Genomic DNA, 230686 nt, shown 5'->3' on the forward strand with positions numbered 1-230686 from the left:
TGAAGCTTTGGCATTGCTTAAAATCGCTAAAATTAAGCCTGCACAACTGGCAGCTTTACCAGCACACCTCGTTCCATCTGTATTAAAGCTACCAAATTCGATTTTCAATCTGCTGAGTAAGAAAATGTTGGCGATTGACCCACTGGCTCGTTCTTCAATGGCAGATGATTTAATGGCTGGGCGAGCAACGGAAATTGACTGGATTAATGGAGAGGTTGTTCGTTTAGCAACGCAACTGAATTTAAAAGCGCCAATCAATCAAAAGCTGATTGAGTTAATTAAACAAGCTGAAATCACATCCAAAGCATGGTCAGCCAACGCACTTAGCGATCAGTTGGAAGCGGTGAATAAAGCTGAATTTAAATAAAAGCCATAGCATATTTCTTTATACGCTATGGCGGTGATGGTTTAAAAAAAGGTTAAGCTTTTATCGTTTCCTGAGCGCCAAATCGTGTTATCAACGTTCCAAAAATAGTCGCGAAAATATACATAAAAATTGAGTACACTGCAGCAGGCATGGCAATGGTGGTACTTGCCATAATGGTGAGTGCAATGGTCATGGCAAGCGTACTATTATGAATACCAATTTCAAACGCACATGCACGAGCTTGATAAGAGCTGATCCCAAACAGTCGTGGTACAAAATAGCCAACACATAGACTAATTGCACAAAATAAGGCAGTTGCAAAGCCAATTTGCCCGATATATTCGATCAGGTTATTTCGTTCTTTGATAATTGCACCCAAAATAATAATCAGAAGGAACACTACAGCGAAAATCCGTACAGGGCGATTCAGTTTTTCTGCGGTATGCGGCGCATAATGGCGGATCAACATCCCAATACAAACAGGAACCAGAATGATGGCAAACACTTGCAGTACTTTTGCAAATTGTAGTCCGACTTGTTGACCTTCATTCATAAAATGCAAAATCGAAAAGTTGACAATAAAGGGTAAAAAAATGGCTGCAATAATGGCATTAATTGCGGTTAAAGTGATGTTCAGTGCGATATCACCTTTATATAAATAGCTAAATAGATTTGCGGTTGATCCACCTGGTGAAGCTGCAAGTAACATCAAGCCGACCGCCAGAAGCGGCGGTAAGTCCAGTATTTTGCAAATTAAAAATGCAATACCAACTAATAAAATAAGCTGACAAAACAAAGCAATGATCACTGCTTTGGGGTGTTTACTCACTCGGGCAAAGTCTTTGAGTGTGAGCTCTAAACCGAGCCCAGCCATGACAATCGCCAAAGCGATGGGTAGAAAAAGTGTGATGAGTCCAGAATCCATAAGCAGTCCTTCTTTTTTAAATCAATATTATTTTTCCAATTTTTTGGTGGTTTTGTCCGATCAAATGACAACTTAGCGGTATCTAAATTGATATAGTTCACATTTGAGCAGAATCGATCAACAACAGTGTTTAGCAATACTTTAAATTTTTACTGTCTAAAGAATGAATTAGCATATTTAGGTTATTAATTCTAATGATTTCTTTAGCTTAAATACTTTATTCACTATTACAGAAACAGTTTGTGCAATAACATACAATTTGATTGAATTAAAATATGAACATTAATAGGAGAAAAATCACTTTTTTACAGAAATTACATTTCTATAACGCTTTGAGTTTTTAGCATGACCACATTTTTATGTTTAGGAAGTGATGAAAATGACCAAAGAATTAAACTCAATGGTAAAAATAATAGTGAAGCCTAATTTAATAATTTATTTAATTTAAACAATAATATAAGTTTATTTTTTTACAAATGAAAACACGAATCATTTATGCTTATGCTAGAATTTCACAAATCTTTCATAAAAGCTTTATACCATTCGAACAATTGGCAGAAATAGAAAAATGATATGCACAAATGGTCAATGACATATTATTCCATTAAGAATGATAATTTGCGCCAATTATTACATTGTAACTATTTATTTATGCACAATTAAGTGAAAAGTTACGTGAAAAGATGGCCATTTAACCGTGGCTCAAAATAAAAACTGTATATTACAAAATAGCGGAATAAATATGGATAACGTAGCTCAGCTCGAAACTGATACTAATTTCCAAAGTCGAAAAAAAATAACTTGGGTAGTATTTAGTGTACTCATCTTATTTCTGATCTTAGGCATCGCGTATTATTTTTTGGTTTATCGATTCTATCAATCGACCGATAATGCCTATGTTCAGGCGGATGTCACTTGGGTGATGCCAAAAATTTCAGGTGAAGTTGTCGAATTGATTATTAACGACAATCAGTTTGTGAAAAAAGGTGAGGCTTTGGCTATTTTAGATCATCGTGATTATCAGGCACGTTATGATCAGGCGAAATCAGTTGTCACCTTAAAACAAGCTGCGCTTGCTGTGCAGCAACAGAATGAAAAGTCCGCAAAATCATCGATTAGTGAAGCCAATAGTGGTGTAGTTGCTGCCCAAGCCGATTTATCTCGCTTGAAAAAAGATTTCAATCGTTATCAAGATTTGCTCAAAGACGGGGTGATAACCCGACAAAATTTTGAAGGCATACAATCCCAATATTTAACGGCTCAGGCACAGCTGAGTAAAGCCCAAGCTACAGTCAATGCCGCAGAGGCACAGTTAGGGAGTTTACAAGCCGGTCGTGCCCAATTGCTTGCTGATATCCAAAATGCCAATGCGACACTAGACCTATATCAAATTGACCTTTCATCCTCAAAAGTAATGAGTCCTGTTACGGGGAAAGTTGGCAGCCTGTCGATTCAGAAGGGTTCTCGTGTTTCACCACAAACACGTTTAATGGCGATTATTCCTGAGAAAAGCATATATGTGCAAGCCAACTTTAAAGAAACTCAAATCGAGAAAATGCATATTGGGCAGGCAGTTAAATTAAAAATTGATGCCTATCCAAGTCTGACCTACACAGGCAAAATCGAAAGTTTTTCACCAGCATCTGGCGCGACCTTTTCACTCATGCCACCAGACAACGCCACAGGAAATTTCAATAAAGTGGTGCAACGTATCCCTGTGCGGATTGCAATTGATTCGAGCCCACATATTGACCTTATAAAACCTGGAATGTCCGTCAGCGCGACTGTTGATTTAAGAACTTAATCAGAAAAGTTTTGGGTATAAGAAAATGAATAAACCGAACCAAGATGAGTGGAAGTTTGCGCCAAAAACAGCTTGGCTGATTTTTGCTGCCATGATTTTTGGTAATTTCATGGCAATTCTGGATATTCAAATTGTTGCAAGTTCTTTGAATGAAGTACAGGCAGGTATGAGTGCCAGTCGTTATGAAGTGACATGGGTGCAAACGGTTTATTTGATTGCTGAAATTATTGCAATTCCAATGTCTAGCATCGTTTCTCGGGTGCTCTCGACTCGAATTTATTACACCATTTGTGCGATCGGATTCACGATTAGTTCATTGCTGTGTGCTTTGGCATGGAATCTGGAAAGTCTGTTGGTTTTTCGCGCAATTCAGGGTTTTATGGGCGGCGGTATGATCCCCACCTCAATGACGGCGTTATATCTGTTGTTTCCTGAAGCGAAACGTGCCTTGCCGTTGGTGATGTTTGGCATGATCAGTACTTTAGGTCCAGCTATTGGCCCCACCATTGGTGGTTGGTTGACCAATAACTTTTCATGGCACTGGATGTTCCTGATTAACATCATCCCCGGTATTTTGATTGCGACGATTATTTACTCTGGTCCAAATATAGACCGCGCCAATTATTCACTCATCAAAAGCATGGACTGGTTCAGCCTGATTGGTATGGCCATGTTCTTAGGTGGTTTGGAGTATTTCTTGGATGAAGGGGCGAGACATGATTGGCTCGCTGATACAGGCGTTCGTGTTGCTTTTATCATTTGCCTGATTGGTGGCATGATCTTCTTCTCACGCAGTTTTACCCAACCCAAACCACTCTTAGATCTGAGTGTATTTAAAAACAAAAACTTCACTTTAAGCTGCATCATTACGTTTGTGATTGGTATGGCCTTATATGGCTTGGGCTATATGATTCCTGTGTTTCTTGGGCAAGTCCGAGAAATGAACAGCAGTCAAATCGGGCATATCATGATGGTGACAGGTATTGTGATGTTCTGCTTTGCACCTTTCCTTGCATGGTTAATTCCAAACTTTGATACCCGAAAAACCGTATTTGTTGGCATGATTTTGGCGGGTTTTGGGGTCTGGCTCAATTCGCATCTCAGTATTCACAGCGATTATGACTTCATGTTCTGGCCACAAATTTATCGTGGTATTGGTCTGATGATTTGTTTGATCGTGGTCTCACATTTGGCAATGAGTACTCTGCCATTAACCAAAGTTGCTGATGCCAGTGGTATTTATAACCTGATGCGCAATATTGGTGGTGCTGTTGGATTGGCATTGATCAACTCGTCGCTCGATTGGCTGACAGCAATACACGTGACGCAATTGAATCAATATATGAATCCACAGAACTGGATCTTCATTGAGAGATTAGATCAATTGACAGCGCAATACCAAGAGGTTGGGAGTAATGCTCAAAAAATCGCGCTCAGTGTGATTTACCGTGATATTCACTACCAAGCACTGACATCAAGTTTCAATGATTTATTACGTATGCTGGCCATCATTATGTTTGTGGCGGCTTTCTTAACCATCTTTATGGATAGGGGGAAGAAAATGGACATGTAGATATTCAATGCTAGAGGGTTGTTTCATATAACGAAAAATAATCGGGGCATCGTACACAACAACATACCCCGTCATAAAAAGAACAGCGATATGAGTTTTTATATTTCTTTATGAGATAGGGGAACGTGCATATCCAAATTTAGAGGTTGAAGCAGATGATTAATACAACATATAAACTGATTTCAAGATTCAATAATAAAGAATCTACCTATGGTCAATATGTCGAGAAAGAACAAATCGATATCGATCGGCTAAAAGTCATGTATTCGATTTACGAGCAATATTATGAAAATACCAAGTTTTCGATCTTTGCAGATGATTTCAAAAAGAAGAGTGGTGCCATCTTAATTTTTAACTCGGAAACTGATGAAATCGTTGGTTTTTCTACTGTTGTTGTTCAGCATTTTTATCTGAATGGAAAGGATTATACGGTACTGTTTAGTGGTGACACTGTTATCCTTCGAGCATTTTGGGGCACCCGCACGCTGCAAAGCACCATGCTTAAACTGATGATCAAATTACGTGTCAAATATCCATTTAATGAACTGTATTGGTTATTGATTTCTAAGGGCTACAAAACCTATCTACTGCTCGCCAATAACTATTATGTGTATTATCCAAATATTAACGATGAGAACCAGCATCTTTCCAGTGTGATTGAACATTATTGCGAAAACTTCTTTGGCGAATATTATGACAAAGAAGCTGGATTATTGAATTTCGGTGATGATTATCAGCCACTTAAAGGTGAGGTGGCGCCGATTACAGAAGAAATGAGAACAAAGAATCCCAATATTCATTTCTTTGAGCAAAAGAACCCAACATGGACTGTCGGTACCGAATTACCTTGTATTGGCCGTTTAGGTTGGAAAGATATTGCACGCTTCCCTGTTAAGTTGATGACTAAACCTGCCAGTAAGGGGCGTTGTGAAGCGGTATTAAAAAAATCAGTGAATCGTCGTGAGGTCTTCCAATGAAACATACTGAATGGTTGACCTCGGGATCACACCTGATTTTAAAACAATGGTGTGATGTTTCAGATCGAGATTTTAAAAAGCAATCTAATCGTTTAGAACTAACACAGCGTCAAATCCTGAATTCAATTTTGCAAAGCTCACATTTTGCAAAAGAGCAAAATGTGCAGGATTATGAGCAGTTTGTGCAAGCTTTTCCCGCTTCGCGTTATGCGATGTGGCGGGAGAACATCCAGCGTTATAGAGATCAGAAACTTCAACTATCAAGCAGTAAGTTGGTGCGTTTCCAGCCCACCAGTGGTTCGAGTGAACAAATTAAATTTATTCCGTATACCAAGCTGTTTTTAGATGAATTAGATCACGCGATTGCGCCATGGATGGCCAGTCTTTATCGTAAGTGCCCACAGCTCCGTTCAGGCACTCATTATTGGTCGGTGTCATGGTTGCCTGAAAGTCAGCGTGAAGTGCTGAAAGATAAAAATCTCAATGATGATAGTGCCTTATTGGGCATTGGCAAACGGATTTTATCTAAATTTACCCAAGCTGTGCCGAGCAATGTGGCTTTTGCTGCCAATGCAGATGATGCTTTGTTTGCCACAATCTGTTATCTGGTTGCTAACCGTAATCTGGCGATGATCTCGGTGTGGAGTCCGACTTTTGCATTGCAACTTTTAGATCGTTTAGAGTCTATGCAGCAAGAAGTCATTGAAGTTTTAGAAACGGGGCGATGGGGAGCGCGTCAAGCTTCATTAAAAGAAGTCAAAGCACCTTTAAGTCCAGAAAGTGCTAAATGCCTGATCGACAGTTCAAATGGTGAATACATTGATTTTAGCACCTTATGGCCTAAATTAAGTTTAGTGTCGAGTTGGGATACAGCGGGCTCTAAAGCTTGGGCGGAAAAATTAAAACAACGTCTGCCATCTGTTCAGTTTGAAGGCAAAGGTTTATGGGCAACCGAAGGTGTGGTTACCATTCCTTATAATGACCATTATCCATTGGCCTATCAAAGTCACTTCTATGAATTTGAATATTTAGAAGGTGAAAAACAGGGACAAATTATTCCATCGTGGGAACTCAACGTTGGCGATGTAGTCAGCCCAATAATTACATCGGGCAATGGTTTATTACGCTATTGCCTTGATGACTGCTTACGGGTGACCAGTTTTCTTGATCAAATTCCTTGTTTCGAATTTCAGGGTCGCCGTTTTGGTGTGGATTTGGTGGGAGAAAAACTTGCGCCAGAGACGGCGCAGCAACTTCTTTCACAGTTGAATGAAACCGACTCTAAAGCAATTTCGTTGTTGGCGATTGATACTGAGCAGCAGGTTAAACCGTTCTATTGTGTTTTGTTTGAAGGAGAGATTCATCACAGCATTAATGATGAATATATTGATCAGATACTACGTCAAAACTTCCATTATGAATTGGCACGTAATCTTGGTCAGTTAGATCAACCACAGATTCGTCAAGCCAATAACGGTTGGAATGCCTATAAAAAGCTGGTCATGTTTGATGGCATTATTGAAGGCAATATCAAGCCTGAGCCCCTCAAGAAAGTTACCCTCAATAGTTTGGAACAACTATGAAGAAAGGGATGATGCAATTTAACCACCGAGTTTCTAAGCTCTCGCATATTGCACTATGTACGGGATTGTTATTGGTTTCAAATACAATTGCTGCCATGACTTTAGACGATGCTTTGTCAGCAAGTTTAAGACATGAAAGCCAATTGGAGGTGAGCCGTTTAAGTGTGAATCAATCAACAGCGATGCTTCAACAGGCAAAACAACGTGACGGACTCAAAGTGAACTTGGTTGGACAACTTGATTATGAAAGAGTTGAAACACCGAATAATGTCATGTTTCCGACTGAAGGAAACCGAAAAGGTCGTAGTTTGCAATTACAAATGGATTACCCTATCTACACATCAGGGCGACATCGTCTAGGAATCGATGTCGCCAAGAACCAGCTTTCTGCACAGTCACAAGGCTTGTCGGATCAACGCTCGGAAACAATTTTAAATACGGTGATGGTCTATACCGATGTGTTAAAGAAGAAAGCGATTTTAGAACTTAGAAAGAAGACCATGTCCAATCTTCAACGTTCCCTGTATGAGTCGCAGCGACGTTTTGATGTGGGGATGATCACTCGTGCAGACTTGGCACAAGTGCTGGCTCAGGTTGCTCAGGGCCAGGCTGATATCACGCAAGCACAATCTAATTTAACTGTGAGTGAAGCTCAGTTTTCACAAATTACAGGTTTAACCGCAGATAATCTAACAGCTGTTAACCGTCTGCCAGAGATTTCCAATAATCTCGATGAAATTTTAGCTAAAACCAAGAATCATCCAGCCTTACTACGTGCCAAATACGAAAAACAAGCTTCTGAAAAGCAATATGCCTTAACTAAGCGAGAACTTTGGCCCACCGTGATGCTGACCAGTCGTGCAGGTGCTCAGCATGAGGCCAGTTATATTGGTTCAGAAAGTAACAACTATATGGTGGGGGTTCAACTGAATGTGCCGCTCTATGACGATGGTTTAAACCGCGCCAATATTCGAAAAGCACAGGCAGATGTTGATTTGGCTAATCAAAAGATTCGTACCCTTGAGTTGGATCTGAATCAGCGTGCACGGACGACTTATGCTCAATTGCAAACCATTCGCCAAAATAAAGAGGCACTGCAAAACGCGATTGATGCAGCATCGATTGCCTTTGTGTATACCCGTAAAGAATTTGAATTGGGGACCAAAACAACTTTTGACTTGCTCAATACAGAACAAAAGTTATTGGATGTGCAAACTCAGAAAACGGTGAATGAGCAGGATGAAATCGTGTTTGTTTATCAGCTTTTAGATCAAATGGGGCACCTCAATGATTTGGTGTCCACACAAAATATGCAACAGGTGAATAATTAATGAAAACAAATCCACCAAATACTCAAAGCAATCCATTGCTTACCCGTGAAGCAACCTCGGCAGATGATCAGGCCTTACGTGAATTGATTGCGGTGCCAATGACCACCAAAGGGGTGAAAATCAGCTTTCAGCGTGAACCGAGTTATTTTAAAGCTTCGGATATTTTGTATCGGCATAAGCTGCATGTGGTGATTGAAGATACGGAAAGTCAAAAAAATGTGGCTTGTTATAGCAATGGCCATCGCCCGTGTTATGTTGATAAAACAATACAGAATGTGCGTTATGCCAGTGATTTACGTGTCGATCCAAACTATCGCGGCAAATCTTTGGTCAAGGCTTTAGGTGTCCATGTCAAACGAACCATGCATGATCCTAATTTTAGCCAAATGATCATCTTTGATGATAATCATGCTGCACGAGCAGCAATACAAACGGGTAAAACAGGCATTCCTGATTATTATGATGAGGGATTAATTGAAACCTTGACCCTGACACATTTGGGGGCTAAAAGAAAAATTAAGGCTTTTTTAACCCAAAGAACTCAAGCTAAAACAGAGATTAGCGAGATTAAGTCCTGTGTGGCGCGCGCTGAACATATTACGGTAATGACTCGATTTATTGCTGAAATGTCGCAGTATTATAATTTTATCCCTGCCTATAATTTTGAAGAATTGCTGGCAGGACATCATTATTTTACAGGTCTACAACTCTCGGACTTTCAGCTTTATTTTCAAGATGGAAAATTGGTTGGCATGTTTGGATTATGGGATCAGCATGCGCTTAAACAAACTAAAATTTTGCATTATAGTTCAGCGATTGGTGTACTGCGCCCAATCTATAATTTATTGACCAAAGTCACGAAAGGTATGCCACTACCTAAACTCGGTGACTCATTAAGGTATCATGTATTACACACTTTATTATGCCATCCACAGCAGTTAGCGCTGCATCATTTAATGCTCGAAGATGCACAGAAACTGTCTAAGCAGCGTGGTGTTGGAGTGGTCAGTTTTACCTTATCGCATCAAGACCCACGCTATCAGCTCAATCAGTTTTATAAAGGCGAGCGCTTAACCGGTATGCACGGTTTTATTAGCTTTGAAGCTGATCCACGTCCAAAATTTGATAAAAACCTAATTCCATATCTGGAAGTTGGGCGGATCTGATTTGAGTCATAAAAAATTCCTCAAACGATTTAAGCTTTGAGGAATTTTTATATGTCATGTGTCGATTATGCTTTTAGAGCTTTAGCATATTCAACCAGTTGATCAACCACGGTTCCCCAACCTTCAAAGAAACCCATGTCTTCGTGTTGTTGACGTGTTTCAGCACTACGATGTCTGGCAATTGCAGTGTATTTGGTTGCACCATTGCCTGCATCTTCAAGCAACAGAATTGCAGTCATAAATGGATTTTCAGCAGGTTTCCAATCTTCCGTATAGGTATCGGTAAACACTAGTTTTTCACCTTCAATCACCTCTAAAAAAACACCTTGATTGTTGATTTCATTACCATCAACATCAAAGACGGTATTGAATTTTCCACCGACTCTTAAATCAATCTCACAGGCTTTAATCGAGTGGGGGCGAGGAATAAAGAAGTGTTTGATATGCTCTGGGGTGGTCCAGCATTCCCAGACCAGTTCACGTGGTACATCGATCACTCTTTCGAGTTTTAAGTCAGTTTTTGGATCCAGTTTCATTTTCTCTTTTCCTTTTTAATTCGAGTGCGTAACGATCAAATTGATTTAGTCTTTGTTCCCAGATTGCCCGTTGCTCACTTAACCAATTTTGTATGGGGGTGAATGCTTCAGGGCTCAGTGCACAAGTTCTGATTCGTCCATTTTTTTCTGAGTGAATAAGTCCTGCTTCCTCTAATTTATTTAAATGTTTTAGAAAAGATGGCAGGGCCATATCATGCTGTTCAGCCAGTTCAGTGATCGAGGCTGACCGGAAAGACAGCTGAGTGAGTATTTCTCTACGCGTAGGATCACTGAGAGCACTGAATAACAAATCGAGTTTAGAATCATACTTAGCCATAGAGCTAAGTATTGTATATTTGTTGATCGCATGTCAATAAAAACTTAGCTAAATGGCTAAGTTTTTTAAAGATGATCTCTATCACTTTGTTTTTAGGGTTTATTAACTAACAAGATACCGATGAAACTGAGGGCTGCACCCACTGCCATAGACCATGTGATCGGTTCTTTCAAAATAAAATACGCCAATAAAACTGCAGAAATAGGGACTAGATTGGTAAAAATAATGGTTTTTGATGCCCCAATGCGATGAATAGCCTGTGCATACCAAATAAATGCCAATACTGTCCCAAAAGCACCTAAATAGAGAATGGATAGCCAACTACTCCATGAAATATCCGTCAACACGTGATAACCCAATTCAGGCCATGCACTGATTAAAAGAAAACCTGTACCCCAAAGTACCGCATAGGTGGTCATGGTTAATGCAGAAGCTTGGGTTTGTTTAAAGCTGAGCGTATAAATCACCCAGCTCAATACGGCACCACACATCATTATTTCCCCCAGACCAAAGGTTTGCTGCAAGGCACTAAAAAACGCACCTTTGCTTACCACGGTCAGGGTTCCGATTAGGGCAATGCAAACCCCGAAATAATTGATATTTTTCAGCCTTTCCTGAAAGAATATCCGCATGGCCAAAACCGTCAGGACTGGTGATAAGCTCACAAATAATGCGGTTCGGCCTGCTTCAATTCGAGATAATGCGGCAAAGAAAAATAGGTTATATGCACAGATCCCTGTTAAACCCATTAACATGGCATAAAAATGCTGTTGGCCTGAAAGGCTTGGAAAGTTGCCCGTAGTCTTCAGCAATAAGAGAATGAGCAGAAGTGCGGCGAGCATAAAACGTAAGAATGCAGATAGGGTTGGAGAGAGCTCTGCTGCAACAATACGTCCTGCGATGAAGGTGCCTCCCCACATCAAAGCGACACAGACCAGCTTAAAATAAACCGTAGAACTGGAAAGGGAAATGGCTAAGTGGCGCATGAGATGTTTAATCCAAACAGAATCAAACCAAATCGTAAAACTAATTTATTTTTATAGTAAAATGAGCTTTTACTCATGAATGATGTGTTATGACGCTGACTCAACTTGAAATCTTTTCAAAGCTGGCAGAATTAAGAAATTTTACCTATACCGCGCAGCAACTGAATATTTCACAGTCTGCAATTTCACATGCACTCAAAGCATTGGAAAAGAAATGGGAAACTCAGCTGTTTTATCGAAATAATAATGAAGTGGAGTTAACTGCTGCAGGGCAACGCTTACTACCTTATGTGAATGAAATTTTGAACGTTTCTAGCATTATTCATCAAGAAGTGATGGATCTCAAAGGTCTAAAAACTGGAATCTTAAGGATTGGATCTTTTGGTGCATCATCTTCCAATGTGCTGATTCCGCTTATTTTAAAGCAGTTTGCGCAACAATATCCTGATGTAGAAGTATTACTCATGGAAGGTACTGATAAAGAGGTCATGCAATGGATAGATGAACGCAAAGTTGATCTTGGTTTTGTGGTGTTGCCTGAACCCCGTTTTGATAGCTTTGCTGTGTTGGAGGATATTTTTGTTGCTTTATTGCCAGCGGATTTAGAGATTGCACAAAAGCCTGCAGTGCAATTACAAGAGCTGATTGAGTATCCTTTTATCTTGACCAGTGCGGGTAGTCAAAACCATGTCATGCAACTGTTTAAGACTGCGCAACTCACGCCACAGATTAAATATAACTTGTCGCAAATTTTGTCGATTTTAAATATGGTGAATTACAGTGCTGGCGTTTCAATCGTGGCGGATTTAGCCCTAGACAAAAATATTCTTCAGCTATATCCCAATGTAGTAAAACGACCATTATCTCCCAATATCAAACGTTCAATAGGACTCGCGGTCAAAAACAAGCAACAGATGACACCACTTGCAAAAGCCTTTGTTGAGATTGCGATGCAGCTCTAATTCTTGATAAATCTCGAAAAACTGGGTTAATTGTTCATAAATAGGCTAGAAAAACAGACAAAAGTTATCAATTACACAAAATACTTCTATAATAGCGTCCATCATTACTAAGGTCAGTGTTTAGATACCGTGACGAGATGACCTTAGCCACACTTTTTTAAGTCTATTGCTTATCCACGATTCGGCTTATAGTTCAATATTTTCAATCTTATGTGCTTGCAACACGTAAGAATATTTAGGTGCACGCATGGAAATCAAGGTTAATTATCTCGACAATCTTCGACAAGAAGCGAAGTTTGATGACTTTACGGTAATCGCCGATCAGCCGATTCGTTACAAAGGCGATGGTTCTGCACCCGGCCCATTCGATTATTTTCTTGCGTCATCTGCATTATGTGCGGCTTACTTTGTCAAAGTGTATTGTGCTGCTCGTGATATTCCAACCGATAACATTCGTTTATCACAAAACAATATCGTTGATCCTGAAAATCGCTATAAACAGATTTTTAAAATTCAAGTGGAATTACCTGCTGATATTTCTGAAAAAGACCGTCAAGGCATTTTACGTTCAATTGACCGCTGTACGGTTAAAAAAGTAATCCAAACGGGCCCAGAATTTATCATTGAAGAGGTTGAAAGTATTGATGCTGATGCACAAGCTTTGTTGATGCCGAGCTTGGCTTCTGAAAGCAGCACCTACATTGCGGGTAAAGATCTGCCATTAGAACAGACCATTGCCAATATGTCAGGAATTCTAGCTGGTTTAGGCATGAAGATTGAAATTGCATCTTGGCGCAATATCGTACCAAATGTCTGGTCGTTGCATATCCGAGATGCACAATCACCAATGTGCTTTACCAATGGTAAAGGCTCTACCAAAGAAAGTGCTTTAGCTTCGGCTTTGGGTGAGTTTATTGAGCGTTTAAACTGTAACTTCTTCTACAACGACCAATTCTGGGGTGAGGACATTGCCAATGCAGAATTTGTACATTATCCAGATGAGAAGTGGTTTAAACCGGGTCCAAATGGCGAATTACCCAAAGAAATTTTGGATGAATATTGTCTCGAAATTTATAACCCAGATGATGAATTACTGGGTACGCATTTATACGATACCAACTCAGGTAATACGGAACGTGGTATTTGTTCATTGCCCTTTGTACGTCAATCCGATGATGAAATTGTCTATTTCCCATCAAACCTGATTGAGAACTTATATCTCAGTAACGGGATGAGTGCAGGCAATACCTTGGCAGAAGCGCAGGTTCAATGCCTATCTGAAATTTTTGAACGTGCGGTTAAACGTGAAATTTTGGAAGGTGAAATTGCATTACCAGACGTACCACAAGAGGTATTGGCAAAATACCCAAGTATTGTGGCAGGTATCCAAGGTTTAGAGGAACAAGGCTTCCCAGTCCTTGTAAAAGATGCGTCATTGGGTGGTCAATTCCCAGTGATGTGTGTCACTTTAATGAACCCACGTACAGGCGGCGTATTTGCCTCATTTGGTGCGCACCCAAGTTTGGAAGTAGCATTAGAGCGTAGTTTGACTGAATTGTTGCAAGGCCGTAGTTTTGAAGGTTTAAACGATTTACCGCAACCGACATTCCAAAGCAATGCAGTCACTGAACCAAACAACTTTGTTGAACACTTCATTGATTCAAGCGGTTTGGTCTCTTGGCGTTTCTTTAGCGCCAAATCGGATTATGATTTTGTCGAGTGGGACTTCACCAATGAAAGTGAAAACTCGAATGCTGAAGAAGCCGCAGCATTGTTCGGCATCCTTGAAGAAATGGGCAAAGAAGTCTACATGGCCGTATATGAGCATTTAGGTGCAACTGCCTGCCGTATCTTGGTACCTGATTATTCTGAAATTTATCTGGTTGAAGATTTAATTTGGGATAATACCAATCGAGCGATCTTATTCCGTGAAGATATTCTCAATTTACATCGTTTAGATGAAGAGCAACTGGAAGCTTTAGTTGAGCGTTTAGAAGAATGTGAACTGGACGATTACACCGAAATCACCACCTTGATCGGGATTGAGTTTGATGACAATACGGTATGGGGACAATTAACCCTGCTTGAATTAAAACTGTTGATCTATCTTGCTTTAGAGCAGTTTGAAGAAGCGAAAGAATTGGTTGAGACTTTCTTGCAATACAATACCAACACGGTAGAACGTGGTTTGTTCTACCAATGCATGAATGTGGTACTGGAAGTCTTGCTCGATGATGACATGGAGCTTGAAGACTACCAAACCAATTTCCGCCGTATGTTTGGCAATGAGCGTATGGATGCTGTAGTGGGTTCTGTTGAAGGCACAGTTCGTTTCTATGGTCTCACCCCAACCAGTATGAAACTGGAAGGGCTTGATCGTCATTTACGTTTAATTGAAAGCTATAAGAAATTGCATAAAGCACGTGCGAAAGCGGTTGGCTTAAATGGCTAAAACACAATAAATATTGTTTTAAAAAGTGCATGTTGATCATGCACTTTTTTTTTAGAGCCGATAAAACTTTGTTTTTTAGTCACTCAAAATTTTAGTAAATGGATAGCTTGACCTTGCAATTATTGGAAGGACTACAGTGTCTTTCATAAAGGTAACTGTGCCACATGAAATAGAAACTCTCATCTATTGACGGTGTCACTTCCTTTATTTTCATCCATATAGCATGTCAATCACATCTGAAATGAATGTGATGCTGCTGAATAGAAAGGAAACAATAATGAGTGAACAGCAATCGGCAATAACGCCTAACCAAAATGATTCAAGTGATATTTATAGTCTCTCTACGCGTGCTTATATGGAACTAGGGAGCCGTATGCAGGTTGATATGCAAATCAATTATACAGGCAATGCCGACATCGATTTTATGCGTGGAATGATTCCACATCATCAAGTCATCGTCGATATGGCCAAGGTCGCCTTGAAATATGGTTTTGACCCAGAAATTCGAATGCTGGCAAAAAATATTATTTTGGCACAAGATATTGAAATTAAAGTGATCAATGCTTGGTTAACAAGGCATCTATTATAAAGCTTTCGATCTTATTCCTGATTTGATAGTTCCATCAGTAAGAGGTTGAATCACAACAGTCTTTTATTGATTACAGTTTTTCGTAATTAGATAGAAAGGTAGCAATTATGCCTAAGATAACCGTTCTCCCACATGAAAAAGTCTGTCCAGAAGGGGCTATTGTTGAAATAGAACCTGGCGCAAACCTCTGTAGAAGCTTACTTGATCATGGGATTAACATTGAACATGCTTGTGACCTATCAGGCGCCTGTACCACCTGCCATGTGATTGTAAGCAAAGGCTTTGAAAATTTACAGGACATGGGAGATATAGAAGCTGATCTATTGGATCGGGCGTGGGGCTTGAGTCCAGAATCAAGACTCTGTTGTCAGGTGAATATTCAGGATCAGTCTTTAGAAATCGAGATTCCTAAATACACCGTCAACTATGTGTCAGAAAAGAAAAAGTGATCACCTGAAAATAGTATTTATTTTAATGTGTAAAAAGCTTGACCTTACCATTATGGTAACCTTTATAGTGTGTATATCTTCTTAAATAACTGAATGGAGTTTTACGATGGAATTTCATGTTGAAAATATGACCTGTGGTGGCTGTGCACGTGGCGTAACCCGTGCAATCCAAGCGGTAGACGCCAATGCAAAAGTGATTACTGATCCACCTAACCGCAGTGTTAAAGTTGAAACTACAGCCTCACAGCAACAAGTAGTTGAGGCTTTATCAGAAGCCGGTTTTCCACCACGTTAATCTGTAGATGAATACAAAGCGGCTGATATAGCCGCTTTTTTGTATCTATGGAATGGATAAAAAATAAAAGGCGATCATAAGATCGCCTTTTATGCTGTTCTACTTGCGCCCAGTGAGTGGGGATAGCGAGAGCAAATCATTATGATGATGGATGTCCTTCATTTCATGACTTGGCTCTTTTAAGCCTTCCAGAATCGGACAGTCGGGGCGATTGTCACCCGCACAGCAATCGACCAAGTTCTGGAGTGTTTGTGCCATTTGCTCTAGGTCTTGAATACGTTGTTCTAGCTTATGGATATGTGCTTGCGCCAATTGCTTTACATCAGCGCTATGTCTGTTGCGATTATTCCATAGGTCGAGTAAATCAGTAATTTCTATAACTGAGAATCCTAACTCACGACTACGTTTGATAAATTTTAAACGTTCCACATCATTGTCAGAATAAGAGCGGTAGCCTGCATTACTGCGACCCGCTGCTGGAATTAAACCAATCTGCTCGTAATAACGAATCATTTTGGTGGTCACACCTGAAGCTTGAGACACTTTACCAATATTCATAGGATCCTCCATTAGCCTCTAGCTACAGATGGCGGTTGGAAACGGCGTAAACGTAAGGCATTACCCAGTACAAACACACTTGAAAGTGCCATTGCCGCTGCGGCAAAAATCGGAGACATCAGGATGCCATACGCTGGGTACAACACACCCGCAGCCACAGGGATCAATAAGGTGTTATAAGCGAAGGCCCAGAATAAGTTTTGATGAATATTGCCAATGGTTGCTTTAGAGAGGGCAATTGCATTGGCAACGCCTTGCAAGTTCCCAGACATCAGTACGACATCCGCAGATTCAATTGCAACATCTGTACCTGTTCCAATCGCAAGACCCACATCGGCTTGAGCCAATGCTGGTGCATCATTAATACCGTCACCCACAAAGGCAATATTGCCATATTTTGCTTTCAATTCCTGTACGGCATTGACTTTACCCTCAGGTAGAACTTCGGCAATCACTTCATCAATCCCGAGTTGTTTGGCAATCGCATGTGCGGTACGCGCATTGTCACCGGTAATCATGGCGACTTTTAGACCCAGTTGATGTAGTGCTTGAATGGCAGTAGGAGTGGTGTCTTTGATTGGATCGGCAACTGCAATAATCCCTGCCAAAGTGCCATCAATCGCCACATAGAGCGGAGATTTACCTTCATCGCCCAAACGTTGTGCTGTATGGGAAAATGGCGTGATATCCAGTCCAAGTTCAGTCATATAACGGTCTGCACCAATATAGATGTTCTGGTTTTCATTTACAGTAGCATTGACACCCATACCCGTCACTGAATCAAAGCGATCAACTTTTGCGAGTGACAGACCTTCATTTTTAGCTGCATCGACAATCGCTTTGGCAATCGGATGTTCTGAAAGAGATTCAACAGCTGCAACTCGACTAAGCACCTCATTTCGCTCAAAGGCTGCTGTTACCTCGAAATCAGTGAGTACTGGATGACCTTCAGTTAAGGTACCTGTTTTATCCACCGCAACCACTTGGGCATCTTTTAACAACTGTAATGCTTCACCTTTACGGAATAGGATGCCAAGTTCTGCACCACGTCCAGTACCAACCATAATCGATGTTGGTGTTGCCAAGCCCATCGCACACGGACATGCAATAATCAGTACCGCAACGGCATTGACCAATGCAAAGGTTAATGCAGGAGAAGGACCAAAAATTAGCCAGACAAGGAAGGTGAGTAGTGCAGCAATCATTACCGCAGGTACAAACCATAAGGTCACTTTATCGACCACAGCTTGAATCGGCATTTTAGAGCCTTGCGCTTGCTCGACCAGACGAATGATCTGCGCCAGCATGGTATCGCCACCGACAGCAACTGCTTTAAAACTTAAAGTACCATTCTGGTTAATGGTTCCACCCACCACTTGGTTGCCGACGTTTTTCTCAACAGGAATCGGTTCACCAGTAATCATTGATTCATCGACAAAGCTTTGGCCTTCAATCACTTCACCATCAACAGGAATTCTTTCACCCGGCTTTACAATCACGAAATCGCCCGCAAGCACTTGATCGATCGGAATATCGACCACCTGATTATCACGTGAAACATGGGCAACTTTTGCTTGTAGGCTGACTAAACGCTGAATGGCTTCTGATGTTCGACCTTTGGCCTTGGCTTCAAGAAAGCGACCGAGCAAGATTAAAGCCACAATCACAGCGGCGGCTTCGTAATAGACATTTACCGTTCCAGCGGGAAGCAAATTTGGTGTAAAAGTCGCAACCAAAGAAAATAGATAGGCTGCTAATGTGCCGACTGCGACCAAAGAGTTCATATCTGGTGCTAAACGGAATAAAGCAGGGAGACCTTTGCTATAAAAACGGCGACCCGGAATAATCAGGACCAAGCTGGTTAAAATGAATTGGAGATACCAACTATTTTGCATACCGATGGTTTGTTCAATCAGATGATGAACACCTGGTATTAAATGAGAGCCCATTTCCAAAATAAACACAGGCAATGCTAAAACTGTCGCAATAATCAAGTTTCGCTTAAGCTCAGCTCTTTCTTGATCTTTTTTCTCGAGTTGTTCGCTTTGATCTGGAATGGATGCTTGAATCTCTTTGGCATCGTAACCCGCTTTATCGATGGCTGCGATTAAGTTTTCCACGCTAGCTGTACCTGTTACGGTAGCGCGTTCTGTGGCTAAATTGACATTGGCTGTTTCTACGCCACTCACCGCATTCAGGGCTTTTTCAACACGACTAACACATGAAGCACAGGTCATGCCTTCAATCGATAACTCGACCTTGCTGGCAGGGACGTCATAACCTGTTTGTTCAATCGCTTGAATCAGTATCTGTCGATCGACAGGTTTGGCAAGGGTAATATCTGCACGTTCTGTGGCTAAATTTACGGAGGCAGATTGGACGCCGTCAACTTTGTTGAGCGCGGTTTCAACTCGGCCGACACAACTGGCACAGGTCATACCTTCAACCTGCAGGCTGACTTTCATATTATTCGGCGATGTTTTTGTTTGCGTTTCCATAAGTTATACCTATAGAGATGATCTGATTGCTTTCAGCATAGACCTTGACATTATGGGAAGGTCAAGCAGATTTATCAACTTTTAGGCTGTTATTTATAAATGCGAAGAAAGAATTGTACTTTGAACAGGATTAAAACTGGTCCTATTCATCTATTTATTCTGAGTCATTATGTTTCTATCGGCTTTATAGGAAAAGATAGCAATCCATGGATTGACCCTTAGCTTGATCAGATACAAGTCAATCCATAGAAAAACTTAATTTATTGTAAAAATTTCGCTTGTAAGGCAGTGGCTGTGGCAAATATCTTTTGATACCCCTGCGGCAGAATTCGTTGCAAGAGATCTACAGCTTTGGCATCTGCACCAATGAGGAGGCGACGTTTATTTTTGAGCACGGCGCTAAGAATCTGATTTGCTGCTTCATCAGCGGGTGTTCTTAAAATTTTGTCGAAAGCCTGCTGACTTTTCACAGGATCCATCCCTAACATTTCGACACTGTTATTAATCCGCGCAGCTTTCGCAATATTGGTCCGAATTCCACCTGGATGTACGCAGGTTGCACTCACGCCTGAATCTTGTATATCGAGTTCTTGACGTAAAGACTCGGTAAAGCCGCGAACTGCAAATTTACTCGCGTTATAAGCACTTTGAGTGGGCTGCGCCGTCAGCCCAAACATACTTGAAATATTAATGACATGTCCATCACCACTTTGTTTTAGATAGGGTAAAAACTCTTTGGTGCCGTATACCACACCCCAAAAATTAATCCCAATCAACCATTCAAGATCTTCATAGCTAACGCCTTCAGCGGTGCTGCCGATGGCAACTCCCGCATTATTAAAGATCAGATTGACTTGCTGATGCTGTTCAACCACGCTTTTAGCCCAATTTGCCATGTCTTGACGATTAGCGACATCAAGCATTTGTACTGTAATTTTGACTGGATATGACTTTAATAAAGTTTGGGTTTTGGCCAGACCGAACTCATTTACATCTGATAAAGCCAGATGGCAGCCTTGTTTTGCCAATGCAATTGCAAGTGCCTGACCGATTCCTGAACCTGCGCCTGTAATGGCTGCAACTTTGTTATTGAATGATTTCATTTAAACCGCCATTTGTTTTTCTAAAGCTTGTATCTGAACAGCCGTCGGTGAGGATTTTGCAATTTGAGTATAATTTTCCAGATCAAAACGACGCGTGCGCTGACGATATTCCAATGTGAAACCCGGCCAATTATTGGTATTTTTCCCTGTCGCGGTTTGATACCAACTGGTGCAACCTTGTGACCACATGGTTGACTTCATTCTTTCTTGGATTTCCTGATTAAACTGGGTCTGGATTTCACCTTTCAGGTCGGTAAAGGATAAATTGTTTTGGATATGGGTCTGAATTGCATCCAGAATATAGTTCACCTGACTTTCGATCATATACACGATTGAGTTATGCCCAAGATTGGTATTTGGGCCATACAGCATGAAGAAATTAGGGAAACCGCTCACAGTTAAGCCTAAATACGCTTCTGCACCATCGGCCCATTGTTGTTTGAGGGTCTTGCCATTGAGTCCAGTAATTTGCATCGGTGCCATAAACTCAGTTGCAGCAAAACCTGTACCATAAATAATGGCATCGACTTCACGTGCTTTCCCATCTTTATCGATAATACCTGTTTCAGTGACTTCCTGAATTGCGGTATTGATCACCTCGACATTGGGGCGAACCAGACTTCGATACCAATGATTAGAAATCAGAATACGTTTACAACCAATCGGGTAATCGGGCATCAGACGGTGGCGAAAATGAGGATCCTTGATTTCTTCGCGGATATGCCGCTGAAAAATATATTCCGCCAAAGGAATTTCATTCAAGGTTGCAGTAAAGCTCTTAAGGCGAATTTCGTTATAGCTGTATTGAAACACGCGATCAAGGCTTTGCAGAATCGGTAGTTTTTGGAAAACTTTTCGTTCCAATTTTGAATAAATACGATCTGGCTTGGGAATGACATAGGGTGCAGAACGTTGATAGATATCTAAGTGGGCGACTTGCTTAGCAATTTCAGGCACAAACTGAATCGCACTGGCACCCGTACCAATCACAGCTACACGTTTATTATTTAAATCATAGTCATGATCCCAGCGCGCTGAATGAAAGCTTTTGCCCTGAAATGTGTCCAGTCCTTTAATTTTAGGATAGGCTGGTCGATTGAGTTGGCCTACAGCTGCAATCAGAAATTCTGCCTCGAATTTTTCTCCTGTTAGCGTTTGGATATGCCAAACACCTTGTGTTGCATCAAAGTCCGCACTGGCAATTTCAGTATTAAACTGGATATGCGGATAAAGCTGATATTTCTCAGTGCAATGTTTCAAATATTGGTGAATTTCCTGTGATGAACCATAACGATTTTTCCAGCCAAGTTCCTGTTCAAAAGAAAAAGAATACAGGTGAGAAGGGACATCACAAGCAGCGCCAGGATAAGTATTGTCACGCCAGACACCACCCACATCATTGGCTTTTTCAAATAAAGTAAATTGTTCAAATCCAGCAAGTTTCAGTTGAATCGCCAAGCCTAAACCACCAAATCCTGTTCCAATAATGGCGATACGAATATTTTTATTTGAAGATAATTGTTGTTTCAACATAACTGACTCGAGTAAAAAAAATCATGTATAGCTCGCAGAATAATCGTTTCATGCATTGATTTAGAGGATGGATGAGGACAAAATATTGTGATTAGCGGACATTGAGAAATATGCTTGAAGTACTTATGGACATATGAACGTAGTATCCACAGTGTTCGTCTCATGGCAGATTTTGCTTCTGAACTGGGCGTGAGTCATGCACAGATCCTCAAGGGAACAGGACTGGAACAGCAACAGCTACTCGATCCGAATATGCTGGTAACTGGACAGCAAGAATTACAGCTTATCGGTAATTTAGTCGAAAAATTTGGACAGAGACCGTCCCTTGGCTTAGCCGTTGGCCAGCGTTATCACTTTACTGCCTTTGGCTGTTTAGGTTTAGGCTTGATTAGCAGTGCGAATATTCGTGAAGCACTTAACTTTGCTTTGGCTTATTTTCCTTTATCTTTTGCTTTTAGTCAGTTTCTCGTATCAGAACACCCAGAGACTGGTAATATTCAAATCGAAATTGTGGTTGATGAAAGGATTCCGCAAGTTTTATGGCAATTTATTATTGAGCGAGATGTTGCTGCCTTGATTACAGTTCAACAAGATCTGATTCGAGAGCATCTGTGCCAAAAAGTCGTATTTGCTTTTCAGCCTCATGCAGAAATTCAGTCTTATCGAGAGTTATTTGGGATTACACCCGAATTTGGTGGATCAAAAAACTTTGTTGTATTAAATGCCGAAAAAATAGATCAAAAGCTCAGTATGGCTAATGAGCTGGTGTTACATTCAGCTGAACAACAATGCCAACAAATATTGGACAAGCGGCAATCTCAAAAAAAATATACTGAGCAAGTTCAGCAAATCTTAATGAATAGTAGAGGGGAAATTCCTTCAATGGAAGAGGTTGCGAATCGTTTATGCCTAAACTCCCGAACCTTACGGCGTTATTTAGCTCACGAACAAACCACCTTTATTAAAATCAGGGAGGATATCCGAAAAATTCTGGCAGATTTATATTTGTCTTCAACCCAAACTTCGATTGAGCAAATCTCAGAATGGTTAGCTTATGCTGAACCCGCCAGTTTTATACATGCTTATAAACGTTGGTACGGCAAAACACCACATGCAAGCCGATTAAAAAATAAAGTGTAGAAAATAATGGCTCAGTGACATATAAAAGATAAAGGAAGACGAAAGGGAATAACTGTTCATCTTTATTCTAGAGTGGACAGGTGTCGGGAAGATAGAAAGGTAGCATGCTATGCTTTTGGAACACGATTTAAGTTCATCAGAATTTACGCTTTTATCTGAAATTATGTGGAAATTAGGTTCAGAAAAAGGTCAGGGAACTTTAAGGCAAAACATTCTGGCTGATATCGCGACTTTATTGCGCGCTGATTTTGCAGCATCTTATATTTGGGATGCAAAACAGCATTTATCCAAACAAGGCCTTATGTGGCGGATCGACCCTAAAGCGATTGTGGAATATGACCGTATTTGGCAGCACGATGACCCGATTACGTCTCGGCTGCGGGAACGGCAACAAGCAACTTTCGTTAATGAAATCATTTCTCTATCAGAACTAAAAAAAACGGATTATTACAATGAGTTTCTACGCCCTTATGGTCTGTATCATGGGGTAAATATCTATTTTGTTCGAGATGGGATAGATCTAGGTGATTTGCGTATTTGGCGTGCTCAAGATTCAGCGATGTTTAGTGAACGAGAAAAGAGAATTTTAAACTTGCTTGAACCTTATATGACCCAAGCCTTAGCGATAGGTTTATCAACTCAATACGGTTTGACCCAGCGGGAGGAAGAGGTGGTCATATTAGTGAGTAAGGGATTGAGTGATAAACATGTTGCCAATTTACTGGATATTGGCTTCACTACCGTCAGGACGCATCTTAAAAGTGCCATGAAAAAAATAGGTTGTCATAACCGTACAGAAATGGCTTTATTGATTCATTCTTAATGATCTCCTCAATTTTGAGGATATTCAATAGATTTAAAACGGTACAAATTATAAAAATAATTACTTAAATGGATTTTAAGTCAAAATGTTAAATGTGAATGAAAAAGTAGATCAGGACCAAGAATTTCAACTGCATAGAGTGACAATCAAGGAAATTACAGCTTTGGTTCGTGATCGAAAAGTTTCTTGCGAACAATTGGTAGACCATTATTTTGAAAAGATTGATGCACAACGGTCTTTAAATGCTTTTATCAGCCTTGATCAAGCGGCAGCGATTCAGCAGGCTCAGTTTTGGGATCAATCTATTGCGGAAGGGAAGCCTTGTCCTGCATTGATCGGCGTATTAATTGCAGTCAAAGATAATATTCATGTTGCAGGTTTCGCCAATACAGCGGGAACTCCTGCTTTAATAGGATTCAGACCCAAAGCAACAGCACCCGTGATTCAAGTATTGATTGATCAAGGAGCCATTATTGTTGGGAAAGCCAATATGCATGAGCTGGCCTTTGGCGTCACAGGCTATAATACGGCAATGCATATTGAGGGTGTGATTGGCACACGCAATGCAGCCAACCCTCAACATATTGCGGGCGGCTCTTCTTCTGGCAGTGCCGTTGCTGTAGCAGCAGGTATGGTTCCTATTGCAATCGGAACGGATACAGGAGCTTCGGTCAGATTACCCAGTGCCTTGAATGGTTGTGTTGGTTTTCGTCCCACGGTTGGACGCTATGCTCAAGAGGGGATTACCCCCATTTCCCATACTCGTGATACTGCAGGCCCTATGGCACATTCAGTAGCAGACATTATGCTGATTGACCAAGTGATTACCCAGCAGAAGATACCGTTTACTATGCCTAAGCAGCGGATTAGACTTGGGCTCTGTGCTTATTTTTGGCAAAATTTGGACCAAGATGTACAACTGCAAGCACATCAAGCACTACAGCTTTTAAAAAATGCTGGAATTGAAATCATCAGTGTAGACATGCCTGAGTTAGAGCAACTGAATCATCGTATTTCATTTCCTGTAGTAATCTACGAAGGCAAATATGATCTGATTGAATATTTAAAGAAACATGAAATCGGAATAGATATAGATGCTATTGTGGAGCAAATTTCAAGCCCCGATGTGCAGCAACTATTTAAGCAGAATATTTTACCTGAATTGATTGTAGATCAAACAGGGCAGTCTGTAGCGGTCGAACCTTTATATCATGATGCGATTATACAGGCTCGCCCTCAATTGCTTGCGCTATATCAGAAAACTTTTCAAGATCATCAACTAGATGCCTTAGTTTTTCCAACCTCAGCCATGGTTGCGCCACTGGCAAATGAGCAAGTGAGTTCAGTTGAAAACTTTCAAGCACTTATTCGTAATACCGACCCAGGCAGTAATATTGGTTTACCAGGGCTAAGTTTGCCGATTGGTGTTGGAGAAAAATCAAAATTACCAATTGGATTGGAAATTGATGGTTTACCGCATACGGATCATGAAATATTGGCGATTGGGCAAGTATTAGAACAGATTTTTAGTGGTTTAAATCATCACTAAAATAACCTCGGTCTCAGTACAAAGCCCGTTTCATTGAGAATGGGCTTTGTTTGTCATTTGAAATAAACACCGATATCATTCTGATTAGATCGATAAGAACAAATGATACAAATTGAAATGGCAAATCCACAGATGCAAATCTAGTATTAAGCGTACTTTATAAAAACGGTTTAAATTTGTTTTATGTTTTTTAATAAATTTTTAGGTGTTTGTGTTTTAAGTAGCATGTTTGCAATCAGTGGCTGTCAAAAAAACGAGCCACATTCCAAAGAAAAAATAGAAGCTGTCAGTCAATCTGGTTTAAAACTGGATGCAGTACAGATGATGCATTTACAGGCTTTTGAACAAATTGCCAAACAGCATGGTGGCAATCGTGCTGTGGGTACGCAAGGTGGCTTGGCAAGTGCAGACTATATTTTAAATCAAGCCAAGCAAGCAGGTTTTAAAACAGAGATTCAGACTTTTGAAAATCGGGAAAAAACCAAAGGCCAAAATATTATTGTGAAAATTGCTGGGGAGTCAAAACAAAGCGTGATCTTGCTCGGTGCACATTATGATTCGGTCAAAATGGGGCCTGGCATCAATGACAATGCATCAGGCGTGGCCTTATTGCTCGACTTGATGACACAATTATCGAGCCAAAAAATACAGCCGAAAAACACCATTTATTTGGCATTCTGGGACTCAGAAGAAGTCGGTATTGCGGGTTCTCAAGCGTATGTGGGGAAGCTGACTGCTGAACAATTAAAATCGATTAAAGCTTATATCAATCTTGATATGGTCGGCACTAAAAATCCTGAAATATTGATTGCAGATGGAGATAAATCATCTGTGGATGAGATGGAAAAAATGTTAAAAGAGCGTGGCATGCAGGAACAGGACTATAAGCCCTTACTCGATGGTTTGCGTAGTCTACCGAGCCATGCCGGTGATTTAGCATTAGAAGAAACGCTTAAGGCGTTTTTTAAAGCAAAAAATCTCAAAATTAAAGAAGATGTTTCGACCTTAACTGCCAGTGATACAGCGCCGTTCTTAGGTAAAGTTCCAGTGACTGCTGTCATCTTGTTTAATGAGCAAATGAAAGGGGATGAACTTGAGTTCGCGCCGTGTTATCACAAAGCATGTGATACGATTGAGCAGGTTGATCCAAAGTCAATGCAATTGGCAGGTGATGCAGTTATTCATTTATTAACAGTCCTAGATAAATAATAAGATCGAATTGAGAGATCTTGTATATTTGATGAGTCAATTGTACGGTTAAGCCTGCAATAGAAATGACAAAATTGTCATTTTCAGGTCATGCTGTTGTTGGACTGCCTGTTCTATCCTATAGGAAGTTAAGAGAGAATAGGTGAATAGAAATGAAAGCATTGGTTAAACTCATCTTTATCCTATCATTTGCGACAACAGCGAGCTTAAGTTATGCAGATGGTGGTTTAATGTTCTTGGAAAAAAACCAAGAGCGTAATGCAACTGTACAAGGTGGCAATGGTCAAAATCAGGCAAACTAGGATTTAATTTTGTAAGAACCCTACAATTTCTCCCAAATTGTAGGGTTCTTTATATGTTGCAGTCATTCGACTTTAAAAATCATTCGAAAGACAATATTTTCTCCTTCGATAAATACATCAATTTCCGCGCCGTGAATTTCGATAATCGACTTGGTAATGGCCAGCCCCAGACCTGTACCATCTTCGGCCTTGTGTCGTGATGAGTCCAGGCGATAAAAGCGGTCAAAGAAACGAGAAAGTTGCAAAGGGCTTAAAGTCTGCATTTCAGCAGACACTTTGTTTTTAATCTGAATGATCGAGTGCTGATCATTTTGGCTGAGCCTGACTTCTAAAGTCGAGTCTGACTCGCCATATTTAATTGCATTCGAGATTAAATTATTAAAGGCTCTACGAATCATCGCAGGTTCGGCCTGAATAGATGCCTGACCTGTTTGCTTGAGCTGTATCTGCTTTTCTGAGGCAAAGGCTTCAAAGTATTCAAACAGTACCCGCATTTCTTGCTTTAAATCGATTTCCTTTTTGTTTTTCAATGCGAGATTGTGATCCGATTTGGCAAGAAATAACATATCTGAAATCATTTTTGCCAGATGTTCATATTCTTCTAAGTTTGAAAATAATACATCTTGATATTGCTCAATGGTTCTTGGCTTGGTCAAGGAAACTTGGGTCTGCATCATGAGATTATTGATCGGCGTTCTGATTTCATGGGCCAAATCACTTGAGAATGCAGAAAGTTTATCGACTGAGATTTCTAAACGATTCAGCATGTCATTAAATGCAGTTGCTAATGGTGTGAGTTCAATTGGTATATTACTCAGATCAAGGCGGTTGGACAGATTATTTGCAGAAATGTTTTCTGACAGTTTTGCCATTTTCCGAATCGGGCCAAGACCTTGCCAAGTGGCTAACCAACCTAAAAACATCAGGCCAATCACACCGAGTAGACCAATCATCAGTAACTGCCGTTTAAAAGAGTGCAAGAAGTAGTAATTATCAGTCACTTCAATCGCAGCAATAATTTGCATGTTTTGATTACTTTGATCATAGCGAAGGTTTTTATTGATCATGATACCTTGATAATTCTGATCCTTATTTTTCCAGTTAATCCATTGCCCATTTTTATTTTGAATCAATTGGCTCAGGTCCGCATGGTTATTCTTTTTGTTATAAATGGTTTGGCCATTTGCTAGTTTGATCTGGATCACCAGATTATCGTGCCCAATCAAGGCTTCATCTAAACCATCTTTAAAATTACTTGGTTTTTGTTGGAAGAGATTTTCGATCAGTTGAATTTTGCCTTCAATTTCTTTTTGGTTTTGTTGATAAAAATAATTGACCACATGTTGATTGACGAATATTCCCATGACGATCAAGATCAGCGTCGTGAATAAGGTAGAAATAAAACTGATTCGAAAGCCAATTGAACGGAATAACTTATTTCTCATCTTCGATCTCTAGGACATAGCCCATGCCACGAATGTTTCTAATCAGTTTGGGGCTAAAATCGGTATCAATTTTATTTCTCAATCGACGAATTGCGACTTCGACCACGTTGGTATCACTATCAAAATTGATATCCCAAACCAGTGCAGCAATCAGTGATTTAGGCAAGACTTCACCTTGACGGCGCATAAATAGTTCTAATAATGAAAACTCTTTGGCGGTCAGGTCAATCCGTTGTCCAGAGCGCACCACACGCCGTTTAATCAAATCAAGATGTAAATCTGCAACGGCATAGAAGGTTTGCTCTTCTTTAATTTGCCCACGTTTTAATAGAGTTTTAATCCGTGCGAGTAATTCAGCAAAGGCAAAGGGTTTAATCAGGAAATCATCTGCACCGAGTTCTAAGCCTTTGACTCGATCTTCAATCTGGTCTTTGGCCGTAAGAAACAGCACTGGGAGGAAAGTATTTACTTTACGAATTTCAGTGAGGATTTTCCAGCCATCCAGTTTCGGTAGCATCACATCCAAAATAATCAGGTCATATTGTTCCGTTACAGCAAGATGTAAACCTGAGATACCATCCTGACTCCAATCCGTCACATAACCAGCTTCGGTTAAGCCTTTTTGCAGATAGTCACCCGTTTTTTGTTCATCTTCAACTAGAAGTATTCGCATGCTTTCATCGCGCCTAAAGTTTTATCGTGTCATTTTAGCGTTAAAGAGAATGAGAGTTTTATAAATGACAAAATTGTAATATTGCTGTCAGCTTCTCGACATTAACCAATTAACTTTTAAAAATAATAGCATTATGCATGTTGAATTTGATTTTAGGAAAGATGCTTCATTATCTTTTGTTTAAGCCAAAAATCTACACTGAAATAACGACCACCACCGAGGACTATCAGTGCAATCAGCATAATCAGATAAGTCACTGCAAACTCAATTCCATTATTCAGTATGACCAATGAACCGCTTGATGTTAGCCAATCATAATTGCCATAGTTTTCTAAAATTTCTCGTGCCTTTTCCAATTTCTCAGCGGAGGCCAAGACTTGAGGATTGGCAAAGGGTGCATTCGGATCTGCTATAGCCTGCCAGCCATTTGGTAGATGAACTGTAACGATAGCCACGAACATGGTGATGATCAATGGGATACTGATTAAGCGGGTAAAAAGACCGAGGGCTAAAAGAATCGCGCCTGCGAGTTCGGTCGAAGTTGCTAATGTTGCCATCAGATAGGGAAAAGGCAAAGCTAAGCCCCAATCGCTATTGCCAAACCATTCCACTGTATTTTGAAAATGCATGAGCTTATTTGTGCCTGCCATCCAAAAGATCGGAACTAAGTAGCAACGCAAGGCAAGTGCTGCAATGCCATCTGCATGTTTGAGTACCGTACAAATGTTTTGATAGTGCTGAGCGAGAGAATAAACAATTTTTTTCATGGTCATTTCACACCGAATAGGATTGATTCATCTTTAGTCGGGCGAGGATTGCATTTCTTACATTAAATTTTTTTTATTTGCATTGTAATAAATCCTGTTTGTCTCCGTCTAACTCTATGTACCTGTGTACAAACCGAGCATTTACCTTAAAAGGAATAGACCGATGAGCAAACTTAATTCAATGACCTCAGTTGCAGCATTATTGGCATTATCAGTTGCTGGTGTAAGCCAAGTGACCGTTGCCGCAACGACAACTGCAACAGAAGCCCATGCAAGCAAAGCTGCTGATGGAAAGTGCGGTGAAGCGAAATGTGGCGCCAATAAAGCAAAACAACAGCAAAAGTCTGCTGAAGCCAAATGTGGTGCTGCAAAAAAAACTGCGGATGCCAAGTGTGGCGCAGCCAAGAAAGCAGCTGATGCAAAATGCGGCGCTGATAAAAAAGTGGCTGACGGCAAGTGTGGTGCCAAATAAACCATTCGATCATGGGGGATGTCGGTCTAAAGCTTAGATCGACATTATTTCAATAAAAGGAGTGTATGCATGGCTGAATTGTTAGGTGTAGGTCTTGGGCTAAGGCGTGAATTTATTGATGAATTTATAAATGCTGAGTCACATCCCGATTTTATCGAAGTGGCTCCTGAAAACTGGATGGGTTTTGCGGGTCGGCATGCCAAACTTTTAGCCCAATGTGTAGAGAAAGCGCCTTTAATCTGTCATGGACTGTCTTTATCCATTGGTGGGCCGCATCCTCTTAATTATGAATTTATCCAACAAGTTAAAAATTTTCTACAACGTTATCAAGTACCGATTTATTCAGAACATTTAAGTTATACCCATGATGGTGGTTATTTATATGATTTATTACCGATTCCGATGACACAAGCAGCGGTTAAATATGTAGCTGAACGAATTTTACGTGTGCAAGATATTTTAGGACAGCGACTGGTGATCGAAAATGTTACCACCTATTTAATGCCCAATGCAGAAATGCGTGAAGCTGAATTTGTACGTGAAGTACTGCTCAAAGCAGACTGTGAATTACTACTGGATGTGAATAATGTCTATGTGAATAGCGTGAATCATGGCAGTGATGCTTATGCATTTATTGACGCAATGCCGAAAGAGCGAATTCGTTATTTACATATTGCGGGACATCAACAAGTTGAACAAAACCTGTTGATCGACACCCATGGTGCTGAAATTAGTGATCCAGTTTGGCAACTCCTTGGATATACCTATCAGGTTTGTGGAGTTAAACCCACCTTACTGGAACGAGACTTTAACATTCCATCCTGGCAACAGTTACAAGATGAATTGACCAGTATCAAAAATATGCAGCAGGAGGGTCGTGATGAAGGCAAAGCCAATCTCCTTTCATACCACGCAGCGACAGTTTTGTGACTGGATTCGTGATCCTGAATTAGAGCCACCTCAAAACTTTGCAGTGAACCGTATGCAGGTCTATCGGGATTTGCTATTTAATAATGTTGGTTCATTTATCAACTTGGCATTTCCTGTTGCACGTAGTATGTTGACGGAGCCGAAATGGCAACCGTTATTAGCAGAGTTTTTTCAGAAATCACAGTGCCAATCACCGTTATACAATGATATTTCTTTACAGTTTCGAGAATACTTAAGCACCCAGCAACATCCTGCACTGCAAGAATTCCCTTGGTTGGCAGAGTTATTACAATATGAATGGCTTGAACTCTATTTAGATACGGTAGAAATCGAAATGCCGATTCTGACAGAAGATCAAGACTGGCAATTGACTACCCAAGTATGGATATTGGCCTATCAATATCCTGTTTATCGCTGGACAACAACCATGAAGCTTGAACAGGTGGAACCAGTGCCAAGCGCTACTCTGGTATGGCGGGATGATCTTGATCAGGTCTGTGTTGAGGTCGTGTCACCTTTATACGCTGCGATGATCGAATTGATCCAACAGAATAAGTTCATTGAACAAGCGCTACAACAATTGATTAAATCAGTACTTCCTGATTTTGATGAAGAGGAGGTGCAACTACAAATCTATGGGTTAAAAGCATTCTTAACTCGGTTAAGATTAATTCACGTTCCGCATAATAATGATGAGATACAGGGATGAATTCAGCTTCAGCACCAGATCATGATGATCTACTTCATCAGTTGCACAATCCTGCTTTTTTACAAGATTTAAGACAGCAAATGATTAAATTTGCTGTCTTGCAGCTTGCTTCATTGCCGCAGGCAGAAGATGTGGTTCAGGAAGCACTGACCAGTGCCTTTCAACATCTAGATTCATTTACAGGACGGGCGGCTTTTAAAACTTGGGTGTTTGCGATTCTTAAAAATAAGATTATTGATTTGATTCGGCAGAAATCTCGTTTAGTCAGTATGAGTGAACTCTTTAACGAGGAAGAAAGTGAACTCAGTATAGAAGCCTTATTTGATGCTTCAGGGCATTGGCATAAATATGAAGCGCCACAAGCTTGGCTAAGCCCAGAAGAGATGATGGAGCAACAAGATTTCTGGATAATCTTTGATGCTTGTCTCAATCATCTACCTGCTAAATATGCGCAGGTATTTATGCTGCGTGAAATGATTGAGCTGAGTAGCACTGAAATTTGTGAGAAACTTGAACTGACAGTTTCACATTTTAATGTATTGATGTATCGCAGCCGAACACGGTTACGTGAATGTTTAGAAAATAAATGGTTATTGCAGGAGGATTGTTCATGTTGACATGCCGCCAAGCCACCCAGTTATTATCCGAAAAGCAGGATAGGCCATTATTACGACTTGAGCAGACACATCTACAGCTACATGTATTGGCTTGTCGTTCCTGCCGCCGTTATGGCAAACAAATCAAGAGTTTAAGCCAACTTGCAAAAGCGTTTAGGCAGGTTGATCAAAAATAGATTGCTTGTGTCATGTTCTCCAAACAAAAAAAGGAAATCATCGGATTTCCTTTTTTGTGATCAATATCTAAAACTTATAGTTTGGCTTGACGTTGTGCGATGTATTTTTCGTTAAAGAAACCACCCAATGGAATAAAGGCCAGCACAAATAATCTGAACAATTCAATGCCAGACCAGAGTGAAGCGGTGCGCACTAAGTTCCAAAGATAAAATAAAAACGCCAGACCATGAATAGGTCCCATGATTTTTGTCGCGATCGGTAAATCAAATGCGTACTTTAAGGGAATTGCCACAACAAATAACAACAATAAAGTCACGGCCTCGAGTACAGAGGCAAATCGCAGTTGTTGCAATTTTTTTGTCATCACGCTCATCACTTAGCTCCAGGAGATTAATAAATGAATCAAAAATTAACGCAGCATATCATCTTTAAGCACTATCGCATTGATATTGTTGGTAACGATTCTTATTTGATCATGCTAGTAAAAGGGGGATCGTATGGTAGCAAAAGAAAAGAATTTGCTACAGATTCAAGGCATGACCATGATGTGTAAGAATCTATGTTGATTAAAATTAAGTCGGTTTAATTTTTAATATATTGATATTTAATTAAATAATAATTTTTTTTATTCGAATAATTTGTTGTTTGTATTAGAAGGCGAATGTGAATCTAAAGTTTATGCAACTTGTTGCATAAACTCTTTTATCTCGATATGATGAAGTGAATCTATAAAAGTGAAATGCTTCTTATTTCTAAAATTAGCTATATCTATTTGAAATAATGAGTATCTTAAGGATAAAACGAATGTCGAAAATTCCAGAATTAATGAAAAACCTGAGACTCCCTGTAATTGGTTCACCGTTATTTATTATTAGCACACCCAAGCTGGTGCTGGCTCAATGTAAAGCAGGGGTGATTGGTTCGATGCCAGCGCTAAATGCGAGACCTGCTGAAAAACTGGAAGAATGGCTTAAAGAGATCACAGAAGGAATTGCTGAACATAATGCCTTACATCCAGAGCGACCAGCGGCACCTTTTGCAATTAATCAAATCGTGCATAAAAGTAATAATCGTCTTGAACATGACATGGAACTGATCGTCAAATACAAAGTGCCGATTGTGATTACCTCTTTGGGTGCACGAACTGAGATCAATGATGCTACCCACAGTTATGGCGGTGTGGTTTTACATGACGTCATTAATAATACCTTTGCCAAGAAAGCGATTGAAAAAGGGGCGGACGGCTTGATTGCGGTTGCAGCAGGTGCAGGTGGTCATGCAGGCGTGAAGAGTCCATTTCCATTAATTCAGGAAATCCGCGAATGGTTCGATGGACCACTGGCTTTATCGGGTGCGATCTCTACAGGTGATGCGGTTCTTGCTGCACAGGCAATGGGAGCAGACTTTGCTTATATCGGTTCAGCATTTATTGCCACCCATGAAGCCAATGCCGAAGATACCTATAAGCAGGCCATTGTCGATCACAATTCAGATGAAATTGTTTATTCCAACTTGTTTACCGGTGTACATGGTAACTATCTTGCACCAAGTATTCGTGCAGCGGGGCTTGATCCAGCCAATTTACCTGAAGGTAATTTGAAAGATATGGATTTCAGTACACCGAATGAAGATGGTACACAGCACAAGGTCAAACCTTGGCGTGATATTTGGGGATGTGGACAAGGTCTAAATGCAATTAAAGCCACGACTTCAGTCGAGGAACTCGTGAATCGTCTTGAAAGAGAATATCTTGCAGCAAGAAAACGTCTCATGCTTTAAGTTTTAAAATCAGGCCTTAATTTCTAAGGCCTGAGATGCTTTATTACACTAATTTTTTAACGATGAGTGCTAACTTACCCACATGCTCACCTTGTTGTAAAAGGGTATGCGCTTGTTGTGCATCTTCCAGATCAAAAGCTCGGTATAACAATGGCTTCAGTTGCCCTTTAGCAATTAAAGGCCAAACTTTGTCTTGCAGGGCAGTCATAACCTGAGCTTTGGCTTCTGGCGTCTGAGAACGTAAGGTTGCACCTGTATGGGTCAGACGTTTTGCCAGCATCGGAAAGATATTCAGATTTTGTGCTAGTCCTTTCAGCACACCAATTTGTAAAATAGTGCCATTCATGGCCGCAACTTCATAATTTTTTTGAATATAATCGCCTGCAATAATATCCAGTACAAAGTCGACACCTTTGCCATCTGTATGCTTTTTAACTTCTTCAACAAAATCTTGTTGTTTGTAGTTAATCGCAACATCCGCGCCAATCTCAATACTGGCTTGTTGATGTGCCAGACTTGAAACCGTAGTAAAAATTTGGGCCGCACCAAAAGCATGGGTCAGCATAGTTGCCGTTGTCCCAATACCAGAGGTACCCCCATGAATCAGAATAGAGCTATTTGGACGGAATTTGGCATGCTGAAATAAATGCGACCAAACCGTCATAAAGGTTTCTAACAAAATAGCACCTTCAACTAAGTTGAGGCCATCTGGAATAAACAGGACGTTGTCTTGATGCGCAACCACATATTCCGCATAGCCACCGCCTTGAACCAAAGCACAAACTTCATCACCGACTTTAAATTTAGTCACCGATTGACCGACGTGTTTTACAATGCCAGAAACTTCTAGTCCTGGAATGTCGGTGACACCAGTGGGAGGGGCGTATAAGCCCTGACGTTGCATGACATCAGGGCCATTAATCCCAGCAGCGACGACTTCAATTAAGATACCCTCATCGCTTAATTCTGGAATTGGCCGCTCACTGAGGGTGATCACTTCAGGCCCACCAGCGCCATTAAAGGTAATACATTTCATTGATTTAGTTCCTGAGTATTCATCATGTATAGGGGAGGATGAATACTGTTTGTTTTAAAACTTAGGGATTCGAATAGAACATTCGCTTATAGAACGTTTTAAATCTGTTCAAATTTAAGCCCTGCGTGCTTTGTTAAACGTTGAATGAATCGATCATCAAACATCGTTGCAGGTGTCCAAAATCCACCGTTACGTCCAGCTTTTTCACTGTCTTTGGCATGGTCAATGGCAAGACTCAGCGCTGCTTGTCCCAACATCTTTCCTGTAGAGCCGTAACCGGGATCGCGGTCGCCAGTCACTTTAATTTTCAGGCTTTGTCCTGCATCAGTTTTACCCATAAAACGCAGATCAAATCGGCCAGTGCGTTGCTGTTCCGGGGTTGGACCTTCCCCTGGTTTTGGCAGTAAATAACGTTCCATGACTTGGCTAACAGGTTTACTCACTGCAGCGAGCATAAACGCAGCTAGGCCAGAAACAACGCCTAAAGCTTTTAAGCGTCCTTTTAGCCCTTCACCAGTCAACATGGCTTCGTTATAGCTAAAGTTGTTGCCATAAGCATTGCCAGATAAGGCATTTGAGCGATGTACCACACGTTCATTGACTGCCGCCATCACAAAAGGTGCAATCCATGCATTAAAATCAGGGTCAAATTTGGCTGTTTTGATATAAATTTGTCTTTGGGTATTGCCATGATCTACAGGGCAAAGAATATAGGGATTGAGCAGATCTTTACGTAAGGCAGGATCAGCAGCGGCTTCTTGAACAACATTGATCAAGCTTGCCACTGTGCCACCCGATGCGCCACCTTTTAAGGTTTTGACTCGCATACTGACTTGGGTCGCAGCTGCATTAAACTGTTGCTGTGCTTGTTGTTGTAAATAATAGACCCCCATGTCGGACGGGACTGAGTCAAAACCACAGCAATGCACAATACGCGCACCTGATTGCTGGGCTTGTGCTTCATATTTAGTGATCATTTGTTTAATCCACTGGGTTTCTCCAGTCAGATCACAATAATCTGTCCCATTGTTTACACAGGCTTGAATTAATGGTTCACCGTATAAGGCATATGGGCCAACCGTTGAGACCACCACACGTGTTTGTGCACAAAGCACATCGAGTTCGGTTTGATTGTTGGCATCGGCAACCAAGATCGGAATAGCTTGTCCTGCTGTGCCTAAAGCATCTTTTACGTGTTGTAGTTTTTGCTGTGAACGTCCTGCAATTGCCCAATTCAGCTGTTCTTTCTGGTCAGCAAAGTATTCTGCCAGATATCTGGTGAGGATCTGGCCAACAAAGCTGGTGGCGCCGAAGACCACAAGATCATATTTTGTTTGGTTCATGATTTATTTTCCATTGATTGTTTGATCGTTTGAATTTTTAAAGTGCTTGCGGTAAATGTAGCGCAACTTGAGCGTCATGAATCACATCTAAACGAAGAATTTTCGATGCACCAAGTTCATCCAATAACTGGCTTAAAGGTCCACCATGACGAACCAAATTCACTTTTCTTGGGAATAAGGTTTGTGCAAAAGAGAGGATATTTGATTGCACGCGTGTTTGATGCCATTTGTGGTCGACCAAATGTAGCATTGTGGCTTCACTGGTTCGTGTCTCCGACTGCACTTGCTGTAAAGTTGGCGTTGCTGCGCTGAGGCTTAAATCAATTTTTCCTTCCGTATCCATCAAATTGGCATTCACCTCGATCGGGTTGATGTCGACATTAATCTCAGTCAGCCACTTGGGCAACTGATAGCCATAAACGCCGCGTACCCGTGCTATTTCTGTATCAACTGGTAGGGCTAAAACATGAGCATAGAAATGTCGTTGCCGAATCGAATTGATCAGTTCCAGTGCATGTGGGCCACGTGCATCGGGTTTACGCACTACAATTGCGACTGAGACTTCGTTATAAGGGTCGTTATCACAAACGGAATAAGTAAAGAAAGTGAGCGCGACCAGTCCATAACCCGGAAAAGCCTGTAGCGGTTCTAAAGGAACAGGCAGTTTTTTCTTGAGTTGTTTAAGCGGTGCGAGCATTAGAACCTGCACATTAGCGCTACGATAATAAAAATTGGGTGCCCAAACTGGGCCAACTCTGGATTCAAGCAATTTTTTCGGAATCTTACGGAAGAAATCAATATTCCCCACCACAGGGTCTTGAGCGACTTGGTCTAAATCGGGATGCATGCGAAAGCGATCATAGTAACCACCTTTCGGTACTTTGACTTTTTGCTGTCCAAATTCAACTTCAGTAAATTGCTGATGACTATTCATATTTAACCTATATTGACCCAATCCATCCAGTCTTATGCCAAGACCTGCACATTGATTGCTTGAGAATCACTATAAGATTAAAGTCAACTTTAATGTCAAGCAGCTAAATTTAATATTTGATAAGTAAAAAGCCGGTTCGTTGAAACAATGTAAAGAAAACAAGTACTGAAAACATTTAAATTTATGAAAAAAACCATTGATCTCAATGAATAAGTCTATTGATCATCTATTTATTTTTTAATCATTAAATTACATTTTTGTTATCAGAATGGGACTAATTATGTTGACCTTAAAGCTAACTTTAACCTTAGTATAGAGTCACTATCCATGCGGATAGTTTGAAAAATATGTGATTCCATGAACATTGATTACAACATAAATCAGAACTCGACAGTGTAAATCTTACACAGGAGAAACAAAGATGGCTTACATTACGACAAAAGATGGTGTAGATATTTTTTATAAAGATTGGGGACCTCGCGATGCACAGGTCTTATTTTTTCATCATGGTTGGCCACTCAGTTCAGATGATTGGGATGCGCAACTGTTATTCTTTTTGAATGAAGGTTTCCGTGTCGTGGCACATGATCGTCGTGGTCATGGTCGTTCAAGTCAGGTTTGGGATGGCCATGATATGGATCACTATGCAGATGATGTCGCTGCGGTGGTACAACATCTCGGTATCAAAAATGCGGTGCATATTGGTCACTCAACAGGTGGTGGTGAAGTGGCTCACTATATTGCACGACATGGTGAAGCAAATGTTTCTAAGGCCGTTTTGGTCAGTGCGGTTCCGCCAATTATGGTGAAAACAGCCAATAATCCAAATGGGTTACCGAAAGAAGTCTTCGACGATTTGCAAAACCAATTATTTAAAAACCGTTCGCAATTTTACTATGATTTACCTGCAGGTCCTTTCTATGGATTTAACCGTCCAGATGCAAATCCATCTGAGCCAGTAATCTGGAATTGGTGGCGCCAAGGCATGATGGGCGGTGCCAAAGCACATTATGATGGGATTGTGGCTTTTTCTCAGACTGATTTTACTGAGGATTTAAAAAAGATTTCAGTCCCTGTACTGGTGATGCATGGTGACGATGATCAGGTTGTACCTTATGAAAACTCTGGGGTATTGTCTGCAAAGTTGGTACAAAATGGGACTTTAAAAACCTATAAAGGTTTCTCACATGGGATGCTCACGGTCAATGCGGATGTGATTAATCCAGATCTATTGGCATTTATCCGCCCATAAGTGTGATTGATTATATTGAAGTTTAAACTGGAAAAGAGGGGCATTTATGCCTCTCTTTTTTATTCTAAGAATGTATATATAAAGGGAAATAAAACCGCTTGACATTAAAGTTTACTTTAATCTTAAAGTAAATACATCGTCAAAGAGGTGACAAAAATGAAAGTATTTGAAAAATTAGTTTTCCCAAATGGTTCACATATCCGCAATCGCATTGCAAAAGCTGCAATGGAAGAAAACATGGCGGATTTAAATCATGCGCCATCTGAAGAATTGATGCGTTTATACCAAGCTTGGGCTGACGGTGGTGCTGGTTTGATTATCACGGGTAATGTGATGGTGGATCGTCGTGCCATGACTGGGCCTGGTGGTGTGGTTCTGGAAGATGAAAAATATTTGGATATGTTCAAACGCTGGGCGCAAATTGGCCGTTCTAAGGGGGCGCAAGTGTGGTTGCAAATTAACCATCCTGGTCGTCAAATGCAAGCCAATTTAGGTCAAGAAACTTGGGCACCTTCAGCAGTTGCCTTGGATTTAGGTAAAATGTCAGATCGTTTTAATACGCCGATTGAAATGACCCAAGACATGATTGATGAAGTGATCCAACGTTTTGCTAATACTGCACGATTGGGAGAAAAAGCCGGTTTTACTGGTGTTGAAATCCATGCAGCACATGGTTATTTACTCAGTCAATTTCTTTCGCCCTTGAGCAATCAACGTCAAGATCAATGGGGCGGTTCTTTAGAAAACCGTGCGCGTATTTTGATCGAGATTGTCAAAGCAGTGCGTGCTGTAGTTTCAGACACTTTTACAGTAGCTGTGAAGCTGAATTCTGCCGACTTCCAACGTGGTGGTTTTAGTGCTGAAGATGCGCGACAAGTGGTTATGATGCTCAACCTACAGGCTGTTGATTTAGTTGAGTTATCGGGTGGTAGCTATGAAGCTCCAGCCATGCAAGGTCAGGCACGCGATGGTCGTACCTTGGCGCGTGAAGCTTATTTCTTAGAATTTGCTCAAGAGATTGGCAAAGTAGCCAGCATGCCTGTAATGGTGACTGGGGGAATCCGTCGTAAACAAGTGGCTGAACAAGTCATTGAAAGTGGTGTCGATATGGTTGGGATTGCGACAGCACTCGCGATTGACCCCAACCTCCCAAATGAGTGGAAACAAGGGCAAAATAACGCACCTGAACTCAAACCGATCAGATGGGAAAATAAAACTTTAGCATCGCTTGCCAACATGGCAACAGTGAAATTCCAGTTACGTAAACTCAGTCTGGGTAAAACCACCAATCCAAAGGTATCTCCAATCTGGGCATTGGCGTTACAGCAAACAGCAATGACTTGCCGTACGCACCAATATAAAAAAAGGATGCGTACATATTCATTTGCTTCATAAGAGAATAAGCTGGCAATGCTAAGGCAATAAATAGCTTGACCGAGCAAAAGCCAATTGCAGAACAATCTGTCATTGGCTTTTTTTATTGGCAAGTGATTAAAAATATTGGAAAGGAAAAAGTGATTTCTGACCATAAAAAATCCGCTTTATTTAGAAAGCGGATTTTTTCTTATACATCTATTTTGTATTCTCTTTAACTTTATCCAACGTAGGAAAAGGAACGGGCATATTGAGTGCCAATTGCGCATCTTTTACGACATCTAAACGTAAGATCTTGTTTGCACCTAAGTCATCCAGTAATTTGCTCAGTGGGCCACCACTTCGAATAAGCTGCACATTTTTAGGAAATAGCTTCTGCCCAAATGCAAGCGTATTCGATTCCACAGAGGTGCTGTGCCATTTACCATCAACTAACTGATACATAGTTTTGGTTTCAATTCGTGATTGTGGTTTTACTGTTTTAATCTTAGGCAGAGGAGCTGTCAGACTTAAATCAGGCTTGCCATCGGTATTAAAAATATGGGCTTGTAGGTCGTGGTTACCAATTTTCATATCTATTGGTGTTAACCATTTAGGTAATTGATAACCATAAACCCCACGAACACGGGCAATTTCAGTATTTACGGGTAAAGCAAGTACATGTCCATAATATTGGTGCTTACGCATGGAACTCAGTAATTCAGTGCTATTAAAGTGATGTGCACCGGGCTGACGAACAACAATGGCAACAGAGACCTCATCATAGGGATCGACATCACCCACGGCATAAGAGAAGAAAGTCAATGAAACTAAGCCATACCCAGGGAGCGGCTGTAAAGGTTCAAGTGGAGCGGGGAGTTTAGCTTTTAATTTTGCAATAGGCGCTAACATCAATACTTGAACATTACTGGTTCGATAATAGAAATTCGGTGACCAGACTTGACCTACTCGGGTATCAACCAGCTTTTTAGGAATACTACGGAAGTAATCAATATTGCCTGCTGCAGGGTCTTTGGCTACTTCATCTAAGTCTGGATTCATACGGAAGCGATCATAATAGCCGCCTTTCGGCACATTGACTTTATAGGGACCAAACTCAACGACAGTCGTTTGCTTTGTATTTGGAGCGGTAAGATCGTTTGTGGTGGTATTGATTGGGGCCTCAGTTGCATAGCTTGCTGTACCGAGTAAGAAGCTGATGGATATCGTAACGATGTTACGAGTTAAAGCAAAATTGTTGAACATGATCATGTTCCTCCTATTAACCTAAAACAAATGCTAAGATTAAAGCTCACTTTAAGGTCAAGTGTTTTAAAGGAAGAAAATCAATCAACAGAGGAAGTTGAATAGATCAGATATTCAATCGAGGGCAATAAAGAGGGTTTTGGGGCAATTTAATATGATAAAAAAGCCAGCTCTTTTGAACTGGCTTTTCATTAAAGTTTTTAATTCAAGGTTTTTAACCGTTCGACAACAGCGACTGCAATTTCCTTACTGGATTGTGGATTTTGTCCAGTGATAATCCGATCATCAGCAATCACATAAGATGTAAAGGGTAAGAAACTACGCTTATACTTTGCGCCGCGTGCGACCAATCCATCTTGCAACGAGAAAGGAACTTGGGACTTAATCCCTGATAAGGTCTCTTCAATATTGGCAAAGCCTGTAACCGTACGACCTGCAATAAGTGCTTTACCCGTTGGGGTTTGAAGCGGCAATAACCCACCTACACCATGACATACTGCAGATACAACACCGCCTTGCTGATAAATCTTTTCGCTGATCTGCTTTAGGCTTTGGTTGTTGGGAAAATCCCACATGGTGCCATGTCCACCCGTGTAATAAATTGCTTTATAGCGGGAGGGATCAATGGCATTGGGAGCTAGTGTATTGCTTAAGCGCTGCATAAACTGAGGATCAGCCAGATGTTTTTTTGCGGATTGATCCACATAAATTGACTTGAGACTACGCTCATCTAAGGGTACTGCACCACCTTGTGGGCTGACAAAATCCATTTTATAACCAGCAGTTTGTGCAACATCGTAAAAATGGGTGAGTTCGGTCAGCCATAATCCAGTGTGATCTGAGCGGGTAGGATAAGCAGAATGGTTGGTCATGACCACTAAGATCTTGCCTTTGATTTCAGATTGCTGCTTCGCAATGTCAGCGGCATAAACGGTATTACTTGCTAACATCAGCATCAAAATATTGATCAACCAATTATTAAAATTCCACGCTTTAAACATGACAGGCTCCTCATTGATTACCTGAGATAAATGCTATGTTTAAAGTTGGGTTTAAGGTCAAGCGCTTTTATCGATGTTTGATCAATGGCTTTTTTGGATACCGTGCTTAGGTTTTATCTTTAGCGTAGTAAAGATTAAGTAAGCGCTGCGCATTTTCCTCACAGGTAATTTCATCAGGCTTATTATTAATGGCCATAATCATCAACTGTAGATTTTGTTTACTGATTGCTAGTTTTTGTTCAAGTTCTTCAATATCTTTGATTTTACTCTCGAGCAGGCCAATTAAAATATCATGGTTCCATGTTGTGACATTGGAAGGAAGAAAAGATTTAATTTCTGTCAAAGAAAAGCCAACTTGTTGTGCCTGCTGGATCAGGAATAACTGTTTCAGATCATTTTCGCTATATTCACGATAACCATTGGATTTTCGTTTTGCCTTTGGAAGCAGCTTGATTTGTTCATAATAACGAATTGTTGGCGTGCTTAAACCACTTTGTTTTGATAATTCGCTGATATTCATCTGACTGTTTTCCTCTTGACATTCAAGTAAACTTTAAGCTTATAGTGGTGTAAAAGCAAGCCTGACAATAAAGTTAAAAACTGAGGTGAAAGATGTCAAAACGTATCCTACATGTTGTAACCAATGTCCCTGAGTATGAAGGCATTAATCGACCGACTGGACTGTGGTTGGGGGAACTTACCCATGCCTATGATGAGTTTGAAAAGCATAATTATATTCAAGATATTGTTAGTCCAAACGGCGGCTTATCGCCAATAGAACCTAAATCATTAGAGCGTTTCGTTGCTGATGCCTCTGTATTAAAACGCAAAAATGATCCCGCATTTATGCAACTGCTTGAAACGACCAAAAAACCTTCAGAGGTTAATTGGCAAGATTATGATGCAATCTATTATACAGGTGGTCATGGTGTGATGTGGGACTTCCTTGATAATGCTGAATTGCAAGACATCACTAAAAATATCTATGAAAAAGGCGGTATTGTTGCCAGTGTCTGTCATGGGTATTGTGGATTGCTTAATGTTCGACTTTCTACGGGACAGTATTTAATTGCTGGGAAAAAGCTAACAGGTTTTGCCTGGTGTGAAGAAGTATTGGCAGGTGTGGCGAAAAAAGTCCCTTATAATGCCGAAGAACTTGCTAAACAACGTGGTGCTCTCTATGAAAGAAAATTCATTCCGTTTGTACCGAATGTAGTACGCGATGCCAACTTGATTACAGGACAAAATCCATTTTCAGCACGTCTGACAGCTTTTGCAATGATTGATGCTTTAGAAGCGAAATAATTGGCTGCTTTCCAGATGAATAAAGTGATTTGAATGTCACTTTATTCATAGTCTTCTAGTATCAAACGTGCCGTATTTGCTTAGATAATGATTTTATTGATATTCAATCGGTTGTGCTAGACGCTGTTGTTGAATCAGTCTCAATTTCAATTCTACTGCAAGAGCATCTGCTTGATCTAATGCATATGCTAGCGAGTTTTGATGACGAATATCTGCAAATTCTTGATATTCGGATGCAATTTCATCGATATGCTCAACCCCTAAATATTTACTTAAGGTTCGCAAATGTGGGACGAGATGACTTTGATTAGCACGAATCCCATCGGCGTCAAAACCAAATTCACCACTTGAGGTAATGATGACCAGACGTTTACCTGATAGTAAGGGTTGGAGTGGAAAATCTCCACGGGCCAGATCAAAATCAAAAGTTTTATGGATACGGATGATTTGATCAAACCATGCTTTTAATTGTGCAGGCATACCATAGTTATACATCGGTGATGAAATCACAATAAGATCGGCTGCTGAAACTTCGGCAATCAGTTGGTCAGATAAAGCTAAGATTTCCTTCTGCTCAGTTGTTCTTTTTTCTTCTGGGGTAAACACAGCACCAATCCAGTCTTGATTAATAAAAGCGGGTGGATTCATGCCTACATCACGATAAATATACTCATCTATCGTATATTGCTTTTGTAATGCATTGATAAAGTGTTTCGCGATATTTTTTGAAATAGAGTTATGATGTGGATTCGGGTTGAAAGCAGCTCGAACACTGGCATCAATATGTAATAGGCTCGTCATAACAGGCACTCTAGATATAAAAAAGATAAACTTATCTTAAGTAGCCGTTGCAGACTGGACAAACGAGTAAATTGCAGCTATGAATGAGTCTAATTCATCTATAAAGCTAGTTTATGGGGCATTATAAAATGCAGGTTTCCCTACAAGCCTTGAAGGCATTTGAAGCTGCCGCTCGTTTAGGTAGTTTTAAGTTGGCTGCGGAAGAGTTATCACTCACACCGACGGCGATTTCACATCACATTGGTAATCTGGAAAACCGTTTAAATGTGGATTTATTTTATCGGCAGGTTCGAAAAATTAGTTTAACTGAGACTGGAGAGAAATTAGCGAGTGCCATATCAAATGGGTTTCGTACCATTGAAGATGCTTTGGAAGAGGTGAGCACTGCCAGTCGAGTGATTAAAATCACCACCACGTCTTCACTGGCCGCAATGGTTTTAATTCCCGCCATGCATGATTTTTCAAAAATGCACCCAGAAATCTCAGTGGAAATTTCGACAGGTGAAAGTTTGGAAAATCATTTATATGCACTGCCAATTCGCTATGGGGCTGTGGCATCTGTTTGCTCTACAGATATTATTAAATATGAGTCATTTAATGTATTTGCAGCCGCAGGGCTATTTAGAGAGAATTGGGCTGAACAGTCTACTACGCTGTTTAACACCGAATGGAAAAATAAGAATTTGCCTAAACCGCCATTGCAAACATGGCTTGAGAAAAATACTTTTGAGGGAAAAAGCATAACTGTGCAGCACTTTGACCAAGAAATTTTTGGTATTCAAGAAGCACTGATGGCCAATGGATTAGTATTTTGCTCAAACACATTGATCAGTCGATTAATACAGGCAAAATTGATGCAAACACTAGCAACTGAAAGTGTGCAATCCGAATTATGTTATTACATTCCAGACAAAGAACAATTAAAGCGTAGAAATAGGCATATGAATGAACTGATTTTTTGGGTAGAAGCATTGTTGAATCAATGATTTATTTTTTGTTTCTGTATTCTAAGAGCGGTGGAATATTCAACTTGTGCTTATAAAAATAACAGTCAATACAAGTTTGTCAGATTCTTGCTTGATTTTACAAATGATAATTATTATCATTTAAGCATACTTTGTTTTGAGTCAGATGATCGTGAACAAAACCCCTATGCTTGTAGATCAGTTATACAGAAACCATAGAGGCTGGCTTCATCAATGGCTGAGACAAAAATTAGGTAATACCGATCAAGCTGCGGACTTGGTACAAGATACCTTTATAAAATTGTTGCAAACACGTGATGAACTTTTTGGGATTAAAGAACCACGTGCCTATCTCACTTCGATTGCCAAAAACTTACTCATCGATCAGGTACGTCGTAAAAAAATCGAACAAGCCTATTTGGATGGTTTAAGCCAAATGGAGTATATGCTGGATGGTGTGGCTTCACCAGAAGAGCAAATGCAGATTATTCAAGCGCTCGACCAAATGTGTAAAGCCTTAGAAGATGTCTCTGCAAAAGCGCAACAAGCGTTTATATTACATTATCTAGAAGGTTACACGCATAAAGAAACAGCTGAGCAGTTGGGTGTTTCGACCAAAATGATTCAAAAATATCTAGCCAGTTGTTTAATTCGTTGTTATCAGGCTCGTTTAGAAATGGATGTCAGTATTTAAATGGCAATGGATAAGCAGGAGCATCAGCAACTGGTTGAGGAAGCTGCATTATGGATTGTACAGCTCAGTTCAGATGATGAGCCGACCCGAAAAAATGCGCAATTAAAGTTTAATCAATGGAAACAGAACAGCCAACAACATCAAAAAATTGCAGCTGATATTGAGCAGTGTCTTTGTTCGATTCAAAACGTATCCCAAAGCACGCAGCATAAAAAAGTGGTCAAGTCAGCACTTAAAGCAGGTCTGGGTTCAGCGAAAACCTATAAGCATCTGAGGGTGGGGAGTGCTTTTGCGATTGCTTTGGTTGCAGTCAGTGGCAGCATTTTTTATTTTTCAGATTACTCTATTGCTTATGTAACAGCAGACATTCAGGGCAATTCAGCACAATGGACTACACAAACCTTGCAAGATGGTTCCCGTTTAATCTTGCGTGGCAAAAGTGCAGTCAATATCGATTTCCAAGCCAATCAACGCGTTGTGGAATTGGTGCAGGGACAAATTTATGTAGATGTCGCTAAAGACCCACATAGACCGTTTTTAGTTAAAACCAAACATGGGCAGATTCAGGCACTTGGGACTGCTTTTAGTGTGAACTATGCGCCTACTGTAACCGAGTTAAAAATGTTGCATTCTCGGGTCCGGGTGCAAGCAGCAAATGTGTATTCCAAACAACAAGTGATTGTGAGTGCAGGACAGGCTGTGAGTATGAATCAGGATGGAGTGCAGCCTATTTCAGCACTCAATATTTATAATGAACAGCAAAAGTGGAATAAACATCAGTTGATGGTAGAGGATTTACCACTCGATCAGGTGTTAAAAGAATTAGACCAAAATTATAAAGGTAAAATCCTATTTAATGCTGAAGCTTTAAGTCATATCCAAGTGAATGCCGTTTTGCCCTTGGATCAGACACAGGATGCACTCAAATTATTGGCAACCGTCTTTCCAAATTTAAAGGTTTATCAAATTACACCTTATCTCATTGTTATCTCTTCAAAAAAATAATCAATAAATAACAGGTGTGGGTGTCTTGAATATCTACATTCAAAAAAATTAAATTTTTTTTAGCATTTTGGTTCCACTTTTTTTAAAGCTGTTCGTCATAGTAAGTAGAAGCAATAAATTTGGGATCATTTTACTTCAATAGATTTAATGATTCTTATTTACATTTACTGGGGCGGGAAAAATGAAGAAAGTCGGAGAGGGTCAAATGCGAAGTCGGAACTTATTTCGATTTTCAACACTCGCATTTGCTATACATACAGCATGTATTGCAAGTTTAGCTTTACCCATGCAACATGCTTATGCAGAAACCGTTGTGGCAAAATCTTATAGTATTCCTGCAGGAACTTTGGCCAATGTATTGAATCAGTTTGCTGAACAATCGGGGACATCAATTGCCATTGATGCGCAGCAATTAAAAGGGCAACACAGTTCAGGATTAAAAGGCAGCTATGCATTAGAGCAAGGTTTTCAGCATATTTTAGCCTCTTCAGCATTTTATGCAGTCAAAGTCGGACAAGGCTATACACTGGTCAAAAAGACAGCTAAAAATAGCAATCTATCTGCAAGTGCAGCGGCCACTACGATGAATCATACATCTTCAACTCAAGCTCAAGATGATGAAATCGCTGTTCGTTTAACACCACTGGTGGTCTATGGTCAAGAAGATCGTGATACGCAAGGCAGCAACAGAGTTTATGATGCCAATCGGTCTTCTGTTTATGCAGGCAAAGACTATATTGAGCGCTTTAAAGGCACCAATCCTGCCGATGTTTTACAAGGTATGGTTGGGGTTTATAGTGGTGATGCCCGTAATAGCGGTGCTTTAGATCCGAGTGTACGTGGTGTGCAAGGGGTAGGTCGAGTGCCCTTAACCATTGATGGTACTGAGCAGTCGATTGCGGTGTGGCGTGGTTACAATGGGGTGAATAACCGAAATTATATTGATCCAAATCTGATTGCGGGCATTGAAGTCATTAAAGGCCCATCACTGGAACGGAATACTACAACCTCAGTCGGTGGTGGTGTTGTGGTCAAGACCTTAGAAGCTGATGATATTGTTCGTCCAGGTAAAACCTTTGGCGCAGAATTAAAAGTAGAAGGTTCTACCAACTCCATTGATCCTTCATTGCCCGACATGAGTAAAATCGGCAAGAATTATAATGATACGACGCCGTGGGAAGATATTAATGGTCAAAAATACGATCCAGATATTTATAAAAAGAACCGCACTCGCAATGATAATTCTAACTTCTCGGGAGATGATTTAGCAGGCCGACTGGCATTGGCAATGAAACAAGATAAATTTGATTTATTGGCTGTTTATGCTGTTCGTGAAAGAGGCAACTATTTTTCAGGCACACATGGAGCCGGCTATTACAAACGGGCTGAACCAAGCAATAGTCTTGATTTTATTCCATATTTCGCTCATTCCTATAAGCCTGGCAATGAAGTACCGAATACCTCAAGTCAGATGGAGTCTTGGCTATTTAAGGCTGGTTATCGACCAAGCGATGATCAAGCACTGAAATTCACTTATCGAGATACCAAAAATAGATTTGGTGAGATCATGCCTTCACGAATCGAATGGGGACTCACCCCTGAAATTGGTGTACCGCAATGGCCACTTAGTGACATTCGTTCTAAAGCCTACAGCTTAGAATATAAGTTTAAACCTGAGACCAATCAGTGGGTCGATTTCTATGCCAATATTTGGCAAACCGATACTGAAAGCGAAACTTACACACGGGGTGGATGGCCAACGATTATTGATTTCAGAGATAATCGTCTGATCAATACAGCAATCAGTCACTCAGACAACCGACGTCAAGGCATTAGTATCAGTAATAAAGCACAATTAACTGGTCAGCTCGATTTAACTTTAGGCGGAAGCTTCTTAAAAGAAAAGCTCACTTCTGATGATATTTATGGTGAATACGGCCCAAGTTATTCCTTATATCAGGCTTTACCTCGTGCGGGGCGCCGTGAAGAAAAGACCTTTGATTTTAATTTCAACTATCGACCAGCTTCTTGGTTAAGCTTTGATGCGGGTATGCGTTATCGCTCTTATTGGGCTTTTGATGACTTCTTAAATAAATCGATCAGAGATGGTATTGATCCCTCTTTAAATCCGTTATTTACCAAGAAAAGTAAAGTCAAAGAATACAACTTTGAATATCGAACCATGCCTGAGAGTTATGATGCTCAGCAACAACGTATGCTAAACCTTTTAACGCAACGTTATGCAGCCAACAATCCTGATTGGGATGGCCGTTTAGAAACAGTGCCTGCATCAGAAACGGCCTTGTACAGCCGGATTTGGTCACAGAAAAATACACTCACTTGGAAAGCTGATGAAAATGGTCATTTGGCCCTAGCCGATAATATATTAAACCAACTGAATGCCTTAGGGCAGAAGTATGTGGTGATCGGCAGTGGTTTCCAACCTGTTGTAATTGAGCAAACTCCGATTGAATCGGCTCAGAAAGTAAAAGACAGTGGTTGGGCACCTCAACTTGGCGCATCTATTCATTTGACTGAAAACAATCGGCTTTATATACGCTATGCAGAGGAATATCGCTTACCAAGCTTATTTGAAAGTACGGTCGGCTTCTCGGCGATGATGCCATCTCAAGCAATTAAACCCGAACATGCGTTTAATTATGAGGTGGGTTATGTTTATGACATGCGTAACTGGCTCAGTTCAGCTCGCAATGCCGATATTAAATTGGCCTATTACTACAACAAAACCAAAAACGTAATTGAGCGAAATCAAAATCTGATTTTTACCAATATGGATGAGCAAAAGCTTTCTGGCCTTGAGTTGCAAAGCCGTTTTGACAATGGTGCTTTCTTTACCGATTTAAGCATGGCTTATAACCTTAAAAATGAAGTCTGTGACAGTAATAGCGCCATTAATAAAATGATTAATAGCGGCACAATACAAACAGATCAAGGTATTCAATTCCGCGATGCTTATCAACGTTGCGTCGATGATGGTTTTCCGAATGGCTATCTCGTGACGATGTCGACACCTGAACTCAGCGCACATGCTTTATTCGGCGCGCGCTTTCTAGATGAAAGGCTTGAGCTTGGTGCGCGAGCAACTTTCTACAAAGGCTATGAAAGTCCATTACGTAAAAATAATGATGCAGGTATCAATAAAGGCTATTACCTCAATGTGCCTCTTGCTTGGGATGATACGTGGATTTTTGATGCCTATGCACGCTATCAAGTTGATACCTATAACACAGTTGAATTTGTTGGAAATAATCTTTCGAACCAATTTTATATCGATCCTTTAACTCGCAGTGCGATGGCTGCACCAGGCCGTACCTTGAAAGTCAGCTGGACCACCAAGTTTTAACACAGAATTTAATTCCAACTTTCTAATGAGTCGGGATTAGATAAAGGTAAATAATGATATTGAATGATTATTATTTACAAAACCAGGGGCGGTTATAGATCTTACTGTTCCTATAACTAAATAGATAACGATAGCGTTATCTTTATTGAAACAATAACTTAGCTTTAGAAAAATGGAGTAACAATAAATGAAAATCTCTCAACTGTTCATCGGTCTTGTTGCATGTTCTGCTGTGTTTGCACATGCAGGTATTGATGGTGCTTCAAGTAATGAAAACAATATCATTATTGGTGCTGCTGCAAATGCCAGCCACCCAGGTGGTGCAGCAGCCGTTTCTGTACAAGCGGCTGGTGCACCCTACAATGCATTTACAGGTTTTAGCTCGTTAAAAGGTTTGGCACAAGCGTTCACTGCACGCGGTGCAAGCAATACTGATGTTACTGTCGGTAGCAAAACTTTTAATATCTCCCATATTCCTGTTTCGGCAATGCCACCTTCACATAGTGCCTTAGGTAATTTCAATTTTGGTCAGGTGGGCTCACAGGAAGTCTATTTTGGTGAATGGTGGAAAGCGGGTGATACAGCAGCAAGTGCAAGTCATACTGTTTATTACGCAGGTGACAATACCAATACTACAGTACCAACCTCTGGTACGGCGACTTATACCGTTGCAGGGATTAATGGTTCAGCAACCAATCTGCTAAGTGGTAATTTAACTGCTAACTTTGGTGCAGGTACTTTAGAAGGATCATTAACTGGAACAGGGACTGCTGTTTCAAGCTTAAGCTTAAATGGTGTGACATTTAATCCAGGTACTGCGGCATTCAGTGGCGGCGCTAGTGCAAATGGTACGGCTGGGCTAAATAATTCAGGTATTGTTCAAGGACACTTCTTTGGTGCAAATGCCGCAGCTTTAGCGGGTATTGCCGAGTTTAACAATGCTGCTTATAACACTGCCTTTGGTGGTGCGAAAAACTAATCAGGGTGAAAGGAATCTACAGCAGTAGATTCCTTTTTCTTGTTTATGACTGAATGATTTTTTACTTTTTTACGGTTTTTATGAAAAGAACATTGCTGTGCTGTTTGATTTTATTGGCGAATTCATCACTCTACGCAGATGATGAGACACAACTTCGCCTGAATCAAAACTTGGATCAGAATTTATTACAACAACAGCACCAACTACAACAACAAGGGGCAATTCGGAGCACCGATGAACTACCGAATATTGTGATTAATGGTCAAGTATTCGAAGTTGCAAAAAATCAAGATGACCTCGCAAAAGCTTTATATTTGGCGGTCATGCAAAAGCAATGGGGTAATGCTGCTGTTTATCTAAAGCATTATCAACAATATGATGGCTATGACCAAGCATTAACAGATTTTGCCGAGGGAGCATTGGCTCGTGCGCAAGGCCAGCTCATATTAGCCGAACAAAAATTTCAAAGCAGCCTCAATAAACAACCGAATAACCTTATTTGTGAACTTGAGTTAGCGCGCGTGCTGTTTGAACAGCAGAAGAACAAACAAGCAGCACGCCTTTTTACATCGATTCAAAACAAATTGGGGCTGAGTGATCGTGGTGTGATTCCACCAGAGGTTGAACAAACGGTTAATCTGTTTGTCAAAGCACTTGATCAACGTGATGCATGGCAAGGCAGTGTCGCAATTGGTCCATCCTATGCCACGAATCTGAATAGTTCTTCTGAACAAAGCAAAGCATGGACGCTATATGGCTTTGACAAAGATGGTAAGGTCATTCCTGTTAGAGAAATTACCCGCAGTAGCCCTAAAGCTGAGTCGGCTACAGGTGTGGACTATGAAGCCAGTTTAATGAAACGCTTTTCTCTGTATGGCAATCATGGGCTCTCCTTACGTGGTTTGGCTTATGGACAGTCTTATGACGATCGTGCCGACTTTAATGAATCCACCCTCAATATCAATGCTGGCTATAGTTTTTTTGATTTAAAAAATCAAATCACCATTGCACCGTTATTTGAGCACAAACGTTATGCCAATGATGGCCTATACAATGCTTGGGGCGCGCGCGCAGAATGGATGCGATTCATTTCCGCTGATAAAGCACTCAAGCTTGAAGCTGAAATCAAAGATTTAAATTATCAAAAATATAAGACCCTAGATGGTAAAGAAAGTTCAGCTATGCTGACCTTTTGGAAGATTCTACCTGAACAATGGACCTTATTTGGTGGCTTGGATGTCTTAGATCATGATACCCAAGAAGAATACATGGCGGCGTACCAGCAACAAGGTGTTCGTTTAGGTCTGAGTAAATCGTGGAGTGCTGGCTTTAATACCACTTTATTCAGTTTGTATCGTTGGCGGCAGTTTGATCGTTACGTGGCGGCATTTCAAACACGCCGTCAAGATTTTGAGCAAAACTACACCTTTGTGTTGCAAATGCCTCGTTTCAAATTCTATGGTGTGACGCCGAATCTAACCTATCGCTATAACCGTAATAACAGCAATGTGGATTGGTTATATTCCTATGACAAACACAATGTCAGCCTAAAACTTGAGCACCGTTTTTAGGGGGAATGGCGATGAAATCAAAATTCCTATATCCGCGCTATGACTTTAGTACAAAAGGACCACCTATTCGGATTTGGGCACTTTCGCAGCGTAAGTTAATCATTGTGACAGTGGTCATTGTTTTACATTTACTTGGATTGTGGTCGTTGAGCCATTTTATTGAGCCTTATACTTTGGCAGCTTCACCCAAAGTGAATGCGTTGAAAGTTCATTTTGTGTCTTTATCAGCTTCAGAACGTGCATCTCCTCAAGCAACTGCAAAAGTTGAAGTTGCCCAAACATCAACAATACCCGTATTAGAAAAACAAACAAGCACTCGCGCTGCTCCGACCCATACTGAAAACACAGAGCAAAAAGTGATAAGCAGTCAGAGTGCTGTGCATGAAGTGGCTAAGCAACAAAGCAGCCACAAAGTTGCGAGTTTAGCTGCGAAGTCTACAGCAGCAATAGCGGCTCAAGTGTCTGAAAATAAAGTGAAGCAAGATACCCAAGCGGATCAATCTTCGCAGATGTTGACAGAAAATCTGCTCAGTTCGAAACAACAAATAGGGCAGGCTCAATCCCAGTCGGGTGGTGTAAATACAGCAGCACAACAGGAATTGGCTCGTGCGCCGGAAAGCCAAGTTGATCGTGATGAACCTGTTCAAGTCAGTAGTGTTGATGTATTGAGCTTTGGCAAGCTTGCTTACGATGATCGGGAACTTAAACAACAAAATCGTGTGGTTGAATTACGGCTACGCATCAATGAAAACGGTCAGCCCATCGAAATTCAAATCAAACAAAGTTCAGGGATTAGCAGCCTAGATCAGCGTGTTTTACAAGCCGCTCGCCAGTCCAAATTCAAACCTTACAAGATCAATGGTCGCGCTGTGGCCGTTGTGGTGGATTTCCCCGTGCAACTTAAACTCAGTCGGAGTCGTTAACCGATGAGTCCTATTCCTTTTCTAGGAGAATGATGATGAACGCAGCAACAGAGCAAATGATTGCCAATAGCCTTTCTCAGCGGTTAAAGCAGGAAACAGCGGCAGAACATGAGCGTATGCACCAGTTAATGGCGCAAGCAGATGTATTTTCAAGCAAGGAGAAATACGCTCAATTTACCTTGTCACAATATTATTTCCAGCAGGAAATAGAACATCTTTTTGAACAAGAAGGCGTCGCTGGACTGATTCCCGATTTAGGAATTCGTGGCCGTTCTAAACAAGCCTTTGATGACTTGCAGGATTTGGGTATTCAGCCCGCAGGTCAGACATTACAAAGTGCAGAAGTCAAATTGCCTGAAGCACTGGGTTGGATCTATGTGTCAGAAGGTTCGACTTTAGGTGCTGCATTTCTGTTTAAACAAGCGCAGAAGCAGTTAGGTTTCTCCGAAACATTTGCAGCACGCAATTTGGCGGCTTATCCAGAAGGTCGGGCGAAAGTGTGGAAACGCTTTGTTGAAGCACTTGATGAGGCTGCTTTTGATCAAGATTTGCAAGATCGCGTGGTACAAGGCGCACTGGATGCATTTGACTATTTTGGTAAAGCATTGAACCAGCTCGACGAATTGAAATAAGTGTTGAGGCAGTAAAAGCTTATTCAATATGGAGAACACTAATCGCATGGATAATCAAATGAAAACAGATACCTTATCATCAACACCACAGCCAGCTAGCAAGTTAGCACGTTCAGTGTGGTGGCGATTATTGTTTATCTGTCTGGCTTGGCTATGCATCGGTTTAGGGATTGTTGGGATTTTTATTCCTGGCCTACCAACGGTTGATTTCATTCTGTTGGCAGTGTTCTTTGCCGCTCGAGGCTCTGAAAAGCTGCATCAATGGTTCCTCAACCATCGCTTAATAGGCCCAATCATCCAAGAGTGGCAAGAAAACCGACGTATCCCCAAAAAAGCAAAATATATCTCGACCGTCAGTATGAGTATTGCTGCGGGTGTTATGATCTGGACTATTCCACATCCATGGGTGGTCTATCCACTGATTGCCTGTATGGCAACAGTATTGATCTGGATGTGGATGCGGGATAAAGATTGAGAGCATTATCATCAGCGAATATCGACTATTGGGCAGGCCGCATCGGCTTGCTCTTTTATTACTCGGTATAATAAACTTATCTCAATATTTGCTTCGGTTGTAAGATTGCTCTGATGTACAAGGCTATATTCTTTGATATTGATGATACTTTGCTGAATTTTAGTGTCGCTAACCGCGCTGCTTTTATTCAATCTTTCGCTGAATTTAATTTAGATCATGATGATTTGACCTATTCTACCTATAAAGCCATTAATCATCATTTGTGGGAAAAGCAGAAGCTAGGTCAAATTACCGTACAAGATGTAATTAATAATCGATTTAAAGAATTATTCCGAGCATTAAATGTTGAACTTAATCATGATCATTTCCGTGATACTTTTCAGGGAAATTTAGCCAAAGAGCATACGCTCGAAGCTGGCGCTGCTGAAGCTATTCATTATTTAAGTCAAAAATATAAGCTCTTTGCAGCATCCAATAGTATTCTCAGTCAACAAAGAGCTCGTTTAGGTTTGGCTGGTTTATTGCCACATTTCTCTGATTTATATATTTCAGATGACATTGGTTATGAAAAACCGGATCAGCGTTTTTTTGAAACATGTCTGCATAGAAGCCAGATCGCTAAAGAAGACGTCCTGTTCATTGGGGATAGTCTTGAAGCTGATATGAAAGGTGCTGCTTCTTGCCAGATCTCGACCTGTTGGTATAACCCGAAAAATCTACCGAACAAATTAGCCTTAGATCTGACTCATACCATTCAACATTTATCTGATTTGGTCAGGATTTTATAAATCAATGCGATCTGGCTGATGGGGTTTAAGATGAATTAAAATCAGCCAGTAACAGACCGCTGGAATGAGGGCGATAAACCAAGCAAAAACATCAGCATAGACCAGCCACCATTGCTTCGGGAGTTGGCCTGTATACCCCCAGCCTAAAAGAATAAAAAAGGGTGCCGCAACGACTAATGAGCTTAAGCAGATTGTGAGAAAATTTAGATATTGATATCGGTTTAAGATAAGCGAGAACAAGAATGAAAATGGAACGGTTAAAAGGCAATAAGCCAAATAAACCAGAAGATGCCCAACAATAACTGCAAATATAGAACCCAATTTAAATTCATTGTTCATGAGAATAAATAGCACAGCCATAAAGCAAAGTAAGGGAATTGGGGCCAATAACAGCGATTTTAAAATGATCTTTTTATTATATTTCAAATGAAATTCCTCAAGCTGTATGATTACATATTGCATAACTTTAATACATATTGCGTAACTATATTCGCTCTGCTAGTCTTTTTAGCGACTTAAAGGATATTTAAATCTATATTTGGAATTTTAGATAGATAAACTGGAAGAATCAAAAAGGGAAGATAACAATGTTAAAAGAGACCAATATAGAGACTGAGTCATCAAAACAAGCAATTGTGATTACACTGATCCTATGTTTCATTTTTGCCATTATTGAAGGGTTTGATCTGCAATCTATGGGGGTTGCTGCACCGCGGATGAAAGCAGAAATGCTATTAAACAGTGCTGAGATGGGGTGGGTATTTAGTGCTGCCGTATTAGGCACATTACCTGGGGCATTGATTGCAGGACGAATTGCAGACTCGATTGGACGCAAGAAAGTTTTCATCACCTCGATTGCCGTTTTTGGTCTAATGTCCTTATTGACACCTTTTACCAAAGATTTGAATTCCTTACTTTTAGTCCGTTTTCTGACTGGTTTGGGCATGGGTGGGGCTTTACCGATTGTCATTACGATGGTTTCTGAAGCAGTACCTGAAAAATATAAAGCAACAGCGGTCAGTGCCATGTACTGTGGTATGCCAATCGGCGGGGTCTTAACCTCAGTGGTGGCTTTATCTCTAACCGCAGATCACGAATGGCGTCATATCTTTTATATTGGCGGGATTGCCCCCTTAATTCTGGTTCCTATTCTTATTTTGTTTTTACCTGAATCAAAAGCATATTTAAACAAAATCCCTCAGGTCACAACACAAAAACAAAGTGTACTGACCATACTTTTTGCCAAACCACGTGTGCTGGTGACCTCTAGTCTATGGCTCAGCTTTTTTGGTACGTTACTGGTTTTAGCATTGTTTCAGAATTGGTTACCGACGTTAATCTCGGGACTAGGACTCAATAAACAACAAGCCAGTTATATTCAGATTGGTTTTAATTTAGGAGGTTCTATCGGTGTATTGATTTTAGGTTTGATGCTGGATCGACTCAATAAATTTTTTATTGTTGCCAGTGTTTATGCGGGCATTTTGGCTTCTTTAATTGGTTTAGCTTATTCCAATAGCGTGTCGAGTTTTATCTTGTTTGCGACAAGTTGCGGAATGTTTGTGATTGGTTGCCAGTCAATTTTATATACCTTAGCAGCAAAATATTATCCAACTGAAATGCGAGGCACAGGAGTGGGGGCTGCTGTTGCTATAGGACGCTTAGGCGCTTTTGCTGGTCCGTTAGTAGCAGGTTATTTATTGGGTACAGGTCAAAGTGAAATTGTGGTGATTGCATCGAGTATTCCAATGATTTTATTGGCCGCAATCTCTGCATTAATGTTGCTGCGTAAGCCAGAGCATTCAGTCAACCGGAAAGAACCTCTAGGCACGGTAACATCTTCACTTTAAACAAAGCGTAAAACCTTGACGGTGAAATAAACCGTCAAGGAGAGGCTTCTGAGCAGCATTAAAACTTCAGCTTTTTAAGCCCACGGTTGATACCATTTTGTAATGCAGCCTTAATAATTGGACCAATGAATGGAAGTCGACCTTTAAAACTAATGGTGTAATCCAATCGAGTGCGATTCGCGCCTAAATCGCTAAACTTCATGATTCCTCGATGTGCTTTAATTGGACTAATGCCGCTGGTAATTGCATATTCAATCAATTCATTTTCTTGATAGACCAAGTTGGTTTCAATAAAAGAAGGGGCTAAAGGGATAGACAGTTTTCGTGCAGAACCCACGCCATTTCGTGCATCCTTACCATTACTGATTCGCGTGATTTTTGCAGGTGCAAAGATTTTACTGAGGTTTTCATGTTCACTGAGCACTGCAAAGACCTTGTCTACTGGCGCATTGAATTCTTGTATTATCTTAACTTGTTGTGTTTTTAGCATATTGGAACCCTTCCAAATAAATTGACATAGTGTATTGTCAGTATTTAGATATTAGCATGTATTTTATCCATTCTGAATTTTACTTGGTCGGAAATTCGCATGCTTTTCTATACAACTCAGTCATATCTATTTCCGGACTGAGAATGGCCGACATTTCATATTATGATTGTTTTCGTTCTTTGAGTGATTGGCTTGGTGCAATCCCAGTCCAACGCTTATAAGCTTGTGAAAAAGTAGATAAATCAGAAAAACCAAGTTGCTCAGCGACCTGAGTGAGGCTTAACTTTCCTGATAAAAGTTCATTGGCACGTTGATGTAATACTTCATTTTGAATCAATCTAAACGAGGTGTTTTCTTCTTGTAAACGTCTTTTTAAGGTACGTTCACTGATATGCAATTTGCTGGCAATGTCAGTTAGGGTAAGAAGCTTGCCAGGCGGTGCATTGCTTAAAAAGTCACGGACAATCATAGTGGTGGTCAAAGTGGTATGCCGTTGATTAATCAGTTCCGAACATAAACGTTCACACATAGCCGCAGTATTTGCATTGGCATGCGGTAGTGGCTGGTTTAATTGAGCTGCGTCGAACTTTAATTCATTACTTTTTTGCTCAAATAAAATCGGTGCCTTTAAAAAATGCTGCGGCAGTTCTGTGAAAGATTGCTGTGGTTGAGGGTTTTTAAGATGAAAGGCATCAAATTGAAAGCAAGCTTCATAAATATCGCTAATGACTCTCGAGGTAGCCGCCATCGCACGTGCAATGACAAACTGTTGTAATTCTATTGAGAGGCTGGCGGGTTCGGTAAAATGTATAATAGCGTGTTGTTTTTCCAAACGGAAACTGATTTTAACAAAGGTATAAGTTAGGGGAAGATAACGCTTTGCTAATTTAAATGCATCTAAGCCTGTTGCACTACTCATGAGAGCATAACCCAAAATGCCATAAGTGGTCAGTTTATGCTGAAAGCCAACAATCAAGCCTAAAGTTGTTGTATCGATTGCCAAGTGCTGAGTTAAATTTGTAATCACGGCAATCTCTTGCTCAGCGCTCACAACACAGTTGGCATCATTTAATCTGTTCAGGTTTAATCCAGTTCCAAGCAAGAGCAAACTTTTTTGTAGATGTTGGCGTTCCGCTAATTCGAGCAACAACTGCACACTGGAAGGTGCACGTAGATAATCTTGAAACTCAAACATTGATTGGCCTAAAAACTAAACTCCATGTCCCAATCTAGCATGGCTGTATCGTTGCTAAAAGCCTAAGATTTGATTATCCGATATGAGGCAACAACAAGATATGAATACCATTCAATATGTAAATTCGGTCAGTTTGGTACGTCAATATATCCAAAAATTAGGTGTAGGCATCTTGATGATGTGTGCAGTCAGTAGTTCTTTTGCCAAAGAAATAAAAGTGGGAGATACCGCAATGACCTATCAAAACCAAATCGCTTGGCAGCAAATCGAACAATTTCTTCCTCAACAATTCCATATTCCAAAAGATCAGTTGCCGAAGGAAGAGTGGTGGGCATGGAGAGGCAACAATATTCATTTAGATACCTATCGAAATCCACAGGCAAAAATCAAAGTGATTTTATTTCATGGTGTTGGAACCAATGGCCGACAGATGTCGATGATTCTCGGTAAGCCTTTGGCCGATCGTGGTTATGAAACCATTGCGATTGATATGCCAGGTTATGGTATGACCCAAGTCGGCAAAGGCAACTTGATTCGATATGAAGATTGGGTACAGGCAGGCAGCGACCTAATTGATCTTGAATTGGCCAAAGATAATCGCCCAATTGTACTTTATGGTTTGAGTGCTGGTGGAATGCTGACTTACCATGTAGCTGCCAAGAATAAAAAAGTAAAGGCAATTGTAGGAATGACTTTTCTTGATACAAGTAACCAAGTGGTGAAAGACACGGTTGCAAGTAACTTATTTATGAGCCGTGTCGGTACGCCTTTGGCACATTGGAGCGCAAAGACACCATTGGCTTCAATGCGTTTTCCGATGAGCTGGGCCAGTAAAATGAGTACGTTAGTAAATAACAAAGCAGCTTTAAAGGTGTTTATGAAAGATAAAACCTCAGCGGGTAACGCTGTTTCATTGGCCTTTTTAGATTCATATATTCACTATAAACCAGAGGTAGCAGCTGAAGATTTTGATGTGAGTCCGATTCTATTGACTCAACCTGCTCAAGACCGTTGGACACCGCTTGATTTAAGTACACCTTTTCTAAGCCGTATACATAAGGTGCCTGTTAAAACGGTGATGTTAGAAAATGCAGGGCATTATCCTTTAGAACAGCCTGGTTTATCACAAATGGTGGATGCGATTGATCAGTTTTACCAAAGCACGATCAATAAATAGCAATAAGATAAGTTGAAAGACATATAGTTTGAGATTTAAATCTTAAATAAAATTAATTGTCTTTAGCAGATTATGACATACGATCTCAACTACTTTTTGCTAGGTTGAGATTTATCTTAAACTTGTGTCAAACAAGTTAAGATTTTTCCCTTTTGCAAAGTTTGTCAGTTATCCACATAATTTAGAGTAATGGTTTAATTGAAACAACTTTTAATGGGAAAGAGAGTATATGAAGGTCATAATATTCAACAAGGGAAATATTCCATCAAATGAGAAAATATATCAAAACTTCTTCCTTAAGTTGAATAATTATCTAATTATTTATTAGGTGGTATTCTAACTTTAATGAGTTTAAAAACAAAATTAAGACAAGATTTTTAATAAAATATTTTGACGGATTGAAAGTAATTAGAATAATCTTTATAAGTGTGGTTCTTTCAGTTTTGATTAGTTGCTTTATAAGGTAAAATGAATTGTCGGAAACCAATACTAACTATTGTAAAAACACTAGATGCAGTGAAAGTAAGGAATTTTAAATCAATAAAAGTAAAGTAATTCAAAAGCTCATCAATTAATGAGCTTTGCTTTAATAGAGAAATAATATGAATTTAGGCATTTGTAAGCTATGTTGTGAAGAAAAGGAGCTACAACGCTCACATGTAATTGGAAAAACTGTTTTTAGTCGTATTTTACGAAAGTCGGTAGGCAATGCAGGAATAAGTATTTGTTTAAAATATAATAAAATATCAAAGAGTAATGATACTTGGGATTCCAAACTTTTATGTAAATCTTGTGAATCATTTTTTAATCGTAAATTTGAAGATTATTCAATTCATGTATTAAGAAAAGAACAAAAAGGTGTAGATGCAACTGAAAGTGATCTTGGGATTTTTTTTAAAAATATAAATCAATATCGCTTAATTCTTTATATTTGTTCAATTTATTGGCGAGCAGCTTATTCAAGTCATGAGTGTTATAACGGGATAGTAATTGAAAGGGAAATAAGTCAGTATTTAATCAATGTATTTAAAGATAAATGTGATTTAAATCCTAAAATAATCTCAGCAAGAATAAGATTACTTGCCGATGAAAATGTAGGTAAATTATCAGAATACCCAGTTTCTATGATAGTAAATCCATATCATCGACTAACAGAAAAAGGTTATGTGTTTTGTATGGCTTTTGAGGGCTACTTTTTTGAATTGTTTATAAAATCTACTAGTTTTAAGGAGAGATTAAAGCCAGGTTACTTAAAACGAAAAGAAAAAACATTGTTCATCCCTTTGGTGTATATAAAAGACATACCTGAAATTTCCGAAATTATTAAGCAATCGAGGAGAATTCATGAAGACTCACCAGAAAAAGAAAAATATAGATTGTAAATACTCAAAACATTATATGATGAGAATATAAACTCGATTGTAAGTAGAATGAGAATTTGCATAGATAGGTGGTCATCTCAACAGTCGAATTCTTGAGAAAGATGTTTATTAATTTAATACTGTTGAAATTGATTCAGAGAAAAAGTCAGAATATTGGGGGCTCAGAAAATCTGAATGATGTAGGATCTCTGACTTGAATGGGTTGCGTTGGGAACGAAATAGATATCGTTAACGGATTGAGCAATACAGCCCTTTTTATTAAACGAGAATTATTAACAGAATTATCACTCCATGAATGAAAAAAATAAGATTATAGGAGTTATTTTTATCTTATTTGATATCAAATAGTTAGAAATTACTTTAAAAATTATAGAGTAAAAGTGGTTGAATTTAAAAAATTTATAATTAAGATAAAAATGGCATCTAATTTCTTTAAAAATAAGATAACTGGAGTTATAGGTGAAAAATTATACTGTACTTGTTAAAGTTACTGAATCTAAATCATTTTTTAGAAAAAATGTTTATGAAGCTGCTTTATTCGAGCATCCAAAAGTTATTGCAACTGGCTCAAGTTATGATGAAGTTGTAAATAAGATTCAAGAAAAAATACTTGAGTATTTCGATTTTCTCAGTGACCGAGGTGAAGATATTCCCGAACCAGCTGAGATGACCTCAATCATGTTTAAAAATCGTGATAAAGATGTGTTTTTTCACGTTATAAGTATTAATACGTCAGTATATAGCGAAAAAACAGAAAAAATTAATGTAACTATGCCGATTTCATTAACGAGAAAAGTAGATGATTTTTTAAAAGATAAAGTTCATAATACTAACCTTTTTTCATCAAGATCAGATTTCATTACAAAAGCCTGTAAACAATATCTACCTTTCGCGCAAAATTTGGCAGCCATTTTTAATAATGAAAAGAATTTTTCCGCTTTAAGATATAAAGAAGGAAATACAACTGATAATTGTTACAACTTATTAGAGTATCTAAATAATTCTTACTGTGATGAAGTTATTCTCTTTGCAACCCATCGTACGCCAAGTCACGGTTATAGTCATGATGATGGACCCGAGACAAATTTACCTCTAATGGGGGCAATGGCTAAACTTAATTTACCTGCTTTAAGAGATACATATATTATTTTTGATGGCCTTTTCTTGACGGCGCAAAGAAAGCCACGCTATAACGAAATCAAAGAAGTTCTCGATACTGCTGTATTAACAAATAAAACAAGCTTTATTCGGCATGCTGTCCCTTTTACATCTCAATTAGACTCTGTAGAAGCTATAAAGCTTCTAGGAGAATTCCCGCAAAATAAATTAACTCAAGATTCTAGACCAGAATTTTTCAATTTATTGAGTAATATTTCAGAAGCAAAATATGTAAATTTTTAAGCAGAAAAACAAGTAATCTTGGCGGAATAAATGTGATTTGATTAAGCCTTGCGTAACTAAATTCGTAATATGAGCTGGACGCATATTTAGAAAATTATTAGCTTCAGAAGAGGTAAAGAATTCTTTCTGACCTTCTATTACATAGCTGAGCTGTTTTTGCGGAATAGAACGCCAATATACTATACGCCGAACGGTTAAGGAGCCTGCCCTAATCCAATTATTTTGAAGTTCATTAATCTCATACTAATTGTCATTCAGCGAGGTCACACCTAAAAAAGACTATACCGAGGTATAGTCTTTTGAATTGAAGAATAAAGTTCAGCTTAATAAGCGAGTTTTAACAATACTCTAAAGAACATTGCAATCATCAATAAACCGAAGAATCCAGCGAGCCAAAGTACGATAAACCATTGTGTTTTTGATAGTTTCATGACATCGCCTCCTAGTGATAGCCCGTATCACCAACCCGTACTTTATCCCTAAATACCCAGTACGACATGATGGTATAGGCGATAATGATTGGAATCAGAATCAATGCACCAACCAAGGCAAACTTTTGACTGGAATGCGGTGCTGCTGCTTGCCAAATGGTAACGGACGGCGGAATAATATTCGGCCAGAGACTGATCACAAAACCCGTAAAGGCCAAGAACACTAAAGCCAAGGTAAAGATAAACGGTTTTAACTCTTGGCGTTGTTTACATGCCTTTAAAATCAGGAAGGTAAACAATAACACCAAGATCGGCACTGGGCTAAAGTACAGCAGATTTGGCAAGGCAAACCAACGTGCTGCAATTTCAGGATGAGTGAGAGGAGTATATAGACTCACCCCTGCAAAGACCACAAACAGTAAGATGATCAGTTTAGGCATCAATCCATACATTTGATCTTGTAACTCATGGTCCGTTTTCATAATCAGCCAGCCACAACCAAGTGCGGCGTACATCGCAACTACACCCAGCCCTGTAAATAGAGCGAATGGGGTCAGCCAGTCCAAGCCTGAACCTGAGAAAATACCATTGGTGGTTTGGATGCCTTGAATATATGCTCCTAAAATCACGCCTTGCAGGAAGCTCGATAGAATTGAACCCCAGATAAAAGCTTGATCCCATAAATATTTGGTGCGATTGGCTTTAAAGCGGAATTCAAACGCAACTCCGCGGAAAATCAGTGCAATCACCATCAGGGTAATTGGCATATACAAAGCTGAAAGCACCGTTGAATAGACAAGTGGGAAGGCTGCAAATAAACCCGCACCACCAAGTACCATCCACGTTTCATTGCCATCCCACACAGGTGCGACGGTATTCATCATCACATCACGTTCTTCGCTGCTTTTAATGAACGGAAATAGAATACCAATGCCGAGATCAAAACCATCCAGAATGACATAGATCAGAACACCGAGACCGATAATGCCAACCCAAATCAGAGATAAATCAATCATGGTGCTTCTCCTTGTTTGGGTCTTGTTGATCAATGCTTTCATCAACTGCACTTAATGGACGCATTGGTGTTTTGAAATGCCCATGTCCTGCGGGCTCAAGATCAACAGCCTCAACAAATTGCGGGCCTTTATGCATCAGTTTCAGCATATAGTAGATCCCGATACCAAACACGATGGTATAGACCACTACAAAGATAATCAGGGTGAGACCGACTTGTTCGGCGGAAACAGGAGAAAGCGCATCTTTGGTGCGCATCACCCCATACACCACCCAAGGTTGACGGCCTACTTCAGTAGTAAACCAACCTGCGAGTACGGCAATAAATCCTGATGGCCCCATGACTAAAGCAAAGCGATGAAACCATTTACTTTCAAACAGCTTTCCTGTTTTTCTGAGCCAAGCACCAGCGAAGGCAAGCAAAAGCATGAGCATACCTAAGCCCACCATGATGCGGAAACTCCAGAATACAATGGTCGAATTTGGTCGGTCTTCAGGGGCAAAGTCTTTTAAGCCTTTAACAGTCCCATCCATAGAATGGGTTAAGATCAGACTGCCTAGATTTGGAATTGCAATAGCATATTTAGTCTGTTCTTCTTGCATATCAGGAACGCCAAATAAGTACAGCGGCATCCCTTCATCATAGTTAGTCTCCCAATGACCCTCCATTGCGGCAAGTTTGGCAGGTTGATGTTCTAATGTATTCAGACCATGGGCATCTCCAACAAAGACTTGCAAAGGTGCTAAGACCAGAATAAGCCACATTGCCATTGAGAATGAGGTCTTGACCAAGGCATCACGACGGCCTTTGAGTAAATGCCAAGCCGCTGTTGCAGCAACAAGTAGCGCTGCAACCATAAAGGCTGCAATTGCCATATGCACCAGTCGATACGGGAAAGATGGATTGAACACGATTGCCCACCAATCGGTTGGCACAATAATGCCATTCTCAATGGCAAAGCCTTGAGGCGTTTGCATCCAACTGTTGGAGGACAAAATCCAGAACATGGAAATACAGGTGCCGATGGCAACCATCAAGGTGGCAAAGAAATGGGCTTTGGGACTAACGCGTCCCCAACCAAACAACATGATACCGAGGAAACCAGCCTCCAAGAAGAATGCACTAAGCACTTCATAGGTGAGTAAAGGCCCGGTGACACTCCCCGCAACACGGGAGAATTCGCTCCAGTTAGTCCCAAACTGGTAGCTCATGACCACGCCTGAAACTACGCCCATACCAAAAGCGACTGCGAAAATTTTGACCCAGTACTTAAACAGATCTTTATAAATCGGATCTTGGGTTCGTAGCCAACGCCATTCTAAAACTGCTAAAAAGCTGGCCAATCCGATCGAGATGGCCGGGAAAATAATATGGAAAGAAACGGTAAAGGCAAATTGTATACGTGCCAGTTCGAGTGCGGTAAAACCTAAAGTCATGGCAGCACCTCATCTTGCAATTGATCAGCTAAACCTACAGTTGCAAATATTCCTACCAATTTACAGGTATGATTAAAAAAACAGAACATTACTCTAATCTCTTGAAAATATAAGTTTTTCAAAACTCAACAGTTTTGAGCTTCAAGTCAGAATGAAATTAAGAGTGGAGGTGCTCGACCTTGAGGGGTGAGAAAGAGTTGTTGAAGCTGAAAGAAAACATGGAAATAGTTTTCAATAAAGGCCAGAAAGCGAACCTGAATCCTAACGAGAATGTGTTTTAGATCAAGATCAGGTAAAGGGAGTACATGGCTATACACCACACAATATTGACATTGGTGATTAGCATCATGGTGATGATGCTGACTAAACGGTGTTTTCGCTTCAGCTGAAAATTTATGCTGTTGATGTTCCATATCATGTGGTGAGTTAAGCATATGATCATGCTGATTCACTATATGATGGCTATGGAATGCAGAGGTAGAATGATGGTCTTGTAATAAAATTTGGGTAATAGTCTCACATACTGGAGAAACTTGATATTTCTCTGGCAGCAAGGGCTGTAAGAATACAGCGATTTGTAAAAAGATCGCATAGAACCCAAGCAATCTTCCAAGCATCAACACCCGATTGATCTCTTTTTGGAAATCATTGGAGAAATACTATAACAAAGAAATCTTTTTTTTAAAGGGGATACTTAATAATTCTTAATGAATAATGATAAGTTTTCTTCGGTAATAATTATTATATTTCATTACTGTATGCGGCTTTTTGTTCAATTTATCGTTAAATTAGACTTAATAATTGTCAGTATATTTTGATTTTCGGCCTAAATTGTTTGGATCAAACTTGTTATTTATTCATAAATAAAAAATAGCTAATATGTTCGAAATTGAAAAAAATAGACGATGAGAATGAGAAAAGGCTTAAAGCTAGATCATGACGCACTTTTTATGCGGTTATTCTTCAAATCTTCATCTGAAGTTACAGATGAGGAGGTGGAGTATTATCGTGAGTATCCAGACCAAATTGATGAAGTTACCGCTCCAATTAGTATCCATAAATTTTTTCTCTGGGCCGGTGCACTTTTAGGCATTGCTATTGTTGCGATTGCAAAATTCCTAAAATATTCAGGCACATTAAGCTTTTTATCAGAAGGCATTTTTGAATTTGTGATTGATATCATCTATGAAAGTGGGATTGCACTCATTGGTGCTGCGGTAACTGCTTATATGCTTGGTGTTGTGCTGAATAAGCAACAAGATAATGCTGCAAAGTGGCGTGAAGAAATTCGTCGAAGAATAAAAGATAGCACAGAATAATAAATGACAATGTAATAGCTGGATGTCTGGTTGCAATCATTTTTATCCAGACAGTTTCGAGTTGCCTAGGTTTTGGTTAGATAATTATAGATCGACTGAATAATCGCATTTCTCAATGCCAGTGGCGCAATATTGACGGGTGGCTCAAGTACAGCAGCGTGTATTAACGATTCTAATAATTGAAGAATCATCCAAACCATCAGTGATTTATTTTTTTCTACAATTTCATCTTGATGTAATTCAACCAATCTATAAATTTCATCTCGAATTCCTGTTTCATCTTCAACGCGATTGATATCAAAAAATGGGAGCTTCTTTTCAAGTAGTTGATGTAATTCTGGCTCAAATGAATGTGCTGCAATGACAGCATCTACTAGGGATTCGATTCGCTGTTTTAAGGTTTGTGCATTTTGATGATCAATCACAGTTCGAAGTAAGTCATGAATGTGTTGGGTATGTTTTTTATGTAGCGCGACAATTAAAGCATCTTTATTGGGAAAGTATTGATAGAGAGAACCAATACTAATGCCTGCACGTTCTGCGACTAAATTGGTATTAAATTTTGCATAATCCATCTCTTTCAGAATTTCAGCTGCACTTTGTAATATCGCATCCACAGTCACTTTTGAACGACCTTGGCGAGGCATTTTTCTTGGTTTAAAGACCGTTTTCATATAAATAATTTAGACAGCGAAAATGTGAGCATTAACTCACTTTTTATAAAAACTTGCAATCTTATCGGTATGACAAAATATGAGTAATGACATAATTATTCTCAAATAAAGAAGTGAGTTAATTCATAACTTATTCATTTAAATAAATTAAAAAATAGCATTGCTAATGCGAGTATCTAATGTGAGCTTTTGCTCATATTATGAATCTATCGTATGAATTCTTCAAATTATTGAGGAAACTAAAGCAATGAAGATCAAATTCTCCCTCGTATTTTCACTCGCGGCATTGAGTGGATTCAATGTCTATGCAAATAGCCATGTTGTAGAAAGCCCTGTTCAGTATCAACTGACCGCGGCCCCTCTAGTTCAGGTCGAAAAGAAGCAACTTATTGCGTCAGGAGTCTGGCTGATTCCTGATCCATATATTAACTATGTGCCTAATATTGGGATCATTGAAGGTAAAGATGCGATTTTAGTGATTGATACCGGAATGGGCATGCGAAATGGCCAACATGTTTATCAAGTTGCGAAAGATATTGCCAAAAATAGAAAAATTTACCTCACAACCACACATTTTCATCCAGAACATCAATTTGGTGCCGCAGAATTTAAAGATGCGATCTATATGATCAATCAAAAACAAGAAGAAGAACTCAAAGATAAAGGCGTTGATTATCTTCAGATGTTCAGAGCGTTTGGTCAGATCGAAAAAAGTGCGCTTGAGAAAGTGGTGATTCGTTATGCAGATAAAACCTATATCAATCGAACAATACTTGATTTAGGTGGTCGATTGGTCACTTTGCAGGAAATGCCAGCACATACACGGGGAGATCAAATTATTTATGATCAGACTTCTGGCACGATTTTTATGGGTGATCTGTATGAAAAAAGTTTTTATCCGATTATGCCTGATGCTGATGCAAAAGGGAGTGAATGGATTAAAGTCATTCAACAGACAATTGAAATGAAGCCGAAAATTGTTGTACCTGGGCATGGCAGGCTTGCAACAATTCAAGATCTACAAGTATTTAAACAACATATGCATCGAGTGAAATCTTTGGTCAAACAGCACATTGCTTTAGGACTTAATCAGGATCAAATCATTCAGACCATATCACCAACTATTTATAGCGAATATCCAGATTGGAATAACCGAGTTTTTCTGCCATTCCAAATTGCAAACTTTTATGCGGAGTTAACGCAGCAAGCAATAGTTCTGCCAAGCTTGGTCAAAGAGTTACAGTCAGATTCAACCCAATAACTTTCTTAGGGAATACGATATGGAACTAAATTTAGAAAATTTTCCTACGGTAGAAATAACACATCAGCATCAGGGGAGTTTAATTGAATTTATTGAGCAATTAGATCAGCTATTACAGAAGCAGCAAGCTTTTGTATTGATTCGGCATTTACAGTCCAAGTTTAACGAACCATCGCCATCACAAGAGCAGTGGAAACAAGCGATTCAGTGGATCAAGGCCCATACGCAAGCATTAGCTATTGTAAAAGGATGGATTGAAATTACAGACATAGAGATTGAAGAAAGCGATTTGCTCCGTGATCAGAAAGTTTGGAAAATCCCATTTTATAAAACGGATAGCTTCGATGAAGCTTTACAAATGAGTAAAAGCTTGTTGAAGGATTTATAACTACATGTTTGAAGTCATATTTTAAAATTATGCTGGGTGATTTTAGTTATGATTTAGCGCAAATACGGGTGATAGATGATAGTCTGTGTTTGTTGAAGACAACGCTCTAATCAAAGAAGAATCCAATGTCATTGTGCATTGGATTCATCGGGTGAAGATTTAATATTATTTATCCCAGTTTGCAGGAAGTAATTTTGCATAAACAGCGCCAATAAGGTCTATAAGTGAACCTGATTGGCCTCTAAACCCTGCAACAAAATAACCTTCAGGAATCAGGAATGAGAAGGGGTTGCCGCCATTTCCACCACCTGAAATTTTTTGTCCGTTCGTAGCTTCGAATGACAGCTGATCCACTTTTGCACCACTGCGGCCTGTTATTGATTTAAGCGATATGCCTGGGGTTAATTGAAGATCAAAACTTTGATTTCCACCATTCCCACCATGCTCTAATACGTATATTGAGTTGGTTGGATCTGAGTTTTCAAAAGTTGAAGCAATTCGATCCACATATGTTCCTGAACGTAGTTTTAAATTAACTAAACGGGTACGTTTTTGAAAGTATGAAGTTTGATTAACATCATTAAATACAGCACCTCCTGAACCTCCATGTAGGTCAGAATTAATAAAACGAAACTGTAATACAGGTTTACCTTCATTTAATGATGGAAGTTCAGGTAGTATGAAAACCTGATTTGGATTAAAAGAATAATCACTTTGTTGAATTTTTAATTTTGTTAAATCCAATTTTACTAGTTCTAATACATCTAGTAGTTTTTTGTCACCATTAAATTTATAAAAATTATAAATTAAATTAAGATTTTCACACTGATTTTTTAGATTATCTACGTCTATGCCTTTTTTTGTAAAATTACCAGTTGGATCTGTGAAATAATTAACGTTCTTTCTCACCTGATTTAATACATCGGCTGGAAAGTTTGGGACATGATCATAACTTGTGGATGTATAGGAAATAATCGCGGGGTTATCAATTTCTTTGTCAAAAAAATCAAGTGCATATTTAATAATATTATTCTGATCAGGAAGGTTAGGATTTTTTAGCCCTGAAACTATCTGTTGAAAAGTTACAGTTGAAGAAGATGATTTAGATACTTTTTCTATTTGTGATTTAAAATCTAGTGAAAGTGAACCACCAGAAAGAGATATTCCACTGGCGGAAAACTGCGTTTCTAAGGCGAATCTTTGCTCTTTAGTTTCACAAATGAATGCATAGACAGCATAGTATTCTGCTCCGGTCGCTAGCTCTGAAATATATGAATCACCATAAGCTCTTACAAAATCATTTACCTCCTTTTCGGTTGTAGGTAATTTGATCCCACTTTTAATTGAAACATTATTTGTTCTATAGATATCCTGTTTATCAGAGGCCTTAATAACAATACATAAACTTTCTTTTGTAAGATTTAATTGATTTACTAAATTAACCTTCGCCTCACCTGAGAACCCAGCATATCCTGCTGAAATAGATGATGATATATTTAGTGACTGATAGATTTCCTGTAAGGATTTTGTGACTTTATACTGTAGCTCACTTACCCCCGAGTTTTTAGTTATGCTACCTTCAATAGCAGTATTAAGTGCCTGTGCAGTAACATTATTATATCCTTGAAACATAGCGGATGCTGTTGATAGACTAGATAAATCTAGATCTTGTTTTGAGTTCATGATATTTTCCTTTGATTATTAATATATTATTTAATTATTAAGTTTTATATCGCCTTTTGGGCTTTATTTTTATATCAAATTAGAAGTGGCTTTTGTGTAAATTTTAATCAAAACTTATTTATTTCCGATGAATAGTATATTTATTTTTAAAATCTTTTAATAAGTTGGTTTAGTTCGATTAATCGTTATATTATCTTTATTTTTTGTTTAAATGGTTTTTTGTTCTATTTTAATTTAATTTATTGATTTTTAAATGGTTAGAGTGGGTTTTGTTAAATGTAGGAACTACTCGTACAAGAAAAGTGGTGGAGATAATATTTTAGAATAAAACATCAGTATTTAGCTAAATAAATTCTATTTTAAAATTAAATAGCCAAAGATTCTAAGCTTTGATTGATATCTTTGGCTATCAGTACTTTAGCGTTAAACTAACATATCTAAATCATCAAAGCTCTCTAGTGTTTTTCCTGCATTGATATGCTTTCGATAATACTCAAGACGCACTTCATCTAAAATGCTACTGGAAAGACCAAGGTTCCAGTAACCTGTAACTTGTACATCCTTTTTAGGTAAAGATTTCTCTTCTACAAAGAATTGACGAATTGCTCTAGCTTCATTGCGTTCACAGGCAGCCCATACACTCAAATTTTTGATCTGTTTAAATTGATAGGCCGCTTTAAGTAATAGTCCCATCTTGCCAGCTTGATGTTGCTGTTCACGAAGCAGTAAATGCATTTTTACCTTCGCGTGTTTGGGAAGATATTCAAGCATCTGAGGATCATTGCTATCCACAAAAATGTCAGCGCTGATGTCATTTGGCCAAGATTGAAGAATTGAATAAAGGGCAGGAAGCGCAGTTTCGTCTGCAAACATCGCCACGTGATTATTCGTTTGAAAGTTGGGTACAAAATGTGGTCTTGGTCCAATCAGTTGGGTTCTGGTTCCAACTTGGGCTGAGTGTATCCATTGCATCGCAGGGCTATCATCTTCATGTTCGATCAAATCTATTTCGACTGTTTGCTGTTCTCGATCAAATGAACGAATGGTATATACACGCGTTATCGGGAGATCAGTTGGGCTTTGAGCAACCTCAAGACGTACTGCTAAATTTGGCTTTTCCCATAGTTCTGGTTGATGGGTTGTAATTTTTCCCTGAACTCTAAAGATATTTGGAAAAGGTTTAGAAAGTGCAGTGACCGTCATTTCAAGTTGTTGTAAACCCTTCATGTGATCATTTTGCTTAAGGATATTGCTATTTTTTGAGATCTGTTCTTGCTTTTTCATGATCATTTACTCAGCATTATTAAGTGAAATTTCACCAATTATGCATGATAATGATAATTATTTGCAATAATGTTTGCGTAAGCAGCACTAGAACAAAAACTTATTTCTGTTCTAGTGCCGTATTTTTAAAGCAAAGACTTATTAGAGTTTTTCTCTGATCCAGCCATATGCTGCCGCAAAGGGCAAGGCGGTTCTAGCTAAATAAGGAACATGCCATAAACCACCATGGTTGGCATTTTCCATAATCAGTTCCAATGGATGCGCGAGTTGCTTCTCTGGGTTGGTAGCGCTGTCAGGGTTATTTAAATCATGTACCCAAAGCGCTGCCATAATCGCATTTGTTGTTTCAGGGCTAAAGGTTTCAACTTTAAATAAGTCAGCACCTGCAAAGGCGGCTTTCAAGATTGGATTTTTAACCACTGAGTGCGTCGTGGTGGAAGGGGCAATATTGATTACTGTCTTTTGTCCACGTGCACGGCTACGAATTGCAAACCATTGCTGAAGACGTTTGGCCAGTGCATAGTTAGGTCCTTGTTCAATCACCATGCAATCTGAGATGCCGTATTGTTGACCGTTATCTGATTCAATCAATTGTTCAGTGTTGGGTTTAAAAAAGTTGCTCAACGAAATATTGTGAATAGATTTGGTCAGTAGTTTTTCTAAAACTGGACGCTGCTGAATCTTGCTTTGAATTGAATGAACAACTGACTTTGGAATTGCATAAATATCAGTAGGAGTCAGCATAAACATGATACTGCTATCAGGTTTTTGTTGGCTCACTTGTTCCATAATACTAATCATGGCTATGGAAACACGCACATGTTTTTCACCATCTAAATAAGCAATACCTGCCAGATCTAAAGAGTCTTTAAAGGTGTTGAGCCAATTCGCAATTTCGGGTGTTTGGGTTAATAAATTCGCACCGAGTTGTTTCTCTTGATTAGACAAGCTTAATTGTGGAGCGATTAAGGTGGCATTACCTTGTTGAACGGTTTGAGTGATTTTTTCCCAGATTTTAGGATTTGGCAAATCAATAGCGACAATATTGGCACGCCATTTTGCCAACCAACTTAAAGGACCTGCTTCAGATGCAGCACCAAACAGCACCATCGTTCGGGTAGATAAATCAAACCATTCTGGGTGTGCTTGCAGTAAACGTAATGCCTTAGCATGGCTTGGTTCTATAATCTGCTGTTTTTCCCATTGATCAATTTGTTCTAATAAGGCTTGGCCTTGTAAATTTTTGCCTTGGAATGGAATAGACCAAGGTTCAATGCTTGAGCAACCAGAGCCTTTGAGTATATAGGTATCAAAAGGCTGATCCTGAATACTTGACATCGCTTGTTCTAAAGTCGTTTGCTGTTCAGCTCGGTTATATGTAAATAATGCTTTTGCTGCATCTAAACCATGTTGAGCAATCAACAATGGGTTTTGGGTAGAGCGGATACCAGCTTGAACAAGCGCTTGAAAGTAGGCAGGGTATTTTTTCCGCCAATTTTTTTCAGAGTTCAGTTGAGTGGCATATGGTGAATCAACACTTTTAAGTGCAGCGAGCAAAATTTTCTTTGCTGTATGTGTGGAGCTGGGAGTCTTTTTACCTGACTGAATGGGAAATTGTATTCCATCAATTTTTGACTGTAATTTATTACTCAATTCTTTACTCCAAGCTATTGAATGCAAAAATTCAAAAAGTAGAGAGACGTTTTGCTACATCCATTTTACATTTCAGAATAAAGCCAAATCGCAGAATACAAAATAGCGAAAAATACGCAATTGGTGGGCTTTTCATGGGCATAGAAAATGGTGGGAAAAGTTGTTTTAAATTTAAAAATTAAATTAATACAATTTGTTATATTTATTTTTTAAATTTTTTATCGATTGTTTTGATAGGTAAAATATTACTTCATGAACACTTAAGTTGTGTTTAATAAGCTTAATTATGCGTATGAATTGAAGTCTATCCGAACTTTCAGCACCTAAACGTGACATTGCTGCAGTATGAGATTTTGCAGTTAACGATGCAAGCAATAGGGTAACGACTCAAATGCTTTGGATGAATGGTCGAATGATATAAGATAAGTTCGTTGCGTCGAAGCTGAATAGTTTAATTTTTCGGCCGGCCATTATACGTATAAATCAATTGATAGATGGCATAAAAATACCGATTTATTGAAAATATAAACTTATTTTCGGATAATTTTTCTTTTCTTCTTTCGTTACAGTTATGAGCTATAAATTTATATTATGGTTTTTTTACGGAATCATTCATAAAAAAACCATAAGAAAACCATAAAAATAAATTATAAATAGGAAAAAATTGGATAATGTAAACCAATGTAAAATCATGAATATTAGTAATTTAAATAAAGATCGGCTTTGAATTTATCATTTTGGGAAATTAAATTTAATTTAAAATATATTTTTAAATTTTAATTTTAGTAATTTCATATAATTATATTTATTTAAAAGGCTGTATAGATGAAAAATTAAAAAAATAAGTGTTTGTTTTGTATGTATTATTTTTATTAAATTCTTATCATAAAAGGACATTTAATTATTTTTAATAATTACATATATTAACTTTATTTTACAATGCGAATTAAACCTTAAAATCTTATCTTTTTCATGTCTATATTTTTGTTAACTGTTTAATTTGAAAAAAAATATCAATTTATGTAATTAAATATTATTAAATTTAATAATAAGAGTTAAGAAGGGACAAAATAAAAAATGAAGACTTTTGAAATTGACAACCTAAATGAGAGTAATTAGCATTTGCGAAATATTTTTATCCGTAAATGCGTAAATTAAGTCTCATAAATAATCAGTTTATGAAAAATAGACAGCCGTATTGAAAAACTGCTGATTATAAATTCATTGGCTTAAATTTAGAGTTCTTGTAATCGTTTTAATTTTTTGGTGGTTATTATTGTGGAAAAACGCTTTTTTCGATCTTTAACTCTTCCGTTAAGAAAAAAACATTCTTTACTTTTACTGACTCCTCTGGTTTTTAGTCATTATGCCTATGCTGAAAATCATGATGAATTGGAAAAAGATTCAGTTCAGAAGTTAAAACCCATTGTTATTTCGGCTTCTCGCTCCGAAGTAGAGCAAAAAAAAGCACCTCAAACCATTGTTGTTCTAAAGAAAGAAGATATACAAAAACAGTTAGCAATTTCTTCTAACTCGTCGGATGTCCTGAGTAATTTATTACCGTCGTATACACCGAGTCGGGGAAAAATGAATGGCAGTGGTGAGACACTACGAGGAAGAACCCCATTGATTATGATTGATGGCGTACCTCAATCAAATCCATTGCGTCCAACGGGCAGAGAAGTACATACACTAGATTTTTCCATGGTCGATCGAATTGAAGTGATTCAAGGGGCCAATGCAACCAATGGTATTGGTGCAACGGGCGGGATAATTAATATTATTACCAAACGTCCAGAAGATGGCGAGATTAATCAATCATTGAATGTTCAGACAACGATGCCTACAGATCGGCTCAGCTCTGACACACTTAATTATAAAACTGACTATAGCGTGAATGGGCGCAATAACAATTTAGACTATTTACTGTCCATGAGTTACGAGGATCAAGGACTATATATTGATGGAAAGGGACGTTCTATCGGTGTTGATAATACTCAGGGCGACTTAATGGATTCGCGTATGTATAACATACTCGCTAAACTGGGTTATCAAATAGATGATGATCAACGTGTTCAAGCAAGTGTAAATCGTTATCAAATCAAAGGGAAAAATAACTATACCGCGGTTACTGGAGATCGCAATGCAGGTATACCAACGACCTCTATAGAACAGACGCCGCCTGGAATTGCTCCTCATAATGATGTTTGGACCTCAAGTATCAGTTATGAACATAATAATTTGGCTGGGATGAAGCTGAATGTTATGGTTTTTAATCAAGAGTTTGAAGGTTTATTTGGAGCCGATAACTCTCCTACATTTCAAGACCCTCGTATTGCGCCCAATGGCACCTTGTATGATCAGTCCCGCTCTGTTGGATCAAAATTTGGTAGCAAACTGAGTTTGATTAAAGACAATTTATTCCAAGACCATCTGAAACTGACGCTTGGCCTCGATACGCTTTACGATAAGGGTAAGCAGGATCTTTATAGCACCAATAGAACCTATGTTCCTGTTTCTCGATATAAAAGCTATTCACCATTTGTACAGGCAGAAGTAAAAGTATTAGATAACTTGTCGTTGCATGCAGGCGCGCGGCGTGAAATTTCAACATTAGAAACAGATAGTTATACAACCCTTGCTCGCTATAACAATACCTTTGTTCAAGGTGGGAAATTAGATTTTGAGAAGAATTTGTTCAATGCTGGAATCGTGTATTCACCACTCGATGAGTTGACCTTTTTCGCAAATTACAGTGAGGGGTTTGGCATGCCAGATGTTGGCCGGGCATTGCGAGCCATTAATACGCCTGGGTTAAGTATTCAAAATTTAAGCAATCTTGAGCCCATACTTACGGAAAATATTGAGACGGGAACTCGGGTTAAGTTTGGAGATACCAGCTTTGATTTAAGTCTGTTTCAATCCAGTTCAGATTTTGGTGACCGTTCAAAATATGATCCTGAAACACGAGCGTTTCTGATGGCCCGTGAAAAAACCAGAATCAGAGGGATCGATACCAGTGTGAGCCATCAACTCAAAAATCACAATTTAAAATTATCTTATTCATATACCCAAGGTAAATACGACAGTGATGAAAATGGCTCATTAGATAGCCGCATGGATGGTCTTAGCATTGCACCAAATCGACTCATCGCAAGCTGGGGAACCGATTGGACAGATAAATTGAGCTCATATCTTCAGATTAATCATGCCTTTGAAAGAAACTTTGATGACCCAGATCTTAATTTTGGCGGTTATACCTTGGTTGATGGTGTAGTTGCATATCAATTACCGAAGGGGACTGCCAGTGTTTCAGTCTCAAACTTATTAGATAAAGACTACATTACTTATTATTCCCAAAGTGCATTGAATGAGCCAAAACGTTATTTTGCAGGTCGAGGTAGAACCCTAACCCTAGGTTACTCCATTAAATTTTAATAAATAATCCGTCTTATAAAAGCTTTAAGAATAAGGAGTTAGTATGAAACAGTTAAGTAGTCCCTTAAGATCAAATTTGATTGGTGACTTGGCCGCATCACATGCTTTATTAAACTGTCTGATTAAAGAGTTTGCACTCCCAATGTCGTTGGTAAAGTACGAGTGGCCAGAAGACATGCGTGGAATTCCCATCGGTGTTTTCTTCAATGGAGAAATTGTCAAAGGAACGCCGCTTTATATTAAAATGCCAAATTCACAAGAGTTCTTTATTCTTGTTGATCGACAAGATTGTTTAGGAAGTCATTATTATTTATCAGATATTTATGGAAAGCAGAATCAGGATATTTGGCAATATTTAGATTTTGGGCAATTTGTTATTGCCTTAGTGGAGAGTTGTAGTGATGCCACTGGACAAAAAAATAATGAGTTAATTGAGCAAATCTTTGAGAGTAGAGCGCTCAAAGAGAAAATTTATAACTATGCGAGCAAAGAAAAGCATAATCCTTTAGAGAATTATAGACGAAGTGAGCAAGCCTTATGGTTTGGACATCCAACCCATCCTGCACCTAAAGCTCGACTTTGGTCATTACTTACAGATCAATTGCAATATTCACCTGAATTTGGCAGTAGTTCAGCACTTCATCAATTTGAAGTGAATAAGTCCGACTTGTGGATTAAAGCAAATGGTTTAGATGATGACCAAGTCCTTGCGGGAGTCACAGATCAAAGCAATACAAAAGAGGAGAAAGCAATTATTTCTCTTCATCCTGTACAAGCAAAATTATTTATTGCAGACCCTCGTACACAGCGTTTACTTGAGCATGGCGTAATTAAAGATTTAGGCTGTAAAGGTCAGTCATTTTATCCAACGGCTTCTATTCGAACATGGTTTTCACCACAGCATGATTATTTCATCAAAGGATCATTGCATGTCCGTATCACAAACTGTGTAAGAAAAAATGCTTGGTATGAATTAGAAAGTACCATTTTAATTGATGCCATTTTTAAAGAATTAATATCCAACCAAATGGAGACATTAGGTGGCTTTGAACCTGTAGAAGAACCTGCTGTTTTATGCTGGTGTCCCTCAGACGCCCAAGCAGAAGATAGAAACTGGTTTAAAGAACAGACTGGAATTATTCTACGTCGTAACTTTTGTAAAAAAGAAGAGGAGCAAAGTTGCTTACTCGCAGGTACAGTTTTTGGGCGCTCGACCAACTTAATACCTAATATTTTAGGCTTCTTGGAAGATGCTTCTACTAAAAACTTACAAGAACAGGACTTGCTCAACTGGTTTAGACAATATCAGACCTTACTTTTACGTCCAGTTTTATATTTATTCTATAACCATGGCATCGTTATGGAGCCTCATTTACAAAATACGGTTTTAGTTCATCAGCAAGGCCAACCTAAAAAAATATTATTAAGAGATTTTGAAGGCGTTAAATTAACGTCAGATATTGGTATCAATCTAATCGCAAATAAGCAGATTCATCCTAGAGTTCAACAGTCAATGGAATACTCTAGATCTAATGGATGGCAACGTGTTTGCTACTGTTTATTCGTGAATAACCTATCAGAAGCTATTCTTGCACTGACATGGAAACGTCCGACTTTAGCAACAAAGATGTGGGATATCGTACAGGATGAACTCAAAACCATTCGCACTGAACTACGAAAACCGACACCTGAACTTGATGCCTTATTATGTGGTGGGCCAATTCATTGTAAGACTAATTTTAAAGTACGTCTCGCGGCTGAAGCTGATCGTAAAGCTGGCTATGTGGAATTAAAATCACCTTGGGAAAAGTCTTATGTTTGAAATTTCCCAACGTATTGTTGATACAGCTTTAACGGCTAAAGCAGGTGATGATGATCCTATTGCGTTATTTGCTTATGATTTGGATGCTTTAAAACAACATGTCCATAAGTTGGTCACGCTTTTACCTGAAAGTGTCTCACTTTATTATGCGATTAAAGCCAATAGTGAAAAAGAAATTCTGGATACCTTAGCGCCTGTTATTGACGGATTTGAAATTTCCTCTGGTGGAGAGATATCAAAAGTTCAGCAATGCGAATCAAATAAACCTTTTATTTTTTCCGGACCAGGCAAATTAGATTCAGATTTACGCTTGGCTATACAACATGGTGTGGAGTTTATTCATGTGGAAAGTCTGCATGAAATCCAACGACTTAACCAGATTGCGGCAGAATCAGGAGTTGTTCAAAACATATTGATTCGTATTAATCCGTCACTGCCAGACAACTTATCCACCAAACTGTCAATGGCAGGTACAGCGACACCTTTTGGGATTGAAGAAACGGATTTGGTTGAAGCGATTCAACTGACAGAAACAAGCCCTCATTTGAGTCTATGTGGTTTCCACATACATGCGATGTCTCATCAAACTGATGTATCCAAACATTTACAGTTGATGGAGTGGTATCTGCATCAATGGAAGCTTTGGAAAAAAATATCTACCAAACCCCAAACCATTCAACATCTCAATGTAGGAGGTGGAATCGGGGTTAATTATTTGAATAACCAACAATTTGATTGGCCTTTATTTTGTGCAGAGTTACAGCAATTACTTGCTCGTCATGAGCAGGTTCCTTTCATCCGTTTTGAAATGGGTCGCTTTATTTCAGCATTTTGTGGTTATTACATTGTTCAGGTCTTGGATATAAAAAGTAGTCATGGACAAAATTTCCTTGTATGTCGAGGTGGGACTCACCAATTTCGGTTACCAGTCGCCCAGGGACACGATCATCCTGTTTCTCATATTGCCTTGAATGATACTGTCAAGAATCAACCTGCTAAACTTTATAATATCGTCGGTCAATTATGTACTCCAAAGGACATTCTGAGTCGAAACCAAGCACTAAGTAACGTACACATTGGTGACTTATTGGTTCTGCCTTTAGCAGGAGCATATGGCTATAACATTTCGCACGCTGACTTTTTGTGTCATCCACGGCCTCAACAAATCTTTATTGGGGGCTAATGGTGCGTGTATTTCAACAACAAGATATTCCTCGATGGCTGGTCGTATTAAGCGTTTTATTAGGCACAATAACCGTAAGTTTAAATAATAGTGCATTAAATCCAGCTGTTCCTGAATTTATGCATGTATTTGGTGTTGGGCCCATTTCTGCAAGTTGGATTGTGGCTGCTTTTATGATCAGCATGGGTATGACCATGCCACTCACGGGTTATCTTAGCCAGAAATTTGGCAATAGACCCATGTATTTATTGGGCTTGATGCTCTTTATTGTGGGTTCTCTGCTTGGCGCCTGTGCAAATAGTATGTGGTCCGTCATTTTTGCCAGATGTGTACAAGGCATTTCGAGTGGGCTAATGATTCCCTTGTCACTGGCACTGATTTTCTCAGTTTATCCAAAAAATGAACGTGGCCGTGTTACAGGCTTATGGGGTGCGGCCGTTATGCTTGCTCCTGCGGTTGGGCCTTTAATCGGTGGGATTCTATTAGAGCTTAGTTCATGGCGAATGTTATTCGTCATGAATATTCCAATCGGAATTATTGGTCTTATTTTTGGTTTAAAGGCTTTGCCAAAAGAACAACCGAGTCAAGATGTAAGTTTTGATTGGTTAGGGTTTATCTGCATTACCTTTGGCTTGGGTCTATTGATGTTTAGCTTAAGTCAAATTCGTACATTGGATGCCTTGATCGACCCAATGAATGCATTATTTTTGATGATTTCGGCATTATTTTTATTGCTGTTTATTATCGTCGAGTTAAGCAAACAGCAGCCTTTGCTTAATTTAAGAGTCTTTAAAATCAAAAGCTATTCTTTCAGTGTTGTGATTGCAGTAGCGCAAGCTGTTGGTATGTTCGAATGTTTGGTTTTATTACCTTTATTTGTACAAATGGTGTTGGGCTATAGTCCAATTTGGACTGGTTTAGCATTGTTATGCACTGCTGTTTCAGCAAGCTGGTTTGTTAATCTGGGTGGTAAAACATTGGATCGCTATGGGCCAAGAGGCATCGTCACGATTGGTGTATTTATCTCGGGTATCGCTACACTCAGTTTAGGCAGCGTAAATAACCATGCATCAATTTGGCTCATCATGAGCTTAATGATCGCACGCGGGATTGGTATTGGGCTGTCGTATATGCCTGTCACAACAGCTGGGTTAAATGCAATACCAGAACAATTCATTGCTCAAGGTGCTGCAATGAATAATATTTTACGTCGTGTTTTTTCTTCAGTGGCAATCATTATTGTCGCCGTATATCTAGAAGTTCGTAGTCATCAAATCACCATCCTAGGTACATCTCATAGTTTCGCAATGCATACCGCAATCAGTGAAGCTTTTTTGGCTACAGGCCTTTTTATTCTTTTGACATTACCATTTGCCTTTTTCTTTCCTCTAAGCAGTGAGGAAGAGGGCTTTGCGTCAATGTCATCAGAACAAACAAATTAATTCAGATTTGATTAAGGATAAAATTATGAGTTCTTTAAACGAAATTAAAATATTAGACCAAATCACTCAAGGTCAAATGGCACAAAGCTGGTTAAACCAACCACAACAAGAGATCTTTAAACAAGTAGAACATCGCGTCGTTCGACAGTTAATTCAAGCAATGCTGTATGAAAAAATAGTGTCTTATCGGACTGAAAAACAATCCAACGGAAGCTTTATTTTCACTGTTCAAGGGATCAGTACACATCAGGAAGAAGTTGAATATCAATGTACTGGCAATATCTATCAAAGCTTCTCCTTAATTCGTTTAAGTAAAGAGATACCTGTTCTGCGTATATTAGGCCAAGATAAACGTGAAGCCACGTTACAAGATATAATCAGTGAAATCCTTTTGCACCTGCCAGACACCGTCAATTTAACTAGTTTTATTCATGAACTAGAACAAACTTTAATCAAAGATACGCAAGCACGTAGTTTGTGTACACAAGGTATTTTGTCGAAGCAGGAACGTAAATTTGATGAGTTGGAAAGTAACCTATTAGATGCCCATACTTACCACCCATGCTATAAGTCACGCATTGGTTTTACGCTAACAGACAATTATAACTATGGCGCTGAATTCAAACAGCCGATTCATTTGATCTGGGTTGCTGTACATAAAAATCATGCTTCAATTAATATGTCATGCCGTCTTGATCAAGAACTTTATATTGATCAACAACTAGATCAGGAAAATCAACGAAAATTTAAAGATGTTTTAATCAATAAAGGCTTAAATCCAAGCGACTATGTATTTATGCCAGTCCATCCTTGGCAATGGGAAAATACATTAATTACGGCTTTTTATCTTGAAATAAAAGAACAAAAAATTGTTCTGCTTGGCCAAACACAAGACAGCTACCGCGCACAGCAATCTTTACGCTCATTGACCAATTTTAGTGATCTGAAAAAGCCTTATATCAAACTTTCCATGAATATGACCAATACGTCCAGTACGCGTATTCTCGCGCGTCATACAGTGATGAATGGTCCTATTATCACAGACTGGTTACAGCAACTGATTCAATCTGACGAAACAGCTAAAAAATTAGATTTTGTGGTATTAGGTGAATTTTTAGGCGTGAGTTTCAATCATGAAACATTAGTAGAAGAGAGAATGCCTAAAGCCTATGGAACAATGGGCGCAATCTGGAGGGAAAGTATCCATCAGTATTTAAGAGAAGGGGAAGAAGCGATTCCATTCAATGGTTTAAGCTATATTCAATCCAATAAACAGCCTTTAATTGATACTTGGATTCAACACTATGGTGCAGATGCTTGGACTCAACAATTACTTAAGGTTGCCGTTCTGCCTATCATTCACATGTTGTATGCAGAAGGGATTGGAATGGAATCTCATGGGCAGAATATCGTTCTTATTCATAAAGATGGATGGCCAACTCGTATAGCACTTAAGGATTTCCACGATGGTGTTCGTTATTCTCCTGCGCATCTAGCGCGACAAAAACTAGCACCCAATTTGGTTCCTTTACCTGCAAGCCATGCAAAAATTAATAGAAACTCGTTTATTTTGACTGAATATCTAGACGCGGTACGTGATTTTTCTTGTGATTGCTTCTTCTTTATTTGTTTAACAGATATCGCCATTTTCCTGCAAGAAAATTATCAGTTTGACGAAAATTACTTTTGGAAGCTCACTGCAGATTTAATACATCAATATCAGGCTGAGCATCCACAACATCAACAACGGTTTGATTTATTCGATTTATTTTCGAAACAATACCAAGTTGAAGAATTGACGAAGCGACGTTTGTTAGGCGATTCCCAGCCACGCTTTAAAACTGTACCGAATCCATTGCATCCATTTTCTAAAGTCTAAGGAATCAACATGCTTGGAGAAAATCAGCTTAGGAAAAAAATGCTAAGCGGGGAACAGGTATTTGGTGTATTTAGTTCAATTCCTTCGCCCACAGCAGTTGAATTAATAGGCGAATCAGGCTTTGATTTCGTCATTATTGATACAGAGCACGTCCTAACAAATCCTGAAACCTTAGAAAATATGATTCGGGCTGCCGAAGCTGTTCATTTAACCCCTTTGGTTCGGGTTGAAGATACTCATCCTAAGCGAATTTTAAAAATATTGGATGCAGGTGCTCAGGGCATAGTATTACCCATGATTGAACATGCAGAAGAAGTTCGACAAGTTATTCAAGCTTGTAAATACCATCCATTGGGGAAACGTAGTTTGAACGCTGGCAGACCAGGTGCTTTCGGAAAGAATAAAGCATTTGGCAGCAACGGCCTCGTCGACTATATGGCCTTTGCTAACCAGCAGATCATGATTATTCCGATGATTGAAAGCATAACTGGCGTTAAAAATGCTAAGGAAATTGCAGCGGTTGACGGTGTCAGTTTTGTGCTTGAAGGTGCTGCGGATCTGTCCCAATCAATGGGTCACCCTTGGGAAATAAACCACCCTGAAGTACAGCATGCGTTAAAAGAAGTCTTGGATGTGTGTAAAGAAACAGGTACGCCATATTGTGCGATTCCTCGCCAAGACAATCAACTTCAACAGTGGTTTGATCTGGGAGTAAAAATTTTTGTTTTAGGTGATGAGCGCGGGATTGCCTTTAGAGCACTCTGTTCTCGCCTCGAACAGGCAAAACTAGAAATTAAATAGAATTTTGTGGAAACTAAAATGAATGCAAATAATCGTTTTTTTAAACAAGCAACAAAAATAGTGATGCAGGATCTTGTTGACTGTTTATTGGTAGAAAAGTTTTTTGATGATTTATCTCCTCAATGCTATAGCTTAAAGCAGTGGAATGAACAAACATCTCAGGTTTCAAGCTTGAATAGTTCAACATTATTTCCAGTAGCATTACCAGAAAACACCTCGATTTGGAGGGTACAATTACCAGCGAAAAATACCGATATCATCATTGCTTTACAACCAGCGATCACACAAACATGGCAAAAAATACTAAACACCGCTGTGTATGCCATTCGTCATGAATCTGACAGTCTAGAGCCTTCACATATTGTTGTTCTAGATCCCATTACATTGATGGAATATATCTTCCAATTAATTGCTCATAAGTATTCAGATAAAGGTGAAGGTATTCAACGTTTTATGGATACCTTAAAACAAAATATATTACAAATGGAATGGTCACTTGATCACAGTATCGAACATCAGGACTTATTTGATAAATCTCCAGCCACTTTTTTCCAGACCATGGAGCAATGGGGATCTCTGCGTGACCGTCCATATCATCCATTAGCCAAGGCAAAAATGGGGCTGAATGAAAAAGACTATAAGCAATATTTAGCTGAATTTTCTCACGGCATTCCTTTGTCTTGGGTCGCCATTGATAATGAAAAATTAATGTTAGGTAAGGGCGTCACTGAATCCCTAGAACAGCAACCGATGCATTATTTTTTATCCACTACTGAACAGCATCATTTAACACAGGAGTTAGAGAATCTAAATATTCTCAGTACACATACTGCGATTCCAGTTCATCCTTGGCAAGTTGAAAACATTCTAAAAGATCTGTTGCTAGAGGCTTTCTCTTCTGGTGACTGTCATTTATTACACTTTAAATCAGCACCTTATTTTGCTACTTCGTCATTGCGTTCAATGGCACCTGCATCCGAAAGCCCATATTATTTAAAACTCCCCATGTCTGTGTACTCCTTGGCATCTTCACGCTATTTGCCTGCGATTAAAATGATCAATGGCCAGAAAAGTGAACGTTTATTTCGTGAAGGAATACAGTTAGATCCTGTGCTATTGGAAAAAGTATATATTTGTGATGAAACAAAATGGTGGGCCTATTTACCAGAACAAATCGCCGATTACACACCAGACAATCAAATATTGTTTTCTCAACCACCGCGGCATTTATCGGCCATGTTGAGACATTATCCAGATGAATTATTGAATGATCAGTATCGTCTGATTCCAATGGCGGCTTTAGGGACTAAACTGCCAGATAGCCAGCATCATTTCTTCGATGATTGGATCACATACCGTCAATTAGAACGTTCAGAAAATTCAGTCGAAATGCTATTCAAAGAACTCTGTTATACCTTTTTCGAGATTAATCTTCGTATGTTTAAAATCGGTATGCTTGGTGAAGTGCACGGCCAAAATGCCGTTTTTGTCTTGAAATCTGGACAGGCACAAGGCGTTTTGTTCCGTGATCATGATTCTTTAAGAATTCATGTGCCTTGGTTAGAAAAAAATAGTTTATACGATCCAAGTTACAGTATTAAAAAAGGTCATCCCAATACCTTATATCACCAACGACCTGAAGATTTATTCTTTTATTTTCAAACCTTGGCAATACAAGTCAATATTCGGGCCATTATTGATGTGCTGGCAGAAATTTATACACTCCCTGCGTCAGCCCTATGGAAAACGCTTGAAGGCGTTTTAAAAGACCTTATTCATCAAATTGGTTTTGATGAAGAAACTCAAGCCATGCTTCATCGACTCTTATTTGTAGAGCCAACATGGCCTTTTAAAATGTTACTCAAGCCGATGATTGATCGTGGTAACGATCCGGGTAGTATGCCATTTGGATTAGGAAATATTCCTAATCCTTTCCAGCAGATAACAAAGATCTGAGTTTGTAATTTGCCAATGAACTTTTCCTTTTATTTTTTAAAAAACACACAGAAGGATAGACAAGTGAACATGTATGTTTATTTGTTCTTGATCTGTTTGCTACTGCTATCTATCCCAGCAGTAGCCTCTGCTTCACAAACGGTTAAACATGCTTTGGGAGAAACAGTGATCAAAGGTCAGCCTGTACGTGTCATCAGTTTGTTTCAAGGCGCTACAGATACTTTAGTGGCTTTAGGCATTAAGCCGATTGGAGTCGTTGAATCTTGGTCTGAAAAGCCGATGTATAAATATTTAAGACCCTCACTGACAGGAGTTCATTACCTTGGTTTAGAAACTCAACCGAGTTTAGAAGATATCGCATTGCTTAAACCCGATCTGATTATTGCATCAAGATTCCGTAATGAAAAAACCTATACTTTACTCTCTCAAATCGCCCCAACCATCGCGTTAGAAGAAGTGTATGAGTTTCGCCAAACACTTAATATTGTTGGTCAAGCCGTTGGAAGGCAAAAGAAGGCAGAGCTGTTACTAAAACAATGGGACAACCGAATTATTGCTACACGTGCAAAATTAAAGCAGCAGTTTGGTAATAAATGGCCTGAAAGTGTTTCATTATTAGAGTTCAGAGAAGACCATGTCCGAGCATATTCTCCGCATAGTTTTTCTGGTTCAATTTTATCTGAATTGGGCTTCAAATGGTCCAAAGGCACAGCAAATCAGCAATGGGCTTTACAAAAACTAGTTAATAAAGAAAGCATTCCGATTATTAATGCTGACAATTTCTTTATTTTTATGCGAGACAAACCCGCTGTTCAAAAGAATTATCAACAATGGACCTCACATCTGCTTTGGAAGCAAATGCGTGCCGCCCAAATGAAACAGATCTATCAAGTCGATAGTGTCAGTTGGAATTTATCAGGTGGAATTTTAGGTGCCAATAAGGTTTTAGATGAAGTCAACCATACCGTTACACATGCTGATTAGGTCCATCTCTTATGAATAAAAATCAGCGTGTCACTCTTCCCAGCAACTCATTTATCTTGCAACCCATACATAAACTATGTGTAGCTCTCATTCTTTTAATCGTATGCGCGCTCTTTAGTCTTGCGATTGGACATGAATATATTCATCTCAACGTTGTCTTACAAGCGATAGGGCAATATGACCCATTGAATATTCAACATGTCTTAGTCCAAACCACTCGCGTGTCTAGAACAATCATTGCAATGGTTGTAGGGGCCTGTCTTGCAGTTGCAGGGACGCTGATGCAGGCACTGACTCGCAACCCATTGGCTTCGCCGGGTATTTTTGGAATCAATGCTGGGGCAATGTTTAGTATTGTTTTATTTTCTGGACTCTTTGCACTTGATTCACTTGGACAATATCTATGGCTGGCATTTTTCGGTGCCGCAGTAGCTGGTATTTTGGTTTATTTTTTGGGAATGGTAGGGCAAAGACAACTCAATACGCTCAGAATCGTATTGGCAGGAGCTGCTGTTACTGCATTATTTAGCTCATTTACCCAAGCAATGCTGGTGATTGATCAAGAAGGATTGGATAGCATTTTATTCTGGTTGGCAGGTTCAGTTGCAAATCGGCAACTAAACATCGTTTGGCCTGTTTTGCCTTATATGATGAGTTGTCTGTTTCTCATCTATCTATTGGCAAAGCCAATTAATATCTTAATGGCAGGTGAGGAGATCGCAAAAGGTTTGGGACAGAGAACCATCCTGATTCAAGTCATGATGGGGATTGCCATTATTATTTTAGCAGGCGGGGCTGTGGCCATTGCAGGAAATATTGCCTTTATCGGTTTAATCGTACCGCACATTGTACGTCGACTTATCTCATCAGATCATCAATGGTTAATTCCAGGCTGCGCTATTTTTGGTGCATTATTGTTGTTACTTGCAGATATTCTTGCTCGATTGGTTACTTTTCCTCAGGAAATACCGATTGGGGTGATGACTGCTTTATTGGGCGCACCTTTTTTCATCTATTTAGTCCGTAAAGGTATGCGCCATGAGTAAAACTTTTAGCTTACGTTTTGGTCCATTTTCAAGAATTATCCATCTCCGTACATTGGTTGTGGTGAGCTGCCTCACGCTTTTAACTTTTTTTCAGATATTTCTCTCTTTATCTGTCGGTAAGATTCCCATTGCTCTAACTGAAGTCCTGAATGAATTCTTTTTTAAAGGAGATGGTGATTATCACTTTATTTTAGAGACTCTTCGATTACCAAGAATCTTAATGGCACTAATGATTGGGGCGGCATTGGCTTTATCTGGGCTTATTTTGCAAAGCATTATTCGTAATCCTCTAGCTTCGCCAGATATCTTGGGGATTACGGCAGGAGCTTCAGCCTCTGCCGTATTCTTCATGTCCTTCCTTGCAACTAGTTTAACCATCCAGTGGTTGCCTGTTTTCGCTACTTTGGGCGCATGGTTAACCGCATTGCTCATTTATCTATTGGCATGGCGAAATGGTGTAACACCCATACGTTTGGTACTGATCGGGATTGGTCTTTCTTCGATCATGGGGGCGATCACAACTTTAATTCTCGTATTGAGCCCTTTGACTACGACCTTATCGGCATATGTTTGGTTAACTGGAAGTATCTACGGAGCTTTGTGGCAGGATGTGACTCAGCTTGCGATTTGGTTAGCTGTTTTATTATTTTTGATGATTTGGGTTGCCCGTCATGTGAATCCACATGAATTAGGTGATGATATTTTGGTGGGTTTAGGCATCAGACCTGAACGACATCGCATGTGGTTATTATTTCTGGCAGTTGCGTTAGCAGCGATATCTGTAGCGTATGCTGGGGCTATTGCTTTTGTGGGCTTAATTGCCCCACATATTGCTAGATATTTAGTCCCTCGTTCTTTTCCTGATTTAGCCGTCACATCCTGTTTAGTGGGGGCTAATTTATTAATGCTTGCTGATTTGATCGGGCGCACTCTGTTTTTACCGAAAGACTTGCCTGCAGGTATTTTTGTTTCTTTATTGGGAACACCATTCTTTCTTTATTTGTTGTTCAGACAACGCCGTTCTTTTTAGGGAGGAGAGTAGATGATATATCCTATCCAAAGTAAATCATTAACATTGGCTTATGAACAGCAAATTGTAATTGATCAACTCGATCTAGATATTCCAAGCGCTAAAATTACAGTTCTGGTTGGTAGTAATGGGTGTGGGAAAAGTACGTTACTTAAATCGTTTGCACGACTCATTCGACCTAAACATGGTTCTATTTTGTTGAATGGTGCAGATATCCACCATCAAATGACTACAAAAGTTGCTCAAAACTTATCGATTCTTCCTCAATCACCTCAGGTGCCAAATGGCCTGACTGTTTATCAACTTGTTCGAATGGGGCGTTATCCTCATCAAAACTGGTTAAAACAATGGTCTACTGAGGATGAAGAAAAAGTGAATCAGGCTTTAAATCATACTCATTTATCTGAACTTAGAAATCGTTTGGTCGATTCGCTGTCTGGTGGGCAGAGACAGCGTGCATGGATTGCAATGACTTTAGCTCAAGACACAGATATTTTACTGTTAGATGAACCAACAACCTATTTGGATCTAGCGCACCAAATTGAAATTTTGGATTTGCTTTATGATTTAAATCAGCAGCATGAAAAAACCATTGTCATGGTGTTGCACGATCTCAATCTGGCCTGTCGCTATGCCCATCATATGATTGCTGTGGCAAACAACAATGTTTATGCGCAAGGTATTCCCTCTGAAATACTCACTGCAAATACAGTCAAAAATGTTTTTGGTCTAGACAGCCTGATTGTTGCAGATCCTCTTTTTGGAACACCTTTATGTATCCCTTATGGAAAAGGACGACACAGGGAACATCCAGATGAAGCAAAAGAACAGGATATTTCTCCAGGATTTGATCAATGTTGATATCGACCGATCTTTTTTTAGCAGAAGAATGGAAAATACTATCAGAATCTCTAGCACTGATTAATGCACAAGAACGGCGTATAGAAAACTGTATAGAAGTCTCCATGCTGTTGGATCATGAACGTTGTGAAAAACTGTTATTTGAACTGACACCAGTCATTCATTCGCCGTCTATAAAAATTACGGCGTCCTTATTAAGTAAACGTTATGCATTTCTTGCAACTGCTTCCAGTTTATATGCGATGACTGTATTCAACAAAGGGATCGATTTTTCAGCAGATAATTGTTTCTTAGACTTTAGCTTTGAACAACGGCTTTGGCGCTCAAAAATGCCAGTAAAAGATCTGTCTTATTCTCTACCTCATGATCATCGGGCACAGTGGCGTGAAGACATTGTGAAAAAAATATTTGCAGATAATCTAGCGCAAGTTTGGCAAGTTTTTGTCGATGTATCAAAAGTAAACCCAAGAATTCTTTGGGAAAATACTGCAGTTAGAGTATTTTCACTTTATGAAAAACGAATTCAGAAAATCAATAATTGTGCGGTGCAGAGAAATCTGCAGGAAGATTTCCGTTATTTACTTGAACAAGCACCACCCGAAGTATTTGGACTGAGTGATAATCCATTAAAACGCTTCAATTTCAAGAAAATAAGAGTGGTAGAAACCGATGAAGAAGTCCGTTATCGGAAAAGTTGCTGCTTTTATTATAAAGCCTCAGACCCTGTTGAATATTGCTCAACATGTCCTTTAGTTCATCCTGATATAAAAAAGCGTAAGGTAAAAAATGTTTAAAATTAATCCCCGAATAGAAGGGAGTGATCACGAGTTAAGGACGATTTATCAAGATATTGATACTTCAGTAATTGGTCATTTTACTGATTTTGGACATGTCAGAAATGTTCATCACATGGGAAATCAAGCGACCCACATTGTTGGTAATGCAATTACAGTACGAATCCCGCATTGTGATGGAAGCATTCTCCGTGAAGCATTAATCCTAAGCCAACCTGACGATATACTTGTGATTGATACCTCAGGAGATTATCAACGTGCATGCTGGGGGGAGCTTAGGACGCTTGCTGCAATGATTAAAAATCTTGCAGGTGTTGTTATTGATGGTGCTGTGACAGATATTGATTCAATTAAAACATTAGGCTTTCCAGTCTTTGCCCGAACCATTAGCCCACTTACAACACGATCTTTAAAATTGGAAGGCGAAATCAATTCGGTCATTAGTGTAGGCGGTGTTTGTGTACAAGCTGGGGATTTGGTTATCGCTGATAGTAATGGAGTTTTTATTTTAGAACCAACACGAGCAAAAGATTTAGCTAGCACATTTAAAGAAAAAAAGCAGAAAGATCAACAACGTTTTTTAGAGTTATATACTCGATATAAACAAACACGATAGCATGTCTGTTTTGTAGAGGCAGAGTGGGAATGTGCAGGCTTTATATTTTACAAGTCTAGTTCTATCACTAAACTTGTAAAAATTTAGCACGTTTTATTCTAGCGAATCGCTGCCTGCGGAACACTTCTAAAGCTAATGGCCATACGGTTATAAGCATTCATCAGATTGATGGCAATGGTTAAATCAACCAGTTCTTTTTCTGAGAACACCTCATTAGCTTTCTGAAAATCCATATGAGGAACATGAGTTTCAGCGACTTTAGTGACTGACTCTGCCCAATTTAATGCAGCACGCTCTCTTTCATTAAACAGTGTTCCAGCTTCATCCCAGGCCTGAACCAATGCGATTTTTTCTATTGCTACACCTTTTTTGATCAGATCACGTGTATGCATATCAAGACAATAAGCACAGTTATTGATTTGAGAGACACGTAAGAACACTAATTCGATTAGTTCAGTGGGTAATCCACATTGCAATACGTAGCTATAAACACCACCGAAGGCTTTCATTCCTAAAGGAGCAATGTTGTTGTAGTCGATTCTTTGAGTCATGCTTAAATACCTATCATTTGGCTGAATATTGTTATTGTCTAGCAGTTGTAGTACAAAATCTTGAACCAAAAACAAATTATTTTTATATACCACGAATGCAAACATCTATTTATTTTGATATTGATCGCAAACTTAAAATACCTTTAGCAGAACAAATCCGCATCGGTATTGAAAATGCCATTATTGCTGGTCTATGGAACGAGGGCGATCGTCTACCATCGTGGATTGATTTGGCCACACAGCTTGGTGTGTCTAGAGGAACTGTAAAGATCGCTTATGATCGTCTGATGGATCGGCAATTCATTGTCGCATCTAGATCGGCTGGAACACGTGTTGCCTATCGGCAAATGAAATCCAATCCTATCCAAGAGCTGCCTAAAGCGGGTTCTTTTATTGAAATGTATTTAGAGATGACTTCTGGGCACGGTATATTTCAATTGGGTGTGCCCGCAAAAGACATATTTCCTGCCAAGGCGTTTAATCGAATCAGATCACAAGCGATACGAGAAGAAAATAGTGGTTGGCTTGCTTATCCAGATCCAAGAGGAGAATTTGAGTTACGCAGAGAAATTGCTGCTTATTTGGCAATTAGTCGTGGTATTGAATGTTCGCCAGAGCAAGTGTTTATTACTTCCGGTTTTGCCAGTGGCTTAGGGTTGAGCTTACATGCGTTGCAAGTCAGGGGGGAAAAGGCTTGGGTAGAAGATCCAGGCTTTCCTTTATCTAAATATGCATTGCAGGTGGGTGGTGTCGATATTGAGCCCATTCCTGTTGATAAAGAAGGCATGGATATTGATTTTGCAATACAACATGCTGCAGATGCCAAACTGGCTTTATGCACGCCAGGGCAACAAGCGCCGTTGGGTATCACTCTATCTTTAGAGAGTCGACTAAAATTATTAACGTGGGCAGCTAAAAATAATATGTGGTTGATTGAAGATGACTATTTAGGTGAATTACAACTGGACGGAAAATCGGCACCTGCGTTATTTTCTTTGGATCAATCCAAGCGTGTGATTCATTTAGGTACATTTAGTAAAACCATTAATCCTCAATTGAGAATAGGATTTGCAGTTGTCCCAACGTCCCTGATCCATCGTTATGCAGAAGTGACAGCAGCACTCTCTCCAGCACCATCTCCATCGCTACAAGTTGCGATTTTAAGATTTATGAAAGAGGGGCATTTTCTCCGACATCTCAGACGCACAAAACGGCTCTACCTCTTACAACGAGATGTATTAAAAGCTAATTTGATGGATTTGGGTTTCGATGTAACCACTGCTGGATTATCGGTTTTAATCAAGCTTCCTGCGTATATTTCTGATGTTGCATTAGCTCGTGAGGCTTCAGCCTTGGGGCTGGCACCAGCACCATTGTCGATTTGGTATCATCAAGATCAAGAACAGCATTGCGGTTTATTATTAGGCATCGCTACGACACCTCAAGCTCATGTTGAACAAGCATGTGCAAGACTATTTGAACTTATTCAACAGAAAGTGAGAAATAACTAAAGTATTGATTTTGCCCGACCATGCAATTGAGCAATTACGACACTGGTAAATTACTTTGCTTGCCAGTGTCATCGTTGAAATCAATTGCTTAAGAGGTGCTATTGAAGTTTATCCTGCGTTTTGGTTTCAAAATCACTGGCATCGTGGCGTTCATGTAGTTGGGTTTCCAAGTCTCCGAAAGTACGGTTGACCATTCGTCCTCGTTGCACAGCGGGACGTGCCAGAATCGTATCTGCCCAGCGTTGTACATGTTTATATTGATCTACAGCTAGGAATTCATCTGCATTATAGACCCAACCTTTGACCAAACTGCCATACCAAGGAAAAGCCGCAATATCAGCAATGGAATATTCTGTACCAGCCAAATATTCATTTTTTACTAAGTGTTGATCTAAAACATCCAATAAGCGCTTGGTTTCCATGGCAAAGCGGTTGATCGCATATTCAATTTTCACAGGTGCATAAGCATAAAAATGTCCAAAACCACCACCAAGGTAGGGTGCGCTTCCCATTTGCCAAAATAGCCAGTTCAGACATTCGGTGCGTGCAGCGATATCTGTCGGAATAAAGGCTTTAAATTTTTCCGCCAAATAGAGCAAAATCGAACCGGATTCAAAAACACGTATTGGCGGGTTCTGGCTATGATCAACCAACGCTGGAATTTTAGAGTTCGGATTAATTTCGACAAAGCCACTGCTGAATTGTTGACCTTCACCGATTTTAATCAACCACGCATCGTATTCGGCATCTGTGTGTCCCAATGCCAAAAGTTCCTCAAGCAAAATCGTGACTTTTTGTCCATTCGGTGTTGCCAAAGAATACAACTGCAATGGATGTTTACCGATGGGTAAGCGATGTTCATAACGGCTGCCGGATGTCGGCTGATTTAAATCGGTTTTTTCTCCAGTCCATTGCCAAATTTGTGGGGGAATATAGTTTGAATCACTCATTGTTATTTGCCATATGATCAACAGATCTTTCTAGTCTAGGCGAGCTGGCTCAAGATTTGGTAGCTTTTTTGTGGCAAAGCTTTATCCATTTTTCTGCAAATGTTATTTCAATTTTTCATTGCTCTAACGTAGGTTTAATCTTTTGAAAATGTTGATGAATCACATCAAGCCATGCCTGTACTGCAGGAGAAACTGGAAGATTCTTTTTCCATGCCATCGCCAAATGCCATTGAATGTTGGGCTTTTCCAGCGGGATTGCTGTGAATAAGGTGGGATCCAGCATATCGGTATAATATTTTGGTAGTAGGGCAATACCCATACGTTGTAGCACCATATCTGCCAGTAAGTTCCATTGACTGGTTCGGCAAGCAATACTCGGATAGAAACCATGTTGTTGGCAAGCATCTAAAATTATACTGTTGAGTGAGAAGTTTTCAGGAAACATTAAAAAAGATTGATATTGTAACTCTTCCAGATTTATTTTTTTTCGTGTGGCCCACGTTGCATCACTTCGCAATAGCACCATCAGTGGATAATCACACAGCTCGATACTATTGAAAATTTGCTGATCAAAGGGCTGCAATAATACCCCCACATCGAGTTCATTATTTAACAGCGCTTGCTCGATCCCTCGAGAACCGACTTCGAGAAAGGACAGCTCAATACGGGGCCATTGTTGGTGATAATCAAACAGGGCGGTGGTGAGCAGTTGAGCACCGAGTGGTGGCACACCGAGTTTTAAGGTGCCTGTATTTAATTGTTGATAATTTTCAATTTCTAAAAAGATATTTTGCTCAGCTTGCAGTAATCCTAAAGCGTGTTGGTAAATACGCTGCCCAATTTCAGTCAGCTCAACTTGTCTTTTTCGACCATGTTCAGGCTTTACAAACAACTGTACCTGTAGTTGTTCTTCAAGCTGCTGCAGCATTTTACTGATGGTCGGCTGCGTTAGGGAGAGCGCGTCAGCGGTACGGGTAAAGCTTTTGCTTTTAACCAAATGAACAAAGCATTGTAATGATTTGAGAGAAAGCATAGTCAATCTAAAATTATTCCATTTATGCATAATTTTAGCATGAATAATTCATATTACATCGACGCAAAGTGGATAAGATAATCATGTTGTTCACCATTTGATGTTGTTAAATGAGTACCGAAGCTGTTTCTAAATCTCTCCCAAAAAATTCACTCTTGATGTTATTTAAACAAATTCTGATTCTTGCTGCATTTTGGTTGGCAGGTTATGCCTTAAACCAGAAACTGGGTATCCCGATTTCAGCAGGCATATTGGGAATGTTTCTACTGCTTTTCAGCTTGTTTTTTAAAGTGATTAAGATGGATCAAGTGGCAATGGGCGCGACCTTTATCTTAGGAGAGCTATTGCTGTTTTTTGTACCTGTGGTCGTTGCTGTCGTGCAATATAAAAGCCTGTTTATGACGGAAGGCTGGCAAATTGTCTTGAGTATCGCTGTTGGGACAATTTTAGTCATGTTGAGTACGTGTTTGACCATCCATTATTACAACCGCTTAAAGTCCTACTTAAACGGACGTAAACACTTTCAACATAAGCATAGCTAAGGCAGTCAAAATGAATATGTGGTCAATTGTTTGTTTGATCTGGACGCTGCTTGCTTACATCGTGGCAAAGCGTATCTATCAAAAATACCCTCAACTATGGTTATCACCTGCGATTAGCGTGCCCGTCGTCACGATTCTGTTGATGGCGATCTTTGGAATTTCATATCAGACCTATGCACAAGATACGCAGTGGATTGTGAATTTACTCGGACCAGCAACTGTTGCATTCGCCGTACCAATTTACCGTTATCGGGAAACGATCCGTAAAAATTTGGGTGTACTTTCGATTGCGATTGTGGTCGGGATGAGTGTTGGTGTGATCTCTGCTTATGAAATGGCAAAGTTATTTCATTTTAGTCCCGAGGTAACCCAAAGTTTAATGGCTCGTTCCATTTCAACACCTTTTGCCATGATTTTGGCAGAAGATATCCATGGTTCAGCAGCTTTGGTTTCTTTATTTACAGTGATTACCGGGTTGGTCGGGATGATTTGTGGTGATGCTATTTTAGCCATCACCAAAATCCGCTCCAATGTGGCAAACGGCGCTGCATTGGGTAATGCAGCACATGGCTTTGGCACGGTGAGAGCTCAGCAACGTAATAGTGAAGAAGGCGTAATCGCAAGTTTAACCATGGTGATAGCGGGTATTTTGATGGTGTTGGTTGGACCATTCGCGATACATTTATGGATGCTAATCTAAAGCGTTAAAATGGCTTTTATAAATTTGAAATTTTAAAATGATAACGACTTTTCAAAGCAACAAAGGGAAGGGCATTGGATGTTAAAATCTTTAGCATTCGATGCTTGTGAACGGAAGAAAAATTAAAAAATACTTGAGAAAGAAAAAAGAGGCGTTTTTATTCACTTATTTTTTGCTAAGATATTGCTAATAATTCTCATTCTCTTTTAAAAATGTCTGATCCCATCAATACGCTCTATCGTCATCATCACTCTTGGCTATATCAATGGTTAAAGCGGCGTCTTAATCATAGTGAGGATGCTGCAGATTTAGCCCATGACACCTTTATTCGTATTCTGAAACGTAAAGATCAGTTGTATTTTGATCAGCCACGGGCACTTTTGACAACAGTTGCGAAAGGCCTATTAATCAACTGGTATCAACGTAAATCAATAGAAAAAGCTTACTTGGAGGCGCTTGCAAGCCGAGCTGAATATGATGAAATTACACCTGAGCAAAAACTCTCAGCCATCGAATCTTTGTGTTTAATTAATCAATTACTCAACCAGTTACCAGAACGTCAACAGCAGGTCTTTATTTGGTCACAACTGGAAGGGCTTACACAACAGGAAATCGCAACGCGTTTGAATATTTCGACAAGGACGGTTATGCGAGATTTAGTGACTGTACTGACTCAATGTTTAGCAGTCATGGATTGATATTTTAATGTCTCAAGCACAAATTTTGACTGAGGCTGCTGAATGGATTCTAAAAATTCAGACAGCTAAATTGACCGAAACTGAGCAATGTGAATTAGAACACTGGAAAGCTCAGAGTGCAGCACATCAAATGGCATGGGCTAAAGCAGAACGTTTATTGACAAGTCTAGACTATTTTCCCGAGAACGGGCAGGCAGTGATCCAAGCCGGCAAGCATGCTGCTCAGTTTAAATGGAGCAAACAACTTCTATTGGCTTGTTTTGCCTGTTTAGGGGGGGTAGTCGCTTGGCAGTCTGATTATAAATATTTATGGTTGGCAGATTACAGCACGGCAAAAGGTGAACAAAAAATTGTGAAGCTTGAGGATGGAACGCAACTCCAACTCAATACAGACACTGCTTTGGATATCCGTTATACATCCCAACAACGAACACTGCAGTTACATTATGGCGAAATACAAATTCATACCGCACATGAGCAGCAGGGTTATCGTCCATTTTTTGTAGAGACGCAATCGGCTCATTTACAAGCATTAGGAACTGTTTTCAATGTGCAATATCTGCAAAACCAGCAACAACAAACCTGCTTAGGGGTCATTGAAAGTGCAGTAAAAGTTACCTTGAATCAATCTCAAAAAATGACAGTTGTGCAAGCGGGTGAACAGTTATGTTTTGATGATACAAACTTTAACGCTTTGGGTCCTTTAGATTCAAATGTATTTGCATGGAAAAACCAGATGATTATGGCTTTTGACATGCCTTTGGCGCAGCTATTCCAAGAGATTGGACGTTATCGACATCAATATATCGACATCGATCCACAATTGAGAGAATTAAAAGTTTCGGGTTCTTATCCTGTAAATAATGTAACGGATTTACAGGCGGCACTGGAATTGAGTTATCCCATCAAAATGGATCGATCTTTCAATGATCATTTCATTAAAATTCAGGCGAATAATAAAGGTGTGAAAAAAGAATAGAATTTTTTTGTCAGCTTTTGCGTATTGAACGGGTAATAAGATTATAGCAAACACACTGGAAAAACTGATGTCAACTTTACTTGCGACCAATCAACTTGCCTTACGGTTAAAAAATGAAACTGCGAGTCAACATGAATATATGCACCAATTAATGCACCAAGCACAAGTCTTTTCAGATTCGCAGCATTATGCTCAATTTACTCTAGGGCAATATTATTTTCAGCAAAATGTCGAACATCTGTTTCGCCATCCTGAAGTATCTGCGTTGATTACTGACTTGGATATTCGTGGTCGTTCACAAGCGGCATTATTGGATTTATATGATCTCGGAATCAAACCTGATGCGCAGCAACTCGTTACAGAAAAGGTCGGCTTTGCTGAAGCCTTAGGCTGGATTTATGTCTCAGAAGGTTCAACTTTAGGCGCCGCTTTTTTATTTAAACAAGCACAACAACAGTTAGGCTTGTCTGCTGACTTTGGAGCACGCAATTTGGCTGCCTATCCTGAAGGACGAGCAAAAGTATGGAAGCATTTTATCAATGAACTTGATACGGCTGAGCTGAGCCAGCATGAACAGGAACAAGTGATTCAGGGTGCTAAACAAGCCTTTGATTATTTTGGAAGCTTGTTAAAAAATATGCTTTAAGCACAAAAGCTATGCAAAAAGATGCGTCTTTAGCTCAACAGACAAAAGGAGAAGATTCAGTTCATGCTGAGCCTTCTCCATGCATACACAAAGTGAAACTTCATGCATCACCGCTGGTGCGTGGTGCTTATATTGTTTTGACCATACTTTGTCTGATTTTGGCCGTACTGGGCATTATTTTACCGGGTGTGCCTAGCTTAGACTTTTTATTTTTAGCCACCTTTTTTGCAGCCAGAAGCTCTTCAAGATTACATCAATGGTTGCTTCAAAATCGCTATGTCAATCTGCTAATGATGCAATATCAGGGCGGGTTTAAAAAGATTTCCCGCTTACGCAAGTTCATGCTGACCTTTAGCTGTGTATTGATTTCAATCAGTTTAATTTTTTCTTCCATACATATGCATTTAAAGTTAAGCCTCCTATTGATATTGCTTATTTGTTTAGTATGGATCTGGAGCAGATCAGAAAAAATTGAAAGTTAATGTCACATTCTTCGAAATCACTGGGTAATAGTTAATGAAAATGAAAATCATTACCTAATGTGGATCTCCTTATGAAATTCAAGCAGCAAACTTTGGCAATTCTCATACATTGTGTCTGTATACATGGGGCTTATGCCGAAATCACCTCGTCGGTTACAGCTCTTGAGAAACCGACTTCGGAAAAATACTATCAAATTCCAGCCAACCAATTGGGTTATGTACTGTCCAGCTTTGCTGCACAGTCTGGTATCGTCTTAAGTTATGATTCTAAACTGCTAAAAGGGCTACAAAGCAAAGGCATTACAGGACAATACTCCATACAGAAAGGCTTTGATTACCTATTGGCTGATCAGCCTTATCGTATCATACGACAAGGCTCGACCTACTTATTGCTTCCCCAAGCTCAAGCAACACCCACATATTCTGAAAAAATCAATACGAATAGTCAGCGCGTGGAGTCATTCAATCAAATGGCAACAGATGTTGTTGTTCTGCCTGAGATTAAAGTGAATGCTGAACCACAAAAAGCCAAGGTGAATACCAGTCATCTTAATCGGGAACAGATTAATCGATTTAGGGGGACGGGTAATGGTGATGTTTTTTCTGATATTGCTGGGGTGCAGGTCAACAGTTTAAGGAATGAGGCAGGCGCAATTGACATTGGAATTCGCGGGATGCAGGGCGAAGGGCGTGTTCCAGTGGTGATTGATGGAAGTCTACAATCGAGTCATACCTTTCGGGGTTATCAAGGGGAAAGTGATCGTACCTATATTGATATGGATTTAATTAGCCAGATTGAAGTTGAAAAAGGTGCTTCACGCGCAAAATTCAATGTAGGGGGAATTGGTGGCATTGTAAAAATGCGAACCTTAAGCGTCAATGATATTCTACTTCCTAACCAAAACGCGGGTGTCATGCTTAAAGGCAGTTTTTATAATAATAATAAAACGCCTAATACCTCTGATAATGAAAAGGAGCAGATGTCTTATCTGCTCCATAATAAAATTTCTTCAAACAATTTTCAGAATGGTGCAGGAACACTTGCTCTGGCTTATCGGAATGAGATGTTTGACTTGGTGGTTGCCTATAGTAAACGAGAGGTCGGCAACTACTATGCTGGAAAACATGGCATTGATTATTATGAGAAACGGGATATCGTCGACGTTGGTCCAGGTCAGGAAGTGGTGAATACCAGTTATCAAAGCGATTCGGGAATTATCAAAGCTGGTGTCAATCTCAGTGATGAACACCGTGTTGAAGTAAATATGCGACGCCATATACAAAAAGCAGGTGAAGTGATGGCGTTTTATTGGAGCCGATCAAAGGTCATTGATCCAAATTCACCCCCCTACGGCTATATCGATGGTGACTATGTTGAGCCACAATACATTGAAAATGCGTATACCATGCCACAATGGTCGCTTGGTTCAGCCGCCATTAATGCCTTGAGTGGTAGTTATACCTACAAACCTAAACAGAATAACTGGGTCGATTTGGAACTGGGCATTTGGCATACCAATGCCAAATATCGTCAGCACAATGGCATGATTGGTATGAAAAATTCAAGTTATGGTGATCAATATTGGGGGAGTTTTCAAGATTATCGAACTGGCCTAAATTTAGAAAACACCAGTAAAGTTGAAGATTTAACCTTAAATTATGGTCTAACTTATGATGAACAGCGGATGAAGCCGCAGAATCTTATTGATCATGAAATTGCCCGTGATGGGTTACGTAAAGAATCCTCAGTCTTTCTCAACGGCGATTATATTTTTAATGATTTCACTTTGAGCCTAGGCAGTAAATGGCATAAAGCAAAAGTAAAAGACTATGGTGATCAATATCGACCAATGACGCCAGTCGCGCATTCAGACTTAAATGCAAAAGGTTATGCAGCACGTCAATATGAGGGGAAAATAGATTGGATGTCCCAGTTGAACTATCAAATCGTCAATGGGATTGATGTCTATGGGAAACTTTCAAATACTTACCGTAGTCCAAGTTTATTTGAATCGACAGTGTCGGGCCAAACCTTTAGCTATGATCCTGATTTACCAATTAAATCGGAAAATTCTCGTCTGATAGAACTGGGTTTTGTTGGAGAGCGTGACAATCTATTCTCAGCAGCCGATCATTTAAAATTCAATCTTAATTATTTCCGTAATCAAACCAAAGATTTTCTAACTCAAGGCGTGCAGAAAAAAGATATTGAAAATCAGATTACACCAGATTTTATTCTTCCTTATACCACCTCTTATACTTTTGTAAATTATAATCAAGTCGTACTCAAAGGTTTAGAGTTTGATCTTGCTTATCATCATCCAAGTTTCTTTACTAGTTTGAATGGTACCTTATATCAAGCGCCTAAGGTTTGTCCTGCAAGCAAAGAAGATTGTAATGAGGTTGGTGATTCTTGGAGCTTGATTTCAACTCGTCTTCCACCTCGCAAGATTTTGAATCTGACGGTAGGTAAAAACCTATTGGACAATAAACTCGTTCTAGGTGCGCGTGCCAGATATCATTCAGAAAAGAAAAACCCGAAAGGCTGGTTAGCCGGTACAGGGGTCAGTGGACGGGCAGTAACAGAGATTTCTTCTGAAACCTTAATTGATGTGTTTGCAAGTTATCAGTGGAACCCTAATCTGGCTCTCTCTTTTAATGTGGACAACCTGACCAACCGTTATAACTTTGATCCAGGTACTGTGATTGGAATGCCGATTCCTGGCCGCACCATCAAAGCTGGGATAGAAATTAAATTCTAAACGGAAAGTTATTCAAGCCCTATATTTTAACTAGGGGCTTGAATAGCGAATTTTTCAATTGATACATAACCGAGTTTAGCGATCTATGTCCAAGGCCTGACCTTGGCAATTTAAAAATAACTGTTGCTGATGCCAAGCCAGTTGGCCAGAAACAATGGTGGTATCGACCTGATAACGGAAAGTCCTATCCTGAAACGGGCTCCAATTACAGTGCATATAGTTTTTTTGATCTTTCACCGCGATTGCTTGATGATTCTTACGCAATAATACGAGGTCAGCCCAATAGCCCTCTCGAATATAGCCCCGATCTTTGATCTTAAACAGGTCTGCAACTTGATGAGATGTTTTACGCACCAACGTTTCGATACTCAGTTTTCGATCTGCTACCAGCTCCATTAGTGCAGGCAATGCATGCTGAACCAGTGGCAGGCCAGCGGGAGCACTTAAATATGATTGCTGCTTTTCATCCCATGTGTGTGGTGCATGATCCGTTCCAATAATATCTAAACGATTACTCTGGGCAAGGGCAGTGATGAGCGCCTGTTTATCCTGTAGGGTTTTAATTGCGGGGTTACATTTAATTAAATGCCCAAGTGTTTCGTAGTCTGAATCATCAAAACTAAGATGATGAATACAAACTTCGGCAGAGATATGCTTTCTATTTAAAGGTAGATTTTTAAATAAGCAGAGTTCTTTGGCGGTTGATATATGCAAGACATGAAGTTGAGTCGCATATTTTTCGGCCAATGAAACCGCTAGGCGCGAACTTTCAAAACAGGCATGTTTATCACGAATTTTAGGGTGCATTCGCGCGGGAATATCTGCACCGTATTGTTGTAAATGCAGCGCTTGTTGCTTTTTGATCTGAGGTGTCGATTCGCAATGGGTCAGCAAGATCGTCGGGACATTGGCAAATAAACGTTCAAGCGTTTTGGGATCATCCACCAGCATATTGCCTGTAGATGCCCCCATAAAAACTTTGACACCGCTGACCAGTTTTGGATCAAGTTGTTCAATGAGGTCTAAGTTATTTGCACTCACGCCAAAATGAAAAGCATAATTTGCTCGACTCTGCCGTGCTGCAATCTGCTTTTTTTGCAGCAAACTTTCAAGATCTAATGTCGGGGGATTGGTATTGGGCATATCCATATAGCTGGTAATACCACCAATTGTGGCTGCCATGGATTCTGAGGCAATACTTCCTTTGTGTGGCGCACCTGGTTCTCTGAAATGAACCTGATCATCAATCATGCCTGGGATAAGCCAAGCCCCTTGAGCATCAATGGTTTTTGCATTAAATATTCCTGTTATTGTTGTCGCTATTTTTTCAATTCGACCATTTTGAATAAGCACATCTGCGATCTGCTGCCTTCCTTCATTGACCAGATTAGCATTGCGAATAATGATGTTTGGATACTGTTTAAAATTCATTCTGTAATGCCTTGTAGCCTTTGACCAACTCAATATTGGTGGTGACGACACTTTCTGAAAACTCAGTGATCGAGATATCAATAGGAGGATATTGGCTTAAATCAGTTTTTGGATTGATATAGCTCATAGCCGGTACATAAAAATATGCAGGTAAATCTCGTCCATCGACAACGGCATTGTGTCGGATTGCACTGTGAGCACCAATCTTGCAGTTAAACAGCACGCTGTTAAATCCCACAAAAACATGATGCCCAATTTCACAAGGCCCATGAATAATGGAACGATGCGCAATAGATGAGTTCTCGCCAATGATCACAGCGGCACCTGCTTTGGAATGAATCACCACACCATCTTGAATATTAGAGTTAGCGCCAATGCTGATGGGTTCCATTTCTCCATTTTCATTGGTTTCATCGGCGCGAATGACAGCATAAGGACCAATAAACACATTGGCGTGTACTATCACTTTGCCACAGATAATCGCGGTTTGGTCCACATAGGCAGACTGATCAATGACAGGCAAATGTCCAGTTGGGTTTTTTCGTAACATAGGATGACCGTTTGAATAAGTTAAAGCATGGGTTCAGTTAAGATAGTGACTTGATCAGTCGTTATTCCCAGATAAAAGCAGTTGGGACGCCATGTATGGCAGGCAGGGCCAATTTGATTGACCACCAACAACAGGCTATCGCCATCACAATCGAGACGAGCCTCGATCAAATATTGGCGATGACCTGAACTTTCACCTTTGCGCCATAAACATTGACGAGATCTGGACCAATAACAAACTTGTCTGGTGATTAAGGTTTCGAGTAGAGCCTCTCGATTCATCCAAGCCATCATTAAAACGGCTTTGCTTTGCTGCGCTTGGGTAATGACTGGAATCAGTCCATACTGATTCCATTTGATCTGTTCAAATACGCTATCAAAGGCAAATTGTTGTCCTAGAACAGCGTGTTCCATTTGCTCGAAGATCGTCTGTTCTACCATTGCCATGAACCTTGAGCGACTGCATCATGTGCATGTAGGCTTTCTGCATGAATGACTTTGAAATTGAAAGCTTTAATACTGTGGTGATGGATAAACGTGCCATAGAGCCGTCTCAACGCATCTTCACAAAACATCAGGTTTTGACCATTGGCAATTGCAAAGGCCTGCTCATCAATGCGTTTGACTGCTGTCTGAACAGGAGTCATTAAAGCCTGTTCAGCTTGATTAATAAATAAGATCAATGGGATATGCTTTATATTTCGATCTAATTTGAAATGAAGAATGGCAAAGCTTCTTTGGCTATGTGGTGTTGCCGCGATCGCATCAGTTCTATTAAGCCAGTTCAGAATCTCGTGTTGATCTAGACTGATTTCCTGTTTTTGTAGCGCCGATGCAAAGCGTTGCTGAATAATATGTCTAGCAAGCGCGGCAGAACAAGGACAGGTCGAAGAATAGGGAATTTCAACTCTAAGTTCAGCCTCAAATCGATCATTTAACAGTTGGCATGACAGCATAAAGGGATAGCTTTTCCATCCTGATAAGTTGCTAATCAGTGCGGATCGCTCGATATAAAGCTCGCTGTGAATTTCAATTTTGGCATGTTTGGATAGATCGTGATGGCTTTCTAGAAAATCCATGAGTGTCAATTCAAGATCAGCCAAATTAATATTTTGAATCGAGCTTAATTCTAATAGGCGTGTATACAGACGAGACATATGGATGCCCTTGGCTAAAGGATCATCCAGACTGACATAAGCATTGATTTGGCTTTGACATAAGGTATTTTCCAACCGAACAGGTAATGCAATGTTTTCCATGCCGACCCAATCAAGCGCATAGCTATAGGCTTTGGGAAGATGAGATTCAGCAGAGATATCAGGTAGGGCGAGATTCATTTCTTCATTTGCTTCAGTTGTAATGCATATTGTTATGTTATAACATAACAATATGCATCGACAAGTTCGCTGCCAAGTTAATTTGAGTTGAGAGAATCTGGCGAATCAAACAATGAAAAAATTTTATCTATTTGGCTGCATTTGTGCGCTTTCTGCCTGTCATTCCCTACAGCAAACGATTCAGCCAGAACAGACGGTTCTACCTCAGACCAATCTCACACGACCTGAATTGATCGTGCAAGAGAAACAAGTACCAAGCTCATATCAACTGTGGATGAGTCACCCGAAATACCAACAACAAATACAAGCCTACAAAAAATTTCTAAAGCGTCAGGGGCTTAATTCTTATATTCCAGATTTTGAATTTTTTCAGACCGCGAGAGATTGGCAAAAATGCAACTATGTTGAATATGAAATCCCACCAAGAGAACTATGGAGCAATATTGTCCCGACATTAAGTATTTTAAATCAATGGATTGAACAAAAGCTAATTGATCAGTTCACTGTGACTTCGGTTTATCGAAACGATGATTTAAATCGGTGTGCAGGAGGCGCAAATGCTTCACGGCATGTTTTTAATGCTGCATTGGATTTTCGTATCGGAAGTGAAAGTCCCGATCTAATCGAACAAACACATATTGAAGAGACCAAAACCAAACTTTGCCAATTTTGGCAAGACCATGGAGAAGCACTCAATTTGGGCTTAGGTGTATATGCATCTGGACAAATCCATATTGATACGGCGGGATATCGCACATGGGGAGTCGACCATCGTTATAGCTCATCACCGTGCATAAATAATTTTTTCAAAAAGAATAAGGTATAAAAAGATGAAACTCGCAAGCGCCCAGCAAAAAATTTTAGACATTTTAAGCACTGAGAATAAAGCCATGAGTGCTTATGAACTATTAGAAAAGGCCAGACCTTATGGTTTTCAAGCACCAATGCAAATCTACAGAATTTTGAAAAAGCTCACAGATCAATGTCTCATCCTGAAACTGAATACATTAAATATGTACGCCAGTAAACAAGCTGAAATGAGTTCCAACTATCAACTCATCACAATTTGTACAGAGTGTCAGAGCGTGCAAAGCATCACCATTCCACAGCTTCGCAGCTGTGTAGAAACCACAACCAAAGCGCAAAAGTTCAAGCCTCAATACCCATATTTGGAAATATTGGGACGATGTTTTTCATGTGCTGCAAAACCTCAAAACTAACATATTTAACCAGTGAGAAAGCCAATGAATCCTTCTTTAGCCACTCCATCCAAACTCCCTGTAACCGTCTTGTCAGGATTTTTAGGTGCAGGTAAAACCACATTACTCAATCATATTTTAAACAATCGCGAAGGGCGTAAAATTGCAGTGATTGTCAATGATATGTCAGAGGTCAATATTGATGCAGCATTGGTCCGTGAGGGCGGTGCTGAGCTGTCAAGGACTGATGAAAAGCTGGTAGAAATGAGTAATGGCTGTATTTGTTGTACGCTGCGAGAGGATTTACTGATCGAGGTCCGTCGTTTAGCGGAAGATAAGCGTTTTGATCAATTGGTCATTGAATCTACAGGAATTTCTGAACCATTACCTGTAGCAGAAACGTTTAGCTTTGAAGATGAAAATGGCATTTCTCTGTCTGAATTTGCTCGCTTGGATACCATGGTCACTGTGGTTGATGCTTATAATTTTCTGAAAGATTATGGTTCTGTCGATAGTTTAACTTCACGAGGAGAATCACTAGGTGAGCAGGATGAACGCAATGTGGTTGATCTTTTAATTGATCAGATTGAATTCTGCGATGTGATAATACTGAATAAAGTAGATCTGATTGACGTAGAAGAAAAAGAAAAACTATTGGGTATTTTACATTCACTCAATCCGAGAGCAAAAATTGAAATTTCTGAATTTGGGCAAGTGAATCTGGATAAAATTTTAGATACTAAGCTATTTGATTTTAATGAAGCCGCGCAAGCACCGGGTTGGCTCAAAGAGTTAAGAGGAGAACATAGGCCTGAAACTGAAGAATATGGGATTGGTAGTTTTGTCTATCGGGCCAGACGACCTTTTCATCCACAACGTTTTTTCGATTTTATCAATTCTGAATGGCAGGGTGTGATTCGCTCAAAAGGCTTTTTCTGGTTGGCATCTCATCCTGAATTTGCAGGTTCTTGGTCCCAAGCAGGCGCCATGGCCAGACATAGCGTAGCAGGGTATTGGTGGGCGGCTGTACCAGATGAACACTGGCCTGAGGATCAACCAAGCCGCGATGCCATCGCAAAAAATTGGGATGACGCAACAGGTGATGCACGACAAGAACTGGTGCTGATTGGGATGGAAATGGATCAGGCGGGACTGACTGAACAGTTTGATGCCTGTTTATTAAATGATGAGGAAATGGCCTTGGGTGCAGAACAATGGCAGAAATTTGAAAATCCCTTTGTAGAGTGGCATCAGGTCGTGGCCAGCTAAAGCGTAATAAGCTGAAAAAATCGTAGATATGGTGCATAACATGCTTGTCCTATCTGAGAAAATTGTGAATACTCATGCCCGCAAAGTGTAAGCTTTTTTATTATCTTTTGGGGTTAGGCAACAACTGTGAAAACGTATCCATTTTCTCGTTTACAAAAAGCATTATTGGCGGTTGGTTCATTTTCATGCCTCGGATTAAACACCGTATTGGTCCATGCAGACACTGAAACACCGCGACTAGCTCCAATTCTGATAAAAGCTGAAATTTCTGAGCTTGCGTACGCTCAGCCTAAAGTGAATCTATCTGGTTTTACCCAGCAAAATCTCGCTGAAATTCCTGCTTCTATTTATACCGTGACAGCCGCGCAGATTGCGGATCAACATGCCAAGACCTTAACCGATGTGGTGAAAAATGATGCCGCTGTCGGTGAGGGTTATGCACCGATTGGTTATTATCCAAACTTTGTAATGCGTGGCTTTGCTCTAAATTTAGGATCAAGTTACTTATTAAATGGTCACTTGGTCAGAGGTGAGCAAAATATTGCACTTGAAAATAAAGAGCAGGTTGAAATTTTAAAAGGTATCAGTGCGATTCAAAGTGGTATGTCCACACCAGATGGTGTAGTCAACTATGTAACTAAACGTCCAGCGGATATTCGTTCTATTACACTTGAAGCAGATAGCCATACTGGTAATCGTATAGCAGCTGACATAGGTGGTTTAATTGGTTCAGATCAGCAGTTTGGTTATCGGGTCAATCTCGCCAAAGAAGAAATCCATCCGTATGTCGAACATGCCAATGGACAGCGTTGGTTTGGTTCAGTCGCTTTGGACTGGAAAATTTCAGATCGTTCAAAACTCGAATTTGATCTTGAATCACAACGTCAGCGCCAACGTTCCGTACCTGGTTACCAATTACTTGATGGTAAAAAAGTACCTACAGATGTGGATTGGGATCGTTTATTGGGTCATCAAAGCTGGGGCAAACCCGTCAGTAATGAAAGTCTCAATGCTGGTTTAAAGTATAGTTACCAAGTGAACGACAATTGGAGCGCTAATCTTTCAGCATCACAAAGTCGAGTGGTGGTCGATGATTATTCTGCATTTGCATGGGGCTGTTATAGCGAGATATGCCAAACGACAGGCTTAGGTAATACTTTTGACCAAAATGGTAATTACGATATTTATGATTTCCGTAGTCCCGATGACAGTTATCTCACCAATCAATTTAAAACAGGCTTAAGTGGAAAATTTAACACAGGAACTTGGCAACATACACTTAATGTAGAATTATCTAATAGTTATAAACGCCATGCCCAGCATGATCCAATCAATGAATTAGTGGGTACTGGAAATATCTATACAGATAACATGACTTATCAGCCTTCAAAAGCAACCTTAGGTAAGCATTACAAGTCATTCAGTAGTCAGCAAACGGCATTGAACCTACTTGACCAAATTGATTTTAATCAGCAATGGTCGATTCTGGCGGGTGGAAAGCTTTTGCATCTAAATGAAGATGCTTATGATGTTGATGGCAACAACATCCGAGATACCAACTTTAATCGCTTTTTACCTCAATTTGCGTTGATGTATCAGCCTTGGGAAGGCACCAATGTCTATGCTTCATATGCCAAAGGTCTGAGTGATGGTGGACAAGCACCGTGGTATGCCGAAAATAAATTTGAAACATTGGCACCAAAACATTCAACGCAATATGAGCTAGGTGTTAAACAGCAATGGCAAGATTTATTGTTTACAGCCGCATTGTTTAATTTAAAGCAAGACAACCAATATACAGATATAGCCAGTAATTTTGTTGCTGATGGCGAGCAACATAATCTTGGCTTAGAACTCGGCGCACAAGGTCGTGTAGGTCAAAACCTAGAGATCACCTCGACCTTAGCATTGACACGTTCACGCTTGAAGGATACTCAATCAGCCGAATATCAAGGCCATCAAACTCAAAACATTCCTGCAGTGCGTTTTGCGAGTTATCTGTCTTATCAACTCCCACACGTGGAAGGACTGCGTTTACTGGCGGGTATGCAATACAGCAGCAGTAAATATGCTGAGAAAACAGGTACTGTAAAAGTGTCAGGCTATACGGTATTTAATGCTGGTACAGCCTATAATTTCCGTGCTTATGGTTATGACAATACTTTGAGATTAAATGTAGATAATCTATTTAATAAAAAATACTGGCGAGATGTGGGCAGTTTCTTCGGCGATGATTACTTATTCCTTGGGGCACCTCGTACAGCACAGTTATCATGGAATATCAAATTCTAAAATGAGTCGCTTTCTTTATTTTATTAAGAATATATGAGAGCGAAGGAATAGGAAAAAGACCAGTTAACGGATTCACTGGTCTTTTTTATTTGTGACTTTGACTAATAGCCCATCTTCTATTTTGTATTATAGATAGAACAATCCATCTTAATAATGTTGCTGTATTCTTTTGCTTACTTTGTAATATTGATTAGATATTTAAGACGTGACGCTATCTTGCGATCAGCCTTTATTTTTGTTCAGTCTATTGCATGGAAAATGAACTGAACTTCGAAATGCAATGATAGAACTACGCTTGGAGGCGTGTTGCAGAGGATTAATCGCATGACAATGAATAGAAGAACTCTGATCAAGCGCCTTGTTTTGCTTTGTCTCTTTTACAGTTTATCTGCCTGTCAGCTCGTCAAACTTCAACAACGAAGTTTAAGTGCATCCTTAACCGATAAAACTCAAAGCATCTTAACGCGACCTCAATTAAGCGATGCTTCACAAAATACTTTGCTTCTTGCTGGTATTCCAGCAAATGAATGTATCAATCAACCCGATAGATGTGTACAGACTTTAGAAAAAAAACTAACTGATAATAAAGAACAACGTTATGCTGCAGCCAGTGAAGTGTATTTGGCTCAGGCTTTACGCTTAAGTGAAGAAAAACAATGTCATGTGCCGTTGTTGGAAAGACAGCATTCAATGAAACAAAATCAGTGTTTAGATCAAGTACTGACTTTACTTGATCAGAGTATTCGTTTTAGCTATGCCTATTTGTTTGAAACGCAACATACACCTCAACAACGTATTTTTGATCAGAGGCAAACGCAGGTTCGGCTTTTTTATAATGTGGCACTTTCACGATTGATCACGACTGCTTATTTACGCTATCAATTTACTCGTTTTCCTAAACAATTACCGATTAATCAGCACCTTTATCATTTTAATTTCGATGATTATCCTGAACTTGCAACGACAGATATTCAGTTATTGCAATCGAGTTACAATATGCGTTTTTCTGGATTTTATAGTGTCAATCGTCGCGATGGCTTTGGTTCAGAGTTTGTGTTAGTCGCAAAGAATAAGCAGCTTTTTAGTTCAGACTATATTTATGATCCAGAAACTTTCTATGCCAATAAGAAAAACCCATATATTCATACGGCGAGATATTTATCTGTCACTGCCGTAGCGCAGCCATTAAAACAGAGCAATGTTAAAAATTTGGCTTTGCTTCGAGATGCTGCACTAGAAATAAAGCTGATCGATCCCTTTCGCCATGATGAGGTGAAAATCGCAGGTGATAATTATTTATTAACAGCCAATTACTCAGCGCCATACGGTCTTTGGTTGGCTGAAAATAATTTGGGCGGCACGGGCTATACGACTTTAATTGATCGTAAAGAGCAACTCAGCATGCCGCATTTATTTATGCTGGAGCCTTATCAACCAGATAAGAAAATCATTATCTTTATTCACGGCTTAGCCAGTAGCCCAGAGGCATGGATTGCGCTGACGAATGATATTTTAGGAGATGAGAACCTGCGTAAGCATTATCAGGTTTGGCAAGTTTTCTATTCTACCAACATGCCGATTTTAGAAAGCCGTGCCCAGATTTATGCCTTGTTAAAGCAGGGATTTGCAATGCATGATCCTAAAGATGCTGCAATGTCTGACGCTGTTCTGATTGGACATAGTATGGGAGGAATTATTAGTCGCTTGATCATGGGGCAAGGCGATATCCGCCAGCAGGCTGTAGACGCGATTAATAATGAAAAAGCTCATGATTTTATTTTTTCACCTGCAGTCAGTAAGCGCTTTATCTTCCAGCCAATTGATCAAATTAATCGCGTTATTTTTATTGCAACACCACATAAAGGTACGGCCTATGCGGATCGCTGGTTTACACTGGCATTACGTAAAGTTATTCATTTACCGAGTAAGTTTTTAGCGGCAGCTGAGGTTGCGGTCACAGAAAAGAAAATTGACCTACAGCAAATGAAAAACAGTCTTGGATCAGGCCTTATTGAAAATGGACCGAGCGATTTAAGCTATCAGTCTAAATTTATGAAAATGAGTCAGGATATTCAACCGATAAAGGGTTTAGCCTACCATTCAATTATGGGGAATATCACGCAAAGCCAAGACCCCAATAAAATGACAGATGGTATCGTGCCATATACCAGCTCGCATCTAGAAGGGGCATTATCAGAAAAAATTATCCAAGGTGGGCATTCGATTCAAGAGAAACCTGAAGCAATTCTGGAGTTAAGACGAATTTTAAAATTACATGCCAAACAGCACGCTTTGCCTCAATGATAGTTGAAAGCGCCAGCGTCTAATCATGGGAATTATCGTAGTTTCTGAATTTTAGCCATCTCTTAAGATTGTTTGACCTGTGCGTGGATTGGTGAGGGTTACGTTTTCTAATGCGCGGATCAGCCAAAAACCATTTTGCTTGCTGAGAACAGCAAGAATTAATGTATCGACTTGATGTGGACCCGCTGGATGGGCAGTGCCAGCGGTTAATCTGCTCCAAAAATGGATAATGACCACATCATCGGTAATTGGACTCAGCTCTATGATTTCATTCTGAAGCGTCGAATCACGATAGATGGTTTCATGAATAGGAAGATGTAAGGCAACAATTTCTTTTATACCTTTTACATAGTGTCCAAAACGATTTACAAAGCTTGCATCCTCAGCAAATAACGAGGCAAAGGCCACCATATCATGTTCATTCCAAGCTGCTTGGAATAAATATGGAATTTGCTCTGGTGTAGTTGCTTTAACGGTCATATTTTCCCTTATTTTAATCCACGTATCAGCGCACTGATAGTCATTTCTTTTAGCGTATTCGGATTTCCCCATGGGTATTCTGGGATGCCAATCAAACTTAAGGTAATCCCTAACATACTACAGAGTAGAACGTTCTTGATTTCATTGGCATCACCTGTACGTATTTCTCCACGGGCTTGTGCTTCCTGAATTGCACGCGTGTAAATCTCTAGCTGAGGGACGGCTTGCGAAGCATCGACAAAATAATGTTCGTCTGCATTTTGCGGATGATCTTCAATAAGGAAAATGGCTCTGCAATCATTCGGTCTGTTTAACCAAAAATCAACTTGGGCTGTACACAGCTTTTCTAGTCGGGCTGCTTCAGGGCTGTTGTTGTAGCATTGTTCAAGCTCAAGCATTAAATCTAAAAAAATCACTTCCCAAATATGGTGCAGTAACTGTCTTTTACTTGGAAATAAGGTGTAAAGCGTTGCAGGTAAACAGTCTGCTTGGGCTGCAATTTTGCGCATAGATACGCCTTCGTATCCATGTGCTGCAAATAAGTCTCTGGCCGCCTGAATAATCACATTTCGATTGGCTTCGATTTGTTCCTGACTTCGCGGAGGACGTCCACGGCGGGGGGCTTTTGTTTGATTATTTTCCATAGCTATTGATTTTAGTGAACACGTTCCATAAAATCAAATTTAATTTTAATGAACGCGTTCATTAAAATATGGATGATAATTTTAATAGTAGGAAATGATGATGGATACTCAAACAATTGAAAAAGCCTGGGATGTAATTGTGGTCGGTGCTGGTTTAGCAGGTTTAAAAGCAGCATTGGAATTAAAAAAAGCGGGTAAAGATGTATTGCTTTTAGAAGCGCGTGATCGTGTCGGTGGTCGCTCAAAAGCAGGTGAAATTTATGGAGAGACCATTGATTTAGGTGGGCAATGGGTCGGTCCTCAACAAAAATTATTGTTGTCCCAAGCGCAAGAGCTCGGCATAAAAACATATCCTCAATTTGTAAAAGGGGCGAGCTTAGTGAGTCGAAATGGTTTGGTCAAATCTTATCGTTCGAATATCCCTAAACTTCCTGTCAGTGCATTGATCGAAATCGCTTTATTAGAACGTCGTTGGAATAAAGAGGTTAAAAGTTTACCTCATGGAGCGCCATGGTTGGCGGCAAAAGCCAAGTTATGGGATGCTGAAACAGTCGAAAGCTGGATTTTAAAAAATGTCCGTACGGATGGAGCTCGAGATTTTATTCGAACAATTGTTGGGGCCTTATTTTGTTGTAATACATCACAATTGTCCTATCTATTTTTTCTAGAATATTTCAGGCAAGGCCATGGTCTAGAATCGTTAATCTCAACAGAAGGCGGCGCGCAGCAAGATAAATTTATTGGGGGCGCATGGCAGATTCCCAAGCGGATTGCAGATCAATTACAAGACAATTTAATTTTAAATTCGCCCGTTTTGGCTGTTGAGCAGTGTACAGACCATGTGTATGTGGTATGCAAAAACCAACGCTATAAAGCACAAAATATCATCATTGCGACACCACCTGTTCTGGCATCCAAGATTCATTACACGCCGTCGCTTCCTGTAAAACGTGAAAAACTACTACAAAGTATGACCATGGGTGCGGTTATCAAAGTTCATGTGGCCTATAACCGCCCATTTTGGAAACAGCAAAATTTAAATGGTGCTGTAGTTGCAACGGATAGAGCTGTTAGTGTGGTATTTGATCAGTCTACAACGGGTAAAGATCATGGTGTTTTACTCGGTTTAATTGAGGGTGATTATGCAATTGAATTAAATGCGCTGGATGTTGATACACGTCGTCAGCGAGTGATTGCAGACATGGTTTATTACTTCGGGCAACAAGCAGCACATCCTTTGGAGTATGTGGAGCAAGACTGGTTAACCGAAGAATGGTCTCAAGGCGGATATGTCGCACATATGCCCGCTGGTGTCATGACCACTTATGGTGATTGTATTAGACAACCTTTTGGTCGCATTCATTGGGCTGGGACAGAAACGGCAACGGAATGGAGTGGTTATTTAGATGGCGCTTTACAATCAGGTATTCGCGCAGCAAAAGAAATCATAAACAAATAAGAAAATTGGGTGAGATCTGAGCCAAACCTCCTGATTAGATAAGGTATGTCTGGCTCAGTCTGAATTTGAATATCGGTTATGGAGAACTGTAATGTCGTCTAAGCAATTTATGCAAGGCATTCAATATGAATTACAGAATCGAGCTTTTGCATTAAATGCAATTACGCGTATTTCTATACGTATGCAAGGTACAGCTGAATATGTCTTTTGGGATGCATATAGAAAATTGGAACAATTTAATATCCCTCGTTATGCGGCGTATGCACACAAATTAGGTTTGGATGCATCGCCATCTTTTCTGACTGAGGCAAAAGCATGGACAATGAGTTCAATACCCGCTTTATTCCTTAATCAGCTGCTACAGTTGGTTCACACAAGGACAATAGTTTATATGGAAAACTTAAAAAAAGTTCGTACGCTCGGAAGCGTTGAAGATAGAGCCTTTCTCAACTATATGATTGCACAAGAACAGCTTCAAATTGAGTTCATGGAATTAGCGATCAAAAAGCAATATCAGGAGATAAAACCTAGGCTGGATCAATTTATAGACATCTAGACGGATATAAAATTGATATAAGGAATATTGATTTAATCAGCAATGACGTATTTGATGTGGTTTTATATTGATCAAAAAACAGATCTAACCGAAGTCGTCTGTTTCGGTTAGATATAAAGATCAATGATTTAGTCTGTATGAGCGGATAAGGTCGCCATATCAATCACGAAACGATAGCGGACATCAGAACGTTCTAAACGTTCAAATGCTTGATTAATTTGATCCATCCGAATCATTTCACAGTCCGGCAAGATATTTTGACGGGCGCAGAAATTTAACATTTCCTGTGTTTCGGCAATACCGCCAATCATTGAGCCCGCTATTCGACGACGTCCCATAATGGCAGGAACAGTGAAAAGTTCATCCAGTTGTCCTAACTGCCCAACCACAACAAAGGTGCCATCAATATCCAGTAAGGGAATATAAGGATTAATATCGTGCTTGACTGGAGCAGTATCAATAATCACATCAAAGGCATTGAGTGCCTGTTGCATAGCTTCTGAATCAGCGGTATCGAGAAAACGATCTGCACCCAGTTGTAAGGCATCAGCTTGTTTCTGTTTTGATCGGCTCAGAACCGTTACCTCGGCACCCAAACCGACCGCCAGTTTCACCGCCATATGTCCTAAGCCACCCAAACCCACCACGCCAACACGTGTTCCTGGTCCTACATTCCATGTTCGTAATGGGGAATAGGTGGTAATTCCTGCACAGAGCAAAGGTGCAACACGTGATAAATCCAAGCGATCAGGCACATGCAAAACAAAGTGTTCTTTCACCACGATATGTTTGGCATAACCACCAGCAGTATTTTCACCAGTCATACGATCCTGCCCATTATAGGTTTCGGTCAAGATTTCACGGCACATATGTTCTTCACCTTTATGACATTGATCACAATGCATACAGCTATCCACAAATGTTCCTACAGCGACATGATCGCCTATCTTAAACTTGTTTACATCCTTGCCGATCGCAATTACTTTACCGACAATCTCATGACCAGGCACTAAAGGGAAAACCGTACGTCCCCAATCATTCTTTGCCATGTGCAGATCGGAATGGCAAACACCTGAATAGAGAATTTCAATATTCACATCATCATGACGTAATTCACGGCGCTCTAAAATATAAGGAACTAGGGTGGAACCTTGTTCCAAAGCCGCATATGCATAAGTTTTCATGAGAGAGTATCCATTATAAGTTGAGGATAAACAGGATTTTTTAAGTCGAATAGATTGTTTTCATTGACGATGCCAACCACTTGATCGCTTTGATAAAGCTGATAGGCGTATTCAGCCAATTGTTCAGCAGAAATAAACACTTCAGGGCTAAATAAAGTCTCACCGTCGATTCCACCTTGATATGAGGCTTGATCAACAAATTCAGTACGAGTTGCAGCAGGTGCCAAGACCTTGACCCGCATTTTTTTGTTTTGTGATTGCATCGCTAGTGCTAGACCTTCGGTGAAGGAAGCCACATAGAATTTTGTGGCGCAATAGGTCACGGCAATATCAATTTGTACATAGCCACCAATCGAAGCCGTGTTGATTAAGGTTGCTTCTCGATCTGCATAATCTTTGACGTAGAGTAAAGATAAGTCTGTGAGGGCTTTAATATTCAGGTCGATCATGTTATTGGCTTTTTCCAGATTAACTTCCCAAGGGAAGCCATAATCACCAAAGCCCGCATTGTTGATCATCACATCAATTTGCAATGTTTTTAGCTTTTCATACAGGTGCCGTGCATTGCCAAGGACTGCCAAATCACAGCTTTCCACATGAACACTGACTTGATATGTCGTTTCAATGTCCTGCTTTATTTGTTCTAAAGCACTCGCTCGACGGGCAACCAGAATCAGGTTAAAGCCTTCAGCAGCGAATTTATAACCCAAGGCTTTGCCAATACCTGAACTTGCACCAGTAATAAGGACAGTTTTCATAGCATTTCTAGATCTTCAGAGTTTAATAAAAGGAGCATGAATACGCGCTATTCATCGTATTCACGCGAAAGGATTAAAGATGTTTTTGAAAGAAGGGAATAACCACATCTAAAGCTTTTGCGACAGGTTCAGGTTGGTCATAAAGTTCATAATGACTGGCGCCTTCAACTACAAAGATATTTTTATCTTTAGCGGCGGCTTTGTTATACAGTTCAAAACCATCTTTATATGAGCCAAAAGCACCAACACGATCACCTACGACAATCTGTAAGGGTTGAGTGAGTAAGTGTTCAGCCAAATGGAAAGCATCAAAACCAACAGCGGCAGCCAAACCTGAAAAACGTAACTGGTTGGTTGAACCTGCTGCCTGACCACGTGGTGTTTTGTAGTAGTCAATGGCTTCTTGGATATCAATGTCCTGAATGTTAGCTTGTTCACGCTCTGCCTGCGAGTTTGGAATATATTGGGTGATAAATGCTTCTGCTCCACGTGCTTCAGCTGTACGTTGAGCTGCAATTGCTTCAAGAGTATTGATTGCTGCATTTGGACTGAGATCACCTTCACGCATCAGACGACCATAGTTTGCAGCGACGATGGTTGCCACAGCTTTAAAGCGGCGTTCGGTCATGGCTGCATTTACCGCATAGCCACCACCACCACAAACACCGAGGACGCCAATGCGGTTTTCATCGACATAATTTAAAGTTGTGAGATAGTCGGCGGCACAACGAAAATCTTCAACACGGGTTGCAGGGTCTTCAAGGAAACGAGGTTCACCGCCGCTGGCACCTTGATAAGATGCATCAAAGGCAAGAGTTACAAAGCCTGCCGCAGTTAATTTTTCAGCATAAATTGCACCTGCTGTTTGTTCTTTACAGCTGCTGATGGGGTGTGCACATACAATCGCAGCATATTTCTGATTTTCATCAAAGCCTTCTGGAAAACGGATCGTTGCTGATACGTCGATGCTTTTATTTTTGAAGGTTACATTTTTCATCGTTTAAGCTCCACATAGAGGGAATCAGTTGATGAAATAAATGTACCATTGCTGATTTATCTTGATTAGAGGGTTATTTTTGATTGCTTTAATAAGTACGACTTATGAATAAACACAACATAGCACTGCTTTTATTCTCATCAGACCATTCTAAAATTTAGCCACAAAAAAGCTTCCTGACCTTAGGGCAGGAAGCTTGATATAACAAATGAATGGCTAAATTGCAGTATACCCCCCATCAACCAAGAGTTCGGTTGCTGTGACATAAAAGGCTTCATCACTGGCAAGAAACAGCACGGCAAAGGCAATTTCTTCTGAAGTCCCTGCACGACCAACAGGGATGGCTGTACGTAAATGTTGCATCGCTTCTTCATCTTCAGTGAAATGGGTTGCCATCGGAGTGGCAATCAATCCTGGCAAAACCGTATTGACACGAATATTCATTTTCGCCAAATCGACTGCTGCTGATTTACTTAACATGCGTGATGCACCCTTCGAAGCTGCATACCCTGGATTCACATCAGGAAAAGCAATCACTGCTGCTGCAGAACCAATATTGACAATCGAACCACCGCCCACTTGTTGCATAAATGGAATCACGGTTTTAATGCCTAAGAATTGACTGTTTAAATTGACATCCATCACAGCCAACACATCTTGAATATCGGTATCAGTCCATCCATCACGTGGTCCTGGTGTACCTGCATTATTCACCAAGATATCAATTTTTCCGAATGTCGAAATGGTATGTGCTGCCACTTCTTGCCATTGCACTTCATTGGTGACATCTAGAATGGCGTATGTTGCTTTTAGGCCTTGTTGGTTCAGTTCATCTGACAAGTCTTTGATCGCTTGTACACGCTGCTGGCTGGCGGTAATCACCACACTCGCACCTTGCTGAGCAAATAAACGGGCAGTGACAGCGCCCATTCCAGTACCACTACCAGCACCTGTGATGATGGCCACTTTATCATTTAAACGATTCATCTGATGCTCTCCTTATTGACCTGATAAAGATTGCTGAAAGAAAGGTACAATTTTTTCTACAGCTTCATTTACAGCATCTGGACGATCATATAGATCAAAATGATTTGCAGCTGTAATCACAAAAAGTTCTTTTTGAGGTGCCGCTGCGGTTTTGATCAGTTGTTGACTGTGCCATGCCGAACCTGCCTCACTTCCCACAACCATAAGTAAGGGTTGAGTCAGGTAGCGATCTGCAAAATGAAAGGCATCGTAACTCATCAATACTGCTGTTGACGTTGTGGTGCCTTGACTTGGCGCATTTGGATGTTGGGCGCGAGTGGTACGGTAATAATCATAGGCTTCACGCATTTCGGGATCGTCAACACCTTCGAGGCTTTCAGGTGACCAAGGTGACAGAGCGATTGCTGCACCTTGTGCTTCTGCCGTCAACTGTTGTGCAATTGAATCTAAAATGGCGGTTTGATCAGAAGCGGTTGCCTGATTATCTCCATACCAACCTTGACGATACAGATCACCTATATTTACTGCACTGACACCAACTACCGCTTTGATACGATGATCAATAATGGCAGCATGAATGACATATCCACCCGCACCACAGATGCCTAAAATACCAATGCGACTCTCATCTACATAAGCCAAGATGTCTAAATAATCGATGGCAGCACGAAAGTCTTCAACACGTTGATATGGATTTTCGAGTTGACGGGTTTTCCCTCCACTTTCACCTTGATAGGCAGCATCAAAAGTCAGTGCAATAAATCCTTGCTCCGCAAGTTTTTGTGCATAGATATGCGCCGTTTGTTCTTTCACTCCACCGACAGGATGCCCACAAATGACGGCGGCATATTGTTGTGTTTCATTAAAATCATGGGGGAGATAAAGATGTGCTGCAATTTGGATATTCTGCTGATTGAAATGGATTTTTTTCATTTGATTAACTCCAATGAGATGTAAGGCTTAAAGCTGGATTTCGACAAACTCAGCATCGTCAAATGCGGTTTCGATGCCTTTTTGGCGCCATGAATCAATGTCTTGGGTTCGTGTTGCAAGGGTTTGATCCCAGATTGAAAAAGCATCCTGACCCAACATTAGACGGGTAGGTGGTGTTGCACTTTCAACGACTTCAAGCATGCGTTGCGCAGCTTTGGCAGGATCACCAAGTTGTTTACCCGATGAACCTTCCAAATATTGCTCAAATGGTTCTACGATAGCTCGATAGGCCGGAATGTGCTGAGCTGGACGCATATTGACATCGCCTGCAAACTCAGTACGGAATGCACCTGGTTCAACCAAAGTGACATGAATCCCCAGTGCTTTGACTTCCAGTGCAAGCGATTCAGTCCAGCCTTCAATGGCAAACTTGGCAGCACAATAGGGACCTGCTGCATTCATGGCCACTAGCCCAGCGATACTGCTCAGGGTCAAGATATGACCTGATGCTTGCTGACGCATCTGCGGTAACACCGCACGAGTCATTTCAGCGGCGGCAAAGAAATTCAATTCCATTTGCTCGCGTAGTTGTTGCAGACTAAATTCTTCACATGCGCCCACTACACCACGCCCAGCAATATTGGCAAGCACATCAATACGTCCAAAATGCTGAATGGCTTGCTCAATCACTTGGCTTCGTGCAGTAGCATCAGTAACATCAAGTGCAACTGCTAACACTTGATCTTCATGGCCATATGCAATTTGTTGTAAGCGATCTAGACGTCGCGCCGTGATCACGGCCAAATCACCCTGAGCAATAACTGCTTGTGCAAGTGCTTGACCTAAACCAGAAGATGCACCTGTGATTAACCAGACTTTTTTCATTGCTTTATTCACGTGTTCATTTGATAAAAACAATGTTAGCAAGGGTGATTTATAATGATAATCCGTTATAATTAGATAGGACTTATACTGAATACTTATAAATAATGAAAGAAAATTTAAATGATCTACAGGTCTTTCTCATTGTTGCACAAGAGCGTAGTTTTACCCGAGCGGCTGCAAAACTGGGCACCTCCCAATCTGCCATTAGTCAGACCATGCGTAATCTGGAAGAGCGAATAGGTATTAAACTCCTTTCACGAACCACCCGAAGTGTGTCACCAACCGAAGCAGGGGAATATCTGCTCAATTTGGTTCAGCCTGCGATTGAAGATATTGAACATGGTTTGCATCAGATCAGCGCCTTGCGAGAAAATCCTGCAGGTACCTTACGTATTAATGCGGATGAATACGCCATTCAAAGTGTGCTCTGGGCAGCTGTGGAAAAAATTATAAAAAAATATCCTGATATTGCGGTAGAGATGACCTCTGATTATGGTTTGACCGATATTGTCGATGGACGTTTTGATGCAGGCATCCGTCGAGGTGGATTGGTTTCCAAAGACATGATTGCAGTAAAAATCAGCCACGGAATTGCAATGCTGGCCGTGGCAACACCCGATTATTTAAATCAAAAGGGTCGACCTACACATCCAAAAGATTTGATTGAGCATGATTGTATTAATTTACGTTTACCCACGCATGGTGCCATGTTCCGTTGGCAGTTTACCCAAGGCAATAAGACTCAAAGTGTGAAAGTGGAATCCAAAATTACATTCACCACCATTACCCCGATGTTACAGGCGGTGAAAAGCGGTGTTGGTATTTCATATCTACCGATTGATATGGTGCAACCGTATATAGAAAGTGGTGAACTGGAAGAGGTGCTGAAAGATTGGCGACATACCTATGAACCTTTTTATCTGTATTACCCGCATCGACGAGAACAGGCACCGTTGCTAAATATATTAATTACAGCGCTGAAAGAAAACTTTGATCATCTATCAGCGCCTGAGCAATTCAATCGTGAGTAAAATACGGTTACTCCAATTGCAATTTAATTTCCGACCCGAGTAATCACGGACATTCCAGGACGCAAACGAGCTAGATCCTTTTGTTCAGGGTCAATAGCAATCCGAACCGCAATACGTTGTACCACCTTGGTAAAATTGCCTGTTGCATTGTCAGGTTTGAGCACACTGAACTCAGAACCCGCGGCTGGCGAAATCTGCTCAATATGTCCAGTGAACGTCTGATGTCCTAATGCATCGACTGTAAAGCTGGCCTTTTGTCCGATTTGCATGTTCTGAAGTTGAGTTTCTTTAAAGTTGGCAATGACCCAAGTCTGCTGTGGAATCAAATAAAGGAGTTGTGAACCAACCGCAACATATTGTCCAATACGCGGATTAACCTCACCTAATTGTCCATCCATTGGTGCATAAATGACACTATAGTTTTTGGTGGTTTGTGCCTGTTCTAGCTGAGCCTGTGTACTATTTACATCAGCTTGCAGACCTGCTTTGGAAACTTGGGCTGTTTTTAACGCTTCTTTGGCTACCAGCACATTGGCTTCAGCTTGCTGTAATACTGCTAGATTGTTTTTTTCATTGGCAAGCGCTTGGTCTCGTTCTGATTTTGATGCTGCACCTGAGTCCCCAAGTTGGCGATAACGTTGCGACTCTGACACAGAAAGTTGATATTCCGCCTGTATTTGCGCGACTTTTGCTTGTGCAGCCAAAATATCGGCTTGTCGCTGAGCAATGGTTTGTTGTTGGTTGGCCAGATCATTTTTAGCGTGTTCAACGGCTGATTGCGCCTGAGTCACTTTCTGGTCATAGGTTTGCGCATCAATGATCAATAAAGGTTGCCCTTTTTTTACATGATCAAAGTCTTTGACCAAAACCGATTTGATATAGCCATTGATTTGTGAGGATAAAACCGTAGTTTGACCTTTAATATGACTATTATCCGTTTGTTCACTTGACGATGAAAAGGGGAAAACATGCCAGGCACGGAAAATCAATAATACCCCAACGATCAACACCAACAACATTAAGATTAACGTTGAGGTTTTCGGTTTGATTAGCTTGGAACTAAATTGAGTTGCAGTTTCTGTAGTTTGTACTTGCTCAGCCATATTAATTACTCATTATTTGTTCAGTCGTGCGCTATAACGTGTCCACAACAAGGTGCCGACACCGAATATAAAAACCAGCGTTGCAAGCAATGCATTGATCTTAATGACGTCGTTAAATGCCAAAACTTGTGCTTCCTGACTGACCGTCTGATTCAGCAATTTTTGCGCATGATTTTGGTTAGATGCAGGATCTGTATTTATGCTTTGCGCTTGATGCTCATATTGTTGCAGTCGTTGCGCAACAGCAGGATTGGTTGGATCTAAATTTGTATAGATCTCATTTTGATGAATGCGGAGTTGATGCTGTTGATAGGTTGAAAAGAAAGAGCTTCCAATCAAGCCACCCAAGTTTTGAGTGACACCTAATAGTACAGCGAAGGTCACGACACTCCATTGACTATGTTGCAACACTCTAAAATAGCCAATCAGGACCAGTGGCCCCATAAAAATACCGCCAGCACAGCCGATTAAGAATTGTGAGAGGTATAAATCATGTGGGCGAATATCATGGGTCAGACCTAAATCCAGACCACAACCCACCAAGATCAGCAACTCGGCAAACACCAGTTGTTGCATGAGCAGGTGTTGTTTAAAGGTCACAATACTGGCAATGGTACCCACCAGCACACCAAGACCAATCATGCTATATAAGCCCACCATTTGTTCGGGTCTTAAGCCCATGGTCTGTAAAAAATGACCCACAGTATAATTTTGTTCAGACATCATGATCCGAATCGAAAATGCACCAATCATAAAGGTCAACGTTGATTTCATGGTCAGCCAATGCGTGACAATCAGCGGATGCTGACGATGGTGTTCAATCACCAGTCCAATCACCAACAACACAAATCCAAGCGCTAGAGCGTAGGCAATCCATGAGGCATCCAACCACCAGACAATAGGACCTTGAACCAGAACTGCACTCAACAAGGTAATTGCAGGGAAAATAAAGAGTAGGGGGAAAAAATCGGCCTTTTCCAAGACAACTGCACGAATACTACGTGGAAGTTTTAAGCTCACCACCATCGCCAGACAGCATACATACAGTCCTAATTCGAAATAAGCCAGATCAGTCCAGCCTTCGCCTTGAGTAATCGCTGGAGAGATGATCCATGCAAGCGGGAGTCCCAATTGCTGAGCACCTAAAATGACGTAGATCCCTTTTAAAGCAGAGGGCTTTTTGAAAGACTGAATCACATAATGTGCACTCATGGAAGTGAGTGGTGCTGCAACGACACCCGCAAAAAAACGGACCATCAGTGCCATTTCGTAGCTATTCACCAGCAGATGCAAACCAATACACAGACAGCAGAGCAATAGGCTAATTTCAGCGAATAAACGTAGACCAAACTGTTGTCGAATCTTAATCACATAGAGATTGGCAGCGGTATTGCCCATGACAAATGCAGCAGGCAACCATGCAGCTTCACTGGGTGTTAAAGCAAATTCACCTTGAAATAACAAGGCATTGGCAACGACCAGACTATTTCCCAGACTGGCAGAAAGTGCAATGAAAATACCAATCAAAAAGTAGCTAATCCGTAAACGCGTAGGATGCTCGATAGACGCAGGCGAACCAATCAAGGCTGGGCGTTCAACATCCGTCCAATCTGGCATTGGTTCAAGGTATTTAGGTGTTCGCTGCATAACAGAAATCTCTGCTTCACAAATTTTGAGATGAAAACATCCGCTATAGTGAATAAACCCTATAGTTCGATAACTAAAATGCAAAAAAGAACGAGAGCGGGCTGCTGATCGTTCCGAGAAGCTTAGATAGAAAAAGCTTTATTCAAGCTTATGGAAGTTGGTATGAAACTGAGCATAGGCGTTTTCAGTTCTTTCTATATTGGCATGAAACAAGGCATAGAGGTTGGTACGGAACAGATTATTGATATTGACTGTTTCAGTACTTTGTAACATGCCATTATAGAGGACGCCCATCCAGGTTGGCGCAATCAATAATAGCGAAAATTCCTTCGGATTAACGGGTGCAATTTCTTCACGTTTAATGGCAATTTCAATGAGTTTTTCAAACTCGACCAAGTAGGGGGAAAGCACACGCTGAAAGTAAATTTCTTTAATATTTGGGAAATTTTCACCTTCTTTAAGCACTAAGCGGGAAATACCATCTCGGCCTGATTTTTCAACCGTACCGACAATCTTATCCAAGTGTTCTAACAAAAAAGAATAAACACTTTGTTGTTCCTGCAAATCATCGGCCTTAATTAAGCGAAGGTCCTGATGCAGAATATCTTCAATAACGCCTTCAAAAAGTTCGTCTTTAGTCTTGAAATAAGAATAAATTGTTCCATTGGCAACTTGCGCTTTTGTAGCAATATCGCCAACTTTGGCCTTGGCAAAGCCAACTTCGGCAAAATGGATTCGTGCGGCCTGAAGAATTGCTTCTTTGGTTGCCTGCGTTTTTTCAAGGCTGGGACTGCGCTGGCGCTTGGTTGTTGTATCTGGTTTCATTGTATGAATAAAAATGATTTTGTGTTCATTTTTATTTTAGGTTAAAAATGAACTGAAAGTCAATTTAATTAAAAAGAAGACTGAAAAGCTGAGCTAAAGTACTGTTACGAATCAAAGTGATCTGAAAACTTGGTGCAATAGCAATATCTAAATATAGATTTAAGTATAGAAAAGCCCATCGAGAGATGAGATTGTTGAGTTTTATAGCTGTTTACTCTTATAGGATGAGTATCTCAGATTTATTATTGACTGATTAAAACGATTTTATAGCTTTAATCTCTAGTTAAAGCGTCTCTTTTTTGCGCTGATTCAAGAGGGATCATTCAATCTTTAACTAGAGATTTAAATGCTAAATTGCAGCATAGCTTCTGCAATCAGTTTTTAATATTCAGCCTCCTTTATTCATTGCATACTCACTTATCTGAGTTGAGGAGTATTTCTTTCTTAATCATGTGCGAGCCAATATAACATGAATAAATTCACTGACTTTTGACATTCCTTCAGTGCATTGTTTACTGATAGGAAACAATGCAGAGGATCTGGATATGACAAGCTGATTATTTGGGTTCAGACAAGGATGCCTGCCGAAGCGCAGTTACTGTTGTTCCTGCAACACCCCAATTATCTGTACTAACTTCATCAATCACAACAAAGGTTGTTGCATGAGGTTTCCCTAAAACTTGATATAATAATTCCTTTACTCCTTCAATAAGCTGTTGCTTATGTACTGGCGTGACACCTTCATCAGTGACTTTAATATTGACATATGGCATGTTGTTCTCCTACCAAGTACCTGCGCTAGAGCCACCATCAACGGGCAGTATGCTCCCTGTGACAAATGTTGAATCTGTCAAATAAAGCACAGCGTCAACAATATCCTGTGATTGTCCTAAACGATGGGTGGGTGCCATCGATTTTAAGAAGGTTTTCTCTGCATTATCATCATGCATCGGGGTCTCAATTACACCTGGGGCAACTGCATTCACCATAATGTTCATAGGCGCCAGTTCTAAGGCCAACGTTTTTATTGCACTGTTTAGGCCACCTTTGGTCAGGACTGGCAAGAGTGCAGGAAGTTTTGCATTTGGCTGCATTGCCAGTGCTGCAGTAATGCTAACAATATGCCCGCTTTTGAATTGAGTCATATGTTGGGCAGCAGCTTGTGAACTATAAATAAAGCTGCGTAAGTTGATATCAAACATCTGATCAATGTCTAAAGTCGTATATTCAGCAACCGGTTTTGCAATGAAGATACCAACATTATTGATCAGAATATCGACTTGATTAAATTGTTGTTCCGCATATTGGAATAGATATTGAGCCGTTTCAGGTTTGGAGATATCTCCAGCAATCAAATGGCAATTTGCAGGGCTCCCCAAGGATTGATAGGCTTTTTCTAAATTTTCAAGCTTGGACGAATTTGCAATCACATTGTAGCCACGTTCGATGTAGGCTTTTGCAATTGCAAAACCAATACCACTTGAGGCACCTGTAACGATTACGGTTTTTTGGGTAGACATAAGGATTAAGCTATAAATGAGATAGAGCTACTGTATATTTAAAATAACAGTTGAAAAATACAGTAAAAGTCCATTAACTTATTACATCATGTAATAGGTTGTTCAATGTGAATCGTAATTTTGATGATCTGCAAGTTGGTAGCTTAGAACTGTTTTGCCTAACTGTAGAACAAGGAAGTTTTACTGCAGCAGCAATTTCTGCAGGACTTACACCTGCGGCTGTCAGTCGTGCAATTGCCCGTATGGAAAGCCGTTTGGGGGTCAAACTTTTTATACGAAGCACCCGACAATTACGTTTAAGCGAGGCAGGGCAACGTTATTATTATTTCTGCCGCCAAGCGATTGATCAGCTCTTAGAAGCAGAAAAACAGATTGCAGGAGAACAAGAGGCCCCATCAGGTTTACTTAGGATTAGTGTTCCAACACCGTATGCTCATTTTCGTTTATTGCCGATAATCAATAAATTCCATCAACACTATCCAGAAATTAAACTTGAGATCCATGTGAGTAATCGGAATGTTGATTTAACCGCAGATCAATATGATCTCGTAATACGTGGTAATCATTTACCTGATTCGAGTTTAATTGCTAGAAAGTTAGAAGATGCTGAACTTTGCATTGTGGCAAGCCCAGAATATTTAGCCAAAAATGCAGCGCCAACATCCATACAACAGCTACAAATGCATGAGTGCATCCAGTTTGAAATGCCGAGTACAGGCAAGCTCGCGCCTTGGTTATTAAACGATGCAGGACAAGTGAGGTCAGTTGACGTAAAGGGATCAATAACCTGTAAAGATGATTTCTTATCAACATTGACTTTGGTTAAAACGGGACTGGGTTTAATGCAAGTCTATCGTTTTACAGTAGCAGAAGAATTGAGAACAGGAACATTAAAAGAGGTCTTGGTAGCGCATGGCCGCAGTACGCGTCCTTTTTTTCTGCTTTATCCTGCTTCAAATTATCAGCCTTTAAAAATGAAGGTTTTTATTGATTTTATCTTAAAAGAATTGGTCTCACTTTGAAGCGCCAACAACATAAACTGGGTAAACAATGGATGTTGTAACCGATTATCTACCTGCTTTTGGGTAGATCGATTTTGCTTCAGGAGCGATGGTGATCATATGTATAGCACCATGAATCATGCCATCAAATAAATGAAATTTCACATTGACACCAGCTGCTCGTAATTTCTCTGTATATTTTTCTCCATCATGGTGGAGAGGGTCATATTCACAACCCAAAATGGTTGTATCTGGTTTCTGCGGCCAGTGTTGTATTGAGTGGCGAGAATCAAAATCTTCTAGACTGGATGAAATAGCAACGCCTTGAACGTGTTGAGAGCCTAGTTCAACATTTTAAGTAGGCAGGGACAACTCAAGTAAGACAGCGATCCTGAAGCGCTAGGGCAATATTATGGATTAATCTTGCATGCTCTATCTGTACAAGCTAGAGATCGTTATTCAGAAGAAATATTGTAATCCAGCATTAACATTGCACTGAAACATTTAGATCAATATTTGGTAAAGCACATAAAGTGCAAAAAACCTTAAATCACATTTCAATTAAATTCAATTGGCGCACATAAGCCAAACTAAGTCATAGCTCATCTGTGAATCTTTAATTTTAATAAAAATAATAATTTCAAATAGATAAATCAATTTTATACCGCTTTTCATCTGAACTGAAATTAAATTTTCCAAATATAAATAGAAAGGAGCATAGCAACAAAACATTAACTTTAAGTTAACAATATAACATTTCAGTTGATTGATCCAAATCTAGAAAAAGCTTTTTATAAGGTAAGTCAAGTCATCGTTACCAAGGAAAAGCACATGGAAGATTGTGTTCAGAACAAAGCAAATCTATGGACAAAACGTCGACATGCGAAACAATTGAAATTAGAGCGGGCGCGTAAATATGCTGATGGTGTGGTCATTCCTCGACAGAATATTATTCAAGTTTTGGAAACCTTGATTTGCTCAGGCGATAAAGTTGTATTGGAAGGAAACAACCAAAAACAAGCTGACTTTTTATCGCGTGCGCTTGCACAAGTAAATCCCAAGACCCTGCATCATTTACATATGATTATGCCAAGTGTTGGTCGTCCTGAGCATTTGGATTTATTTGAAAAAGGGATTGCACGTAAACTCGATTTTTCCTTTGCAGGTACACAAAGCCTACGCATTAGCCAACTACTTGAGGATGGATTACTCGAGATTGGTGCGATTCATACCTATATTGAACTGTACTCACGGTTATTGGTTGACCTAATCCCAAATGTTGTCCTCTCTGCAGGATTCATGGCAGACCGTCACGGCAATATTTATACAGGTCCAAGTACAGAGGATTCACCTGCATTAATTGAACCTGCTGCTTTCAGTGATGGCATTGTGATTGTTCAGGTGAATGAGCTTGTTGATGATGTACAAGATCTACCTCGGGTTGATATTCCTGCATCTTGGGTAGATTTTGTCGTAGTCGCAGATAAGCCTTTTTATATCGAACCATTGTTTACGCGTGATCCCAAGCACATCAAACCTGTTCACATTTTAATGGCCATGATGGCGATACGTGGAATTTATGAACGCCACCAAGTGCAGTCGCTCAATCATGGGATTGGTTTTAATACGGCGGCAATTGAATTAATTTTACCAACCTATGGCGAATCGCTGGGTTTAAAAGGAAAAATTTGTCGGAATTGGACTTTAAATCCACATCCAACATTAATTCCTGCGATTGAAACGGGTTGGGTTGAAAGTGTGCATTGTTTTGGCACTGAATTGGGGATGGAAAAGTATATTGCTGCACGCCCAGACATTTTTTTTACAGGTCGTGATGGTTCTTTACGTTCAAATCGCATGATGTGTCAGCTTGCTGGTCAATATGCTGTCGATTTATTCATTGGTGCAACCTTACAGGTCGATGGCAGCGGCCATTCTTCAACCGTAACCAAAGGCCGTTTAGCGGGATTTGGTGGAGCTCCGAATATGGGACATGATCCACGTGGTCGTAGACATGCAACAGCGGCTTGGATGGATATGCGGATCGAAAGTCAGGATGAGACTGACACCTATCTAGCTCGTGGGAAAAAATTAGTTGTACAGATGGTCGAGACCTTTCAGGAAGGGGGAAAACCAACATTTGTAGACAGACTTGATGCTGTTGATGTCGCGAAAAAAGCAGGGATGCCTTTAGCCCCCATTATGATCTATGGGGATGATGTGACCCATTTGCTTACGGAGGAAGGGATTGCCTATCTTTATAAAGCACGGAGCTTGGAAGAACGTCAGGCAATGATTGCTGCTGTCGCGGGTGTTACCGATATTGGCCTAAATCATGATCCGAAAAAAACAGAGCAATTACGCCAAGAAGGGTTGGTTGTTTTTCCGGAAGATCTTGGCATTCGCCGTACCGATGCAACACGTGAATTATTGGCTGCGAAAAATATTGCCGATCTAGTGACATGGTCTGACGGACTGTATCAACCACCTGCAAAATTTAGGAGTTGGTAATGAATGCGCTTCTAAAACAGACTGGTTTTAACACAGCAGAATTTCTCGCTGATATGGCCGTACAAGCATTAATTGATGAGGTTAATTTAACCCCTAAACCGGCTTTGGTTGATCAACGCGGAAGTGGTGCACACGATGATTTAAACCTTGAGTTAATGGAACTTTCGGCCCAGTGCTTATTTCCAATGTTTAAAGCGATGGCTGAAGCCGCTGAACTGCATGGGGATGTCTGTACTGCGCTGAGAGAAGATATAGGCCAATTAGGTCGCTATGGTGAGCATCGGATGCTGCAAGTTACGCAAGGCATAAATACACATCGTGGTGCGATTTGGTCGATGGGTTTAATGGTGACATCAGCGGCATTAACGCTATTCAACCAAAACACATGCACAGTTGATGTGTTATGTAAAACAGCCAGTGAGTTAGCTCGAATCGAAGACCGCTTTATCCCAAAACAACAATTGACACATGGACAACGTGTCCGACAAAAATTTGGTGTAAATGGCGCAAAACAGCAAGCTCAACAAGGTTTTCCAGTTATTAGACAATATGGATTAACCCAATTGCATCATAGTCGGATTCAGGGTGCCACAGAGTCTTCGGCTCGACTTGATGCCTTACTGGCCATGATGGGGCAACTAACGGATACATGCGTGATTCATCGAGCAGGTTTAGATGGATTACATCAAATGCAGGTTGGTGCACAACAGGTTTTGGCACTTGGCGGTAGTTCGACGCTTCAAGGTCAACAACGCCTGTCACAACTCGAACAGGACTTATTGGCCATTCGAGCTTCTGCAGGCGGCGCAGCAGATTTACTCGCAACACTGTTGTTCCTTGATGGCATAGAAAAATATCGCTGGAAAAGATTTTAGGAAATAGTGCAATGGAAATACTTAGTTTTGAGTTTGCAGCGGGAGAGATTCCCAATAAATCAGCTGTAGTTGGATGTGTAGGATCAGGTGATCTGGAAATTTTAATGCAACCTAATCATTCAGGTCAAATCGCTATCATCAAGGTGGTTACTTCAGTCGATGGTAGCCAACAACGTTGGAAAAATCTGTTTGAACGTATTTTTTCGGTTGATCATCCTCCTGCTGTCAAGATCGATATTCACGATTTTGGTGCAACACCAGGAGTCGTCCGTTTAAGACTTGAACAGGCTTTAGAGGAGGTGAACAGTGACTAATTTTCATCATTTATTAGATAAGCAAAGCTTTATTGAACTTGGGGCACGAGATCGGGCGAAATCTTTGCTTGATACAGGCAGTTTCCGCGAATTATTAGATCCGTTTGCAAGAATCATGTCACCTTGGTTATCTAAACAAAACATTGTTCCTCAAGCAGATGATGGCGTTGTGGTGATAAAAGGGAATATTCAGCAACATCCAGCTGTTGTGATTTCAATCGAAGGGATCTTCCAAGGGGGAAGTCTTGGTGAAGTGGGCGGTGCCAAGATTGCAGGTGCATTAGAACTGGCCATTGAAGACAATCTGAAAGGCATCCCAACTACAGCCATTTTACTGCTGGAAACAGGTGGTGTCCGTTTGCAAGAAGCGAACTTGGGCTTAGCCGCGATTGCTGAAATCCAATCTGCCATTGTCGAGCTCAGACAATATCAACCTGTCATCGGTGTCATTGCAGGGAGTGTGGGGTGTTTTGGAGGGATGTCCATAGCAGCTGGGCTGTGTAGTTATTTGATCATGACGCAAGAAGGTCGTTTGGGCTTAAATGGCCCTCAAGTGATTGAACAAGAAGCTGGTGTCCAAGAATACGATGCCAAAGATCGTCCTTTTATCTGGAGTATCACTGGTGGCGTACAACGGTTTGCCAGTGGTCTGGTTGATTTTTATGTTGAAGATGATCGTCAGCTGATTCAACAGCAAATCATGCAATGTATTTCACAAGCTAAACCTCCAATTCATCGTAGCAGTAATGCAGCTTTTTACTTATCAAAGCTGCAAGAGGTTGATACGACAACACAGATTTTACCTGCTGAAGTTCAAGTTTTATATCAAGGAAAAGGGGCTTAAAGATGAATACAGTTGTTGTTCAAGCTTCCTCACGAGGGCGAAACTGGTTTAATGCCTTAACTCAACAATTTGATTTAATCGAAACTAAAATTGACTCATTACTAATTGCCGATGGTCAATTGGCTGGTCAGGCCGTTTGTGTTTTTGCCATTGTTGCCGATGAGTATAATGCTTATCCACGTGCACGACAGGGTGAAGTGGGTTTATTAGAAGGCTGGGCGCTGGCACACGCAATTGATGAAGTCATTCAAGCTGATCAAGCAAAAACAAAGAAACGCGCAATTTTGTGTATTGTCGATGTACCGAGTCAAGCTTATGGACGTCGAGAAGAAGTGCTGGGAATTCATCAGGCACTTGCTGGTGCCGTAGATGCTTATGCAACTGCCCGTTTGGCGGGTCATCCCATCGTTAGCCTGTTGGTGGGTAAATCCATGTCTGGTGCATTCTTGGCACATGGCTATCAAGCGAATCGTATTTTAGCACTTAAAGATCAGGGCGTTATGGTGCATGCGATGGGTAAAGAATCTGCTGCACGTGTCACGTTAAGAACAGTGGAAGAGTTAGAAGCTTTGGCGGCTCAAATTCCACCAATGGCGTATGACATTGAAAACTACAATAGCTTAGGATTGCTATCTCAAATTTTAGAGGTTGAACATGCTGAACAGCCAACACCATCTGATGTGATATCCGTTCAGGCTGCTTTACTCGAGGCAATTCAGGATATTCAACGACAGGGTTCGGTGGATTTAAAGCATCGCTTAGAAGGTGAAAATCGCAAAGCCTCAAAATATGTCCGTGAGCGGTTACGTGAGCAATGGTCATGAATCATCCTCTGCAGGCACATGATTTATTGTGGGGAATGCGACCACACATGTTAGCTGATAACGTGCCAGATTGGGTTATTCAAGTGCTTTCTGAGCATAAGCCAGTTGTGGTCAGACGGGCAGTTACTAAAATGCATGTAGTTGCAGTGGGTATTCGAGGTGAACAACGGAATTTGCGCTTTGCCACTGAAATGCCTGTTGAGGCGATTGTTAAAAAAGTAAGCCCAGAAAGTTTAATTGATAAGGATTTGGCTTTATTCCCGCATTTACAAAACAAACTGCAAGCTATTCACCAAACCATGCAAAGTTTTTCATTGCCATGGGGGTATACCGGTAGCGTAGGCTATGAGCTGGCAACAGGCTTGAAAACTGTGACGGAAAACAGTGATGTTGACGTATTGGTTCGGACAGTGCAAATGCTCTCAAAAGCTGATGCACACAGCATGTTAATTGCGCTAGAACATTTAGGCATACAAATTGATGTGCAATTACAAACACCGTTAGGTGGTGTGGCTTTACGAGAATGGGCAAGGTCGACAGGCAGCGTTTTACTCAAGAGTAGTGATAGCGCTGCTTTGGTTAAGAATCCTTGGAGTGCAGAGGAAATCATATGAGTTCAATCTGGGTCTATCCAGGACAAGGCGCTCAAAAAGTGAATATGTTGCATGATTTACCCCAACATTCGCTGGTGAGGGAATATTTAGAACAGGCATCGGATCTACTGCACCAAGATGTTCTATTGCTTGACCAAAAGGAAGCTTTGCAATCGACCTATTCTGTTCAGCTCTGTTTGTATATGACAGGCGTGATTTGTTCTGTATTGCTGAAAGAACAAGGTCTAAAACCAGATTATGTTGCGGGTTTATCTATTGGTGCATGGGCAGCCGCTACAGCCGCTGATGTCATTACTTTTGAAGATGGTCTGACTTTGGTGGCAAAGCGTGCTGAGTTGATGCAACAAGCCTATCCAAAAGGCTTTGGCATGATGGCAATCCTTGGCTCGGACTCATCTAAAGTTGAACAGTGGGTTTCAAAAATTCATGAACATTGTTCAGATATTTTTGTTGCCAATTTTAATGCACCAAACCAGAGCGTGATCTCAGGTTCAGATCTTGCAATGCAGCAGGTTCAAACGCTTGCAACACAATCTGGGGCAATCACCAAAAGATTAGAGGTCAGTGTGCCATCACACTGCTGTTTATTGGAAAAACAAGCCAGACAATTGGCTAGTTTGGCGGAAGATATTCAGTTAAATCAACCTAGTATTGGATATTTAAGTGGAACGTCAGCACGTTTGCTCAGCACACCTGAACAAATTATTGATGATCTTGTTTTTAATATGAGCAGAACCATCGATTGGGAAAGCACCGTTCAGGCGGCATGGGAGCGAGGTGTTCGATTACAGATAGAAGCTTTGCCAGGTACCACACTGACAGGTTTGGCACGCAAAGTATTTAAAGAAGGAACAGTTTTATCCTTTCAAAATACCAGATTAGAAAATTTGATTATTGAAATGCAAAAGCAATGTCATTTTGCATAAACAGAATCAGAAATAAATGAAGTTACTCAATGGATAGAGGAAATTGAAAATGATTATTTATGGAACCGCTATTTTAGCAATTTGCCACTTATTAGGCGATTACTTGGGTAATACACTTGGAAGTTTATTAGGTGTACAAGCCAATGTAGGTGGCGTTGCGATCTCGATGATTTTACTGATCCTGTCGAAAGAAGTGCTCACAAAAAAAGGCTATTTACCTCAAATTACCCAATTTGGTGTTTTGTATTGGTCTGGTATGTATATTCCAATCGTGGTCGCCATGTCAGCAGGTCAAAATGTGGTTGCTGCGCTTTCAGGGGGAATGCTAGGGCTTGCAGTATCTGTCGCTTCCCTTATTGGTACAGTTTTGGTGATCCGCTACCTGAACCGCCTGAGTGGAGATTATGAAACATACGAATGGTCAATAGAAACAACTGAAAAAGTTGCTTAAATATAATTACTTAGGAATATAAAAAATGGATGCTTTGATTTCGGTTCTAACTAAGAACGCATTGGTAACAGCACTCGCCGTGACTGGTTTAATGATGTTCTTTTCTCATTTACTTTCTAAATATCTCACTAAGGGTAAGTTACAGAGTTCGGCAATTGCGATTACTTTGGGTTTAGTGATTGCTTATTTTGCAGGAGTTTATACGCAAGGTACGAAAGGAATATCAGATATTGCCATTTTCTCTGGTTTTGCATTATTAGGTGGAGCAATGATTAGAGACCTTGCGATTGCTTCAACTGCTTTTGAGGTTGATGTAAAAGAAGTTAAAAAGGCAGGTAAAATAGGATTCATTGCCTTAATGCTTGGCTGTGTTGTGCCGTTTGTAATCGGTGTCGTGATTGCTTGGTGTTTGGGTTACAAAGATCCTATATCTATGACGACCATTGGTGCTGGTGCCATGACCTATATCGTTGGCCCAATAACAGGTTCTGCGATTGGTGCGAGTTCTGAGGTCATTGCCTTGTCAATCGCGATTGGCTTAATCAAATCTGTCTTTTTTATGGTGGCTACACCATTATTGGCTAAATTTATGTATCTTAAAAGTCCCCGATCAGCAATGGTTTTTGGTGGTCTCGCTGGCACAACAAGTGGAACTGCAGCAGGACTTGCAGGTACAGATGTACGTTTAGTTCCTTATGGTGCTTTAGTTGCAACATTTTATACAGGTCTTGGTTGTTTATTGGGACCTTCAGTATTCTTTTTGACTGTGAATGCAATTTTTAGTTAATTTAAAAGGATTAGAGTCGGGCAAGGATGAAAATTTTATGAATTGCCCGAAAATACCGTTACTTTGTTAAGAAACGTTTGGAGAACATTCGGCATTCAGCAATCAATGCCAGTAAGTTTGGATCAGGTTCTTTACTTTTCAGAAACACTAAACCAATTTCTTGCTTGATCTGAAAAGGTTCTTTTAAGGGAATCAATTTCACTGAACTTTCGTAAATTGTCGAAATACGTCCTGGTAATAAGGCTAGTCCTACACCCGTGCTGACCATACTCACTAAAGTAAAAATATCACTCACTTGCAGAAAGACTTTCGGATCAATTCCTGCTTTTTCAAACAAGATATCTGAATCATTACGGGTCGCAAATCCTTTAGAGAGAGTTAAAAACTTTTCATCCTTTAAAGTACTCAGGTCAATCTGTTCCATCAGTGCAAGTGGTGAGTTTGTATTAACGGCTAGATATATATTGTCTTGAAACATCGGAAGTGTTTCAAAGTCTGAGTCATAGGTTGTGTCATTAAGCGCAACGATAATGGCATCCAACTCAGTAGACTTCAGTTTCTTTACTAAATCTAAGTTGGAACTCAGAAGAAGCTGAATATCTAACTCACCTCGACGAAGCTTCAATCCACTGATTACATTTGGAATAGTGTTTACGGTTAATGAATAGAGTGAGCCTAAATGTAATATCTTTGCAGCAAAACCTGCGGCTTCACGGGTTTTATTTACTGTAACAATCACATCTTGAATAAGCTTTTGTGAGTGCTCTTGTAATACATAAGCACTTTTAAGTGGAATCAAATTCCGCCCTTCATTTTTAAATAAAGGGCAACGCAGGGCACTTTCTAAAGAATGCAATGCTTTATGTACACTAACATTACTGATTTGCATCTCATCCGCAGTTTTAGATAAATTTCCATGACGCATAAAAGCCAGAAAAATCTGGATTTTTTTTAGTGTTAGTTCTTCTTCTATTTTCATAATTTAACTAAAATTAAAATAATGAAAACAATTATATAGATAGTTTTATTTATTTAAATAAAGTATTAAATAAATATTTAACAAATCAATAGCAATCGATACTCACCATCTTTTTCAATCGGTGCTCGATGAACACAAGGGAAGGCCTGTTGTGTTGGATGATCTACCGCTAAACGCCAGAGATGGCCTATGCCTAAATTCACTGGTTTTGCATCTGGTTGAGGTTGGTAATGTAAATCAAAAAAATACTCTGCTAGAAACGTTTCAAATTCAGCTTCTGGGCCATCATGTAATTCTTTGAGTTTTGCTCTAATTTCTGGAACCAAAATTTTCTGTTCAACTTGATCATGAGGCAGGATATCGCTTGCTGGACCATGATAGGTACATAGAAAAGTATCTGTTTCGACGGGTGAACGATCTACATGATATGAATATACATCGGTTGAAATGAAATCAAGCGCTTCATCGCGTTCGTAGCATTTAAGTAGATTAAGTGAAGGGGAAGCACCTAAATCAGTTAAGCGCTGTATATCACTTAAGATCATCTCTCTTGCCTGGCTGCCTTGTTCTGAAAGTTGCAAGGCCAACAGATCTTCAACAGATACTTCTGTAATATTTTCTTTTAACTCAAGTTTAGCCACAATCTCTTGAAAATCACCTAACAAATCTCGATGCCAGCAAAGAGCATTCATAGCACCTTGAAAATTAGAATTCACAAGTTCAGAAAAGGTCGAAACCATGCTAATTTGAGTGTTATCAGACGGTATATTCTTCATATTAAAACTAAATCATGAACTATTGCGAATTATACACTTATGCCTACAAAAAATATTGTATTTCAATTTAGTCATGCGCCAAAAAAGAAACCTCAAAAGTAGCGCTCTACTTCTGAGGTTTTCAAATAGACCCTTGTTAAGGAACAATAACAAAATCTGGGTTTGCTATTGCAAAAATTGCTTCACGGTCTGCGACTGGTGGATAAATCCATACCGTATTAATTTCTTGCTTAATTTTTTTCGCTTCTTCACGCACAAATTGAACCTGTCGATCCCAACCTTCAGTATAAAGTGCACCCCATGGACCTAAATCAACACAAGTCACATACTTGGGTTGACTATATGGATGTAATGGTAAATCTACCAGTTCTGCAGCTGCATTATAACCTGCGACTCGGCCTAAGCTCATCGCGTGCTGGCAAGACATGACGTTGAAATTGCCTAAATCATCAGTTGGAACTTTTACCGTATCACCCGTCACAAAAATATGTTTTGCTTCAGGCGCATGTAAATAAGCATCACCTAGAATACGCCCCAAATTATCTTTCTCACCTGCAATTTGAGCAGTAAGCGAATTGGCTCGCATACCCGCCGTCCAAATGACGGTTTCGGTCTCAATTCTTTCACCGTTAGAAAGGGTGACACCAGTGGCATCAAGTGCAGTAACCCGTAACCCAGCTTTAGCTTCTACACCGAGTTCGGTGAGCGCTTCACGAATCACAGCTGCTGCTTCGTCACCAATTGCGGAACCAATTTCTGCTGATGAATCAACTAAGACTACACGAATATCAGTTTCAGTTAAAATACTACGCAGACGTTCAGGCATTTCCGTCACTGTTTCAAGACCTGTAAGTCCACCACCAGCAACGACAACTGTATTACGTGCCGCACTGTCAGGCTTATTGGCTAGACTTTTAAGATGTTGATCTAGTTTGTTCGCATCTGCTAATGTGCTGACACTAAATCCATAGTCTTTAAGACCAGGTATAGGCGGCATATAGCCAGTACTTCCTGTTGCCAAAATGAAACGGTCATAACTTAAGCTCTGTGTATCGCCGTGAGTTGTTGTAATCACAAGATTTTGGGCCACAGCATTCACTTCATTGACCCAGCCAGCGACATATTTAACGTCAACAACATTTAGTATCTCTAAAATGTCAGGGTACATATTTTCAAGTACAGCTTCATAGAGACGGGGACGAATATCAACATTTGGACTCGGAGAAATCATCACCACTTCAATATTTTGTTGTTGTGCAGCCAAATGAATTGCGCGTTGTGCGGCAAGTGCAGCCCACAGACCAGCAAAGCCAGAACCGGCAATAATAATACGCTTACTCATTTAATGATCCTTTTGGTCGATTCATTCGAACATACAAATTCCAACTCATCATAAAATTCAGGATGAGCGAATCCTTTCTCTGACTGTTCGAAAAATCTGAGAAGGGGGGTTAAAAAGATTAGGGAAGTAATTACGTTAGGACGCTAAGTCCTATCACGCTTTAGTCGGGAATATCCCTTGATATTTTACTTTTCCGCATTTTTGCTGTTCTTCCTTCGATGCGTTCATTGATCCAGCCATTTACATCACTAAAAAATACATCAGGGGCATAACGACCAAAACGGTCTGCAATATCACCCAGTGTATGTGCGCCTAATGCATCTCGCATGGCTTTCTCGGCCTGTAGCATAACTGCATGTACGGCACAGACCCCATGTGTTGCCCAATCAGGTGGAGCACTATTAAAGACCGCGCATTTGCCACGAACTTCTTGGCATTCGAAAAGTGGTTTTTCACCTTCAATTGCATTGACAATATCAAGAAAACTGATTTCATCAGCAGGTCGAGCCAGTAAATACCCACCACGAATACCTTCTTGTGCTAAAACAAGCTTTGCCTTTTCAAGTCTAGGAAAAATCTTGGCCATAAAGCTTGGCGAAACGCCTTGCAATTCAGCCAGATCCTTACTACTCAATGGTTTATCTTCATTATTTACAAGAAAAAGAAGACAGTGAATCGCATACTCGACGCTACTAGTGATATAAGCCATTTAATTTCATAATTGATCAACTACAAACACAGACTAATGTAGTCTGTGTTTGTAGTCAAGAATAAAACTAAGACAATATTAGTCCTAGTTTTATTAATGGATCATTCAAGTTCAAAAGAATAGCGCTATATCACTGAATCTAAATACCTTTAAATGAGGATTGAGGGCCGTCAATAATTTAAAAATTATCGAATAAAATTACGAACGCCACCAATGGTTTTCGACATTTGGCTCGTTTAAGTTCAATACTTCACCCATTTGAGGCGTACTAATCGCTAAGTTATTTTGATGAGCCAAAGCCACGATCCGTTCAAACGGATCATCCCAAGCGTGCAGTGCCAAGTCAAAAGTCCCATTATGGACAGGTAACAAATGACGTCCTTTTAAATCGAGATGTGCTTGTAAAGTTTGCTCAGGTTGCATGTGAACATCTGGCCATTCTGGATCATAGGCACCAGTTTCTAGCATGGTAAGATCGAAGGGGCCGTAACGATGTCCAATCTCTTTAAATCCATCGAAATAACCCGTATCACCACTAAAAAACACCCGTAGATCATTATCAATAATCACCCACGATGCCCAAAGTGTTGCATTGCTATCACCCATACCACGGCCTGAAAAATGATGGGCAGGGGTGGCAATCAGCTCAAGACCATCCACATAAGTAGTGTCCCACCAGTCAAGTTGCTGTACCTTTTCTGCTGGCACGCCCCATTTAATTAGTGTGTCACCGACACCAAGCGGTGTTAAGAAGTGTTCAACCTTGTCTTTGAGTTGGATTACTGCATGGTAGTCGAGATGGTCATAGTGATTATGTGACAAGATCACACCCTTAATCGGCGGTAAGTCAGCAATGCTAATTGGTGGTTGATGAAAACGCTTTGGGCCAATCCACTGAAAAGGCGAGGCACGCTCAGAGAAAACAGGGTCGGTTAACCAAAATTCATTACGCAATTTTAATAAAATGGTCGAATGCCCAAGACGAAATAGAGAACGGTCTGGGGCATTCATAAGTTGCTCTTTAGATAAACTTAACACAGGAATTTCTCGGTTTGGCACCGTATTTTTGGGTTTGTTAAACAAAAATTTCCACATTAAGCCGAGTGTTTTTCCAAAAGAGTGTGTCTGCAGATTCGGTCGTGTATTTCTAAATTTACCATTATGCTGCTGTGATGGCAGGAAGGGAGAAGGCAAGTCTGTTGTGTTTGAAATCGTCATTTTATTTTCCTTGAGTGGAACACCCTATATCTGTAAATAAGAACTCGAGTTAAGTGCTTATTTTGATTTATTTAAATGAGTATTTAATCACTCATTAATTGATTTAAAAAATAAGAATGCTACGCATCCTTACTTTGGTCTTTATCTACATGGAAACAGCATGCCAAAATGCTTCAAAACCTGACTTCCGATAAAGATCAGCCTGAGAGGCATCTTGGGCAATAAAATTAAGTGTAACTTCAGCTAGTGCACCCAAAATTGAACCGATAAACAGGGGTGGGTAATCTCTTAATTTTCCCTCATCGATATGTTCTTGAATGGTCTTAGTAAAATCACAAAAAGTTTGCATACCGATTTGCTTGCTCTGTTCGGTAATTTGTTCAGAAGTTGATAGTTGTGCCATCACTTTACGTTTCAGTGGGGCATCTAAACTCCAGTCCAAATAGCTTTGCCAGATATAAAACAGTTGAGTTTGCAGATCTGAGTTGTTCGGATAATTCAGCATGATGACCTGACGCAGTTCGGCCTTTAGCGAAAGGTATAACTGGTTAAGTAGTTCCTCTTTATTACTGAAATAAGTAAACAAAGTACCTTCAGCTACACCAGCGACTTTGGCAATTTTTGAGGTAGACGCACGCTCTCCAAGTTCTGCCAATGTTTCAATCGCAGCATTTAAAATTGCATTACGTTTATCTTCACTACGGGGACGGGCCATATACAAACATTTTAATTGAGTGATTACTCAATCATACATAAAAATAGAGAACGTGCAAGATATATTTTTTATAGAGTAGGGCTTTTCAAGATCATAAGCGATAACATCGCTTAAAGATGTCTGCATAGCAAATTTAACCCCTTAAATAGCTTGTATACAATTCACAAAAAAATTAGAGTGTAGAAAAACTACTTGCTTAAGTGTTTATGGTATCACGTAGAAAACTGCCATCTTTAAATGCCTTACGTGCATTTGAAACAGCAGGTCGAAAGTTAAGTTTTCGCGCTGCTGCCGATGAGTTGGGAGTGACTCAGGGTGCGATTGCTCAACAGGTGAGAGCATTAGAAGATCATCTAAATGTTACGCTATTCCAACGACTTCCTCGGGGACTATGTTTGACTCCTGAGGGAACAAAGTATCTGGTCGATATAACGCGTGCCTTTGATATTCTTGCTGAATCAACAGAATCATTATTCGATCAGCCAGATCGTGTAACTATAAGTGTGACACCAACGATTGCAACCAAAATGTTGATCCCTCGATTAGGTGATTTACATGCAGTACTGCCTGATATCAATTTATGCACGCTTGCAACTGAGGTTGTTTCAGACTTTGATCGTGATCAGGTTGATATCGCTATCAGGCTCACTCAAAAATCATTTCCAGAAAATCTAGAAACACAGTTATTGTTTCATCAGGAACTTATTGCTGTAGCAAGTCCTGATTTTATTCAGGATTTAGCACTTCCTTTGCAACTTGAACAGTTGATCAATATGCCACTGCTACACGATGCTCATGATCATTGGCCAAATTTTTTGAACACGAATGCAAAGTTATCTGGGGCAGTATTTAATCAAACCACGCTGGCACTAGATGCAGCTTTGTCTGGGCAAGGGGTTGCTTTAGCATGTCAAGCATTTGTAGATGCAGATATTCGGTCAGGAAAGCTCGTCCAAGTCACTTCGGAAACAAAAATTGTTGAACCAAGTTATTATCTGGTTAGAAAAAAAAGCTCACATCCCAATAGTACAGTCGATAAAATTTGGCAGTGGTGTATTGAATATTTAGGCACGGAGCAAACATACAAATAGATACTTATTGGTGATGATTCAGTTAGTTCAAATCTTGAAGGAATCATGTATAGATCATTTATCCCTTCAAGTTTTTATTAAATGTCGTTATACAGAGCGAGTTAGACCACCATCTACTCGTATATTCTGTCCAGTGATATAAGCCGCACCATCCGACGCAAGGAAAGCCACTGTAGCTGCAATCTCTTCTGTTGAACCATATCGTTTCATTGGAACACTATTGGTTCTTTCATCTGTTTTGGGTAGGCTATCAATCCACCCAGGTAAGACATTATTAATACGAATATTATCAACAGCATATGTGTCTGCACAAATCTTGGTAAAAGCTGCCAATCCTGAACGGGCAACCGTAGATGTTGGAAATAGTGAACTAGGCTCAAATGTCCATGCACTGGAAATATTTACAATCACGCCGTGTTTTTGTTGTTGCATGATCGGAATCACTAAACGAATAGGGCGTACAGCATTGAGAAAATAAGTATCTATGCCATCATGCCAATCTTGATCTGTTAATTCTAAAATTCCTTTGCGAGGGCCATGTCCAGCACTGTTGACTAAAACATCTATACGTCCCCAACGAGCAAGCGTTTCATCAATAAGGCGTTGAATATCATCTATTGATTGGTTAGATCCAGTAATGCCCAAGCCATTCAGTTGATCTGCAAGAGTTTCACCTTTACCGGATGATGATAGAATTGCAACTTTATATCCATCTGCGGCTAGTTTTTTTGCAACTGCAGCACCCATACCACTTCCAGCGGCCGTAACAATAGCGACTTTCTCAGCCATGATTTTTACCTCTTAATGTCATTCGAAATATGAAAGAGTTAGCTCATTTTAAAATCATATTAAAGTTCAACCGTGTGCTGAGCAAACGATAAATTTTCGTTAAAGCCAGTAGAAAATCTACAGGCTTGATCCGTAATCCAAAGATATGGAAAGGTTCTAATTATTATTCACGCCAAATTGATAGGGTTGCACTCCACTTAAATAAGCCACGCGGATTTGCGTAGGTTCGACTAATACACAAGTCAAGTAGCCGCTTAAAATATCAATAATGAACAACTTTTTAGAAATGTGTGTAATCCTGAATATGTGCTGTTACAACATGTGTAAATTGCTAGATTCTCTCATGAGATTGTTCCAGTATAGGTTTAGACACTCGAATTTTCAGGACACTGACCATGACATTAAGATATCGTAAATTATTAAAATATTTTGCTATTTTAGGTTTTGTAGCAAGTTCTACTGTGATGAGCAGCGTAACTTTTGCAAGTTCTGAACAGGCATGGAACAAGCATGATCAGGAAATAAAAGCGGCTTGTATAAAAGCGAGCCAACTTAAAAATGCCAAGACAGTGAGCAATGTCATGCTGTTTGATGATCGTGTTGGATATTCAGCAGTCTTGATTGAAGGAAAATATCCGCAAGCACATATGAAAAACAAAACAGGGCAAGAACTGTGTTTATGGAATAAGACATCGAAAAAAGCTTATTTAACTGAAACAAACATGAAGGTGCATTGAAGTCATAGCCGCGCAGCGTTTTGATCGCTACGATTTCTGTTTGGCTTTTTGGCGTAAAACATACAAATATAAGTTTTCTACTTTTTCACGTGCCCATGGTGTGGTGCGTAAGAATCGCAATGATGATTTAACACTTGGATCTATACAAAAACATCTAATTTCAATTTTACGACTTAAGCCTTCAAATCCACCGTAGTAATCCAATAACTCATCCAAAATGTCAGCAAGTTTTTTACCGTGTAAAGGGTCATTGGAAGTGTTCATAATAGATCAACTATATTTGGGGAGACCATCATTATAACCTGAACGCGTTGAAAAATGAGAGGGTTAGCATTTAAGCGTAATTAACGATGTGTGCTGAAATAGCAGGAGACATTCATTCATTTGGGAGATTCTAGGCAGCCAACTTGTAAAAATCTTCGGCCACTTAATGCTGAGCTGTAGCTACAAACCGTGTTGTGTAGGCTACAGTCTTTAGATATCCTATTTAACATAAAATTAAGTTATGCGACTTCAGAATGACCATATTTAAATTAATTATGAATAAAATATTTTTTTCTCTTGTGATTTTAATTTGCTCAATAAATTCATATGCAGAGGAAATAAAACCGTTGCCTGAAAATATTAAATCCTATCAAACATCTAACTTTTTAAACTATTTAGAAAAAGCAGCACAAGAAACTCAAAAAGAAGCTGAAAATGGTAATGCTGAAGCTCAATATGCATTAGGCAATATATATGCTTCAGGTTTAGGCGTAAAGCAAGATGATTTACAGGCTGTAATATGGTGGAAAAAAGCGGCTTCTCAAGGAAATCCTAAAGCTGAAACCAGTTTAGGAAATATGTATTTACAAGGTCGAGGCGGGCTTTGGAATAGTTTTATAGAAGCAATGAAATTATGGGAATCAGCAGCAGCTAAAAATGATGCTTTAGCACAACTTCAATTAGCAGTTAGTTATAGAAATGGGCGAATTGCTCCAAATCAAGATTTTGAATTAGGTATAGAATGGTTAATTAAATCAGCAGAGCAAGGAAATGTTGATGCTCAAAGCTATCTTGGACATAGTTATTTAACAGGACAAGGGGTTAAAAAGAATTATGTTCAAGCACTTCAATGGTTAACAAAAGCTGCTAATAGTGAACATCCAGATGCTCAATATCATTTAGGAATGATGTACTTTACTGGCACAGGTGTTCAACAAAATCAGGAAATTGCCAAATTATGGCTAAAAAAAGCAGCACAACAAGGAAATGAAATGGCATTAATTTTTTATCCAAACAATGATTAAAAAAAGAGTCCACGTTATCTAATGATGGACTCTAGTCTCAAATTTGGGACTTTCACCTTCTTAGATATTCTATTTAACATAATATACATTATACGAAATAAAACCATATTAATAATTTGATATGTAATGACTTTTATAATGTCCACTTTCTTTCAAATCCTGATGTATGTTGACATGCACTTAAATATTAAACACAATGCTTTCACTATATAAATGTGTTTATTCCAATAACAATGCCTTCGATTTATCAATTAAAACCAGCATTTCAAAATTTACTTCGCCCATTTGTACAATGGCTTTACTCAAAAAAGATCACGGCGAATCAAGTTACGCTCTTAGCCATGTTTATCTCTGTTGGATTAGCTGTCGCACTTTACTGCCTACATCTTTACCAACAACCTATAATCCTGTTTTTACTATTTCCTGTATGGATGTTAGTTCGTATGGGCTTTAATGCAATTGATGGCATGCTCGCACGTGAGTTTAATCAACAATCAAAACTTGGCGCCTATTTAAATGAAATTTGTGATGTCATCTCCGATTCTGCGCTTTATCTGTGTTTTTTAGGCTTAGCTTTCATCAACCCATTTCTGTTGGGCTTAGTTGTCTTTCTAGCGATTCTGAGTGAATATGCTGGAGTTATGGCACCATTAATTGGTCAGGAACGTCGTTATGATGGTCCTATGGGCAAAAGTGATCGTGCATTTTGGTTTAGTTTAATTGCTGTATTTGTCAGTTTTAGCCCGTATTTAATTGAAAATAACTACATTAATTCAATCGTTTACATCTGTAATGGACTGCTTATTTTTATTGCAGCACTATTGATTTTGACAATTTATAACCGTATTAAAAATAGTATTCAACTTTAAGGAAAATCAGATGCAAAGTTCGCAAAAACATGTATTTACCAGCCATGATGATATTCAGTTAGCCTATCAACATTGGCCAGCAGCTACAGAAAAAGACACAAAAAAGGCAATTATTTTATTCCATCGAGGACACGAACACTCCGGACGCATGGCACATTTAGTCAATGAGCTTAATCTACCAGAATTTGATTTTTTTGCATGGGATGCGCGTGGACATGGTGAATCACCAGGTTTACGGGGTGATGCGCCAAGTTTCTCTGCATGTGTGAAAGATATCCAATATTTTGTGCAACATATTGAATCCACGTATAATATTTCATCAACTAATATTGCAGTTATTGGTCAAAGCGTTGGCGCTGTTTTAGCAGCAACTTGGGTCCATGATTATGCACCAAAAATCAGAGCCTTATGTCTAGCTTCGCCCGCATTTGATATTAAACTGTATGTACCATTTGCGAAAACAGGTTTAACGGTTCTAAGCAAACTTAAAGGTAATTTCTTTATTACCAGTTATGTAAAAGCCAATATGCTGACGCATGATGTTGAGCGTGCAAAAACCTATGATACCGACCCACAAATTGCCAAAGCCATTTCGGTACGAATGCTGTTGGGCTTATATGCAGCGTCAGAACGTATCGTCAATGATGCACAAAACATCTTTGTTCCCACACAAGTTTTATGCTCTGGATCAGACTTTGTGGTATTCCGTAAGCCACAACAACAATTTTATGAAAAACTTCCTCATCCGCGTAAAGAATTTCATGTTTTAGATGGTTTTTATCACGATACTTTAGGTGAAAAAGATCGTCATATTGCAATCGAAAAAATTCGTCGTTTTATCTTGCAAAGCTTTGCTGAAGATTATCTAGCGCCAGATGTACTCAATGCCGATAAAATTGGTTCAAGTTGTGCAACTGCTGAACAATTGAGTAGTCCACTTCCCGCTTCTTCAATCAAGAATCTGTTCTGGAATTTAACCAAACGTAATTTAAAACTCGGCAGCAAATTCTCCCGTGGTCTTAAAATTGGTGAAGATACCGGTTATGACTCTGGCAGTACTTTAGATTTTGTTTATCGAAATCAAGGTGAAAGCAAAAATATTCTCGGCAATATCATTGATCAACAGTATTTAAATGCAATTGGTTGGCGTGGCATCCGCGTACGTAAACAGCATATCGAGCAGTTATTGGCGAAATATGCACAAGTTCTAAATAAGCAACGTAAAGACATTCGCATCCTAGATATTGCAGCGGGTCATGGTCGTTATATTTTAGATGCTGTGAGCCAATTGCCAACTCCACCAAAATCAGTGTTACTTAGAGATTATAGTGAATTAAATGTTGAGTCTGGTTCTGCATTAATCCAAGAACGAAAACTGGACAATATCGCCCAATTTGAACTCGGTGATGCCTTTGACACGGCGTCATTGGCCAAAGTGAAACCAAAGCCAAATTTGGTCATTGTGTCTGGGCTTTATGAGCTGTTTAGTGATAATGACTTATTAAGACAATCACTTTCAGGTATTCATCAAGCCATGTTGCAAGGTGGTTTTCTGATTTACACAGGACAAATTTGGCACCCGCAACAAGAGTTTATTGCACGTGCTTTAACTTCACACCGTCAAGGTGATGCTTGGGTGATGCGCTTACGCTCACAAGCCGAAATGGATGCACTGGTTGAACAAGCTGGCTTTAAAAAAGTGGATCAATGCATTGATGAATTTGGAATTTTTACGGTTTCTGTTGCTCAAAAAATTTAAATAAAGACCTTTTATGCAAAATAATATCTTAGATCGTCAACCAGGTACATGGAAATGGGGGCTACTCTGTTTAGTCTTTTTAGCCCCTTTTTTCTTTTTAACCTATGGTTTTGCAAATCAGTACGCATCGAGTTTAGCTCATGTTCCAAGTATCGTTTTCGCTTGGGAACATCACATTCCACTTTGGGCATGGACTATTGTACCTTATTGGTCGATTGATCTTTTCTATGGTTTATCTTTGCTATTATGTTGGAATAAATTTGAATTAAAACAACATTCACTTAGGCTGTTTTTTGCCCAACTTATTTCCATCAGCTGCTTTATCATCTATCCGCTCAAGTTTAGTTTTCAACGAGCCGAGTTAGATGGGTTCTTTGGACTTTGGTTTGATGTGCTCATGGGTTTTGATAAACCCTTTAACCAAGCACCCTCCTTACATATCGTGCTTTTGGTGATTTTGTGGGATTTTTATCGTCGACACATCAAGCCAAGCTACCGTTGGTTGGTTCATGTTTGGTCATTTCTGATCGGGCTCTCTGTTTTAACCACATGGCAGCATCATTTTATTGATATTCCATTGGGTTTACTGGCAGGTGCGCTATGTTTATGGCTATTTCCACTTACAGTGAAAGCACCTTATCAAAAAGATCCATTACAACAACGTACATACAAACATTTAAAATTAGGCTGTTTTTATCTGATAGGCGCCTTACTGTGTCTGATACCTGTATTTTTATTTAAAGGTCCTTGGTTATGGATGTTATATCCAACCATCAGTCTATTGCTAGTTGCATTGGCTTATTTCACGGTTCGACCACACTTTTTTCAAAAACAGCAGAATGGCCGAATGACGGTTGCTGCATACTTACTGTTTGCTCCTTATTTTCTAGTGGCAAGGCTAAATAGTCGATTATGGACTTATCGACACCCTGAAGACTCCCTGATTCTGAACTTAAACGGCGTGGATCTCTATCTGGGTCGTATTCCATCTGCTGAACATAGTAAACAATACAATGCCTTATTTGATTGCTGTGCCGAGTTAGCGGTAAATCAACAGGTGCAACACTATGAAAAATTTAGCACACTTGATTTAATCCCTGTCCAAAGTCAGCAATTATTGGTTGCCGCAGCAGCATTCGATGATTTTATTCAACCTGTAATAGACAGCCATAAACAGCAAAAAATACTAATTTTCTGTGCGCTTGGTTACTCGCGTAGCTGTAGCATATTGATTGCATGGTTATTACAGCAGAATCACGCGACTAGCGTTGAAGACGCCATTGCCTTAATCCAACAATCTCGCCCTTGGATTGTTTTGAGTGAGACGCATATTGCTGAAATTAAAAAATTTCAAGTGCTGCTTACTCAGGAGATACCACAATGAAAATGAATTTTGTTGTAGTAACACGCCTGTTAAAACAGAGTCAGAGTATTTTAAAGTCCGGCTATTTGGTCTTTGTTTTGTCAGTTGTGAGCCTATTTTTATTTTCAAGCATACCAATCTTGATTCCACTTTTACTCGTAAGTGGACTATTGGCGATTCATCATTATTTATTTATTCGAATTGAGTTTGATCGTGGTCTGTTACAGTATATGGTGGACCAACCAGAGGATATAGACCGTCTTACCCAACAACTCGATCAATCACTGTTAAATTTGAAATTGATCCCTGCGAATAAAACTGGCCGTGAATGGTCTGAACGCTTCAAGGGATGTTTGAAATTACTCAAAATACAAATTGCAATCGTGTTGGTACAATATGCTGTATTCATCATACTGTTTTATAAATTAGCGCATAGATGAAAGTTGAATGAAGAAAAATATAATTACGCAATCAATTGCACGTTTTATTGCTTTCCTTACCCGTCGTGGGGCACGGTTATTAACGGGTGCAAGAAGTTTATGGGTCGGCTGTGAACCAGAACTTAAGCAGCGTATCTACTATGCCAACCATAATAGTCATATCGATTTCATTTTATTATGGTCTTCCTTACCCATTCATATACGCAGACAAACTCGCCCAATCGCAGCGTCTGATTATTGGCTGAAAGATGGATTTAGGCGTTTTTTGATTCAAGACACTTTTTCGGGTGTCACCATTCAACGCAATCGTAGCGATCAACAAGATCCCTTACAACCGGTTAAAGATGTTTTGGCGGAAGGCTATTCCATTATTTTCTTCCCTGAAGGAACCCGTAACTTAAATGATGATGTTGAACTCCTTGAGTTCAAAAGTGGACTGTTTCACCTCAGTCAACAATTCCCCGATGTTGAAGTTGTTCCCGTTTGGATTTCAAACTTAAAACGGGTAATGCCCAAAGGTGCATTTATTCCTTTACCACTACTTTCTACTGTTATTTTTGGTGAGCCCTTAGTTTTAGATCAATTCGCAGATAAAGAACAGTTTTTACAACATGCTCAGCAGCAATTATTAAAATTAAAAGAGGCCGAGAATCAATGAGTTTAGACAACTTACAACAAACGTATTTATTGTTTGGCATCTTTGCCGTGATTTTGATTATCGCCTCAAGTATTGGCTTTATCCTCAAACAGAAAGCAGGCATTACCCCTTCCCCAGTGATTGATAACTTAAATGCCCGTATCAATGCTTGGTGGATCATGCTGATTGTCTTGGCAGCCGCCATTCTATTGGGAAAAACTGCTTTTATTGTGCTATTCGGCCTTATTTCGTTTTTTGCACTACGCGAATTTATTAGTTTATTACCAACACGTCGTGGCGACTATCTGCCTTTGCTGATCGCGTTCTACTTTGTTATTCCCTATCAATATTATTTGGTCTATACCAACTGGTACGGACTATTTTCGATTTTCATTCCGTTGTATGTATTCTTACTGATTCCAATTGCCAGTTTAAAGCTAGAAGATACCACACACTTTTTGGAACGCAGCGCCAAAATCCAATGGGGTTTAATGGTGAGCGTATTCTGTATCTCACATGTTCCAGCCCTGTTAAACCTAGATTTACCTCAATTTAAAGGGGAAAAAATTTGGTTAGCAATTTGGCTGATTATGGTGGTTCAAGCCTCAGATGTACTGCAATATGTATGCGGTAAGTTGTTCGGTAAACATAAAGTTGCACCAACCTTATCCCCTTCAAAAACAGTTGAAGGACTGCTAGGTGGCGTCATTTTGGCAACCGCACTGGGTGTGTTGATGTCAGCATTGACCCCATTTACTTACTGGCAAGCAGCGTTGATTGGTTTGATTGTCTGTATTTTTGGTTTCTTTGGTGGACTGGTGATGTCTGCCATCAAACGTGACCGTGGCGTAAAAGATTGGGGACAGCTCATTCAAGGCCATGGCGGTATGTTAGATCGTATCGACTCTATTTGTTTCTCTGCGCCAATCTTCTTCCATATCCTACGCTATTGGTGGAGCTAAGCCTTAAAACGAAGAATGACCAATGCTGACTTCACGATAAAACTTAGGTGTAACATTGGTCCACTTCTTAAATGCCCGTGAAAAATGAGAAATATCGGCATAGCCCAAACGTTCTGCAATCTGTTCAATCGTGAGTTTAGGCTGTTTTAATAAACATTCGGCTTGTTTACGACGTACTTCAGCGACAAGAACTTGAAAAGAAGTTTGTTTACGGCTTAATTGGCGCTGTAAAGTGCGTTCGGAAAGGTGGAGTTTTGTCGCAACCTGTTTTAATGATAAGAAACCCTGATGTTCGTCATAGAGTAACGCTTTGACCTGCGAATCTAAACGGTCTTTTTGATCCCTTTTCAGCGCAAGTTTATGAGCATCTTGTTCACATTGTTGCTTGCTGAGACGTGCTAATAGCGCATCTGCACTCTTTAAGGGAAGTGATAACACCGCTTTGTTAAAGATCAGGCAATCCTTCTCTCCATTAAAGTGCATATTCATTTCATTAAATTTTTGAGTGTTTTTATAAAAATCAGGTTTATCTTGCTGGAACTGAAAACAGATTCCAAGTTTGTCTTGAGCCAAGTTTTCCAAAATTTGTGAAAAGCCTAGAATCAAAAACATCATACCATGTCGATTCAGCTTAAACTTTGGTGATGGCTGATCAAAGTCTAAATACGCCATCTCTCCATCTATCTTCAGTTTGGGTTTAAATACAGAACAATGTAAGCCAATAAATTGCTCTAGTACAGCAATCGCCTCTCCCAGTGTTTCAGAAGCCGTTGCCGCAATCCCCACATGCCCATAACAAGAGACTTTCATGTCTTCGGCTAGATATAAACTAATTGCAGCTTCATTTGTCAATAATGCTGCCCGTTCTAATAAATGATTAAAAATATTAAAGTCGACATACCAAAATGGTGCTGTTAACGTCTGCTTAGAAATTCCTGTACCTGCCAAGAGCTGTTCTGAAGAAATCCCCCTCTTTTGTATAAGATCAACCAAAAGATTGACATAACTTCCGGGTAATTCTGGATTCATTTTCGCTCCATGATTGAAGAATAAATTGGCGTGAAATGGTAAATATTGGCGGTTAATGAACTATGACACCTTTCTTCATTTAAGCATAGTAGAACGATCTGAAAATTCACCGCGATAAGGGATTAAATCATGCATATTTTGATTGTACATGCGCATCCAGAACCATTGTCATTCACTACAGCACTGAAAAATACGGCACAACATACTTTTGAACAGCAAGGTCATAGTGTCGAAGTTTCTGATCTCTATGCCATGAATTTTAATCCTGTTGCCTCAAAGCAGGATTTTGAGAGTTTGAGTCAACCCGATTATTTTAATTATGCACTTGAGCAACGTCATGCCTTTAAACAGCAACACTTGGCACCCGATATCCAAACTGAAATCGAAAAAGTTCAACGTGCTGATCTGGTTATTTTTAGCTTTCCTTTGTATTGGACTTCTGTACCTGCCATCTTGAAAGGTTGGATTGATCGTGTATTCGTATCTGGCTTATTCTACGGTGGTAAACGTTTTTATAATCATGGCGGTATGCGTGGTAAAAAGGCCATGCTGTGTTTAACACTCGGTGGGCGTGATCATATGTTTGGTGAAGGTTCTGTACATGGGCCTTTGGAGCATTATTTATCATCGTTGCAACGCGGTACGCTTGCCTATGTTGGTTTTGACGTTCTCCCTCCATTTGTTGCCTACCATGTCCCTTATATCAGTCAGGAAGATAGACAGAAGATTGTGATTGATTTTGAGCAGTATTTGCAAAATATAGATAATCTACAGCCCTTAGTATTTCCACTACTGGAAAATTTTGACGATAGAATGAATCCGTTATAAGAACAGTAATATAGAAGAAATCAATGGGATCAGACTCTTTCAAAGCATGAAAATCTCTGAGCATTACTGCCAAGGTCTTTCTTAGCTCAGTAGCTGATCCTCCCTTCTTATCTTATTGGAAAAATAAAACCAATTACTCACGAATGAATAATTGGTCAGGGTTTTTACGAAATATTAAAGATTAACCTGTTTGGCATTCCACCCTACAATGATCGAACGAGACAAAACATCGGCTTAAATAATGTGTTGATTAATTAATTTTTAATAAAATATGATAATTCATTTCTTTCCACAATTTGATTCAAGAACTCCTTAATATTATTCAAATTAACACTTGACAACAGAACTAAATTTTTATCATAGAAACAATTGCTGCCAAAATAGTTAGCATTCTCCACACTATAGATTCTTCTCATATCATAAAAATTAAAAATATAAGAATCTTCAAAAATTGTGACATCAATTTCTAAGCATCCTTTAGCTTCATATTCCCAATCATAATCCTGAAAATCATCAGGTGAGTTAATAGTATAGTTTTCCATTAGTTTCATCTCACACATTTCATTTGAGAACACAAATACATATATTGCTGAGGAGTTAAAAAAGTTCCAGGAGTAGGAAGAATTTCAAAATGTTTTGGATCTGAACCTCTTTGAAAAATTCCTAATCCTACTGGAAGAGTCTTCGGATCAACCTTATGTGGGGTCATTCCCTTTGAAATTAGACTACTAGAATTATCAAATAATGACACCCCTCGTGCATAAGGATCGCTTCCATTCTTTACAAAACCATTAACATCTATTTTGAAATCACTAGGTCGTGGAGTAAAATTGTGTATTTTTTCATTTTTATCTCCTTTATTTGATTTTAAAATTGCTTAAAATCTGCACGATTATACTAGAGGAGTCTGTCTAAAAATTAACAATTGCGACATGAAATAGTGTCTATCCATGCATATTTTTATTGTAAATAGTGACTGAAATCTAAAAATTAAAAGGAAAAATATATTATATAAAGACATATATTCAGAATGGTTGCTTAATGACATTGCTGCACTGAGACATTCGTTGTTTCCATCTTCAAAGTCACTTCAAAGATAAATGATAAATATCAATTAATTAATAAAAAACCTATACCATTTCTACATGATATGAGATCCAAATCTTCCTGAAATAGTCTAGCTCTCTTTTGGTCAATCTTGCTTTTTCTCTCATTTTTATATGAATCTTCATATAAATGAAACGGTGCTGTCATAAGCGCTGTCTAGTGTGTTGACATCTTTAATATGGATGAAGCAGATGTTGAAAAAGATGAAACGATGGCTCTCATGTCTTTATGTTGTTCCCATGCTATTGGCACTCACCGCGTGTAATGATTCAAATAACGATCAGGCCGCAGCGAAACCTGATGATGCCAAAAAACCAGTCATGCGCTGTGCGCCATAAACATAAAGAATAATAAGAGGAAATCGCGTGATTAATCGTCGTCAATTTTTAGCAAACACACTTAAAACAGGTTTTGGTGCTGCCGCTTTAACAACTTTTCCAGCAAGTATTCAAAAAGCGTTAGCAATTCCAGCCAACAATAAAACAGGAACCATCCAAGATGTTGAGCATGTGGTGATCCTCATGCAGGAAAACCGCTCATTTGACCATTATTTTGGAACTTTAAAAGGTGTACGTGGTTTTGCTGATCGCCTGACCATTCCTTTACTCAATGGTCGTACAGTTTGGCAACAACAACGTAGTAATGGCGCGTTATTAACCCCCTTTCATTTAGATGGTTCTAGTAATAATGCGCAACGTGCGCCCGGCACCAACCATACTTGGATAGATAGCCAAAAAGCATGGGATAATGGCCGTATGTCTAACTGGCCAACCTATAAAACAGACTATGCGATGGGTTATTTCAAGGAACAGGAAATTCCTTACCAATTCGCTTTAGCCAATGCGTTTACCATTTGTGATGCATATCATTGTTCTATGCATACAGGCACAGACGCCAATCGCTCATTTCATCTCACAGGCACCAATGGTGCAGTGCCAACCAGTACCGCATTTGTCAATAATGAATGGGACTGGATTGATGGCGATCCGAAAACGGTTGATGTCGGTTATACATGGAAAACCTATGCGGAACGTCTAGAAGAAGCGGGAATCAACTGGATTTGTTATCAAAATATGCCTGATGAATGGGGCGATAACATGTTAGGTGCATTCCGCACGTTTAGAAAGGCCAATATCGATTCTGGTTTTCCTGTTTCGAGTGGTGGTGCACCCAATAGTCCTTATAACAAGGCTGCACAAACACTGCCATACAAAGCTTATGATGCAACAACAGACAATGCTAAAAATCCACTTTATAAAGGCGTTGCCAATACTTTACCCGGCAATAAACCAGAAGAATTTTTAGATGCATTTAAAAATGATATCAAAACTGGAAAATTGCCACAGGTGTCTTGGATCAATGCCCCTTCCATTTACTGTGAACATCCTGGCCCATCTAGCCCAGTACAAGGCTCTTGGTTTATTCAGGAAATACTGGATGCCTTAACAGCCGTCCCTGAGGTGTGGAGCAAAACCGTATTCCTGATCAATTTTGATGAAAATGATGGTTATTTTGACCATGTTCCATCACCATCAGCACCGACATTGCAAGCGGATAATACTTATGCAGGTAAATCAACGCTCAGCCAAGCAGATATGCGCCATGAATATTATGTACATGACGCACCACTAGGCAGTACCAGCCAACCCCAAAAAGACAATGGTGTTTATGGCCCTGGCCCTCGTGTTCCACTCTTTGTAATTTCACCTTGGAGTCGTGGGGGGATTGTTAACTCTCAAGTATTTGACCATACCTCAGTGTTGATGTTCCTTGAAAAACGTTTTGGCGTTAAAGAAAGCAATATCAGTCCTTATCGTCGTGCAATTTGTGGAGATCTCACTTCTGCATTTAACTTTAAAACCCCCAATGAAGATGCACTACCAACACTAAATGGCAAACAAACCCGTGAACAAGCCGATCAACTTCGTCATGCACAACAACAATTACCCAATGTGCCTATTCCAAGCAATTTGCAAATGCCAATCCAAGCCAGTGGTATCCGTCGTTCTAAAGCACTGCCTTATGAACTACATACCAGTGCACGTTGCCAAAATGATGGGACTGTCAAGCTGTTGTTCTCAAATACAGGAACACAAGGTGCTGTCTTTCATGTCTATGACAAATTAAATTTAAGTCGAGTTCCGCGCCGTTACATTGTCGAAGCCGGAAAAAGCCTAGATGATGTATGGAATGTGCAAAAAGACAATCAAGGCTTATATGATCTCTGGGTGATGGGGCCGAATGGTTTTCATCGACATTTCAAGGGTGATCTGAATCGTAATCAAGATCTGCAAATCAATGCTGAGATTCGTGTTTGCTATGATATTGCCAATGGCAATGTATATGTCGACCTCAAAAACTCAGGGACGAAGGATATTGAATTGGTGATTAGCCCCGTGGTTTATCGCACGGATGCTCCACTGAAAGTAACCGTGAAAGCAGGACAAAGCTTCACCCAGCACTGGGATTTGGATGAGACAGGTCAATGGTATGACTTCGCTGTGACCTGTACACAGGAAGCCAAGTTCTATCGTCGTTTTGCTGGACGAGTTGAAACAGGTGAAGATTCTGTGAGTGACCCTGCAATGGTTTAAGGATTAACACTGTATAATGACTTTCACCTCCTCGGATTTGAGTATAACCGAGGAGGTTTTTGTTTTTCAGTATGAATCAGCTTTTGTCCAAACTGAATACTCAAGCGTTCAGTTCTTATGCTGTAACTTATAGCATTCATCTAAGGCAAGTTCATAATATTCCAAACCTTCTTTTGCGGCCAAGAATGCTTTTCTTTGCTGCTCAGGGTCTTTATCACATAAGCGCTTAATCAGCTCCATCGCTTCATAAGGATGTAAATCATCATAATGTGCATGTGCTCTTAACCATGCTAAAGAACGCTTATTGATGTTTACTTCAGGATGTTGCGTATAGGTTTGAATCCCTTTGTACACTTGAATCGTCCAATCCCCTGTGGCCCATTCAATCGCAAGATTAGTTGCTGCAATACTTTCAGCCAAACTTCCGCGAAAATTAACATCCCAAAGAAAGTGATTAACCGCATTCATCGCAACAGGTGGCTTCACATTATTCAACATTTCAACTGTCAGACCAAAGCCCCCCGCCCAGTCCTGATACCAGTTTAAATGTCGCTCTTCTACCTTGATGTTTTGAATCAACCAATCTCTGGTTTCAGTCACGCCATCAAGTGAAAAAGCAGTTGCTTTGGCCAAAGACCCTGCCATATAAGAAGGAAAATGTGCAACCAAAGGATAGAAGTTCAATAAGGCTGAACGAAAACATTCAAGACTTAAACAACCATTGGCCATATCTAAGAATAACGGATGTTTGCTGACCCGCTCTTTTGAGGGTAATAATTCTTCCCAGAATCGTTGAGCCCAACCCGAATGAGGTGTAATTTCTAATTTTGTTCCATATTGATTCATAGCAGTCATTGCGATGCATCCTATTTCGTATGACTTAATCCAACCATGTACCATGATTGCTGCTTTTTTATAAATTGTATCCTAATACCGTAAAGATACAATCGTTTGTGATTTAGTTTGTAACAGTTTTTATTTCTTGAATCTAATTTAAACTTGAATCATTATATTAGGCAATGGCTCTTATATAAAAATTAATATTTTTTTATAATCTAATACACATTCTATTTAAATCAGTGTAACGTAGTAAAAAAATAATCCCTATTTTGACATTTATAAGAACATTTTGGGAGTGGTGAGAGATAAGATGAAGTTGAAAGCTTCCAATATTTTGGGACAAGAACAAATCGACTTGTTAATTTCTCGCGGGCTAAATTTAGTTTGGTTTCCTAAAGAATTAGAAGTGATCTATCGAGATCAGTATAGAAATGAGGCTGCGCATGAGTTCCGCTATCGCGCCCCTATTATTTTAGGTTTATATCTATTTCTAAGCTTCGGTATCTATCAGGTCTTGCCTATAGACCTACGTATTACTTGGATGGCAACCTACGGTTGGGTAGGTATCATCATTACATTGGCATGGTTACTCTCGTTCCTGCCCATCATGAACAAGTGGTTTGATCACTACGTGTGTATTGGTTCAACGGGTGCTGTGGCAATTTCTTTCACCATCATTAACGTATTGGAGCAAGGTCAGAACAATGTCTTGTTCCATGCTGCCATGATGTATGCCGTAGTGATCATCTACGGCTTTGTTGGAATGCGCTTCTATACCGCGATCATTGCGGGCTGGGTTGGTGGTTTGATTGGTATTGCAGCCAGTACTTGGCTCAGTGGTGCGATTGATTGGACCTTCTTAAACCGAACCTATACCTTCAGCAGTTTTCTGGGTATGGCTCTTGCTTATGCCACTGACCGACAGCATCGTGAGAACTATCTACAGAACTGTATGATTGAGCTCAATCGTTTGGAGCTCATGCGACAAGCACAACAGTTGTCTATTTTATCCCAGCAAGATGCTTTAACAGGTCTCGCCAACCGGCGCTATCTGGATGAAGTACTTGAGAATGAATGGAAACGTGCAACTCGCCATGAGATGCCGATTACCATCATGATGATTGATATCGACTTCTTTAAGCTCTACAACGATACCTTAGGACATATTCAGGGAGATCAATGCTTGCGACGGATTGCAATTATGTTGGGCTCAATTGCCTCACGTAGTGGTGATCTGGCGGCGCGTTATGGAGGCGAAGAGTTTTTATTACTTTTTGCGATGACAGATCGTGATCAAGCAATTACACAGGTACAAAGATTGATGGAATTGGTACGTAATATCGGAATTCTGCATCCACGCAGCAATGTATCAAAACATGTGACCATTAGTGTAGGCGTTGCCACTATGGTTCCGAGTATGGGTGATAGTCTTTCAGAATTTATTGCACAAGCAGATCATGCATTATATATCGCGAAAAGTAATGGTCGGAATCAGTATCATATTGCAACATCAGATAATATCGTTTCTGAAGCTTTATAATTTCTTGATCATGATTAAATGAATATTAAACTAATATTTAATTAAATTTTTTAAAATGTGATACAAGCCGCAGATATAATAAATTATATGTGCGGCTTAATATTTTATTATGGTTCGATTGGTTTAAATGGTGCAATCACATCTGCATTTTGTGCACGATGTCTTAAGAAATGGTCCATCAATACAATCGCCAACATCGCTTCAGCAATTGGTGTTGCACGTACACCCACACACGGATCATGACGGCCTTTGGTCAATACATCGGTATTTTCTCGCTCAATCGTAATGGTTTTACCTGGTGTGGTAATACTTGCAGTTGGTTTCAACGCAATCGCCACACGAATGCTTTGACCGCTTGAGATTCCACCTAAGATACCACCTGCATGATTAGCAAGGAATCCATCTGTCGTCAGTTCATCACGAGTTTCATGGCCAAATTGTCCTGCTACAGCAAAACCATCACCAATCTCAACGCCTTTAACCGCATTGATACTCATCATGGCATGGGCAATATCTGCATCTAAACGATCAAATACAGGCTCACCCCAACCCACGGGCACTTTCTCAGCAAGAATTTCTAGCTTAGCGCCACAACTGGTTCCTTGCTCACGTAAAGCGGTTACGAGTTGCTCGAAACGAGGAACCGCATCCACATCACCGCAGAAAAATGGATTGTTTGGTACTTCTGCCCAATCCAGTTTTTCAGCGACTTCATTGCCAATTTGTGTGACATGTCCACGAATATCAATACCAAATTTTTCAGCAAGATATTTCTTAGCAATTGCACCTGCCGCAACACGCATCGCCGTTTCACGGGCGCTCGAACGACCGCCACCACGATAGTCACGGAAACCGTATTTCTGAGTGTAAGTGTAATCCGCATGGCCTGGACGGAAAGTTTGAGCGATATTGCCGTAGTCTTTTGATTTCTGATCCGTATTACGGATCAATAAACCAATCGATGTTCCTGTGGTTTTACCTTCAAAAACACCCGAGATAATTTCAACTTGATCTGGTTCTTTACGTTGCGTTGCAAACTTCGAAGTTCCCGGTTTACGGCGATCTAAATCTTTTTGCAGATCGGCTTCACAAAGCTCAAGACCAGGCGGCACGCCATCGACAATCGCCATCAAGCCTGCACCATGTGACTCACCACAAGTCGTTACTCGAAACAGTTGCCCAATACTATTCCCTGCCATGCTTTAACCCCTTAGTTTTGAACTGATTGCTGAAATACTTCTTTATAACGACGGCATTGTTCAGCAGTTAAAGCAAAAATACCAGAACCGCCTTTTTGGAAAGTTAACCAATGGAAGTCAACTGTATTGAAGTTCTGACGCATTGCCCACTCAGAATTCCCCACCTCAATCACGATCAAGCCATCTTCAGTTAAATAATCAGCGGCTTGAGCTAACATCTTGCGGACTAGATCTAAGCCATCTTGACCTGCAGCCAGTGCAAGTTCAGGTTCATGCAAGAATTCTTCTGGTAAATCAGCCATATCTTCTGCATCCACATAGGGTGGATTACTGACGATTAGGTCATATTGATTTTCAGCAGGAATTTTTGAGAATAAGTCGGATTCAAGCAACGCAACTTGGTACTGCTTATCGTGATGCTCAGTGTTGATAGAAGCCACTTCCAACGCTTCTTTTGAAATATCAGTCGCGTCGACTTCTGATTCTGGAAAAGCATAAGCCAATGCAATCGCAATACAACCTGACCCCGTACACATATCTAAAATACGTTGTGGTGTTTTTGGATTGTTATTTTCAGGCAAATTGTTTAATGCTTCCAGCATACGTCCATTTTCATCTAGGCAGTATGGCGCAAAACGTTGTTCAATTAACTCAGCAATCGGTGAACGTGGAATCAAGACACGCTCATCTACATAGAACGGCTTATTGAAGAAATAAGCCAAGTTCAATAAATACGAAGTAGGAATACGATCATTGATACGACGTTCTAACAAGCTCAAAAATTCTGCTTTTTCGCTTGGTAAAAGTTTGGCATCCAAAATTTCAGCATCTGCTTTCCATTCAAGTGATAGCGTTTGCAGTACCAGAGCAGAACTCTCTGCAAAATAATCTTGAGTACCTTGACCTAAGTGTGCGTCATATTGACGAAGTGCGGTTACCCCAAAACGAACAAAATCTCGAATGGTTACTAGGTTTTCAGCCGCCTCTTGTAAATGTTCAGGGCTGATTGTAGGTCGCTCCACTTAGGCGTCTCCAAAAGTGCTAATTGCAAAACGCTTTATTCTAACGGGATTAAGGTTGATTTAACAATAAAAAAACCGCCTCTCTACACGAAGCGGTCTATTAACCTTGAGATATTCAACAAGAACTTATAGGCCTAGCTTTTCTGCCACATAATCCGAGTCTTTATCGCCACGTCCAGAAAGATTGACCACGATCTTAATACCTTTATCCAACTTAGGCGCTTCACGTAACGCCCAAGCTACCGCATGCGAACTTTCCAAAGCTGGGACAATACCTTCTACCCGTGAAAGTGTCATAAAGGCATCCAAACATTCCTGATCCGTCGCCGTTTCATATTGCACACGACCAAGCTCTTTCAGGAAACTATGTTGTGGCCCAACACCCGGATAATCCAAGCCCGAAGCAATCGAATGCACTGGCAACGGCTCACCGTTGTCATCTTCCAGCACATAGCACGCCATACCATGAATCTGCCCAGGCTTGCCCAAGGTCAAAGTGGCTGAGTGTTTGTCGGTATCTAGGCCATGACCCGCAGGTTCTACACCCACCAATTGAACTTCTGGCGTATTTAAAAATGTGGTGAATGCACCAATCGCATTTGAGCCACCACCGACACAGGCAACCACATAATCTGGATTCTGTCCAAAGCGTTCATTAGCTTGAATTTTGATTTCATTGCCAATAATTGATTGAAAGTCCCGTACCATTTTCGGGAAAGGATGTGGTCCAACCACCGAGCCAATCGCATAGATATAGTTTTTAGGATCTTTTAAATATTCTTCAAAAGCACTATCCACCGCATCTTTTAAGGTCGCTGTGCCTTGAGTCACTGAAACCAGTTTCGCACCCAAGATTTTCATCTTCACGACATTCGGATGTTCTTTTTCAATATCGACTTGACCCATGTGGATTTCACATGGGATACCGACCAATGCACAAGCCGTTGCCAAAGCCACGCCGTGTTGCCCCGCACCCGTCTCGGCAATGACTTTGCGCTTGCCCATATATTTCGCAAGCAAAGCTTCACCCAGACAGTGATTAATCTTATGCGCCCCCGTATGGTTCAGGTCTTCGCGTTTGAGATAAATCTGTGCTCCACCCAATTGATCAGACAAACGCTTGGCATGAAACAATGGGCTTGGACGACCAACATAGTTTTTGAATAAGTCATTCAGCTCATCCTGAAACTCAGCGGTATGACGAATCTCTTCATAGGCCTTATTAATTTCATCCATTGCTTCTTTTAAATGTGGTGGAATGAACTGACCACCAAAATTGCCAAAGAAACCTGCTTCATTTGGCAAAGCAACGCCATTAATTTGATGTTCCATGTCTTTTCCTGTTCTTATAAAGTCTTAATATAAAATTTTAACGCGATAGGTAGCGTGTCATATCCTCAAGACCTTTTAGGGTCATTGGAAACATGTGATTCTCAAAAATTTCTTTAATCCAGTTAATGGTCTGGGTGTAATGCCAATAACCCTCCATTTCAGGGTTCAACCAAGCGGTTTTATCAAAGTGCTGACGTAAACGTCTAAGCCACACTTCGCCCGACTCTTCATTCATATATTCAACTGAACCACCCGCAGATTTTAGTTCATATGGCGCCATACTGGCATCACCCACCACGATGACCCGATAATCACGTCCATAAGTATGGAATAGATCCCATGTATTCATACGGGTTGAACTACGGCGATGGTTATCCTTCCACACATGGTCATATAGACAGTTATGGAAGTAGAAGTATTCGAGGGTTTTAAACTCTGATTTAGCCGCACTAAATAGCTTTTCACACTCAGCGATATATGCATCCATCGAACCACCGACATCAAACAGCATGAGCACTTTAATCCGGTTACGACGCTCAGGGACCAACTGTACATCCAAAATCCCTTGTTTGGCTGTCTCACGAATGGTGCCATCGACATCGAGCTCTTCAGCAGCGCCTTGGCGGGCAAATTTACGCAAACGGCGTAAGGCAATTTGCATCTGACGGGTTCCCAAAACCTGATCATCATCTAGATTTTGGTATTTACGTTGTTCCCAAACTTTAACCGCTGAACGTTTACGCCCTGGCCCACCAATACGAACACCTTCTGGATGATCACCAAACGCACCAAAAGGTGAAGTTCCCCCAGTGCCAATCATGCGATTGCCACCCTGATGTTTTTTATGCTGTTCACGTAAGCGTTCTTCCAGCATTTTCATCAGCTCTTCGAGAGAACCTGCCTTTTGTAGCTCAGCACGTTGTTCAGGCGTAAGATGTTTCTCTAATAGCTCAAGATCAAACCAGTCTTTGGGTAGCTTATGAACTTGTTTTAGCAATTCATCTAAATCAAAAGTTTCGATGCCATCAAAATAATCTTTCATGGCACGATCAAACTTATCAAAAAAGCGCTCATCTTTGACTAAAACAGTTTTAGCCAATTGATAGAACTGTTCCTGATCTGCAAATACAAGACCTGACGCGACCGCCTGATTAAGATCAATGAGCTCACGTGTTGTTACAGGCACGCCATATTTGCGTAAGGTGTAAAACAGTCGCACAAACATTTTTAAACACTCTTAGCGGCGTGACATAAAGGCTAAACGTTCAAGCAATTGCACATCTTGTTCATTCTTAATCAAAGCACCATATAAGGGTGGAATCGCTTTTGATTTATCGTGATTACGCAATACATCTTCTGGCATATCATCTGCCATCAACAGGCTTAACCAATCAATGAGTTCTGATGTTGACGGTGGTTTTTTCAAATTCGGAACTTCACGTAATTTAAAGAACACCTGTAGTGCTTCACTGACTAGGGTATTTGAAATATTCGGGAAATGTACTGCAATGATGTCACGCATAGTTGCATCATCAGGGAACTCGATATAATGGAAGAAACAACGACGCAAGAATGCATCTGGCAGTTCCTTCTCATTATTCGAGGTAATGATCACGATCGGGCGTTGTGTCGCAGTAATGGTCTCACCTGTCTCATAAACATAGAACGACATTTTGTCGAGTTCATGCAATAAGTCATTTGGAAATTCAATATCCGCCTTGTCGATTTCATCAATCAACAATACACAACGCTCTTCGCTGGTAAATGCTTCCCACAATTTACCGGGTTTAATATAGTTTTTAATGTCGTAGACACGATCATCACCTAGCTGGCTGTCACGCAAACGTGATACAGCATCATATTCATACAGACCTTGCTGGGCTTTGGTGGTTGACTTGATATGCCAAGTAATCAGCTTCAAACCCAAACTTTCAGCCACTTGCTCTGCAAGTAATGTTTTACCTGTACCAGGCTCGCCTTTCACCAATAATGGTTTCTGTAAAGCACGGGCAGCTTTCACTGCAAGCTTTAAGCTATCAGTTGCAATATATTGATCTGTACCAGTGAAGTGTTGTGTATCAGCAGACATTTTAAAACCTTATTTTTCTATATTTAACATCGTATCTAAACTGAACGTGCAGTTTTATTTGCAGTGTATTTTGACCAGCAGAAGCCGATCAGTAACCCCGTACCAATGACAAATAAAATCAATGATAAGTTAGACCAGACTAAGACATGTTCTTTGGTGAGGACACCAAAAAGCAAACCAAAAATGGCTGGTGCTAAGGCCGAGTTTGGACCTTCTGAAATTGTTGGAGTCGCAAGAACGGCAAAAGCGACAATCCAGAGGATGCCACCAATTGGATTGGGTAGGCGTGACATCAAACGATACCAGCACCACAATGCAATGAGTGTCCCTGTAACATAAACAATGATCGCAACATTTTCTTCTGGAAATTGATCCAGAACTGAAAGAATGTTAGACCATATCGCTGTTAAAGTCTCAAGCACCACGTAAGCCCTCTGGTTCTACCGCATTCGGATTAATTAATCCTTCTGGTGGCATCTGAATAAAAAAGCCTTTGGTATTTAATGAATCTAACACATGTAAAACGTTAGCACGTGCAAGTTTACGCTCATTATGAAGCTCTAAATGCATGACAAAGGTGGCTTTGCCGAATGCTTGTAGAACTGTTTCTGGAACACCTTCAAATGGGTTTTCTTGTTCCTTGTCATCAGGATAATTTGGACGAGCAATATACATATACATTTCATCTTTTTTGCTCGATCTATAAATATCGCAGTGCATGTTTACTCACATCTATTAACAATCAAAGACAGCATACATGAAAATAAAAATGGATACATTAAGGATTGTTAACGCTGGAGTCGTGTTTTGCGCTCTTTAAATGGCAAGTACAAAACGAAAAGACAAAACAATGCGTCAAAATAAAAAAAGAGCGAATCATTGATTCACTCTTTCCTGTTTATCGTATCACTTTCATTTGTGTGGAAAGATATTCAATATCTTCTTTTAATAACGCAATCAATGGTTGCGTCAGAATGTCATAGCGCCAACCCATTAAATAACTCGGTAAAGACTGCTCATCTAAATGAAAGACCACATGTTCATAGATGGCATTCATCCATTTCTTACGTAGTAATACTTCTTTCGGTATCCCAGTTTCTAAAACTACACTTTCAATCAACGCATCAATTTTAGGTGCAACTTCTTTAGAATTACTCTTGATCGGCTTAGCCATGCGCAATGGCCACTCTTCCTCTGGCGGTAAGAACTTGAGTAAATCAAGAATCATTTTGCCATGTTCGCGTACAATGTGCGGACGAATATCTTTAATTCGTGCCAACTGAAAATTATTGCGAGGATTCTTTTCTACCAAATCGATCATGGTGGAGTTTCTCAAAATAAAACTACGTGGCTGATTCAAAGCCTTGGTAATCTGTTCTCGCCAAATGCTGAGTTGCTGTAACTGCATCAACTCACGACGCGAATGGCGATAATTACCGATATCGGTGTACAGCTCTGCCAGTGGTGTTTCCAAGGCAATCTCTTTGGTGAGATTTTGACAATCTTCCAATACGTATTGATACAGCCCTTTTGCTTTCAGATCTGTTTTCAGCGCATCTGCAAGTTTGCTTAAATAGATCACATCATTTGCCGCATAGCACATTTGCTCTTGGGTCAATGGACGAGCAAGCCAGTCTGAACGGGTCTGATCTTTTTCAATCTCAATATTCAAACAAGTTTTAAGCGCATTTTGATAACTGACTTGAAGCCCATGTCCGAGAAATGCCAAAGCAACTTGGGTGTCGAATACATTATTTAATGGTTTTTGGTCGGCATAATGATAGATCAGATCAATATCTTCACCACAGGCATGAAAAATATTTTGTTGAGCCGCAAAAATCTTTGGCCAAAAATTGCTGAGATCTAATGCTGCACCATCAAGCAACAGAACTTGACCATTTAAATTGATTTGGCAAACACCAAGTTTAGGATATAAGGTATCGACCTTAATAAACTCGGTATCAAGGGCGTAGACAGAACACTGTTCCATCTGCTTGAGGAGAACAGCTAAATCTTGTTGCTGTTGGATAAACTGAAACATGTGTGCTCAAGTAAAATAATAAAGAACCATGCGCAATAAAACTGCCCAATGCCAGTCATTGCTCAACTGAAAAATACAAAAAAATTAATTGGTATTCCACATGCAAGACATGAAATTACTCCTCTTCCATTCATCAAAAAACGAAAATCCTTTTCGCCCGTCAATAGTGCCACAAATCACAATAAATAGATCTAAGATAATGTTAGACAATATGTAAAATTTAATTATTTGTTTAAATTAACAGCATGAATTTAATATAAATATATAAAAATGCGAATGAACCTCGTTATTTCATTCGCATACGGTTATGTACAGCTTGACTTAAGGTATGACTATCCACATATTCCAACTCACCACCTTGTGGCACACCTTGTGCAATTCGGGTCATGTGAATCGGTAAATGTTTGGTCGCTTCAACCAGATAATGTGCTGTTGCTTGGCCCTCTACTGTGGCATTGGTCGCCAAAATCACTTCTTGGATCTGACCCGCACTCAGACGTTGAATTAGATAAGGAATCCCAATCTCTTCTGGGCCAATACCATCCAATGGAGAAAGGTGTCCACCAAGCACATGATATTTTCCGCGAAAACTGCCACTCTGTTCAATCGCCATCACATCGGCTGGTGATTCAACCACACACAGCAGTTGCTCATCACGCTCTGCGGAAGCACAGATATCACAGATTTCATTTTCAGTTAATGAATGACAAATCTGACATTCGTGAATATGGCTCGATGCTTCATGTAAGGCATGCGACAAAGCAAAAGCACCTTCACGGTTTTTCATTAATAAATGTAATGCCATACGTTGTGCTGATTTGGGACCAACACTTGGCAATATACGTAATGCTTGAACTAATTGTTCAAATCGTTCACTAAACACAAATCAACTCGATTGTTTATAAAAAAAGACTCCCTAAGTTCCATTTGAAAGCTTAGGGAGAGATTTATTAAAATAAGCCAGATAAGCCTGGTGGTAAGCCCATACCGGTGTTCGCACCTTGTAATTTCTCTTCAGAAATGGCTTCTGCTTGACGCGCGGCATCATTCATTGCCGCAGCAATCAAATCTTCAATCATATCCGCTTCGTCTTGCAACAGGTCAGGACTAATTTCAATACGCTTAACCACATTACGGCACGTCATGGTTACTTTAACCAAGCCACCGCCTGCTTCAGCATGAACTTCAGTTTTTGCAAGCTCTTCTTTGGCTTTTTTAAGATTTGATTCCATATCTTTTTGCATGCGCTGAGCTTGCTGCATGAGCATATTAATGTTCATAAGTTTCTCTCGTTAAATTAAATCTAAACCGCGTGATATGTCGCGAATAATATCATCAATGTCTTCTAAACCAACAGACACACGAATCAAACCTTCTTCAATTCCTGCAGCTTGTTTAGCTTCAGCCGACATTCTACCATGCGAGGTCGTTGCTGGATGTGTAATTGTTGACTTAACGTCACCTAGATTACTGGTAATCGACAAGAAACGGGTGTTATCAATCACGGTCCAAGCACCTTCGCGCTCACCTTTCACCACAAAGGATACAACACCACCAAAGCCTTTTTGCTGTTTTTTCGCAAGTGCATGGCCTAGGTGATCAGGTAAGCCTGCGTAATACACTTTTTCAACTTTTTCGTGCTGATGTAACCATTCCGCCAATTTTTGTGCACTTTCACAATGTGCTTTCATACGAATACTCAGTGTTTCCAAGCCTTTCAAGAAAATCCAAGCATTGAATGGACTCATCGAATTACCCAAAGTACGGATTACACCATTTACTTCTTCAAGTAAGTCATGTTTTCCAACAACAGCACCTCCCAAGGCACGACCTTGACCATCAATATACTTGGTTGCTGAATAAAGGACTAAATCCGCACCAAACTTAATCGGTTGTTGTAATACTGGCGTACAGAAACAGTTATCGACCGCAAACAAAGCGCCATTGGCATGGGCGATATCAGCAATGGCTTGCATATCACCTACTTGTGCCAATGGATTCGACGGCGTTTCAATAAATAAGATACGCGTATTTGGACGAATCGCATGTTTCCAGCCTTCAAGATCATCTAAATCGACAAAAGTCACTTCAACTGCAAATTTGGCAACATATTTTTCAAATAAAGCGATGATTGAACCGAATACCGCGCGTGAACAGATCACATGGTCACCCGCTTTTAAATAAGCCATACACATTGCATGTACTGCAGCCATACCTGAACTGGTCGCGACTGCACGTTCTGCGCCATCCAAAACAGCCAAGCGCTTTTCAAAAGCTTGTACCGTTGGATTGGTATAACGTGAGTAGGTATTACCAGCAATTTGCCCTGAGAATTTGGCAGCAGCATCAGCCGCACTTTCACACACAAATGACGAGGTTAGAAAGATTGGCTCACTATGCTCACCTTCAGAGGTACGATCATGCCCTGTGCGAATTGCCAGTGTTTCTAATTGGTATTCTAAATCATCGCTTGGATTCATCGTTCTGTATGCCTTATGATCATAATGTCGAAATGTGCCAATATTTTGAGCGCCTAAGGTATTTAAGGTCAAGGCGTAAGATGAAATTATCGCTTAGACTTCGTGCAATCTTGACTCATGATGAGACTTTCTAAGATGAAATCGCTTGTGGAACAGCAAAAAATAAATTTTAAACATCTGGCTATGCGTGTTTTCGATGCCGACAAACTGGTTTTGTCTCAATCGACGCCGTATCAAGTGATTGCTCAATTTAAACAAACTCGCGTCCGTTTCTATGCGTCAGAGAACAAACGCTATAAAGAACCGTTAGTATTCGTTGCACCGTTGGCCATTAATATGGATATCTATGATTTATATCCTTATCGTTCTTTGGTGAAACATTTTCAAGACAGTGGTTTTGATGTTTATTTGATTGATTGGGGTAAACTGACTTATAAAAACTACCAAATTAACTTTCTATCTTTTATTGATAACTTTATACCTAAATGTATTGAAGCAATTCAACAACACTCCAAATCTGAAAAAATTTCGCTGCATGGCTGGAGTATGGCGGGAATTTTCGTCACCCTTTACACTGCACGCCATCAGCCGAGTGTTGTCAAAAACTTGGTGGTGTTAGGTAGTCCGATCGACAGCTATGCTTCGGGTTATATTGGCAAACTTTATAAAACTTTGGCTTATCTGACTAACCGCAACCCCACTATTAAAGATTACATCTATAATCGTTTACCGAAGTTAATGATTCATTCACCAGGCTTCCTAAACTCGCTTGGATTCAAGTTGTTAGATCCTAAAGGCTGGATTGATGGCAACATTCAACTACTGAAAAATTTGGATAATCTAAAACTGGTGCAAGAAGATGCAACCCTGAGCCACTTCTTAAACAATATGATTGATTATCCTGGTGGTGTGAACCAAGATATGCTGTTCAATGTCTGGTTGCAAAATCCTTTAAAAAACGGCGCGATTCAGCTTAAAAACAAAACCATTGAATTGAAAAAAATCAATTGCTCTTTATTTGTTGGTGCTGGAAAAGGTGATCAACTGGTCACTTCTGAATCTGCATTTCCGTTGACTCAGTTGACAAGTAGCCAAGATGTCACGTTTACTCTTATTCCTGGCGGACACTTAGGTTTAATGTCTAGTCATAATAGTTCAATAGAGTTCTGGCCAACACTTACGACATGGTTAGCCGAACGATCAACGCAAATAAAAAGGTAAAGTATGACTCAATCTATTGCATTCATCGGTTTAGGGGCTATGGGCTATCGTATGGCAGCGCATTTGCCTAAATATTTCGAGAAGGTCTATGTCTGGAATCGAAATTTTAGTAAAGCTGAACAGCATGCAACAGAATATGGAACTACAGCCGTTGAGCTTACTCAAGCGGTTCAGGCTGATGTGATCTTTTCTTGTTTACCGACCAGTGAGGACGTCGAAGCCTTGATTGATGGTCTAGAGATCAAATCAGGTTCAATCTGGATTGACTGTACCAGTGGTGTGCCTGAAGCTGCACGCCGTCTGGCTGAGAAATTAAAAGCTCAAAATGTAGACTTTTTGGATGCACCTGTCAGTGGTCAAACCGTAGGTGCTGAGAATGCAACCTTAACTGTCATGGTGGGTGGTGATGTTGATGCTTTTGAACGTGCTTACCCTGCTATGGCCGCAGTCGGTAAATTGATTCAACATGTCGGTGAATCTGGTGCGGGTTTTGCAGTAAAAGCCATTAATAATATGTTGCTTGCTGTGAATTTGTGGTCAGTTGCTGAAGGTTTCAGTACTTTAAAAGCACACGGCGTCAATTTGGATGCAGCACTGAACTGTATCAATGCATCAAGCGGTAAAAGTCTGGTTACAGAAACGATTTTTCCGCAACGCGTATTGAGTCGGGAGTTTCCTGTAACTTTTGGACTACCATTGCTTGCGAAAGATACAGGTATCGCACTTGATTTAGTTAAGGATGCAAAACTCCCTGCTCCGATTTTGTCGTTAACGCAAAGCTTGATTCAAGCAGCAAATTTAACCGCTGAACCAAATAGTGACTTCTCCGCAGCCGTAAAAATGTATGAATCATGGACTAAAATCACTTTAAAATAAATTTTTGAATTAATATATAAGTATTTGTATTAGTTTATTTTTTAAATAAAAATACATATTCCATGAATATGTCTTTTTTATATTAACCGCTATGTCAAATACAGAACTTTTTTGAGAACTTTCAGCAAAGACAAAATCATAGCCTACTTTTTAAAATAAGGAGCGAGTAAAAAATCCCAAGCATCGACGATTTGATTATACTCATGCTCACATTCCTCTGAACGATCTTTATTGAGCAACTCATCACTGATTAGATACTGAAAGTTCTTTGTATCAGATCCATATACATAGCATAGAAAATTAACCGCACGTTGAGCATCTAATGAATGAGAATCATAAAAAGGAAGATCGTCCAATGATTTTGCTCGTTGTGCTGCAAGGCTATACGTATCAGCAACAGTAAGAAGATAATCTTTATCCTCATCATTATAAGTTAAAATATATGCAGCTAATTGATCAGCCACATCTTCTTCTCTACCTGTAATTTTTAGATTAAGTACATCAATCAAGGCGTGTCCAGCCTCATGGAATAGCGTTCCTACAGCACTTTGATAAAGTTCGTTCTCTAAAATATCCCCAGAATCACCTGCATCAGTGAACATTTTTCGTTCTTCTGCTCCTAATTCATAACACAACTCGATTGTTTGTGTTTCACTATCATAAAATGCGTTTGCTTCCTGACACTCTTTTGCTACAACTTTAATGTCTACAGGAATATTTACAAAACTATTCATCTCTGCTGTGTAGCCTTCCAAAATTTTTCTGCTGCGCCAAAGATTTTCTTCAATTCGGTTTTCGTTCGTTCGAGCCACTTCATAGACTGGAATAAATTTACCTTTCAAAGATGTATTTTCCACTACTGTCCCTGATTTAATATTTTTAGATTTGGAATCTGAACTGTCATTACACCCAACCAAATTTAATAGCGCATAAATTGACAAAGAAAAAATGATTGTTTTCCTGAGATAATTGCTATGAATGATTTTCATCAAAAATGTAACCTTTTGCATAGAATATTTAATATTCATAGGAGGGTATGCATGGATACATTTTGTATGTTTCCATGAGTTTCTAAATCAAATTATTTATAGATTTATCGGCTAAAACAATCTGCAAATGCAGACGCTCTTGCAGAATTTATCGTAATTAAAGTATGCTCCTACCGAGTAAAGAAGTCGGGGCTAGAAAGCTTTTGGAAGAAATACAAAATATTACTTCAATTGAAGTCTTAGGCCATTACTTATTGAAATTAGGAAAGATTTCCAAAGATCATCTGGCTTCAGAATTTATTCGGCAGTCATTGCAAGAATTAAAAACAATCATATGTTTTGATGCTGCTTGGTGGGGACTCATCACACACGATAAAGACAAAAAAATGGTGGGTATTCATCACACAGAGACAATCAACCTACCAACAACTTTTCCGTCTGAATGGAAAGCTGTTGCAAATGATGATGAATTTGCTCATGTGGTTGACAATTTATCTGATATTGCCCATAGGTTCAGTTATTCATCTGATTTTCAAGATGAAACTGAAAGCCATGAGCTCAACCAATTTAGCCGAAAATATCAACTCTTACATGGCATGTCCATGTCTATAAAAGATACCTTTACTGGACATATTTTTTTTATAAGTTTATATCGACATAGTGGAGCTTCATTTAGCAATATAAATATCGCCTTTTTCGAACAGTCAGTTCGTCATATAAATCAAATTTGGCGTTATAACTTGCAAGAGGCTTTAGAGCTTTCTCCTAATCACAATATGTTTCATGCGGGACTAGTACGAGAAGATGGTTATATATTAAGCATTGGTGCTGGTCTATGTGAAGTTATTTACGCAAAATGGCCAGAATGGAAAGGGGTTTATATTCCTGAAGAATTGATGTTTCAGTTCGATAAAATACCAACCAGTATTCGTTTAGGTAAAGTCAACATCAATATTTTCAAAAAATCAGATAACATTAGAATTGAAATTTTAAATATAAAGAGAAATTTAACATTATCACCACGTGAATATCGTGTTGCTTACCTTTTCTCACAGGGCCATTCTTATAAAAAAGTCGCTGAACTATTAGGGTTAAGCCCATCTACAGTTCGGACCTATCTACAAAAGGCTTATATGCAATTAGGCGTTAGTAATAAAGTTGAATTGATCAAAGCGCTACATATTATTTCTTCTTAAAGAAATCTTCTAGCTCAATTTATCTATGCACACCCCTCCTTTCGCTTAGTAAAACCAACTTCATTCACCGATGTACAAATGATAATTTCATCACCAAGAGACCATTCTGCCACTCTAGCTACCATAACAGCAGGCACACCATCCGATCCTGGTCCTGAGGGCACATCATAAGTCGCATGCGCATCGTGCGGTAACAGTACATCATAACCGAGCTCTAATGCTGCACGGGCTGTTGCAGCTACACACATTTCGGATAGAACGCCACATATTGCGAAAGACCTAATCTCATCATCTTCCAATTTCTGTTTAAGTAAAGTGCCACTAAAACCATTATCTTGATTTTTTCTTATGATAAATTCATGAGATTGTGGCGGAAAAAATAGCTCCCAACCCACTTTGTATGGTTCATCTAAAGTCCCTATATCTCCATCATTTTGCAGGAAGATCACGGGGGCATAAGCTAATCTCGCTTTGGCAAGTAAAATGCTGATTGATTCAATTAGTTGTTTTGATGCAGGTACAGCTTCTGCACCTAACACAAAAGCATTTTGCACATCCACGATCACCAATGCATCGACGACATTAAGTTCAGTTGAAATATCAGTCTCCTTATGCTTCGAAAGCAACTTAAGGTATGAGTTTGAATTATTTATTATTCGCTTCCATGTTGAAAACCCTCCAGTTAAAACTGAATAAACACCAAATTTTAGCGGAAATTTCTTCTAGTGTAGAAAAATAGAGAACAACATCGAACTGCCGGCAATCAACAGCATCGCATCAAGCATAAGGTTAAAGGTTCGATCTGACATTCTCAATACAAAGGTTTTACCAATATAATTACCAATGATTAAAGAGATCCCTACTGCAATTCCTGCAATTAAAATATTTTGCTGTAAAACACCCAATGCCCCAAAAGTTAGACTTTTTGTCAAGTAAATTGCGAAGGAAGCTGCTGCCTCGGTTGCTAAAAGCCCACCTTTTATTAAGCCAAAACCATTAAAAATTGGCAGCAATAAAGGCCCTGTTGAAAACACGATACCCGTAATATATCCAAGCACACCTCCAGCAACCACCATTTGCCAAGCATTCAAAGTGAAATTACGATGCTTTGCATAATGCCGTATCGGGATAAGACATAAGAAAAATAGACCAATACATAAATTAGAAAGAAATGGCGACATGACCCAAAGTGTGTTTGCACCCAGTACGGTGGCAGGAATACCAAGACTGGAAAACAATAAAAAGGCCCTGATATTTAATTCTTTGCGCCACATTACAACACGAGAGATATTCCCCATAATTGAGGCAATTGCCATAATTGGAACAGCCAGCTTTGCACCAAAAATATAAGCAAGAATAGGTAACAAAATGATCGATGATCCTGTGCCAACTATGCCACTAATCAAGCCTGAAATAACACCAATTAAGGCAAGTGCAACATAGATCATAGAATATCGACAGCAAACAATTTCTTATATTCTATAATATTTTATTAGTCACCTACTTAAACTGTTTGAATCATCTCGAAACCGTCTTAAATGGTCATGCCTAACAACAACAAGAAAATTAAATGTTGTAAGTCATATTCAATAAATAAACCTCCTGAAGGAGGCCTAATTTAAAGCGTTGTTCCACAAATATCTTTTGTTCCTGTAGGGTAAGTATTTGCAAGTTTTGTATGGTCAGTAATAAACTCTATAGATAAATTTTGCCCAACAACAGATGCCGATGTCGCAATAGCTCCAGTCCCCCCACCTGCCATAAACGATAAAGTAGAACCATTGCTCTCATAACCTGAGATATAACCTTTGTTTACTCCATTAAAAATATATCCAATCTGTTTACTATTTTGATTCACATAAAACCCGAAAGTCTGATAACCATCAGCGGTATTTTCAGGTTTTAAGGTCAACACACCAGATGACTGTGTACCACCATTAATCAAAAGCAGAATATTATTGTTTGTATTTGTGGGCTGGCCATTCGCATGAATTAAAGCGATATTAAAGGCATTCTGATTACCATTCGTTGCAGCAATCTGAATTGGGAAAAAAGTTATTGTTTCGCCTGCGGGTAGAACATAAGTTGGAATTTTTAACTTGATTTCAAAAGCAACTGTACCACCAGCAGAAATTACCTTGTCTCCAGGCACATCTTGAAAAGCAAGATTTGGATAACTAATTTTATTATTTGCGAAAGCATTGCTCATGGACATATAAGATTTCACACTGCTACTTGCATCTACATTAAAACTTGCTTTAGCACCTAGTATGTTAGGAAACCTAGTCATGGTTGAATCAATTTGTGATAGCTGAGCCTGAGTGGCATCTAAATTATAAGTACAAGCAGCAAAGCTACTCCATGTAATCATCGTACTCAAAAACGCCCCTAAAATTATCTTTTTCATAGGTTAATCCTTTTTATAGTAGAACATTCAGTATACATTTTTGATTTAATTAGTGAGTAAAAACAGATAAATGGGTACAGATAGCACGGTTCTATTGAAAAATAGGAAGTATTAAAAACCCACGTTTAAACGTGGGTCAATGTCTTCAAGCAATGGCCAATGAATCTACACTGCCCCGACATACCGGTAAATACTGCCATCTTTAGGATTTTCAAAGAGTAAATCCATATTGGGTAGAAGAATCTCCCCTTCAACTTCGATATGTTCAATTCGTTTAAAGAAGGGAATTTCTTGATCATTGACAGCTTTTACTTTGGCTGTCGCGATCTTTTCGGCCTCAAACTGATCCTTTACCTTAATTTTTATAGTACTCATTAAAAACTCCAATTTTTTAAATTTTAAATACAGCAGCAAAACCAAAATTTAGAACGATGAAATTGCTGAATAAGCCAGCGGCATCGCAAAGAAAGTTAAAACAAATGCTGCTGAACGTTGTAAGTTACGTTGATTCAGCCACGAAATTTTGTTGGAAATTAAAATAGATCCAAATGCAATCCATAAAAAAGCAATTGGGGTGATCAATGCTAAGAATGTTCCCATATGAACAACATATTCATGTAGGTTAAGCCAAGCAGTGTGTGGAAAAATGGCTGAAGCGAATAATAAAGCTTTAGGGTTCAGTAAGGTTGCTACAAATAAAGCCTTAGTTGTAATCAAAGGTTGATTCAAATCCAACTCTTTAGTTGAAGTAATCCATAACTTAATTGCCAAATAGATAATAAAAGTCGCACTAAGCAGCTTAATTAAAGGTGGTAGCCAAGGCACATAGTGTGAAACAGACTCAAGTAAAAAGCCCCATGTTGTAATGGCAATAAAATAACCTATAACTTCAGCAGGGATTAATTTTAGTGAACCTTTAATACCCGCTTGGATTCCAGACGAAGCCAATAATGTATTCGTTGGACCTGGTGTTAGTAAGATCGTAATGATCAAACCAATAAATAGAAATGACACCATAGACAAATACCTTTGCTAAGTTTCGCAAACGCAATATGGCAAACCAGATCTAGTCTTGTCGACAAAATGGTTGTAACCAAAAATATTTGGTCTTATATTTTCCATTAAAAATCAAAACATTAATTCATTTACAATTTGATTTTAGATTTAACCAATTTTTCGTACATGTGTGATAAAAGTCACATTATTCTCAATAATTCCATATAGATAGAGCCACGTATTTCACACAATATTATGATTATTCCTAAGAATTCATAAAAGAAATTCAAGTCTAAAAATTGAAGAGGTTATCTCACTTCTGCGTGAAAAAACATGACCTGCTACCACTTCACTTTACCTAGCTCTAGAAAATCACAACTTATAAAATTCGATATGTGTGTTACAGACTAAGGTATACAAGCCATTATTTTTTCTATATAACAAGAATTCAACCTCAAAAATGAGCAAAACTGATGGAGTCTGTAAGACTTTTATATGTAAGTAAAATTAAAAATATCGACTCAAACTTAAAAACAGATTTGATTAAAATCCTTGATGAAGCTGTGGATTTTAATTATCGCAACGATATTCGAGGTGTTTTATATTATGGGCATGGCTATTTCGTGCAATGTTTAGAAGGCCCAAAGAGCATCGTAGACGATTTGTTTTACAACAAAATTGTGAAAGATGAAAGACATATCAATTGTGAAATCCTCTATTACACCGAATGCGAGAATCATTTTTTCTCTCAATGGTCTATGAAGTTTTCACCCATTAATCCCAATATTTCAGACTTTTTCATGAAGTACCATTTGGAAGAATTCAACCCTTATCTGCTAACGGCTGATACTGTTGAGAAATTCGTTTCTGTTTTAGCTGGTGAACCAGAATATGATGTCCAAGCTTATGTTTCGTGAATAAGAAACTTATTTACACGAATGTACTAAAGGTATCTGTTCTTTCAGGTACCTTTTTTACCAATTGGAATAAAAATTAACAAAAATGAATTGAAGTCATTAACCAATAATGCTTATATAATTCCTGAAGAGGACGACCTCTTTATTCAAATTTTCAAGCTTTAGGACGACCTAAAAATATTAATAATGAGGTGTCGAAATGGCTTGGGCTTATCTAATTTTAGCTGGTATTTTTGAAATTGTATGGGCATATTCCATGAAAATGTCCGATGGTTTTACCAAGCTTACGCCTAGCATCATTACAATTGTCTTCATGATTTTAAGCTTCGGTCTGTTAGCTGTTGCAATGAAAACACTCCCCTTAGGTACAGCTTATACAATTTGGGTGGGTATTGGTGCTGTAGGTGCATTCTTGATCGGGATTTTTTTCCTACACGAGCCGATGGGATTTTTACGTCTTTTAGCAGCAGCATCGATTGTATTTGGCGTGGTATTGATGAAAGTGACGACACCCTAATTTTTGAATTTTATAAAACCCTCATTTTGAGGGTTTTATAAAATTAGCTTATTTAAAGCAATATCGCTTAATTGGGATTAATATAATAAAAATACACAATAAGACTGACCAGTAGAATGCTCGCAACCGTTAGATAAACCCCCACCGTATTAAAGCTTCTCAAGAATTTTAAAATGTTCATATTTTCAATTTATTGATAAATCGAGAGAATTATCACATAATTTGAATTAAATTTGAATTTATTTAGATTAAAAATCAATCACTTACTTTCTACATTTTTAGATATGTTCCCTCTAAAATTTTCTAATTTCAATACATAAATATTTTGAATGAAGAAAAGGACGTTTTGAATTGGTACTTTTCTTCACTCATTTTATCGCTTAAAAACGATAACCTATTCCGACATAGGTAATAAGTGGATCTATGTCAATTTTTGTTGAGGCATGAATTAATTTGGCACCAGTAGTTTTGTTCACAACATCAATATTTGCCTTATTATTGAGTTTTGCGTATGACACAGAACCTACACCATACCAAGCGTCATTAATATCATAGGTAAAACCAACAGAGACAATTGGAGCGATTGCATCATCTGCATCAACCTTAACTTTCATGTCACCACTTGATTCTTTACGGTCTAACGCAGCGCCAGCTTTTCCATCTAATACATTTTGGATCATATGACCAGCTGAAATTAGATCAGATCTAATCCCCTCATTGAGTTTGATTTGATTAAAATGTGCATACATTAAGCCAGCCCCAATATATGGTCTAAATTTATCAACTCCACTTTGCCCAAACTGATACTGCGCCTCGATTGCGGGTGTCCAAGCACGGACAGTTGCGGCATTCGGTTTATTACCCAAATTAGTAATAGGAACAGCTTGGCCTAATACAATCCCATCAGGGAAAAGATATTTAACTAAGTCAGCAGATGACATTGCTAACCCGCTCAATGGTGCATATATTTCGCCTTTACCCTTGATATCAACTTTAGGTGGAATTCCACCAATAAGTTGTAGTGATACATTATCATTTAGATAATAGTTAAACATTAAACCCAAAGTATCTACATCATCTACTTCTAGACCCGCATCTTTCTGCTGCCAGTTTTCTAATCCATTGATTCTTGCGGTACCTGTAACTTCAGCCAGAACATTACCATTACCATCTGTAAGTTGATCCTGAATTTCGGGTTGAGCTAAGAACTCTGTGAGTGTATCTTTTAAATTCCAAACCTCCCCGCCTAAATCAGTCATCGTTGCATTTGGATCAACTGAGTTTAAAAAGCTAGTCGTTGAAATAGTTCCTACAGTAGCCACTGTTTGATTTTTCACACTGGTATTAATGTTAAATGGATTGGCTTTACCTTGAGGCATAACATGTAACCAACCCGCCGAGACAGAGAATCGTTTAAATTCCTGAGCATAAGATAAGTGAGTTAATGTGATTAAAGTCGTTGCTATTACGATTTTTGTTGCTGTTTTTTTCATTGTATTTCATCCTGAAATTCCACATTACTTGATTTAGTAATATGTTTCCCGAATATAACCACTATCTATTTTTTATCAAATGTTAAATTTTACTTCCTGATAAAAGGTGATTAATCACTTAAATTTCGTGAACTGGTTAACAAATAGACAGAGTTAATTAATGGATAATAAAATGATACTTTAAAAAAACTGAAGCTATAAAGATCTAAATTTGAAGGTATTAAAGCCAATATCAAGGGCTACATCTTTAGTGAAAAACTTGTTTAGGTCTCTAGACAGTGACTTCACTGTTTTAATGCTTTTCCATCTGCATCCTACACTTTTCAATCTCTCCTAACTGCTCTTTGTGCTGCTGATGAAAAAAATTGCACGTTATATTTAATTGCTATAATAATGCTAGACAAGTTGAATCATAAAATTCCGAACCTGATGTCCTGACAAAATATGTTTTTATAAGCAATAATAATTTTAAGGAAGCTATAAAATGCGACACAAAATAATATATAACAAATTCACATGGGTGCTGTGTTGGATAATTCTCGCTTTTCCTGTAATCGCGGCTTTATCAATTGACCTTTTCTTAATCCCCATAGAAATATGTCTTTTTATCTCAATATTTTACTTCGTTAATCAAGAAATCACCTTTATTTCAATTCTACTATCATTATTCTATTTATTCTTTTTATGGTTTCCACCTTATTATTCATTTATTCGGCCATACTTTGAGGTTGGGTTAAGCATACAGGATACCATCCAATTTATATTGGACATAAGAATTAGAAGTGAGGGTGTTTTTAAAAACCTATGTCTATTTTCTATCATATTTTTCGTTTGTCTATTCATTGTGCTAAATTACAAAAAGCATCGCCGCTTATAAATTTCATCAATTAATTAACATATTTTAAATTGAATTTAATAGGCATCATTCAAGATTTTAAAAATAAAGATCTCTCTGCTTCACGTCGGCGGACTAAACCTTTTAGCACCTTTCCTCCAGCTTTATTCCAGACCAGAAACTGCTCTGCCGCAGCATATTCATCAAGTACATTTAGATACTTCACTAACGTTGAGCTCTTAAAAGCATGGCTGCCAATATTATATGACAAGGAAACAAGAGCATCGAATTGATTTTGAGAAATGGGAACGGTTATCGCTTCATTGACCGCTTTCTCAAAGCGTTTTAGATCATATTGAAAAAAGGAATTTGCTTGCTCTAATGTACAACTATCCCCTTGCCTAACTGGAACACCAGTTGGATAAACTGTAGTACCGAAGCCGATAGACCACACCCCCACGCCGTCATCATAGGCATTTAGTTTTAGATCTTCAAAGCTTGTAATAAGATTGATACCATGAGTACTTATGGACATTTCGTAATCTATAGCTACACCAACCATATCAACTGCATCATAGGCCGTTGCAACATTAATATGCGTATCTTTAGCATCAATCCGTTGTTGAGACTGCTTAATATCAACAATCTTGCGGAAATAATCCCAAATAGCCTTCATGATTCCTCACTTAACATTTTACCCATCATTCGATCTTACTACGAAAATCCACAATAGCATTTACAAAGATTGGAAAACGTATATTTAATGCTAAATACATAAAAAAACTGACAATTCTTAACATTCAAGATTTGTATTTGAACGTTTCTTAGCAATCAATCTAAGTAATGTATTGCGTGTAATAACTCGCTGCAAAGTCAAAATTTCTGTTTAATCAACACCTACTTCACTGGGTTCCCGCCATTGAGGTCGTCTTAAGCTGATCTATTTCCAAAAAGTAACACTTTGGGAAGCCTATCGAACGAAGGACACGACCCCTGATCGTTTCTTTTGAAGCTAATTTGAGTAAAACAAACATGGTCACATGTGAAACCATGATTAAGACTCCAATCTACGGGCTTTTATTTTTTGTAATACATAACAATTTTGCTTTCTCGTTTAATTGGAAATAATAAACTCTTCCTATAGCTCTACTTCCAGTACCAATAAGTTGGATATTCAATACAATTAAAAAGCCCACTCAATGAGTGGGCTTCCCCTTAATTCTTTTTGCGCTGAATGAAGGTTATTGTTGTTTAGTTATTATCAAACAACATGGCAAATATAGACAAAAGTGTGATGCAAATCAACAAATTTCCACTTATTTTGAGAAAATTTTAAAGCTGAGCTACACAATGAGTGTTTGTAGCTCAGTTTAGGCACAACTTATTTCTTCTTGTTGAACTTGGCTATCAGCGCGATAGAGAGGTCTTAACTAATCATAAGTACTAGCGCTAAAAAGCCCACCTTTCGATGAGCTTTGAACAGACTGAATTTATTCTCCAACTGGAACTGATAATTTAATCTGATTATTTTTTACTCTAAAAGCATATGATTTTGTTGGATAATTTTTTGTTGATAATCTCCGCCTGAGATGACGCCTCTATTTCGAGCCTTCTGTAGTGAATTTAATTGTTGCTCATATATTCATACGCATCTAAAGCACGAGTATCATTGTTTTTTTGAGGATATGAAATCTTTCAAATGGGCTCATCTTAGATGTATTTGACCGAGTTTCATACATCTTAGCCACGTTTACATCACGCTGATTTAGACGATCTTGTTCTTGTTGCTTTGCTGACTCAAAGAAATCAACATGCTCACGACTTTTGATCTCAAATTCGGGTGTGTCATTTTTTAAGATTAAAAGTGATGGAGGCTTATTAAACAAATCATCAGCACTATCCACTGAAACAGTCACAACTGAATTTATTAGAAATATTAATATTTTTACATCAAGTACACTCAATGTAAAATAAAGAAAGGCACGGATATATTTTATAATTCCTACACAATTCTTTCAAATTTAAATCCTAAATACCAAATCATCAAGAATCTTGCCGGTAAGCAATTTTATCCATTCTATTACGACAATACTTATATTTCTCTTCTTTATTTTCAATACCGACCGTATGAACACATGAACAAAAAAGTAGTACTTTGTTATGCTCAATGCTGCTTGGCACATCTACCCCATAACATTTACTGTCAATTTCGCTTAGTCGGGGCGTCATAATCCATTTACCTGAATAAAAGGGATAGCCGAGTCCCCCTATAACAATAATGATCAAGATAAGGATAGGAAGGTTAGTTTTAATATATTTCAGCATTTTTCATATTCTTGTTAAAAAGCTTAGCTTTCAATGGCGCTTAGGCAATAAATTAGAAAATTAATTTATAAAAGTAAATAAATATCAATCAATTATAATTAAGCCCCAGACGCCTCGCAATCAAAAAATTAGAATTACTTACAATGCAAGTCCTGTATTCACTATAATAGCCATGCAGGAGCAAGGACTTCCCGATGGTTGTATTGATACTTCACAGGGTTCCTGCCGTTGGGTCAGTATTTTACTCCCATTGACAGAAGCAGTAACCAGCCTGTAGTAAATCGAAAGAACGAAGGACGCCACCCCAAAGGCTCACTATCTAGTGGGCCTTTATTTTTTAATCCGCGTTGAATCTTATCTTACTCATTCTCAATATTCTGAATAAAGCATTCACTATTCAATTTTTATGATTTCAAATCCATTTACAATCTTCATTGTTTATTCTGCAATTGTGAACAAAATACAACCCAGAATATCATCTACATTTTATTTTGTTAAAACTCATATAGTAGTAATCAATATATAAATAAACCTTTAAAAATAGCGAAATACCATAAAACAAGCAATTTAATGCACAATAACAACCATCTTAACCAGTTGTTTTATATGAAATTATAATAAAGATATTGATATATAAAGCTTTTTAATATTATATGGATAAATTATGGAGTAAAATTACACTCGTACCATACAGTTTCATTGAAATTTTATTAATAAACCTTATATTGGTATATGTGTAGCGATCAATCGCCATATGGACATACTCCATACAGCATTGATTTATACTTTTTTGATTAGAGGAACACCTCATGAATAAGTTAATGGTTGCGGTTTTTGCTGGCTTAATGACTTTAACAGGTTTTAGTGTACAAGCTGCGACACCAGAACAAGAATGCAAAAAGTTACAGGATGACTATAACCTGATCTATGCATCTAAAGGATTCTGTTTTAAAGACGCTGATGCTAAAGCAAAGTTTGGTAATGAAAATTGCCACACAACTAAGCCAAAATTTTCGGATAAAGAGCAACAACGTCTTGATGAAATCAAAGCTCGTCAAAAAGAGCTGAACTGCAAATAATCAAGTCAATTACGGAGTTTAATACTCCGTATCACTCTGCTAATTGAGTGCACATTTCACCAATTTAAAGCTTACGCCCTATTTAAAGGATGAATCATGGCATACGATGACCAAAATATTTTTGCACGAATCCTTCGCGGTGAATTACCTGCAATCAAAATCTATGAAGATGATCAGGTCCTCGCTTTTATGGATATCATGCCCCAAGCAGATGGTCATGCTTTAGTGATTCCAAAGATAGCAGCAGTTACATTGCTGGACCTCCCTGCTGATGCAGCTGCCTATACCATCCAAATCGTGCAGAAAATTGCCAAAGCAATGGAAACTGCCTTAGATGCCAAAGGTATCGTGCTTATGCAGCTTTCAGGTGCAGCAGCGGGACAAACTGTCCCTCATGTACATTTCCATCTGATTCCTAGTTCAGTGCATGAACTTGGTCGCCATGCAGCAAAAATGGGTGATCAGGAAAAAATTACAGCACTCGCTGAAAAAATCAAAGCTGCACTCTAAGTTCTTATTTTTATAAAGACGGAGTTTTTACTCCGTTTTTTTTGTTTGCTAATTATATAAAAAACAATAAGAAATATAATTATTACTAAATATGAATCGTCATCAAACTGTCATTTTTCTTTCACTTCTCTGTCACAAAGTTTACCGATACTGCATACAAGTCAGTGAGCTATGTAACTTTATGTACATAAGCAAGCTCATAACAGTAACTAAGGCATCAGCCATTTACAAAAAGTGTTTTGGAGAAATCTCAATGAAAAAATTGCTTCTTGCTGCTACTGTAGCAACTTTAGCCATGAATGCAGCGCAAGCAGCACCAACATTGTATGGTAAGCTCAATGTGACTTTAGATCAAATTGATAAGAATGGCTTTAAAGATGAAAGCGTAACTAAAGTAAACTCAAACGCTTCTCGTATCGGGGTAAAAGGTGAAGAAAAACTGACTGACAACCTTTCAGCAGTTTACTTAATTGAATGGCAAATCAGTGCAGATGGCGACGGTGATGTATTTAGTAACCGTAACCGTTATATCGGTATTAAGTCAGACGGTATCGGTACTTTAAAAGTAGGTCAACATGACTCTTACTTTAAAAATGCTGCGGGCAATAACCAAGATATTTTCAACGATCACAACGAACTAGATATGACTAAAGTTTTAGTTGGTGAAGATCGCTTAAAGAATGTGATTGCGTTTGAAACTGATAAAAAATTACTCGGTGGCTTAGCATTCAACATTATGTTCCAACAAGGTGAAGAATCGTCTGCTGTAAAAAATAATGCAAAAGGCCAAAAAGGCAGCCGTGATGGTTTCGGTGACGGCGTATCAACCTCTCTTACTTATGAAAACAAAGATTGGGGCTTAGCAGCAGCTGTTGCGGGTAACTTTGGTGTTGCTTCTAAATTTAATGCTTATAGTGACTTAAGTGGCGACAATAGCGTTTATTCAGATGCAATTCGTGTAACAGGTTCTTTAGACTTAACAGCAGCTGGTGTTAATGGTTTAGTGATTGGTGCATTATGGCAAACAGCCCAACCAACTGATGACACGGTTGCAGTAACAAGCGGTACTCCGGCTGTTGTTACTTCATATAAAGGTCTGCAAGAAGATGCCTATGGCGTGACAGCTGCATACGTCATTCCTTCAACTCCAGTGAAGTTAAAAGCAGAATATATCTCTTCTACAACTGAAGTGAATGGTCGTGATGATCGTAAACAAGATCTTTATGGTGTAGGCGCTGATTATCAAATCAATAAACAAACACGTTTCTACGGTGTTGTAGGTCAACAAAAACGTGATTGGTTAGTGAAAGATGATAAGAAAACAACTATCGGTTTAGGTATGGAATATAACTTCTAATTTGAAGCCATATTCAAACTTATATGAAAAAGGGCGATCTTGATCTGCCCTTTTTCTTTTTATGTTGTACTCACAATTCTCAGTTACTTTCTAATTTGGAAGCTTTCATCAAAAAAAACCTTTGATAATCTTACGGAAACTTTGAATGACAGGGTCTTGGGCTCTACCTCGCCTAAAAATAAGTGAAAATGGTGCTGCATAGCCAAACGTTGCTGGAAGTAACACTTTTAAACGCTGTTGTTCCACCCAATATTGGGCAAAATGCTCTGGTAAATAACCAATATATTGCCCTGATAAAATTAGCACCAACTGCGCCTCCATCGAATCTACTGTGGCAAAAGCATGTTTAAAGCCCTGCTTTGTCAGTTCGGTATGACTCCAATAACCACGACTTACCATTTTTTCACGGCGAATCACTTCTACTGTTAGCCCATGCTGCTCAAACAAGGGGTGCGTATCGCTACAAAATAGCCATTGCTGTTCTTTATGCAAAGATTGATACATCACGCCATTCATTTTTAGAAAAAAAGATCCTATCGCAACATCAAAACGATTTTCCAAAATTCCCGATTGTAGTTCATAGGGTGATTGCACCTGCAATTTAATATAAACATTTGGATTTTGTTCTGAAAACTGCTGAATAATTTGATCTAAGGGGATATTTCGATCTGTCACCATGGAATCCAGCAGTCCTATTTTAATGGTGCCTGTCAGTTCCCCCTTAATCTGTGCAGTATGTCTGGAAAAATTTTCTAATTCATTCAGTATGCGCTTGGCTTCCTGAAAAAACATGTCGCCTTTTTGAGTTAAAGAAAAACCACCACGACCACGTTCACATAACTTGAAACCGACCATATGCTCTAATTGAGTCATATAGGTACTGATTGCCGAAGTTGATAGGTTGAGCTCTTGTTGAGCATTGGCAAAACCTTGATTCTTCACAATGCTGACAAAAATTCGAACTAACTTGATATCCATCTGTGTCATGGCTTTTATCTCAATTTTCCCTCTGCCTCACTTCATCTTAAAACATTCTTGTAAATCTTAGTTTAGAAAAATCAAAACTAAGTTTTTAAAAAATAGGATTTAACCCTGTTCCAAGCTGATCAATAAATAAGAAAAAGGAGAAGCAAATGAACAAGCGTTTAAATCAACCACTTGGTGGCAATGAAATGCCGCGTTTTGGTGGTATTGCCTCAATGTTACGACTACCAGTTGTCGACAATGAGGCAGGTTTGGCCGAATTGGATGCGGCTTTTATTGGGATTCCTCTAGACATTGGTACATCTTTACGCTCGGGTACACGTTTTGGTCCTCGGCAAATTCGTGCCGAATCGGTCATGATTCGCCCATATAACATGGCAACTGGCGCAGCACCCTTTGATTCACTCAATGTAGCTGACATTGGTGATGTCCCGATCAATACTTTTAATTTGACCGAAGCGGTACGCATTATTGAAGAACATTACGACCGTGTACTGGCCCATCCGATTATCCCACTCACCATTGGCGGTGATCACACGCTGACCCTTCCAATCCTGCGTGCGATTTATAAAAAACATGGGCCTGTTGGTTTGGTTCATATCGATGCGCATGCAGACGTCAATGATGAGATGTTTGGTGAAAAAGTCGCACATGGCACTACCTTTCGAAGAGCTGCTGAAGAAGGACTACTGGATTGTCAGCGCGTTGTGCAAATTGGTTTACGGGCTCAAGGCTATAGCGCAGATGATTTTAACTGGAGTCGACGTCAAGGCTTTCGTGTAGTGCAAGCAGAAGAATGTTGGCATAAATCACTCGCTCCCTTGATGGAGGAAGTGAGAGCCAAAGTGGCTGGAGGTCCTGTATATCTCTCCTTTGATATTGATGGAATTGATCCTGCGTGGGCACCAGGTACAGGAACTCCTGAAATTGGTGGCTTGACCACGATTCAGGCAATGGAAATTATTCGCGGCTGTCAGGGCCTAGACTTGATTGGCTGTGATTTGGTTGAGGTTTCTCCACCCTACGACACGACAGGCAATACCTCATTACTGGGTGCAAATCTGCTATATGAAATGTTATGCGTCCTCCCAGGAGTGAAAATACGCAAATAAATTTCCGCGATAAAACAAGAAAAACATATGGATAAAAATAGGTCGAGATGGAATGAAAAAAGATCAATCAAAACGGGCTGCTGCCGCAGCCTTCGTAGGTACAACGATTGAGTTTTATGACTTTTATGTTTATGCCACGGCTGCAGCTCTTGTACTTGGTTTGGTATTTTTCCCTGAAACCGATCCAGTAACAGGCACATTGGCGGCTTTTGCAACCTTTGCTGTCGGTTTTATTGCCAGACCGATTGCTGCTGTTATTTTTGGACATTTAGGCGATAAATTAGGTCGCAAAAAAATGCTGCTATTTACCATGCTGCTGATGGGACTGGTCACCACTGGGATTGGCTTGATCCCCAGTTATGATCATATTGGAATTTGGGCACCCGTTCTACTGATTGTACTGCGCTTTTTGCAAGGCTTATCCGTTGGTGGAGAATGGGGTGGCGCTGTGTTAATGGCCAGTGAGCATGCCCCTGCCCATAAAAAAACTTTTTTCGCCTCTTTTGCTCAAATGGGCAGCCCAGCAGGTTTGATTCTGTGTCTTTTGGTCTTTAAAGGCATTACATCTTTGGATGAACAAGCCTTACTGAGCTGGGGCTGGCGGATGCCTTTTTTACTCAGCTTTGTATTTATGCTGATTGGCCTTGTCATTCGTTTAGGGGTCGAAGAATCACCTGAGTTTCAGCAAATGCAAGCCAAGCAAGAAATCGCCAAATACCCTGTCAAAGAGTTGCTTAAAAACTATTGGCCTCAAGTGGTCTTTGCAGGCCTCGCCATTACCATTGGGACAGCGGGTTTCTTTTTCACCAATACCTTTATGATTAGCTATGTTACTCAATATATAGGTATCAGCCGACCAATGATATTAGATGCGTTGTTCTGGGTCACCCTATTTGAGTTTTTAGCCATGCCTATTGCGGCTTGGTATGCCAGTAAAGTTGGACCACATCGCTTTTTATTCTGGGCAGCAATCCTCTGCATCGTTATTCCATATCCAATGTTTATGTTGGTCAGTACTAAAAACATCTATTTCATCGTGTTAGGCATCACGTTGGCTGTGCTTGCATTGTCATCGTTATACGCTGTGGTCGCTGGCTTTATGGCGGAAGCTTTTCCTGCACATGTCCGTTATTCAGGGATTTCCATTTCCTATCAAATGATTGCGGCAATCACCAGTGGAACCACACCCATCATTGGCACTTTGTTGGCTCAACATTATGCAGGCCAATGGTTACCTTTGGCGTTCTTATTTAGTTTTCTCTCGCTGCTATCCCTCATTGGCATTTGTGGCATTACCCGACTAAGACAAAAGCAGCTTTCTCAGGAACAGGCTCAACAAAAGCACAGCAGCCCCAAACAAGCCGCTTAATGGATAAGCAAACAAGCGAATATGAATCTGATAAATGGATATTAAGAGTAGCGTATTATGCAAAGAGATCGTTCTAAACAGATTACAACAATTGAAAGTTTTGGCATCGAAGAAATACCAGCTCATGCTCGTACAGCAAGCCCTTTTGATCTATTTCGTTTAAGTTTTGGTGGTGCTAATACCTTTTCGACCTGTGTCTTAGGCAGCTTCCCGATTGTATTTGGCCTCTCTTTTCAAGCTGGATTCTGGGCAATTTTGTGCGGAGTTATCTTAGGGGCCTGTATCTTAGCACCAATGGGAATTTTTGGTGCGCGTACAGGAACCAATAACGCCGTGGCTTCTGGCGCCCATTTTGGTGTCCATGGCAGAATCGTCGGTTCGTTTTTATCCTTACTCACTGCCATTGCCTTCTTTTCACTCTCCGTTTGGAGTTCTGGCGATGCACTGATTGGCGCAACTGAGCGACTGTTTGACAGTTCTTATCAAAGTAATTGGCTATATGGATTGGTCTATAGCGGCTTTGCCTTAGTGGTACTGATTATTTGTATCTATGGCTTTCGCTTTATGCTACTGGTGAACCGAGTGGCTGTGATCGCCTCTAGCCTGTTATTCTTTTTAGGTCTGTTTGCTTTTTCCAAGCAATTTGATTCAACTTACGCAGGACAAATTCAACTCGGACAAGCTGGATTTTGGGCGGCTTTCATGAGTGCTGCATTGATTGCATTCAGTAATCCAATTTCCTTCGGAACTTTCTTAGGTGGCTGGTCACGTTATATTCCAAAGGAAACAGCTTCATCTAAAATCATGGCAGCCGTGTTTGCATCCCAACTTGCAACCCTCATTCCCTTTCTTTTTGGCCTAGTCACCGCCAGCATTGTTGCTAGTAGTACTCCCGTATTTATCGAACAAAATAATTACATCGCTGGGCTGATTCAGATTGCACCTGCTTGGTATTTTATTCCTCTGTGTCTGATTGCACTGATTGGTGGTTTATCTACTGGAACAACAGCCTTATACGGTACGGGCTTGGACATGTCGAGTCTTTTTCCAAAATCGCTTACACGTGTTAAAGCCACCATCTGGGTTGGCCTATTGTCCATCCTGTTCATTTTTCTAGGTCGTTTTGCAGCGAATCTGACTCAAAGCGTCATGACTTTTGCCACTCTAATAGTGGTGTGTACCAGTCCATGGATCATCATTATGATTATCGGATTTATCACCCGTAAAGGTTACTATAAAAATGATGATTTACAAGTGTTTGCAAATGGTCTAAAAGGTGGCGCTTACTGGTTTCATCATGGCTGGAATTGGCGTGGCATCATCGCATGGATACCCAGTGCGATCATCGGCCTATGCTTTGTGCATTTACCAGATCAGTTCATTGGTATTTGGGGGCATGTATTCAATGGACTTGATCTGAGTTTACCGATCAGTATTACACTCGCAGCACTGCTTTATATTTCACTGCTCAAACTGTTCCCTGAGCCAGGTTCTGTATACAGAGCAACATCTAGTGCGAAAAAGACCAAGCAGCCATGTAATCGATCATTGGTGTCTGAATAGCAATGATGCAGATATATAGCTTAGAAAAAAGCCTGCTCAAGAGAACAGGCTTTTTCGCATCAAATCTTTTACTTTTTAAGGAAACCACTCACCAAATTCAGGACTTGTTGGATATCTTGGTTGGCTTCTTGCGGATTGGTACTGCTGCCTTGCGGTGTTAAAGAATCAATCACTTGCGGTAATACTGAAGCAATTGCACCATAAATGGCTTGTTTCGGTGCTTGGGTTTGTTGTGCAACTTGTTCTACATCTTGGTCATCAAATAAACTTTGAATATTTTGCTCTGGCACATCTTGTGCATTTTGTTGCTGTGGATCAACCCAGCTTTGCACTTGATTCGATAAACCCGCATTTTTCAGTTTATCCAATGCACCTTGTAAACCACCTTGTTTTTGAATCCAAGCTAACACCAATGGTAAAACTGCAATCAATAAAGTTTGTGCGGTATTACCACCAGTCGCATTACTTTGGGTTGAAGTATTTCCACCACCCAATTGCCCTAAAACTGAACCCAAGATACCGCCCAAGCCACCTTGCTGGCTTTGGGTATTTTGCTGTTGCCCACCAAGTTGACCTAAAACAGAACCTAAAATTCCACCTAAACCACCCGCTTGGCCTGATTGTTGCTGACCGCCTAAAGCTTGCTTTGCTAAAATTTCAACAATGTTGGTTAAATCAGTCATGACTTAAACTTTCCTTTGGAATTATTTATGCAAAAAGCATACGCTGCTTTGAAAGCACAAAACAAAGTTAAATTGTTAAATTTTGCAAGAACTTGCAACCCTTTCTCGTCTGATTATTTTACCAACGAAATTTATTCCAATTCTCAGGATTCGCCCAGAACTTGGAGTTAAACCAGTCAGGTACGTGCTTATAGGTCAAAATATTGAATTGCCATAAAGCAAAATCACTGCCGTGGGTGGTTTTATCAATCAGCTGTGTAAAGCCAAGCGAACGCAATAATTTTTCATCACCCAATTTACTAACCACGACAATTCGTTTTGCCATCAGGTCACGTAGCTTCACTAACAGCTGTGATTTTTGCGTTTCAGTGATGTTTTGCATTTCTTCTGTATCAAATAATACAAAACCTAAATCATAACGCTGCGTAAATGGCAGACTTAAAAAGTCAGTTACGCTAAAATAATGCCATTGAATTGAAGCATTTTGGTCAATCTGCTGACCTATACAAAGTGCAGTATGAATGGGCTGTTCTTGAGATAAATCGTCTAGCATAGAAGTGATGACATTTTGTTCAGCCATAACTGCAACCCTTGATTGAAAGATGAGAGTTTATTAATGGAACTACAAGGCATTTGTCATAAAATGCATGCAGCGCTCAAAACGCATAGTGTAACTGATCAATCAACAAGCAAGGCAAATGTTGAATATAAATTTATATTAGATCGTTCAGAAACTGACCTTCCTTTTGTTTTAGGTCAAGAAATCGAGATCGAATGGACGGGTAATATCTTTTGTACCTCTTGTGGCGCAAAAACACCGAAGTCTTATTCGCAGGGTCATTGTTTTAAATGTTTTAAAACCAAGGCCGAATGTGACTTGTGCATTATGAAACCTGAAACTTGCCATTATCACTTGGGAACCTGTCGTGAAGACCAGTTCGCACATGATGTTTGTTTCCAGCCACATATTGTGTATTTGGCCAACTCCAGCGCCTTAAAGATCGGGATTACCCGTATCGTCAATATGCCGACCCGTTGGTTAGATCAAGGGGCAACACAGGCGTTACCCATTATGAAAGTCGGTTCACGTCGTTTGTCAGGGCATTTGGAAACGTTAATTGGTACACAAATCGCAGATAAAACCGACTGGCGCAAATTGCTGAAAGGTGAAGCTGAACCTTTAAATCTGCTTGAGCAACGTGATCAAATTTTGGAAGAGTTCGCTCCAAAAATTCAGAGCATCCGTGAAGAATTTAATCAGAACCTTGAATTTAACGAAAGCTTGGAATTCTTGGAAGATGAAACGCCACGTGAATTTATCTATCCGGTTGAGCATTATCCTGAAAAGATTAAATCGCTGAATTTGGATAAAACACCAAAAATTCGCGGTGTATTGCAAGGAATCAAAGGTCAATACTTATTATTTGATATCGGTGTGATCAATATCCGTAAATATACAGGTTATGAACTAATCCTTCGTGCCTGAAGAATATGCATAAAAAAGGTGGCTTAATCGCCACCTTTTTATTTAGCCTACATTCAGACAATTGAGAATCGCCTGTACTGGATCTTCGGTATTACCTGAAATAAGCTGTTTATGCATACTCAAATGTTGCATCATTTGGATATGCGCCGTTTCATGATCCATTAAACGTTCAATTTCAGTGGCTAAATGCTGTGGTGTTGCATCGGCCTGAATCAGTTCCTCAATCACTTTCTTGCCCGCAATAATGTTTGGCAATGAATAGTACGGAATTTTGACCATAAATTTCGCAATCAGATAGGTCAGCCAGTTCAATTTATAAAAAGTCACCATTGGACGGTGCAATAACATTGCTTCCAGCGTCGCGGTACCAGAGGCCAAAGCGACAATATCACTGGCATTCATCACCATACGACCAATTTTTGACTCGGCATCGCTATTTTCCAAAACATGAATTTTAGATTTCAAGCTCGCATCTAGATTTTGAATACCTTGTTCAATCTGATGCTTGCGCGCATCATTAATTGCAGGGATTAAAAACTCCAGATCAGGATGCTTTCGATGCAGAATTTCTGCAGCACCAGTCAATAAGGGCAATAATCGCTCAATCTCACCACGACGACTACCTGGTAATAAAGCAATATGGGTTTTATGCGCAGCCAAGCCCAATTGATGTTTGGCTTCAGTAATTGGATTTTTTAAAGGGAGTTGCTTTGCCAATGGATGCCCAACAAAAGCGGCGGCAACCTCATAATTTTCATAGAAGGTTTTTTCAAATGGAAATAAACACAGAACCAAATCGATACTGCGTTTAATGCCATGAACACGACCTTGGCGCCACGCCCAGACCGACGGGCTGACATATTGCACAGTTTTTATCGGTAACTGTTTTTCTTTAATAGTTTTAGATAGGCGTAAATTAAAATCGGGCGCATCAATACCAATAAAGATATCAACGGGATGCTCGGTCCAACGTTCAACTAGACCATCACGCACAGCAAACAGCTTTTTTAAATCTTTAAGGACTTCAACAATTCCCATCACCGAAAGAATTTCCATCGGATAATAACTGTGAAATCCCTCTGCAATCATTTGTGGGCCACCAATCCCCTCAAATTCAGCATCAATGCCTTGTTCGCGAAAACTGCGCATGAGTTTCACTCCTAGAGTATCTCCAGAAACTTCCCCCACCACGATACCAATTTTTAGTTTTTGCTTTAACAAGACCTACGCCCCACAGAAATGTTTAAATGATTCTAACAGAATGATTTTACATCGAATCACCCTACACCATGCAAATTGTTCATGATTGGTGAACATCAGTTCTGATCTAAGATGACATTTATTATTCAAAATACAATCTAGATTTACGATGAATGAAGAATTGATTGAGATTCAGCTAAGTCTTAATATAAACAAGAATCATTTCCATATGTGATCTATTTCTCCCTTCTTTTGCTTCAAGACCCTTTATGGCTAAATCTGCATCTGTTTCGCTTGTCTATCGACTGAGCATTTTCTATCGCTTTGTACTGAGCTTTGTTCTTGGCTACGTGTGCATGATGTATTTGAGCCTTGGACTTGGTTCATTGTTTAGCCATTTATTAGACAAGGCAGAGGCAATCTATCTTGCGGCCTTTATTTCAATTCTCTTTTATCTGGCCTTTATCATTTTGAGTTTTTGTACGCATTCATTGCTCAAACTCAGCTTGATCAGTCTGGTTTTGACTGGCGCATTGTTTGGCTTATCTGTGGGTTTAAATTAAAAATGCAAAATAAAGGCGTTCGCCAATCAATGGCATGGTTGCATGCGTGGACAGGCTTAATTTTTGGCTGGCTTTTATTTGCCATTTTTTTAATGGGTACCAGCTCCTATTATCGACATCAGATTAATCTATGGATGCAACCACAGCTGGCGCAATACCAAGTTAATCAAGACACTGCCATCCGTACAGCAACGGATTATTTAGCCAAGAATGCGGCTGATGCCAAATCTTGGTATCTCAATATTGCCAATCATGAAGAACCCGTCAATAAAATGTATTGGCAACAAGCCAGCGGCGGCTATGAAAGCCGTAGTTTAGATGCCAATACAGGGCAAGAGCTAAAACTCTCAGCGACCCAAGGCGGAGATTTCTTTTATAATTTCCACTTTCAGCTCTATGGTGTTCCCATCATGGTCGGACGGCTGATTGCCTGTCTCGCTGCCTTTATTATGCTGGTTGCCTTGGTCTCTGGGATTATCACGCATAAGAAGATCTTTACCGATTTCTTTACTCTCAGAACCTTTAAATCGCAACGCTCATGGTTGGACTTCCATAATGTCTCTTCTGTACTGGCATTGCCATTTTTCCTGACCATTACCTTTACAGGCTTGGCGATTTTCTTTTATCTGTACTTGCCTTGGGGCATGCAAAAGCTTTATCCAGAGAATCCTTTTCAATATTTTACTGAGATCAGAACCACTGAAAAAAGCACAACGCATCAAGCTGAACCTAAAAAAGCGGAAATGTTGCCGATTGGCAGTTTATTAGAAAAAGTAAAACAACAATGGGGAGATCAAGCCTTAGCATCGATTGAGGTCAAAAATCCCAATACAGACCAAGCCATCATTACCTTTAAGCAATTAGAAGATCGTTCGATTAGCTTAAATCAGGCACAAATCACCTTTGATGGTCAAGGTCATGTATTGGCGAATACCCGAAATGAAAGTGCTGTTGCGACCTTAAATGCAGGTGTTTATGGCCTACATATGGCGACTTTTGCTCAGCCGATACTGCGCTTCGCTTTCTTTTGCTCAGGCATTCTGGGATGTTTGATGATTGCGTCTGGCCTATTACTGTGGAGCCTAAAGCGCCAGATTCAAAATAAATCGAATCAATTTCATTTCGGCTATTATTTGGTGGATCGTTTAAATGTTGCAGCCTTTGTCGGTCTTCCTACGGCAATGCTCGGCTATCTATTCGCCAATCGATTGGTCCATATCACTGAAACCACACCCAACTATGAAATTTATACCTTTTTCAGCGTATGGGGACTGAGCTTTATCATCGCTTTATTGACCCAAAAACAATATTTATGGAAATCACAGATTTGTATCTTCGGATTGATTGCTTTGATTCTACCAATCTATAACTTGGTGTACTTGATTCAACATCAGTTAATCACTGATTTACATAACTATTGGATATTCTTGCGAATTGATTTGTTTCTGCTGGTCTGTGCCCTATTTGCCGTGTTTATTTTTAGAAATATTCAGCCGATTCAAGCGAAATCCGCTCAGAAAATTAAAAGCAAGTTGGCGAAGCAACAAGAGGTTAAAGCATGATTCTGTTGAGCCTTGTATTGACCTTCATCGGGATGTTGTTGCTGTATAAATGTAGCGCCAAGCAAGTCAGTAAAGCCAAACAACTGGTTTTCATTCGCTATCAAACACACCTTAGAGTCTTAGCTTATCTCTGCTTCTTAATTGCAGGTAGCCTGCTTTGTTTAAAGTATGGTAGTTCCATTGGCTTTATTAGTTGGTGGATCTTTGCCACACCAGTGACCTTTATATTGGTGTTATCTGTGAATGAGTTAAAACCCACTAAAAAACTAAAATGATTTTGCTATAACAGCTATCCTCAACTTTTGCCAAGGATAGCTTTATTACTTAAAAATTAATGCCCGTGATGGCTATGATCTTCCTGAGCAGCAGTTTTGTCTTTGTCATCACAACATTTCATCTTTTTTTCACAACACTCTTTTTTATTGGCGGCCTCTTTTTCCTTACAACAATTACCTGCAGCAAAAGCCGGTACAGTGGTAGCCAATAAAAGTGTTGAAAGCAAAATGGTTTTAATATTAAACATAATCATGTCCTTGAAATAAAAATAAGAAATTTGAATTTATAAAAATAGGACATGATTTGGAGGGCGATAAGGTAACTGATAAATGCCTAAAGTCAGTTGATCTAGATAAGTTGAATTTGCTGTTTTAAGCGATTGTATGCTTCGTTCGATGGAATGAGGGCTATCTTCAAATGTTGCCACGACACAACACAGACTCTTTTGGCAATGCGATGTATCTATTTTGCCACTGTCCATAGGGTCATGCTTAGTCATCGTAGACATTCCACAATCTGACATTGCAGCATGATTTTTCATGACTTGCGCTACAACAGGTTGACTCACTTCGGACACAGCCATTGCATAGCTATTGCTGATAAAACACATAGCAATCAGCAATGAAATGAGGCTTCGAATGAAAATAGACATAAGGCGAAATAATCAAACATACAATCCGTGTATCAAGCTCAAAATAAACCAATCACCGTTCATAAAGCAAGCCAGACTGAATAAAAATTGATCTAAAAAGCTGTAAACTCGGCTTTCTTTAGCTTTTTTTTGCATAAGCAAATCATTATTCATCACAACGAGTTATCTAAAAAAAGCATAAGATATGCTGATTTTTGCATAATTAGGCATATTGTCGATGTTTGGTCCTATAGAATTTATTATGGCTGGGGTATTGGTTGGCTTCTGTGTCGGTATCACAGGTGTCGGTGGTGGTTCATTAATGACCCCAATCCTGATTAGTCTATTTAAGATCGAACCGCATATTGCCATTGGTACTGATCTACTTTATGCCTCAATTTCAAAATTCTGTGGTTCAGTCGTTCATGCCAAAAAACTGAATATTGTCTGGCCAATTGTACTTTGGTTGTCTTTGGGCAGTATTCCAGCCTCTTTCGCAACCTCCTGGGTACTTGAACATTACCTCAGTCAATCAACGCATTATAAAGCGGTATTGACCATGGTCTTAGGCTTTATGTTGACCTTGACGGGCATTTCGATTGTGTTCCGTACGCAAATTGAAAAGTTCTTTGACAAATTCCGTAACCGCGAACAAGCGGATATGGAAAGTGAACAGCATGCATTGCAACACAAGCGTCATTACATTGTGATTATGGGTATCGTGCTTGGTATCTTTGTGACCTTATCTTCTGTGGGTGCAGGTGCTTTCGGTATCATGGCCTTAGTGCTTATGTTCCCAAACCTTCCTATGATCCGTATCATTGGCTCAGATGTAGTACATGCGGTATTACTGACAGCGGTTGCTGGCCTAAGCCATATGTCTTCAGGTAATGTCGACTTTACCCTGTTAATGTGGTTATTGGTGGGTTCAATTCCAGCCATTATTGTCGGTACACTCATCAGCTCACGTATGCCAGAACGACTGATCCGTAAAATTCTAGGCATTACCCTATTTGCCTTGGGTGTGAACTTTATGGTGAACCCAATTAAGGCGAAACCAAAGCCAGTTGAAAAACACCAAGCTGTTGTTGTTCAGCAAACAAAGCACGTAACAACAACTGTTTAAGCGTTGTAATGCCGATTATTTCTACATAAATTATGCTTTTCGCTAGTTAATCAATCGGCATTTCATGCTATATTCGTAGACAAAATAACCTTTTCTTTCGATTGAATTTGTGACAGCAATGAATACTCTACAGTCAAATCCAGTTTCTCAGCCAGATATCGACGACGTTAATATTAAAAGCATTCAAACTTTGATTACCCCAGCAGAACTGAAAGCTGACCTCCCTTTATCTGATGCTGCTTCTCAAACTGTGTTACAAGGACGTGCAACTGTACGCAACATTTTAGATGGCAACGACAAACGCTTGTTTGTGGTCATTGGCCCTTGTTCGATTCACGATCCTAAAGCTGCACATGAATATGCTGACCGCCTGAAAGTACTCAGCGAAAAAGTAAAAGACACTTTATATCTAGTAATGCGTGTTTATTTTGAAAAACCACGTACCACAGTTGGTTGGAAAGGTTTAATCAACGATCCAGATATGAACGACTCTTTCAATATTGAAAAAGGTTTGCATATCGGTCGTGGATTATTAATTGATCTGAATGAAAAAGGTTTGCCATGTGCGACTGAAGCACTTGATCCAAACTCACCACAATACTATCAAGACTTGATTTCATGGTCAGCAATTGGTGCACGTACCACTGAAAGCCAAACTCACCGTGAAATGTCTTCAGGCTTATCCTCTCCTGTTGGCTTCAAAAACGGTACCGATGGTGGCTTAACCGTTGCGACCAATGCGATGCAATCTGTTAAACATGGTCACAGCTTCTTGGGCCTGAATGAGAACGGTCAAGTTGCGATTATCAATACCAAAGGTAACCCTTATGCGCACGTGGTATTACGTGGCGGTAATGGCAAGCCTAACTATGATGCAACTTCAGTTGCTGAGGCTGAAGCCGCTTTGGCAAAAGCTAAAGTCAGCAACAAGATCATGATTGATACCAGCCATGCCAACTCAAACAAAGACCCGTACTTACAGCCTTTGGTTTTGAAAAATATCACAGAACAAATCCTTGATGGCAACAAATCAATCGTTGGGATCATGGTGGAAAGTCACTTAAAAGGTGGTCGTCAGGACATTCCTGAAAATCTGTGTGATCTTGAATACGGCAAGTCAGTGACGGATGGCTGTATCGATTGGGAAACCACAGAAAAAGCATTACTCGAAATGCATGAAGCATTGAAAGACGTCTTACCAACACGTTAAGCTTAATCTGCAAAATAAAAGCCCATACAACATGGGCTTTTATTTTATCTGTTATTTAGGCTATATAAGCTTGGACAGATTTTATAATCTCTTCTTTTGCTTTATGCACATTTTCCCAACCAATAAATTTGACCCATTTACCCTCTTCCAAATCTTTATAGTGTTCAAAGAAATGTTTAATCCTCTCCAGAATTAGGGGATGAATATCATCAATATCTGTTATCGATTCATATAACGATGAAACTTTAACGTGTGGGACAGCAATAATCTTTGCATCCATGCCATGTTCATCCTCCATATACATGACACCAACAGGTCGACTCCGAATCACTGAACCAGCCACCACTGCATATGGTGCAAGAACTAAAACATCTAAAGGATCGCCATCTTCACTAAGTGTTTGCGGAATATAGCCATAATTCGCTGGATATACCATTGCTGTACTTAAAAAACGATCAACAAATAAAGCATCATATTCTTTATTCATTTCGTATTTGACAGGTGCATGATTTTCTGGAATTTCAATCAAGCTGTAAAAATCATCAGGAATGTTTATGCCTGAAATTATATTAGACATTATTATTCTCCTTATTCCCCACACTTCCAAATTCAATAGCAGTTTTTGTATAAAAAAGTGAAATATTTTCTTGAGAAATTGATGAAAACAATAAAATCTCTTGTGCAGTGTCTAAGACAAACTCAAGCTGTATCGGACGGTCCGCCAATTCAAAAAAATGAGCAGAGTGTAAATGGCCTTGACGATCAAAACTTTGAACACCACTATTTACAGTTACTCCCCTGAGTCCTAGCGATTTAGCTATTTCAATAAGCCACTCATAGAGCTGCTTTCCTTTATATAGCTTATTTTCTTCAAGATAGAATTTTAGTAAAGAACCTTTCATACGCATCTCCAAAAAATAGAATGCGTAATCCTACGCACCCTATTTAATTGTTATAAATTCAGGGTTACGTAGGCATCATTAGCCAATGATTGGCGGTTTTTTAAAGGAAGAATGCCATTTCCTTATTTCAAGTTATTTATCTTAGTACGATCTTAAAGCATTTGCAATTTAGGATTGAACCGATGATTTGACTTCATATATTTATATGAATCCCTAGTGATAAATCATTTAGTTAATATAAATATCAGCTTACATGTAACCAATATGTTTTGAACTGTAATATTTTTTTAATTATACTGCTGCCTCATTTCTCCTACGACGTATCGCTGATATGAAGTCCAGTTTTCGTCAACATTTGCTTAAGTGGCGTGCCTATTTCGGCGCGGTTACTTTGCTGTGTTTACTCTGGCATATCTTCTTACCAACGATGGTTCATACAGGCGTCGTACCTGCACTTTATGCAATGCCAAGCCATTGCCAAGTCACAGAAATTCAAAATGTCTCGTTGATGTCACAGACGCATTCAAGTCATCATCAACACAGCATGCATGACATGCATCACGGACCGCAGCTACAACATGCCAAACATGCTCAGCTGAGTGAATATGCTCAACATGTGTATGCATTGGCCAGCCAAATTATGAAGCATTGTCCTCTCTGCTCACATGGTCTAGATGCCGCTGCGATCATGCCGCTGATTGCATTCATTATTATATTTCTACTGGCTTGGTTCAGTCGCGTTCGCTGCCTGTGCCATACGTGGACAGAAGATCTGCACATCGCCCGTATCTTCTATATTTTTCCAATCAAACAAGCCCCGCCACTCGCTTTATAAAACGCAAATTTTACTTCGTACCCCGTAAATGACGGCGGTGCATTCTCGTTTATTGCTTTTTATAGAGTTCAAAATGAATACTCCATTCCGTTTGTCTGTACTTGCGGCTGCGTGCCTGTCTGTTGGCTATAGCTCGGTTGTTCTTGCAGAAACTGTACCCTCTGATGCGACCAAAACCTTAGCCACCATCGTTGTGACCGCAAGTCGTGAAGGTGAATCGATTAATAATACCCCTGCTGCGATCAGTAAAATTAACAGCAAGGACATTGAAGATAAGCATGCAACGTTTATTGGACAGGTGCTGAATCAAACCCCAGGTGTATTAATGAATGACTTGGGTAATGAACAGCATATGATGTCCATTCGCCAGCCCATTACTACAGCAGCTGTTTATCAATATTTAGAAGATGGGATTTCAATTCGTCCCGTGGGCGTGTTTAACCACAATGCCTTATATGAAGTGAATTTGGCGGGTATTGATAGCATCGAAATTTTACGCGGTCCTGCCAGTAGCGTATATGGCAGCAATGCCATTGGTGGAACCATTAATTTCCTCAGCAAAGCTCCAAGTGCGACAGCAACAGCAGATCTGGGCATCAGTGCCAGTTCTGAGGGATATCGCCGTGTCGATGTGGGTGCATCGAATACCTTTGATAGCGAATGGGGCGAGCATGGTTTAAGAATTTCAGCCTATGCCAGTGATCGTGGTGATAGCTGGCAAGACCATGCTGAAAGCAATAAACAGAGTGTGACGCTCAGACACGACTGGCGCATCTCTGATGCCACACAAATTAAAAATATTGTCAGTTATAACCATTTAAAAGCAGATATGACGGGTAGCTTAAATCTGGATGATTATCGCAAACGTCCTGGATACAGCTACCAAACCTTTACCTATCGTGAAGTGGATGCCACACGGCTTTCTTCTCAAATTAGTCATCAATGGAATGATCAGCAACAAAGCCAAGTCACCTTATATTATCGAGACAATACCACTGAACAAAACCCAAGTTATAACATCCGTACTGATATCCAAAATGGCAAACCGACAGGCACGTATAGCGGACAAACTACCTATAATGCCTTTCAGTCTTATGGTTTAAATGCTCAACACGCGATTAGTTTTGATCAAGTCAAACTGATTGTTGGTGCGATGGCTGAACACTCTCCCAACCAAGCCAAAACCAATGATATTCAAGTTTTCCGTGATCCGAACACTTTGGTGTATACCGGTTATCAACAACGCCAACGCCTACGAGATTTTAATGTAGACGTGAATAATCAGGCCGTCTATGCGCAAGCCAATTGGCAAGTGCTACCGACTTTAAATTTCGTCGGTGGCGCACGTTATGATTGGATTAGTTATGACTATGAAAACAAATTAACCCCATCAAAAATTACAGGTGCACCAAATGAGAAACGTGATTTTCATAAGGCCAGCCCTCAACTCGGTTTTGTCTGGAACGTAACGCCAGCAATTGATCTATATAGCAATTGGTCACAGGGCTTTGTCCCACCCGAAGTCAGCAGTTTATACGGTGCAAATTTGGTGACACCTGACTTGAAAGAAGCCACATTTGAGAATATTGATGCGGGTCTGCGCTTTAAATTATTCGATGATCGCTTAGATGGTGAAATCACGCTATATCGCTTAGAAGGCGAAGATGAAGTGATGAGCTATACCAAGCCAGACAATACCCGTGAGCCACGCAATACAGGTAAAACCTTACATCAAGGCATTGAAATTGGGGGAACTTGGAAGCTCAGTGAGCTTTATGATCAGCGCTTAAAACTCTCAGGCAGTATTGCCAAACATGAATATAAACAGTTTCAACCTTCCAGCGTTTTAGATTACAGCGGTAACACCATGCCAAGCGCACCTAAAACATTTGGCACGCTTGAATACCAGATCAAGCCCATACCTGAACTATTACTTTCTGCGGAAGCGGTATATGTCGGTCCTTACTGGATTAATGATGCCAACACGGAAAAGTATGATGGCCATACTTTGCTGAATCTACGTGCCAATTACCGTAAAAATACCTATGAAATTTATGGACAAATCCTGAATGCCACAGATAAGCATTATGCGGAAAGTACTTCATTTAGTAATAATCAGGCCAGCTATACACCTGCTGCACCACGCACCTATTTATTAGGCTTAAGCTACCACTTTGGGAAATAAGCCATGAATGCCAGACAACTTAAAAAACGACTGTCCCTACACCGTCGTTTTGGAATGGTGTTCGGCATTCTCGTTTTACTTTGGTCTTTAACAGGTGTGTTGCATCCAATCATGAGTGCAACACAACCTCAACCTGTGAAACGAATGCCCCCATCTCAACAATTGGATTTAACACATGCCTTAGCAGCATCTGATGTTTTAAAGCAACATCAAATCGCTCAGTTTTCAGCATTACAGGTGATTGAATTAGTACCTCAGCAGATTGCCTATCGCGTCTTACAACCGAATCAAAAGATTGCGGAATACTATGATAGTCAGACAGGTCAATTGCTCATTGATGCAGAACGGCAAGATGCTCAACGTTTAGCACTTTGGTATACAGGCTTATCGCAACAGGACATTGTATCTAGTCAAATCATCACCGCATTCAGTGATGATTATCCGAGTGTCAATCGCTTACTGCCTGTTTGGCGTGTTGATTTTCAAAATGGTTTACGGGCTTATGTTGATCCTTCACAAGCACGACTGGCCACGCTCTCCAATGATCAAAAGATGTGGATGGCAAAAATCTTCCGCTTAGGTCATACATGGACGTGGGGTGATCAAGCTTGGATAGGCCAAACTGTTCTTATGCAACTGGCTTTGATTGGCATACTCTGCATGATTTTTATGGGGATAAGCTTATTCTTTAACATTCACAATCGGCGCAATCATCGTCTAGGGCAAAAACCAATACGCTTTCTGCATCGCTATTTAGGCATCAGTTTAAGCGTCTTTATTCTGCTTTGGGTGCTCAGTGGTTTCTATCATATTTGGCAAAAAAAGCCCGATATTAAAAATATTCAACCTGTTTTCCATACAGCTGATTTAACTACAGAAGTATGGCAACACATCACTCAACAGCCTATTCAACGGCTGGATCTTGTTCCCACATCCTTTAGAGAAACACATAGCCGTGCAGCTTGGATGATTCAAGCCATCGGACGAGAGCCATTACAAGGCAGCATGACGGCGGCAACGAAGCAGCATGATCATCACACGACTAAAACAGTAGTTCCCGCGATTCAGTTTGTAGATGCTGGTAATGGTGAACTGATTGATATTCTTAAACAAAGTAAACAATTGGCTGCAAGTTATTTAGGATTACAACCTGAACAAGTTCAACAGGCCGCATGGGTGACAAGTTTTGGAGGCGAATATGGGTTTATCAACAAGCGTCTGCCCGTGATTAAGGTTGAAACGCAGTTAGAGAATCAACTCAGACTGTATATTGAGCCCAGCAGTGGCGTAATTGCAGCTCAGGTGACACAACAAGATGCTTTAGAAGGATTTAGTTTTGCTTATCTACATAAATGGACATGGTTGCCAATAGATAAAACGCTTCGAGATATCATCCTAGGTACGATTGCCGGGTTGGTTGCTTTACTCGCTGTGCTTGGTTTCTGGGTTCAATTGGGCAAACGCTAACATCACTCAAAGTGATCCTTCTGTTTGCAAGAGGATCACCCCACATCAAGTGGTCAATTTTTTAAATAATATAGAATGAAGCAATCACAGCACTGAGAATCACACCAGTTTCAGCCAACTCAATCGCAGCCCCCACCGTATCGCCGGTAATCCCGCCAATACGTTTAATAAATACAGAACGCAAATAGAAAAGCATCAGCAAAAAAACCAATAGTGCGACTAAACCCAGCCATTTAAACATACAAAGCAATGCAATTGTAATGACAAAAACCATCCAAAGTTGCTTTTTTGGCATGGAATCAGTCATAGAACGCCCTAAACCTTGAGCACGCATATAAGGTGTGGTGAGGAATAAAAACAGTGGCACACTGCGCCCCAGCATAGGCAAGACAATTAAAAAGGCAGCCATTTGTTGTTCGAGCAAAACGTATAAGGCCACAAATTTCAGCAAGCAGACTACGACTAAACTCAGCACGCCGATTGGACCACAAGCGGGGTCTTTCATGATTTTCAGGGTTCGTTCAGGATCACCAAATCCACCGACCCACGCATCTGCACTATCCGCTAAACCATCGAGATGTAATCCACCTGTTAGCCAAATCCAAAGTACGAGAATCAGCGCCGCGCTCAAGATAATCGGAAGCTTTACCAATAGCATTGCTGAGGCAAATAAAATCAATCCAAGCAACAAGCCAACCAAAGGATAAAATAGTAATGCCTGACCATTCCGCTTTGCACTTGGCATCGTTTTGAGTTCAATTGGTAAAACAGTCAAAAACTGCAAGGCAATCCAAAAAGGTGTCATGCAACCTCTCAATCACATCAGGTTCATCGTGCATGGATTATGAAGAAATAAAATTGGGAATAGCAAGCTATTCCCAAATGAAAAGGTCGAATATCTTAGATTATTGAATTTGATAACATTGTTTAAGCTTTAAATAATCATAATAAAAACTGTTATTGCTATAACGTGCATAGTTACAACTCGACTTAAACAAGGTTTCTTTCTCGTTATAGAACATTTTCAGCAAAGTTGTGCCTTGCTTATCTTGATAAATATCCCACTGTAGATTTGCTGCCATCGGTGACACCGTCTCACCACGCCAAGCGCTGGTGTTATAGCTATAAGTTTGACGTAACGGTAACGGCTGCATCATGTTATGCAACTCTAAACTGGTCGCCAAAGGAATAATGATTTCAGCATGAGCAAAACGTAATACTGCACGATGTGACTGCTGTTTATCAACAATCGCATCGACCTGTTTAAATAAATCCTGTTTTAAACCTTGGGCAATAGCACTGGTGACATTCTTCGATTCAGTAAAACTTGGGCCTTTGCTATAAAAATCATTGGCATCGTTAAATTCAGCATAGAACTTTGCTGCATCTACAGGCATATACTGATCAAAATCAGTCCCTTTCAGTTCAATTTTCATACCGCCTGAAATTGAATACAACTCGTAGATATAGGCTGCCACATCCACAGCACTGGCAATACTATTTTTGCCCTTACCTTTTTCAGTGATGGTTTCACCTTTAGGTGACGTGATGCTATAAGAACCGGTATTGCTAAACACATAACCTGTTGTTCCCAATTTTTTAATAAATTCAGGCTTAAAAAGTGGATTCAACACGCTCATCGCCACCTGTTCAGCACGGCTATTTTTCACAAGCTCATTGAGTTTATTGACCAAATCTACATCATCCTCTTCAAAATGCTGATAGGCTTGGCTAGCAGCGTAAATCGCCTGTTGTTGCGCCGATAAAGGCTGTGCTAAATCTTGCTCTTTATTCAAGCTATGAAAGTAAAGCTTAAAACGATCCACCCCACCATCTTCAATTGATGGCACACTACTACTGGTTAAACTGGTGTAAGAGACTGGAGAAATGTGTGTCTTGAGTTGTGGCTGCTGTTGAATCAATTCCGCAGTAAAAAACTTGGCACTATCTACGGCACGATCCACACCTGAACTTTGCACTAAAATTGATGATGATTGCTGTGCTGCACTTTGGAACAAAGTTGGAAGCCGTTGCAATAAACGATCCGCAATACCGCGATGCTCCTGAATACCTTGCATGCTTTCATTACCATAGCCAAACTGACGGATCCCCTCCACACCATAACCGAGAAGAATATTGGCCTTCATCATACTTTCCAAATCTGCCCCCAGCTTTTCACCTAAAGGGGTCAGTGCATTTTCAGCTTTGGTCTGTTTCCATAGGTTATACAACGCTAAATCATATTTGATGCTGGATAAACCACGCGAACCATGACGTGCAACCAGTTCAGTAAATACCGGTTGAAAGCCTTGCGGAATGGCTTCATATTTTTTGAGATCTTGTTGCGGTTGGTATGGAGTTTTAGTCTGATAATATTTTGATGCAGTATTGGTTTCTGGCGGATTTTGCGATTCAACGTGATCGTCATTATTACATGCCGCCAATACAATGCTCGCGCATAACACACTGCTTTTCAATAATATATTCATGGATGATTTGCTTATAGGTCAAGAAATGCCCTGTATCATAGGCAGTGGCAATGACAGTTCGATTACAAGACCCAAGCAAATACTGGAAATAGAATAAGATTTTATCGCTGCTAAGTTACTGTCTTTTCAGAAAAATGAATTTTATTTTCAATTTGAGTTAAGTTTAAAGCATATAGCTTTCCTAACTCTGCGTGCATGCTTAATAGATCATCTAACTTATGATGACGTGCCAAACAAGTGAGTAATTTAATCACCCCACCATGTGTCACCACCAAAGCCCTATTCCAATGATGCTGCTGCATTTGAGTATAAATTTCATCAAAACCATGCATAACGCGCTGCTGAAATTGATTCAGTGATTCCCCATTCGGTGCTTGATATCGGGTTGGATACTGCCAGAAATTTGCCAATAGCTCAGGCTCTGTTTCGTAGATGGTTTGCGTGGCAATACCTTCCCAATCACCAAAATACATTTCCTTAATTTCTGCATTGAGTAGCAAGGGCAATTCAAGTTGTTGCGCCAGTGCTGCCGCAAATTTTTGGCAGCGTTGTAATGGCGAACTGATGATCACGTCCCAGTGTACCTGAGCTTCGAGATGCTGCTGAATGGTGGATTGCATTTGCAACCAACCTTTTTCAGTCAAAGCATCATCGAGATGCCCACGCAAGGTATGACTCAATGCTGTTTCCCCATGCCGTAGTAAATCAAGGTGCAACTTTATCACCCGTAACTGCAGCTTCGGCAAAGGTGGCCATTTGATTATGCAGCACACAAGCCAGTTGCAACATAGACAGTGCAGCTCCTGCACCACTACCTTCACCCAAACGCAAATTCATGTTTAAAATAGGCTGAGCGTCTAAGGCTTTTAGCACACGCTGATGACCATATTCAGCCGATTGATGTCCAAACAACATCCATGCGCGACTGTGGAGTTGAATACGTACCGCACACAAGGCTGCAACCGAGCTAATAAAACCATCCACCACGATTGGCAAACCAAGTTGTGCACAACGGATATAAGCCCCCGTCATTGCAGCAATTTCCAGACCACCAACTGCAGCCAAGATTTTAAAAGCATCATCGGCAACATCTACTTGATGTCGCTTCACCGCTTGATCAATGACAGCAATCTTATGCTGTAACTGTTGGGAATTAATTCCTGTGCCCACACCCGTCAGTTGTTCGGCATCTTCATGCAACAATAAACAGGCCAGTGCTGAAGCTGAACAGGTATTGCCAATCCCCATTTCCCCTGCAATAAAAATATCAGCAGCTTGTGCTTTAGCGCGATCAACGCTGTCTTTACCCAGTTGTAAAGCCGCTAAGCATTCCTGTTCCGTCATTGCTGCTTGTTGAGCAAAATTGGCTGTACCTGCACGGATACAATGGCGCTCAACACCGACATAATCATAGGCCTCACCCACTGTACCACAATCAACAACCTGCAACTGTGCATGATGATGTTTGGCAATCACACTGATAGCTGCACCACCTGAGGCAAAATTTTGCAGCATTTGACGAGTCACGGCTTGCGGATAAGCCGAAATATTTTCGGCCACAACACCATGATCACCCGCAAAAATGGTAATCCAAGGCTGCTGAATCTGCGGATGGACCGTGCCTTGTAAGCTCGCCAATTGAATGGCTAGCTGCTCAAGTTGCCCCAAAGCGCCTGTGGGTTTGGTCAATTGCAGTTGACGTTGTTCAGCTTGTTGTTTGGCTTCTAAATCTGGTTGTTGTACGGCAGCTAAAAACCATTGCGCTTGTTCAGTCATGTTATTTCTCATCTTTTAAAATCATTGGAAAGCCTGCCACACAAAACATGACTTTATTGGCGAGTTGCCCCAAGGTCTGATGCAAACGCCCTGCTTCATCGACAAAACGACGGCTGATTTCTCCCATTGGTACCACTCCCAGCCCAGTTTCGTTACTGACCAGAATAATCTGAGAGTGTAGTTGTGGTAAGACCTCGAATAGTTTTTGCATCTGTTGTTGCTGCAAGGCTGGATCTTCAGCCAATAACAAATTAGTCAGCCACAAGGTTAAGCAATCGACCAAAATCAACTGATTAGCCTGATCGCATTGCAAGAGTTGATCTGCCAGATAAATCGGTTCTTCAAGCACTTGCCAATGGGCTGGACGTTGTTGTTGATGATGCGCAATACGCTGCTGCATTTCTGCATCTAAGGCCTGCGCCGTTGCAATATAAATGACGGATAAACCTGTCTCTTTGGCGGTTTGTTCTGCCAAACGACTTTTACCAGAGCGCGCCCCACCTAAAATCAGTTGCAACATATCTAACCTAGTTCAATTTGCTGATAAGGATACAGTAATCCCTGTAAAATCTGTGCCTTGTAATAGCCGAAAGTCAGTTTTTTGACCTGGATCTTCATGGTTTTTAACGAAAGTTGTTGTATCCGCTGCAATACCATATCACTCAGCCAAGCTTCACGATACAGACCTAAAGTAATATGCGGACAATATTCAAGTGCAGCAACCTCTCCCGATACATAAGCAAATTGCTGACGAATTTGGGCCAGTACGCCCTGATGATCTTGAATCTGTAGGAACAAGGCACTGCTAAAGCTGTCAATTTGTGCGATTTCCAGCTCAAAAGCTGTGAGCTGTAATGCTTTGATCCGTTTGATCTGCTGCTGTAATTGTTGAATCTGAAAATCATCGTCGTATTGCTGAACAGCAGGCTGCAAGAAACCACTGACAAATAAAGTAATGTGATATTGGCGTTGCTGTGCCGGAAGCAGTAGATCAGAAAATTGTGCTTGAATTTTATCTAAATATTGAATCAATTCAGGTTGATCAATCTCAATATACCAAAGCCCATAATCTGAGCGACCTTTGTGCCATTCAGGATAATCGCGTATTTCGGTCGCAATCAACTGGGTATCTGCTCGTAATAACACAACTTCAGCATTCTGTTTAAGGTTGTGTTATTCAAACATAAACCCAGATCAAAGTTAAGCTGCATTCACCGTGAGCACTGATGTTTATGCCGTTAGAGGTTTCAACTCCTCCAACTGTGACATGAATGCATTGTCATTGAGTTCCGCCTGAATCCCGTGATAGAGCTGGTTTAATAAGGCTTTTTTCTGATTTTCAGTGATGTCCATATGTTCAATATTGGTCTGGACATGTTTTACTATCTTAATCTCATCCAGCCCAAGCATTTTCAGCGCATAGGCATAGCCATAAATTGCACCTTGCATTAACTTTTGATAAGGGAGTTGTTGCTGCACATGCGATTCTAAGCTACCTAAAACACGCTCATTCAGATTGAGTTTTCTAAGCGGATCACGAGCTACACGTTCACAAGGATCTTTATAGGCCGCTCGGCAAGAATGCAGGAAACTTTCCGCCATTCGGTCCAGTTCTTTGGCTTGATTGGGAATCATATTGGCTAGACCCAATTTAACTTCGTTAACCACCTGCTCTGCATATTTCATGATTTTTGGATCCGCCATGGCGATACCAATGGTGTCATGTCCAAGTGCACTGGCATACCACGCCAACATGGCATGACAGCCATTCCATAGACGGTTCTTAATGATTTGAATCTCAGAAATCTGATCCACTAAAATCATTTGACGCATTTTGCTTAATAACGGGCTACGATTTTCCACATAAATCGGCATATCCGTTTCACTATGGAACAAGATCAGATCCATATTTTGTAGGAATTGCCCTGTTTGAAACTGTCCGCGCATATCTTCTAAACAATGTGTGATCTGCTGTTCCTGCTTTTCAGTCAACGCAGTTTCATCTGACAACTCAATCGTTTCTGGATTGAGGTCATTTTGATATTGTTTGAACAGGTTATGCTTAATATTGAGCTGACGATATAGGGCCTGATCGGTAAGCTTGGATACCATTCGATTGACCACGGTATCGCAAAAATAATGTTCACTTAAAATATGTTCGGCAATATCCTCATCCGTCAATTCCAATAAAGCTTCACGGATATGTTTTAAGACCAAATATTTTGCGCAGACTTTATTTAAAATAATCAAAAAAGTAATCGGCTCATTGTTGTCTGCATCTGCTGACATGAAACGAGCCAATAATCCCTTCGCAATGATTTTTGCCTCAGACTCAATCGCTTGTTCTGGTAAGCACAGTGCGATCAGGCTAGATTGCATATACATTTCTAACATCTGCTGTTCATTGTCAGCATCAATCACTGTGAGATTATCAATACGCTCATCATAAGAAGACTGGCCATAGCGAATGCTATAGCTACCAAAACTATTGACTGACTCTAGATATAGACGATTTCGGGTTGAGGCCAGAATGCGTTTTGGTCGTGTATAACCATCCCAATACGACAAGATTTGTGCAATATAGCCACCACCAATGGCACCAAAACCATGAATCCCAACAGTCAACTGGTTAGAACTTTGTGGAAATAACTCTTGTAACTGTGGCATGCCCATTTCGGGAATAAACTCATCTAAAGCATTCAAACATTCGTACATATCAGAATAATAGAAGTTTGCTTTCGAGAGCATATGATCGTTGGGTTCTTTTATATCTTTAAATAAAATGGTAATTCCGCCTGCATCATAGGCTGAACAAATTCCATTTTCAGAATCTTCGAACATCAGACACTGTTGCGGTTGTAAGTTTAGTTTTTGTGCGGCTTTAAAAAAGATTTCTGGATGCGGTTTGCCTTTTTCAACTTCATCCCCACAGACCAAAAGATCAAAAAATTTATAAACATTCGCGTTAATTAAATATTCTTCTGCAATTGCTCGACGACTCGAAGTCGCGACTGCCATTTTTAAGCCTGATTTTCTTAGACGCTCTAAGACTTGTACCAAGCCTTTTTTAATCGGCACGCCATTGTTACGTACAAACTCTAATTCAACTTCATCTGCACGTTTGCGAATGGCAGTATAGGGAACATTTGCACCGTAAAACTTTTGTGCTAGCTGCTCAGATGCTTTCGCACTCAACCCTAGACACTGCATCAAATATTCATCTGAAAATTCCTGTCCAATCAGCTCTTTTGATGCCTGTTTCAATGTCTGGAAGCGTAAACGCTCGGTATCAAACATTGTTCCATCCATGTCAAAAAGCGCTCCTTGAACAGGATAATCATGAAAAATAAGCATCTTTACTCCTTTATCTATCTTGTTATGACGTTTTATAGGGTACATAAAAAAATTGGCTAAAATCCAAAACGTCAATAAATGAAATAAATTTGATTAAAAAATAAACAACAAGGCTATTTTTCTCAGCTATATTCGATTGAAATAGTCAGAATACTTGCATTATGAGGAAAACAATGAACGTTTTTTCACCTAAAAATCATAATTTGGTTGACAAAAATCAGAAAGACATTAAAAAACAGCTATTAAAATATACAGATATAAAGTATCAAAAAAATATCCGTAGCGATGACGGATATTTTTTGATATCAATTAGTTAATAGTTAAAAGTATAGCTTAGACCATAGGTACGGCCTTCAGCGGGAATCGCAAGTAATGGATTGCCATTTGATACTGCAGCTTGTTGTGCGAATACAGTATTGTATTGGAGACCCCAAACATTATATACACCAAAATCTACGCGGCCTTTCCAGGCAGGAACATGTCCTAATACATCCATAGTCGCATAGCCTTTAATTTTTGCTGCACTATTCGCATCTGCTTTAACAGCAGCTTGGAATGCGGCATCTTGGCTTGCATTCGCACGAGCAACAAGTTCACGATCATCATTATAAGCCTTGTTGCTTCCCTTGATTGCTTGCATCTGAACGCGAACACCATAACCTTCATTGTTGTCCCATTCAGCAAATAACGTTCCTTTGATTGGAGAAACTGCAAATGAATTGAGTTCATGCCATTGATTTGCTGCATCTTTATATTGACCACGAGTATATCCCAAAGTACCACCAACCTTGTAGCTGTCCATAAATGGATAACTTAGGGTTGCTTCTGCTCCATATACACGTTGATCAGTGTCTACAATTTTTGCTGCTCGGTTATTAAATTGTACCGTTTTATCAGAGGTATTATAAAAACCGGTTAAACCAAGGTTGAGACCATCATCCTGATTTAAACGCCAACCTAACTCATAACTATTTACCGTAATCGGCTGAAGGTTTGATGTTGAAACCGTGTAGGTTGATACGTCACGGAGCATACGCTGTACATCTGGAAAGCTAAAACCTTGAGAAAAGTTAGCATAAACTTGCTGAGTATCGTTGAGCTTATAAACCGCACCTAAATTAAATAGCGGTTTATCGTCATGTGTTGAATCTGCAGGGACTGTTACAGACTCACGACTTGGAATATAAGCATCGGTATCTGCCTGAATATATTGATAGCGAATACCTGCTTGAATATTCAATTGGTCATTCACAGCAAAGTCACCTTGTACAAAGGTGCCAATATTTTGAATTTCGGTGTTAGGACCGTATCCTTTGCGTACACCAGTTGGAGTATAAACTAAATATGGGTATTTCGTCGCCAAGATATCAATATACTGCTCGTCTTTTTCCCAATCATAGTCGAGGCCATAGGTCAGTTTTAGCTCTCTATCTGCAATATTAAAGTCTGACTGCATGGTTGATCGTAAACCCGCAACTTTAACTTCTGATTGAGATTGATTCACTGAAGTTACAGCTTTGGTTGTTAAACCATAAGGGAAAAATCTTGCTTTCTCATTACGGTAGTAAGCTTCAACATTGAGCACTTGACCTAAAAAATCTTGATTTTGGTACTGCGAATTTACTGCATAGCGTTCAGTAAATAGATGATCACTCAATTTCAAGCCTTTAATTGCTTTATAGCTTGGGGCTCCCATGTCATTACTTGTCCCCGTTGTCGGTAAGTATGAATAATCAGGGCCGTAATCTGTATCTTGTTTGTCTTTATAATATTGTGCGCCAAAGCTTAGGCTTTGTTTATCTGTTAGATTGAAATTCAAACGTCCATTTACATCGAGGGTATCCGTATCCATGGTGCTACCTTGCCAAGGACTTAAAGAAATTCGATCCCCATTCCCATCAAACTGAGAACCACGACTGGTAAAGTTTGCGCCTAAAAAACCATCCACATTGCCTTGACTAAAGGAAACCGATTGCCCGACTTCATATGCTAAACCATCACCTCTAAATGTATCCGAAGAAGTAATCCCAACTTTGGATTCAAAGCTCAACGGTTTTGAGGTGTCCGCACGTTTGGTAATAATATTAATAATACCACCCGTTGCGCCAGAGCCATAAATACTGGTCGCCCCTGAGATAATCTCAATACGCTCAATCATGCTTGGACTAATACTATTTAGCTGACGCGAAACATCTCGTGAACCTGTTTGTGAAACACCATCAATCATTACCAAAACATTGCGCCCACGCATGGTTTGACCATAATTACTGGTATTACCGCTGCTTGGTGCGAGTGATGGAACAAGTTGTGCCAGTACATCTGCAACTTTTCGCCCTGCTATGGCTTGCTGTGCAATCTGTGCTTGGTCAATGGTCTGTACTGTCCCTGCAATTTCTGCAATATTCTTCGGTGTACGGGTTGCAGTCACAACAATTTTTTCTAACTGTGCGACAGGTTTCTGTGATGACTCAACTACAGCAGCATTTTCTGCATTCGCATGTTGTACAAACATTGCCATAACAGCAAGATAACCTGGTGTCATTTTAAACAGGGCTGGTTTTGCCCTAAACTCATTATTGGCTGTCATTTTCTCTTTTCTCCAAAACCCGAATATCACTCAAAAAACATCCAAAAGGCAGGCTATAATACTAAATAAAAATAATAATGAGAATCATTTTAAACAAGATGTCTTATCTATATTCATTTCGTTAAGTTGTTAATATCACCACCCTGCTAAATCTATTTAAGTGGTTGCATCAATCTTATAAACAACAAACCTTTTGCATCACAATGATCAGCCAATCATAAATAAGACGTTCAATAACGATATTCATCTAACAAATATGAAAATAGATATTTTTTTCTTTTTTACTCAGCTAAAAGATACTTTTGCTGTTGGCGTATAAAAAACCAGCAAAAGTACAATCCAATGAATAACATTAAAAATAAGAGTAAATAAAATGGAAAATGAGTGTTAAAACGGTACAGGAATGTACTCAGTAAGGGACCAACAATTAAACCCAATGCCTGTGTTGCCGTACAAAAACTTGCCATTTTAACTTGTGATTGTTGTGATACGGCCTGAGCAGCACCTGTGGTAAATGCAGGTAATAAACATGCCACAGAAACCCCATAAAAAATATAACTGGCCTGAAATACAAAAATTGTAGGTGCATAGAGTGAAAGTAATAAGCCAAAACACATGGTGACTAAACCAATAATCACTAAACTATTTAATTTAAGTTGTAAGACTTTCACAATTAAAAGCTGCGTCAGTACCAGACAGACTCCAACCACTAACATACATTGAGAGAAATAAATCGCACTTTGTTGGCTACTGAGATAAAACCGATCCTGAATATAAAAACCAGCCGTCATATTCAAGGTCACAATCGCAACATATGTCGCAAAACCAAGAACTAACCAAATAAAACTTTGTTTGAGAATCGACTCATGCTCGGTGGTACTCTTTTCTTCTTGTTCAAACTTCGAGCTATCAGTTTGGCTTTTTGGGATTTTACTAAACAGGATGCTAAGTGCAATACTCACCAAACCCAGTAAGGCCACTGCAATCCACATCGGAAAAAGTAAACCGCCAAACAATAAAACAGAGGTTGCAAATGGACCTACAATCATGCCAAAACTATTCATTGCGCCAAACATAGCCATCTGTTTGCTACGATCAGCGGCTTCACTCGCATGTGTCATTACATAGCTTTGCAGACCAATTTGTGGCAAAGCCATAAAAATGCCTGTAGAAGCACGACTCAGTACCAGCAAAATAAAAATCAATAGTGTTGGTAAAATGGCTTTTGTTCCAAAATACAAAATCAGGGTAAAAATAGCCCAAGTAAAAGTCATTCCCCAAAAACCATAATTGACGAGTTGCTTAGGAGACTGATTGCTTTTATTTTTCGCAATCCAAATCGATGCTAATGCCATACAGATTGCCCCTGCTGAAACAATCACACCACCTTGAAATTCAGATAAATGTAATTGACGAGTCAGTGGAGCCAATAAAGGGAGAATCATGGAAAAACAAGTTCCATTGATCAAAGCAGCTAAAGCTAAAAATTTTAGATTATTGTTCATCATCAAAATCATCAAAAGAAAAGGCATCTAAACAGATGCCTTTTTGATTAGATTAGTATTTGAGGGTATAGCTCAAACCATAAGTACGGCCTTGTGCAGGCAGGCTCGACATAGCGCCATAAACAGATTCCGCAGCTTGGCTAAATACAGTTTTATATTCCGTATTCCAAACGTTATAGATACCAAAGCCTACCGTTCCTGGACCAGCTTTCGCATTGGCGATCACATCCATTACGGCAAAACCTTTAATTTCGCTAGGCAGTTTGATATTTTTTCGACCTGCTGGATCTATATTTTTATAGTCTTGCATTTCTTTTGTCGCTTTATCAGTACCACTTACAGCAAGTGCTTGAACACGGAGACCAAAGCCGTCTGTAAATTGCCAATCCGTATAGAGCGTACCTTTTAAAGGAGAAATACGGGTGCTATCTAACTCTTGCCATTTTCCATCTGAATTTTTAAATTGCCCACGTGTATAAGCGACTGTACCTCCTAATGACATACTCTCAGTTACTGGATAATTAACATTTGCTTCAGCACCATAAATACGCTCATCAGTATCCACAACATCAATGTTGTATGCTGGGGCACTATTAAAGCGTACAACTTTATCTGAAGTATTATAAAAAGCAGTTACACTTGTATTTAGACCGCTATCACCTTGCAAACGCCAACCTAATTCATAGTTATTGACCTTGATCGGATCAATATTATTACTATTTACAACGAAATTAGCTGGAACGTCACGAAGCATACGTTGCACATCAGGAATGCTAAAACCCTGTGAGAAGTTAGCAAAAACTTGTTGAGCATCATTTAAATGATAAACTGCACCTAAGTTAAATAATGTCGCATCATGTTTAACCTTACCTCCTGCCAATGCTTTTGCGGTATATGGATATTTTAAGTCGTTTGTCAAAATGTCAGCAGGAATAGATTCACGATAAGGCGTTGAATCAGAAACTTTACTGTCTATTCGTTCATGGCGAATACCAGCTTGAACATTCAATCGATCTGATACTTCATAATGCCCCTGTAAAAAGGCACCTAATTTTTTAATTTCTGTGTCTGGTCCAAATTGATATGTTTTCTCTGGTTCAAAATTCAGACCATTACTTGCATAAAACTGATCAAAGCTAAATCGACGCGCAGAGGCTTTATCCTTTTCATTTTCATAATCTACGCCGTAAATTAAACCTAACTTACGATTTGAAATCTCAAAATCTTTTTGTAAGGCAGTACGTAAGCCCCAAACATCAATTTCTGATTCTGACTGTAAAACAGCATAGCCTAGACGAACAGCTTTTAAGAAATCAGGTGAACGTGGGTCAGCATAATTTGGATAAAGTTGTGCTAAGCCACCATTTAAAGTGCCATGTCCAAGTGGAGACACTGTTGGAAACCAACGCCCTTTTTCATTACGATAAAATGCTTCAACATTCAACTTTTGGCCCAATATATCTTGATTTTCATATTGGGTATTAATTGCATAACGCTTTGTTCTAGGCTGAGTATCTAATTGTAAACCTTTGACTGCTTTTAAACTCGGGGTCACAGCCGTTGGAAATAATAAATTGGCTGCATTATAACCAGAAATTTGCCCGTAATCGGCGCCATAATCACTATCTTGTTCGTCATTATAATATTGTGCGCCGATACTAATACTTTGCTTGTCAGTAAACTGCCAACCCAAGCGACCATTCACATCAATAGTTTCTGTATCTTGACGGTCAGTCTGTGCGACTTCAGGCCCAATTCGGTCACCATGACTGTCTTGAATCTCACCGCGTTTGGTATAGCTTGCCCCAAGAAAACCATTCCAGTCCCCTTGTTTAAAAGCAGCAGATTGATACACCTCATAAGCCAAGGCATCATTTTTAAAGTTATCGCCAGAAGTTACGCCAAGTTTTGATTCAAAATGAACGCCGTCGGTCGACCCTTTTTTAGTAATGATATTGATGATCCCACCTGTTGCACCAGAACCATAAATACTACTTGCCCCCGAGACCACTTCAACACGCTCAATCATATCTGGGCTAATACTATTTAATTGACGTGAACTATCACGCGAACCTGTTTGTGGTACGCCATCAATCATGTATTGAACTGTACGACCGCGCATGGTCATACCATAGTTACTGGTTGTACCAGAACTTGGTGTTAACGATGGAACTAATAAACCTAAAATATCTGCTGTGCTTTTACCCGCAGCGGCTTGTTTTGCAATATCTTCTTGTTCAATGCGATACACAGTACCTGCAATTTCAGCAATACTTTGTGCTGAACGCGATGCTGTCACTACGATAGGTGCAAGTTGTGTTGGTTTTTGACTTGTTACAGCAGCAGTCGTTTGAACAGATGCATCTGTTTCAACTGTTTGAGCATATAGCTGAGTACTGATTGCTAAGCTTAACAGCGTTAATGATGTTGAAAGTGAACGTACTTTCATAAATTACCCCTAGGTGAGTTGTTCCGTTTGTTTTGCTTTATGGATTAACACTTGGCTGAGCAAAACGCTCAACACAGATGCTGCCGCTAAAATGAGATAGAAATTTCCATAACCAAAGGCTTTGGCCAAGAAACCAGACATTGCACCGCCAATGAAATAAACCAGCAGCTCAAAACAGACCAAAATGGTAAAGTCTGTTCCCGCTTGTTCCTTAGAGCTGGTATGCATGAAGTGAGCATATAAAGCGGTCATCGCGATATAGCGAATCGCCAAAATAACCACAACAAATAGCCCCAATAACATATGCCATTGGTTAAACCAACTAAGTAAAACGGCTACGCCAAGTAACAGATAGACCAAACTGCGTGCCCAACCAGCCCAAATCAGCAATTGTGTTGCTGCAATTTTTTTTAACAGGAATGCGGCTGTTACTGCGGCCAATAAACCAATGCCCGCGCCAATCACAGACATCAGTACACCAATCTCTGCCAATGACCATTTTTGATCAATCAACATCGGATTTAGCATGGCCATTGCTGGCGCTTCAACCACGCGATAACAAACTATCAACGCCAAAGCCCATAACATTTCTGGACGTTTAAATGCTCGAATCAAACTCGGCGCTTGTTTGGCAATTTTTTCTGTATTCGATTTTTCTTTGATTTGAAACACCGCCAACATGGTCAGTGCTGTCATAGCAGCTAAACACATCAGTGCAGTTTGCCAACCATACAATTGATACAGCCACAAAGTTGCAGCACCACCAATCATACTGCCCAGTGCCACACCAATACTTTGTGCCATACTGCCTAGGCGATATTCGGATTCAGAAAAGGTTTCAACGGTATAACCATCTATCGCAATATCTTGGGTTGCGGCAAAGGTTGAAATCCATAAACCGACAATGACAAAGATACTTAGACCGTAATCGAATTGAGTCAAAGCCAAGGCAACGACACCTAATACCAAGGCAATTTGAGTAAATAAAAGCCAAGTCTTACGTTTACCGAGCGCCTTAAAATAAAAACGATCAATTAAGGGCGCCCAAAAAAACTTAAATGCCCATGGGATATACAGCAATGACAACATGCCAATCCAGCGTAGATCGACCCCTTGATGACGTAAAATCGCAGGTAAGGCAACATTGTAAAAATACAGCGGTAATGCATGTGCAAGGTACAACACCACCACTACAGATAGACTCAGTGCAGAGACTGTTTTGATTGGAAAATCTTGGTCAGGTTTTATTTGTTGATTCATAAGTACCTCTGCATCGCCCATTGCACGGCATCGGTCTTTTCTAAACTGACAAAATAAGGAACATGCCAGGCTTTTTGCAAAGCTGGCGTGTCTAATCGAATACGATCTGCTTCATCTTGGGCAATGCGAGCAAGGCCTAAACAATATTGATAAAAATCTTGTTTATATTGTTTGTACCATTTCCCCTGAATCACCCGATATTCTTCAGGAAATTCAGTGTTCGGCTCGGTTTGCATAATCAGCACAAAACTTCTTTTTTGTTCGAAATATTGTTGAATATGCATTAACCATTGCTCAAATTCGGCCACTGAGACATGCGCGGCAAAGCGCATGTCCAAGATGTGCATCTCATTGATGGATAGGCTCATGTAACACTCAGGATTTTGGCTGGCTGATCAGCTAGCTGTTGTTGTGATGTTTGATAATATTCACCAAACTTGTTATAAAAAGTTTCTCTAAAGCAGTAATACAGCATTGCCGTTTTTTCTGGCATCGGAATTAAACGTTGAGTTTCGTAGCAAAGTTCTGCGACCACAGCAGCATAAGGTTTAACCGTATGGTCTGGTTCACCCACGATTTTTTTCGCTTGTGAATGTTCAAAAATATAGAAACTCAGTAAACGAATTGTTGGACGTAAAAAGCCTTTGCCAAACACAGATTTATCGCCAAATAGCAAATGCCAACCGAGATCATTGTCATCACCTTGGTAATAACGGCCTAAACGATCACGTTTACCTTCATAGATTTCGGTATATCCCACATCTTTGCCATCCACGCCCACAATCAACAAACGTTGATGGTCATCTGCTAGCATTTTGTCGAAGTAAACTTGTAGATCTAACTCTGATTTATTCAATTGCCATTGTGGAATGACATGCGGTTCATGCATCCATTGATGCAGCAAAGGAATATCTTGTGGATATTGCACTTGACGTAAGTAATACTGTGTTCCATCTTCGTGGTATTCAAAGTAGTCAGGTAATTGCTGAGAAATTGTTTTCATATCGAACCTTTATAAAATTTAGAAGAAGACTTAACCCGCTTTCGATTCAGTTTGCTGAATCGACCATTCAGCCAATGTTTCAGGGCTAACTGGGTTCGGGATTGGATCGAGGAATACAGGCACTGGACGCTCTGCTTCATCGTTATAACTTGTGGTAAATAAGCGAACACGGTTCAAACAGATTTTGGTGTAGGTTGGGCGCAACATGGCAAACTTTTCAGCACGTTCAGCCAACTCGGGATGTTGTTGGTTAAACGCAACAATGGTGTTGGAAATGGTCTGCCAGAAATCCTGTTCTGAATATTCTGGGTAATCTTGCAAGAACACATTACAGATATAGCGGTAATGCACCATGAATAGACCAGTGAAAATAAAATGACTTAAATCGGCAGCATCATGACGCAGTAACAAATCACCTTCAGATGGCAATTGAGCCAACTCAGGGAAATCTTCATCCACCAAATTGATGTCATCAATGAAGTCTTTTAATACCAATGCTTTTGGCACACCATTTTCATGTACCAACATGGTATTTTCACCATGCGGAGAAAAAGCTAGGCCATAGCGATACAGACACAGTAATAACGGGCTTAAACACACTTGGGCAAACTGCGCCAACCATGTCAAAGGACTTAGGCCTGATGCTTGAATCAGTACACTCAGGATTGATTGACCTGAAATATCCCGATGTAATAAGGCTGCTTGAGAGAGCACTTGCTGTGATGGATCAACATAGCGATCGACACTTTCACGCCACAAGCAACCAAACAACTCTTTAAATTGGTAAGGTGCACCTTCAATTCGGTCAAAACATGGCTGGTGAATGGTTAAAGTTGCAACTTCACCTAAGAAAACCACACCGGTATTCTGCAGGTCTTGATCTTGCTGATGGATTTGCTTTAACCATCCAGTTACAGCTGGCGCAGCAAGATTACGTTTTGATGGTAGTCCACGATAAACAGCGGTATTGAAAATACTGACTGGCAGCTTAATGTAATGACGTTGTAGGTTTGATGTATTGCATAATGTGCGAATAGACTGCATTGGCACATAGCTGTCTTGGCTAATGTTGAGCTCAATGATTTTCTGGTCGACAATTTCATTGGCATAGGTTGGAACCAGCCATTGATGCCATTGCCAAGCATGTACAGGAATCAAAAAGTAATTTTGCGGATCTAAATTCTTTTCTTTCAAAATTTGGATGAACTGTTGCAGCTCATTGGCATCAAATTCATGTTGATATAAACCACAAGCATCCCATTGTTCTGTACTGCGGAATTCTGCTAGATCACGATGTACAGCCAACCAGAGTACTTTGACTTCTGGTGAGAGTTCAGGTGCCGACGTCAGATAATCATCATAACCAAAGCCCATGCGGCCTTTACTCATAATCAACCAAGGGTGACCACGCAACATCCCTTCAACTTTATAATGTGGTTCAGTCAGTACTGCAGTGCTTGGTAGGCGTGCTTCATTAAACAGATGTGCTTCTGCCAACCAAGTATTATTCATTTCCTTAATCAAATACGCTTTGGTGAATGGCTTTACATTGGAACTGTCAGCCATCGCAACAATAAACTCATGTAAATTCCAGGCAGGTTGGTCACTCTGCTGACCCTTGCTTACATCACGTACCGAGCCGTCCTGAATATTCCAGTGCCCTAACAAATATTGATGACCTTGAAACTCATACTGACGATTGCCCAGATCTAACTGATAACGTCCTGCTGATATGGCTTTCACTTCAATAATTTCTTCATATAGAAACTCTGCAATCGCCATTTCAATGAGACGCTGCCCAGCGGCACGCCATTGCTGCTGATTAATTTTTAAAGTTGCAAAGTTCATATCAATTTCTCATAAGTTGAATGTACAGAAGCGTTTTGTGCCCGTGTATTTGCACAGCGACTATTTGAATGTGCCGTAATCGTGTTCTGTTCTGTTTTCTTTAAAATAGAGTGGTTTTTGTTCACAACTTTTCCAGAAACAGCATCTTCTGGAAGCGCTTTGTCATCTACCATTTGGATTTTAGGATTTTGAGTGATTTCAAAATGCTGGAAGGTTTGCGCCTGCTGAGCAAGTTCATAAAGTGGCTCACCAAGCAATTGATTGATAATTGTCGCTGCACGATAAGCACCCAGCCCTAAGTCTGGTGTACCGACACCATGGCTATGCATTTCTTGATTTTGAACAAAAATATGGCCATTCAGATGATGTACGACACGATAGTCTTCAGTGATTTGCCAACGCTGTTTATGATCAAATTCAATATAAGGTTTCAGCAACTGCATAAAGTCAAAGTCAGGCGTAACGTAGCCTGTTGCAGCAACCAGGAAATCACAATCTAAGTGGAAAGCCTGTGCCGTGGCACGATGTTGGAAATGCAGTCGAATTTTTTGCGTATCTAAGACTTCTGCATCTTTCAAATCACATTGGCTATGTAAATGTGTCTGCAAACTTTGTCCCGCAATGCTACGGTGATACAATTTTTGATAGATTTCACGGATGGTCTTTGCACTAATGCCCTTGTATAACAAAGACTGCTGCTGCAATTGCTGTTCTTTCTTCTCAGTTGGTAAAGTATAAAAATGCTGTGCATAATCTGGGCTAAAATGTTCCAGTCCTAATGGCGCATATTCCATTGGGAAGAAGCCCTGAGAACGCGTAAACCAGTGTAGGTCGAACTGATGATTGGCTGTATCTTGCTGCTCATCAAACAGATCAATAAAGACTTCGGCAGCAGATTGCCCTGAACCAAGTACCACCACATCGCCGTGTAAATCTGTATCGGCATGCGTCATATATTGCGCAGAATGCAGACATTTTTGTGGTTGCTGTTGCTGTACTTTGGTCAAACATTCAGGCAAGTGAGGCACATTACCGCTTCCGATGACCAGATGACGGCATAAATAACTGTGCTGAACACCTTCTGATTCCACCACAACTTTAAAGCCAATGGTTTGAGGTTCAATCTTCAAAACACGAGATTGGTATTCAATACAATCCAGTTGCTCTGCAACCCATTGGCAATAGTGGTTATATTCACAGCGTGGAATATGCGGCTGTTCTAAAAAGTAAAACTTATATAAACGCTGCTGATGACGCAGATAATTCAAGAAGCTGAATGGACTGGTTGGATCAACCATTGAGACCAGATCCGCCATAAACGGCACTTGCAATATCGTATTGGGTAACTGCATTCCCGCATGCCAGTCAAACTGAGCTTTCTGCTCGAAAATTGCATAGTTCAGTGTGCTTTTATTATGTAGCAGGCTGGCCAGACTCAGATTAAATGGCCCTAGACCAATTCCAATAAAATCAAGCATAACTGACATCCTTCTGTGAAATACGCAGCGGATTTGGCAGTTGCACATAGACAGATTGATTTTCAACTGGTGCGATGAGCTCATCTAACTCATGCAAACGTGTCAGCAAATTACCTTTATAAGGCAGTGTTGAATTAAACAATAATCCCTGCAACAAGGTACTGTCTGGATATTGCTGCAATTGCTCCTGCAAGAAACTTGTTAAATGTTCGAGCAATTCATCTTCAGTAATATAGCCTGTTGCGCCAATGGCATTGATAATGCCAAACAAGGTATTACCAAAGAAATAATAACTAAAACGTTCATCCACGAAATCTTTAGGGCCAACGGCAAATGCTTTTTCTTTCAGTTCAGGCAGTGCTTGCAGAATTTCGGTTGCAAACTCTTCAATATAATAAAAACCTTGGTTATCACGTAACCATAAGGTTTTAGGGAAATGATTCTCTAACTCCAACAGCACATTCTGCTGATGTGACTCAAAAGCCATGCCATGGCGATGATAGACATACATCAACGGTTGCAAACTGACTTCGAGGAATCGATTAAACCAATCTAAAGCGATTTCTGAGAAATCGGTTTCATGATGTGCTTTTGCAATTTTTGCGAATAAGGCATTAAAACGATTTAAAGGCTTATCTGGATGATCCTGACATAAGGATGCAATACATGTCACTTGCTGATGCGGATGGAATGGCTGATCGCGGAAAATACAGATACTTTCATTCACCACTTCATCATCAATTTTCAAAGCAATCCATGCTGGATCATTCACCGCTTTTAAGCTTGGGCATTGCTTTAAAATATTCTGACCAAACTCATTGTGCCATAGACGGTGGGTTAACTCACCACGGTGGCATTCTTTGGCTAAGTTCACCCGAATCGAGTTGGTAATCATCACTGAAAGTGACGGTTTTACCATCCATGGTGCATTAAAACTCGCCAGTGTTCGAATTGAAGTGGTTGGAGAAAATTGCCAGCCTCGTAAGCCTACATCAATTAACTGCCCCGTTTGTTTCAAACGTTCAAACCATGACTTACTTTGCAAATAACGGGCTTGCCATGGATGCAATGGAAGCAATTTATATTCAGTATGGGTTTTTAAGAGATTAAGATCATTTTCAGACAAATACCACTGTAACGCTGTTTTTAATTGGACTGAAATACTTTCATCCGTAGCGCAGCCTTCTGAAATATAGTCCTGATGCACTAACCAATAATGCAATTGAGTCTTGCCTTTGTGTTCAGGTGAGAACTTTAACCAATCCTCATGCACAAAACCAGTTCTACTTTTCGGCGCTGGATGCATACTATGCCCTAGAATAAGCGCCTGCTCAGTTTCAATAAAACTCTGGCCTGCTTTGACTAAGTCATCAAAATCAGCTTCACGCTGTGCTAAAAACTGTTGTAATGCATCACGACTCTGAATCCACTTCTCTAACAAAGAAGCTGCATCTAATGGAATAGAAGATTCAAAAACCAGTTCTTCAAGCAATAACCCGACGATTGCAACTGAACTGAATGTCTTGATTTGACCATGAATAATGATTTGAGGAAGATCTGCTAAGCGATGTCGCCCGACTCGACTGACATAAGATAGAGGAAAATTACATTGAGCTTGAATAGAATGGATAGGGATTGATAACAGCGTCAAACCTTGGCTAAACGCTTGTTGTTGTGGACTTTGCTGACTGTTATCTAGCAAGTGACCTTTGCCAGTTTCTTGCGTATATGCATTGACGAAATGTTGCATCGCCAACCGATTGGCAAGTGATTGCATCTGACGGTATCCTCTTTCAAGAGAGTTAATTTGTTTTTCGAAATGTTTTAGGCCTGAAACATATCTTAAGCACAAGGGAGTTTGCGATTAAGATGGAACTAATGATAATTATTATCATTTACTATTTCAATTCCATAAAAGAACCTGAAATAAATGATATAAGCTATTGAATTAAATTGTTTTAAATATTGATTTAGCTTAATAAAGATACAAAAAGATAATAATAATTCTCATTAAATAAAATGATAATTTTTGTATTGGCAATAGCTTTTACAGATTTTAAAAAACATAGAAATAACAGTATCTTAATAATTACATTGTCTACAGCTTTTATTTTATTTGTCTAAAAGATCAAAGAATCCTGCGCCAAGCAATGCTGCTAAATCCTGCGGGTCAACACCAATGTCCAGCCCTCTTTTTCCACCACTGACATAAATTTTATCAAACGCTTTCGCCGTCGCATCAATAACGGTCTTAAGACGTTTCTTTTGTCCTAATGGGCTAATCCCCCCTACCAGATAACCTGTTAGGCGCTCAGCATCTTTAGGATTGGCCATTTGTAGTTTCTTACAGCCTACTGCTGTCGCCACTTTTTTTAGATTGAGTTGGTGATTCACTGGTAGAACCGCAATGAAATAATTCTTTTCGTCGGTCACCATTAAGGTTTTAAAAACTTCTTCCACCTTTAAATTGAGTTTTTCTGCTGCTTCCAGTCCGAAACTTTTTGCATTTACATCATGTTCATACTCATGAATAGAAAATGATATTTTATTTTTTTCCAATAGTTTACAAGCCGGTGTCATAACAATTCAGTATTTTTGTCTAAGTTTAGCAGTTAGATAAGTGTATCATTTTTAAATAAAGGTTTAAATTTGCTTAGGCTATTTTTGATATAAATCTATTCTTGATAAATACCCTCGCAACCTCATATATTGGGTAACGGTGAAATAAACAGGCTCAATGGTTCTATGAGTTATAAGCATAATAATTTGATGGCAATGCGTCAGAATTATTGGGATGATGAATCATCCAGCACAGTACAAGCTGAAAAACAATTTCTCAGAGAGATGCTTATTGAAGAAGGCGTTTTCAAAGATGCGACTTTAGACGACACCAAGTATTTTTTCTTTACGCTGCCCAGTATTATTATCGTTAAAGCGTATGCAGTTGGGTTTCATCATAGTCAGGTTAAGCGAATGTTAGTGAAACATATTCATAGCAACAGAGCGGCTTTAATGCGAAAGTCTTCACTCAAAATTCAGTTTAAAATTTAGGACATATGTATAGTAAAGATCACGTAAATACGAAATTTTTACTTAGGCTATTT

223 protein-coding genes, 4 pseudogenes and 1 riboswitch (1 of these 228 cut by a window edge) are annotated in these 230686 nt (G+C 39.7%); of the genes and pseudogenes, 118 read left to right on the forward strand and 109 right to left on the reverse strand.

Annotated elements, in window-relative coordinates:
• On the forward strand, positions 1 to 367 hold the final stretch of the coding sequence (locus tag V6E90_RS06530) for a 2-dehydropantoate 2-reductase (RefSeq protein ID WP_332604860.1). It extends 653 nt beyond the left edge of the window; the window shows 367 of its 1020 coding nt (coding positions 654-1020); the start codon falls outside the window, past its left edge; its stop codon occupies positions 365 to 367.
• 52 nt (positions 368 to 419) lie between these two features.
• On the opposite strand, the gene V6E90_RS06535 is transcribed toward V6E90_RS06530, so the two are convergent.
• A complete protein-coding gene (locus V6E90_RS06535; RefSeq protein ID WP_332604861.1) occupies positions 420 to 1292 on the reverse strand; it encodes a bile acid:sodium symporter family protein in 873 nt (290 codons plus the stop codon).
• Positions 1293 to 2034: 742 nt separating this feature from the next.
• Here V6E90_RS06535 and V6E90_RS06540 point away from each other — a divergent pair.
• The 6 genes from V6E90_RS06540 (at position 2035) to V6E90_RS06565 (ending at position 9726) form a co-directional block, all read left to right on the forward strand.
• Entirely contained in the window at positions 2035 to 3096 is a 1062-nt protein-coding gene (locus V6E90_RS06540) for an HlyD family secretion protein (protein WP_332604862.1), read from the forward strand.
• A gap of 25 nt (positions 3097 to 3121) precedes the next feature.
• Positions 3122 to 4669, forward strand: coding sequence for a DHA2 family efflux MFS transporter permease subunit (locus V6E90_RS06545; protein WP_332604863.1), 1548 nt, complete (start codon positions 3122 to 3124; stop codon positions 4667 to 4669).
• Positions 4670 to 4824: 155 nt separating this feature from the next.
• A complete protein-coding gene (locus tag V6E90_RS06550) occupies positions 4825 to 5646 on the forward strand; it encodes a hypothetical protein (protein ID WP_016540055.1) in 822 nt (273 codons plus the stop codon).
• On the forward strand, positions 5643 to 7229 hold the full coding sequence (locus V6E90_RS06555; RefSeq protein ID WP_332604864.1) for a GH3 family domain-containing protein: 1587 nt from the start codon (positions 5643 to 5645) through the stop codon (positions 7227 to 7229). Before V6E90_RS06550 ends, V6E90_RS06555 begins: the two co-directional genes overlap by 4 nt.
• Positions 7226 to 8560 carry a TolC family protein gene (locus V6E90_RS06560; RefSeq protein WP_332604865.1) on the forward strand — a complete coding sequence of 445 codons (1335 nt, stop codon included), beginning with the start codon at positions 7226 to 7228 and terminating at the stop codon, positions 8558 to 8560. The genes V6E90_RS06555 and V6E90_RS06560 overlap by 4 nt, the downstream gene beginning before the upstream one ends.
• Positions 8560 to 9726: a hypothetical protein gene (locus V6E90_RS06565; RefSeq protein WP_332604866.1), complete on the forward strand. Its 1167-nt coding sequence runs from the start codon at positions 8560 to 8562 to the stop codon at positions 9724 to 9726. Before V6E90_RS06560 ends, V6E90_RS06565 begins: the two co-directional genes overlap by 1 nt.
• Before the next feature lie 65 nt (positions 9727 to 9791).
• On the opposite strand, the gene V6E90_RS06570 is transcribed toward V6E90_RS06565, so the two are convergent.
• The 3 genes from V6E90_RS06570 to V6E90_RS06580 all read right to left on the reverse strand — a co-directional run bounded on the left by V6E90_RS06570 (position 9792) and on the right by V6E90_RS06580 (position 11585).
• The gene (locus tag V6E90_RS06570) at positions 9792 to 10262 is read right to left on the reverse strand and encodes an SRPBCC family protein (RefSeq protein ID WP_016540059.1); all 471 of its coding nucleotides are present in this window, start codon (positions 10260 to 10262) and stop codon (positions 9792 to 9794) included.
• Complete coding sequence (locus V6E90_RS06575) at positions 10240 to 10599, reverse strand: ArsR/SmtB family transcription factor (RefSeq protein ID WP_332604867.1); 360 nt, start codon at positions 10597 to 10599, stop codon at positions 10240 to 10242. The genes V6E90_RS06570 and V6E90_RS06575 overlap by 23 nt, the downstream gene beginning before the upstream one ends.
• A 92-nt stretch (positions 10600 to 10691) precedes the next feature.
• Positions 10692 to 11585, reverse strand: a complete 894-nt coding sequence (locus V6E90_RS06580) for a DMT family transporter (protein ID WP_332604868.1) — start codon at positions 11583 to 11585, stop codon at positions 10692 to 10694.
• 89 nt (positions 11586 to 11674) lie between these two features.
• Here V6E90_RS06580 and V6E90_RS06585 point away from each other — a divergent pair, with 89 nt between their 5' ends.
• From V6E90_RS06585 to V6E90_RS06605, 5 genes are all read left to right on the forward strand, one after another.
• Positions 11675 to 12547, forward strand: coding sequence for a LysR family transcriptional regulator (locus V6E90_RS06585; RefSeq protein WP_332604869.1), 873 nt, complete (start codon positions 11675 to 11677; stop codon positions 12545 to 12547).
• 247 nt (positions 12548 to 12794) lie between these two features.
• Positions 12795 to 14999: an OsmC domain/YcaO domain-containing protein gene (locus V6E90_RS06590; protein ID WP_332604870.1), complete on the forward strand. Its 2205-nt coding sequence runs from the start codon at positions 12795 to 12797 to the stop codon at positions 14997 to 14999.
• Positions 15000 to 15276: 277 nt separating this feature from the next.
• Entirely contained in the window at positions 15277 to 15588 is a 312-nt protein-coding gene (gene copM / locus V6E90_RS06595; RefSeq protein ID WP_332604871.1) for a CopM family metallochaperone, read from the forward strand.
• A gap of 107 nt (positions 15589 to 15695) precedes the next feature.
• Positions 15696 to 16037 (forward strand): ISC system 2Fe-2S type ferredoxin, encoded by a 342-nt coding sequence (fdx, locus tag V6E90_RS06600; protein ID WP_332604872.1) that lies wholly within the window; start codon positions 15696 to 15698, stop codon positions 16035 to 16037.
• Between the two features lie 106 nt (positions 16038 to 16143).
• Positions 16144 to 16332 (forward strand): heavy-metal-associated domain-containing protein, encoded by a 189-nt coding sequence (locus V6E90_RS06605; RefSeq protein WP_004653564.1) that lies wholly within the window; start codon positions 16144 to 16146, stop codon positions 16330 to 16332.
• A 99-nt stretch (positions 16333 to 16431) separates the two neighbouring features.
• Here V6E90_RS06605 and cueR read toward each other — a convergent pair whose 3' ends face one another.
• The 4 genes from cueR to V6E90_RS06625 all read right to left on the reverse strand — a co-directional run bounded on the left by cueR (position 16432) and on the right by V6E90_RS06625 (position 22024).
• On the reverse strand, positions 16432 to 16890 hold the full coding sequence (gene cueR, locus V6E90_RS06610; RefSeq protein ID WP_016540066.1) for a Cu(I)-responsive transcriptional regulator: 459 nt from the start codon (positions 16888 to 16890) through the stop codon (positions 16432 to 16434).
• A gap of 11 nt (positions 16891 to 16901) precedes the next feature.
• Entirely contained in the window at positions 16902 to 19388 is a 2487-nt protein-coding gene (locus tag V6E90_RS06615; RefSeq protein WP_332604873.1) for a heavy metal translocating P-type ATPase, read from the reverse strand.
• Positions 19389 to 19648: 260 nt separating this feature from the next.
• Positions 19649 to 20491, reverse strand: coding sequence for an SDR family NAD(P)-dependent oxidoreductase (locus tag V6E90_RS06620; protein WP_332604874.1), 843 nt, complete (start codon positions 20489 to 20491; stop codon positions 19649 to 19651).
• Positions 20492 to 22024 carry a flavin-containing monooxygenase gene (locus tag V6E90_RS06625; RefSeq protein ID WP_332604875.1) on the reverse strand — a complete coding sequence of 511 codons (1533 nt, stop codon included), beginning with the start codon at positions 22022 to 22024 and terminating at the stop codon, positions 20492 to 20494.
• 114 nt (positions 22025 to 22138) lie between these two features.
• On the opposite strand from V6E90_RS06625, the gene V6E90_RS06630 reads away from it, so the two are divergent.
• The 5 genes from V6E90_RS06630 (at position 22139) to V6E90_RS06650 (ending at position 27047) form a co-directional block, all read left to right on the forward strand.
• Positions 22139 to 23164 carry an AraC family transcriptional regulator gene (locus V6E90_RS06630; RefSeq protein WP_032860364.1) on the forward strand — a complete coding sequence of 342 codons (1026 nt, stop codon included), beginning with the start codon at positions 22139 to 22141 and terminating at the stop codon, positions 23162 to 23164.
• Between the two features lie 109 nt (positions 23165 to 23273).
• Complete coding sequence (locus tag V6E90_RS06635) at positions 23274 to 23987, forward strand: response regulator transcription factor (protein ID WP_332604876.1); 714 nt, start codon at positions 23274 to 23276, stop codon at positions 23985 to 23987.
• Positions 23988 to 24072: 85 nt separating this feature from the next.
• Positions 24073 to 25536 (forward strand): indoleacetamide hydrolase, encoded by a 1464-nt coding sequence (gene iaaH, locus V6E90_RS06640; protein WP_332604877.1) that lies wholly within the window; start codon positions 24073 to 24075, stop codon positions 25534 to 25536.
• 183 nt (positions 25537 to 25719) lie between these two features.
• Positions 25720 to 26745 (forward strand): M20/M25/M40 family metallo-hydrolase, encoded by a 1026-nt coding sequence (locus V6E90_RS06645; RefSeq protein ID WP_332604878.1) that lies wholly within the window; start codon positions 25720 to 25722, stop codon positions 26743 to 26745.
• 152 nt (positions 26746 to 26897) lie between these two features.
• On the forward strand, positions 26898 to 27047 hold the full coding sequence (locus V6E90_RS06650; RefSeq protein ID WP_016540074.1) for a hypothetical protein: 150 nt from the start codon (positions 26898 to 26900) through the stop codon (positions 27045 to 27047).
• A gap of 62 nt (positions 27048 to 27109) precedes the next feature.
• Here the strand turns inward: V6E90_RS06650 and V6E90_RS06655 are convergent, their stop codons facing one another.
• The 3 genes from V6E90_RS06655 to V6E90_RS06665 all read right to left on the reverse strand — a co-directional run bounded on the left by V6E90_RS06655 (position 27110) and on the right by V6E90_RS06665 (position 29932).
• Positions 27110 to 28492 carry a heavy metal sensor histidine kinase gene (locus tag V6E90_RS06655; protein WP_332604879.1) on the reverse strand — a complete coding sequence of 461 codons (1383 nt, stop codon included), beginning with the start codon at positions 28490 to 28492 and terminating at the stop codon, positions 27110 to 27112.
• Positions 28482 to 29165, reverse strand: coding sequence for a heavy metal response regulator transcription factor (locus V6E90_RS06660; protein ID WP_004653555.1), 684 nt, complete (start codon positions 29163 to 29165; stop codon positions 28482 to 28484). The genes V6E90_RS06655 and V6E90_RS06660 overlap by 11 nt, the downstream gene beginning before the upstream one ends.
• 152 nt (positions 29166 to 29317) lie before the next feature.
• Positions 29318 to 29932 carry an HvfX family Cu-binding RiPP maturation protein gene (locus V6E90_RS06665; protein WP_332604880.1) on the reverse strand — a complete coding sequence of 205 codons (615 nt, stop codon included), beginning with the start codon at positions 29930 to 29932 and terminating at the stop codon, positions 29318 to 29320.
• A 163-nt stretch (positions 29933 to 30095) separates the two neighbouring features.
• Between V6E90_RS06665 and V6E90_RS06670 the strand changes: the two genes are divergently transcribed.
• From V6E90_RS06670 to V6E90_RS06690, 5 genes are all read left to right on the forward strand, one after another.
• Positions 30096 to 30404, forward strand: coding sequence for an HvfA family oxazolone/thioamide-modified RiPP metallophore (locus V6E90_RS06670; RefSeq protein ID WP_065341974.1), 309 nt, complete (start codon positions 30096 to 30098; stop codon positions 30402 to 30404).
• A gap of 69 nt (positions 30405 to 30473) precedes the next feature.
• A complete protein-coding gene (locus V6E90_RS06675) occupies positions 30474 to 31334 on the forward strand; it encodes an HvfB family MNIO-type RiPP peptide maturase (RefSeq protein WP_332604881.1) in 861 nt (286 codons plus the stop codon).
• A complete protein-coding gene (locus V6E90_RS06680) occupies positions 31285 to 32043 on the forward strand; it encodes an HvfC family RiPP maturation protein (RefSeq protein WP_332604882.1) in 759 nt (252 codons plus the stop codon). The genes V6E90_RS06675 and V6E90_RS06680 overlap by 50 nt, the downstream gene beginning before the upstream one ends.
• Positions 32040 to 32660 carry an RNA polymerase factor sigma-70 gene (locus V6E90_RS06685; protein WP_332604883.1) on the forward strand — a complete coding sequence of 207 codons (621 nt, stop codon included), beginning with the start codon at positions 32040 to 32042 and terminating at the stop codon, positions 32658 to 32660. Before V6E90_RS06680 ends, V6E90_RS06685 begins: the two co-directional genes overlap by 4 nt.
• Complete coding sequence (locus tag V6E90_RS06690) at positions 32654 to 32836, forward strand: zf-HC2 domain-containing protein (RefSeq protein WP_065341970.1); 183 nt, start codon at positions 32654 to 32656, stop codon at positions 32834 to 32836. The genes V6E90_RS06685 and V6E90_RS06690 overlap by 7 nt, the downstream gene beginning before the upstream one ends.
• A gap of 74 nt (positions 32837 to 32910) precedes the next feature.
• Here V6E90_RS06690 and V6E90_RS06695 read toward each other — a convergent pair whose 3' ends face one another.
• Positions 32911 to 33210 carry a DUF3817 domain-containing protein gene (locus V6E90_RS06695; RefSeq protein ID WP_065341969.1) on the reverse strand — a complete coding sequence of 100 codons (300 nt, stop codon included), beginning with the start codon at positions 33208 to 33210 and terminating at the stop codon, positions 32911 to 32913.
• Positions 33211 to 33234: 24 nt separating this feature from the next.
• Here V6E90_RS06695 and V6E90_RS06700 point away from each other — a divergent pair, with 24 nt between their 5' ends.
• On the forward strand, positions 33235 to 33390 hold the full coding sequence (locus tag V6E90_RS06700) for a hypothetical protein (protein WP_332604884.1): 156 nt from the start codon (positions 33235 to 33237) through the stop codon (positions 33388 to 33390).
• 251 nt (positions 33391 to 33641) lie between these two features.
• Positions 33642 to 34616, forward strand: coding sequence for an NAD(P)H-dependent flavin oxidoreductase (locus tag V6E90_RS06705; protein WP_332604886.1), 975 nt, complete (start codon positions 33642 to 33644; stop codon positions 34614 to 34616).
• A gap of 43 nt (positions 34617 to 34659) precedes the next feature.
• Here V6E90_RS06705 and V6E90_RS06710 read toward each other — a convergent pair whose 3' ends face one another.
• From V6E90_RS06710 to V6E90_RS06720, 3 genes are all read right to left on the reverse strand, one after another.
• Positions 34660 to 35652, reverse strand: coding sequence for an NAD(P)H-quinone oxidoreductase (locus V6E90_RS06710; protein WP_332604887.1), 993 nt, complete (start codon positions 35650 to 35652; stop codon positions 34660 to 34662).
• Between the two features lie 98 nt (positions 35653 to 35750).
• Positions 35751 to 36995 (reverse strand): saccharopine dehydrogenase family protein, encoded by a 1245-nt coding sequence (locus V6E90_RS06715; protein WP_332604888.1) that lies wholly within the window; start codon positions 36993 to 36995, stop codon positions 35751 to 35753.
• A gap of 37 nt (positions 36996 to 37032) precedes the next feature.
• Positions 37033 to 37929, reverse strand: coding sequence for an acetoacetate decarboxylase (locus V6E90_RS06720; protein ID WP_332604889.1), 897 nt, complete (start codon positions 37927 to 37929; stop codon positions 37033 to 37035).
• A 421-nt stretch (positions 37930 to 38350) separates the two neighbouring features.
• Here V6E90_RS06720 and V6E90_RS06725 point away from each other — a divergent pair, with 421 nt between their 5' ends.
• Together V6E90_RS06725 and V6E90_RS06730 are read left to right on the forward strand one after the other, a co-directional pair.
• Positions 38351 to 39181 (forward strand): alpha/beta fold hydrolase, encoded by an 831-nt coding sequence (locus tag V6E90_RS06725; protein ID WP_332604890.1) that lies wholly within the window; start codon positions 38351 to 38353, stop codon positions 39179 to 39181.
• Positions 39182 to 39337: 156 nt separating this feature from the next.
• Positions 39338 to 40576, forward strand: coding sequence for an NADH:flavin oxidoreductase/NADH oxidase family protein (locus tag V6E90_RS06730; RefSeq protein ID WP_016540088.1), 1239 nt, complete (start codon positions 39338 to 39340; stop codon positions 40574 to 40576).
• Between the two features lie 177 nt (positions 40577 to 40753).
• Here the strand turns inward: V6E90_RS06730 and V6E90_RS06735 are convergent, their stop codons facing one another.
• The 3 genes from V6E90_RS06735 to V6E90_RS06745 all read right to left on the reverse strand — a co-directional run bounded on the left by V6E90_RS06735 (position 40754) and on the right by V6E90_RS06745 (position 43321).
• Positions 40754 to 41800, reverse strand: coding sequence for an acetoacetate decarboxylase (locus tag V6E90_RS06735; RefSeq protein WP_332604891.1), 1047 nt, complete (start codon positions 41798 to 41800; stop codon positions 40754 to 40756).
• Between the two features lie 200 nt (positions 41801 to 42000).
• Complete coding sequence (locus tag V6E90_RS06740) at positions 42001 to 42801, reverse strand: type 1 glutamine amidotransferase domain-containing protein (protein ID WP_332604892.1); 801 nt, start codon at positions 42799 to 42801, stop codon at positions 42001 to 42003.
• Positions 42802 to 42907: 106 nt separating this feature from the next.
• The gene (locus V6E90_RS06745; RefSeq protein ID WP_016540092.1) at positions 42908 to 43321 is read right to left on the reverse strand and encodes a MerR family transcriptional regulator; all 414 of its coding nucleotides are present in this window, start codon (positions 43319 to 43321) and stop codon (positions 42908 to 42910) included.
• A 92-nt stretch (positions 43322 to 43413) separates the two neighbouring features.
• Here V6E90_RS06745 and V6E90_RS06750 point away from each other — a divergent pair, with 92 nt between their 5' ends.
• Complete coding sequence (locus V6E90_RS06750; RefSeq protein WP_065341961.1) at positions 43414 to 44106, forward strand: type 1 glutamine amidotransferase domain-containing protein; 693 nt, start codon at positions 43414 to 43416, stop codon at positions 44104 to 44106.
• Positions 44107 to 44199: 93 nt separating this feature from the next.
• On the opposite strand, the gene V6E90_RS06755 is transcribed toward V6E90_RS06750, so the two are convergent.
• On the reverse strand, positions 44200 to 44907 hold the full coding sequence (locus tag V6E90_RS06755) for an FMN-dependent NADH-azoreductase (RefSeq protein ID WP_332604893.1): 708 nt from the start codon (positions 44905 to 44907) through the stop codon (positions 44200 to 44202).
• Positions 44908 to 45035: 128 nt separating this feature from the next.
• Between V6E90_RS06755 and V6E90_RS06760 the strand changes: the two genes are divergently transcribed.
• From V6E90_RS06760 to V6E90_RS06805, 10 genes are all read left to right on the forward strand, one after another.
• Positions 45036 to 45893 (forward strand): LysR family transcriptional regulator, encoded by an 858-nt coding sequence (locus tag V6E90_RS06760; protein ID WP_332604894.1) that lies wholly within the window; start codon positions 45036 to 45038, stop codon positions 45891 to 45893.
• Positions 45894 to 46044: 151 nt separating this feature from the next.
• Positions 46045 to 46566, forward strand: a complete 522-nt coding sequence (locus V6E90_RS06765) for a sigma-70 family RNA polymerase sigma factor (RefSeq protein WP_171068267.1) — start codon at positions 46045 to 46047, stop codon at positions 46564 to 46566.
• Positions 46567 to 47571 (forward strand): FecR family protein, encoded by a 1005-nt coding sequence (locus tag V6E90_RS06770; protein ID WP_065341958.1) that lies wholly within the window; start codon positions 46567 to 46569, stop codon positions 47569 to 47571.
• 205 nt (positions 47572 to 47776) lie between these two features.
• Complete coding sequence (locus V6E90_RS06775) at positions 47777 to 50935, forward strand: TonB-dependent receptor domain-containing protein (RefSeq protein ID WP_442881254.1); 3159 nt, start codon at positions 47777 to 47779, stop codon at positions 50933 to 50935.
• A gap of 187 nt (positions 50936 to 51122) precedes the next feature.
• Positions 51123 to 51914: a Slam-dependent surface lipoprotein gene (locus V6E90_RS06780; protein WP_016540099.1), complete on the forward strand. Its 792-nt coding sequence runs from the start codon at positions 51123 to 51125 to the stop codon at positions 51912 to 51914.
• An 80-nt stretch (positions 51915 to 51994) separates the two neighbouring features.
• Entirely contained in the window at positions 51995 to 53485 is a 1491-nt protein-coding gene (locus V6E90_RS06785) for a surface lipoprotein assembly modifier (RefSeq protein ID WP_332604896.1), read from the forward strand.
• An 11-nt stretch (positions 53486 to 53496) separates the two neighbouring features.
• Positions 53497 to 54408: an energy transducer TonB gene (locus V6E90_RS06790; RefSeq protein ID WP_332604897.1), complete on the forward strand. Its 912-nt coding sequence runs from the start codon at positions 53497 to 53499 to the stop codon at positions 54406 to 54408.
• Positions 54409 to 54440: 32 nt separating this feature from the next.
• Complete coding sequence (locus V6E90_RS06795) at positions 54441 to 55040, forward strand: biliverdin-producing heme oxygenase (RefSeq protein ID WP_141669868.1); 600 nt, start codon at positions 54441 to 54443, stop codon at positions 55038 to 55040.
• A 28-nt stretch (positions 55041 to 55068) separates the two neighbouring features.
• Positions 55069 to 55515 carry a YbaN family protein gene (locus V6E90_RS06800; protein WP_332604898.1) on the forward strand — a complete coding sequence of 149 codons (447 nt, stop codon included), beginning with the start codon at positions 55069 to 55071 and terminating at the stop codon, positions 55513 to 55515.
• Positions 55516 to 55628: 113 nt separating this feature from the next.
• A complete protein-coding gene (locus V6E90_RS06805) occupies positions 55629 to 56303 on the forward strand; it encodes a YjjG family noncanonical pyrimidine nucleotidase (RefSeq protein ID WP_016540104.1) in 675 nt (224 codons plus the stop codon).
• Here V6E90_RS06805 and V6E90_RS06810 read toward each other — a convergent pair.
• On the reverse strand, positions 56298 to 56729 hold the full coding sequence (locus tag V6E90_RS06810) for a hypothetical protein (RefSeq protein ID WP_332604899.1): 432 nt from the start codon (positions 56727 to 56729) through the stop codon (positions 56298 to 56300). The two genes, V6E90_RS06805 and V6E90_RS06810, sit on opposite strands and share 6 nt — an antisense overlap.
• 161 nt (positions 56730 to 56890) lie before the next feature.
• Between V6E90_RS06810 and mhpT the strand changes: the two genes are divergently transcribed.
• On the forward strand, positions 56891 to 58153 hold the full coding sequence (gene mhpT / locus V6E90_RS06815) for a 3-(3-hydroxy-phenyl)propionate transporter MhpT (RefSeq protein ID WP_332604900.1): 1263 nt from the start codon (positions 56891 to 56893) through the stop codon (positions 58151 to 58153).
• 58 nt (positions 58154 to 58211) lie between these two features.
• Here the strand turns inward: mhpT and V6E90_RS06820 are convergent, their stop codons facing one another.
• Both V6E90_RS06820 and V6E90_RS06825 read right to left on the reverse strand, forming a co-directional pair.
• On the reverse strand, positions 58212 to 58643 hold the full coding sequence (locus V6E90_RS06820; RefSeq protein WP_332604901.1) for an SRPBCC family protein: 432 nt from the start codon (positions 58641 to 58643) through the stop codon (positions 58212 to 58214).
• Between the two features lie 160 nt (positions 58644 to 58803).
• Positions 58804 to 59838, reverse strand: a complete 1035-nt coding sequence (locus tag V6E90_RS06825; RefSeq protein ID WP_332604902.1) for an AraC family transcriptional regulator — start codon at positions 59836 to 59838, stop codon at positions 58804 to 58806.
• A gap of 100 nt (positions 59839 to 59938) precedes the next feature.
• Here V6E90_RS06825 and V6E90_RS06830 point away from each other — a divergent pair, with 100 nt between their 5' ends.
• From V6E90_RS06830 to V6E90_RS06840, 3 genes are all read left to right on the forward strand, one after another.
• Positions 59939 to 61015, forward strand: a complete 1077-nt coding sequence (locus V6E90_RS06830) for an alpha/beta hydrolase (protein ID WP_332604903.1) — start codon at positions 59939 to 59941, stop codon at positions 61013 to 61015.
• A gap of 602 nt (positions 61016 to 61617) precedes the next feature.
• A complete protein-coding gene (locus V6E90_RS06835) occupies positions 61618 to 62397 on the forward strand; it encodes a hypothetical protein (protein ID WP_332604904.1) in 780 nt (259 codons plus the stop codon).
• A 459-nt stretch (positions 62398 to 62856) separates the two neighbouring features.
• A complete protein-coding gene (locus V6E90_RS06840) occupies positions 62857 to 63798 on the forward strand; it encodes a type II toxin-antitoxin system HicB family antitoxin (RefSeq protein ID WP_332604905.1) in 942 nt (313 codons plus the stop codon).
• A gap of 442 nt (positions 63799 to 64240) precedes the next feature.
• Here the strand turns inward: V6E90_RS06840 and cydB are convergent, their stop codons facing one another.
• The 3 genes from cydB to V6E90_RS06855 all read right to left on the reverse strand — a co-directional run bounded on the left by cydB (position 64241) and on the right by V6E90_RS06855 (position 67297).
• A complete protein-coding gene (gene cydB, locus V6E90_RS06845) occupies positions 64241 to 65245 on the reverse strand; it encodes a cytochrome d ubiquinol oxidase subunit II (RefSeq protein ID WP_332604906.1) in 1005 nt (334 codons plus the stop codon).
• Complete coding sequence (locus V6E90_RS06850) at positions 65238 to 66680, reverse strand: cytochrome ubiquinol oxidase subunit I (RefSeq protein ID WP_332604907.1); 1443 nt, start codon at positions 66678 to 66680, stop codon at positions 65238 to 65240. The genes cydB and V6E90_RS06850 overlap by 8 nt, the downstream gene beginning before the upstream one ends.
• Positions 66681 to 66826: 146 nt before the next feature.
• Positions 66827 to 67297 (reverse strand): DUF2946 domain-containing protein, encoded by a 471-nt coding sequence (locus V6E90_RS06855; protein WP_023269765.1) that lies wholly within the window; start codon positions 67295 to 67297, stop codon positions 66827 to 66829.
• A 294-nt stretch (positions 67298 to 67591) separates the two neighbouring features.
• On the opposite strand from V6E90_RS06855, the gene V6E90_RS06860 reads away from it, so the two are divergent.
• A complete protein-coding gene (locus V6E90_RS06860) occupies positions 67592 to 67999 on the forward strand; it encodes a hypothetical protein (protein ID WP_016660254.1) in 408 nt (135 codons plus the stop codon).
• 65 nt (positions 68000 to 68064) lie between these two features.
• Here the strand turns inward: V6E90_RS06860 and V6E90_RS06865 are convergent, their stop codons facing one another.
• On the reverse strand, positions 68065 to 68673 hold the full coding sequence (locus V6E90_RS06865) for a TetR/AcrR family transcriptional regulator (protein ID WP_016540114.1): 609 nt from the start codon (positions 68671 to 68673) through the stop codon (positions 68065 to 68067).
• Between the two features lie 247 nt (positions 68674 to 68920).
• Here V6E90_RS06865 and V6E90_RS06870 point away from each other — a divergent pair, with 247 nt between their 5' ends.
• Entirely contained in the window at positions 68921 to 69934 is a 1014-nt protein-coding gene (locus tag V6E90_RS06870; RefSeq protein WP_332604908.1) for an MBL fold metallo-hydrolase, read from the forward strand.
• A gap of 19 nt (positions 69935 to 69953) precedes the next feature.
• Positions 69954 to 70322, forward strand: coding sequence for a hypothetical protein (locus tag V6E90_RS06875; RefSeq protein ID WP_332604909.1), 369 nt, complete (start codon positions 69954 to 69956; stop codon positions 70320 to 70322).
• 165 nt (positions 70323 to 70487) lie between these two features.
• Here the strand turns inward: V6E90_RS06875 and V6E90_RS06880 are convergent, their stop codons facing one another.
• From V6E90_RS06880 to V6E90_RS06890, 3 genes are all read right to left on the reverse strand, one after another.
• Entirely contained in the window at positions 70488 to 72005 is a 1518-nt protein-coding gene (locus tag V6E90_RS06880; RefSeq protein WP_332604910.1) for a jacalin-like lectin, read from the reverse strand.
• Between the two features lie 423 nt (positions 72006 to 72428).
• Positions 72429 to 73289, reverse strand: coding sequence for a siderophore-interacting protein (locus V6E90_RS06885; protein WP_332604911.1), 861 nt, complete (start codon positions 73287 to 73289; stop codon positions 72429 to 72431).
• A gap of 141 nt (positions 73290 to 73430) precedes the next feature.
• Entirely contained in the window at positions 73431 to 74942 is a 1512-nt protein-coding gene (locus tag V6E90_RS06890; protein WP_332604912.1) for a hypothetical protein, read from the reverse strand.
• A 1278-nt stretch (positions 74943 to 76220) separates the two neighbouring features.
• On the opposite strand from V6E90_RS06890, the gene V6E90_RS06895 reads away from it, so the two are divergent.
• The 13 genes from V6E90_RS06895 (at position 76221) to V6E90_RS06955 (ending at position 92794) form a co-directional block, all read left to right on the forward strand.
• On the forward strand, positions 76221 to 78380 hold the full coding sequence (locus tag V6E90_RS06895) for a TonB-dependent receptor (RefSeq protein ID WP_332604913.1): 2160 nt from the start codon (positions 76221 to 76223) through the stop codon (positions 78378 to 78380).
• Positions 78381 to 78423: 43 nt separating this feature from the next.
• Positions 78424 to 80202, forward strand: coding sequence for an IucA/IucC family protein (locus V6E90_RS06900; protein WP_332604914.1), 1779 nt, complete (start codon positions 78424 to 78426; stop codon positions 80200 to 80202).
• A complete protein-coding gene (locus V6E90_RS06905; protein WP_332604915.1) occupies positions 80195 to 81385 on the forward strand; it encodes a type III PLP-dependent enzyme in 1191 nt (396 codons plus the stop codon). Before V6E90_RS06900 ends, V6E90_RS06905 begins: the two co-directional genes overlap by 8 nt.
• Positions 81385 to 82827 (forward strand): DHA2 family efflux MFS transporter permease subunit, encoded by a 1443-nt coding sequence (locus tag V6E90_RS06910; protein ID WP_332604916.1) that lies wholly within the window; start codon positions 81385 to 81387, stop codon positions 82825 to 82827. The genes V6E90_RS06905 and V6E90_RS06910 overlap by 1 nt, the downstream gene beginning before the upstream one ends.
• Positions 82828 to 82852: 25 nt before the next feature.
• Complete coding sequence (locus V6E90_RS06915) at positions 82853 to 84706, forward strand: IucA/IucC family protein (RefSeq protein ID WP_332604917.1); 1854 nt, start codon at positions 82853 to 82855, stop codon at positions 84704 to 84706.
• 39 nt (positions 84707 to 84745) lie between these two features.
• Positions 84746 to 85507 carry an HpcH/HpaI aldolase family protein gene (locus tag V6E90_RS06920; protein ID WP_332604918.1) on the forward strand — a complete coding sequence of 254 codons (762 nt, stop codon included), beginning with the start codon at positions 84746 to 84748 and terminating at the stop codon, positions 85505 to 85507.
• Positions 85508 to 85525: 18 nt separating this feature from the next.
• Entirely contained in the window at positions 85526 to 87463 is a 1938-nt protein-coding gene (locus V6E90_RS06925) for an IucA/IucC family protein (RefSeq protein ID WP_332604919.1), read from the forward strand.
• Between the two features lie 69 nt (positions 87464 to 87532).
• Entirely contained in the window at positions 87533 to 88447 is a 915-nt protein-coding gene (locus V6E90_RS06930; protein ID WP_332605080.1) for an ABC transporter substrate-binding protein, read from the forward strand.
• An 11-nt stretch (positions 88448 to 88458) separates the two neighbouring features.
• On the forward strand, positions 88459 to 89493 hold the full coding sequence (locus tag V6E90_RS06935) for a FecCD family ABC transporter permease (RefSeq protein ID WP_332604920.1): 1035 nt from the start codon (positions 88459 to 88461) through the stop codon (positions 89491 to 89493).
• Entirely contained in the window at positions 89486 to 90523 is a 1038-nt protein-coding gene (locus V6E90_RS06940; RefSeq protein ID WP_332604921.1) for a FecCD family ABC transporter permease, read from the forward strand. Before V6E90_RS06935 ends, V6E90_RS06940 begins: the two co-directional genes overlap by 8 nt.
• 12 nt (positions 90524 to 90535) lie before the next feature.
• Positions 90536 to 91384 carry an ABC transporter ATP-binding protein gene (locus V6E90_RS06945; RefSeq protein ID WP_332604922.1) on the forward strand — a complete coding sequence of 283 codons (849 nt, stop codon included), beginning with the start codon at positions 90536 to 90538 and terminating at the stop codon, positions 91382 to 91384.
• Positions 91378 to 92178, forward strand: coding sequence for an IucA/IucC family C-terminal-domain containing protein (locus V6E90_RS06950; RefSeq protein ID WP_332604923.1), 801 nt, complete (start codon positions 91378 to 91380; stop codon positions 92176 to 92178). Before V6E90_RS06945 ends, V6E90_RS06950 begins: the two co-directional genes overlap by 7 nt.
• Positions 92171 to 92794, forward strand: coding sequence for an RraA family protein (locus tag V6E90_RS06955; RefSeq protein ID WP_332604924.1), 624 nt, complete (start codon positions 92171 to 92173; stop codon positions 92792 to 92794). The genes V6E90_RS06950 and V6E90_RS06955 overlap by 8 nt, the downstream gene beginning before the upstream one ends.
• A gap of 98 nt (positions 92795 to 92892) precedes the next feature.
• On the opposite strand, the gene V6E90_RS06960 is transcribed toward V6E90_RS06955, so the two are convergent.
• Positions 92893 to 93345 carry a carboxymuconolactone decarboxylase family protein gene (locus V6E90_RS06960; protein ID WP_332604925.1) on the reverse strand — a complete coding sequence of 151 codons (453 nt, stop codon included), beginning with the start codon at positions 93343 to 93345 and terminating at the stop codon, positions 92893 to 92895.
• A 95-nt stretch (positions 93346 to 93440) separates the two neighbouring features.
• Between V6E90_RS06960 and pdxR the strand changes: the two genes are divergently transcribed.
• Positions 93441 to 94856 (forward strand): MocR-like pyridoxine biosynthesis transcription factor PdxR, encoded by a 1416-nt coding sequence (gene pdxR / locus V6E90_RS06965; protein ID WP_332604926.1) that lies wholly within the window; start codon positions 93441 to 93443, stop codon positions 94854 to 94856.
• Between the two features lie 98 nt (positions 94857 to 94954).
• On the opposite strand, the gene yghU is transcribed toward pdxR, so the two are convergent.
• Complete coding sequence (gene yghU / locus V6E90_RS06970) at positions 94955 to 95806, reverse strand: glutathione-dependent disulfide-bond oxidoreductase (protein WP_332604927.1); 852 nt, start codon at positions 95804 to 95806, stop codon at positions 94955 to 94957.
• A gap of 115 nt (positions 95807 to 95921) precedes the next feature.
• Entirely contained in the window at positions 95922 to 96839 is a 918-nt protein-coding gene (locus V6E90_RS06975) for a LysR family transcriptional regulator (RefSeq protein ID WP_332604928.1), read from the reverse strand.
• A 110-nt stretch (positions 96840 to 96949) separates the two neighbouring features.
• On the opposite strand from V6E90_RS06975, the gene V6E90_RS06980 reads away from it, so the two are divergent.
• From V6E90_RS06980 to V6E90_RS07010, 7 genes are all read left to right on the forward strand, one after another.
• The gene (locus tag V6E90_RS06980; RefSeq protein WP_332604929.1) at positions 96950 to 97381 is read left to right on the forward strand and encodes a CidA/LrgA family protein; all 432 of its coding nucleotides are present in this window, start codon (positions 96950 to 96952) and stop codon (positions 97379 to 97381) included.
• A 10-nt stretch (positions 97382 to 97391) separates the two neighbouring features.
• Positions 97392 to 98081 carry an LrgB family protein gene (locus V6E90_RS06985; RefSeq protein WP_332604930.1) on the forward strand — a complete coding sequence of 230 codons (690 nt, stop codon included), beginning with the start codon at positions 97392 to 97394 and terminating at the stop codon, positions 98079 to 98081.
• 212 nt (positions 98082 to 98293) lie between these two features.
• Positions 98294 to 98779, forward strand: a complete 486-nt coding sequence (locus V6E90_RS06990) for a sigma-70 family RNA polymerase sigma factor (RefSeq protein ID WP_262756435.1) — start codon at positions 98294 to 98296, stop codon at positions 98777 to 98779.
• A gap of 7 nt (positions 98780 to 98786) precedes the next feature.
• Positions 98787 to 99758, forward strand: a complete 972-nt coding sequence (locus V6E90_RS06995) for a FecR family protein (protein WP_332604931.1) — start codon at positions 98787 to 98789, stop codon at positions 99756 to 99758.
• Between the two features lie 67 nt (positions 99759 to 99825).
• Positions 99826 to 100404, forward strand: a complete 579-nt coding sequence (locus V6E90_RS07000) for a biliverdin-producing heme oxygenase (RefSeq protein ID WP_442881251.1) — start codon at positions 99826 to 99828, stop codon at positions 100402 to 100404.
• A gap of 11 nt (positions 100405 to 100415) precedes the next feature.
• On the forward strand, positions 100416 to 100886 hold the full coding sequence (locus V6E90_RS07005; protein WP_332604932.1) for a YbaN family protein: 471 nt from the start codon (positions 100416 to 100418) through the stop codon (positions 100884 to 100886).
• Between the two features lie 71 nt (positions 100887 to 100957).
• The gene (locus V6E90_RS07010; protein ID WP_332604933.1) at positions 100958 to 103648 is read left to right on the forward strand and encodes a TonB-dependent receptor; all 2691 of its coding nucleotides are present in this window, start codon (positions 100958 to 100960) and stop codon (positions 103646 to 103648) included.
• Positions 103649 to 103723: 75 nt separating this feature from the next.
• Here V6E90_RS07010 and V6E90_RS07015 read toward each other — a convergent pair whose 3' ends face one another.
• From V6E90_RS07015 to folE2, 4 genes are read right to left on the reverse strand one after another with little or no spacing between them, the layout of a single operon-like run.
• Positions 103724 to 105079, reverse strand: a complete 1356-nt coding sequence (locus V6E90_RS07015) for a dihydroorotase (protein ID WP_332604934.1) — start codon at positions 105077 to 105079, stop codon at positions 103724 to 103726.
• Positions 105069 to 105629 (reverse strand): gamma carbonic anhydrase family protein, encoded by a 561-nt coding sequence (locus V6E90_RS07020; RefSeq protein ID WP_262756438.1) that lies wholly within the window; start codon positions 105627 to 105629, stop codon positions 105069 to 105071. The genes V6E90_RS07015 and V6E90_RS07020 overlap by 11 nt, the downstream gene beginning before the upstream one ends.
• Positions 105630 to 105649: 20 nt before the next feature.
• Entirely contained in the window at positions 105650 to 106069 is a 420-nt protein-coding gene (gene hisI, locus V6E90_RS07025; RefSeq protein ID WP_262756439.1) for a phosphoribosyl-AMP cyclohydrolase, read from the reverse strand.
• Positions 106063 to 106965: a GTP cyclohydrolase FolE2 gene (folE2, locus tag V6E90_RS07030; RefSeq protein WP_332604935.1), complete on the reverse strand. Its 903-nt coding sequence runs from the start codon at positions 106963 to 106965 to the stop codon at positions 106063 to 106065. The genes hisI and folE2 overlap by 7 nt, the downstream gene beginning before the upstream one ends.
• Positions 106966 to 107077: 112 nt before the next feature.
• Here folE2 and V6E90_RS07035 point away from each other — a divergent pair, with 112 nt between their 5' ends.
• The 5 genes from V6E90_RS07035 to V6E90_RS07055 all read left to right on the forward strand — a co-directional run bounded on the left by V6E90_RS07035 (position 107078) and on the right by V6E90_RS07055 (position 114029).
• Positions 107078 to 107791, forward strand: a complete 714-nt coding sequence (locus V6E90_RS07035; RefSeq protein WP_332604936.1) for a D-Ala-D-Ala carboxypeptidase family metallohydrolase — start codon at positions 107078 to 107080, stop codon at positions 107789 to 107791.
• 4 nt (positions 107792 to 107795) lie between these two features.
• Positions 107796 to 108185 carry a Fur family transcriptional regulator gene (locus V6E90_RS07040; RefSeq protein ID WP_016540135.1) on the forward strand — a complete coding sequence of 130 codons (390 nt, stop codon included), beginning with the start codon at positions 107796 to 107798 and terminating at the stop codon, positions 108183 to 108185.
• Positions 108186 to 108209: 24 nt separating this feature from the next.
• Positions 108210 to 109433: a zinc metallochaperone GTPase ZigA gene (zigA, locus tag V6E90_RS07045; protein WP_262756443.1), complete on the forward strand. Its 1224-nt coding sequence runs from the start codon at positions 108210 to 108212 to the stop codon at positions 109431 to 109433.
• A 126-nt stretch (positions 109434 to 109559) separates the two neighbouring features.
• Positions 109560 to 111725, forward strand: a complete 2166-nt coding sequence (locus V6E90_RS07050; RefSeq protein WP_332604937.1) for a TonB-dependent siderophore receptor — start codon at positions 109560 to 109562, stop codon at positions 111723 to 111725.
• 324 nt (positions 111726 to 112049) lie between these two features.
• Entirely contained in the window at positions 112050 to 114029 is a 1980-nt protein-coding gene (locus tag V6E90_RS07055) for an esterase/lipase family protein (RefSeq protein WP_332604938.1), read from the forward strand.
• A gap of 51 nt (positions 114030 to 114080) precedes the next feature.
• Here the strand turns inward: V6E90_RS07055 and V6E90_RS07060 are convergent, their stop codons facing one another.
• Entirely contained in the window at positions 114081 to 114509 is a 429-nt protein-coding gene (locus tag V6E90_RS07060; RefSeq protein WP_016540139.1) for an SgcJ/EcaC family oxidoreductase, read from the reverse strand.
• An 8-nt stretch (positions 114510 to 114517) separates the two neighbouring features.
• Positions 114518 to 115153 (reverse strand): TetR/AcrR family transcriptional regulator, encoded by a 636-nt coding sequence (locus tag V6E90_RS07065; RefSeq protein WP_332604940.1) that lies wholly within the window; start codon positions 115151 to 115153, stop codon positions 114518 to 114520.
• A gap of 100 nt (positions 115154 to 115253) precedes the next feature.
• Between V6E90_RS07065 and V6E90_RS07070 the strand changes: the two genes are divergently transcribed.
• Positions 115254 to 116612, forward strand: coding sequence for a flavin monoamine oxidase family protein (locus V6E90_RS07070; RefSeq protein WP_332604941.1), 1359 nt, complete (start codon positions 115254 to 115256; stop codon positions 116610 to 116612).
• A 91-nt stretch (positions 116613 to 116703) separates the two neighbouring features.
• On the forward strand, positions 116704 to 117168 hold the full coding sequence (locus V6E90_RS07075) for a hypothetical protein (RefSeq protein ID WP_332604942.1): 465 nt from the start codon (positions 116704 to 116706) through the stop codon (positions 117166 to 117168).
• A gap of 128 nt (positions 117169 to 117296) precedes the next feature.
• On the opposite strand, the gene V6E90_RS07080 is transcribed toward V6E90_RS07075, so the two are convergent.
• The 6 genes from V6E90_RS07080 to V6E90_RS07105 form a co-directional block, all read right to left on the reverse strand.
• On the reverse strand, positions 117297 to 118352 hold the full coding sequence (locus V6E90_RS07080) for an NAD(P)-dependent alcohol dehydrogenase (protein WP_332604943.1): 1056 nt from the start codon (positions 118350 to 118352) through the stop codon (positions 117297 to 117299).
• A complete protein-coding gene (locus V6E90_RS07085; RefSeq protein ID WP_332604944.1) occupies positions 118349 to 119110 on the reverse strand; it encodes an SDR family NAD(P)-dependent oxidoreductase in 762 nt (253 codons plus the stop codon). The genes V6E90_RS07080 and V6E90_RS07085 overlap by 4 nt, the downstream gene beginning before the upstream one ends.
• 73 nt (positions 119111 to 119183) lie before the next feature.
• Entirely contained in the window at positions 119184 to 120107 is a 924-nt protein-coding gene (locus tag V6E90_RS07090; RefSeq protein ID WP_332604945.1) for an alpha/beta hydrolase, read from the reverse strand.
• A gap of 216 nt (positions 120108 to 120323) precedes the next feature.
• Entirely contained in the window at positions 120324 to 121094 is a 771-nt protein-coding gene (locus V6E90_RS07095; protein WP_332604946.1) for an SDR family NAD(P)-dependent oxidoreductase, read from the reverse strand.
• A 12-nt stretch (positions 121095 to 121106) separates the two neighbouring features.
• Entirely contained in the window at positions 121107 to 122027 is a 921-nt protein-coding gene (locus tag V6E90_RS07100) for an alpha/beta hydrolase (RefSeq protein WP_332604947.1), read from the reverse strand.
• Positions 122028 to 122054: 27 nt separating this feature from the next.
• Positions 122055 to 122912, reverse strand: a complete 858-nt coding sequence (locus tag V6E90_RS07105; RefSeq protein WP_332604948.1) for an oxidoreductase — start codon at positions 122910 to 122912, stop codon at positions 122055 to 122057.
• Positions 122913 to 123016: 104 nt separating this feature from the next.
• Between V6E90_RS07105 and V6E90_RS07110 the strand changes: the two genes are divergently transcribed.
• Positions 123017 to 123943 (forward strand): LysR family transcriptional regulator, encoded by a 927-nt coding sequence (locus tag V6E90_RS07110; RefSeq protein ID WP_065341917.1) that lies wholly within the window; start codon positions 123017 to 123019, stop codon positions 123941 to 123943.
• A 23-nt stretch (positions 123944 to 123966) separates the two neighbouring features.
• Here the strand turns inward: V6E90_RS07110 and V6E90_RS07115 are convergent, their stop codons facing one another.
• The 5 genes from V6E90_RS07115 to V6E90_RS07135 all read right to left on the reverse strand — a co-directional run bounded on the left by V6E90_RS07115 (position 123967) and on the right by V6E90_RS07135 (position 129038).
• Positions 123967 to 125046 (reverse strand): HlyD family secretion protein, encoded by a 1080-nt coding sequence (locus V6E90_RS07115; RefSeq protein WP_332604949.1) that lies wholly within the window; start codon positions 125044 to 125046, stop codon positions 123967 to 123969.
• 12 nt (positions 125047 to 125058) lie between these two features.
• Positions 125059 to 126693 (reverse strand): MFS transporter, encoded by a 1635-nt coding sequence (locus V6E90_RS07120; protein ID WP_332604950.1) that lies wholly within the window; start codon positions 126691 to 126693, stop codon positions 125059 to 125061.
• Positions 126694 to 126831: 138 nt separating this feature from the next.
• Complete coding sequence (locus tag V6E90_RS07125; protein WP_065341914.1) at positions 126832 to 127518, reverse strand: TetR/AcrR family transcriptional regulator; 687 nt, start codon at positions 127516 to 127518, stop codon at positions 126832 to 126834.
• A 557-nt stretch (positions 127519 to 128075) separates the two neighbouring features.
• Positions 128076 to 128291 (reverse strand): 2-hydroxymuconate tautomerase family protein, encoded by a 216-nt coding sequence (locus V6E90_RS07130; protein WP_332604951.1) that lies wholly within the window; start codon positions 128289 to 128291, stop codon positions 128076 to 128078.
• A gap of 9 nt (positions 128292 to 128300) precedes the next feature.
• A complete protein-coding gene (locus V6E90_RS07135; protein WP_332604952.1) occupies positions 128301 to 129038 on the reverse strand; it encodes an SDR family NAD(P)-dependent oxidoreductase in 738 nt (245 codons plus the stop codon).
• A gap of 107 nt (positions 129039 to 129145) precedes the next feature.
• Between V6E90_RS07135 and V6E90_RS07140 the strand changes: the two genes are divergently transcribed.
• Complete coding sequence (locus V6E90_RS07140; RefSeq protein WP_332604953.1) at positions 129146 to 130060, forward strand: LysR family transcriptional regulator; 915 nt, start codon at positions 129146 to 129148, stop codon at positions 130058 to 130060.
• Between the two features lie 45 nt (positions 130061 to 130105).
• On the opposite strand, the pseudogene V6E90_RS07145 reads toward V6E90_RS07140, so the two are convergent.
• Positions 130106 to 130294, reverse strand: a pseudogene (locus V6E90_RS07145) (alpha/beta hydrolase fold domain-containing protein); the annotation flags it as partial.
• Between V6E90_RS07145 and V6E90_RS07150 the strand changes: the two are divergent.
• The 10 genes and pseudogenes from V6E90_RS07150 to madM form a co-directional block, all read left to right on the forward strand.
• A pseudogene (locus V6E90_RS07150) lies at positions 130291 to 130516 on the forward strand (TetR/AcrR family transcriptional regulator); the annotation flags it as partial. The pseudogenes V6E90_RS07145 and V6E90_RS07150 overlap by 4 nt on opposite strands.
• 354 nt (positions 130517 to 130870) lie before the next feature.
• The gene (gene mdcA, locus V6E90_RS07155) at positions 130871 to 132550 is read left to right on the forward strand and encodes a malonate decarboxylase subunit alpha (RefSeq protein WP_332604954.1); all 1680 of its coding nucleotides are present in this window, start codon (positions 130871 to 130873) and stop codon (positions 132548 to 132550) included.
• The gene (locus V6E90_RS07160) at positions 132550 to 133425 is read left to right on the forward strand and encodes a triphosphoribosyl-dephospho-CoA synthase (protein WP_332604955.1); all 876 of its coding nucleotides are present in this window, start codon (positions 132550 to 132552) and stop codon (positions 133423 to 133425) included. Before mdcA ends, V6E90_RS07160 begins: the two co-directional genes overlap by 1 nt.
• A gap of 11 nt (positions 133426 to 133436) precedes the next feature.
• Positions 133437 to 133739 carry a malonate decarboxylase subunit delta gene (locus V6E90_RS07165; protein WP_016540143.1) on the forward strand — a complete coding sequence of 101 codons (303 nt, stop codon included), beginning with the start codon at positions 133437 to 133439 and terminating at the stop codon, positions 133737 to 133739.
• On the forward strand, positions 133732 to 134583 hold the full coding sequence (locus V6E90_RS07170) for a biotin-independent malonate decarboxylase subunit beta (protein WP_016540144.1): 852 nt from the start codon (positions 133732 to 133734) through the stop codon (positions 134581 to 134583). Before V6E90_RS07165 ends, V6E90_RS07170 begins: the two co-directional genes overlap by 8 nt.
• A gap of 2 nt (positions 134584 to 134585) precedes the next feature.
• Positions 134586 to 135407, forward strand: a complete 822-nt coding sequence (mdcE, locus tag V6E90_RS07175; protein WP_023269784.1) for a biotin-independent malonate decarboxylase subunit gamma — start codon at positions 134586 to 134588, stop codon at positions 135405 to 135407.
• Entirely contained in the window at positions 135404 to 136021 is a 618-nt protein-coding gene (locus tag V6E90_RS07180; RefSeq protein ID WP_332604956.1) for a malonate decarboxylase holo-ACP synthase, read from the forward strand. The genes mdcE and V6E90_RS07180 overlap by 4 nt, the downstream gene beginning before the upstream one ends.
• Positions 136018 to 136947 (forward strand): malonate decarboxylase subunit epsilon, encoded by a 930-nt coding sequence (gene mdcH, locus V6E90_RS07185; protein ID WP_332604957.1) that lies wholly within the window; start codon positions 136018 to 136020, stop codon positions 136945 to 136947. Before V6E90_RS07180 ends, mdcH begins: the two co-directional genes overlap by 4 nt.
• A 49-nt stretch (positions 136948 to 136996) precedes the next feature.
• The gene (gene madL, locus V6E90_RS07190) at positions 136997 to 137398 is read left to right on the forward strand and encodes a malonate transporter subunit MadL (RefSeq protein WP_065341904.1); all 402 of its coding nucleotides are present in this window, start codon (positions 136997 to 136999) and stop codon (positions 137396 to 137398) included.
• 25 nt (positions 137399 to 137423) lie between these two features.
• Positions 137424 to 138185, forward strand: coding sequence for a malonate transporter subunit MadM (madM, locus tag V6E90_RS07195; RefSeq protein WP_016540149.1), 762 nt, complete (start codon positions 137424 to 137426; stop codon positions 138183 to 138185).
• A gap of 58 nt (positions 138186 to 138243) precedes the next feature.
• Here the strand turns inward: madM and V6E90_RS07200 are convergent, their stop codons facing one another.
• The 6 genes from V6E90_RS07200 to V6E90_RS07225 all read right to left on the reverse strand — a co-directional run bounded on the left by V6E90_RS07200 (position 138244) and on the right by V6E90_RS07225 (position 143924).
• Positions 138244 to 139164 carry a LysR family transcriptional regulator gene (locus tag V6E90_RS07200; RefSeq protein ID WP_262756468.1) on the reverse strand — a complete coding sequence of 307 codons (921 nt, stop codon included), beginning with the start codon at positions 139162 to 139164 and terminating at the stop codon, positions 138244 to 138246.
• Between the two features lie 77 nt (positions 139165 to 139241).
• On the reverse strand, positions 139242 to 139940 hold the full coding sequence (locus V6E90_RS07205; protein WP_065341901.1) for a DUF1826 domain-containing protein: 699 nt from the start codon (positions 139938 to 139940) through the stop codon (positions 139242 to 139244).
• Positions 139941 to 140076: 136 nt separating this feature from the next.
• Complete coding sequence (locus tag V6E90_RS07210; RefSeq protein ID WP_065341900.1) at positions 140077 to 141282, reverse strand: NAD(P)/FAD-dependent oxidoreductase; 1206 nt, start codon at positions 141280 to 141282, stop codon at positions 140077 to 140079.
• Between the two features lie 160 nt (positions 141283 to 141442).
• Positions 141443 to 141991 (reverse strand): RrF2 family transcriptional regulator, encoded by a 549-nt coding sequence (locus V6E90_RS07215; RefSeq protein WP_065341899.1) that lies wholly within the window; start codon positions 141989 to 141991, stop codon positions 141443 to 141445.
• Positions 141992 to 142189: 198 nt separating this feature from the next.
• Complete coding sequence (locus V6E90_RS07220; protein WP_065341898.1) at positions 142190 to 143209, reverse strand: MBL fold metallo-hydrolase; 1020 nt, start codon at positions 143207 to 143209, stop codon at positions 142190 to 142192.
• A gap of 145 nt (positions 143210 to 143354) precedes the next feature.
• Complete coding sequence (locus V6E90_RS07225) at positions 143355 to 143924, reverse strand: TetR/AcrR family transcriptional regulator (protein ID WP_016540155.1); 570 nt, start codon at positions 143922 to 143924, stop codon at positions 143355 to 143357.
• 206 nt (positions 143925 to 144130) lie between these two features.
• Here V6E90_RS07225 and V6E90_RS07230 point away from each other — a divergent pair, with 206 nt between their 5' ends.
• Positions 144131 to 145015: a LysR substrate-binding domain-containing protein gene (locus V6E90_RS07230; protein ID WP_332604958.1), complete on the forward strand. Its 885-nt coding sequence runs from the start codon at positions 144131 to 144133 to the stop codon at positions 145013 to 145015.
• Between the two features lie 87 nt (positions 145016 to 145102).
• Here the strand turns inward: V6E90_RS07230 and V6E90_RS07235 are convergent, their stop codons facing one another.
• A complete protein-coding gene (locus V6E90_RS07235; protein WP_332604959.1) occupies positions 145103 to 145804 on the reverse strand; it encodes an SDR family oxidoreductase in 702 nt (233 codons plus the stop codon).
• Positions 145805 to 146199: 395 nt separating this feature from the next.
• Here V6E90_RS07235 and V6E90_RS07240 point away from each other — a divergent pair, with 395 nt between their 5' ends.
• The gene (locus V6E90_RS07240) at positions 146200 to 146541 is read left to right on the forward strand and encodes a hypothetical protein (protein ID WP_332604960.1); all 342 of its coding nucleotides are present in this window, start codon (positions 146200 to 146202) and stop codon (positions 146539 to 146541) included.
• Positions 146542 to 146568: 27 nt separating this feature from the next.
• Here the strand turns inward: V6E90_RS07240 and V6E90_RS07245 are convergent, their stop codons facing one another.
• Positions 146569 to 146805 (reverse strand): VF530 family DNA-binding protein, encoded by a 237-nt coding sequence (locus V6E90_RS07245; protein WP_016141020.1) that lies wholly within the window; start codon positions 146803 to 146805, stop codon positions 146569 to 146571.
• Positions 146806 to 147059: 254 nt separating this feature from the next.
• Between V6E90_RS07245 and V6E90_RS07250 the strand changes: the two genes are divergently transcribed.
• The 7 genes from V6E90_RS07250 (at position 147060) to V6E90_RS07280 (ending at position 153860) form a co-directional block, all read left to right on the forward strand.
• Positions 147060 to 147830 carry a tetratricopeptide repeat protein gene (locus V6E90_RS07250; RefSeq protein WP_332604961.1) on the forward strand — a complete coding sequence of 257 codons (771 nt, stop codon included), beginning with the start codon at positions 147060 to 147062 and terminating at the stop codon, positions 147828 to 147830.
• A gap of 233 nt (positions 147831 to 148063) precedes the next feature.
• Positions 148064 to 148699, forward strand: coding sequence for a CDP-alcohol phosphatidyltransferase family protein (locus V6E90_RS07255; RefSeq protein ID WP_065343915.1), 636 nt, complete (start codon positions 148064 to 148066; stop codon positions 148697 to 148699).
• 10 nt (positions 148700 to 148709) lie between these two features.
• Positions 148710 to 150458, forward strand: a complete 1749-nt coding sequence (locus V6E90_RS07260; protein WP_332604962.1) for a bifunctional alpha/beta hydrolase/class I SAM-dependent methyltransferase — start codon at positions 148710 to 148712, stop codon at positions 150456 to 150458.
• Positions 150459 to 150471: 13 nt separating this feature from the next.
• Positions 150472 to 151842 carry a phosphatase PAP2/dual specificity phosphatase family protein gene (locus tag V6E90_RS07265; RefSeq protein ID WP_332604963.1) on the forward strand — a complete coding sequence of 457 codons (1371 nt, stop codon included), beginning with the start codon at positions 150472 to 150474 and terminating at the stop codon, positions 151840 to 151842.
• Positions 151839 to 152261 (forward strand): hypothetical protein, encoded by a 423-nt coding sequence (locus V6E90_RS07270; RefSeq protein WP_016540165.1) that lies wholly within the window; start codon positions 151839 to 151841, stop codon positions 152259 to 152261. Before V6E90_RS07265 ends, V6E90_RS07270 begins: the two co-directional genes overlap by 4 nt.
• Positions 152262 to 152268: 7 nt before the next feature.
• Positions 152269 to 152919 carry a lysophospholipid acyltransferase family protein gene (locus V6E90_RS07275; protein WP_332604964.1) on the forward strand — a complete coding sequence of 217 codons (651 nt, stop codon included), beginning with the start codon at positions 152269 to 152271 and terminating at the stop codon, positions 152917 to 152919.
• Positions 152916 to 153860, forward strand: a complete 945-nt coding sequence (locus V6E90_RS07280; protein WP_278491700.1) for a phosphatidate cytidylyltransferase — start codon at positions 152916 to 152918, stop codon at positions 153858 to 153860. The genes V6E90_RS07275 and V6E90_RS07280 overlap by 4 nt, the downstream gene beginning before the upstream one ends.
• 3 nt (positions 153861 to 153863) lie before the next feature.
• On the opposite strand, the gene V6E90_RS07285 is transcribed toward V6E90_RS07280, so the two are convergent.
• Positions 153864 to 154889, reverse strand: coding sequence for an AraC family transcriptional regulator (locus V6E90_RS07285; RefSeq protein WP_332604965.1), 1026 nt, complete (start codon positions 154887 to 154889; stop codon positions 153864 to 153866).
• Between the two features lie 129 nt (positions 154890 to 155018).
• Between V6E90_RS07285 and V6E90_RS07290 the strand changes: the two genes are divergently transcribed.
• A complete protein-coding gene (locus V6E90_RS07290; RefSeq protein WP_332604966.1) occupies positions 155019 to 155717 on the forward strand; it encodes an NAD(P)H-dependent oxidoreductase in 699 nt (232 codons plus the stop codon).
• 254 nt (positions 155718 to 155971) lie between these two features.
• Here the strand turns inward: V6E90_RS07290 and V6E90_RS07295 are convergent, their stop codons facing one another.
• Positions 155972 to 156259: a hypothetical protein gene (locus tag V6E90_RS07295; RefSeq protein WP_016660247.1), complete on the reverse strand. Its 288-nt coding sequence runs from the start codon at positions 156257 to 156259 to the stop codon at positions 155972 to 155974.
• Positions 156260 to 157015: 756 nt separating this feature from the next.
• Here V6E90_RS07295 and V6E90_RS07300 point away from each other — a divergent pair.
• Positions 157016 to 157162, forward strand: a complete 147-nt coding sequence (locus tag V6E90_RS07300) for a hypothetical protein (RefSeq protein WP_023269835.1) — start codon at positions 157016 to 157018, stop codon at positions 157160 to 157162.
• A 27-nt stretch (positions 157163 to 157189) separates the two neighbouring features.
• Positions 157190 to 159418, forward strand: a complete 2229-nt coding sequence (locus V6E90_RS07305; RefSeq protein WP_332604967.1) for a phosphocholine-specific phospholipase C — start codon at positions 157190 to 157192, stop codon at positions 159416 to 159418.
• A gap of 108 nt (positions 159419 to 159526) precedes the next feature.
• On the opposite strand, the gene V6E90_RS07310 is transcribed toward V6E90_RS07305, so the two are convergent.
• Positions 159527 to 160273, reverse strand: coding sequence for a TenA family transcriptional regulator (locus tag V6E90_RS07310; RefSeq protein WP_016540172.1), 747 nt, complete (start codon positions 160271 to 160273; stop codon positions 159527 to 159529).
• Positions 160274 to 160568: 295 nt separating this feature from the next.
• Here V6E90_RS07310 and V6E90_RS07315 point away from each other — a divergent pair, with 295 nt between their 5' ends.
• Positions 160569 to 161798 (forward strand): GGDEF domain-containing protein, encoded by a 1230-nt coding sequence (locus tag V6E90_RS07315; protein ID WP_016540173.1) that lies wholly within the window; start codon positions 160569 to 160571, stop codon positions 161796 to 161798.
• A gap of 107 nt (positions 161799 to 161905) precedes the next feature.
• Here the strand turns inward: V6E90_RS07315 and aroC are convergent, their stop codons facing one another.
• The 11 genes from aroC to V6E90_RS07370 all read right to left on the reverse strand — a co-directional run bounded on the left by aroC (position 161906) and on the right by V6E90_RS07370 (position 171961).
• Positions 161906 to 162997, reverse strand: a complete 1092-nt coding sequence (aroC, locus tag V6E90_RS07320; protein WP_332604970.1) for a chorismate synthase — start codon at positions 162995 to 162997, stop codon at positions 161906 to 161908.
• A gap of 11 nt (positions 162998 to 163008) precedes the next feature.
• A complete protein-coding gene (gene prmB, locus V6E90_RS07325) occupies positions 163009 to 164019 on the reverse strand; it encodes a 50S ribosomal protein L3 N(5)-glutamine methyltransferase (protein ID WP_005203538.1) in 1011 nt (336 codons plus the stop codon).
• Positions 164020 to 164145: 126 nt separating this feature from the next.
• Entirely contained in the window at positions 164146 to 165351 is a 1206-nt protein-coding gene (trpB, locus tag V6E90_RS07330; protein ID WP_332604971.1) for a tryptophan synthase subunit beta, read from the reverse strand.
• 37 nt (positions 165352 to 165388) lie between these two features.
• Positions 165389 to 166576, reverse strand: coding sequence for a vWA domain-containing protein (locus V6E90_RS07335; protein WP_004653418.1), 1188 nt, complete (start codon positions 166574 to 166576; stop codon positions 165389 to 165391).
• A gap of 12 nt (positions 166577 to 166588) precedes the next feature.
• Positions 166589 to 167440 carry an AAA family ATPase gene (locus tag V6E90_RS07340; protein ID WP_005203533.1) on the reverse strand — a complete coding sequence of 284 codons (852 nt, stop codon included), beginning with the start codon at positions 167438 to 167440 and terminating at the stop codon, positions 166589 to 166591.
• Positions 167441 to 167475: 35 nt separating this feature from the next.
• Complete coding sequence (locus V6E90_RS07345) at positions 167476 to 167862, reverse strand: hypothetical protein (protein ID WP_032859243.1); 387 nt, start codon at positions 167860 to 167862, stop codon at positions 167476 to 167478.
• Complete coding sequence (locus tag V6E90_RS07350; RefSeq protein ID WP_004653415.1) at positions 167855 to 168160, reverse strand: YcgL domain-containing protein; 306 nt, start codon at positions 168158 to 168160, stop codon at positions 167855 to 167857. The genes V6E90_RS07345 and V6E90_RS07350 overlap by 8 nt, the downstream gene beginning before the upstream one ends.
• Before the next feature lie 178 nt (positions 168161 to 168338).
• Positions 168339 to 169481, reverse strand: a complete 1143-nt coding sequence (locus V6E90_RS07355; RefSeq protein ID WP_332604972.1) for a ribonuclease D — start codon at positions 169479 to 169481, stop codon at positions 168339 to 168341.
• A gap of 286 nt (positions 169482 to 169767) precedes the next feature.
• Complete coding sequence (gene recR / locus V6E90_RS07360; RefSeq protein ID WP_016540182.1) at positions 169768 to 170364, reverse strand: recombination mediator RecR; 597 nt, start codon at positions 170362 to 170364, stop codon at positions 169768 to 169770.
• A gap of 67 nt (positions 170365 to 170431) precedes the next feature.
• Positions 170432 to 170761 (reverse strand): YbaB/EbfC family nucleoid-associated protein, encoded by a 330-nt coding sequence (locus V6E90_RS07365; protein WP_016163647.1) that lies wholly within the window; start codon positions 170759 to 170761, stop codon positions 170432 to 170434.
• Positions 170762 to 170773: 12 nt separating this feature from the next.
• Positions 170774 to 171961, reverse strand: coding sequence for an O-succinylhomoserine sulfhydrylase (locus V6E90_RS07370; RefSeq protein ID WP_332604973.1), 1188 nt, complete (start codon positions 171959 to 171961; stop codon positions 170774 to 170776).
• Between the two features lie 135 nt (positions 171962 to 172096).
• Here V6E90_RS07370 and V6E90_RS07375 point away from each other — a divergent pair, with 135 nt between their 5' ends.
• Both V6E90_RS07375 and V6E90_RS07380 read left to right on the forward strand, forming a co-directional pair.
• Positions 172097 to 173182 carry an alpha/beta fold hydrolase gene (locus V6E90_RS07375; RefSeq protein WP_016540185.1) on the forward strand — a complete coding sequence of 362 codons (1086 nt, stop codon included), beginning with the start codon at positions 172097 to 172099 and terminating at the stop codon, positions 173180 to 173182.
• A gap of 3 nt (positions 173183 to 173185) precedes the next feature.
• On the forward strand, positions 173186 to 174058 hold the full coding sequence (locus V6E90_RS07380; RefSeq protein ID WP_332604974.1) for an NAD(P)-dependent oxidoreductase: 873 nt from the start codon (positions 173186 to 173188) through the stop codon (positions 174056 to 174058).
• Between the two features lie 143 nt (positions 174059 to 174201).
• Here V6E90_RS07380 and V6E90_RS07385 read toward each other — a convergent pair whose 3' ends face one another.
• Positions 174202 to 175086, reverse strand: coding sequence for a DUF4344 domain-containing metallopeptidase (locus V6E90_RS07385; RefSeq protein ID WP_228129621.1), 885 nt, complete (start codon positions 175084 to 175086; stop codon positions 174202 to 174204).
• A 125-nt stretch (positions 175087 to 175211) separates the two neighbouring features.
• Between V6E90_RS07385 and V6E90_RS07390 the strand changes: the two genes are divergently transcribed.
• Positions 175212 to 176243, forward strand: a complete 1032-nt coding sequence (locus V6E90_RS07390) for a helix-turn-helix transcriptional regulator (RefSeq protein WP_016540188.1) — start codon at positions 175212 to 175214, stop codon at positions 176241 to 176243.
• A 23-nt stretch (positions 176244 to 176266) separates the two neighbouring features.
• Here the strand turns inward: V6E90_RS07390 and V6E90_RS07395 are convergent, their stop codons facing one another.
• From V6E90_RS07395 to V6E90_RS07415, 5 genes are all read right to left on the reverse strand, one after another.
• Positions 176267 to 176869 carry an isochorismatase family protein gene (locus V6E90_RS07395; protein WP_332604975.1) on the reverse strand — a complete coding sequence of 201 codons (603 nt, stop codon included), beginning with the start codon at positions 176867 to 176869 and terminating at the stop codon, positions 176267 to 176269.
• Positions 176870 to 176965: 96 nt separating this feature from the next.
• Positions 176966 to 177691, reverse strand: a complete 726-nt coding sequence (locus V6E90_RS07400) for a sulfite exporter TauE/SafE family protein (RefSeq protein WP_065343905.1) — start codon at positions 177689 to 177691, stop codon at positions 176966 to 176968.
• 170 nt (positions 177692 to 177861) lie between these two features.
• The gene (locus V6E90_RS07405) at positions 177862 to 178650 is read right to left on the reverse strand and encodes a DUF4882 family protein (RefSeq protein ID WP_065343904.1); all 789 of its coding nucleotides are present in this window, start codon (positions 178648 to 178650) and stop codon (positions 177862 to 177864) included.
• 165 nt (positions 178651 to 178815) lie between these two features.
• Positions 178816 to 179025, reverse strand: a complete 210-nt coding sequence (locus tag V6E90_RS07410) for a hypothetical protein (protein ID WP_016540192.1) — start codon at positions 179023 to 179025, stop codon at positions 178816 to 178818.
• 48 nt (positions 179026 to 179073) lie between these two features.
• Positions 179074 to 179667 (reverse strand): LysE family translocator, encoded by a 594-nt coding sequence (locus V6E90_RS07415; protein WP_016540193.1) that lies wholly within the window; start codon positions 179665 to 179667, stop codon positions 179074 to 179076.
• A gap of 452 nt (positions 179668 to 180119) precedes the next feature.
• Between V6E90_RS07415 and V6E90_RS07420 the strand changes: the two genes are divergently transcribed.
• Both V6E90_RS07420 and V6E90_RS07425 read left to right on the forward strand, forming a co-directional pair.
• A complete protein-coding gene (locus V6E90_RS07420) occupies positions 180120 to 180563 on the forward strand; it encodes a BLUF domain-containing protein (RefSeq protein ID WP_016540194.1) in 444 nt (147 codons plus the stop codon).
• 199 nt (positions 180564 to 180762) lie between these two features.
• Complete coding sequence (locus tag V6E90_RS07425) at positions 180763 to 181080, forward strand: DMT family transporter (protein WP_004807239.1); 318 nt, start codon at positions 180763 to 180765, stop codon at positions 181078 to 181080.
• A gap of 67 nt (positions 181081 to 181147) precedes the next feature.
• Here the strand turns inward: V6E90_RS07425 and V6E90_RS07430 are convergent, their stop codons facing one another.
• The 5 genes and pseudogenes from V6E90_RS07430 to V6E90_RS07450 form a co-directional block, all read right to left on the reverse strand.
• On the reverse strand, positions 181148 to 181261 hold the full coding sequence (locus tag V6E90_RS07430; RefSeq protein WP_016540195.1) for a hypothetical protein: 114 nt from the start codon (positions 181259 to 181261) through the stop codon (positions 181148 to 181150).
• A 199-nt stretch (positions 181262 to 181460) separates the two neighbouring features.
• On the reverse strand, positions 181461 to 182573 hold the full coding sequence (locus V6E90_RS07435; RefSeq protein WP_065343902.1) for an OmpW/AlkL family protein: 1113 nt from the start codon (positions 182571 to 182573) through the stop codon (positions 181461 to 181463).
• Between the two features lie 926 nt (positions 182574 to 183499).
• Positions 183500 to 184084, reverse strand: a complete 585-nt coding sequence (locus V6E90_RS07440) for a lysozyme (RefSeq protein WP_332604976.1) — start codon at positions 184082 to 184084, stop codon at positions 183500 to 183502.
• A gap of 814 nt (positions 184085 to 184898) precedes the next feature.
• Positions 184899 to 185372, reverse strand: a pseudogene (locus tag V6E90_RS07445) (hypothetical protein).
• A gap of 79 nt (positions 185373 to 185451) precedes the next feature.
• Positions 185452 to 185733, reverse strand: a complete 282-nt coding sequence (locus V6E90_RS07450; RefSeq protein WP_262756516.1) for a hypothetical protein — start codon at positions 185731 to 185733, stop codon at positions 185452 to 185454.
• A gap of 809 nt (positions 185734 to 186542) precedes the next feature.
• Here V6E90_RS07450 and V6E90_RS07455 point away from each other — a divergent pair.
• From V6E90_RS07455 to V6E90_RS07465, 3 genes are all read left to right on the forward strand, one after another.
• Positions 186543 to 186812 carry a YARHG domain-containing protein gene (locus V6E90_RS07455; RefSeq protein WP_016540199.1) on the forward strand — a complete coding sequence of 90 codons (270 nt, stop codon included), beginning with the start codon at positions 186543 to 186545 and terminating at the stop codon, positions 186810 to 186812.
• Between the two features lie 96 nt (positions 186813 to 186908).
• Positions 186909 to 187322, forward strand: coding sequence for an HIT family protein (locus V6E90_RS07460; protein ID WP_065343900.1), 414 nt, complete (start codon positions 186909 to 186911; stop codon positions 187320 to 187322).
• 253 nt (positions 187323 to 187575) lie between these two features.
• Entirely contained in the window at positions 187576 to 188679 is a 1104-nt protein-coding gene (locus V6E90_RS07465; RefSeq protein ID WP_332604977.1) for a porin, read from the forward strand.
• A 108-nt stretch (positions 188680 to 188787) separates the two neighbouring features.
• Here V6E90_RS07465 and V6E90_RS07470 read toward each other — a convergent pair whose 3' ends face one another.
• Positions 188788 to 189666 (reverse strand): LysR family transcriptional regulator, encoded by an 879-nt coding sequence (locus V6E90_RS07470; RefSeq protein WP_332604978.1) that lies wholly within the window; start codon positions 189664 to 189666, stop codon positions 188788 to 188790.
• A gap of 146 nt (positions 189667 to 189812) precedes the next feature.
• On the opposite strand from V6E90_RS07470, the gene speB reads away from it, so the two are divergent.
• From speB to V6E90_RS07485, 3 genes are read left to right on the forward strand one after another with little or no spacing between them, the layout of a single operon-like run.
• The gene (gene speB / locus V6E90_RS07475) at positions 189813 to 190775 is read left to right on the forward strand and encodes an agmatinase (protein WP_065343898.1); all 963 of its coding nucleotides are present in this window, start codon (positions 189813 to 189815) and stop codon (positions 190773 to 190775) included.
• Between the two features lie 52 nt (positions 190776 to 190827).
• Entirely contained in the window at positions 190828 to 192144 is a 1317-nt protein-coding gene (locus V6E90_RS07480; protein WP_332604979.1) for an MFS transporter, read from the forward strand.
• A 57-nt stretch (positions 192145 to 192201) separates the two neighbouring features.
• On the forward strand, positions 192202 to 193707 hold the full coding sequence (locus tag V6E90_RS07485; protein WP_332604980.1) for a purine-cytosine permease family protein: 1506 nt from the start codon (positions 192202 to 192204) through the stop codon (positions 193705 to 193707).
• Positions 193708 to 193775: 68 nt separating this feature from the next.
• Here V6E90_RS07485 and V6E90_RS07490 read toward each other — a convergent pair whose 3' ends face one another.
• Positions 193776 to 194390, reverse strand: a complete 615-nt coding sequence (locus V6E90_RS07490; protein WP_004653391.1) for a YidB family protein — start codon at positions 194388 to 194390, stop codon at positions 193776 to 193778.
• 118 nt (positions 194391 to 194508) lie between these two features.
• Positions 194509 to 194970 (reverse strand): DUF6231 family protein, encoded by a 462-nt coding sequence (locus V6E90_RS07495; RefSeq protein WP_016540206.1) that lies wholly within the window; start codon positions 194968 to 194970, stop codon positions 194509 to 194511.
• 36 nt (positions 194971 to 195006) lie between these two features.
• Here V6E90_RS07495 and V6E90_RS07500 point away from each other — a divergent pair, with 36 nt between their 5' ends.
• Positions 195007 to 195876 carry a DUF2797 domain-containing protein gene (locus tag V6E90_RS07500; RefSeq protein ID WP_004653389.1) on the forward strand — a complete coding sequence of 290 codons (870 nt, stop codon included), beginning with the start codon at positions 195007 to 195009 and terminating at the stop codon, positions 195874 to 195876.
• A gap of 42 nt (positions 195877 to 195918) precedes the next feature.
• Here the strand turns inward: V6E90_RS07500 and lpxB are convergent, their stop codons facing one another.
• Entirely contained in the window at positions 195919 to 197097 is a 1179-nt protein-coding gene (gene lpxB, locus V6E90_RS07505) for a lipid-A-disaccharide synthase (protein WP_332604981.1), read from the reverse strand.
• Between the two features lie 248 nt (positions 197098 to 197345).
• Between lpxB and V6E90_RS07510 the strand changes: the two genes are divergently transcribed.
• The 3 genes from V6E90_RS07510 to V6E90_RS07520 are packed head-to-tail and all read left to right on the forward strand — an operon-like array spanning position 197346 to position 199476.
• Entirely contained in the window at positions 197346 to 197639 is a 294-nt protein-coding gene (locus V6E90_RS07510) for a hypothetical protein (protein WP_065343892.1), read from the forward strand.
• A gap of 2 nt (positions 197640 to 197641) precedes the next feature.
• Positions 197642 to 199201, forward strand: a complete 1560-nt coding sequence (locus V6E90_RS07515) for a PepSY-associated TM helix domain-containing protein (protein ID WP_332604982.1) — start codon at positions 197642 to 197644, stop codon at positions 199199 to 199201.
• Positions 199198 to 199476 carry a DUF1634 domain-containing protein gene (locus V6E90_RS07520; RefSeq protein WP_332604983.1) on the forward strand — a complete coding sequence of 93 codons (279 nt, stop codon included), beginning with the start codon at positions 199198 to 199200 and terminating at the stop codon, positions 199474 to 199476. Before V6E90_RS07515 ends, V6E90_RS07520 begins: the two co-directional genes overlap by 4 nt.
• Before the next feature lie 56 nt (positions 199477 to 199532).
• Here the strand turns inward: V6E90_RS07520 and V6E90_RS07525 are convergent, their stop codons facing one another.
• From V6E90_RS07525 to V6E90_RS21875, 3 genes and pseudogenes are all read right to left on the reverse strand, one after another.
• A complete protein-coding gene (locus V6E90_RS07525) occupies positions 199533 to 199724 on the reverse strand; it encodes a hypothetical protein (RefSeq protein ID WP_016540212.1) in 192 nt (63 codons plus the stop codon).
• 36 nt (positions 199725 to 199760) lie between these two features.
• Positions 199761 to 200129 carry a hypothetical protein gene (locus tag V6E90_RS07530; protein ID WP_332604984.1) on the reverse strand — a complete coding sequence of 123 codons (369 nt, stop codon included), beginning with the start codon at positions 200127 to 200129 and terminating at the stop codon, positions 199761 to 199763.
• A 66-nt stretch (positions 200130 to 200195) separates the two neighbouring features.
• Positions 200196 to 200282 (reverse strand): annotated as a pseudogene (locus V6E90_RS21875) (hypothetical protein); the annotation flags it as partial.
• Positions 200283 to 200346: 64 nt separating this feature from the next.
• Here V6E90_RS21875 and V6E90_RS07535 point away from each other — a divergent pair.
• Entirely contained in the window at positions 200347 to 201234 is an 888-nt protein-coding gene (locus V6E90_RS07535) for a sulfite exporter TauE/SafE family protein (protein ID WP_332604985.1), read from the forward strand.
• Positions 201235 to 201352: 118 nt separating this feature from the next.
• Complete coding sequence (locus V6E90_RS07540; RefSeq protein WP_004653380.1) at positions 201353 to 202444, forward strand: 3-deoxy-7-phosphoheptulonate synthase; 1092 nt, start codon at positions 201353 to 201355, stop codon at positions 202442 to 202444.
• A 55-nt stretch (positions 202445 to 202499) separates the two neighbouring features.
• Here the strand turns inward: V6E90_RS07540 and ppa are convergent, their stop codons facing one another.
• Both ppa and V6E90_RS07550 read right to left on the reverse strand, forming a co-directional pair.
• Complete coding sequence (ppa, locus tag V6E90_RS07545) at positions 202500 to 203027, reverse strand: inorganic diphosphatase (protein ID WP_332605082.1); 528 nt, start codon at positions 203025 to 203027, stop codon at positions 202500 to 202502.
• The gene (locus V6E90_RS07550) at positions 203014 to 203346 is read right to left on the reverse strand and encodes a DUF190 domain-containing protein (protein ID WP_332604986.1); all 333 of its coding nucleotides are present in this window, start codon (positions 203344 to 203346) and stop codon (positions 203014 to 203016) included. The genes ppa and V6E90_RS07550 overlap by 14 nt, the downstream gene beginning before the upstream one ends.
• A gap of 62 nt (positions 203347 to 203408) precedes the next feature.
• Positions 203409 to 203477, reverse strand: a riboswitch (Fluoride riboswitch).
• A gap of 200 nt (positions 203478 to 203677) precedes the next feature.
• Here V6E90_RS07550 and V6E90_RS07555 point away from each other — a divergent pair.
• The 3 genes from V6E90_RS07555 (at position 203678) to V6E90_RS07565 (ending at position 207833) form a co-directional block, all read left to right on the forward strand.
• Positions 203678 to 204181, forward strand: coding sequence for a hypothetical protein (locus tag V6E90_RS07555; protein WP_065343920.1), 504 nt, complete (start codon positions 203678 to 203680; stop codon positions 204179 to 204181).
• A 73-nt stretch (positions 204182 to 204254) separates the two neighbouring features.
• Positions 204255 to 206366, forward strand: coding sequence for a TonB-dependent receptor (locus tag V6E90_RS07560; RefSeq protein WP_332604987.1), 2112 nt, complete (start codon positions 204255 to 204257; stop codon positions 206364 to 206366).
• 3 nt (positions 206367 to 206369) lie between these two features.
• On the forward strand, positions 206370 to 207833 hold the full coding sequence (locus V6E90_RS07565) for a PepSY domain-containing protein (RefSeq protein WP_332604988.1): 1464 nt from the start codon (positions 206370 to 206372) through the stop codon (positions 207831 to 207833).
• 61 nt (positions 207834 to 207894) lie between these two features.
• On the opposite strand, the gene V6E90_RS07570 is transcribed toward V6E90_RS07565, so the two are convergent.
• From V6E90_RS07570 to ybaK, 17 genes are all read right to left on the reverse strand, one after another.
• On the reverse strand, positions 207895 to 208638 hold the full coding sequence (locus tag V6E90_RS07570) for an adenosylcobinamide-GDP ribazoletransferase (RefSeq protein ID WP_332604989.1): 744 nt from the start codon (positions 208636 to 208638) through the stop codon (positions 207895 to 207897).
• Positions 208639 to 208738: 100 nt separating this feature from the next.
• Positions 208739 to 210322 (reverse strand): histidine-type phosphatase, encoded by a 1584-nt coding sequence (locus tag V6E90_RS07575; protein WP_332604990.1) that lies wholly within the window; start codon positions 210320 to 210322, stop codon positions 208739 to 208741.
• Positions 210323 to 210432: 110 nt separating this feature from the next.
• Positions 210433 to 211038, reverse strand: coding sequence for a histidine phosphatase family protein (locus V6E90_RS07580; protein ID WP_332604991.1), 606 nt, complete (start codon positions 211036 to 211038; stop codon positions 210433 to 210435).
• On the reverse strand, positions 211028 to 212098 hold the full coding sequence (gene cobT, locus V6E90_RS07585) for a nicotinate-nucleotide--dimethylbenzimidazole phosphoribosyltransferase (RefSeq protein ID WP_332604992.1): 1071 nt from the start codon (positions 212096 to 212098) through the stop codon (positions 211028 to 211030). The genes V6E90_RS07580 and cobT overlap by 11 nt, the downstream gene beginning before the upstream one ends.
• Before the next feature lies 1 nt (position 212099).
• Positions 212100 to 212618: a bifunctional adenosylcobinamide kinase/adenosylcobinamide-phosphate guanylyltransferase gene (cobU, locus tag V6E90_RS07590; RefSeq protein WP_332604993.1), complete on the reverse strand. Its 519-nt coding sequence runs from the start codon at positions 212616 to 212618 to the stop codon at positions 212100 to 212102.
• A 2-nt stretch (positions 212619 to 212620) separates the two neighbouring features.
• Positions 212621 to 213244, reverse strand: coding sequence for a 2'-5' RNA ligase family protein (locus tag V6E90_RS07595; protein WP_332604994.1), 624 nt, complete (start codon positions 213242 to 213244; stop codon positions 212621 to 212623).
• Between the two features lie 84 nt (positions 213245 to 213328).
• Positions 213329 to 215452, reverse strand: coding sequence for a bifunctional mannitol-1-phosphate dehydrogenase/phosphatase (mtlD, locus tag V6E90_RS07600; protein ID WP_332604995.1), 2124 nt, complete (start codon positions 215450 to 215452; stop codon positions 213329 to 213331).
• A 313-nt stretch (positions 215453 to 215765) separates the two neighbouring features.
• Positions 215766 to 218039 carry a TonB-dependent receptor gene (locus V6E90_RS07605; protein ID WP_332604996.1) on the reverse strand — a complete coding sequence of 758 codons (2274 nt, stop codon included), beginning with the start codon at positions 218037 to 218039 and terminating at the stop codon, positions 215766 to 215768.
• A 281-nt stretch (positions 218040 to 218320) separates the two neighbouring features.
• Positions 218321 to 219571, reverse strand: a complete 1251-nt coding sequence (locus tag V6E90_RS07610) for an MFS transporter (RefSeq protein WP_332604997.1) — start codon at positions 219569 to 219571, stop codon at positions 218321 to 218323.
• Between the two features lie 25 nt (positions 219572 to 219596).
• Positions 219597 to 221993, reverse strand: a complete 2397-nt coding sequence (locus V6E90_RS07615) for a TonB-dependent receptor (protein WP_332604998.1) — start codon at positions 221991 to 221993, stop codon at positions 219597 to 219599.
• A gap of 9 nt (positions 221994 to 222002) precedes the next feature.
• Positions 222003 to 223253, reverse strand: coding sequence for an MFS transporter (locus V6E90_RS07620; RefSeq protein WP_278491623.1), 1251 nt, complete (start codon positions 223251 to 223253; stop codon positions 222003 to 222005).
• Positions 223250 to 223621 (reverse strand): hypothetical protein, encoded by a 372-nt coding sequence (locus V6E90_RS07625; RefSeq protein ID WP_004807317.1) that lies wholly within the window; start codon positions 223619 to 223621, stop codon positions 223250 to 223252. The genes V6E90_RS07620 and V6E90_RS07625 overlap by 4 nt, the downstream gene beginning before the upstream one ends.
• Positions 223618 to 224256, reverse strand: a complete 639-nt coding sequence (acbD, locus tag V6E90_RS07630; protein WP_016540231.1) for an acinetoferrin biosynthesis acetyltransferase AcbD — start codon at positions 224254 to 224256, stop codon at positions 223618 to 223620. Before acbD ends, V6E90_RS07625 begins: the two co-directional genes overlap by 4 nt.
• 30 nt (positions 224257 to 224286) lie before the next feature.
• Positions 224287 to 226104, reverse strand: a complete 1818-nt coding sequence (locus tag V6E90_RS07635) for an IucA/IucC family protein (protein WP_332604999.1) — start codon at positions 226102 to 226104, stop codon at positions 224287 to 224289.
• A complete protein-coding gene (locus V6E90_RS07640; RefSeq protein ID WP_065343872.1) occupies positions 226101 to 227582 on the reverse strand; it encodes a lysine N(6)-hydroxylase/L-ornithine N(5)-oxygenase family protein in 1482 nt (493 codons plus the stop codon). Before V6E90_RS07640 ends, V6E90_RS07635 begins: the two co-directional genes overlap by 4 nt.
• Positions 227575 to 229359 (reverse strand): IucA/IucC family protein, encoded by a 1785-nt coding sequence (locus V6E90_RS07645; protein ID WP_332605000.1) that lies wholly within the window; start codon positions 229357 to 229359, stop codon positions 227575 to 227577. The genes V6E90_RS07640 and V6E90_RS07645 overlap by 8 nt, the downstream gene beginning before the upstream one ends.
• A 335-nt stretch (positions 229360 to 229694) precedes the next feature.
• Positions 229695 to 230162: a Cys-tRNA(Pro) deacylase gene (gene ybaK / locus V6E90_RS07650; RefSeq protein ID WP_171552954.1), complete on the reverse strand. Its 468-nt coding sequence runs from the start codon at positions 230160 to 230162 to the stop codon at positions 229695 to 229697.
• A gap of 165 nt (positions 230163 to 230327) precedes the next feature.
• Between ybaK and V6E90_RS07655 the strand changes: the two genes are divergently transcribed.
• Positions 230328 to 230633: a hypothetical protein gene (locus V6E90_RS07655; protein ID WP_332605001.1), complete on the forward strand. Its 306-nt coding sequence runs from the start codon at positions 230328 to 230330 to the stop codon at positions 230631 to 230633.
• Positions 230634 to 230686 lie beyond the last annotated feature (53 nt).

Source organism: Acinetobacter sp. ESBL14, assembly GCF_036668815.1.
Classification (GTDB): Bacteria; Pseudomonadota; Gammaproteobacteria; order Pseudomonadales; family Moraxellaceae; genus Acinetobacter; species Acinetobacter gyllenbergii.

What these genes read in the sequence shown, in the direction of transcription:
- V6E90_RS07575 (WP_332604990.1), bottom strand. Translation starts at nt 210,322, where the DNA reads ATGAATATATTATTGAAAAGCAGTGTGTTATGCGCGAGCATTGTATTG.
- V6E90_RS07555 (WP_065343920.1), top strand. Translation starts at nt 203,678, where the DNA reads ATGAAGTCCAGTTTTCGTCAACATTTGCTTAAGTGGCGTGCCTATTTC.
- mhpT (WP_332604900.1), top strand. Translation starts at nt 56,891, where the DNA reads ATGTTAAAAGAGACCAATATAGAGACTGAGTCATCAAAACAAGCAATT.
- V6E90_RS07625 (WP_004807317.1), bottom strand. Translation starts at nt 223,621, where the DNA reads ATGAGCCTATCCATCAATGAGATGCACATCTTGGACATGCGCTTTGCC.
- fdx (WP_332604872.1), top strand. Translation starts at nt 15,696, where the DNA reads ATGCCTAAGATAACCGTTCTCCCACATGAAAAAGTCTGTCCAGAAGGG.
- V6E90_RS06625 (WP_332604875.1), bottom strand. Translation starts at nt 22,024, where the DNA reads ATGTTGAAACAACAATTATCTTCAAATAAAAATATTCGTATCGCCATT.
- V6E90_RS06945 (WP_332604922.1), top strand. Translation starts at nt 90,536, where the DNA reads ATGATATATCCTATCCAAAGTAAATCATTAACATTGGCTTATGAACAG.
- V6E90_RS07635 (WP_332604999.1), bottom strand. Translation starts at nt 226,104, where the DNA reads ATGAACTTTGCAACTTTAAAAATTAATCAGCAGCAATGGCGTGCCGCT.
- V6E90_RS07165 (WP_016540143.1), top strand. Translation starts at nt 133,437, where the DNA reads ATGGAAATACTTAGTTTTGAGTTTGCAGCGGGAGAGATTCCCAATAAA.
- V6E90_RS07070 (WP_332604941.1), top strand. Translation starts at nt 115,254, where the DNA reads ATGGATACTCAAACAATTGAAAAAGCCTGGGATGTAATTGTGGTCGGT.
- V6E90_RS07240 (WP_332604960.1), top strand. Translation starts at nt 146,200, where the DNA reads ATGACATTAAGATATCGTAAATTATTAAAATATTTTGCTATTTTAGGT.
- V6E90_RS07470 (WP_332604978.1), bottom strand. Translation starts at nt 189,666, where the DNA reads ATGACACAGATGGATATCAAGTTAGTTCGAATTTTTGTCAGCATTGTG.
- mtlD (WP_332604995.1), bottom strand. Translation starts at nt 215,452, where the DNA reads ATGCTTATTTTTCATGATTATCCTGTTCAAGGAGCGCTTTTTGACATG.
- V6E90_RS06820 (WP_332604901.1), bottom strand. Translation starts at nt 58,643, where the DNA reads ATGCTAAAAACACAACAAGTTAAGATAATACAAGAATTCAATGCGCCA.
- V6E90_RS07000 (WP_442881251.1), top strand. Translation starts at nt 99,826, where the DNA reads ATGTCAACTTTACTTGCGACCAATCAACTTGCCTTACGGTTAAAAAAT.
- V6E90_RS06980 (WP_332604929.1), top strand. Translation starts at nt 96,950, where the DNA reads ATGAGTACCGAAGCTGTTTCTAAATCTCTCCCAAAAAATTCACTCTTG.
- V6E90_RS07520 (WP_332604983.1), top strand. Translation starts at nt 199,198, where the DNA reads ATGATTCTGTTGAGCCTTGTATTGACCTTCATCGGGATGTTGTTGCTG.
- V6E90_RS06580 (WP_332604868.1), bottom strand. Translation starts at nt 11,585, where the DNA reads ATGCGCCACTTAGCCATTTCCCTTTCCAGTTCTACGGTTTATTTTAAG.
- V6E90_RS06540 (WP_332604862.1), top strand. Translation starts at nt 2,035, where the DNA reads ATGGATAACGTAGCTCAGCTCGAAACTGATACTAATTTCCAAAGTCGA.
- V6E90_RS07440 (WP_332604976.1), bottom strand. Translation starts at nt 184,084, where the DNA reads ATGAAGGCTATTTGGGATTATTTCCGCAAGATTGTTGATATTAAGCAG.
- V6E90_RS06650 (WP_016540074.1), top strand. Translation starts at nt 26,898, where the DNA reads ATGAAAGCATTGGTTAAACTCATCTTTATCCTATCATTTGCGACAACA.
- V6E90_RS06915 (WP_332604917.1), top strand. Translation starts at nt 82,853, where the DNA reads ATGAGTTCTTTAAACGAAATTAAAATATTAGACCAAATCACTCAAGGT.
- V6E90_RS07335 (WP_004653418.1), bottom strand. Translation starts at nt 166,576, where the DNA reads ATGTTTGTGCGACTGTTTTACACCTTACGCAAATATGGCGTGCCTGTA.
- V6E90_RS07210 (WP_065341900.1), bottom strand. Translation starts at nt 141,282, where the DNA reads ATGAGTAAGCGTATTATTATTGCCGGTTCTGGCTTTGCTGGTCTGTGG.
- V6E90_RS06935 (WP_332604920.1), top strand. Translation starts at nt 88,459, where the DNA reads ATGAATAAAAATCAGCGTGTCACTCTTCCCAGCAACTCATTTATCTTG.
- V6E90_RS06900 (WP_332604914.1), top strand. Translation starts at nt 78,424, where the DNA reads ATGAAACAGTTAAGTAGTCCCTTAAGATCAAATTTGATTGGTGACTTG.
- V6E90_RS07120 (WP_332604950.1), bottom strand. Translation starts at nt 126,693, where the DNA reads ATGCAGCGAACACCTAAATACCTTGAACCAATGCCAGATTGGACGGAT.
- V6E90_RS07075 (WP_332604942.1), top strand. Translation starts at nt 116,704, where the DNA reads ATGTCGTCTAAGCAATTTATGCAAGGCATTCAATATGAATTACAGAAT.
- V6E90_RS06770 (WP_065341958.1), top strand. Translation starts at nt 46,567, where the DNA reads ATGGCAATGGATAAGCAGGAGCATCAGCAACTGGTTGAGGAAGCTGCA.
- V6E90_RS07085 (WP_332604944.1), bottom strand. Translation starts at nt 119,110, where the DNA reads ATGAAAACTGTCCTTATTACTGGTGCAAGTTCAGGTATTGGCAAAGCC.
- V6E90_RS07230 (WP_332604958.1), top strand. Translation starts at nt 144,131, where the DNA reads ATGGTATCACGTAGAAAACTGCCATCTTTAAATGCCTTACGTGCATTT.
- V6E90_RS07465 (WP_332604977.1), top strand. Translation starts at nt 187,576, where the DNA reads ATGAAAAAATTGCTTCTTGCTGCTACTGTAGCAACTTTAGCCATGAAT.
- V6E90_RS06645 (WP_332604878.1), top strand. Translation starts at nt 25,720, where the DNA reads ATGTTTTTTAATAAATTTTTAGGTGTTTGTGTTTTAAGTAGCATGTTT.
- V6E90_RS06990 (WP_262756435.1), top strand. Translation starts at nt 98,294, where the DNA reads ATGTCTGATCCCATCAATACGCTCTATCGTCATCATCACTCTTGGCTA.
- V6E90_RS06865 (WP_016540114.1), bottom strand. Translation starts at nt 68,673, where the DNA reads ATGAAAACGGTCTTTAAACCAAGAAAAATGCCTCGCCAAGGTCGTTCA.
- V6E90_RS07535 (WP_332604985.1), top strand. Translation starts at nt 200,347, where the DNA reads ATGTTTGGTCCTATAGAATTTATTATGGCTGGGGTATTGGTTGGCTTC.
- V6E90_RS07540 (WP_004653380.1), top strand. Translation starts at nt 201,353, where the DNA reads ATGAATACTCTACAGTCAAATCCAGTTTCTCAGCCAGATATCGACGAC.
- V6E90_RS07005 (WP_332604932.1), top strand. Translation starts at nt 100,416, where the DNA reads ATGCAAAAAGATGCGTCTTTAGCTCAACAGACAAAAGGAGAAGATTCA.
- V6E90_RS07405 (WP_065343904.1), bottom strand. Translation starts at nt 178,650, where the DNA reads ATGAAAAAGATAATTTTAGGGGCGTTTTTGAGTACGATGATTACATGG.
- V6E90_RS06740 (WP_332604892.1), bottom strand. Translation starts at nt 42,801, where the DNA reads ATGTTTAAAGCGTGGAATTTTAATAATTGGTTGATCAATATTTTGATG.
- V6E90_RS07090 (WP_332604945.1), bottom strand. Translation starts at nt 120,107, where the DNA reads ATGAAAAATGTAACCTTCAAAAATAAAAGCATCGACGTATCAGCAACG.
- V6E90_RS06655 (WP_332604879.1), bottom strand. Translation starts at nt 28,492, where the DNA reads ATGAGAAATAAGTTATTCCGTTCAATTGGCTTTCGAATCAGTTTTATT.
- V6E90_RS07430 (WP_016540195.1), bottom strand. Translation starts at nt 181,261, where the DNA reads ATGAACATTTTAAAATTCTTGAGAAGCTTTAATACGGTGGGGGTTTAT.
- V6E90_RS07420 (WP_016540194.1), top strand. Translation starts at nt 180,120, where the DNA reads ATGGAGTCTGTAAGACTTTTATATGTAAGTAAAATTAAAAATATCGAC.
- V6E90_RS06905 (WP_332604915.1), top strand. Translation starts at nt 80,195, where the DNA reads ATGTTTGAAATTTCCCAACGTATTGTTGATACAGCTTTAACGGCTAAA.
- V6E90_RS06910 (WP_332604916.1), top strand. Translation starts at nt 81,385, where the DNA reads ATGGTGCGTGTATTTCAACAACAAGATATTCCTCGATGGCTGGTCGTA.
- V6E90_RS07100 (WP_332604947.1), bottom strand. Translation starts at nt 122,027, where the DNA reads ATGAAAAAAATCCATTTCAATCAGCAGAATATCCAAATTGCAGCACAT.
- V6E90_RS07110 (WP_065341917.1), top strand. Translation starts at nt 123,017, where the DNA reads ATGAAAGAAAATTTAAATGATCTACAGGTCTTTCTCATTGTTGCACAA.
- V6E90_RS06590 (WP_332604870.1), top strand. Translation starts at nt 12,795, where the DNA reads ATGGAAATCAAGGTTAATTATCTCGACAATCTTCGACAAGAAGCGAAG.
- V6E90_RS07655 (WP_332605001.1), top strand. Translation starts at nt 230,328, where the DNA reads ATGAGTTATAAGCATAATAATTTGATGGCAATGCGTCAGAATTATTGG.
- V6E90_RS06685 (WP_332604883.1), top strand. Translation starts at nt 32,040, where the DNA reads ATGAATTCAGCTTCAGCACCAGATCATGATGATCTACTTCATCAGTTG.
- V6E90_RS07270 (WP_016540165.1), top strand. Translation starts at nt 151,839, where the DNA reads ATGAAAATGAATTTTGTTGTAGTAACACGCCTGTTAAAACAGAGTCAG.
- V6E90_RS06780 (WP_016540099.1), top strand. Translation starts at nt 51,123, where the DNA reads ATGAAAATCTCTCAACTGTTCATCGGTCTTGTTGCATGTTCTGCTGTG.
- V6E90_RS07220 (WP_065341898.1), bottom strand. Translation starts at nt 143,209, where the DNA reads ATGACGATTTCAAACACAACAGACTTGCCTTCTCCCTTCCTGCCATCA.
- V6E90_RS07035 (WP_332604936.1), top strand. Translation starts at nt 107,078, where the DNA reads ATGAAAAAATTTTATCTATTTGGCTGCATTTGTGCGCTTTCTGCCTGT.
- cydB (WP_332604906.1), bottom strand. Translation starts at nt 65,245, where the DNA reads ATGATTGATTTATCTCTGATTTGGGTTGGCATTATCGGTCTCGGTGTT.
- V6E90_RS07225 (WP_016540155.1), bottom strand. Translation starts at nt 143,924, where the DNA reads ATGGCCCGTCCCCGTAGTGAAGATAAACGTAATGCAATTTTAAATGCT.
- V6E90_RS07645 (WP_332605000.1), bottom strand. Translation starts at nt 229,359, where the DNA reads ATGCAATCACTTGCCAATCGGTTGGCGATGCAACATTTCGTCAATGCA.
- V6E90_RS07500 (WP_004653389.1), top strand. Translation starts at nt 195,007, where the DNA reads ATGGAACTACAAGGCATTTGTCATAAAATGCATGCAGCGCTCAAAACG.
- V6E90_RS07570 (WP_332604989.1), bottom strand. Translation starts at nt 208,638, where the DNA reads ATGACACCTTTTTGGATTGCCTTGCAGTTTTTGACTGTTTTACCAATT.
- V6E90_RS07385 (WP_228129621.1), bottom strand. Translation starts at nt 175,086, where the DNA reads ATGAATATTAAATATTCTATGCAAAAGGTTACATTTTTGATGAAAATC.
- V6E90_RS07525 (WP_016540212.1), bottom strand. Translation starts at nt 199,724, where the DNA reads ATGTTTAATATTAAAACCATTTTGCTTTCAACACTTTTATTGGCTACC.
- V6E90_RS06830 (WP_332604903.1), top strand. Translation starts at nt 59,939, where the DNA reads ATGAATACCATTCAATATGTAAATTCGGTCAGTTTGGTACGTCAATAT.
- V6E90_RS06670 (WP_065341974.1), top strand. Translation starts at nt 30,096, where the DNA reads ATGAGCAAACTTAATTCAATGACCTCAGTTGCAGCATTATTGGCATTA.
- V6E90_RS06565 (WP_332604866.1), top strand. Translation starts at nt 8,560, where the DNA reads ATGAAAACAAATCCACCAAATACTCAAAGCAATCCATTGCTTACCCGT.
- cobU (WP_332604993.1), bottom strand. Translation starts at nt 212,618, where the DNA reads ATGTTGCAACTGATTTTAGGTGGGGCGCGCTCTGGTAAAAGTCGTTTG.
- V6E90_RS07255 (WP_065343915.1), top strand. Translation starts at nt 148,064, where the DNA reads ATGCCTTCGATTTATCAATTAAAACCAGCATTTCAAAATTTACTTCGC.
- mdcE (WP_023269784.1), top strand. Translation starts at nt 134,586, where the DNA reads ATGAATACAGTTGTTGTTCAAGCTTCCTCACGAGGGCGAAACTGGTTT.
- V6E90_RS07530 (WP_332604984.1), bottom strand. Translation starts at nt 200,129, where the DNA reads ATGTCTATTTTCATTCGAAGCCTCATTTCATTGCTGATTGCTATGTGT.
- V6E90_RS06535 (WP_332604861.1), bottom strand. Translation starts at nt 1,292, where the DNA reads ATGGATTCTGGACTCATCACACTTTTTCTACCCATCGCTTTGGCGATT.
- V6E90_RS07455 (WP_016540199.1), top strand. Translation starts at nt 186,543, where the DNA reads ATGAATAAGTTAATGGTTGCGGTTTTTGCTGGCTTAATGACTTTAACA.
- ybaK (WP_171552954.1), bottom strand. Translation starts at nt 230,162, where the DNA reads ATGACACCGGCTTGTAAACTATTGGAAAAAAATAAAATATCATTTTCT.
- V6E90_RS07260 (WP_332604962.1), top strand. Translation starts at nt 148,710, where the DNA reads ATGCAAAGTTCGCAAAAACATGTATTTACCAGCCATGATGATATTCAG.
- V6E90_RS06825 (WP_332604902.1), bottom strand. Translation starts at nt 59,838, where the DNA reads ATGTTTGAGTTTCAAGATTATCTACGTGCACCTTCCAGTGTGCAGTTG.
- yghU (WP_332604927.1), bottom strand. Translation starts at nt 95,806, where the DNA reads ATGAGTGATTCAAACTATATTCCCCCACAAATTTGGCAATGGACTGGA.
- V6E90_RS07380 (WP_332604974.1), top strand. Translation starts at nt 173,186, where the DNA reads ATGACTCAATCTATTGCATTCATCGGTTTAGGGGCTATGGGCTATCGT.
- V6E90_RS07615 (WP_332604998.1), bottom strand. Translation starts at nt 221,993, where the DNA reads ATGAAAGTACGTTCACTTTCAACATCATTAACGCTGTTAAGCTTAGCA.
- V6E90_RS07640 (WP_065343872.1), bottom strand. Translation starts at nt 227,582, where the DNA reads ATGCTTGATTTTATTGGAATTGGTCTAGGGCCATTTAATCTGAGTCTG.
- V6E90_RS07610 (WP_332604997.1), bottom strand. Translation starts at nt 219,571, where the DNA reads ATGCCTTTTCTTTTGATGATTTTGATGATGAACAATAATCTAAAATTT.
- trpB (WP_332604971.1), bottom strand. Translation starts at nt 165,351, where the DNA reads ATGGAACATCAAATTAATGGCGTTGCTTTGCCAAATGAAGCAGGTTTC.
- speB (WP_065343898.1), top strand. Translation starts at nt 189,813, where the DNA reads ATGAACAAGCGTTTAAATCAACCACTTGGTGGCAATGAAATGCCGCGT.
- V6E90_RS06545 (WP_332604863.1), top strand. Translation starts at nt 3,122, where the DNA reads ATGAATAAACCGAACCAAGATGAGTGGAAGTTTGCGCCAAAAACAGCT.
- V6E90_RS06805 (WP_016540104.1), top strand. Translation starts at nt 55,629, where the DNA reads ATGTACAAGGCTATATTCTTTGATATTGATGATACTTTGCTGAATTTT.
- V6E90_RS06955 (WP_332604924.1), top strand. Translation starts at nt 92,171, where the DNA reads ATGTTTAAAATTAATCCCCGAATAGAAGGGAGTGATCACGAGTTAAGG.
- V6E90_RS06715 (WP_332604888.1), bottom strand. Translation starts at nt 36,995, where the DNA reads ATGAACCAAACAAAATATGATCTTGTGGTCTTCGGCGCCACCAGCTTT.
- V6E90_RS07060 (WP_016540139.1), bottom strand. Translation starts at nt 114,509, where the DNA reads ATGACCGTTAAAGCAACTACACCAGAGCAAATTCCATATTTATTCCAA.
- V6E90_RS06995 (WP_332604931.1), top strand. Translation starts at nt 98,787, where the DNA reads ATGTCTCAAGCACAAATTTTGACTGAGGCTGCTGAATGGATTCTAAAA.
- V6E90_RS06975 (WP_332604928.1), bottom strand. Translation starts at nt 96,839, where the DNA reads ATGCTTTCTCTCAAATCATTACAATGCTTTGTTCATTTGGTTAAAAGC.
- V6E90_RS07285 (WP_332604965.1), bottom strand. Translation starts at nt 154,889, where the DNA reads ATGAATCCAGAATTACCCGGAAGTTATGTCAATCTTTTGGTTGATCTT.
- V6E90_RS07315 (WP_016540173.1), top strand. Translation starts at nt 160,569, where the DNA reads ATGAAGTTGAAAGCTTCCAATATTTTGGGACAAGAACAAATCGACTTG.
- V6E90_RS07460 (WP_065343900.1), top strand. Translation starts at nt 186,909, where the DNA reads ATGGCATACGATGACCAAAATATTTTTGCACGAATCCTTCGCGGTGAA.
- acbD (WP_016540231.1), bottom strand. Translation starts at nt 224,256, where the DNA reads ATGAAAACAATTTCTCAGCAATTACCTGACTACTTTGAATACCACGAA.
- V6E90_RS07415 (WP_016540193.1), bottom strand. Translation starts at nt 179,667, where the DNA reads ATGGTGTCATTTCTATTTATTGGTTTGATCATTACGATCTTACTAACA.
- V6E90_RS06675 (WP_332604881.1), top strand. Translation starts at nt 30,474, where the DNA reads ATGGCTGAATTGTTAGGTGTAGGTCTTGGGCTAAGGCGTGAATTTATT.
- V6E90_RS06615 (WP_332604873.1), bottom strand. Translation starts at nt 19,388, where the DNA reads ATGGAAACGCAAACAAAAACATCGCCGAATAATATGAAAGTCAGCCTG.
- V6E90_RS06950 (WP_332604923.1), top strand. Translation starts at nt 91,378, where the DNA reads ATGTTGATATCGACCGATCTTTTTTTAGCAGAAGAATGGAAAATACTA.
- V6E90_RS07235 (WP_332604959.1), bottom strand. Translation starts at nt 145,804, where the DNA reads ATGGCTGAGAAAGTCGCTATTGTTACGGCCGCTGGAAGTGGTATGGGT.
- V6E90_RS07295 (WP_016660247.1), bottom strand. Translation starts at nt 156,259, where the DNA reads ATGGAAAACTATACTATTAACTCACCTGATGATTTTCAGGATTATGAT.
- V6E90_RS07130 (WP_332604951.1), bottom strand. Translation starts at nt 128,291, where the DNA reads ATGCCATATGTCAATATTAAAGTCACTGATGAAGGTGTCACGCCAGTA.
- V6E90_RS06695 (WP_065341969.1), bottom strand. Translation starts at nt 33,210, where the DNA reads ATGAGCGTGATGACAAAAAAATTGCAACAACTGCGATTTGCCTCTGTA.
- V6E90_RS06710 (WP_332604887.1), bottom strand. Translation starts at nt 35,652, where the DNA reads ATGAAATGTATTACCTTTAATGGCGCTGGTGGGCCTGAAGTGATCACC.
- aroC (WP_332604970.1), bottom strand. Translation starts at nt 162,997, where the DNA reads ATGGCAGGGAATAGTATTGGGCAACTGTTTCGAGTAACGACTTGTGGT.
- V6E90_RS06925 (WP_332604919.1), top strand. Translation starts at nt 85,526, where the DNA reads ATGAATGCAAATAATCGTTTTTTTAAACAAGCAACAAAAATAGTGATG.
- V6E90_RS06700 (WP_332604884.1), top strand. Translation starts at nt 33,235, where the DNA reads ATGAATCAAAAATTAACGCAGCATATCATCTTTAAGCACTATCGCATT.
- V6E90_RS07515 (WP_332604982.1), top strand. Translation starts at nt 197,642, where the DNA reads ATGCAAAATAAAGGCGTTCGCCAATCAATGGCATGGTTGCATGCGTGG.
- V6E90_RS06880 (WP_332604910.1), bottom strand. Translation starts at nt 72,005, where the DNA reads ATGAACTCAAAACAAGATCTAGATTTATCTAGTCTATCAACAGCATCC.
- V6E90_RS07550 (WP_332604986.1), bottom strand. Translation starts at nt 203,346, where the DNA reads ATGAAAGGTTCTTTACTAAAATTCTATCTTGAAGAAAATAAGCTATAT.
- V6E90_RS06680 (WP_332604882.1), top strand. Translation starts at nt 31,285, where the DNA reads ATGAAGGCAAAGCCAATCTCCTTTCATACCACGCAGCGACAGTTTTGT.
- V6E90_RS07510 (WP_065343892.1), top strand. Translation starts at nt 197,346, where the DNA reads ATGGCTAAATCTGCATCTGTTTCGCTTGTCTATCGACTGAGCATTTTC.
- V6E90_RS07010 (WP_332604933.1), top strand. Translation starts at nt 100,958, where the DNA reads ATGAAATTCAAGCAGCAAACTTTGGCAATTCTCATACATTGTGTCTGT.
- V6E90_RS07495 (WP_016540206.1), bottom strand. Translation starts at nt 194,970, where the DNA reads ATGGCTGAACAAAATGTCATCACTTCTATGCTAGACGATTTATCTCAA.
- V6E90_RS06705 (WP_332604886.1), top strand. Translation starts at nt 33,642, where the DNA reads ATGTCGAAAATTCCAGAATTAATGAAAAACCTGAGACTCCCTGTAATT.
- V6E90_RS07245 (WP_016141020.1), bottom strand. Translation starts at nt 146,805, where the DNA reads ATGAACACTTCCAATGACCCTTTACACGGTAAAAAACTTGCTGACATT.
- V6E90_RS07205 (WP_065341901.1), bottom strand. Translation starts at nt 139,940, where the DNA reads ATGAAGAATATACCGTCTGATAACACTCAAATTAGCATGGTTTCGACC.
- V6E90_RS06750 (WP_065341961.1), top strand. Translation starts at nt 43,414, where the DNA reads ATGTCAAAACGTATCCTACATGTTGTAACCAATGTCCCTGAGTATGAA.
- V6E90_RS06585 (WP_332604869.1), top strand. Translation starts at nt 11,675, where the DNA reads ATGACGCTGACTCAACTTGAAATCTTTTCAAAGCTGGCAGAATTAAGA.
- V6E90_RS07620 (WP_278491623.1), bottom strand. Translation starts at nt 223,253, where the DNA reads ATGAATCAACAAATAAAACCTGACCAAGATTTTCCAATCAAAACAGTC.
- V6E90_RS06775 (WP_442881254.1), top strand. Translation starts at nt 47,777, where the DNA reads ATGCGAAGTCGGAACTTATTTCGATTTTCAACACTCGCATTTGCTATA.
- V6E90_RS06790 (WP_332604897.1), top strand. Translation starts at nt 53,497, where the DNA reads ATGAAATCAAAATTCCTATATCCGCGCTATGACTTTAGTACAAAAGGA.
- V6E90_RS07490 (WP_004653391.1), bottom strand. Translation starts at nt 194,390, where the DNA reads ATGACTGATTTAACCAACATTGTTGAAATTTTAGCAAAGCAAGCTTTA.
- V6E90_RS07215 (WP_065341899.1), bottom strand. Translation starts at nt 141,991, where the DNA reads ATGGCTTATATCACTAGTAGCGTCGAGTATGCGATTCACTGTCTTCTT.
- V6E90_RS06985 (WP_332604930.1), top strand. Translation starts at nt 97,392, where the DNA reads ATGAATATGTGGTCAATTGTTTGTTTGATCTGGACGCTGCTTGCTTAC.
- mdcA (WP_332604954.1), top strand. Translation starts at nt 130,871, where the DNA reads ATGGAAGATTGTGTTCAGAACAAAGCAAATCTATGGACAAAACGTCGA.
- V6E90_RS06570 (WP_016540059.1), bottom strand. Translation starts at nt 10,262, where the DNA reads ATGAAACTGGATCCAAAAACTGACTTAAAACTCGAAAGAGTGATCGAT.
- V6E90_RS06755 (WP_332604893.1), bottom strand. Translation starts at nt 44,907, where the DNA reads ATGACGAGCCTATTACATATTGATGCCAGTGTTCGAGCTGCTTTCAAC.
- V6E90_RS07355 (WP_332604972.1), bottom strand. Translation starts at nt 169,481, where the DNA reads ATGTTTCAGTTTATCCAACAGCAACAAGATTTAGCTGTTCTCCTCAAG.
- V6E90_RS07560 (WP_332604987.1), top strand. Translation starts at nt 204,255, where the DNA reads ATGAATACTCCATTCCGTTTGTCTGTACTTGCGGCTGCGTGCCTGTCT.
- V6E90_RS06720 (WP_332604889.1), bottom strand. Translation starts at nt 37,929, where the DNA reads ATGAATAGTCATCAGCAATTTACTGAAGTTGAATTTGGACAGCAAAAA.
- cobT (WP_332604992.1), bottom strand. Translation starts at nt 212,098, where the DNA reads ATGACTGAACAAGCGCAATGGTTTTTAGCTGCCGTACAACAACCAGAT.
- V6E90_RS07290 (WP_332604966.1), top strand. Translation starts at nt 155,019, where the DNA reads ATGCATATTTTGATTGTACATGCGCATCCAGAACCATTGTCATTCACT.
- V6E90_RS06735 (WP_332604891.1), bottom strand. Translation starts at nt 41,800, where the DNA reads ATGTTCAACAATTTTGCTTTAACTCGTAACATCGTTACGATATCCATC.
- V6E90_RS06960 (WP_332604925.1), bottom strand. Translation starts at nt 93,345, where the DNA reads ATGACTCAAAGAATCGACTACAACAACATTGCTCCTTTAGGAATGAAA.
- V6E90_RS07565 (WP_332604988.1), top strand. Translation starts at nt 206,370, where the DNA reads ATGAATGCCAGACAACTTAAAAAACGACTGTCCCTACACCGTCGTTTT.
- V6E90_RS07115 (WP_332604949.1), bottom strand. Translation starts at nt 125,046, where the DNA reads ATGGCTGAGCAAGTACAAACTACAGAAACTGCAACTCAATTTAGTTCC.
- V6E90_RS06550 (WP_016540055.1), top strand. Translation starts at nt 4,825, where the DNA reads ATGATTAATACAACATATAAACTGATTTCAAGATTCAATAATAAAGAA.
- V6E90_RS07095 (WP_332604946.1), bottom strand. Translation starts at nt 121,094, where the DNA reads ATGAATCGTTTAAATGATAAAGTGGCCATCATCACAGGTGCTGGTAGT.
- V6E90_RS06860 (WP_016660254.1), top strand. Translation starts at nt 67,592, where the DNA reads ATGAGAAAAGGCTTAAAGCTAGATCATGACGCACTTTTTATGCGGTTA.
- V6E90_RS07020 (WP_262756438.1), bottom strand. Translation starts at nt 105,629, where the DNA reads ATGTTACGAAAAAACCCAACTGGACATTTGCCTGTCATTGATCAGTCT.
- V6E90_RS07265 (WP_332604963.1), top strand. Translation starts at nt 150,472, where the DNA reads ATGCAAAATAATATCTTAGATCGTCAACCAGGTACATGGAAATGGGGG.
- iaaH (WP_332604877.1), top strand. Translation starts at nt 24,073, where the DNA reads ATGTTAAATGTGAATGAAAAAGTAGATCAGGACCAAGAATTTCAACTG.
- V6E90_RS07300 (WP_023269835.1), top strand. Translation starts at nt 157,016, where the DNA reads ATGTTGAAAAAGATGAAACGATGGCTCTCATGTCTTTATGTTGTTCCC.
- V6E90_RS07160 (WP_332604955.1), top strand. Translation starts at nt 132,550, where the DNA reads ATGAATGCGCTTCTAAAACAGACTGGTTTTAACACAGCAGAATTTCTC.
- V6E90_RS06855 (WP_023269765.1), bottom strand. Translation starts at nt 67,297, where the DNA reads ATGCTTGGAAGATTGCTTGGGTTCTATGCGATCTTTTTACAAATCGCT.
- V6E90_RS06800 (WP_332604898.1), top strand. Translation starts at nt 55,069, where the DNA reads ATGGAGAACACTAATCGCATGGATAATCAAATGAAAACAGATACCTTA.
- V6E90_RS06620 (WP_332604874.1), bottom strand. Translation starts at nt 20,491, where the DNA reads ATGAAATCATTCAATAACAAAGTTGCAGCCATTACAGGCGCAGGTTCA.
- V6E90_RS06940 (WP_332604921.1), top strand. Translation starts at nt 89,486, where the DNA reads ATGAGTAAAACTTTTAGCTTACGTTTTGGTCCATTTTCAAGAATTATC.
- pdxR (WP_332604926.1), top strand. Translation starts at nt 93,441, where the DNA reads ATGCAAACATCTATTTATTTTGATATTGATCGCAAACTTAAAATACCT.
- V6E90_RS07310 (WP_016540172.1), bottom strand. Translation starts at nt 160,273, where the DNA reads ATGACTGCTATGAATCAATATGGAACAAAATTAGAAATTACACCTCAT.
- V6E90_RS06635 (WP_332604876.1), top strand. Translation starts at nt 23,274, where the DNA reads ATGCTTTTGGAACACGATTTAAGTTCATCAGAATTTACGCTTTTATCT.
- folE2 (WP_332604935.1), bottom strand. Translation starts at nt 106,965, where the DNA reads ATGAATCTCGCCCTACCTGATATCTCTGCTGAATCTCATCTTCCCAAA.
- copM (WP_332604871.1), top strand. Translation starts at nt 15,277, where the DNA reads ATGAGTGAACAGCAATCGGCAATAACGCCTAACCAAAATGATTCAAGT.
- V6E90_RS07015 (WP_332604934.1), bottom strand. Translation starts at nt 105,079, where the DNA reads ATGAATTTTAAACAGTATCCAAACATCATTATTCGCAATGCTAATCTG.
- V6E90_RS07480 (WP_332604979.1), top strand. Translation starts at nt 190,828, where the DNA reads ATGAAAAAAGATCAATCAAAACGGGCTGCTGCCGCAGCCTTCGTAGGT.
- hisI (WP_262756439.1), bottom strand. Translation starts at nt 106,069, where the DNA reads ATGGTAGAACAGACGATCTTCGAGCAAATGGAACACGCTGTTCTAGGA.
- V6E90_RS06575 (WP_332604867.1), bottom strand. Translation starts at nt 10,599, where the DNA reads ATGGCTAAGTATGATTCTAAACTCGATTTGTTATTCAGTGCTCTCAGT.
- zigA (WP_262756443.1), top strand. Translation starts at nt 108,210, where the DNA reads ATGAATCCTTCTTTAGCCACTCCATCCAAACTCCCTGTAACCGTCTTG.
- V6E90_RS06885 (WP_332604911.1), bottom strand. Translation starts at nt 73,289, where the DNA reads ATGAAAAAGCAAGAACAGATCTCAAAAAATAGCAATATCCTTAAGCAA.
- V6E90_RS07450 (WP_262756516.1), bottom strand. Translation starts at nt 185,733, where the DNA reads ATGCTGAAATATATTAAAACTAACCTTCCTATCCTTATCTTGATCATT.
- V6E90_RS06555 (WP_332604864.1), top strand. Translation starts at nt 5,643, where the DNA reads ATGAAACATACTGAATGGTTGACCTCGGGATCACACCTGATTTTAAAA.
- V6E90_RS07370 (WP_332604973.1), bottom strand. Translation starts at nt 171,961, where the DNA reads ATGAATCCAAGCGATGATTTAGAATACCAATTAGAAACACTGGCAATT.
- V6E90_RS07340 (WP_005203533.1), bottom strand. Translation starts at nt 167,440, where the DNA reads ATGTCTGCTGATACACAACACTTCACTGGTACAGATCAATATATTGCA.
- V6E90_RS06920 (WP_332604918.1), top strand. Translation starts at nt 84,746, where the DNA reads ATGCTAAGCGGGGAACAGGTATTTGGTGTATTTAGTTCAATTCCTTCG.
- V6E90_RS06870 (WP_332604908.1), top strand. Translation starts at nt 68,921, where the DNA reads ATGAAGATCAAATTCTCCCTCGTATTTTCACTCGCGGCATTGAGTGGA.
- V6E90_RS06795 (WP_141669868.1), top strand. Translation starts at nt 54,441, where the DNA reads ATGATGAACGCAGCAACAGAGCAAATGATTGCCAATAGCCTTTCTCAG.
- V6E90_RS06690 (WP_065341970.1), top strand. Translation starts at nt 32,654, where the DNA reads ATGTTGACATGCCGCCAAGCCACCCAGTTATTATCCGAAAAGCAGGAT.
- V6E90_RS06760 (WP_332604894.1), top strand. Translation starts at nt 45,036, where the DNA reads ATGCAGGTTTCCCTACAAGCCTTGAAGGCATTTGAAGCTGCCGCTCGT.
- V6E90_RS06725 (WP_332604890.1), top strand. Translation starts at nt 38,351, where the DNA reads ATGGCTTACATTACGACAAAAGATGGTGTAGATATTTTTTATAAAGAT.
- V6E90_RS06875 (WP_332604909.1), top strand. Translation starts at nt 69,954, where the DNA reads ATGGAACTAAATTTAGAAAATTTTCCTACGGTAGAAATAACACATCAG.
- V6E90_RS07055 (WP_332604938.1), top strand. Translation starts at nt 112,050, where the DNA reads ATGACAATGAATAGAAGAACTCTGATCAAGCGCCTTGTTTTGCTTTGT.
- madM (WP_016540149.1), top strand. Translation starts at nt 137,424, where the DNA reads ATGGATGCTTTGATTTCGGTTCTAACTAAGAACGCATTGGTAACAGCA.
- V6E90_RS07040 (WP_016540135.1), top strand. Translation starts at nt 107,796, where the DNA reads ATGAAACTCGCAAGCGCCCAGCAAAAAATTTTAGACATTTTAAGCACT.
- V6E90_RS07200 (WP_262756468.1), bottom strand. Translation starts at nt 139,164, where the DNA reads ATGAAAATAGAAGAAGAACTAACACTAAAAAAAATCCAGATTTTTCTG.
- cueR (WP_016540066.1), bottom strand. Translation starts at nt 16,890, where the DNA reads ATGAATATTGGTAAAGTGTCTCAAGCTTCAGGTGTGACCACCAAAATG.
- V6E90_RS07605 (WP_332604996.1), bottom strand. Translation starts at nt 218,039, where the DNA reads ATGACAGCCAATAATGAGTTTAGGGCAAAACCAGCCCTGTTTAAAATG.
- V6E90_RS07400 (WP_065343905.1), bottom strand. Translation starts at nt 177,691, where the DNA reads ATGATCTATGTTGCACTTGCCTTAATTGGTGTTATTTCAGGCTTGATT.
- V6E90_RS06605 (WP_004653564.1), top strand. Translation starts at nt 16,144, where the DNA reads ATGGAATTTCATGTTGAAAATATGACCTGTGGTGGCTGTGCACGTGGC.
- V6E90_RS06660 (WP_004653555.1), bottom strand. Translation starts at nt 29,165, where the DNA reads ATGCGAATACTTCTAGTTGAAGATGAACAAAAAACGGGTGACTATCTG.
- V6E90_RS07105 (WP_332604948.1), bottom strand. Translation starts at nt 122,912, where the DNA reads ATGAAAAAAGTCTGGTTAATCACAGGTGCATCTTCTGGTTTAGGTCAA.
- V6E90_RS06930 (WP_332605080.1), top strand. Translation starts at nt 87,533, where the DNA reads ATGTATGTTTATTTGTTCTTGATCTGTTTGCTACTGCTATCTATCCCA.
- V6E90_RS07365 (WP_016163647.1), bottom strand. Translation starts at nt 170,761, where the DNA reads ATGAACATTAATATGCTCATGCAGCAAGCTCAGCGCATGCAAAAAGAT.
- V6E90_RS07280 (WP_278491700.1), top strand. Translation starts at nt 152,916, where the DNA reads ATGAGTTTAGACAACTTACAACAAACGTATTTATTGTTTGGCATCTTT.
- V6E90_RS07125 (WP_065341914.1), bottom strand. Translation starts at nt 127,518, where the DNA reads ATGAAACCAGATACAACAACCAAGCGCCAGCGCAGTCCCAGCCTTGAA.
- V6E90_RS07065 (WP_332604940.1), bottom strand. Translation starts at nt 115,153, where the DNA reads ATGGAAAATAATCAAACAAAAGCCCCCCGCCGTGGACGTCCTCCGCGA.
- V6E90_RS06835 (WP_332604904.1), top strand. Translation starts at nt 61,618, where the DNA reads ATGAATTTAGGCATTTGTAAGCTATGTTGTGAAGAAAAGGAGCTACAA.
- V6E90_RS06785 (WP_332604896.1), top strand. Translation starts at nt 51,995, where the DNA reads ATGAAAAGAACATTGCTGTGCTGTTTGATTTTATTGGCGAATTCATCA.
- V6E90_RS07180 (WP_332604956.1), top strand. Translation starts at nt 135,404, where the DNA reads ATGAATCATCCTCTGCAGGCACATGATTTATTGTGGGGAATGCGACCA.
- V6E90_RS06665 (WP_332604880.1), bottom strand. Translation starts at nt 29,932, where the DNA reads ATGAAAAAAATTGTTTATTCTCTCGCTCAGCACTATCAAAACATTTGT.
- V6E90_RS07485 (WP_332604980.1), top strand. Translation starts at nt 192,202, where the DNA reads ATGCAAAGAGATCGTTCTAAACAGATTACAACAATTGAAAGTTTTGGC.
- V6E90_RS07390 (WP_016540188.1), top strand. Translation starts at nt 175,212, where the DNA reads ATGCTCCTACCGAGTAAAGAAGTCGGGGCTAGAAAGCTTTTGGAAGAA.
- V6E90_RS07410 (WP_016540192.1), bottom strand. Translation starts at nt 179,025, where the DNA reads ATGAGTACTATAAAAATTAAGGTAAAGGATCAGTTTGAGGCCGAAAAG.
- V6E90_RS07275 (WP_332604964.1), top strand. Translation starts at nt 152,269, where the DNA reads ATGAAGAAAAATATAATTACGCAATCAATTGCACGTTTTATTGCTTTC.
- V6E90_RS06745 (WP_016540092.1), bottom strand. Translation starts at nt 43,321, where the DNA reads ATGAATATCAGCGAATTATCAAAACAAAGTGGTTTAAGCACGCCAACA.
- V6E90_RS07350 (WP_004653415.1), bottom strand. Translation starts at nt 168,160, where the DNA reads ATGCACTGCGATATTTATAGATCGAGCAAAAAAGATGAAATGTATATG.
- mdcH (WP_332604957.1), top strand. Translation starts at nt 136,018, where the DNA reads ATGAGTTCAATCTGGGTCTATCCAGGACAAGGCGCTCAAAAAGTGAAT.
- V6E90_RS07425 (WP_004807239.1), top strand. Translation starts at nt 180,763, where the DNA reads ATGGCTTGGGCTTATCTAATTTTAGCTGGTATTTTTGAAATTGTATGG.
- V6E90_RS07435 (WP_065343902.1), bottom strand. Translation starts at nt 182,573, where the DNA reads ATGAAAAAAACAGCAACAAAAATCGTAATAGCAACGACTTTAATCACA.
- V6E90_RS07080 (WP_332604943.1), bottom strand. Translation starts at nt 118,352, where the DNA reads ATGAAAACTTATGCATATGCGGCTTTGGAACAAGGTTCCACCCTAGTT.
- V6E90_RS07135 (WP_332604952.1), bottom strand. Translation starts at nt 129,038, where the DNA reads ATGTCTACCCAAAAAACCGTAATCGTTACAGGTGCCTCAAGTGGTATT.
- V6E90_RS07375 (WP_016540185.1), top strand. Translation starts at nt 172,097, where the DNA reads ATGAAATCGCTTGTGGAACAGCAAAAAATAAATTTTAAACATCTGGCT.
- madL (WP_065341904.1), top strand. Translation starts at nt 136,997, where the DNA reads ATGATTATTTATGGAACCGCTATTTTAGCAATTTGCCACTTATTAGGC.
- V6E90_RS06850 (WP_332604907.1), bottom strand. Translation starts at nt 66,680, where the DNA reads ATGACTTTAGGTTTTACCGCACTCGAACTGGCACGTATACAATTTGCC.
- V6E90_RS06730 (WP_016540088.1), top strand. Translation starts at nt 39,338, where the DNA reads ATGAAAGTATTTGAAAAATTAGTTTTCCCAAATGGTTCACATATCCGC.
- V6E90_RS06560 (WP_332604865.1), top strand. Translation starts at nt 7,226, where the DNA reads ATGAAGAAAGGGATGATGCAATTTAACCACCGAGTTTCTAAGCTCTCG.
- V6E90_RS07250 (WP_332604961.1), top strand. Translation starts at nt 147,060, where the DNA reads ATGACCATATTTAAATTAATTATGAATAAAATATTTTTTTCTCTTGTG.